Genomic DNA, 230,686 nt, shown 5'->3' with positions numbered 1-230,686 from the left:
GGACGTCGTCGGCATGACCGCCGCCGCCGACCAACGCGCGGGCCGGTTGTCGCTGGGCATGAGCCAGCGCCTCGGCATCGCCAGCGCACTGCTCGGCGACCCCGGCGTCCTGCTTCTCGACGAGCCGGTCAACGGGCTCGACACCGACGGCATCCGATGGATCCGGCAGTTGATGCAGCGGCTCGCCCGGGAGGGCCGCACGGTGCTGGTCTCCAGCCACCTGATGAGCGAGATGGCGCTGACCGCCGGTCACGTCATCGTCATCGGCCGGGGCCGTCTGATCGCCGACACGGGCATCGACGAGTTCGTCCGCCTGCACGCCCAGCGCCGGGTGCTGGTCCGCACCGGGCAGGCCGAGAAGCTGGCCGGCCTGCTCACCGATTGCGGCGCCGCCGTGCACCACAGCACGGAGGGCGCGCTGGTCGTCGCCGACCTGGACAGCGCGGCGATCTTCTCGTTGGCCGCCGCCCACGACGTGGTTCTCGCCGAACTGACGCCGCAGCGCACCTCCCTCGAAGAGGCCTACGTGGCGCTCACCAGGGAGAGCGTCGAATTCCACACCGAGATCGAGCCCGACGCGGAGGCGACCCGATGACCGACGTGACACCCTGGGCTCCGGGTTCGGCGGGGCCGCCGGCCAGTTTCGCGGACGCAGTCCGCTCGGAGGGCACCAAGTTCCGCACCCTGCGATCCGCCCGGTACACCTTGCTGGCGGTGCTGGTCCTGGCGTTCGGCTTCGCCGTACTGTTCTCGGCCGGCGCCGGCAACATGTGGACCAAGCGCTCGCCGGCCGACCAGGTCGGCTTCGATCCGGCCAACGTCAGTTTGCTGGGCGGCGTGCTGCTCACCCAGCTCGCCATCGGCGTCCTGGGGGTGCTGATCGTCGCCTCCGAGTACGGCACCGGCATGATCCGGTCCAGTCTGACGACGGTTCCCCGGCGCGGCCGGTTGCTGGGCGCCAAGGCGCTCGTCTTCGCCGTCGTCGCCCTCGTCACCGGCCAGGTCGCCGCGTTCGGGGCCATCCTTCTCGGTCAGGCCGTCCTGTCCAGCGTCGACGCCCCACACACCAGCCTGGGCGCGGCCGGCGTCCCACGCGCGGTCATCGGCGGCGGCGTGTACCTCCTCCTGGTCGGTCTGCTGGGCGTAGCCTGCGGGTTCCTCATCCGCTCGACCGCGGGCGCGATCACCACGACGATCGCCGTGACGCTCGTGCTGCCGCTGATGCTCGGCTTCCTGCCCGAGACGATCTCCCGGTACTACCCCATCGTCGCCGGTCAACGGGTCATGGTCGTCGTACCGGATGGGTCCGGCCTTGGCCCGTGGACCGGGCTGGGAATCATGGTCGTGACGGTGCTCCTGCTCTTCGGCGTTGCCTACGCCGTCTTCGAACAGCGCGACGCCTGACCAGGGCCGGCCGGCGTGTCCTCGACCTCATGGCTCAGGCTGCGGATTGCGGCGCGAACGGCGGTGTCGGCAGAATCGGCCGATGTGACGGCATACTCGCAGAGGTCAGTGATCCGCAGGCGTTCGCTCAGAGGGATCGCGGGATTGTCGGCCGACCCCCACCCGAGCTCCGAACCGACCGGCTCGTCGTCGCGGTCGACGAGCCGGTCGCGCCGGTGGGGACGGCGGGGGGACCGATGGTGCGCGGTGCGGCGCATCCCGCACGGCGACACGTGTTAGCGGCGCTGCTGCCCTCGGCCGTCGTGGCAGTCGAGGCGTTCGAGGACCTGCCGGGTGAGGCGCCCTTCCCCGGCGAGGAGCACCTCATCGCCAAGGCGGTCGAGGCTCGCCGCCGCGAGTTCATCACCGCGCGCCGCTGCGCCCGGATGGCGCTGCGCACGTTCGGTTATCCGGACGCGCCCATCCACCCCGGGTCCAGGCGCGAGCCGCGGTGGCCGGACGGAATGCGCGGCAGCATCACCCACTGCGCCAGCTACCGGGCCGCCGCCGTGGCCCGCGCCGCCGATGTCGACCTGCTCGGCATCGACGCCGAGCCGAACGGGCCGCTACCCGAGGGCGTCGCCGAGTCGATCACCGTGCCCGACGAGGCTGACCTGCTCGACCGGCTCGCCAGCAGCCATCCCGACGTCCACTGGGGACGGCTCCTGTTCAGCGCAACGGAGTCCGTCTACAAGGCCTGGTTTCCGGTGACCTGGCGGTGGCTGGGCTTCGAGGACGCACGTGTGACAATCGACCCGGATGCCGGCACCTTCACCGCGACGCTCCTGGTGACCGACGCCAGGGCCGACGGCGGTACGCCCCTGACGATCCTGCCCGGTCGTTTCGCCGTCGACCGTGGCCTCTCCTGACCACTGTCGCCCTCAGCCCTGGTTGAGCCGTGGCAGCCGCGGGAGGTCAGCAGCCGAGCCTCCTGATGTCGTCGATCCGGAGGCAGTTCCCCACCGCCGCGATCGAGGCGTTCCCTGCTGCGCGGCGCGTCGGACCTGCACACCCCGGCGCCCGCCGGGCCGACATCGGTCTGCAGGCGTACGGCGGTACGACGTCGCGGACGCGGCACGGCGTCCAGCCACTGCGGCACCGCGTTCGATCTGGGACCCGCACAACGTGTTCCACCTCAACCACAACATCCAGCAGCGCAGCCGACGGCTCCTGTCCAGCCTGGCTAGGGGCTGTTCGCGGCGCAGGAACGCGTCAGAGCGTCCCGGCCGCCAGCCCGATCCCGAGCGATGCGGCTGCCGCCCAGGGGGTCAGCCGTCGTCGTCCTTCTTCTTCTTGTCGCGGGCCAAGGCCAGGTCGAGCGCGAGGACGCTACCGATGATGAGCAGCGGGTCGACGCCGGCAGTGACCCGCACGGCGTAGGTGTCCCGGATCGTCAGCCACCGCTTGGAGATCGCGGCCACCTCGGTGCCGTCGCGTTCGATCACGTACTCGTGGTCAAGCAGGTCACCCTTCATCTCCAGGTCGTCGGCCCCGGCACGTCGATGGTGAACTTGTCGCGAAACGGCGTGAGCAGATTCTTGCGAACCTCTGCGGCCTTCTCGCCGCCGATCCGGATCTCGTACGTCGGACGCAGCGCCACCAGGTGCCGGTGCAGCGTGTCGACCTCCTGCCCGGACGCGTCCTCGATGACGACCTCATGCTCGCTGAAGCAGCAGACAGCTACCAGAAACTGCACGACGACCTCGGACAAGCCCTGACCTATCGATATGTCGCCCACCCACTGACCTAAACTTTGGCCGTTTTGGATGAGGTTCTCACCCCGGCCCGGTTGCAGGAGGTCTTCGGGGTACGCAGCGCGATCCTCGCGCATCCCCTCACCGGCCGGCCGCTCTTCGTGACCGCAGCACCTCAGGACGCTCCGGCAGGCCAACCCAGGACGGGTTCACCGCCCTTGACCTCACCGGGCCGCAGTTCTTCCTCGCCTCGCTAATGGGCGCCACGGTGCACCTTGCCTCGACTGGCGGCGCCGGCACGGTGGTGCCCAGCGACACCGGCCTGTGCGTCGTGGCCACCACCGGTCTCGCCGACCTGACCAGATGCGACGTCCTGGTCGTGCCCGGCAGCGGCGGGGGGCTGGCTGCGGCTCTCGCCGACGCTGAACTGCTCGGGCAGATCGCCCGGTTGGCGGGTATGGCCACCACGGTGTCGAGTGTCTGCACCGGGTCGATGCTGCTGGGCGCCGCAGGCCTGCTGGCCGGCCGGAGGGCCACCTCGCACTGGGGCGCTCGCCCGTACCTGCACCACTACGGGGCGGTCGCCGTCGACGACCGACTGGTCGAGGACGGCGAACTGCTTACTGCAGCAGGGGTGACCGCTGGCATCGAGCTGGGCGTGCTGCTGGCCCGGCGGCTGCGGGGTCCCGGCTACGCCGCCGCCCTCGAACTGCAGGCCGAGACCGTCACCGGTCATCGGCCGGACCTCGACCCGACAATGGTCGAGGACGTCCGGGACATGCTCAGTGGGCTGATGCGGCAGAGCCTGGTCACATCCATCGGCCGACGGTCCACTGGATCCTGACCCACCAGACGCGGGGTTCGGCCGCCCATTCGGCGGACGGGCGACCGAACCCCGTCAGCGCGTCAACTGCCGGCAGGCGCGGGGGAGGTGGGGATCACGGCAGGCCGTCGGCGTCGCGACACCGCGCCCGCAACGACGTCGATGAGAAGGAACGCCAGCAGGGTCAGCCCGAACAGTGGCAGCGCCCAACCGATCGCCGCGATCACCGGTACGCCGATCAGCAGTGCCCAGAGCGGCAGACCCCTGACACCCCCACGGGCCGGCGGGGTGCCGACGATCGCCGGGCGGTCGGTGCGGGTGGGTCGGCGTTGCCACCACATGCGGTAGCCCCAGACGATGACGCAGAGCAGGCCGAGGGCGAGTGCGGCGAGCAGGATCTGGTTGACCAGACCGAACAGCAGACCCATGTGGGCCTGGATGCCGAGGCCGCTCAGTTGCGCCAGCAGGGGCCAGTCGGCGAATTTGCTGCGGGCGGTGATCGTACCCGTGGCGGGGTCGACGGCGACGCGGTCCTTCGCGACGGGCCAGGTGTTGTCGACCTGCGTGACGGTCCAGGCGGAGCCCGGCTCCGCCGCGGGGGCTATCTCGACCGGGCCGGAGAGACCGGCGGCGCGGGCAGCCGTCGACACCTGGTCGAAGGTTGCCGACACGACGACGCCGCCCGCTCCGGCGGCACCGTGCTCGTGGCCGCCACCGGTCTCGGCTGGCACGGCGGGATCGGCGGTGAGGCTGGTGGAGATTTCCGGAGCGCGGGCCTGGAGCGCGTCGAGGCCGGCACCGAAGTTCGCCCCGGCGTAGCGGGACCAGGTCAGCCCGGTGGCCGAGAGGAACAGCAGGCCGACGGTGAGCCAGATGCCGGTGGTGGCGTGCCAGCCCCGGGTGCGGCGGACACCCTTTCCTGCGGACAGGTCCGGCACGAGCAGGTGCCGGGCGGTGGCCCGGATGGCGCTGCGGCGGCGCCACCAGAGGATGACTCCGCCGAGTGCCAGCACCCAGAGCCAGCTCGCTGCCAGTTCGGAGTAGTGACGGCCCACCACGCCCAGGTGCAGGTTGCGGTGCAGGTCGTCCAGCCAGGTGGTGGCCGGGGTGGAGCCGAACCAGGTGGTCAGTTGTCCCTTGATCTGCGCGGTGTACGGGTCGACGTAGACGGTGTGCTGCTTCTCGCCGAGCTCCGGCAGGGAGAACGTCACACGGGTGGTCTGGTCGCCGTCGCCGGGCTGCACCGTGGCGATGCTGCCGTCGGGGTGCGCGTTTCGCGCGGCCCCGATCTGGTCGGCCAGCGGCAGTAGACGGTCACCCACCTGAGCGACGGTCAGTTGGTCGCCGTAGAGGGTCTTGTCCAGTTGCGGGGTGGTGGTGTAGGCCAGCCCCGTCAGTGCGGCGACCACCAGGAAGGGCGCCACGAGGATGCCGGCGTAGAAATGCAGCCGGAGCAGCAGCGCGCCGAACGGCGACATACGCCGGGAGGGTCGAGCTGCAGCTTCGTCGGCTGTGGTGGGTTCCGGCGTCGACGCACCGGACAACTCGGTGAGAGACATGTTCATCCGATCGGAATTCGCGAGAAGCACCCAGGGGGTGTTCCTCCTGCTGGCATGGTCGCCCGGTGGTTCGTCGCGTCAGCTCCGGCCCAACGAAAGCCCTCGCGGTTCCCCAGAATGTGGCGGGCGGCTCTGGCCGCAGGGTCAGTGCTGCTCGGGCTCGGCCGTGCGCCCTGGATCGCTGTCGGCTTGCCCTGCCGCGGCGAGGAACGCGTTGTAGCGGGCGAGGTCGTCCTCTTCGCGGGTGGCGTCCGCCCGGTCGGCTGCCCGGTCGAGGCGGTTCTGTTCGCGCATGTCGGCGCGGATCCACTGGCGAATGAGGACGATCATGACGACAACGGCGGGCAGTTCACCGAACGCCCAGGCGATGCCGGCGCCGAGCTTCTGGTCGCTCAGCAGTGACGACACCCAAGCGGGGTGGACGGCGGTGTACCAGTCGGGGGCGATGACGGTGGTCGTCTGCATGAGGACCAAGCCGAAGAAACCGTGCGCCATCATCGACGCCAGGTGGATGATCACCAGCAGCGGATGGGGGAGCCGTCGGCGGCCGGGGTCGACGCCGATGAGTACCCAGAACAGCAGGTAGCCGGCGACGACGAAGTGGGTGAGCATCGCCAGGTGACCGAGGTGGGAGCGCATCAGGACGCCGAGCAAATTGCTGAAGTACAGGCCGAACAGGCTGGCCGTGTAGATGCCGAGTGCGACGAGCGGGTGTGTGAGCAGCTTGGTGACCGGGCTGTGTACGGCGATCAGCAGCCATTCCCGGGCGCCGCGTACCTGCGGGTCGGCCGGTCGGCGCAGGGCGCGCAGGGCGAGGGTGACCGGTGCGCCGCCGACCAGCAGGATCGGCACCAGCATCGACAGCACCATGTGCTGGGCCATGTGGGCGCTGAACAGCACGTACGCGTAGCGGGCGACGCCGAGGTTGGTGGTCGCGGCGAGTAGCAGCAGCCCGCCCACCCAGCTCGCCGTCCGGGCGATCGGCCAGCGGTGGCCTCCAGCGCGCATCCGCCGCACACCGGCCAGGTAGCCGCTGATACCGAGAGCACAGAGGGTCAGGAAGAACATGTCCAGCAGCGGCTGTCCGAGGAGGTTCCCCGCGGTGGGAGCGGCGGGCATCGGGAAACCGAGCAGTTCGGTGATCGGGTCGGCGTCGACGCCGGAGACCGGGATGGGGGTGGGGCTGCGCGACAGCGCCACGGCCAACCCCACGGTGGCCGCGAAGACGATCAGCTCACCGGCGGCAAGTCTCCCGAACGCCCAGGACCGCCCGGCACGCAATGCCGGCAGGGTACGGGAGCGGTGTGCCGCACCGAGCAGGCTGAGGACAACCAGCGCGGCGAGCTTGCCGAGGACCAGCCAACCGTAGCGGGACTGCCAGAGCTGGTCGACCGCGCCGAGGCGGACGGCGGCGTTGGCCAGCCCGCTCACCGTCACGGCGACGAAGCAGCCCAGTGCGAGGCGGCTGTAGCGTGCGACGGCCTCGGCCAGCAGTCGACTGCGGCGCACCATCAACAGGGCGACGAGCCCACCGATCCACACCGCGGCGGCGAGCACGTGCAATGCCAGACTGGTGACCGCGATCTGATGATTGCCGGCCCCGGTGGAATGGCCGGTGAAGGCCGGGGGGAGCACCGCGATCAGGGCCAGGATCGTGACCGTCGCGGCAAGCCCTCGGGACACGCCGGCGCGGGCGAGCAGCGCCACGGTCAGGGCCAGCCCGGCCTGCAGCATGAGCGACTGCCCTTGCGAGATCGTGGTGGCGAAGCTGACGACCGTCGCGGGCTTGAGCGTCTCCAGCGGCTGGCCGAGCAGGTCTGAGACCGTCAGCACCATCAGCGACAGCGCCACCACCGCCCAGCCGAGCGCGGTGAGGCTCGCTCGCCGGAGCAGCAGGTAGCCGTGCGGTGAGACGGTCCGGCCGTCGCCGGGCAGCAGAAAAGCGGCGGTCACCAGCATGCCGACGGTGACGGTGGCGAGACCGTCGCAGAGGAGCCGGACCACCGGTAGCGCCCAGGTCGTGACCGGCCCCGCGTCCGGGAGGCCCGGAATCGCGGCGGCGAGGGCACCTCCGACCCGCAGGCCGAGCAGCAGCAGAGCGACACCCGAGGCGCAGATGGCGACAATGGTCAACCAGCCGAACCCGGTAGATGCGGTGAACCGGGGCCGGGCGGTGGCCGTCGCGGCCGGCCTGGCTGGCGCCGGGACGGTGGTCTGGGTGTTACCAGGATCGTCGGCGGCGAGCTGCCGGGAATCTGTGTCGGACACGTGTTGACCTTGACCTGTGAAGTGGTGAGATGACGCGACCGCGGAAGAGCGGGCTGGTCATCGACGGCTCGCTCGCCGCCAGAGCAGCCCACCAACCACCACGACGACGATGGCCAGCGCGCCGCCGGCGACGAGGAGGCCAGCGCCCGGGCCATCGTCGTCCTGCACCGACGCGGCGGCGGACGGCGTGTTGGTCGTCGTGCTGACGATCGGCGCGGCGCTGGAATTGGGGTCGGCCACCGTGAACGGGTACGACCCCTGGACCGGGTGGCCATCGGTGGAGACGACCCGGTAGGCGACGGTGTAGGTGCCGTTGGGCAGCGCCTCGCTCACCTGGACCGACCCCTTCGCTCCGCCGACCATTGGGTCGCCCGTGGGTATTCTCCGCTTGGCGGCGTCGCTGAGCACGATGGTGGTGAACGTCGGATCGAGCCGCTGAGCGAATTCGAGCACGATCTCGGTAGGCGCGCTGGACAGCGTCGACTCCTGAACCGGTGCCGCCGACCTGAGCGAGTTATGGGCCCACGCCGGGCTGGCCGGAATGAGCAGCGCCACGACGACGGCGAGCACCGCCGCGCCGAGCCGGACGGCGGTGGGGCGGGACGACGGTACGGTCATGACGAAACTCCGGTTGGCGTGGTCATCCGAGCACCTGCTCGCCGACCCATCCTCCCGGTTGACAACCGGGAGGGATGGCGAAGACGGCGGACCCGATCGGGGTGGTCCATTCGTTGAGCAGGTCCCGGTCGGCCAGTCGGCGTTGGATGGGCAGGTACTGCCGGGCGATGTCGGCCTGGTAGGACGTGAAGATCAGGCCGCTGTCCGCATGACCCTCGGCTGTCGGCACGGCGTCGTAGTTGTAGGGCCGGCGCAGGATCTTGAACCGGTCGTCGGTGACGTGGGCGCGGGTCATGTGGGAGAAGTCGGGGATGACGGTGAGGCCGTCCGGGCCGGTGGCGGCGAAGTCGGGTTCGTCGTGCTCGGCCGTGCCGGTCAGAGGTGCGCCGGTGTCGAGCCGCCGGCCGACGGCGAGTTCGCGATCGGTGCGGCCGAGCAGATCCCAGGTCTCCATGTTCATGCTGATCCGCCGCAGCACCAGTGTGGTGCTGTCGCGTAGCCACGCCGGGCCGTCGGCCACGAAGACGGCCGAGTCCATCGGGGTCCCCGACCGGGGGTTGGCGGTGCCGTCGAGTTGACCGAACAAATTGCGCTGCGTGTGGCCGCCCGGCTCGACGCCGGGGCTGCGCCGGAAGCCCTGCTGCACCCACCGCACGGTGGCGAACGGTCGGCTGTCCTTGATCAGGACCCGTTGGGCGTGCGCCACGGTGATCGCGTCGTCCGCGCAGATCTGCAACAGCAGGTCACCGCCCGACCAGGCCGGCTGGAGCCGGTCGATGCGGAACGACGGCAGGTCGGTGACCGATGCCGGCCGGCGGTCGTCGACGCCGGCGGCACGGTAGAGACCGGGCCCGAACCCGAAGGTGACGGTCAGCCGCGCGGGCAGCAGCCCGAGTTCGGCCTCGGTGTCGGCCAGAGCGGCTCGGCCCTGGGTGAGACGGGCGGCGTCGTCAGTCAGCAGCCGCAGCCACCGACCCAGCGCGGCCCGGTCGGTGCCGGCCCGCAGGGTGAGCGCCACGAACGACGCGTGCGCCTGCGGTTCGGTGGCGACCCCGGCCTGCCGGACGCCGTGAAACGGTTCGACCAGGCCGCCGACGTTCGCCACCGGCGTCGTGTCCACGCCGGCCTTCGGTCGCGCGGTCCCGTCGGTACGGGTCGCGGCGACCGCCGCACCACCGGCCAGCGCGCCTCCGGCGGTCAGCGCCCCGCCGGTGAGCAGGCCACGCCTGCTCAACGGCCGGGCAGTTGGCGTGTCGGTCACGATGCCGGGCTCATGCTCATCTCCGGCGTGGCACTCATGCCGGGCATGGGCTCGCCACTGCCCGGGGCGTAGCTCTCCTGGGCACCGGTGAACGGCTTGGCAACGGCGGAGAACTGCTGGGTCTTGCCGTCGGCGAAGGTGAGGGTGAAGGTCAGCTCGTCACCTGCCCGCACGGGCTGCTTGACATCCATCAGCATCAGGTGGTCACCACCGGGCTCCAGCGGGTGCGTGCTCTTGGCCTTGATCACGATGCCGCCCTGCTTCTGCTGCATGACCATCTTGCCGTCCTTCATGGCCATCTCGTGCAGCTCCATCGACGACACCGACGTCGCGACACCGGTCACCGTGACATCGGTGTCGCTGTCGTTGACCAGGGTCCCGAAGGCCGCGGTCATCCCCTTGTCGGCCGCCTTCACCCACGGGTCGCGAATCGTGACCACACCAGCAGCGGCACTGGCCGACACGGAAGGGCTCGGCTGCGCGGTCGACGACCCGTCGGACGAGCCGCAGCCCGCGGCACCGACCGCCACGAGCGCAGCGGCGGTGGCGAGGACAACGGCCGAGCGTCGGCGCGATCCGAAAGGGCTGGTGGTGCGCATGAATTCTTCCTCCGATGGTTGCTTGCTGCTTCGTTGGTCGGTCGCCGTCGCGCGAAAGTTCCGGACCGGCGGGCAATTGCCGTCACGCGGTCCACGGCTGATGCGGCGGACGGTCCGGCGTAGTGGCGAGGGCGCTCCCGCCGGTCAGGCCGCTGACCGGTCGCGGATCCGTGCCGTGCCCGGGTGGGGTGGCGCCAGTCGTAGCCTCGGCTGGGTGGCCTGCGGCTCGTCGCCGGCCGACAGGCGCCAGGCGGGGCGGTCGGTCCGGCCTTGCGTCGGAGGCCCGTCACGGTGCCGCCTGGTCTGCGCCAACGCGACGACGATCAGGTACCCGACGAGCAGGAAGCCGTGGCTGACCAGGCGGGCGGGTTCCACACGGCCGGTCATCAGGTCATTGACCGAGAGCAGCATGAGCGTGCCGACGAAGGCACTCAGGGTCGGCAACAGCCCGGTGGGGGGCGTACGTCGGGCTGCCACGAAGAGGAACCCGGCGCCGACGGCGATGTTCCAGGCGGCGGCCTCGTGCCACAGGTGCCCAGAGGTGAGAGCGCCGGCGGCATCGTGGGCGTGGGCGTCGGACGGGCCGCGGCCGATCTGCGCCAGGCCCAATACCAGCTGAAGCGCGCCGATGAGGGCGAGCCCGGCTCGCAGGGTGAGCGCGAGTCGGTCTCGCAGTCGTCGAGGCGCGGGGAGCGCGGCCAGGATGACGTGGGTGAGATCAGGCCCCGGTGCGGTGAGCGTCAGGCGGGTCCGCCGGGTCACCGCAGCGGCCTGGTCGTACCATCGCCGGCAGGTCGCGCACCCTTCAAGGTGAGCGCCGGCCCAGGCTTGCTCGGCGGGGGTCTCCTCGCCGTCCAACTGCGCGGACAGGATCTCCCGCCACTGCTCACACCCCATGTACCGGTAGTCGGTTTATGGGGCGTCCTGGTTCCCTGGGCAATCGGCGATGTGGCGGCTTCGCGCTGGTCGCCGTTCAGCTGGCGGCGGTGCCGTGCCGCCGCCGCGCCGGCTGCGGGCTCGCGTTGACCGCGGCAACCAGGTCCTCTCGAGCCCGTGCCACCCGGGAGCGGATGGTGCCGACGGGGCACCCGCACACCTCGGCGGTCTCGGCGTAGGACAGGCCGAGGATCTGGGTCGCGACGAACGCTTCGCGTCGGTCCGGTGCCAACGAGAACAGGAGATCGTCGAGCACGACCGCAGTGTCGAAGGCGCTGCCGCGTGCGTCCGGGGCGTCGTGCCAGTCCGACAGGTGGGTGGTGCGCGGACGTCTCGCCACCGCGCGGACGTGGTCCACCGTGACCTTCCGGGCGATCCCGAGCAGCCAGGTCCTGGCCGACGAGCGCGCGGCGAACGACGGCAGCGAGCGCATCGCCCGGAGATACGTCTCCTGGGTCAGATCGTCGGCCTCGGAGGGGCTGATCAGGTTGGCGACGAAACGCCACACGCACTGCTGGGTCGCCCGGATGAAGCGGGTGGCCGAGTCCTGGTCGCCCCGGCCCGCCGCGAGAGCCCAGGCGGTGATCTCCGCGTCGTCGTCGGTCACCTGGTACCTCCGTGTCCGGTTTTGCCTGGCGACCTGAACCACCACGATCCGATCAACGTTGACGACGGGTTGTAGTAGGTCCCGGATGAGCCTACGGCAGCGCTTCGCTTACCGGTACGGATACGACCCGTCAGCGGATCATCTTCCGGCGGCTGTTGTCGCGTGCTGCTCCACTGCCTCGACGGCCGCCAGGGCGATGTGCGCGTCCCCGATCACCTCCTCGGTGAGCTCGGCCGGGTGCTGCGCATCGCCGGTGCATGGCACCCCGACTGCGTCACCCCGATCGCTGCACCCCTGCGCTGCGCCGCGACCGCCTGAACCACCAGCACGTTCGTGGCCGAATCAGCCAGGGCCTGACCCACGCCCGCCACCGGGCGGACGACGGCGGGAACCAGTTCCATGGCTTCAGGGTCAGATTCGCGGCGTCCGCTCAGGGCAGGTTGATCGTGTACTCGGCGGTGTGCACCTTTCCGCTCACCTGGAAGTCGAAGAAGGCCCGGTACCGGCCGGAACTCGGGGCGGTCAGCCAGAACTGGACGGCCCCGTCGACAAGCTCCTGTTCGGGGTGGACGTGCACGTAGCCGAGGTCGCCCTCGCGGACGACGACCAGGTGCCCGTACGCCCCGAGGTACCGCTCGAGCTGCGCGGGCGTGGTCGTGTCGGCGTTCTTGACCTGGAACTGCATTGGCACCGTCACCCCCACCGCCGGGGTGCCGTTCATCGACACCGCGTACGGCCCTGCCGTCGCCTGTGCCTGCGCCGGCGGCAGAGCAGCGGGGGTGTGCGCGCCGGGCACGATGTGGTCGACGCCCAGCACGAGGGGTATCTGCCTGCCGTCGGTCGCGGTGACGGAGAAGTCGGCGTAGACGCGGTAGCCGCCGGGTCGGGCCAGCGTCAGCGGGACGCTCCAGGTGCCGTCGGGTGCCATCGTCGGATGCAGGTGCTGGTAGCCAGTCAGGTCGCGGCCCACCACGATCATGTGCAATGGCTTGTCGTAGACGACCGCGAAGCGGGTCGCCGCCTGCCGGTCGGTGCCGACGATCCGGAACCGGTAGTCGGCGCGTACACCGGGCGGTTGGGACCGCTCCAGCGGTTGCAGGGTGTACCCGCCCGCGCTGATCGTCGTCCCGGTCGCCAGCGTCTCGCCGGTTGAGCCGTCACCCGGGTGGGTGTGGGGCCCGATCCCCGGCGCGTGTTGGTGCCCATCAGCGGCGGACACCGCCTGTCCCGAGGCCGGCGACCCGCCCAATGGCTGGCGTGCGGTGGTGGCGGCCGGGTTCTGGTCGGCGGTGCCGATGCGGGCCAGCCCGAATCCGGCCAGCAGTGCCAGCATCAGCCCACCGACGAGCAGCGCCAGGTGGGTGTTGCTCAGCCGGGATCCCGGTGCCATGGCGGCGACGTCCACATCGGACGATGATGCGGGGGCGACGAGCCTGGACGGCGACTTACCGTCGGTTCTGGCGAGGGGATCTGCCTCGCGATCGGTCGGAACCAGATCGACCGCGACACCCGTCCGGGCCACGACAGCCGCGTTGCCCTTGCGCGCCGCCGGTACGGTGCTGGGTCGCCGCTTGCCGTCGGTGGCGAGCCCATTGGCGCCTGTGGTCGTGCCGGTCATGCCGACGACGGACTTCTGTCCGGGACGAGCGCCGGTCTTGCCGCCGACGGTCTTGTGCCCGGAACGGCCACTGGGGCTGCGTCGGCCGGAGGTCGCCGGTGAGGTGCGGCTCCGGCCGGTGGGCCTTCCCCTGGAAACCAGGCGACGACGCCAAGCGATCAATCCGGCCACCGCTGCCACGGCCGCCGCCGCCAAGCCGGCCCAGACCGTCGCTCCGGGGCCGTCGTCGTCACTCGGCTCGACCGGGGGAGCCGCCGCCGGTGCGCTCGCCTGCTCGGCTGCTGTGGTCGGTACCGCAGACGCCTGCCCGGACGACTTGTGCTGCTCGGTGGCGGCCAGCAGCGCCGGGTCCGGCTGGTTCGTCGGCGGGCTCCACCCCTGCGGCGCGGCCGTCGCCCGCCCGCTGTAGCGGAAGGTCATCGTGCCTCGGACCGTGTCGCCGTCCGAGGCGATCGACAGGTAACTCACCGAGTACTGGCCCTTGGCGGGCAGATGCGCGAGGGCCACCACCGCCGGGAACCCCGTCGTGTACTCGCGTGGCTCGAACTGCCCATTGACCAGGAAGTACTCCCGTACCGGCTTGTCCAGTGGCTTCCGGGGCTGCCCCGCAGCGGTGAGTGGGAACGACAGCCGTCATCAGCACTGGGCCAGTGGCCTGGGAAGCGACGGCCAGTAGGAGACCGGCCAAGAGCCGGTCGGGCCCGCGAGTCCGAAGACCTGCCGGTGCCGCGTACACAACCGTGTGCGCTGCCGTCGGCCTCGCGGGTGGGCTGAACGGGTGACGTGCCGCGTGGTCTGCGCGGTCGCGTCCTCGTCAGCGTGCGCCCGCGATCCGGTGGTGTGGTTTCCCGAGGGACGGACTACCGCTGTGCACGACATCATCACGATCGCCGGTCGACCACCGTCGGCGTCGCACCTGACCCTGTCGCAGATCATGGATCAGCACCACACGAACCTGATGGGTACGGTGCGCGGCGGCCGGATCCTCAACCTCATCGACTCCGTTGCCGGGGTGGTCGCCGCCCGGCATTCCGATGGCCCGGCGGTGACCGCCGCGATCGACGAGACCGCGTTCCTGCGGGCGGTTCGGGTCGGCGACATCATGCACGTCGACGCGCATCACCTGGGCGGGCCGTAGCTCGATGGAGGTGGCCGTGAAGGTCACCGCGGACCGGTGGGACAGGGCGGTGCCGCCCACCGACGTGGCGACCGCCCACCTGGTCATGGTGGCCATCGACGATGACGGCCAGCCGCGTACGGTGCCGCCGTTGCTGCCGGAGACGGACGGGGACCGGCGTCGCTACCGGGAGGCGGAGATCCGCCGGGAGCACCGGTTGGCCCTGCGGCGGGCGCTGCTCGACGGCGCCGAGGAGGTCTGAGACCCGGCTCGGACTGTCCTCGAAGTGGACGTCGCACGGTTGTGCCTGGTAGGCAGGCGGGTGTGCGAATCGTCTCCCTGCTGCCGGCTGCCACGGACATCGTGGCCATGCTCGGCCTGACCGGGCACCTGGTCGGCCGTACGCACGAGTGTGACTGGCCGCCGGGCGACCTGGCCGACATCCCGGCCGTGACCGCGACTTCCCTGCCTGAGCCCTTGACAAGCCGGGAGATCTCGGCGGCGATCGCCGGCGACGCACACCGAGGATCGTCGCTGTACCAGCTCGACGCCGCCATGCTGGAGGAACTGAAGCCGGATCTGATCCTCACCCAGGACCTGTGCGACGTGTGCGCGGTCTCCTATCAGCGGGTCAACGACGCGGTCCGGATGATCGATCTCGACACCCGGGTGATGTCCCTGGAGGCCAGGACCATCACCGGGATCCTGGACTCGATTGACGCCGTAGCCGCGTTGACCGGCAGCGAGAGCAGGGCAGCGGAGATCCGTACGGACGCCGAGGCGCGTCTCGCCGCGCTGCCCGGGCCGGTGACCGGCGGGCCGACGGTGCTGTTCGTCGAGTGGCTCGATCCGCTGATGCCCGGCGGGCACTGGGTGCCGGAGCAGATCACCTACGCGGGTGGGCGGTCTCTGCTGCTCGGACCCGGAGCACACAGCACCCCGCACCGCTGGTCGGTGATCGCGGACCTGGCTCCCGACGTGGTGGTGTTCGGGCCGTGCGGGTTCACGCCCGAGCAAACAATCGACGAGCTGTCCGTGGCGGCCGCGCAGCCCGGCTGGGCGGACCTGCCCGCGGTTCGTAACCGGCAGGTGTGGGTGGTCGACGGGCCCGCCTACTTCAACCGGCCCGGTCCGAGAGTCGTCGACGGCGCGGAGATCCTCGCCGCCATCCTCACCGGACGGCCCGACTCCCGCGCTCGGCGAGCACCCGCCGAAGCCGGTTGACGCTGCCTGGCCTAGGTGTTCGGCGCATTGCCAAAGCCGCGGTAGGGCGGCGGCCTGCCGCCACCCCACCGCGTGCTCAGGTGAGCGTGCGGCGGATCGCGCCGGCGCCGGCCACGAGCCGGGTCAGGGCCCGTTCGACCTCCGGGTACCGGCGGGTCTTCAGGCCGCGGTCGGGTTGACCCGGAGCCGGCCGGCGGGCACTGCGGCGAAGGGCGTCGCCGACCTCCGTCTGCTCGGGTACGCGGGGAGAGTGGAAGTCGTACCTGACAGGCCCGACGCCACGGCGGTAGCCGGTGGTTCGCAGGTCGTCGAGATCTCCATCGTCGGCCGGGACGCCTCGATGCAGGTGACGTCGGCGCCGACGCCAACCTCGCCCAGGGCGGCCAGCCAGGCGTACGGCCCGTTCAGGTTGTTGACCTGGTGCGGCAGCCGCTGCGCGGTGCCGACTGAGCGGCCGGGCCGTTCCGACGCTCCTGTGACGAATTACGCCCCCGGCCGACAATCAAGGTCTTGTTGCACAATAATGGCAACAGCAATATTGAGGCAGTAGTGAGAGGACGTACCCCATGGCCGTGTACAACCTGCCCGACCTGCCCTACGACTACGGCGCACTCGAACCCGCCATGTCCGGCGAGATCCTGGAGCTGCACCACGACAAGCACCACGCCGCGTACGTCAAGGGCGCCAACGACGGGCTCGACCGGCTCGCCGAGGCCCGTGACAAGGGCGACTACGCGACGCTGGTCGGGTTGGAGAAGACGTTCGCGTTCAACCTGTCTGGGCACGTGCTGCACTCGATCTTCTGGAACAACCTGTCCCCGGACGGCGGTGACCGCCCCGACGGTGAGCTGGCGGCGGCGATCGACGAGCACTTCGGTTCATTCGACGGCTTCGCCGGTCAGTTGTCGGCGGCGACGAAGGGCGTGCAGGGCTCCGGGTGGGGTGTGCTGGCGTGGGAGCCGCTGAGTCAGCGGTTGATCGTGGAGCAGGTCTACGACCACCACGGCAACGTCGGGCAGGGGTCGACTCCGATCCTGGTGTTCGACGCGTGGGAGCACGCCTACTACCTGCAGTACCGCAACGTGCGCCCGGACTACGTGGACCGGCTGTGGAATCTGGTCAACTGGACCGACGTCACCGCCCGCTTCGACGCTGCCCGCGCTGCCACCCCGAAGATCTGACCCGGCGTGAGCGGCTACACCCCCGAGGCGGCCGAGATCGTCCAACGCGCCGCCGGGGTCATCGCGGCCAAACACCGCGGCGACCTCACTGGCGCCGAGGAGCTGATGTCGGCGTTCAGCTCCGAGCAGGCCCGTACCCTCGGCTTCTACCTGCTGGCCGACCTTGCCCTCGGCCTGGTCAGGGCGCAGAGCGGCCAGTCCATGGACGACCTGGTCCGGGAGCTATCCCTGCTGCTGGCCGACACCGCCCAGACGCCACCGGCCTAAGAGTCCGTCGGGTCCCGCCACCAAGCGGGGCCCGACGGACACCGTGACATTCCAGATGTCCCATGGGACGACCGCTCATGCACCCCAGGATCGATCATCCGGGCATGACGATCGCAACGCGACGCCGATCGCGCCGACGACCCAGGCCGGGCCCCACTCGCATAGGGCCGCAACTGGCCCGCGCGGTCATCGCCTCCCACCGCCGCAGCCACCTCCACCCGACCCGACCACTCGGCTGGGGCCGGGAGCCGGCGGCGCTGATCGTCACCGGCTGGCCGCCCGACGAGGTCACGTCGCCGGTCGAGTTCTTCACCCGCTGCTCGGCCAGCCTCCACCCTGGCGGGTGTGTGGCGGTGCTGCTGCCACACGGCGACGTCATCGCACCGGTCGACGTCGTCATCGCCGCCAAACGGGCCGGATTGACGTACCTGCAGCACATTGTGGCGGCCGACCGGCCGCCGCGACCCGGGCAGCGCACACAGCTTGACATCCACACCGACGTGCTCGTGCTGACTCACAGCACGATGGAAAACGGAGCTGTCGATGGCTGAGCCCCTGCCGGTCACGTCGGTGTGGTTGACCTGCCAACAGCCCGCCCGTGACCAGCGTCGAGGCCGCTACGTCCCGCAGACTTCCAGCCATCCAGGGGGAAGATGCTGCCGCACCTGGCCGCGCACGCGATCAGCTCGTACACCGCGCCGGGGGATCTGGTGTTCGATCCGATGTGCGGGTCCGGGACCACTCTGGTCGAGGCGATGCATCTTGATCGGCATGGGATCGGGATCGACATCGAGCCCCGGTTCACCGCGTTGGCCGCCGCCAACATCACCCTCGCCCGGTCGCAGGGCGCGGCCGGCACCGCGCAGGTGTTCACCGGTGACGCCACCAGGTTGTTGGACCTGGTGCCGGCGTCCGCGGTGGGGAGGGTGGCGCTCGTGCTCACCTCCCCGCCGTACGGGCGCGGGACGCACGGCCTGGTCCGGATGACGGACAACGGGGTACGCAAACGCAACCACCTGTACGGAGATCGGGAGTCCGGCAATCTCGCCTACGGCGGCTGGTCCCGACTGTTCGACGGGTTCGCCGCGATCCTGGCTGCCAGCTACCGGCTGCTGCGTCCCGGCGGGACCGTGGTCATCACCTGCCGGCCCGTACGCCGTCAACGCGACGACCTGATCGACCTGCCTGGCGAACTGCTCGCCGTCGCGCAGTCGGTCGGGCTGGTCCCGGTTCAGCGGTGCGCGGCGATGCTCGCTGCTGTCCGCGACGGGCAGATTGTGCACCGCGCGTCGATGTTCGGGCTCATGGCCGTCCGCAAGTCCCGGTCCGAGGGCCTGCCCGTACACCTGGTGGCGCATGAGGATGTGTTGGTCCTGCGGCGAGGGACAGTGCCGTAGGTATCCGCAAACCGCAGCGGAGACGTGCGGTCAAGCTCCTTGCTCGGAGGCTGCTCCTCGGGTTCCTGGCGGCGCCGGGGAGTCGGTGGCGTGAACGGGGGGAAGGGCAATCCCTGCCTCGGCGGCGGCAAGTTCGGAGCGGATCACTTCCAGCAGGCGGCCGATCCAGTTGCTGGCTCGTTCGCCGGCCGAGGACCAGTAGGAGTCGAAGTCGACGTAGACGATGTGGGCGTCGCCGCTGGCGAGCAGGGTCTGTGCCATCTGCGGGTGCTGGGTGTACTTGGCGCGCAGCAGCATGGCCATGACGGCCAGCCGGGCCGCGGCCCAGGGACTCTCGACAAGCCCTATTTTCCCTGATCAGAAGGCACTTCTTCGTTCTCCGCCCATACCTTGGACAGCCCTTAACGAAGGGCCGAGGCTAGCGCCAGCATCCGGATCTGCCGAGAAGCGGATACCGGATCAATCCGTTCGTGGGCGCTGGTTCGCGACGAGGGTCAGTAGGGCGGCATGCGTCTGCTCGTCTGCAGCCACAACCAGACCGCCCAGACCGGTGTGAATCGGCTGGCCGTCGATCCCGGTGACTACACAACCGGCTGCCTGGCAGAGGGCGATTCCCGCCGCGAAATGAACGCTGTTGGACAGGTGACCATCGGTGACGTAGGCGGCGCGGCGGCCAGCGGCGACCCAAGCCACGGCCAGGGTGGTGGAGACGACGCGAGGGCGGAACTGCTCGATGAATCCTTCGTCAGCGAGCATCCGGGCGGCCGAGAAGACTCCCTTGTTGGGAAACGGTGGGTCGAGATTGGCGTCGACCAGTCTCGACTCGGCCGACGGGGCAAGTCGCTGGTCCGAACCACCGCGACGCACGTACGCAGCGGCACCGTCAGTCCAGAACACCTCGTTCGTGAACGGGTCCGCGGAGGCGGCCACCGTGACCTGCCCACCGGCTCGCAGCGCCACATTCACCGAGGCCAGCATATTACGTACGGCATAATTCAACGTTCCGCACAACGGGTCGACCAGCCACATGCGATCGTTCTCGCCGTTGCCCGTGCGCCCGCTCTCCTCACCCAGCACGAGATCGTCCGGGCGCGCCGTACGTACCACATCGATGATGGCCTTCTCAGCCTCGATGTCGGCCGCGGTGGCGAAGTCACCTGCGGACTTCTGGAAGCGTGTCAGCGATGATCCGTAGTGCGAGCGGACGACCGCAGCCCCGGCTTCCGCCGCTTCGATGACCAAGTCTTGGTCGGTGATCGACATGCAGGGACCATAGATGTCCACCGCACCTCGAACGCGCGTGGGTCTCGACGGCCAGCGAGCCTCGATCAAGTATCCGGATCTGCCGCTGGCCGGGCGCGGTGCAGGCGTGTCCGTAGCGCTCGGTAGCCGCGCCGGGCACCGGCGCGCGCTTACGGTGTCAGATATGGCCGCCCGAACCCTGAGCACGCTTCCTCGACTGCCTGTCTCGATTCGGCGTCAGTGAGTTCTGATCGGTGGCGGCTGGCTGGATAGCGATTCCAGGTGGCGCCGGCGTGGGCGCGCTGGCGGGTGGGGGACTGTACAAATAACGGCTGATCGACCGATCAAGGGAGAGACGCCAGATGACGACCGTGCGCCAGGCGGACCTGTTCCCGTAGCTCTGTCAGGATCCGCTCGGTCACACCCCGCCTGTTCAGCCGTGTGAAGTGCGCGTACACGGTCTGCCACGGCGGGAAGTCGACGGGCAGGTACCGCCATGCGCACCCGGTGCGCACCACGTACAGGATGGCGTCGACGACGGCCCGGCGGGGATGCTTCTCCGGTCTGCCCATCCACTGCGGGGACGGCAGCATCGGCTCGATGATCTCCCACTCGGCGTCGGTCAGGTCAGAGGGGTACCGCCGCACTCGATCCATACCTGTCCATCGATCGAGCCAGGCTCATCGGTGGGACCCGCTGTGCGACACGCCCACCCAGCCACTACCCAAACGCGCACTCAGGTCTAAAGAGCAGGTGGTGTCACGCGGGATGAAGTCCTGTCGTGAGTGGGTCGGAGAAGATCCAGTTACAAGGTAGGGCGGGACGGGCTGGCGAGGCCACCCATTTTGTCCTGGTGACGAGCACTGAGTCGGCGGCCCAGGCGAACCCGGGCTGGCCGGCCGGTCGGGGCGCGACGGCGGCGACAGGCTGCCGGTACGCGTACACGGTGTGGTCGTAGCGTTCCAGCTTGGGCCGCTGGTGGGCGTTGATGGCGTCCTCGACCGCGAGCTCATGCGGTTGGAACTCCCCGGCGAGCGACCGCAGCTGCCCGGTGCTCGGCTGGTAGAGGCCGATCCAGGCCATCGCATCGTCCAGCTCCTGCAGGCAGCGGTAGATGTCGGCGAGGGTAGCCGGGGAGGCGTGGCGGCGGCCGTCGGCGTAGACAGCGCTGTCCACCATCCTGCCCCCGGTCGGCTCTGGCCGCTCGGCACCCGGCTCATGCTCGCCCAGGCGGCGTCCGAACCCTCCCGACTCCGCCGGCCACCTGCTGTCGCTCATCACCCTCCCGCAGGTCGTCCACCGCCCCGGCGCGGTGGTCCGCCTCCGATTCCCGTGGCCGCGCGGGTGAAACGCGACGCGCAGGGCAGGCACCCGAAAACGTCGGAGTACGCGAGCCGGGAGGTCGCATCACCCACGGGATTTATGGAGCAGGGCCTCGGATGACAGCCGGGACTCCGCCCGGGCCAGGTTGTGTGACTGTCAGCCGAGCGGGATGGCCCCGTGCAGGCGGAGTCCAGGTTGGCTATCGGTTCGGAACCCCGGTCAAGCCGGAGATTGCGATTCCCGACCGCACCTTGTAGCGCTTGTTGATCGAGATGAGGACCGCGGTCAACGGCTCCAGGTGACGCGCAAGACGAAGCGGGCCCGCATCGATCCCGGGCTTTCCGGTGACCGTGGCGGCTAGCTCGAGGACTTTGGCTTTCGCGGTGGCGTCGTCGCCGCAGACCAGAACATCCTCGTGGTCGAGCAGGTCAGCCCCGCTGATCAGGCTCACCGCGGACAGGTGGTGAAACGCCCCGACTACGTGTGCTTCGGGCGCCAGAGCCTGCGCCTTTTCGGCAGCCGAACTCGGGCCAAGATCCAAACCGTAGGGGCCGGCCTTGTCGAAGCCGAGCGGGTTCACGCAGTTCACGACGACCTTCCCGGCGAGATGGTCGCCCAACTCGGCAAGAAGTGCATCATGGCCGTCGTAGGGAACCGCAACGACGACGAGGTCGGCGATCTCGGCTGCCTTCACGTTGTCGGCACCTTCGAGAGACCCGCTCCCTGAGATCCGTAGCCGGAGCGCCTCGGCAGCCGCCGCGGCACGCTCTTTGGACCGGGAGCCGAGTACCACCCGGTGCCCAGCCTTCGCGAAGCGGTAGCCGAGCCCCTTTCCCTGCGGTCCCGTGCCTCCGATGATCGCGATCGTATCCATAGCTGACCTCCTCCTACACACTGCGAGTGAGCGGTAGCCGTGCGGTAGCTCGCCACCGCCGATGGCATCGCCTTCGTGGCGCTCCTGGTGGCCTTCGGCGCTGTTCGACGTTTCTCAACTCCGGGGCAGCGCGACCAGTCGACGGACGCAGCCGTACGCCGACCGGTGTCACGCGCCGATCAGACCCTGACGCCTTCGGTGAACTCCGCCTTCATCCCGTCGACCAGGCCGGGTGCGCGGAACAGGGCGCTCGCGGTCATCGCGAGCATCATCGCTCCGTCCAGCACCGCCTTGTCGCCGTGTTCGCCGCCGACGAGCTCCGTGGCCTGCCGACTGTGCATGGTCAGCCCGGGCACGATCTCGATGTTGGGGTGGATCGAGGGCACGACCTGGCTGACGTTGCCCATGTCTGTGGAGCCGGGGAAGACCTCCTCGCGGTGCGGCTCCGTGACGCGTCCGATCCGCCGGTAGGCATCGTCGACGATCTGTTCGAGCACCGGGTTCGGTGCGATGGAGAGGTACGGCGGATCGATGTGCTTGATGTCCGCTTGCGCACCGGTGGCCAGCGCTGCCCCCCGCACACAGTTCTCCACCCGCGGTCGCAGGCTCTCGAGTAGAAACCTCGGGTCTTCCGAACGGACCGAGATTACGACGACTGCGCGCTCCGGGATGATGTTGTGCGCTTGGCCGCCGTCGGTGATGATCGCGTGGATGCGGACGTCAGGGGTCACCTGCTGGCGGAGCAGCGCGATCGCGTTCAGCGTGAGCACCGCGGCGTCCAGTGCGTTCACGCCCTGGTGAGGGCTCACGGCCGCGTGGGCGGCCTTGCCGGTGAACCGCACCTCCATGCTGGCCCGGCTGAGCGTCCGCATGGCGGAGAGGTTCTCTCCCGAGGGATGCAGCATCATCGCGGCATCCACACCGTCCAACACGCCGGCGTTGATGATCGGTACCTTCCCGCCGCCTCCTTCCTCGGCGGGGCTGCCGACAACCAGAAGAGTGCCGCCAACCTCTTCAGTGACGAGCAGCTCTTTGGTGAGCAGAGCCGCGCCGAGCCCTGCGGACGCGATCACGTTGTGCCCGCAGCCGTGTCCGATCTCCGGGAGCGCGTCATACTCACAGAACACCGCGACGCGTGGGCCGGGCCGGCCCGTGTCGAAGGTGCCGAGGAAGGCAGTCTCGAGACCTGCGAGCGGCTTCTGGACACGGAACCCGTGCTCCTTGAGGGCGGAGGCGAGAAGCTCGCTGGAACGCACCTCTTCGAAGCCGACCTCCGGATGCGCGTGAATGTCGTGACTGACGCCGAGCAGGAGCTCCGTGAGCTTCTCCAGCCGATCGCGGAGCAGCTGTTCGTCCTGGGGTGAGATGCCGAGAAGTTCATGGGCGCTGGTCTGGGACATGGTTCTCCTCTGCGGACAACAGCTGACGGCGCATCAGCCGCATCGTTCGCCGAGCCATGGTGAGGGGCACAGCAACGCGGTCCGTTGACCGAGACGGCCGTTGCCGGTTCACTCGCTCGCTGTGCGAGCCCTTGCCGGCGGAGAACCCGGAGTCCGGTCCTCAGGTACCGGGTGTTGTGGCAGCTGGCGCCGTCCGAGCCGAGCTTGACGGGGCGGGAGTGCCGCACCCGGATCCGGTGCTTCTGCTGCGCCCGCACCAGGTTCGCTGAACGGAACACCGTCGTAGCGCTGCACTGTGAGCATCACAACACTGAGGCCCCCGTCGGAAGGATGACCGTGGGTGAGGTTCGAGTCGGCACCGCTGCCGTCAAACCATTCAGGGACTCTTGGGGCCGGACGCTGCGGGTACCGCCGCTGATCTTGATGATCCTGGGGCGCGTGTTGCGTGGCGCGGTGGTTCTCTGGCTGCTGTCTATCCTCGCCTTCGCACTGGTCCAGGCGCTGCCGGGCTCGCCGGTCGATGTCCTCGCGGGTCCCTACTCCGACGCCGATGCCAGGGCGCGCCTGTCGGAACAGCTGGGCCTCGACAAGCCGCTGGTCGTCCAGTACTTCGCCTGGCTCGGACAGGTGCTCCAGGGCAACTTCGGCACCTCGATGTTCTCGGGGCTGCCGGTGAGCGAGATGATCGCCGATCGGCTGACGGGCACGGTTGAGCTCGCAGCCGCCGCCACGGTGATATCGGTGTTGTGGGGGGTGCCGTTGGGCGCGCTCGCCGCGCTCAACCGCGGCGGACTCATCGACCGGCTCGCCCGGGCCGGCACGTTCCTCGGACTCGCCACGCCGGTCTTCGTCCTCGGCGTAGTGCTCGTGCTTGCCGCCTCCACCTGGGCGCCGAGCTGGCCTACCTTGCAGTACGTCGCATTCGCTGAGAATCCGAGCGGCAACCTGAAGTCGCTGCTGTTGCCCGCCCTGGCTCTCGGACTTCCGCTTGGATCGACGATCTGCCGTTACATGCGGACCTCGATGCTCGACGTTTACGAGCAGGACTTCATCCGAACCGCCCTGGCGGCCGGATCGACCCGCTTCGGCGCAACCGTTCGGCACGGCATGCGCAACGCGTCAGCGCCTGTCGTCACCATCGCCGGTCTGCAGATGGCTGGACTGATCGGCGAAGCAGTCCTGGTCGAGAACGTTTTCGCCATCCCGGGCATCGGTCAGCTGACCGTGAATTCCCTCCAACAGCAGGACTACGCGGTCGCCCAAGCCTGCCTGCTGCTGCTGGGTGCCGTGTACGTCGTGATGAACCTCGCCGTCGACCTGACCTATCCGCTCCTCGATCCCAAGGTGGGTGCCAAGCGATGACCGCCCTTGCCGACGTGTCCACCACGGCACCCGTGACACAGCCAACGAAGGGCAAAGGCCGACGCGCGGCGCTTCTGCGCGGCCGAGTCGAGATCGTGGCGGGGGTCGCACTGCTGCTGGCGCTGTTCGTCCTGTCGTTCGGGGTCGGAGTGCTACGTCCGTTCACGCCCACGGAGGTGGCCGGCATTCCATTCCAGCCGCCGAACGGTACTCACTGGCTGGGCACCGACGACATCGGACGTGACTATTTCGTCCGCCTCTGCGTCGCTGGCCGGACGTCCTTGTCCATCGCCCTGGCCAGCGCCCTGCTCGCTATGGCAGTGGGCTCGGCGATCGGACTGATCGCCGGCCTGCGCGGAGGCTGGCTCGACACGATCCTGATGTCGGCGGTCGACCTGTTGCTCTCCTTTCCCTCGATGCTTCTGGCGCTGGGCGTGGTAGCAGTCCTGTCCCCGAGCAAGACCACCCTGATCGCGGTGCTCGCGCTCGTCACCGTTCCGCACTTCGCCCGGGTGGTGCGTGGGCGATGTCTCGAGCTGCGCGAACGTGAGTTCGTCCAATCCGCCCGCGTGTCCGGTGTCGCCGAGCCGAAGATCGCGCTCAAGCACCTGCTGCCTAACGTTGCCCCACTGATGACAATCCAGCTCGCCAACACCGCAGCGATCGTCATCCTCCTCGAATCGTCCCTCAGCTACCTCGGGCTCGGAGTGCAGCCGCCGACGCCGAGCTGGGGCCGAATGGTGTTCGAGTCGCAGAGCTACATGACTGGATCTCCATGGCTGGTCCTCGGCGGCGCCGCAGCGCTCGTGCTCTCCTCCGTCGGTTGGGGACTGATCGGAGAGGGCTTCGCCGTTTCACGCAAGTCGATCGTCTGAAAGCGCACGTCCAACCTCCATCGCCGGAGATCCGTGAAAGGTAACCGACGTCATGACATCCAGAACAAGAATGCGACTCGTCGGGGTCGCCATCACCGCGACCGCCAGCCTGCTCCTGACAGCATGCGGAGGAGGATCCGGCGGGGGAGCAGCAGGTTCCGCCTCGAAGCTGAAGAAGGGCGACACCTTCGTGATCGCCGACGAGACCCAGCCGCTCAGCGGGCTCGACCCCATCATGGCGCAGGCGCACGATGCCAAGCGCATGGTCGCCCAGTTCTACGAGGGTCTCCTTCAGTTGGCTCCCGACGGCAAGACCGTCGAGCCGGCCCTCGCGGAGCAGTGGAAGCGTACGTCTCCGACGGAGTACGAGTTCACGCTCCGTAAGGGCGTGAAGTTCCACGACGGCAGCGAGCTCACCGCCGAGGACGTTCAGTTCAGCCTCAAGCGGATCGTCGATCCGAAGCAGAACTCCCCGTACAAATCCTTGTACCGCATCGCCGATGTCGAGGTGAAGGGCGACAGCCAGGTCGTCGTCAAGCTCACCCAGCCGCAGACCTCCCTTCCCCGCCTCCTCGCCCAGCCCTGGAGCGGGGGCGTCGTCAATAAGAAGTGGGTCACCGCCAAGTCGGTGGACGAGCTGAAGACCCAGGAGAACGGCACTGGGCCCTACAAGCTCGACGAGTTCAAGGAGGGCTCGACGATCACGACCTCGGCGTTCCCCGACTACTGGGACGGTGCACCGGAAATCGCCAAGGTGCAGTACCGCGTCATGCCGGACGAGTCGACCCGGGTTCAGGCCCTCCAGTCCGGCGCGATCCAGATGACCCAGGTGCGGTTGCCGCGCAACACCCAGCAGCTCGACAAGGCCGGATTCACCGTCGGAGACACCTACCGGGTGGGTGCGTACTGGCTGGCGATGAACGTGAAGGAAGGGCCGCTGTCGGATGAGCGCATCCGTCAGGCCGTGAACCTCGGAGTCGATCGCAAGCAGTTGATCGAAATCGGCTCGCAGGGCGCGGGTGTCGCATCCGGCGTGATCCCTCCTGGTGACCCGTTCGGCGCCGACGTCGGCGACGACATGCCCAACTATCAGTACGACCCGGTGAAGGCGAAGCAGCTTCTCGCCGACGCTGGCGCAAAGAACGTGACGCTCACCCTGGCGATCCGTGCGGAGTCACCGGAGAAGCTCGCGACGGCACAGCTGGTCAAGGAGCAGCTGGCGAAGATCGGTGTGACCGTGGAGATCCGCCAGGTCGAGTGGAGCCGCCTGGTGAGCGCGATCACCTCAGGCAAGTGGAACGCCGATCTGGTCCAGCTGACGGCTGCGCTTAACGCAGACCCGAGCCAATACCTCGACCTGTGGTTCGCCAAGGGCGGCGCAGCCACCAAGGTCAACGACGACAAGCTGTGGCAGATGATGGCTGCCGCGGTCGAGGATGCGCAGACCGACGAAGCGCGCACCGCCGCCTACCGGGAGATCAACCGGTACATCGCCGAGAAGGCCTACATCCTCATTCCGTACGCGTCGGTTCAGGTCTGGGAGGCGTGGGCGCCCGGCGTGAAGTTCAGCGCCGAGCCGTCCAACACCCGGTTGTTACTCAAGGACGCGACGCTCCGATGACCCAGCCAGCCCTACCTCGTGGAGGCAGACCCACCCATGCGTGACACCGCCACCGCCTCGCAGCCGCTCCTCGACATCAGTGGTCTCACTATCACCTACGGTGACGCACCGGCAGCGGTGCAGGATGTCTCGCTCAGGATGGAGCCGGGCGAGATCCTGGGGCTGATCGGCGAAAGCGGAAGCGGTAAGAGTTCCGTTGCCATGGCCTGTGCCGGTCTGCTTCCCCGAGGTGCTCGTGTCGAGGCTGAGCGCTTGGCTGTCTGTGGCCAAGCCCTGCTCGGCCTCGACACGAGGGGCTGGCGCGGCATCCGTGGCCGCCTGGTCGGCACCATCTTCCAGGACGCGATGGGTGCTCTCGACCCGTCGATGCGCGTCGGCAACCAGCTCGCCGAAGTCATCAATCGCCACCGCGGACTACGGGGCCGGGACCGGCGTAAAGCTGTTGTGGAGCTGTTGGACCGCGTCGGCATCCCTGAGCCGGAACGCCGCGCCAGGCAGTACTCGTTCCAGCTGTCCGGCGGATTGCGTCAACGAGTCGCCATCGCGCTCGCACTCGCCGGCGATCCGCGAATTCTGTTGGCGGACGAACCCACGACGGCGCTGGATGTCACTGTCCAGGCCGGGATCCTCGAACTGTTTCGGGAGGTCCGCGACGAGTTCGGCGTGGGCGTTCTCCTCATCTCGCACGACATGGGCGTGATCGCCCAGACCGCTGACCGGGTAGGCGTCATGCTCGACGGTAAGATCGTCGAGCACGGTGCCGTGAGCGACGTCCTCCTACACCCCCGTGCTGACTACACACGGCGGCTGCTCGCCGCGATGCCGCGGGTCGGAGAGACCGACGCGGCGCCCACAGCCCCCATGGGGCGGCCTGTCTACACCATTCAGGGCGTGCGGAAGACGTTCCGCTCCAAGGGCCAGCACATCGCCGCAGTGAGGGGCGTGTCGCTGGACGTGCGCGAAGGCGAAGTGCTCGCCATCGTCGGAGAATCCGGATCGGGAAAATCGACCCTGGCTCGGATGCTGGCGGGCCTGGAGGCGCCCACCGCCGGCACGATCACCTTTGACGGCCAGTCGGTAGAGCACCGGCGTCGCACCGCCCTGGCCGGGCGTCTTCAAATGGTGTTCCAGCACCCGCTGGGCTCACTCAATCCGAAGCTGCGGGTCGGTACGTCGGTCGGCGAGCCGCTGGGTAGGGAAGCGCGCACGAAACAGGGCCGCGACCAGGTGGCGGGCGCGCTCGACGAGGTCGGTCTTCCTGCAGGGGCACAGCGACGGTTCCCGCATGAGTTCTCCGGCGGACAGGCACAGCGGATCGCCGTCGCCCGCGCACTGGTGAAGCGGCCCGACGTGGTGATCCTCGACGAACCAACGTCCGCCCTGGACGTGTCGGTTCAGGCGCAGATCCTCGACCTGCTCACCGAGTTCAAGCGGGACCGCCAGCTCACCTACATCTTCATCTCTCACGACTTGGCGGTGGTGCAGAAGATCAGCGACCGGGTCGCCGTCATGTACGCCGGTGAGGTCGTCGAGATGGGCGACACCGCTCAGGTCTTCGCCCAACCACGCCACTGGTACACGCAGGCGCTGCTTGCCGCGGTGCCGTCCCCGGACCCGCGGCAACGCCCCGAAGCGCGGCGCGGCAAGGTCAGACCTGGCGGATCCGCAGGAACACTCACGGCCGCCACAGGGTGCTCGTTCGCGACACGCTGCCCACGCCAAGAGGACGTGTGCGTCACGCAGCGACCAGTTCTGAACGCGCACGACGACCACCATGTCGCCTGCCATCACCCCGCCGAGCAGACGAAGGAGCCCGTCCGTTGAACCTCGTCGACCTGGACGCCACCGCGCAAGCCGAGCTGGTGCGCGAGGGTGAAGTCACTCCGCGCGAGCTCGTCGACGCCGCGATCGAGCGAATCGAAAAAGTGGACGGTGAGATCAACTGCATCACCCACCGCCGCTATGACGAGGCACGCGCCGAGGCAGAGCGCGTCGACAGGTCAGCGCCGTTCGCAGGCGTGCCGTGCCTGACGAAGTCCCTCAATGAGAGCGCCGGCGACCCGGCGAACCTGGGCAGCGTCTGGCCCGCCCGTCATGGACGCCGCGCCGTCAAGGATTCGCTGATCATCCAACGCCTGCGCAACGCCGGCTTCGTCATGGTCGGCCAGGCGTCATCGCCGGAGTTCGGTGTGCTGTCCGTCAGCGAGACCAAGGTGCACGGCATCACCCGTAACCCGTGGCGCCCGGACCTCACCTCAGGAGGTTCATCCGGTGGGGCGTCCGCGGCCGTCGCTGCGGGGATGGTGCCGGTCGCCCAGGGCGGTGACGGCGGGGGCTCGATCCGGATGCCCGCGGCCTTCTGCCATCTGGTCGGGCTCAAACCGACCGCGGGCCGGATCAGCGGTGGACCCGGCGCCCCGAACCGGTGGGGGCACAGCGTCCCGGCTGTGGTCACCCGGACCGTCCGCGACACCGCCCGGGTGCTCGACGCTGTAGCGATCTCCTCTCCGGCCGATGTGGGACTTCGCCGGCCATTGCCGGACGGCGGCCTCATCGGGCAGGTCGGCCGGGATCCCGGACGGCTGCGGATCGGTGTGATGGATCAGGCCCCCGACCACGCGCCGCAGGTCGTCGGGCCCGTGCGCGCGGCGGTGCGGCAGACCGCGCAGCTGCTGGCGTCGATCGGCCATGACGTGGTCGACGACCACCCCGAAGCGATGGACGACTCGAAGTGCATGCCAATGTTCTTCGACGCCCTCAGCGTCACCGTGGTGCAAACGATCGAGATGCTCACCCGCGAGATCGGCCCTCCGGAGCCGGGTGACCTCGATCCCGTCACCGAGTATTGGGAACACCGCGGCCGCCGGATCACCGGTGTCGAGCTGGCCGACGCCTTCGCCTGGCAGGGGGCATTCCGGGCCCGGATGTCGACCTGGTGGGAGTCGGGTTTCGACCTACTGCTGAGCCCGGTGTTCGCGACACCTCCCAAGCCGGTCTCGTGGCCGTGGCGGGAGCCCGACGGCATCCAGGCCTCCATCGATGTGCTGTCCTTCACCGCTCCGTTCAACACGACGGGGCAGCCGGCGATCGCCGTGCCCGCCACGCTCACCGATGACCGAGAGCCGATCGGTATCCAGTTGGTGGCGGGTCTCGGCCGGGAGGACCTGCTCGTCGCGGTGGCTGCGCAGTTGGAGGAAGCGCGACCGTGGGCTGCCGATCGCCCGGCGGTCTTCGCAGGATGAGCACCTCACCTGTCATGCGAGTGGCCCGGGTGCACGAGTTCGGCAGCCCGCCGCGCCTCGAGACGATGCCGGTCCCGGTCGTCGCGGGCGATTCAGTATTGGTGGAGGTGCGTGCCGCTACCGTCACACACCTGGACCGGACCATCGCCTCCGGGACCTTCGGGCGTCGGCCGGGGTTGCCCTATATCGGGGGAACCCAGGCTGTCGGTGTGGTGGTCGACGGCGCTGGCACTGGCCGTTGGATACGGCTTCGGGGCGCGGGGCTGGGGATTACAGGCGATGGGTGCTGGGCGCAATGGGTGGCCGCACCGGCCGCCTCGGTGTCCAGTGTCCCGTCGGGGCTCGACCCCGCGCTCGCGGTGGCACTGCCAAGCGTCGCCACTGTGGCATACGTAGCAGTGCACGACGTCGCCCAGGTGACCGCGGACGACACCGTGATCGTCACCGGCGCAGCCGGGGCCGTCGGCGCGGTCGCCGCACAGCTCGCCCGACGTGCCGGCGCACGCCGGGTATACGGAGTCGTGTCGGCCGAACACCGCGTGGCCGAGCTGCCCCCAGGCGTCGAGCCGGTGGTCGGGCAGGGCAACGCCTTGGTCGAGGCACTCGCCGCGACAGGGCCGGCCACTGTTGCGATCGACACGGTCGGCGGTCCGGTCCTCGAGGCGCTCCTGCGGGCGGGCGTCGCACCCGGCGGCCGAATCGCAGCGCTCGGCCACACGGCGGGTACCGCAATCACCCTCGACCTGCCGAACTGGCTTCTTGCCGACGTCGCCCTGCTCCCGGTCAACATGCTGCGCCGCGGTGACCGGTCGGCCGACGCGCTCGCCGCGGTCGACCGGCTCGCGGCGGAGGGCGCGCTCACCGTGCCGGTGGAGCGGGTCGGTTGGTCCGGCTTTGAGGACGCGATGACGCGGTTGCAGCGGGGTGAGATACGGGGGCGCCTGGTGCTGTGTCCGCACGACGAACAGGTGGTGCAAGACTAATGCGTAAGAACTACGCCGACACACGACACGGCCAGATCCACTACGCCGAGGCCGCGCGGTCGGGGCGGCGAGACGGCGAAGTGGGCTCTGACACCGCGGTGTTGTTGCTGCACCAGACGCCACGCTCGTGGGACGAGTACCGCGAGGTCATCCCGTTGCTGGCGCGTGACCATCGGGTGATCGCACCGGACACCCTCGGCTTCGGCAGCTCGGACAGCCCGGCTGAGCCGTGGAGCATCGAGCTGTTCGCCGACGGCGTGGAGGACCTCGCTGACGCCCTCGGACTCACCCGCGTCGCGGTCGTGGGCCACCACACCGGTGGAGTGATCGCGCTCGAACTGGCCGCGCGCCGCCCCGACCTCGTCACGGCGCTGGTGCTGTCCGGGGTGCCGTACGTCGACGCCCCCAGGCGTGACGAGGTGAGCCGCCGGCCGTCGATCGACGGCGTGCCGATCTCCGACGACGGCAGCCACTACCAGGCGCTGTGGAACAAGCGAGTGCCCTTCTATCCAGCCGACCGTCCGGACCTGTTGCACCGCCTCGTCGCGGATGCCGTACGGGTGCAAGACCGGGTAGAGGAGGGCCACCTGGCGGTGAACGCCTACCGCATGGAGGAGCGGATCGATCTCGTCCGCGCGCCGGCGCTCGTGGTCTGTGGCGAGCTCGACGCGTTCTCGCTCCCGGACGTACCGAAACTGGTGGCGCATCTGCCGCAGGCACATACGGCCACCCTGCAGGGCGTCGGCGTGCCGTCAGTTGACCACGACCCGGCGCAGTTCGCCGCGGTCGTCACAGAGTTCCTCGGCAGCGTGAGCGTCGACCCGTTCGGCTGAGTGCCGATGCCCGGACCGGCGGCCGCCGGTCCGGGCATCGGCCGCTCAAGCAGACAGGAAGGCGCGCAGGTGTGCGGCGACCTGGTCGGCGCACTGCTCCATGGCCGGGATCATCGCTCCTTCGAGGGGCGCGGTCGTTACCCGGGCCGCCCCTCTGAGGCCGGCCACCACCAGCGGTACGGCGGGCGCAGCGAACGGATCGTCGCTCGACGCGAAGACCAGGACCGGACAGCGGACCAGGCCGATGCGCTCGTCCATGACGTAGCGGGCACAGGCACGGTGGCCCTCCGCCGGGTCAACGCCGGGTGCGAGGGCGTCGCGGATGAACCGGTCAAGCAGATCGGGTCGCCCCTGCGGGTAGTAGGGCAGCCGTTGCCGCCAAAGGTCGACGAGGTGACTGCCGTCCGCGGCAGTCTGGGCATCGTCCACACCAACGCCGTGATCGCGAGCCCGTCGCTCCGGGCCGATCCACGGCATCCCGGAAAGCGCGAGGGCCTCGACCCGCTCGGGGTAGGCCGCCGCCACTTCCTGGGCCACAACTGCCCCGGTGTGGTGACCCAGGAGCACGACGGTCTCAACACCGATCGCGTCCAGCAGGGCTGGAACGCCCTCGGCGATGGCCTCGATGGTCTGGGGGGCAGCCAGAGGCGCGCTCAAGCCGAAGCCACGCATGTCCATGGCGATCGTGCGGAAGTCCCTGGACAGCTCATGCTGGACCTCCACGAACTCGTCCAGCGACCGCGGTGCCTGGTGGAGCATCAGGATCGTGCGGCGGCCGGCGCCGGCGTCGGCGTAGTGGAACTGGCCGAGGGCAGTGTCGGCGTATGCGCGTCGTAGGGGCATGTCAGATCCTTTCGGCTGTTGTCATCCGGGAAGCGGTGGGCCGGCGGCGACCCGCCTGTCCGGCCAGTGCGCAAGCAGCGGCGACGGCCATGAGCACCGCCATCACCGTCCACGCGGTGGGGAATCCGATACGGGCCGCCACCAGCGCGAAAAGCGCCGGACCCGCAGTTCCGCCGAGGAAGACGCCAGCCTGGGTGGAGCCGGTCGTGCTTGCGACCCGGCCCGGTGCCGTGGCCGCGACGAGCTGGTTGTACAGGCTGTTCCAACCCCAGCCGAAAGCCAGGCCGAGCACCGCGCCGAGCACGAAGGCGGCCGGTGTGCCGGGCACGAGCAGCAGCAAGCCAGCGGTGCCGGCCCCGATGAGCACGGCCATCAGCGTGAACCTGCGCTGCTCGGGAGCTTGGCTGACCGCGACCGGCGCAAGGACCCGGACGACGATGCTGCCAATGCTGCCGGCCATCTGCGCGCCAGCGACTGTGAACGGGCTCAGCCCTTGGGCGAGTCCGGCGGTGGCGATGAACGTCGGCAGCGCGGTAGCGGCCGCCGAGGCAAGGGCACCGGTCAGGACGAGCGTGGCGAGCTGTCCTGCCGGCACCGGGCGGGATGGCCTTGCCGTCGGTGTGCGCCCTGGTGTGCGGGCGGGTGGAACCGGCGCCAAGCTTGCCCCTCGGCGCGGCACGACTGCCTGCACGGCGATCGTGCACACCGCGGCTACCAGTGTGGTCGCCCTCCAGTCCACACCATGGCTGGCGACGGCGAGGGCCGCGCCGGCGGCCAGCGCGGCCGCAGGGATGGCTGCCTGGACGACGCCGAACGCGAGCGCGCGCCGTCGCGGTGTCTGCAACTGAGCGAGCAGCTGGTTCGACGCCGGTTGCGACAGCGCATTCGCCAGCCCCACCAGAAGAAGTGCCCCCACCAGCTGCCAGACGGCGTGAGCGACACTGATGCCGAGGAGCCCGGCCGTGCACAGCGCCGAGATGATCCGGGCGACGCGGTGGGCACCGAGCTGCTGCACCAGCCGTCCGCCCAGCGGGGAAAGCACGCCGGCCACCGTGAAGGTACACGCCATCGTGATTCCGACCTCGGCCGCTGCGAACGGCATCTCGGTGCCGATGTGCGGAGCCAACGCGCCGACGAGGAAGGCGGGAAGCGATGCCGACACCATCACGGCGGCGGCGGCCACGACTCGGCCGCGATCACCGAGGGAACTCAACGGCCTCGGCCCGCGCGGATGAGGTGGCGACATGGCGTCACCACCGGTTGCCCTCGGGTACGGTGACCGGTCCGGCGGGCACGACGGTGTGCGCAGTGGTGACCGACCGGGCTCTGCGGGCGGCCAGCAGCGTCGCCGAGAGGGCCCCGCACATGAACAACGCCATGGCCAGCCACGCCGCCCCGAAGCGTTCGGATCCGGCGATCGCGGCGAAGACCAGGGGACCGGCCATGCCCCCGATGAAGACTCCACCCTGGGTGAGTCCGGTGGCGGTCGCGATCCGGCCGGGGTGGGCGTCGGTCACGATCAGGTTGAACAACCCGTTGAATCCCCACCCGAAGGTGAACGCCGCGATGGTGCCGGCGACGAAGCCAGCGCTCGAGCCAGTGGCCAGGGCGACAAAGCCGAGCGTTCCGGTGCCCTGCAGCAGAGCCACCGCCATCAGCTGACGCCGTGCGGACGCTCGGCTCGTGAGTGCCGGCGCGACGACCCGCATGACCGCCGAGCCCACACTCCCCAACATCTGCGCGGCAGCGATCACCCACGGCGCCAGCCCGAAGTGATGTCCAGTCGTCGCGGCGAACGAAGGCAGGGAAGTGACCGCACACGAGGCCAGGAACCCGGTGGCCACGAGCAACCCGAGAAGGCCCCGCGCCGGGCCTCGCGCTGCGCTGGTCGAGCGACGTCGAGGCGGGGGCTGAACCGCGGACACCGCGCCGGTGTTGGGCGCAAGATTCGGGATGGGCAGCTGTGCCGCGACCGTGAGCACTGCTACACCGAGCACGGTCCAGCGCCATCCAATTCCGTAGCTGGCGACTGCGAGCAGCACACCCGCGATCAGCGTCGCGACCGGAATCGACGACTGCACGGCTCCGAACGACACTGCACGGACCTGGGAACTCCGCAGGCGGGACAACACCTCATTGCACGACGGCTGGACGACCGCGTTGGGAACGCCCAGGAGCGTGAGGAGCACGATCATCTGCACGGGGTTCGATGCTGCCGAGATGGCGGCGAGGCCCAGCGTGCTCAAGCCACACGCCCACCTCAGTGCGGCGGTCGGGCCCAGCCGGTGCACCACGCGCCCACCGGCCGGCGACAGCACGCCCGAGACGAGGTAGAAGCCCGCCATGGCAATGCCCACGTCCCCCGTGTCGAGCGGAATGCTCAGGGCGATCCGTGGCGCGAGGGCCCCGACCAGGAACGGTGGTATCGCCGCCGAGACGATGGCGCCTGCCAGGCCGGCGACCGATCGCAGCGCACCGGTGTCGTGAGGGACGTCCTCATTCATGCGCCGCATCGCCGAGAAGTGGCAGCACTTCCCGGCCCACCGAGTGCACCAGCCGTTCCGGGAGGTCCCAGGAGCCGACGTGCTGCATGAAGACCGACGTGATGCCCAGGTCTGCGATGACGTGCAGGCGCTCGACAATGTCCGCGGCGGAGCCGAACAGGCAGAAGCCGCGGGCGAATGCTGCCGCGTCGGCGTCGCTGATCCACCGCGAGGACACCTCGACGGCCAGGTCCCAGTCCTCGGCGTGGATCAGGTCAGGGGTGACCTCGGGTACGTGCGCGGGCACGTCGACCTTGATCCCGAGAAGCTCCAGCGCGCCTCGGCCGCCCTTCTGGGCGATGGTCGCGACCACCGGCTTGAGGATCCGGGCATCGCGTTCGATGTCGTCGGTGACCATCGTGTGTGCCGCAACCGTGATCTGCAGGTCGTCAGGGTCTCGTCCGGCCTCGATCGCCCCTTGGCGGATGAGCCCGACCGCGTGGCGGAGCGGGTCGGCGGCGACTCCGGAGAGCAGGATCGCGCCGTCACCGATGGCGCCGGCGAGGCGCAGATTGCGAGGCCCGGTGGCAGCGATGTGGACGGGGATGCCGTCAGGCCGCGGGTCACGGATGCGTGCCCGTCCCTCGCCGTAGGTGAGCTGCTCTCCGCGGACGAGCCTGCGGATCTGGTCGACGCCGTCGCGCAGCTGCGCCCCGGTGCTGGGTGCCACGCCGATGGGCTCGACCGAGCTGTGGCCGACGCCGAGGCCGAGGACGAATCGGCCGGGTGCGGCCTCGTCGATGCTCCGTGCCAGTCCGGCGATCACGGTGGGGTGGCGGGTGATCACATTGGAGACGGCGGTGACGAGCCGGATCCGGGAGGTGCGCACTGCCGACGCGTAGAGCGTCAGGTACGCGTCCCGCCACAGCGTCTGCGAGTCGGGGACGTACAGGGCATCGAAGCCGGCCTGCTCGACCTCGCAGGCAAAGTCACCGATCTCCCTCGCCGGCTGGCAGGGAGGCACGCGGACGCCGACCTGCATCTTCCTTCCCATGTGCCTCACGTTCCTTCCGACCGACGGTTCAGTTCGGCGTGACCGTAGGCTCGTACGGCGGCTGGAAGGGCTCGTGCTGGACCGCTGAATGAAACGACCGGTGGGCTAGAGGCGCGCCGATGAAGGGCCGGTTGCCGGCTGAATTTCTCGGCGCAGGTCCGCGACCGGAACAGCGGGCGGGAGCGGCGCTTCGAGCTCGTCACCGACAAGGACGCGTCGCAGTCGGGACCACTGAAGTACGAGCACCCCCGCCTGCTGGAGATCGAGACCCGGTCCAACCGTTTGCCCAGGCCCGCGAGATCTGGCGACACATCGTCAACCAGCAGCCGGCGAAGCTTCAGCTTCCACCGGACGAGAGATCCCCACAATCCGGCCTGCGCCACCTGTCAAGATCGGGCTGGCGCGACCTTCGCGGCACGAATTGGTGCACAATTAGCGAAGCGGAAAAATCCCTCGCGTTCCACTAGACGAACCGTCGGCATTGTGGCAGGCCACCGGTTCGTGTCTGCTCACGGCTCGAGCATGACCAGCATCACACGGAGCCGTGAACACCCAGTTTCGCGAAACCTGCCGGACCTTGGAGCAGCCATGACCGCGATCGCTAACCAGGAGCCCGTCCTGACCGTGCACCCGAACATCGCAGATGCCGCTCCTGGGTCCAACACCGGTGGGGCCGCCGCGCTGTCGTTGGACGCCGTCAACGTCGCGTTCGGTGACTTCGTCGCCGTTCAGGATGTGAACCTCGACATCCGCGAGGGTGAGTTCGTATGCCTACTAGGGCCCTCGGGATGCGGCAAATCGACGTTACTCTCGGTGATGGCCGGCTTCAACTCGGCCGCCTCCGGCGAGATCACCCGGGTGGGTAAACCGGTCACAGGCGCGGGCAAGGAGCTCGGCTTCGTCTTCCAGAGCTCCGACGCGCTCTTCGACTGGCTCACGGTGGCCGACAACGTGGGCTTCGGGCCGAGGATGGCCGGCATTGGAAAACGGGAGCGGGCGGCGCTCGTCGAGGAGCATCTGCGGCTCGTCGGTCTCGAGCACGCCGCGGACAAACGGCCCCCACAGCTGTCCGGTGGGATGCGACAACGCGTCCAGATCGCGCGTGTCCTGGCCAACTCGCCCCAGATCGTGCTGATGGACGAACCGTTCGGTGCGCTTGACGCCCAGACGCGCACGGTCATGCAGCACGAGCTGGACCGGATCTGGCGTGAGCGGCGCTGCACGATCGTCTTCGTCACCCACGACATCGACGAGGCGCTGATTCTCGCCGATCGCATCGCGATCATGACTGCGGGTCCGGCGGCGCGGATCAAGTCCAGCTATGAGGTCGGGCTGCCGCGCCCTCGTGACGAGGACAGCCCTCAGTTCGTGGAGCTGAGACACCAGATCCGCGCCGACATCACCGAAGAGGTTGCCAAGTCTCTCGGTGGCCAGCTGAAGGGAGGGCAGCGATGAGCCTGGCAGCCCCCGACACGGGCATCGCGGCGCCCGAACGCGCCCCGAAGAGGCGCTCGGGACGCAGCCCGTCCACGGCCGGTGGTGCAGGGCTGCGCCGTGGGGGATCCTTCCTCATCTCGATCGTGCTCGGCCTCGTGGTCTGGCAGTTCTTCGCCTGGTACATGGGCCCCTCGCTGGTGAGCTCGCCTGCGACAACGTGGGAAGCTGCGGTCGAGCTCGCACGCGATGGAACCCTGCTGGAGTCGTGCCTGGTATCGCTGCAGCGCATCATGATCGGTTGGGGAGCCGGCATCCTCCTTGGGGCCCCGCTGGGCATTCTGATGGCCCGGGTGAGCCTCATCCGCAACCTGCTTGATCCCTACATCGAGTTCTTCCGGTTCATCCCGCCGATTGCCTTCGTCACCCTGGCTATCGCCTGGTTCGGGATCGGCGAGACCTCGAAGGTCATTTTGATCTTCTACACCTCGGTATTCATCATCACGATCAACACGATCGCAGGTGTGCTGTCCATCAACGAGTCGAAGCTCCTCGCCGCCACGAGCCTTGGGGCCAGCCGGCGGCAGGTCTTCACCGCGGTGGTCCTGCCGGCCACCGTTCCGCATCTCGTCACGGGCGCACGTCTGGCCCTCGGCAACAGCTTCCTGACCATCGTCTCGGCTGAGATCGTCGCAGCGCAGACCGGCCTGGGATCCCTGATCTGGAATTCCCGGAACTTCGGCCGGATCGACTGGATCTTCGTAGGGATCATTGCGTTGGGAATTCTCGGCTACTTGTGCGATCGCGCGATCCGGGTGCTCGGACGCACGGTCCTTGCCCGCTACGACGTCAAGGTCTGAATTTCACAGGGCCAACTGCCCGGGTTTGACCTCCCCAACAGATGCCCCGGTCTCCCGGATAGCTGTCACGGCCCTCGGAGCCATACAGGAGGAACATCCATGAAGCGACCCACAAGGATCCTTGTGGCGGCTCTGTTCACGGCATCGTCGATGCTGCTGGCGGCCTGTGGCAACGGCTCGAGCGGTGGTGGTGGCGGCGTGGTCCGTCTCGCCACCGGTGTCGACGCCTCATACACCGCGGTCTACGTCGCGGCCGAGAAGGGGTACTTCAAAGACCGCGGCGTCAACGTGGAGTACTCGACCTTCGAGGGCGGGCCCGCCATGGCTCAGGCCGTGATCGCCGGCCAGGCGGACATGGCAACGCAGTCCGACGCGACGACCACGACGATGATGGGCACCGATCCGGCGCTGCGGGCGCTGCTCGACTTCCAGCACTCCGAGACGTACATCAAGGTGGTCTGGGGGCCGAAGGTGAAGGACCCGTCCGACATCAAGAAGCTCGCGATCCTGCCGGGCCTGATGAAGCTCGCCACCGTGCGCTATCTCGAGAGCAAGGGCATCGACGCCGACAAGGTGACGTTGTCCACCGCTACGCCGCCCGACATCCCGGTGATGCTCAAGCGCGGCGACGTCGACGCCACGGTCATCTACGAGCCTTGGGCAACGCGCTCCGCCCAGGAATCCGGCGGCAAGATCGTAGGGTCGATCGGCGACTTCGGCGTCAGCTACTCACAGTGGTTGATCACTGACGATAAGTGGCTGAAGGGCCACAAGGACGAGGCTGCCAAGGTCGCCGCCGCGTTCGATGACGCGAACAAGTTCATTCGGGAGCACCCGGAGGAGGCGCAGAAGATCGTGCAGAAGGCGGTGAAGATCCCCACCGACCAGACGGCACAGATCATGAAGGACCTCGTGTTCGAAACGCGTGATCTCGACGAGTCCACGGTCAAGCGGGCCACCGACACCGCCCAGTTCTTCGTCGACGATGGCGCCATGAAGTCGATGCCGGACCTGAAGCAGCAGATCATCACCGACTGGTGGTCTCAGCAGCGCTCCTGACGGCGTGCTGGACCGACCGACAGCAGGGGCTGTGATGTCGCACGACATCACAGCCCCTGCCGTCTCTGACGTGCGACGTGCGACGTGCGATCTTGGTTACGCCATTCAGCGGCCCGATGAGGGAGGTTCACGACGGCAGGTGTTCCGGCCGATGCGGGCGTGCTGCATCCGATGCTCGAGCAGCCGCGTGTGGTGCGGCTGAAGTCGCTGGTCACCTCGCCGCTGATCGAGGTGGGGGAGTGGGGGAGTTCACCTACTACGACGACCCGATGATCCGACCGCTCTGGCGTTGCTTGGCGGGACTGGCCCACTCAGCACATCACCGAGCACCTTCGCACGATCATGTCCGGCAGTATCAACGACCTCGAGGCTGCGGCACCCACGCATCGGTAGCGCCAGGTCGCGCCTGGGCGACCGGGTCATCAAGCCAGCCGAAAGATGAAGTGGAGTACCAATCAGCTGAACTCTTCGGGCGGGCTCCGCGAGCCCGCGCATATCGACGAGGTCAGGCCGCCAGGTGGCGGCGCACCAGCGTGGCGAACGTGGCCGGCTGCTCGATCATCGGCGAGTGCCCGCATCCGGACATCTCGACTGCGCTGGCATCGGGGAGCCCGGCGATCAGGGTGGCGACGTGCTCAGGGGTACGAGCGCTGTCGTGCTCACCGCGGATCACGAGGGTGGGCGCAGTGATCTGCTGGAGTTCGGGGCGCAGATCCAGACCGCGCGCGGCCGTCAGCACGGCGCTGACGAAGCCGGGGTCCGCATCGAGGACCGCGCGGACATAGTCGTCGCGCTGCGGCTCGTCCGGCGGCGTGGCGACCAGCGCATCGACCAGCCGCGCCGCCAGAACCCCGCGGTCCTGCGTGCCGGCGATCCAGGCAGAGACCAGCTCTCCGAAGGCGGTCGGCGGTCCGCCCAGACTGGCGCCGGTGCCCACCAGCACCAGCCGACGTACCCGCTCGGGGCTCCGGGCTGCGAGCAGCTGCGCGACGATGCCGCCGACGCTGTTGCCGACGACGTCAACGGAGTCGAGATCGAGGTGGTCGACGAGTGCGATCGCCGCGCGAGCCAGCCCCTCCGGTGAGGCCCAGTCGGTCCAGGCCCCGTGGCTGAGCGAGTACCAGTCGACGGCATAGCAGCGCGCCCCCAGGTCGTCGGCGACCGGGTCCCAGAACGCGCGACAGCCGAACCACGGGTGCAGCAGCAGGATCGGCACGGCACGGTCGATCGCGGCCGGTGTGGTCACCGAGTAGCGGAGAGTGGTGTCGGCGAGCGGCAGGGTTGAGATCATCGGTTCTCCGTGGGTCATTGCGCGGTATAGCCGCCGTCAACCTGGACGATGCTCCCGGTCGTCCAGCCGGCATCGGCGTCGAGCAGGCCGACGACGGAGTGCGCCACGTCGGCGGGCGTGCCCCAGCGGCCCACGGGGATGGCGTCGTCGAACTGCGAGCAGGTGTCCGGGCCCGTCGTGTTCATCGGGGTGCGCACCGGTCCGGGTGCGACGCAGTTGACGGTCACGCCGGTGTGGGCGAGCTCCAGGGCGATCGAGCGCGTCAGCGCTGCGACGGCACCCTTGGTCGCGGCGTACCCGGCACGGGCAGGTGCACCCGTGCTGCCCAGCACCGAGCCGATCGTGATGATCCGGCCGTGTCGCTGCTCCGTCATCCGCGGCGCGCAGGCGCGTATGGCGAGCCACGTGCCGTGCACGTTCGTCTGCCAGGCAGCGGTGAACTCCTCAGGCGACAACCCGAGCAGCGAGCCGCGCGCCAGCCGACCGGCGGCCGTGACGAGCCCGTCCAGTCGACCCCACCGGTCCAGCGCCGCCTCGACGGCGACGGCGAGGTCGCCCGGATTGGTCGTGTCGCCCGGGAGGGCGACGACATCTGCACCCGGCACCGAGGCGCGCAGGCGCTGGGCCGCTGCGGCGGCTCGCCCGGCGTCGCGCCCGAGCACGACCACCGGCCGGTCCTGCCGGGTCAGCGCCTCGGCGACGCCCATGCCGATGCCGCTGGTGCCGCCGGTGATCAGAACCGGTCCTCGGCCGGCCGCGGTCACGATGACACAGGCTGGCCGGAGACCAGTGGCGTGTCGACGCCGATGTCGCCGAGGCGGGAGGCGCCACCGGGGTTGCCGAGCGGAGTATCCCGACTCGGCAGCGGCTTCTCGAAGAAGTCCCTCGAGTCGGCTAGGTAGACCGCCAGGCCCGGATCCTTCTTGGCCTTCCGGTCCACGACGATCGCCGAGACCGGGCACTCGACCTCACAGGCGCCGCAGTCGATGCACTCGTTCGGGTTGATGTAGCTCTTGCGGTCGCCGACGTAGATGCAGTCGACCGGGCAGACCTCGATGCAGGATCGGTCGAGGACATCGATGCAGTCGGCTCCGATGACGTAGGTCATGGTGGTTCCTCCGCGAGTGTTCGCTGTCAGGGCTCGTCGGTCGAGTGACCGGGAAAGAGAGTGAGGTCGGGGTCGAGGTCAACGGCGACGTGGTTGACGGCGAGTGCGACCTCGCCGAATCCGACCGACATCAACTTGACCTTGCCGTCGAAGTCGGCGATGTCGCCGGCTGCGTAGACGCGTGGCAGGTTGGTGCGCATCGCCCGGTCGACCTCGATCGAGCGGCCGCGTAGCGCCAGGCCCCAGTCGCGCAGCGGGCCGATGTCGGAGATGAAGCCCAGCGCGGCGATCACGTGGTCTGCGGCGAGCACCTGCTCCGTGCCGGAGGTGTGCCGCACGGTGACCTTCTCGAGGCGGCCGCCGGCGAGGTCACCGTCGAGTGCGGTGACCTGGCACTGCGTGAGGACCGTCGTGATCGGCGAGGCCTCGACCCGGGCGAGGGTGGCCGCGTGCCCGCGGAAAGCGGCTCGTCGATGCACCAGCGTGACCGAGTTGGCGATCGGGGCCAGGGCGTCGGCCCAGTCCAGCGCGGAGTCGCCGCCGCCGACGACGACCACGTCCTGCTCCCGGTGCGCTTGGGGGTCGACGACGAAGTAGGAGAGGCCAGTGCTGAGCCACTCTGTGCCGACCTCGAGCGGCCGCGCGCGGGGCGTCCCGATCCCCGCGGTGATCACCACGGCGCCGGCGCGGATCACCGTGTCGTCGTCGAGGGTGACGACCGGCTGCCCGTCCTCGTGGGTGAGCGCCACGGCCTGGCGGCCCAGGAGGTACGTCGGCTCGAAGGCGTCGGCCTGCTCCTTGAGCGCCGCCACGAAGTCGCGCCCTCGGATGCTCGGCAGCCCGGCGACGTCGCGGATCTGCTTCTCGGGGTAGAGGGCCATCACCTGGCCGCCGACCTGGGGTAGGACATCGACCACGACGGTCGACAGGCCGCGGAAGCCGGCGTAGTAGGCGCCGTACAGTCCCGTCGGCCCGGCCCCGAGGACAAGGACGTCCCTCGTCAATGTCTGTGCGCTGGTCACGCCGGCCTCCTGCGTTCGTGTGCGGGAATCCGGACTGTAGGAACAGTTCGCGGCGCGGTCTTGTGGCGTGGATCGCTGACCGGAATGGCCCTTGTCAGGCTCGCGGGGCGAGACCTATCCCGCGCTTGAGCTCGATAAGCGCCGCGACCTGCAGGCGTTCCGGTGGATGAACCGCTCCTGTTGTGAGCCGCCACACGCCGGTGGTCTGCTCCGGGCACACCCCAACCTGAGCAACCCGGGAGCATGCCATGACCCAGCCTGCGAAGCCGGAGGCGGAGACCAGCGCCACCGAGCCCGCAGCGGCCGAGGAGCCGCGGAAGAAGCCCGTCCGCAAGCACCGCGCAGGCAAGCTGCCCGGCCGGCAGGACTGGTCGAGCTGGCCGCACTACCAGGCCGCCAAAGCAGGGTTCCGTGGCTACTGGTATCCGGTCTGCTTCTCCTCACAGGTCGGGGACAAGCCTCGCCAGGTGACGCTGTTGGGCGAGAAGCTCTTCCTGATCCGCGACAAGGGCACCGTCTACGGGATGAAGGACCGTTGCCCGCACCGCGGCGTCCCGCTGAGCTGCGGGGAGAAGGCATTCCCGGGCACGGTCTCCTGCGTCTATCACGGCTGGACGTTCGACCTGAAGACCGGCGACCTCGTCGCCGCGCTCACTGACGGCCCGCAATCGCCGATCTGCGGCAAGGTCCGCCAGCCGACCTACGACGTCGAGGAGCGCCTCGGCATGGTGTGGGTCTACGTCGGCGACGGCGAGGTGCCGCCCTCGATCGACGAGCAGCTTCCCGAGGAGCTGGTGAGCAATGCCGGCATCGTCGGCCACCGGATCCAGCCGCGTGAGGGCAACTGGCGGTTTGCGTGCGAGAACGGCTTCGACGAGGGCCACGCCAAGTACCTGCACCGCAGCTCACTGTGGCGGATGTTCAAGCCGATGCCGGCCTGGAACACGACCAAGATCGTGCAGCGTGGCCGCTGGCTCTACCGCGTTCAGGAGGAGCAGTTCTGGGAGGGCGACTATCCCGGAATCGGCAAGTGGCCGAACCTCGCCTGGTACCAGCCTCGTCCATCTCAGGACACGGGCAAGCAGAACGTCGGCAACACCACCTCGCACCGCGAGGTCAACCCGGTCATCGCCGCCCAGGACTTCCCCGGCTTCGCATCGGTGACCATGCCCGGCATCCTGCGCATCGTCTACCCGAACTTCATCCACTACGAGTGGTACGTGCCGGTGGACGAGAACAACCACCTGTACGTCGGAGCGCTGGTCGAGTTCCGCAAGGGACTCCGGACGTTGCCCTTCTACGCAAAGTACCTCGGCGCCGTGCGCTGGTTGTTCCACGGCCAGTTCTCCGCACAGGACAAGTGGATGGTCGAGGTTACCGACGCGCCGCCGGAGAAGCTCTACCGCCCGGACGAGTCGCTGCTGAAGTGGCGCAAGCTCGCCGAGGACGTCACCGAGGAGCGGATCGAACGGCTCGCGGAGTCCGGACTCACCCCGACGGGCCAGGACGACTGAGACGAGAGGAACGACGAGTGTCGGCGATCGCGCTCGGAGTGGGAGCGTCCCATTCCACGCTGATGAACACGCACTGGGACAAGGTCGTGCACACCGAGCGGGCCGTGGCCTTCCGCGACTCCCTCGGCGACGTGAACCGGCGACTGAAGGAGCTCCAGCCGGACGTCGCGGTCATCGTGGGATCCAACCACTTCCGCGGGTTCTGGCTCGACCTGATCCCGTCGTTCACCCTGGGTGTCGGCGAGGTCATCGCCTCCGGCGAGTCCGGCACGCCCAAAGGCCCGCAGAAGACCGATCCGACGTTGGCTAACAACCTGGCGACATACCTGATCGAGGCCGGCTCGGAGGTCGCGATCTCGGCGCGGCTACAGATCGACCACGGCCAGTCGCACGCCATCCAATACCTTCTGGATGGCATCGACATCCCGATCGTGCCGCTGGTAGTCAACGTTTTCGCCCGGCCTCTGCCGACGCTCGAACGCTGCGCCCAACTGGGTCGGCGGCTGGCCGAGGCGATCGAGGCACACGCCGATGGCCGCACGGTGGTGGTGATCGCCTCCGGTGGCCTCTCCCACCAGCTGCCGTGGCCCAGCAACTGGGCCGACCCACAGGGCGACGACGAGGAGTTCATGGTCGACGCCTGGCTCAACGGCCGGGGGGAGTGGGAGCGTTTCGACAAGCGCCGCCGGGAGATCATCGTAGCCGCGCAGCCGTGCCTGTTCGAGGACTTCGACCAGCGCTTCCTCGCCGACCTCGAGGCCGGCCGACTCGAGGAGTACCTGCGCCTGTCGACCGCAGAGCTCGAGCAGATCGCCGGTAACGGCGGTCAGGAGTTGCGCACCTGGCTGGTGATGGCCGCCGCCCTCGGCTTTGCTCCCGGCGCCGCGCTCTGCTACTCGCCGATGCCCGAATGGCTCACCGGCATGGGCACCGCCGTCATCGAGCCGAACGTTGCAGGAGGAAGAGCATGACACTTACCGCCCAGCCCCTCACCTCGCCCGCTGCCGGGCCGGTGCCAGAGAGTCACTTCGTCGAGGCCGACGGGGTCACCTTCCACTTCCACGACCTCGGCAGCGGCCCGGACACCATCTTCCTGCACGGAGGTGGCCCCGGCTGCACCGGCTGGAGCGACTTCGGCCCGGTTGTGCCGTACTTCGCCAAGAACCGCCGGTGCGTGCTGCAGGACATCCTTCAGTACGGCAGGTCCGACAAGTGCCGCATCACCGGTCCGATGTGGGACTTCCATGCCGCCAAGACAGTGGCCTTCATGGACGCCCTGAAGATCGAACGGGCGGACTTCATCTGCAACTCCTGGGGCGGGACGATCGCGCTCGCGCTGGCGGCGTACTACCCAGACCGGGTGCGCTCGCTGGTGGTCACCGGCTCGATGCCGGTGTTCTACGGGCCGCTGGCCCCGCTGCCCGAGCGCGGCCACCGTGGGCGCGCCGCCCGCGACGTCTACTACGGCGGCGAGGGGCCCACCCGGGAGAAGCTGCGCCAGCTGATCACCCGGCTGGAGTGGTACGACGCCGACCGGCTGCCGGAGCAGACGCTCGACATTCGCTACGAACAGAGCCTCGACCCCGGCGAGCGCGAGCTGGCGGCGATGTCGGACTCGCCGCGCGGTGACTGGCAAGACCTCACGGAGCAGCTTGGCCGCATCCAGGCGCCGACGCTGTTCATCTGGGGCCGCGAGGACGCATTCCTCACCCCGGACTACCCGCTGATGCTGTCCAGGATGGTGCCGCGCGGCAACCTGCACGTGATGGACCACGTCTCGCACCACCTGCAGGAGGAGCGGCCCGGCGCCTACCACGCCGTCGTCGAGGGCTTCCTGCGCTCAGTGGATCACCCCTGACAGACGCGCTGAAGACGCAACAAGGAGAAGACATGACCGCACTGCGCACGCTGCTCATCCTGGCAGGCCTCGCGGGCATCGGCTACGGCGTCGCCCGGGCGGCGCGCCGCAGCAACACCCAGGTGCACCGCATCAACCATTGAACGATCCACGACTTCCGGGAGAACCCATGACCACCGCCCTTGCAGACACCATCTGGACCGAGCTCGCCGGTGTCGACTTCGAGCTCACCACCGTCGACGCGGGCGGTGTGCCCACGCGCTCGCTGCGGGCTGGAGCCGGCGAGCCGGTGATCTTCCTGCATGGGACCTCTGGCCACCTTGAGGCGTTCATGCGCAATGTTGCGGCGCACGCCAAGCACTACCGTGTCCATGCCATCGACATGCTCGGCCACGGCTACACCGGCAAGCCGGACTACCCCTACGAGATCCCGCGCTACCGCGACCACCTGCTGGCGTACTTCGACGCCCAGGGCATCGGGAAGGCGCATATCGTCGGCGAGTCACTCGGCGGGTGGGTGGGTGCTCGCACCGCGATCGACGCCCCCGACCGGGTCGCGTCGCTGCAGCTACTCTGCGCCGGCGGCACCGTCGCCAACCCCCAGGTGATGGAGCGGATCCGCAACAGCACCCGCAAGGCGGTCACCACCGACGATGTGGAGCTGACCCGGGCCCGGATGCGCCTGCTGATGGCCGACGACGACGATGCCACCGAGGAACTCGTCGCCGTCCGGCACGCGATCTACCACCAGCCGAGCTTCGTCGCTAACATCGGGAACCTGCTGTGTCTGCAGGACATGGAGACCCGACTGCGCAACATCCTGCGCCCGGAGGACCTGGCCAGGATTGATGTCCCGACACTGATCGTCTGGGGCCGTAACAACCCCTTCGGTGAGGTTCCGGAGGCCGACGCCGTGCACCGCAACATCAAGGGCTCCGAGCTGACGATCTTCGACGAGTGCGGCCACTGGCCCCAGCACGAGCAGGCCGAGAAGTACAACCAGCTCAGCCTCGAATTCATCGACCGTCACCGGGTGAGCTGATGACGACGACCATGCAGGCGGTCCGCGTACACGACTGGGGAATCGCCCCGGTGGTGGAGGACGTGCCGATGCCGCAGCCGACCGACGGCGAAACCCTGGTGCGGGTCGAGGCGGCCGCAGTCGGCCATCTCGACCGCACCGTCGCTGGAGGCGAGTTCAGGATGAAGCCCGCCCTGCCGTACGTCGGTGGTGTCGAGGGGTGCGGCCGGGTGGTCGCATCCGATGAGCTGGCCGAAGGTACCCAGGTGATGCTGCGGGGCGCCGGCCTGGGGCTGCTCCGCAACGGGACCTGGGCACAGTACGTGACAGTGCCGACGGCCAGCCTGTCCCCGCTGCCCGAGGGGATGCCGCCGTCGCTCGGTGCTACCTACTTCGTGCCGCTGACGACCGCCGTCACCGCCCTGCGCACAGTCGGCCGGATAGGAACCTGGGGTATCCCGGACGTCACCTCGGCAGCCGACGAAGTGGTCCTCGTGGCCGGCGCGGCCGGCGCGGTTGGGTCAATGGTCGCCCAGTTGGCCCTCCGCGAAGGTGCCCGCGTGCTCGGCCTTGTGCTTGACCAGCAGCAGGCGGAGCGCCTCCCCAGCGGTGTCGAGCCGTTGATCGCCTCGCGGGACGCGCTCTCGGTCCTCGGCAAGGAACGCCCGGCGACCCTCCTCGTCGACACCCTGGGCGGCCAACAGCTCAACGAGCGGATGGGCTGGGTCCGTGCCGGAGGCCGCGCCGTCTCCATCGGGTACGTCGCCGGCGAGGCCGCTACGCTCGACCTTCCCAACTGGCTACTGCTCGACGTGCCGCTGCTGCCGGTGAACATGATCCGGCGCAACGCTGAGGCCCGTGCACTGGCGGAGGAGTGGGCACCCTTGCTGGTCTCCGGCGAGCTCGTCCTCGAGACGGAGGAGTTCGACTTCGCCGAGGCGGGCCGCGCGCTCGAACTGCTCGGAGCGGGGCAGCTCCGCGGTCGGGCCGTACTGGTGCCACCCACGAACTGAGACGAGAGACCCTGATGAGTGACGACCTGAGCCCGCCGCTGGCCCTGGCCGCAGAGCGACTGCGCTACGCCGGCACCATGCATCGCACCTGCGCACCGGTGCGTGACCTGATCGGCGAGGGCAACATCGAGAACGCCTACGCCGTCCAACGCCACGTGGTGGCCCTGCAGGAGATTAGCGGAGGCTACGTCGTGGGCCACAAGCTCGGGTTGATGGCGCGCACGGTCCAGCATCAACTCGGCGTTCACCAGCCGACGATCGGCACGTTGATGAACACCATGCAGATCCCGGACGGCGGCGTGGTCCCGGTCCGGCGGCTGCTGCAGCCGCTGATCGAGGCCGAGGTCGTGTTCCGGCTCGGTGAGGACCTTGATCTGCCGGACGTCGACGCCGACCGGGCGCGCGGTGCGGTCGCCGAGGTGCTGGCCGCACTCGAGGTGGTCGACAGCCGGATCGAGGGCTGGGACATCAGCGCGGTCGACACCATCGCCGACAACGCCTCTGCCGGCCTGTTCGTGCTGGCCGCCGAGGGGCGACCGCTGGGGGACCGCGACCTGCGCGACCTTCGAATGGAGGTGCGCCGCAACGGCACCGTCGTGTCGACGGGCTCCGGGAGCGACAATTTCCACGGCGACCCGATCCGCGGCTTGACGTGGCTCGCCGGCGAGGCGCACCGACGTGGCACGCCATTGCGCGCCGGGCAGGTGGTCCTCGCCGGTGCGCTCGGACCGATGGTGGAGATCAACGAGGGCGACTCCTTCAGCGCGGTCATCGGCGACCTGCCGGAGGTGTCGGTGCACTTCCGGTCCAGCCTGGCTGCTCGTGAGGCGGGTGTGCCGGCGTGACCGAGACCGTTCGGACCCACGAGGATGCGGTCGCTGCAGTGCTCGCGCAGGTGGAGCGCGACCACCTGCTAGAGGCGGTCTGCGGCCTGGTCGATCGATCGAGCCCGACGGGGGCGGAGCGCCAGGCCGCCGAGTGGCTGGTCGACCACCTCGCCGCCGCGGGGGTGGACAGCACCCTCCAGGTGATCGACGATGCCCAGGCCAACGCGATCGGGGTACTGCGTGGGCCGGACGACGGCGAATCCGTGCTGCTCTACGCGCCGCTGGACACCTACACCACCGGCGATGCGGACCTCGACATCCCGTTCGCCGGTCCGCGCATGCGCGAGGACATGCTGCCGCGCGCCACCGTGTACGACGATCTCATCATCGGTCTGGGTGCCAGTAACCCGAAGGGGCATGCCGCCTGCGTGCTCGTCGCCGTGGAGGCGATGGCGCGGGCCGGGATCGATCTCCCGGTCAATGTCGTGGCGGCCTTCGGCGCCGGCGGGATGCCCAGCTTCGCCATTGATGGCGTGGGTGTCCCGGGTCGCATGAACACCGGACACGGAATCGGTGCGAGCTTCCTCCTCGAACGCGGGTTTGCCACCGATCACGCGATCATCGCCAAACCGGGCTGGACCGTCTCGCACGAGGAAGTCGGCCTCACCTGGGTGGATGTCGAGGTGCCCGGCGAGCACAGTTACGTCGGCAGCCGGCACCGGATGCCCTACCGCAACGCGGCGAGCGCGGCGGCCCGGGTGATCGAGGTGCTCGAGGCCTGGTGCGAGGAGTACGCCGTGCGGCACGAGGCCGGCACGATGCGCCCGCAGGGCGTCGTGTCGTCGGTCCATGGCGGCTTCGAGCGGCTGGCTGCGTCGACCACGGCCCTGGTCCGGGTGCGGCTCGACGTCCGCATGACGCCCGAGCAGACCGCGCCCGCCGTCGTACGTGAGGTGCGGGCGGCGCTGGCCCCGCTCGAGGCCGAGTTCGGCGCGCCGCTCGTGGTGCGCCAGGTCGCGTCCGTGCCGGGCACCCGGACCGACCCGGCAGCCCGGATCGTCCGGTCGGCTGTCGCGGCATGGGAGTCGGTTGCGGGTCAGCCGCATGAGCTGGTCCTGGCGAACAGTGGCGCCACCGACGCGAACATGATCCGGATGCGGGGGATTCCGACCGCCAGGGTCGGCATGCCGAAGATCGCGCAGGGTCCGAACGGCCGGGCGGTCGACTTCACCCTGGGCATGAACGCCGTCGATCTGAAGGAGGCGAAACGCCTGGTGGAGGTACTCGTGCGTACTGTTGTGGGCTTGGAGGAGGAACCACTGCGGTGAGGAGTGGTGATGAAGGTAGAACATGAGGGACGTTGTGGTGAGGAAAGATGACAAACGTCGCTCAAACTCGCGCCTACGGTGAGGGGCTGGGGCAGGGCGCCAACAGCGTTCTGGGCAAGGCTCGGCTGATTCTGGAGTCGTTCCAGCACGATGACGTCGAGCTGTCGCTCTCCGAGCTGTCCCGACGTACCGGCATCTCCAAGGCCTCCGTGCACCGGTTGGCACAGGAGTTGGTCGACTGGGGGATGCTCGAGCGCTCCGGCTTCGAGTACCGCCTCGGCATGCGGGCCTTCGAGCTCGGCTCCCGGGTGCCGCGCTTCCGCGTGCTCCGCGACGCCGCCCGCCCGTTCATGGAGCGGCTGCACTTCGCCACCAAGGAGGCGGTGCACCTGGCCGTGCTGGACGGACTCGAGGTCCTCTACCTCGAGAAGCTGGCAGCAGCACAGTCGGCCAAGCCCTCCCGCATCGCCGGGCGAATGCCGCTGCACGCCACCTCGACCGGCAAGGTGCTGCTCGCGTTCTCGCCGCCGTCGGTGCTCGAGGAGGTGGTCAGCCGCGAGCTGAAGCGCCTCACCCCACACACCACCGTCGCACCAGGGCTGCTGCTCGATCAGATCCGGCGGATCCGCGCCAACGGTTGGGGTGTGGAGCAGGAGGAGATCGCCGCCGGCTGGTGCTCGGTGGCGGTGCCGCTGTTGACCGGCACCCGGCTGCTGCTGGGCGCGCTGTCGATCGCGGCACCGACCTACCGGGCGGACGTCCCCAAGGTGGCCGCCGCGCTGACCGAGGTCAGCCGCCGGGTCTCCTCGGCCAACCTGATCAACTGATCACCGGCCGCTGAACCGCGGCTCACGCTTGTCCAGGAAGGCCTGCAGACCTTCGGCGGCATCGGCCAGATCGAGGTTGGCACGAACGCACGCCGCCTCGACGGCGAGCGCGTCCGACAGCGGCAACTCCATGCCCTCGGTGACGGCGCGTTTGATCAGCCCCAGCGTCGCCGTGGGCAGCGCCGCCAGCCGCGCAGCCTCGGCGGCTACGACCGCGTCGAAATCCTCGCCGGCCACGATGTCGACGAGGCCCTCGGCCAGCGCCTCGTCGGCGCTGAGCCGGGTACCGTCCATCATCAGCCGCTTCGCGCGGTGTGGGCCGATGAGCCGCGGGAGACGCTGGGAGCCGCCCGCCCCGGGAAAGATGCCGAGGCGGGACTCCGGGAACCCGATCGTCGCCCGCGCGTGCAGGATACGCAGATCGCAGGCGAGCGACAGCTCCGCGCCTCCGCCCAGGGCGTGTCCGTTCATTGCGGCGATGACCGGCTTGGGTGCGAGCTCGAGCAGCCGCTGCACCTCGACCCAGCGACGCATCGTCGTGTAGATGTCGGGGTCGAGCTGCCGCATCACCCGGATGTCGGCGCCGCCGACGAACACGCGCTCCTTGCCCCGAATGACGAGGCACCGGATGCTGACGTCCCCCGTCAGGCTGGGCAGCACCTCGATGAGCCGCTCGATGAGCTGTGGATCGACGGTGTTCACCGGACCGTTGTCGAGCAAGAGCGTCGCCACAGCGCCCTCCCGCTCGATCCGGAATCCCTGGGTCGCCGCGCCCTCGCGCGCCCTCAGGTCCTCGGTCGTCATACCAGCACTCCTCGCTCGCGGAGACCCGCGATCTCCTGGGTGGTCAGTCCGAGCAGCTCGCCGAGCAGCTCCTCGGTGTGCTCGCCCAGCAACGGAGCCGGGCGGTCGAGATGGGGTGGGGTGTCGGTCAGATGGTGCAGCACACCCTCGACCCGCACCTTTCCGGCAAGGGGGTGGGTGAGGGTCGGGTAGAAGCCGCGGGCGGCGAGCTGCGGATCGCGTTCGACGAGGTCATGACCGTTCCGGACCGGGTACGCCGGGATACCGTGCGCCTGCAGGTGGGCGGCGGCCCGATCGGCGTCCGTGGCCGCCGCATACTCCTCGAGTCGACGCACCGGGTCAGTTCCGTCGACGACGCTCGCGAGCTTCTCACGTGAGACGCGGCCGACGGAGAGCCACCGGTCGTCCCCAGGCGCACGGAGCACGAACGGGCCGAGCCGGTCGTCGGCGACCGCAGGGACGGCGGTGTCGAGCACAGCGGTGCCCAGGTGGGCAGCCATGGCCTCGAGTTGGGAGAGGTCGACATGCCCGCCCTCGCCGCGAAGCACACAATCGAGAATGGCGACGACCGCGGCGTTCGCGGCCACCATGTCGCCGAGCCCGAAGGTGAGGCCCTGCGGAATGCCGTCGGCACCGCCGGTGGCGTGGGTCAGCCCGGACCAGCCGGCCAGGGTGTCGGCGAAGGTGACCGCCGAGCGCCACGGCCCGGTCGCACCGACCCCGGACATCGAAACCAGCACCGCGTCGGGGTTGATTCGCTGCAGATTCTCGAAGTCCAAACCCCACTTGGCGAGCGTGCCGGGGGAGAAGTTCTCCACCACCACGTCAACCTTGCCGGCGAGGCGGCGCAACAGTTGCGGTCCTTCCGCCGAACGCAGGTTGAGTGCCAGGCTACGCTTGTTGCGGTTGAAGTTGAGGAAGTAGCCGCTCTCCTCGGATCCGGCCCCGGGTCGCAGTCGCATCGAGGGGGCGAACCGGGTCGGATCCTGCCGGTGAGCGGACTCGACCTTGACGATGTCTGCGCCATGATCGCCGAGGATCCTCGTGACGTAGGGACCAGCGAGTACCCAGGTCAGGTCGAGCACCCGCAGTCCGGAGAGTGCGCCGCCGCTGGCGAGCCGCATCTGCGGTGGCAGCTCCGCCGGTGGGGCGGCGACGTGCCAACGCGCGCCGATCCCGACGGCTTCGGGCGCAGCGAGCCGGACCGGCCGCGGCTGGCCGGGAGACTCGTATGGGAAACCGGCGTCGATGACAGTCCCTTCAGGCGTGCTGATCTGAAGGAAGAAGTCCCGGCTACGCAGTTGAGGGTTGGCGACCAGGTCGGCCGGCGCGGCAACCTCCGCCCACGGCAGCGCCCGCCGGCGCGCCTCAACGGCGATCTCCGCGGTGGTACGCCGGAGCGTCCATGCCGTGACCACCTCGTCGACATGTGGACGGTGGCGCCAGCGGTGCACAGGGTCCTGCCACACATCGTCGGTGAGGTCGGCGGCCTCGCCGGTTTCGTTCATCCACGCCAACAGGTCGCTCCACATCCGGTCGGGCCCCGAGTAGCCGCCGGCGACATAGCCGTCCGCGGTGGGGAAAACCCGGTGTGCGACATGGCCGTAGACGCCGCCGGTGCGGCCCGGGACGGTGCCAGCGTGGATCCAGGCGATGGCACCGGTCTCGAGCGTGGCGGCGACAGCCTCCTGTACCGATACCTCGGCCAGCTGGCCGCGTCCGATGCGGCGGCGGGCGATGACGGCGAGGAGCGCCGCGATGGCGGCGTGGGTGCCGGCGAGTTGGGTAGCTTGTCCCCGCGGCGGCGGCGTGGGTGCCTCGCCCGGCCGGCCGCCAAGCCAGGTCATGCCTCCGGCGGCTGCGGCGACGCTTTCGTCGGCGAGCCAGTCGCGGCGGGATCCGCTTAGACCGAACGGCGTGACCACGACATGGGCGACGTGCTCCCACGCTTCCGGGTTGGCCTTGCGCAGGTCGAGCGTGCGCAGGTCGCCGACCGGGCCGGACTCGAGCACGATGTCGGCGTCGACCAGCAAGCTGGCCACCACGCGGTCGAGGTCGACGTCGGGCACCGTGAGCGTCCGGGTGCCGGCGTACCAGTGCAAAGCAGCCGGCGGTGTGGCTGGCACCGCGGTGTCCGTCCGGACCCGGATGACGTCGGCTCCCAGGCCGACCAGCAGCCGGACCGCGTTCGCGGCGAGGCCGTCGGTGAGGTCGAGGACACGTAGGAGCGGAACAGGGGTCATGAGATCTCCGTTGTGGCGGGGACGGATGACTCGGCGTCCCACACGTTGGGTGGGATGCCGCGCCGGCGTAGGGCGGCGCGGTCCAGCTTGTGGGTGGCTGTGTGCGGAACGGTGGCCTCGATCGAGAGATAGCGGGGGACCACAGCTCGTGGCAATGCGGCGCGGCAGTGCGACCAGAGGTCCTCTGCGGTGATCCGGCTGCCGTCGCGCGGCACCACCACGGCCAGCACCTCGTCCTCGGTGAGCTCGGACGGCACGGCGACGGCTGCGGCTTCGGCGACGGCCGGATGGGCGAGCAGCACGTCCTCGACGTGGTAGGGGTCGATGTTGACCCCGCGGCGCCGGATCACGTCTCCGAGGCGCCCCTCGACGTGCAACCAGCCGTCGACGAGCCGACCACGGTCCCGTGTGCGGAACCAGGGGCCGGCCCAGGCGCGGCGGGTTGCCTCCGCGTCAGCGACGTACCCGAGGAACGCGAACTCCGGCCGGCGGGGTCGGACCAGAATCTCACCGACCGTGCCGTCGGCGACGTCGCGGCCGGATTCGTCGACGATCCGGACATCGTGGTCGGCCACGGTCCGGCCGGCCGCCCCCGGCCGCAGGTCGTCCATCGCAGTCGTGGCCACGTCGCCGAGCTCGGTGCAGGCGTAGGCCTGCCGAAGGGTGACACCGAATCGTTCCTGGAAGTCGTGAACGAGCCGGGCGGGTGCTGGCCCACCGTACGCCTTGGTGAGCACATGGTCCCGATCGCGGCTCGTCGGCGGCTGCGCCAGGAGCATCATGCAGACCGCTCCCATGAAGTTGAAGGCGGTCACCTGTTCACCTCGCACCAGGTCGAGGAAGCCGGAGGCGGAGAACCGCGGTGCCATCACCACACGTGCGCCGCTGATGAGGGCGGGCAGCAGGCTGGCGTGCCGGGCGTTGATGTGGTGCCACGGGAAGTAGCTCAGCAGCACGTCGTCGGGTCCGTAGTCCATGGCTCGGGTCACCCTGCGTGCTTGTCCGGCAGGGGCTCCGACGGGCAGCAGCGCGGCCTTCGCCCGGCCGGTGGTGCCCGAGGTGGTCATGATCAGCGCGGGCGCCGTGGGTGGCAACTCGGCGGGAGCGACGGAGTGCGCCTCTGGATGATCGGGATGCAGGGTCTGGTGAGGCCCGTCGAGGAGCTGCAGCGGGTGTCCGGTGCGCCGGGCCAGCCGTGCCGGGAGTGCGTCCTGCGCCCGGTGGGCCGATGCGACGACGACGCGGGCGGCGGTGGTGGCCACCAGGTGGTGGGCCCAGTCCTCCGGTAGGTCGTTGCTCAGTGGCAGCTCGACGGCTCCAAGCGTGGACACGGCTGCGGTGAGCGCCACCGCGTCCGGGCCGGAATCGACACAGGTGACGACGACGTCGCCTCGGCCGATGCTCCCGGACAGGCCGGCGGCCCATGCGGCAGCCCGATGCCTCAGCTGCTCAGCGGTCCAGACCTCGACCCCGGGCACTCGAAGGACCTCGGCATCTGGCATCCACCGGGCGCGGTGCCACACGGCCTGCGCGAAGGTGCTCAGCTCTTCCCTCATGTCCAGCGCCGGCGCTGCCCCGCTAGACCCATCCTGCTGCTGCCTGGCGCACTCATGGCACCACGATCGCGGTCCGACGACAGTTTCACGAGCGGGTCGTTCTGTTCAACGGAACCGCGAGCCCTCGGTGCGGAGCGCAGCCGCAGCACGCCGCCGACTATGCGACCCGACGCCGGACCGGTCAGGTCAGAAGCGCTAGAAGCTGCTGCTGACTATCGCCCGCGGATCGGGTTCGGCGAGGGAGTCGATCGTGGCGACAACGGCGCCGACCGGTCGCTCACGGAGCGATACAGGCCGCCGCTGCCCACGATCATCCGACCGGCCCGACCAACACCTCCCGCGAGGCCTATCCGAGCGGCGACTCCTCGTGCCGGGATGACATGGCGGCAGGTCCGCCTTCGCCGTGTCGCCCGATCGCGAAGGGTAGGCCGCGATCGCGCTGGCGATGCGGTCGCGCTGCGCCGGTGAGGGCGACACACCAGCCCTACGGTGCCGCCGGTTCCTGCCCCGCGAGCAAGTCGAGCGCGATGTCGACGATCATGTCCTCCTGGCCGCCGACCAGTTGGCGCCGGCCGACCTCGAGCAGGATCGTGCGCACGTCGATGCCGTAGCGCACCGACGCAGCCTCGGCGTGCCGTAGGAAGCTGGAGTAGACGCCGGCATAGCCCAGCGTGAGCGTCTCCCGGTCGACCCGCACCGGCCGGTCCTGCAACGGCCGGACCAGGTCGTCGGCGGCGTCCTGCAGCGCGAACAGGTCGGCGTGGTGCTTCCAGCCCTGCAGGTTAGCGACGGCGACGAACGCCTCGATCGGGCAGTTGCCGGCTCCGGCGCCGTGACCGGCGAGCGAGGCGTCGACACGACGCGCACCCTCCTCGGCGGCCACAACCGAGTTGGCGACGGAGAGCGAGAGATTCTCGTGGGCGTGGATGCCCAACTCGGTGGCCGAGTCAAGCACGTCCCGGTAGGCGCGGATCCGTTCGCGCACGCCGTCCATCGTGAGCCGCCCACCGGAGTCGGTGACGTAGACGCAGTGGGCGCCGTAGGATTCCATCAGCCTCGCCTGTTGCGCGAGGCCTGCGGCGTCGTTGAGGTGGCTCATCATGAGGAAGCCCGACACGTCCATGCCGAGCTCGCGCGCGGTGGCTATGTGCTGGGCGGCGACGTCGGCCTCGGTGCAGTGGGTCGCCACCCGTACCGAGCGGACGCCCAGCGAGTAGGCCTGCTTCAGCTCGGCGATCGTGCCGACGCCCGGCAGCAGCAGCGTGGTCAGCCGGGCCCGGGTGAGGTTGGCGGCAGCCGCCTCGATCCACTCCCAGTCGGTGTTGCTGCCCGGGCCGTAGTTGACGGAGCTGCCGGCGAGCCCGTCCCCGTGGGCGACCTCGATGGCGTCGACGCCGGCGGCGTCGAGTGCGGCCACGATCCGGCCGACGTCGGTGGGCGTGATCCGGTGGCGAACGGCGTGCATTCCGTCACGCAGGGTGACGTCCTGCAGGAAGACCTCGGTCATGCGGGCACCTCCGAGAACTCGCGAACGGCCAGGCGCTCCGCAGTGCGCAGCGCCGCGGAGGTCATGATGTCGAGGTTGCCGGCGTACGCCGGCAGATAGTGCGCCGCGCCCTCTACTTCGAGGAACACCGACACCTGGTGACTCAGCGGCACCTTTCCGGCCAGCGTGTGCACCGGCTGGCCCTCGGGGATCGGCGTGATCTGCACCTGCTGCTTGAGCCGGTAGCCCGGCACGTAAGCGGCCACGTCAGCGACCATCTGCTCGATCGAGGAGCGGATCTGCTCGTGCATGGCTGGATCGTCGGCGCCGATCAGACAGAAGACCGTGTCGCGCATGATCAGCGGCGGCTCCGCCGGATTGAGGATGATGATCGCCTTGCCGTACGCCGCCCCACCGACGGTCTCAATCGCACGCGAAGTGGTCTCGGTGAACTCGTCGATGTTGGCCCGGGTGCCCGGCCCGGCCGACTTGGAGGCGATTGAGGCGACGATCTCGGCGTAGCAGACTGGGGTGACCCGGGAGACCGCGGCGACGATCGGGATGGTCGCCTGGCCGCCGCAGGTGACCATGTTGACGTTCGGTGCGTCGAGGTGCTCGCCGAGGTTGACCGCCGGCACCACGAACGGGCCGAGGGCCGCAGGCGTCAGGTCGACAAGACGCTTCCCGTACGGCGCCAGCCGGCCCGCGTTGGCCTTGTGGGCCTTCGCGCTGGTGGCGTCGAAGACGATCCCGATGTCCTCGAAGCCGTCCATCGCGATGAGCCCGTCGACGCCCTCATGAGTGGTGGGCACCTTGAGGCGACGAGCGCGGGCCAGGCCGTCGGATTCAGGGTCGATGCCGACCATCGCGCCCATCTCGAGGGTGTCGGAGAGCCGGATCACCTTGATCATCAGGTCGGTGCCGATGTTGCCCGACCCGATGATCGCGACCTTGGTCTTGCTCATGCTCACTCCTCCTGTGCTGAGAACGTGGTGGTGACGCTGCCGAGGCCGCTGATCTCGGCCGTCACCCGGGCACCTGGGTGGACGGGATGCATCGGGCCGAGCGCGCCGGAGAGCACCACCTGGCCAGATCGCAGCGGATCCCCGAACTCCCGGGCGGTGCGGGCCAGCCAGGCCAGCGCCTCCAGGGGATCGCCGAGGCAGGCGGCGCCGTTTCCGGTGGACACGACCTCGCCGTTGACGAGCATCCGCATCTCGACCTCGACCGGCTCTACCTCAACGAGCGTGCGACGCTGCGAGCCGAGCACGTAGAGCCCGCTGGACGCGTTGTCGGCGACGGTGTCGGCGAAGGTGATGTCCCATTCGGCGATCCGGCTGTCAACGATCTCCAATGCCGCGACGGCGTAGGAGACAGACGCCCGTATCTGGGCCAGATCGAGCGGGCCTTCCGCCAGGTCGGCACCGAGGACGAAGGCGATCTCCGCCTCTGCCCTGGGTTGTAGCAGCTGCTCGGTGGGCAGCTCGGCGCCTGCGGTGAACGCCATGTCGTCGAACAGCACCCCGAAGTCAGGCTGGTCCACGCCGAGCTGGGCCTGGACGGCGGGGGAGGTCAGGCCGATCTTGCGTCCGACCACCTTGGCTCCGGTGGCAAGACGTAGCTCGCCCAGCCGCTCTTGCACTGCGTACGCCGTGGTGACGTCGTCGGGGTCGATGAGGTCGCGCAACGGTGGGCAGGGAATCCGGTCACGTGCGGCCGTGCGGAGGCGCTCCGCGGCCGCGTCGACCGTTGCCCGAGGGGCGGCAAGGGTGACGTCCATGCTGCACACCGTGGCGATCACACGTCCATTTACCGAGCGGAGTGTTCCGCTTGCCGGAACGGGGCGCAGCCTTGCGGGTTGCCGGCGAGCTCTCGGCGCTCTTCTCCGTTGTGCGCATGGATGAGCGCGAGTACAGCCGGATCCACGAGGACTGGAGTTTCCTGTGCAGCAACGTGCCGCGCAGCTCGACCTGGTGGATCTTTCCAACCATCGCCCGGGTTTGTCCGCATCGATGGCGTATGCCGCCGGATGCGGTGCCCTGCCCTGTCTGTGCAGGTCAAAGACCACTTGCGGTAAGCAGTGACAAGCTCGGGGCGGCTGCTGGCGATAACACGCGGTCGTCCGTTCAAGTCCAGCCGTCCGGCAGAGCTGTGAAGAGAATCGATTCTCATCCTTCGAGGCGGCCCGGGGTAAGCCATGGGATCTCAGAGGACGTCTGATTCACGTATTTTGTGCGCGATGCGGTTGTAGGGGTTTTCGCCAGGTTGGGGTGGTTTCCGTGGTGAGGCGTTTGGCGAGGTTGTCGATCATGGCGAGGGTGATCATGCTGGCGGAGTTGCCGGGGCGGGCTTCGTAGTCGCGGACGAGTCGGCGGTGGTGCATGAGCCAGCCGATGGTGCGTTCGACGACTCATCGGCGTTTGACCACGCTGAAGCCCTTGACCTGTGGGTCTTTGGTGACGATCTCGACGTCGACGCCGAGTGTGGCGCCGTGTTCGACGACGCGGTTCTTGATGCCGGCGTCGGCCCAGGTTTTGGTCAGGGTGGGGTAGGTGGTGGTGGCTTGGTCGAGCAGGTCCATGCCGATGGTGTTGTCGCTGGCGCTGGCGGCGGTGACGATGACGGCGAGGAACAGGCCGAGGGTGTCGGTGATGATGCCGCGTTTGCGGCCGACGATCTTCTTTCCGGCGTCGGTGCCCTGTGTGGACAGGGGGACGTTGGTGGAGGTCTTCACGCTCTGGCTGTCCATGATGGATGCGGTGGGTGTGATGGTGCGGCCGTGGTGGTCGCGGACGAGTCCGGTGAGCTGGTAGTTCAGGTCGGTGAAGATGCCTTCTTTGCTCCAGGCGGCGAAGTAGCCGTAGACCGTCGGGTGGGGTGGGAAGTCGTGGGGCAGGTAGCGCCAGGCGATGCCGGTTCGGTTGACGTACAGGATGGCGTTGAAGATCTCGCGCAGGTCGTGGGTGGGGGTGCGGCCGCTGACGCCGGCGTCGGTGCGGGCCTGTCGCCAGGCGGTCAGGCGGGGTGCGATCAGGGCCCAGCGGGCGTCGGACAGGTCGGACGGATAGGCTCGTCGCGCGGTCATGATTCAGGCGTACGGCGTCTGGGGGTCGGATCGACGGACCTCATGTACGTCGATGTTGGGTGAAAGTGAACCAGACACGATCGCGGGCTGAAATGCTCTGATTCTGGTCAAGGCAGAGCTGGCCAGGATGTGGTTATTCCAGGCCAGGTCCGGCATATTGCCCTGACGAGGTCGAGACGTAAATCGGCCGCTACTGACGCGAACGCGAAACAAACGTCCAGTAAGGCCGCGTCTGTAGGCGTGCTGTAGATCGATGTGGAGCGTTGCGGGTCAGCTTGATGGGGTTCGCCGTAGTTCCGTCATTCGAGACCGGGTGCTGACCACTGGCCAGTTGAGCATGTTGCGGTTCTCGATGTTCAGGTACTGCTACCACGTCTCATCGTCGACGGCGCCGCCCGCTGTTTGCTCGACAGATCGGCGTGAGCGGCCGACACTCCGCTCCTACCGCTCGGAGCGGCGACGCCGCTGCCTTCGTCGTGCCCCGGTCAGGTCCTCGAAAAGCCGAAGCAGTTTACGATGGTGCTAAGCGAGATTAAGGCAGCCACTGGTGCCGCCGTTCGGGCGCGGCACCGTCGCCTGTGGCCGGCAGCAGAACGGGCGGCGTGAGCGGGCGCTATCAGCTGTGTCGGCGACGCGTGAGCGACGACGGCGAGGTCAGCCGGCCGGGGTGGGGCTTGCCGGGACAGGTAGCAGGTTGCGTTCTGCGAAGACCTTCTTGGCGACGAGCGTGGCGTTGACGGCCCGCGGCACGCCGCAGTAGACCACCGCCTGCAGCAGCGCCTCGACTATCTCCGACGGCGTCAGGCCCGCGTTGAGTGCCCCGTTGACGTGCACCTCTAGCTGGGCCCCGGCATCACCGAGGCCGGTCAGAATGCCGAGGGTGAGCAGCTCCCGGTCCCTGCGCGCGAGCTGGGGCCGGACGTAGAGATCCCCGTAGGACCAGGCGACGGAGCGACGGCTGAGCTCGGGCGAGACGTCGGCGAGGGCTTCCAGGAGTCTCTGCGCGGCGCCGCCGTCGGCCTGTCGCAGCGCCTCAAGACCCCGCTCGTACTGCTCGTCTCCCGCCATGGTCACGCCCTACCTCTGTCAATCGTCCTGTCGGCTGGACCGGCGGGTACCCATTGCCGTGCCGGACAAACGGGTCGCGTCCCGCGCGTCAGTCGATAGGGGGCGCGGCCGGTGAGATCAAGGAGGAGATCAACTGCACCCACCCCTGCCTGCGGCTCCACGTTCCCGCAGGTCAGAGTCAGTGCGGCGTCCTGTTTCACCGCGGAGTGCTCCATAGTTCAGCCCAGCAGTCGACGGCGCTCTATGTCGCCTGGCAGGGGAGTGTGCGCAGGTCAAGGCGGTAAGGGTCCATTGGTTGATCCGCCTTGCATCTGGGAGCAGATTGGGTGCAGGTTGACGAAGAGGTCTCCGCGACCGAAGAGCTCACCGATGCCGGACAGAGATGAGAGTTCTGACCTGCCGTGCTGCAGTCGAGCGCTGCGGCGTGACGTCCCAGTATGCCGACGAGGCGGTTGCCGAGCTGGCGGAGCGCGGCGCGGTGGCCGACGCCTCTGGCCCGGAGTTGGTCGCACCAGGCGCGGGCGCCTGGTGAGGTGCGCAGCGCGGTGAATGCCTGCTGGCCGCAGGCATCGACCAGCCTGTCGTTGTGGACGTTATCGGGCCAGCACGACCTTCCTCTTGCCGGACTGGCGGGTGATCGGGCTGGTCTCGGCGTAGTTCTTGCGGGCTCTCGCGTCGGCGTAGCGGTTCTTGTCGTCGCCGAACTCGGCGAGCACCCGGGCGCCGAGCACGACGCCGAGGCCGGGCTGGCTGAGGTAGACCTCAACGTCCGGCTGATCGCTGATTTAGGGCTTATGCCGCATCCGAGTTATCTGTCCGGTTCTGTTCCCTATGCTCCAGTTGACACCCGTACCCGATCCAGGAGTCCGGCCGGTCCTGCGCCGCGTGCTGCCCACGCCGCGCGTACGCCCGGCTCGCGTCGCCGTGGGGCGCGCCCCCGCCGCGGTGTGCACCGCCGGATCCGACAGAGATGCGTGAGACACGATGAAGGACGCGGACACCATAGTCCTGCCCCGGCTGGCGTCGACGGAGGTCGACGTCGAGGACCCCTGGGGTGAGGACCACGCGATGGTCACCCAGGCGACGACCGACACCGGCCGGTGGCGGGTCACCGCCTGGCTGGTGCCGGCACTGTTGACGGTCGCGCTCTGCCTCCTGCGGGCCGGCGCGGCCACTCCGCCGGGCGGCGGCACCCCGGGCCTCGCCGGTTCGCCGCTGCTGCGCTGGTGGGCGGAGGTGCTCGGCGCGTCCGGCCCGGCGGTACGGGTGGTGTCGATGGTGGCCGTCACCGCCGCCGCGGCCCTCGTCGGGCTCCTGGCGGCCCGACTCTTCGCGCCGCGGGTGGGCCTGCTGGCCGGCGTGATCTTCGCGCTGCTGCCGACGTCGACCCGGTACGCGCAGGAGGTCCAGCCGTACGCGCTGACGGTGTTCGCCGCCGTGCTCGCCACGCTGCTGCTCGTGCGGGCGGTCGACCGGCCGACGGTCGGACGCTTCGCCGGCTACGGCGCCGCGGTGCTGCTGCTGGGCCTCTCGCACGGTCTCGCGCTGCTGTTGCTCGCCGGGCACGGCTGGTCGATGTTCGTCTTCCGACGCGGGGTGGTCGGCCGGTGGTCGGCGGTCGCGATCCTCGGCGCGCTCCCCGCGGCTGTCGCGCTGGGGCTTCCCGGTGGCGTGGTCGGCGGCGGGATCGCGCGGGGGTCGGAGCCCACTCTGGACGTGCTGGCCGCGACGCCCCGCAACCTCTTCGGCGTCACCGCCCTGGGGGTCGTGCTGGCCGGGTTGGCGCTGTTCAGCCTGCCGCTGCGACGCGCCGCCGCCCTCTACACCGCCTGGGCGGTGGTGCCGCCGCTGGGTCTGCTGCTGGTCGCGCAGGCGAGGCCGGTCTGGGTGCCGGAGGTGCTGCTCTTCACGCTGCCCGCGTGGGCCACCCTCGGCGCGGTCGCGCTGGCGCGGGTGCGCGCCCGGTGGTGCGCGGTCGCCCTGGTGGCGATCGCGGTGCTCGGCGCCCCGGCGCAGCTGGCTCGGTCCATGCCCGGGGGGCACGAGCGGGCGACCGGCGATCTCACGAGGGTCGTTCACTTGTGGACGCGACCCGCCGACGGCGCGACGGCACGCGAGGCGCACCCCGCCGGTGGCTGAGGAGAGCGCGGCTCAAAGTCATTTACGCAACTAGCCCGCTTTAAGAAAATTGTCCGAATAGCATCAGCTCCGGTCGAGTTCGAGTCGGGCAGAAATCCATGGGGGCAATGTGGTCATCGCCAGCGATAGCCGGCGGTCTCCCGTCGCCGGGCAGGGCATCGCCGTCGCTCCGGCCCTGACCTCGATCGGAGGGTCGTCGGAGCCGCCCGACCGTCGGCAGCGCAACGTCCGGGCGCGCCGCGCCTACGCGGCGTGCGGTACGACGGCCGGACCGCTGATCGCGCCGGGGCACGTGGCGGCGCCGGTCCAGTTCCGGCCGGCCCTGTCGCCCGCGTCCCGGCTGATCCTGACGCTCCTGGTTCTCGTCAACAGTGCGGCCGGGCTGCTGTTCGTCGGGTGGCTGCTGCTCCCGGCGCACGTGCCGGGGCCCGGCGTGACCGGGATCGGCAGCTGGCAGACGACGGCGGCCCGGCTCGGCTTCTGCGTGGTCGTCGGCGTGGAGTTGATCCGCCTCGCGCAGAACGTCGTGATCTGGGTCTTCGCGTTCCATGCCAAGGATCCGGTCCCCGTCGATCCGCCCGTCGGCCTGCGGGTGGCGCTGCTCACCACCATCGTGCCCAGCAAGGAGCCGCTCGACGTCGCCGAGCGGACCCTGCGGCGGATGCGGCAGATTGTCTACTGCGGCCAGGTCGACGTCTGGATCCTCGACGAGGGGGACGACCCCGCGGTGAAGGAGATGGCCGCGCGGCTCGGGGTGCGGCACTTCAGCCGCAAGGGCCGACCCGAGTACAACCAGCCGAGCGGCGAGTTCCGGGCCAGGACGAAGTCGGGAAACCACAACGCCTGGCGGGCCGAGCACGAGCACGGCTACGACGTGGTCGCCAACGTCGACCCGGACCACGTGCCGTTGCCCGGCTTCCTGGAACGGACCCTCGGCTACTTCCGCGACCCGGACGTCGCCTTCGTGGTGACCCCGCAGGTCTACGGCAACATGCACCAGAACTGGGTCGCGCACGGCGCGTCGGTGCAGCAGTACCTCTACAACGGACTCATCGCGCGCGGCGGCAACGGGCTGGACGCGCCACTGCTCACCGGCACCGGCCACCTCTACCGACCGGCGGCCTGGCGCAGCGTCGGGGGCTACCAGGACTCCATCATCGAGGACCACCTCACCAGCATCCGGGTCCATGCTGCCGTCAATCCGCACACCGGCAACCGGTGGAAGGGCGTCTACACCCCGGACGTGGTGGCCATCGGGGAGGGCCCCACCTCGTGGGCCGACTACTTCAACCAGCAGAAGCGGTGGGCGGCCGGCATCTGCGAGATCCTGGTCCGCCCCGAGCTGCGCGCACCGCGCGAGCTGGGCACGCGGCGCCGCTGGCAGTACCGGCTGCTCCAGTTCTACTACCCGAGCGTCGCCGTCGGCCTCCTGCTGGGCAACCTCGCCACCGCCCTGTACCTGCTCACCGGCGTTGGCACGGCCCAGCTCGACGTGACCGTGTGGTCGGTGCTCTGGGCCGGCACCATCGGCACCTGGTTCGCGCTCTGGCTCTGGCTGCGCCGCTTCAACATCGCCCCGCACGAACGGGAGGAGATCGGTGTGGTCGGCATGGCGCTGGCCCTCTTCACCGGTCCCGTCTACGTGGCCGCCGCGGTCGGCGCGCTGCTGCGGCGCAAGCTCGCGTTCGTGGTGACGGCCAAGGGGAAGCTGCGCACCACCGAGTCGCTCGGCACCTTCCGGCTGCACTTCGGCTGGGCGGCCTTCGCCGCCGCCGTGCTCGGCGCGAGCTTCCTGCTGGGCCACGGCCTGACCCTGCTGTGGGTCTGGCCGGTGCTGACCCTCCTGACCGGCCTGGGCCCGCCGCTGATCGCCATCGTCTCCGGTGTGACGCGCCATGGGCGACACCGCGACGACGCGGCCCGCGCCGCCGCGCGTACCCGTATCGAGGACCGCCACCCGCCGAGGACGCGGGTGCCGGCGGAACGGAGTGTGCCATGGCGAGGCTGACCCTGCCGCGGAGCATGCTGGCGCTGATCACCGCGCTGCTGCTCACGTACGCCTTCGTGATCGCGCCGCGCACGGCGTCGGGAGCCCGGGGGGAGGCCGCGGCGACGGCCGCACCGAGCGCCCCGGCGACGCCCGCACCGCCGCCGCGCCCGGAGCCGGTGCTCTTTCCGCCGGCCGGGAAGACGTTCATCGGCGTCATGACGAACGAGGGTCCGTACGACTTCACGCCGGTGAACGCCTTCGCCGCCGCCGCGAAGCGTCAGCCGCAGGCGATGCTCTTCGGCGCGGGATGGGCGTCGGCGGCCTTCGACCGGGTGCTCTTCGACCGGATCCGTGACCGGGGCATGCTGCCGATGCTGGCGTGGGAACCGTGGGACTACCGGCTGGACGAGACCTCCCGCAAGAGGGGCTTCAGCAATCGCAAGATCGACAGGATCCGCTCGGACCAGCCCCGGTACCGGCTGGCCCAGATCGCGCGGGGGAGCTTCGACCCGTACCTGCGGTCGTGGGCGCAGGGCATCAAGGCCCTCGGGTACCCGGTGGCCATCCGGTTCGCCCACGAGATGAACGGCGACTGGTACCCGTGGTGCGAGACGGTCAACGGCAACCGGCCGGGTGACTACGTCAAGGCCTGGCGGCACGTCCACGCCGTGTTCGAGGCCGCCGGGGTGCAGAACGTCATCTGGACGTGGAGCCCGAACGTCAGGTGGGACGACTCCACCCCGAAACTCGCCACGCTCTATCCGGGCGACGACTACGTCGACTGGGTCGGGCTCTCCGGCTACTACGGCACCGGGGCGCTCTCGACGTACCGGTCCTTCGATGCGATCTTCAGCCCGACGATCCGGGAGATCCGCGGCTTCACCCACAAGCCGCTGGTCGTCACCGAGACCGGCGCCTCCGACGGCAAGGGGCGCAAGGCCGACTGGATCCGGCAGGCCTTCGAGCTGCTGTCCGGCCACCAGGACATCATCGGCCTGATCTGGTTCGAGGCGCGCAAGGAGGTCGACTGGCGGATCGTCAGCGCGCCCGCCGTCGCCAAGGCCTTCGCCCGGGCCGTCGCCGCCCCCCGGTACGACGTCGGCTGGTCGCCGGCGATGGTGCCGCGTACCCGGGTCTAGGAATAGGCCGTCCGCCGCCGTGAGCGTGTCCCAGCCCGTCAGGTCGGACCGGCACCCCGCCGCGCCCGGCCGCGCGGCGCCGGCCGCGTCGGCGCGCCGGGCGGGCGCGCCGGTGTCGCGTACCCGCGTCGCCCTGCCCGTCAGTCTCGTCGCGTTCGCGGTCGCGGCCCTCGGCAGCGGCGGCCGCGAGATCTGGTTCGACGAGTCGGTCAGCTGGCTGACCACCACCCTCGCGTGGCCGGAGCTGCGGCATCTGCTCGGCAACATGGACCTCACCCACGCCCTCTATTACCTGGCCCTGCGCGGGTGGACCGCGCTGGCCGGGGACTCCACCCTCGCCCTGCGGTTCCCGTCCATCGTCGGCACGGCGGTGGCCGCCGGCGCGCTCACCCTGCTCGGCGCGAAGCTGTACGACGGCACCGTCGGGGTCACCGCCGGCCTGCTCTTCGTCGCGATCCCGTCGGTGTCCCGGTACGGGCAGGAGGCCCGCTCGTACGCCTGGGTCGTCGCCCTCACCGTGCTGGCTACGCTCGCCCTGGTCGGGGCGCTGGACCGGCCCTCGTGGCCGCGGTGGGTCCGCTACGGCGGCTGCCTGCTGGCGTTGACCTGCCTGCACGCCGTCGCGGCGACGGTGCTGGCAGCCCACGCGCTGCTGGTCGGCTCGGCGGTCCGCCGCGGCGGTGCCCGGCGGGCCCGGTGGGCCTGGGCGCTCACCGTGCTGGTGGTCGCCGTGGCCGCGGCGCCCCTGCTGTACGCGGCGTCCCGCCAGGCCGACCAGGTCTCCTGGATCACCCGCGACCAGGCGGCGCTCGCCCGCTTCCCCCGGGAGCTGTTCGGCTCCCTCCCGGTCGCCGTGACGTTCGTCGGGACCGGCCTGGCCGGCGCCGCCGTGCTCTGGCGCCGGCGGCGCGCACTGCTCCTTCCGCTGCTGGTCTGGGCCGTGGCGCCGGCGGTGTGCTGCTACCTGAGCCACCCGCTGGTGCACCTCTTCCTGGCCCGGTTCGTGTTGTTCACGCTGCCCGCCTGGGCGCTGCTGGCGGCGGTCGGGATCGCCGTGCCGGTCGCCGCGCTGCGGCGCGCGCTGCCGGCGGGCGGGCCTGCGGCGGTGCTCGGCGCGGCCGTGCTGGCCGTCGCCGGGGTGGGCCTGCCGGGCCAGGTGGAGGCCCGACGCAGCCCGGTGCCGGGGGAGGCGAACTACCGCGCCGCCGCCGCCCTGATCGACCGGCGGTACGAGCCCGGTGACGGCATCGCCTACTCCGGTTGGCGCGGGTGGAGCGCCCCACTGCCGATGGCGTACCAGTTGCGCACGGCGCCGCGGGACGTCTTCCTCGCCGTGCCGCCCGGCCGGTCCGGCGGGTTCTGGGCGATCGACTGCGTCGATCCCGCTCCCTGCCTGGGCGACGTCCGGCGGATCTGGCTGGTCGTCGGCGGGGCGGGCGACCCGTACGAGGGCATCCCGCCCGCCCGGGCCGAGCTGCTCCGCCGCGAGTTCGCCGTCACCGGCACCGACCGGTTCGTCGGGGTGGCCGTGGTGCTGCTGGTCCGCCGTCCCGGTCCGTGACCACTGGGGCTACCTGTCCGATTGTGGGTGTGACCCGTGGACGCCAAGCCCGCCGCGGTGACCGTGCAGGCCGACAAGCCGGACACGGGCCAGCTGATCCCGCACGGTGTGCAGGGCGCCCAGTCGCGCATCGACCTGAACGACGAGCAGACCGCCAACGCCAAGGCGATCATCGCCGCCACGAAGAAGGCCGGCCTGCCCGGAGCGGGCGGCGGTCATCTCCATCGCCACCAGCCTGCAGGAGTCGAAGCTAGTGCGGTGTCCAGTAACGTTCGCCGGGTTGGTGGCCGGGCGGTTTTGTCGTACCGGTGGTGTTGGATCGGATCGTGGCTCGTCGTCGGGATCCGCTTGCGCCTCGGGTTATGCATCGCACGGCTCGGGTGGCGTTGCGGGTGACTTCTCGATCGCAATCTGACTGAGAGTCGCGCTCGCATACACCCCCTGTAATTTCGCGGCAACGTCACGGACTGCGCCGCCTTCCACCAAGATCACAAGAGTGATGCCTCGCGTGCAGCGTGAGTAAACGGTCCGGGCAGGGGTGCAGCAGAAAGATCGGACCCCGTCGCCACCTCGCCTCGGCGGTGTTCGCGGGCGGGGCCGCGATAGTCTGCAACGGATGAAGCCGTCGGCTCGAAGGTGAGGCTTGCCCGATGGGTACCAGCTACGAACCGATGAGTCTGGCCAGGCTGGCCACCCATCTGGTATCCGCGGTGTGTACCTGTCCGTTCACGATCTGGCTGCGGCGTGAGCGGGTCAGGCGGCGTCCTGATGGGGCGCCCGGAACTCGAACGCGCGTTCACTCACCTGGGCGAGCGGCTTGTCCGTCGCGGGGTCGTCGCCGACATCTTCGTTGTGGGTGGTGCCGCGATGGCGCTGGCCTACGACGCGAAACGGGTCACCAGGGACGTCGACGCGATGTTCGTCCCGCACGGAGTCGTCCTCGATGAGGCGCGTGCAGTGGCCGACGAACTAGGCCTGCCGCCGTGGTGGCTCAACGAGCAGGCCAGCGTGTATGTCTCCGGCAAGGACGACCCAGGCAGCCGGCGGGTCTTCGACCACCCGGGCCTACAGATGGGTGGTCGGGCGGCAGCGTCATGCGCCTCCGTCCGGCGGTCGCGCCGGCCGGCACACGCGGCGGTGGGCGTGCATCGTTCGCTCCTTGGCTTCCGTCACCTCGCTCTGCGAGGGGGCGGGTTGGAGGGCGATGCCCGGTCGGCCGGCAGCCAGGCCAGCTCGGCCTCACCGAGCTTGGCGAGCACTTGAGCGGTCAGCCGGTGCACCCGCACATTCAGGTCGGGGGGGCATTGCCCGTTTGCGGGTCGCAGGGCAGGCGGCAGTGGATAAGCAGGTCGGGCAGCATTCGCAACGCCTGTGGGAGATGACCACGTCGGTAAGCCCTCCACGCGTACCCCACCTGGTGGTCGAGCTGCGCCAACGACGGCGCCGGCTGGTCTTTGCTGCCTGAGCCGGGTCTGTCGTAGCGGCCTAGCGCCGCCCCAACCCGATCTACCGCGCTGCCGGTGTCGGTCGTAGGTTGCCGCGGGGCCCTGCCGGCGAGCAGCACGGCTGGGGCGACGCCGAGCGCTCCGGCGACCGTCTCGATCGTCGAGAGCCGGTCGAGGTCGCGGACTCCCCGCTCGACCTTGTCCACGCAGCTTTTCGTCCGACCAGCTCTACGACCTCACTCCTTCACCGAACTGGACGAAAACGAAATACTACGCGGGCCCGGACTGGGGCGAGTGCCACCACGACATCGCTGTGATCGACGAGGCTGGTCAGCTCGTTAGCCAGCTACGCCTGACGGACGACGCGAACGGCCTGGCCCAACTTCTGGCCGCCCTTGCTGCAGTGCGCCGCAACCGGCGTTCGATCCCGATCGGAATCGAAACCGGCCGTGGTCTGATGGTCACAGGCCTACTCAAAATCCCCGCCCTGCCGCGATCCGGCGGGCGCCGGCCCACAGGATCGGCGGGCCCGGGGCGTCAGCAGCGGCGGCCCCGGGCCCGGTCGGGTGTCAGCAGGAGCCCCAGTTCTCGCGGCAGATGCAGCTACTCGTACCGCCGGAGCTGTTGGTGTAGTTGTAGTCGCAGCAGTTGAAGCTCACCAGCGTCGAACCCTCGTAGGCACAGGTGCGCCAGCAGTGGGCGCCGCCGCAGATGGTGAGGCCCTTGCAGTTCTTCGCGCAGCAGCCGGAGCCGGTGCAGCACGGGCAGCCGTCTAGGCCGCGGCAGCCGTTGGGGACGGCCGCCTCGGCCCGGCCCGGGAACCAGGCCCCCACGGCGGCGGCGACAATCGAGGTGCTGGCGAAGGCCAGGAAGCGGTTGCGGGTCAGCTGGGTGGTGCGGATGCGCTCCTGGATCATGTGTGTGCCTCCTTGGTTGCGTGGACGGCCTGCTGCCACAGGTGGTCGAGGTTCGCGGCCGCGTCCGCGCCGCTGCCCTGGCCGGTCGCGACGATGTAGCCGTCGCGCTGCGCGATCGCCGTCGGGAAGGTGTGGAGGTTGAGGTCGGTGCGGATCTGCCGGGCCACGTCGCCGGTGATGACCGGCACCCCGGCCGGTACCGACGCTCGGACGTCGTCGGCCGTCGGGCCCGGCTCGCCGATGACGCAGGCGACCAGTGGCGCCTGCACCCGACCGAGCTCGCCGGCCAGCCGCAGGCACGAGCCGCACGTGGTCGACAGCAGCACGACCAGCGACCGCGGCCCGAGCTCGCCCAGGCCAGCCAGCGCCTCGACGACGGAGTCCGGCAGCCGCCGCCCGAGGACCAGTTTGGGTGGCCCCGCCGCGCCGTCGTCCTGGGCTAGGCGCAGGCGCAGCTCGGCGACGCCGCGGAGGGCGGCGAGGAACGCGACGGTGAGCACGACGCACATCGCGACGAGCGCGATGGCGACCACGTGCACCATCAGGCCCGGGCCAGGAGGCGCATGAAGTGCACGGTGAGGGTGCCGTCGCGCCGGTTGTCCAGGCACTGCAGGGCGACCGAGTCGCCGGCCCGGAGGTGGCGGGCGGTAAAGCCGACGAGCGGCTCCACGGCTTCGCCGACGTAGAGCAGCGTCCGCGGGTCGAGCCGGATCTGCTGGCCGTCGACGGTGATCGCGTCCGCGGCGACCTTGGCGACCCGGCCGACGACCTCGCGGTGCAGTGGGACGGCGACGGCGGTACCGGTGGAATCCTCGACGAGCACGAGGTCGCCACCGCGCAGGGCCCAGCCGTAGGGGAGGGCCTGCGCCTCGAGGGTCCGCAGCGCGCCGTCGAACTGGCGGGGCCGGTCGGCCGGGGCCGTGCGGGCCCGGACGGACACCTGCCGGCCCGCGACCGCTTCGACGACGTTGATGCCGGGGGCCGGTGGTGGCGCCGCGTCGGCTGGGGACGTCACGGCGACCGCCGCCGCCCCGCCGGCCGCGGCGGCCGAGCCGGTGATGAGCAGTTTGCGCCTGGACCATGGAACGCCCACGATCCGCTCCTTTCTGTCATGGCCCCGAGTCGCCTCAGGGCAGCTGATCCCGTAGGGGAATGACCAAGGTGATGATGAGCAGGCCGCCCAGCGCGACGAACGCGGCCGCGTCGGTGACGGCGCGCAGCGGTGTGATCAGGCCGCGCCCGGCGATCTGCAGCCCTGCCCGCCAGACCAGCAGCGAGCCGCCGACCCGGCTGGCCGCGTAGGCCGCCCAGCCCAGCGCCGACAGCCGCGGGTCGCCGATCGCGAACGCGGCGAGCGGCAAGAGGTAGAACAACCAGTACCCGATGCGCGTGGTGAAGCCGAGCCCGAGCGCGAAGCCGTTGTATGCGGCCGTACGCCAGTCCTCATGCGCCAGCCAGCGCCGGTCGGTCTCCCGGTCGAGCTGCCACGGCAGCCGCCGCCGGGCGGCTCCCAGCAGGACGGTCACCGCCGCCAGCCCGGCCAGCAGCAGCCGGGTCACCGGGTCGAGCAGGGCCCCGGCGAGGCCGATCACGCCGCCGGCGAGCAGGCCGGCGGTGATCGCCGCGCACAGCAGGACGACACCGGCAACCGTCAGTGAGCCGAAGCACCCGGACACGCGGGCGCGTGTGATCATCACGACCACGTTGGGTCCTCAAGGCAGGGCCTGCTGGGCCAGGCCGACGGCGACCGCCGCGATGAGCAGCAGCCAGAACGGGTTCGCGCCGGCCCACACCGCGACGCCGGCGCCGAGGACCGCGCCGGCGGCTGCGGTCAGCAGTCTCACTGCGCGGGCTCGTGCTCATGGTCGTGCCGGTGCCCGGCGTCGGGGGCGTCGATGAGCGGCAGCTGCCGGTGCCGGTTCACGATCTTGGCCAGCCGGTCCAGCTCGCCGGTCTCGTGCAGGGTGCCCTTGGCCGCGACGATCCCGTCGACAAGCGCGACCCCGAACGGCGCCGAGTGCACCTGAAACCGTTCCAGCGCACCGCGGGCGTCGGCTCCGGTGACCCGGCGAACGCCGGCCGGCAGGCTCGCCACGACGCTGTCGCCGGACCCGGGCACGGTACCGTCATTGACGACGCACAGGAACAGTTCGGGCAGCAGGCTGTGCCGGACCGCGTCGATGACCTCGTGGCACGACGAGCAGTCGCCGAACAAAAACAGCACGACGTCGTCGCGGCCGAGGCCCGGCACGCGGGGCGCGAACGAGCCGACCGCCAGCCCGTCCATCGGCGTGCGGCCGATGCTGTCGACCCGGTCGGTGAGCAGCTCCAGCTCCCGGCGTACGACGAGCGCACCGAACCCCAGCAGCACGAGCCAGACCGCGGCGACGGCCAGCAGCGTCACCTCACCCATCGGCCGCTCCGCTTCCGTCGAGGGTGGTGGCGAACGGCCGCAGGGTCGCCATGGTGCTCAACACCAGGTAGCCGCACACGATGAGCACCCCGGCGAGCAGCCCGAGCAGCCGGTCGGTCGGGGGTTGGCTGGCGGCGGCGACACCGGCGGCCGCCGCGATGTACACCACGTTGCGCGCGACTGTGGCCCAAGAGATCCGTTCACCGGTACCGAAACACGCGCACTCGAACGACCGCCCGCGGGCCAGGGCCACCGCGACCAGCGTGGTGAACACGGCGAGCAGGGCGACCCCGGCGAGGGCCGGCCAGCGCGGGCTCGGGCTCACCACGAGGGCGACACCGAGCAGGACCTCGGCTCCGCCGAGCGCTCGCCCGGCGACCGGCCGAATCCGCTTGAGCACGCCGAAGCGAACCATGGCGAGGGCGCTGTCGAAGGGCCGGCGCAGTTTCGGGACCCCGCTGGCGACGAACATCGCGGCGAGGACGCCGACAGTCACCCCAAGCACGGACCCCGTCACCGTCATGCCGTGGACGGTAACAGTGTCGCATCATGAGCATCAATATTGAAAATCGTGAATTGTGCGGTGGTGAAAGGCTCGCAAATGCCGCACCGGGTCCAACACATCCGGTTCGTGAGACGCTGACCGCATGCCCTCCGCCGCCGTGATCGACCTGGACGCCACCGCCGACCCTGCCCCGCCCGGGACGAGGCGCTGGCTCCCGGCCCTGGTGGCCGTCGGCGTGCTGGCGTTCGCGGGCGGGGCCGAAGCTGCGGCACCGTTGAAGCCTTCGCTGGTCCTGCCACCCGACGGTACCGTCGACGTCCGCTCCGACGGCCACACCGTCTTCGTGCTGGCCCCGTCCGTCGTCGCTGCCTACGAGGTGCCCGGCGGCCGGCAGCGGTGGGCCGTACCGGTCACTGGCGCCGCGCAGCTCGTCGCCGCCGAACGGGACCGGGTGGTGATCGCCGAGGCCGAGCCGGCCACGCTCACCGCGCTGGACGCCGGCACCGGCGCGCCGGTGTGGCAGGTCGGCGGCTACACACCGGTCCTGCACGGCACGGCCGGCGCCGACGGTGTCGTCGTCGCCGACCTCCGCGGCACCCGTGCCGACCGGCCCGACCTGGCCGGCATCGACATCCGCACCGGTACGGTGCGCTGGACCCTGCCGGCGGCGCCCGGCACCACCCGGGCCATCGACCCGGTCGGCTCCGACGCGGCCGACCTGCGCGTCACGATCGCCGACCTCGACGCCGAAGGGGTACTGCGGGTGCATCGCGCCGACACCGGCGCGCTCGTGCGGACCGTCACGCTTGAGCGGCCCGGGAAGGTCGACGGCTTCGACGTTGCCGCAGAGCGGGTGCTGGCGTACCGGGCCGACCAGGGGGAGCTGGTGGGCAGCGCCGTGTTCGACCTGACGACCGGCCGGCAGCTGTGGCAGCACCCGGCCGAGCCGGACGGTGTTCAGCTCCAGTGGTGCGGCGGCCTGGTGTGCCGCACCGGCGCCGACGGCGTCACCGCGCTGGACCCGGACACCGGCGGCGTGCGGTGGCGGCTGGCCGGCTGGACCGCGCTGGGCCCGCTCGGCGACGGCCGCATGCTCGCCACCCGGTCCACGCCGGGCGGCCTGGTTCTCGACGCCGCGACCGGGCGGATCGACGTGCGCTTCGACGGCTGGTCGGTGCTCGGCAGTACTGCCGCCGGTGACCTCCTGGTCACCGCCGCCCGGACGCCGCTGATCGGCGCGCTCGACCCCGCGACCGGAGCGGTGCACGTGCTGGGCCGGGCCGCCTCCCCGCCGACGCAATGCATCACGACCGCGACGCTCATGGCCTGTTGGAGCGGCCGGGTCTCGATCTGGACCCCGGCCGCCTGAGGCGAGAGGCAACGCTGTGCGAGCAATCCCGCTGTTCGTCGTGGCACTGGTGCTCTGCGGGTGTACTGCACCAGTCCCGCCCGCCGCCGGCCCGGCCTCGCCGGCCGGGTCGGCGCCGGTGCCGTCTTCGCCGGCCGCGTCGCCGCCGGTGCCGGCCTTCCAGCAGAGCCTGCCCGGCAGCGCCCGGCGCGAGTGCGTCGCGGTGCCCGGCGACGCCACGCTGGTGCGCTCGGGCGACTTCATCGCCGGGGACTTCGTGGAGTACCGCCGGCAATGGCATCCTGACCTCGGCCCCGACCTGGGCAAGCTGTTCTGGCTGCCGGCCCGCCCCCAGCTCAACGCCGCGCTCACCGTGACCGCGACCTCCGGCGGCCGCACCGAGACCTACAGCGCCGGCTCGCTGGCGACCAACGACGCCGGGCAGGCGATGTACCCCAGCGGCATCCCGTTGCCGGCCGCCGGAACGTGGAAGCTCGTCGCGCAGGCCGGCGACGGGTGGGGGTGCTTCGAGCTGACACTGCTCTGACCGGCGTTCGGAACGCGCCCGGGCCCAGCTCAGCGGACAACACCAACGCCAGTCAGCTCCGATCCCAAATGAACGGCTACCTCAAAGACGGGGCGCTCAACAGCTACCACGTCTCCTGCGCCAGGGCCGGGCCCACCTGGAAACAATTCCTGACCGCCCAGGCCCACACGATCTCAGAACTGTGGTCAGCCCTGGGCGGTCAACTCAAGCCGGCCGTCGACCTCAGAGGGCGGCCATGGTCTTGCGGAAGGTGTGGGGGGTGACCCAGGCGAGGTCGGTGTCGGCGCGAGCCTCACGCCACTGACGGTGGACGTTGTTGGGCGACAGCCAGGTGCCGCGTCGGGAGGCGAAGATCGCATCATGCGGGTCTTCGGCGGTGACGAGCTTGCGAGCCAGCAGCATGCCGACGGCGAAGCGGGGCAGGACGACCGTCCGCCAGCCGGCGTCGCTCTTGGTCCAGGGTTGGCGGAAGAAGCCCTGGCCTTTGACGAAGGCGAGCGTGCCGCAGATGGTCAGGGTGGGGCGTGCGGCGGCGAGGTCGAGGTCCTCCCATCGCAGGGCGAGGATCTCGCCGATGCGGGCGCCGGTGGCGAGCATGAGGTCGACGATGTCCGCCAGGTCGCCGCTGTGCCGTGGTCCGGGCTTGCCGGGGATGGGTCGCTGCCAGTCTCGGATCGCCGTACGGACGGCCTGGAGGTTCTCGTCGGTGAGGGCGACGACAGTGCGGCGGGGTTTACGGAGCCGGCCGGTGTCGCGTACTGGGTTGGCGGGGATCGCGCCGTGGCGTACGGCCAGGGCGAACATCTGGCTCAGGACGACTTTCGCGCCTTTGGCTGCTGAGGGACGGTCTTTGGCGATGTCGCGCAGGAACCGATCCAGGCGCCCGACGCTGGCTTCCCATCACCGGAGCGGCCCGAGAGCAGTACCTCGCTCTCGGGCCGCTCCGGTGCTTGCCACTGCCGTTGACATCAAAAACTTGGCGGGCCGGGACAGCTACCCAAGCGCCGGGCCTGCCAGGCACGGGTATCCAAGTCGTAAGGAGTAACGCCCAAGGAGATAGTTACATGACGGCCGCTTGTCGAGGATTGTTGCCAATCTTTTGTAACAAGCCGGGAGGGGATGGCGTTCCGGCCGCGTCACCGCACGGCGACACCGCCCGGGCCGCCGGTGACGACCGGGTGACGCGGACTCTGGCAGGGTCGCGGCACAAGGACGGCACGGTGCGAGGGGGCGGCATGATCAGAACGATGCTCCGGCTGCGAGCGCGTCCCGGCTGCGCGCCCGCGGTGGGGCCGGCCTGGGACGACGTCGCCGGACAGCTCGGCGCGCTCCCCGGCGGCCTCCGGCACGAGCTGCTGCGGGACGCGCTGGACCCGTACGGCTTCGTCGTGGTCACCGAGTGGGCCGACGAGGAGGCGCTGCGCGCCTACCGGGACGGGCCGGTGGCCGCCCGCCTGTCCGACCTGCTCCGGCCGCTGACCGAACCGGCCGGCCCGCCCGACTACCCGCCGATGGTCGAGACCGGCGACGGGACCGGCCCGGTCTACGTGGACGTGGAGCTGACCGTGCCGAGCGCCCGGCTCGCCGAGTTCCATCGCGGCTACCCCGAGGTGGTGCGGCGGATGGCCGCCGTGCCGGGCTACCGGCGTGAGCAGCTGCTCCGCGAACCCGGCTCGGACGTGCACCACATCTTCGCCGAGTGGGACACCGCGGCCGAGTTCCTCGACTGGATCGGCGACCCGGCTCACGCCTCGGCGCAGGCCGGGCCGATCGCACCGTTCCTTCTCGACATCCGACGCCGCCTGTTCCACGTCGTGCCCGGTGGGGACGGCCGGCGACTCGACACCACAGGCAGGGAGGCCGACGTGCAGAGGACAACGGACGTACTGGTCGTCGGGGCGGGCCCGACCGGGCTGACCGCCGCCGTCGAGCTGGCCCGGCGCGGCATCGACTGCCGGGTGATCGACAAGCGGGCGACCCCGGCCGGGCAGGCCGACAAGGCGATCGGCGTGCATTGCCGCACCATGGAGATCTGGGAGGAGCAGGGCGTCGTGCGGGAGGCGATGGACGCCGGCATCTGGCTCACCGGCAACATGGTCTTCGTCAACGGCGAGCAGACCCACCGGATGAGCTGGGAACTGCCCGGCCTGCCCTACGACCACCTCGGCCTGCCCCAGTACGAGACCGAACGCATCCTCACCGCCCGGCTGGCCACGCTCGGGGTGCGCCCGCGGCGCGGCGCCGAACTGGTGGACTTCACCCAGGACGCGGACGGCGTGACCGCCACCGTGCGCACCGCCGACGGCGCCACCGAGACCGTACGCGCGGCGTACCTGGTCGGCTGCGACGGCGCGCACAGCCGGGTCCGGGACCGGCTCGGCCTCACCTTCACCGGCGGGCTGGGCCGCTTCCCGCAGCTGTTCATGCTGGTGGACGTCGACGTGGACTGGGACATGCCCGACGGGCACCTGCTGCGCTTCCTGCACACCACCGACGGGCGGATGGACGGGATGCTGGTCTGCGTGCCACTGCGCGGCGAACACCGCTACCGCATCGCCACCCTGGCCCCACCCCGGTTCTTCGCCCGGACCGGCGGGCAGGACGCCCCGCCCGGCTTCAGCGAGGAACTCGGCGAGCCGACCCTCGACGACGTGCAGGCCGCCCTCGACCGCCTCGCCCCGCCCGGCACCCGGGCAGCGAACCTGCGCTGGTCGTCGGTGTTCCGGATCAGCCACGGCATCGTCGACCGCTACCGCCACGGCCGGGTCTTCGTCGCCGGCGACGCCGCCCACCTGCACCCGCCGGCCGGCGGCCAGGGCATGAACACCGGCATCCAGGACGCCTGGAACCTGGCCTGGAAACTGGCCCTGGCGGTACGCGGGCTGGCCGCCCCCGGCCTGCTGGACAGCTACGAGGCCGAGCGGCGCCCGGAGGGCGAGGAGATCGTCGGCCGCGCGGTGCGGCTGGCCGGCACCGAGGAACTGGACCGGGCCGACCTGGAACGGCAGTTCCTCCAGGAGATGTCCCTGCTACTCAGCTACGCCCGCAGCCCGCTGGTCGGGGAGACCGTCTCCGACCCGGCCGGGCTCGGTGACGCGCCCCGTCCCGGCGACCGCGCGCCGGACGTCGAGGGTCTGCGCCGGCGCGGCGTCGGGCATCCGCTGCGGCTGCGGGACCTGACCCGGGGCACCCGGCACACGCTGCTGCTCTACGCCGACGCCACGGCCGGCGCGACGGAGCTGGCCGGGTTCGCCGACCTGTGCGCCGACGCGCGGCGGCAGGCCGGCGGGGAACTCGAGGCGTACCTGCTGCTCGACCCGGACGTCGCCGAGCCGCGCCTGGCCGACCCGCCGGTGCTGCGCGACGGCGACCGCCGGTTCCGCGCCGGGTACGGCCTGGCCGGCACCGGGCTCTACCTGATCCGTCCGGACGGGCACGTCGGCTTCCGCGGCGCCCCGGTCGACGCCGACGCGCTGCGCAAGCACCTGCACCTTGTCTTCGGCGGCGCGCGGTGAGCCGGGTGCGCACGGTCCTGGCGATGCGGACCCGGCAGGGGTGCGAGGAGCGCTTCGAGGCGGAGTGGCGCGCCGCCGCCGAGGAGATCCGCACCCTGGACGGCTGCCTGCACCAGGACCTGGTCCGCGACGCCGACGACCCCAGCAGCTATCTGGTCATCAGCGACTGGGCGGACCGGGAGCGGCTGGACGCCTTCGGCCGCAGCGCGCACCGGGACCGGCTGCTGCGCGTGGTCCGGGAGCTGCGCGAGTCCGCCGATCGACACACCTACCAGGTGCTGCACAGTGTGAACAGCGAGCCGGGGGAGGCCCGATGACCGACGACGTGGTGCCGGCGAGCGAGCTGTACACGGAGGCGTTCGCGGCCGATCCCTATCCCACCTTCGCCCGGCTGCGTGCCGAGCGGCCGGTCTGCCCGGTCGGCTCGCCCCGGTTCGACTCGTGGCTGATCACCCGCTTCGACGACGCGCGCACGGCACTGACCGACCCGCGGCTGTCCAAGGACCTCTACGGGCCCGACCAGCACTACCTGCGGATCTTCGGCCCGAACTCGGAGGGCCTGAACCGCAACATGCTCAACTCCGACCCGCCCGAGCACACCCGCCTGCGCCGGGTGGTGTCGCAGGCGTTCGCGCCGCGCCGGATCGAGGCGTTGCGGCCCCGGGTGGCCGCGATCGTCGACCAACTGATCGACAAGATGGTGCCGCAGGGCGAGGCGGACCTGATGCGGGACTTCGCCATCCCGCTGCCGATGACGGTCATCTGCGAGCTGCTCGGCGTGCCGCCGGTCGACCACGACCGGGTGCTCGACTGGACCCAGGTGATCCGCACCTCCGGCTCGACCAGCCGACCCCCGGCCGAGGAACGGGCGGCGGTGCAGCAGGCCCAGCTGCGGCTGCACCACTACCTGGCCGACCTGGTCCGGGCCAAGCGCGACGACCCGGCCGACGACATCATCGGCGCGCTGGTGGACGCGGTCGACCGGGACCGCACGCTGTCCGAGGCGGAGCTGGTCACCACCACGTTCCTGCTGCTGTTCGCCGGCCACCAGACCACCGCCGACTTCCTCGGCAACGCCGTGCTGGCGCTGCTCACCCACCCGGAGCAGTGGGAGCTGCTGCGGACCACGCCGCGCCTGCTGCCGACCGCGATCGAGGAGCTGCTGCGGTTCGACGGCCCGCTGCCGGTGGCCAGCCCGCGCATCGCCACCGAGGACGTCGAATACCAGGGGGTACGCATCCCGCGCGGCGCGATCGTCGGGGTGGCGATCAACGCGGCGAACCACGACCCCGCCCACTTCACCGACCCCGACCGGCTCGACCTGCGCCGGGTCCGGGGCCCGCACCTCGGCTTCGGCCACGGCGTGCACTACTGCCTGGGCGTCTCGCTGGCCCGGATGGAGGCGCTGCTCGCACTCTCCGCGCTGCTGCGCCGGCTGCCCGGGCTGCGGCTCGCCGTCCCGCTCGCCGAGGTGCGCCGACTGCCCGCCGCCTCGCCCTTTCGCGGCCTGCTGGAACTGCCGGTCACCTTCACCGTCTAGCCCGCCCACCCAGCCAAGGAGCACTCATGGTCTTCCGGAACGTGATCGTCTGCCACATGGTCCCCGGCAGCGAAGAGATCGTCGGCAACGTCTTCAGCCACTACGACCAGGCCACCCGGCCCCAGGATCTCGGCGTCATCGGCCGGTACCTGCTGTCGCACCACGACCTCTACCTGCACGTGATCGAGCGCGAGCAGGACCCGAGGATCTCCGGGCAGACGCGCGGGCTGCCCGCCTTCCAGAAGATCGCCGAGGAGATCGGCCCGTACGTGACGCCGTACCCGCGCTACTGGAAGAACCCGTCGGACTCGGTGGCCAAGGAGTTCTACCACTGGGCGCCGGAGGGCGAGCCGCCCGAGGACACCACGCTCACCGTGATCGTGGGGCGGATCAAGCCGGGCGCCGAGCCGGACGTGGCCCGGGTGTTCGGCGAGTCGGACGCCGGGTCGCTCCCGACCGACCTGGGTGTCACCGGACGCTGGCTCTACTCCATTGACGATGTCTACGTGCACCTGCTGGAGCAGGAGTCGTCGGCGGCCGAGGCGACCCGGGACCAACACGCCGAGAAGCCGGCCTTCGGCAAGGTGATGCAGGATCTCGGCCCCTACGTGGAGCCGTACCGGCCGGACCTCTGCCACGGCCCGCAGGACCAGGTCGCGACCGTCTTCTACCGTTGGCGCGCGCAGGACTGAGCCCGCGCCGAAACCACTACCCGTCGCACCCTCCGTACGCCAGGCTGAAGCCGAGGCATACGGGGGTGCGACGGGTGCCGACGAAGCAGATCATCCAGCACATCGGTGCGGCGCTGGACCTGGCCGGGTGCTGGTCATCGCGCTCGGCGCCAGCTTCTCCCTGAAGGTGGAGCTGGACGGCCGCTGGCCCTGGCAGGGCAAGCCGCCGATCGGCCCGCCGACCGATCGAGCACGGACACCACGCCGGGCACGACCCGGAGCAGTTCCGCCGCCGGTTCTGGCTGCGCCTGGCGCTGACCGTGCCGATCGTGCTCACCAGCCACACGGTGATGGACTGGTTCGGCTACTCGCTGCCCGTTCCGGGCGTGCGCTGGGTCGGCCCGGTGCTCGGTTCGGTCGTCTTCGCGTACGCCGGCTGGCCGCTCCTGGCCGGTGGGCTGCGCGACCGCGCCCCCGGGATGATGCTGCTGATCTCGATGGCGATCGTGGTCGTCTACCTCGCCTCGGTCGCCACCAGCCTCGGCGCGTTCGACCTGGACTTCTGGTGGGAGCTGGCCGCGCCGGTCACCATCATGCTGCTCGGTCACTGGCAGGAGATGCGCTCGGTCAGGCGCGCGGGGCGCTCGGCGCGCTGGCCGCCCTGCTGCCCGACGACGCCGGCCGGCCGCGGCCGGTCCCGGTGGCCGACCTCCGGGTGGGCGACCTGGTGCTGGTCCGCTCCGGCGGCCGGGTGCCGGCCGACGGGCGGATCGTCGAGGGCGCGGCCGAGCTGGACGAGTCGATGATCACCGGGGAGTCCCGGCCGGTGCCCCGCGCCGCCGGGGACCGGGTGGTCGCCGGCGGCGCGGGGCACCGACTCCACCCTGCGGGTACGCGTCGAGGCCGTCGGCGCGGACACCGCCCTGGCCGGCATCGGCCGGCTGGTCGCCGAGGCGCAGTCCTCCGGCGGGCGCGCCCGGCACTGGCGAGATGTCGCCAGTGCCGGGCACTCGGCCTGGTGCGCTCCGCTAGCAGGCACCCACAGACGGCTGACTGCTCACCACGCCGCTGCTGAGGTAGCCGACCTGGCTGTAGTAATGGGCTTTGAACCACCGGTTCGAGCCGAAGCCGTTCGGTCCGCCGTCAATCCAGCAGCTGATCTCGACCCACTGGTTGTAGATGGTGAGGATTCTCTCCGCACCCAGGTTGGGGTTCCGGCGGAGGTTGCCCTCGGTGACGTAACCCCGGGGGTAGGCGAGCGGCGTGACCGCCATGTCCGGACGCGCCGCCGCGGCTGCCGCGGCCAGCGACTGGTGGGCTTCCTGTCGGGATGTCGCGGCCTGTGCCGGACTGGCTAGGCCGACCAGGGTGAGCGCCGCAGTCAGGCCGACAGCCATTGCCGTGAGCCGGGTGCGCCACCGGCGGTGCGCCGGCGGTGCGCCGGTGGTACGGCCGTCGGGTTCGGTGTCTCTCACCAAGCTGCTGCTCGTGTGGGCGATCGTGGGCATTCTTCCTCCGTCCGAGTACGGGCTGTGGTCAGACGCCTCATCGGCGTCGTGTCGACCGTCGCGGTTACGTACGGCCGGTGGAAGGGCCTGACGGGTTCTCCGGACAACCCCGGACGCGCCCTGGACAGGCCCGTACATGTCGTTTTGGCGAAGCGACTGCTGCTTCTCCCGCACTCGTGCGACGCCGAGAGTCAACTAGACGACACGTACCGCTACGCCGCGCATCGGATACTCGAAAACGGTCGGCGGCAGGAAACAATCGTCTGCGGCAGGGGTGTGTGTGGAAAGGACTAGGCCCGACGACATGACCTCGGGCGTCGATGCGGAACACGTCGGGAACGTCCGGACCCGCCTGGAGTTCGGGCGCGAACTCACCCGGATCCGTGAACGAGCCGGCCTGACTGTCCGGGACGTGGCGCGGGCGGTGAACATCCCCGTCAGCACCGTCGGTGGCTACTTCTCCGGGACCCACCTTCCACCGGTCAAGCCGCCGGACATGCTCGTCCGGATCCTACGGGCGTGCGGGCTCGACGACCCGGAGGTGCTCGAACAGTGGGTGCGGGCGCTCACCCGGGCACGCCGCGCGCCGGGGCCACGACGGGCGGGGGAGACCATTCCCTACCGCGGTCTGGCCCGCTTCGAGCCGGAGCACGCGGAGTGGTTCCATGGCCGCGAAAGAATCGTGGCCGACCTGGTCGAACGCGCCATTGCCAACGCAGAGGGTGGGCTGCTTACCGTCGTGGGACCCTCCGGCTCCGGCAAGTCGTCGCTTTTGCGGGCGGGCCTGGTTGCCGCACTGTCCGACTCTCGGACGAACCTCGGCTGGCGCCCCCTGATCCTGACGCCGGGGCCCCGGCCGATGGCGTCCCTGGCCGAGCAGTTGGCGGCGCTGACCGGCGACGACACGCAGAAGATCGCCACCAGGCTTTCCGGAGAGCTGTACCTGTCGCCGGAACTGGCGCAGGCATCCGATGCGGACCAGACCCGCTCGGGGCTGGCCGACGAGCGGATCGCCATCGTCGTCGACCAGTTCGAGGAGGTGTTCATTGCCGGGGCGGACGAGGCCGAGCGTCGTGCCTTCGTGGCGGCGCTAGCCGCGGCGGCTGGTTTGTCGACAGCCGGAGACGGCGCGACCGTCCGACCGGGCCCCGCCGCTCTCGTGGTCATCGGGATGCGGGCCGACTTCTACGCCTCTGCGTTGCGCTACCCGCAACTCGCGGAGGCGCTGCAAAGCTCGCAGGTCGTCGTGGCGCCGATGGGCGAGGCGGAGCTACGCCGGGCTATCGTGGAACCAGCACGCCGGGCGAAACTTACGGTTGACGACGGGCTGGTCGAGCTGCTCCTGCGGGACCTGCGGCCGCCCAGCGGCGGCCCGCCAGAGGTGGCGCACGACGCCGGTGCCCTTCCCCTGCTGTCCCACGCCCTCCTGGCGACATGGGAGCGCGGCGGCGGTGCGAGCCTCACCACCGCCGACTACCGTGACACCGGCGGCATTCGCGGTGCTGTCGCACGGACCGCCGAGGAGGCATACGGCTCGCTGACACCCCTACAGCAGCAGCTCGCCCGCCGGTTGTTCCTGCGGCTGGTCCACGTGGCGGACGACGCCGCCGACACCCGTCGGTACGTCCCACACACCAAGATATGCCAGGCGGGCGACGGCGTACAGGACGTTCTGGACGTGTTCGTAGGTCACCGGCTCATCACCGCCCAGGCCGACCGGATCACGATCACACACGAGGCAATGCTCACGGCGTGGCCTCGGCTGCGCTCGTGGATCGACGCGGACCGGGCCGGCCTGCGTATTCACCGCCAGTTGACCGGCGCCGCAGAGACCTGGCGCGGTCTCCGTCGCGACCAGAGCGCCCTATACCGTGGAGGGCGGCTCTCGATCGCCACGGAGTGGGCCGCCGAACCGGGCCGCCGTGCCGAGCTCGATCCGATCGAGCGGGACTTCCTCGATGCCAGCGTCGCCCACGCGCTCGCCGAGGAACAGGCGGCGCGGCGGCGCGGCCGTAGGATGCAACAACTCATCGCCGCGTTGACCGCGCTCCTCGTCGCCTCGGCCGGGTCGACCGCGTTCGCGTTGCAACAGCGCGCGGCCGCCGACGAACAGCGGAACTTGGCAGTTGCACGGCAGATCGCCACCGCCGCCAACCAGGTACGCGCCAAGGACGCTGCGCTTGCGATGCAGTTGTCACTGGTTGCCTACCGGATCGCGGCGATACCCGAGTCCAGGTCAAGCCTGCTCAACTCATACGGGTCACCGACGGTCACCCGGGTCCTGGGACCGCCCGGCGTCATGCAGGCCGTCGCGTTTTCACCGGACGGCCGGTTGATGGCGGCGGCCGGCAGCGACGGCGCCATACGTCTGTGGGCCCTCCCGCATTCGGACCGGCCGGTACCGGTCGGTGAACCGCTGTTGGGACACACCGACACCGTTTACTCGCTCGCCTTCAGCCCTGACGGGCGGATGCTGGCCAGCGCCGGTGGCGACCAAACGATCAGGTTGTGGGACACCTCCGACCAGCGGACGCCATCGGCGGCCGGCTTCGTGACCGGTCCCGCCAACACCGTCTACTCGGTGGCGTTCAGCCCGGACGGCCGGACGCTCGCCGCAGGCAGTGCCGACAGCACCGTCCGGTTGTTCGACGTCACCCTTCCGGGAGCGTCACGCCCGCTTGGACCAGCACTGGAGGGCTTCACCGGTTTCGTGCAGTCGGTTGCCTTCAGCCCGGACGGACGGTTCCTCGCCGCCGGCAGCGCCGACACCACGGTTCGGATCTGGGACGTCGGCCGGCCGGTCGCGCCGGTCGCCGTGGGAACGCCCCTGAACGGTCCAGCCAAGACCGTCTATTCGGTGGCCTTCCATCCGGACGGGCGGACGCTCGCGGCTGGTAGCGCCGACGGCAACGTTTACCTGTGGGATCTCGTCCGGGCGGACCGTCCCGTGTCACTGGGCAAACTGACCGGCCCGGGCACGTGGGTGAACTCGGTCGCGTTCAGTCCCGACGGCCAACGGGTCGCCGCCGCCAGTTCCGACAGCAACTTGTGGATCTGGGAGGCGGCCACGCGCGAGGTTACGCACGTGCAGCGGCACCCCGCCCCGCTGACGGCCGTGGTCTTCCCCTCCGCCGACCCGGCCCGGGTGGCTACTGCGGCCGCCGACGGCGTGGCCCGAATCTGGGGCATGCCGGGGCCTGTCGTCACGGCTCCCCAGGCGAGCGTGTACACGGCGTCGTTCGCCGCCGGTCACGCCCTTGCCGTCACGGACACAGACAACGGCGGAACCCTGTGGAATGTCAGTGATCCACGGCAACCGACGCCGATCGGCGCTGCGCTGCCGAGGCTGAACCTGTCCGGCAACACGTCCGGCGCGGCGGCGCTCAGCCCGGATGCCCGCATGCTGATCAGCGGGGACCGCGACGGCACGGCGCAACTGTGGGATCTCACCGATCCCGGACGCCCCGTCGCGCTGCCGACGCGGCTCACAGGCCACACCGCCACCATCCAGTCCATCGCCTTCAGCCAGGACGGGCAACGTATCGCCCTTGGCAGCAGCGACACGACAGTCTCGTTGTGGGACGTCGCCGATCCCCGTCGGCCCCGCCGACTGCGCCCGAACCTGGCCGGGCCGGGAAACTACGTGCTCGCCGTCGCGATCAGCCGTGACGGCCGGCTGCTGGCCGCCGGAGGTGCGGACAACACCGTACGGTTGTGGGACATTACCGACCCCACCTCCCCCCGGGTCATCGGCCCAGTTCTCAGCGGCCCGGTCAGCTACGTCTACGGCCTCGCGTTCAGCCCAGACAACCGGTTACTGGCGGTCGGAAGCGCTGACAACAGTGTTCGGCTGTTCGACCTCACGGATCCGGCTGGGCCGGCTCCGGTTGGACGAGCCCTCACCGGGCCCGACAACTACGTCTACTCAGTCGCGTTCAGCTCCGACGGGCTTCGTCTCGCCGCAGGCGCCGGGGACGGCACGGCCTGGCTCTGGGATATCACCAATCCACGCCGTCCCGACCTCTTCGCGACCGTCACCGCTCACGACAAGTCTATCTATGTGGTGGCGTTCGACAGCGAGGATCCGGTGCTCGTGACCGGCGGCGCGGACCGGACAGCCCGGTTGTGGAACGTTGACCCCGAGCAGGTGGCGGCGTATATCTGCGCCACGAGCGGTGACGACATCAGTCGGGGGGAGTGGGACAAGTACCTGCCGAACCTTCCGTACGCCCCGCCCTGTGGTCGCTGACCCCCGGCCGGTCAGCAGGCCCCGCAGTCAGCCCGGAACGCTGAAAACCTCGCCGCCGAGATTAGAAGCCTCGAACTCGGCGTGCACGGCCTGCGCCGACCGGGCAGGCTGGCGTGATCTCCCAGAGAAGACCGTCCTCGACGCCAGCGGCGCTGAGCGACTTCAGGTAGCAGGTCGACGGCTGGGGCGTCCCGCCGATGCGCCCAGGCGATAGGTGCCTGCCGCTGGGCGCGAGCCCGGGCCGGGCACCGCGAGTCCGGCCAGCACCATCAGGGCAGCCGCGCTGCCGGCTCGCCACTTCCAGAGACGTCTCGTCACTTTCACGTCCTTCCTGGAAACGGGACAGCAGGGGAGGTGAGTGACCGGGGGTGACATCTGGCGGCCGGCGGTCATCCGGGCCGGGGCGCGAGGGATATAGCAGCCAACCCGGTCGATATCCATTGTGGTTATTGCTGGTTGCCTGCTGTTTCTGAATCGGAAACTGCCACCCTGCGACAGCGTCGGGCGGGCCGGCGAGAGTATCGACATTCGTCTAATTCGTCGTTCCTCGCTCCATCTGACGGTGACCGGTCCCGCCGGACGTATCAACCGCGCCGCGCCGCGCTCCTGAACAACGTCATCGCGTCGGCCCGGTAGGCGACAACGCCGGGTCGGCGGTCCCTCGACGATGGGAGAAGCCTGTCATGGGCAACGTAGGAAGACGAGTCCGCCGCTCGGTGCTGGCCGTGCTCACCGGCACGGCGCTGGCCGCCCTGCTGGCGGTCACCACGGCCGCCGCCGCGCCGGTCGAGGCGCGGCAGGACAAGGCCGCAGCGGCCCGCACCGACGTCTACATCCGGGACGTCGCCGCCGATGTCGGCGTCCAGCCCCACTCGTTCAACCCGCTGTGGGCCAGCCCCGACATCAAGGTCTGCCCGACCGCCGTCGAGTGTGCCGTCAGCCAGAACCCGATCGTCGGCGTCACCAACTACATCTTCATTAAGCTGCGTAACCCCGGCCCGTACGGTTCCGGCACCGACAGCGGCGTGCTGCGGGTCTACCGGACGACGCCGGGTGGCGGTGCCGTCTGGCCGACGCACTGGACCCAGATCGGCGCGATGAACGTGACCGTCTTCGCCGGCACCACGACCGTGACGATCCCGTGGAACGGGGTGCCCGGGCCGGGCCACTTCTGCCTGCTGGCCAGGTGGGTGTCGGCCACCGATCCGATGACCTTCGAAGGTCCGGACATCAGCACCAACACCCGCAACAACAACAACATCGCCTGGCGCAACGTCGACTCGGTGCGGCTCGTCGCGGGCGGGACGCCGGTCGTGCGGCCGTTCGCCATCGGCAACTCGCTCAGGGTGCCGACCAAGAACGACCTGGTCTTCACGCAGCCGGGGGAGCAGATCCAGGGCGTGGGCGGCCGCGTCGTCGTCGACCTCGGGCCGACCCTGTTCGAGCGGTGGCAGGCCGGCGGCAAGGTCGGCACCGGCGTACGCGAGGTCGGCAAGAACCAGTTGGAGGTCGTCGAGCCGGCGAAGGCCAGCCTCGGCAACCTGCTGCTGGAACCGGGTGAGCGGGTCGAGTTCTCCCTCACCTTCGCGGCCGCGGTCGCCTCGGACAAGGAGTTCGCGCTCGACGTGACCCAGTTCGGCCCGGACACGAGCGGTGCGGAGCGGACCGACCTCGGTGGTGTGGAGTACCTGATCAGCGTCGGGCGGCAGTAGCCCCGGCCACCAGCGGGGGTCGTGGGCCTGGGCAGCCCGCGACCCCCGTCGCCGCGCGCTCGCCGGGACGGTCCGGGCGTCCCGGGTGCGCCGCCGTCCCGCGTGGAGAGTAGGTCAGCGCAGCGAGACCCAGGTGGTGGCCACCGCGTAGCCGTCGGTGTGGGCGCGCAGCCGGACCGGGCCGGGCGGGGGAGCGCCCAGCGAGAAGAAGCCCACCGCGTCGACCGGCGCCTCCGCGTACGTGCCCGAGGCGGTCTGCGCGGACACCCGCCCACCTCGGGGCGGGGAGAGTTGACCGACGATGCCGGCGTCGGTCACCTCGATCTCCAGCACCACCACGGCACTGCGGAACGACAGCGTCCGCGTCGACCCGGCCGACCGGGTCAGCGCCGGCGCCGCGTCGCACGCCGAGTCGAACGTCAGCTCGGCGAGCGCCACCTCCGCATCGACGTTTCGCCAGGCGAACGCCGCCCGCGCGGCGGTCAGGAACTCCTCCGGGACCGACCCGACCTCCCGCAGCGCCGCACCCAGCTCGGCGGTCAGGGCCGCGTCATCGGCCGGCGGCAACGGCTCCATCGCGTTCACCTCCGTTCGTCCGGGTCGCGGCCGTTCCGAGGAACGGGGCGAGCGCCGGGCAGTCCCGTAGCCGGCGCAGGCATCTGGCCTGGGTCGGCCCGATGCTGCCAATCGGCACGCTCAGCCGTTCGGCGATCTCCCGGTAGCTGGCCGGCGGGTCGGCGGTCAACAGGGCCAGGAGCTTCTGGCAGCGCGGCGGCAGCTGCGCGAAGCCCTCCCGCAGTGCCTGCCGTCGCTCCGCGCGTAGCAGTTCCTCGTCGGGGGCCGCCACGTCCGCCGTGCGGGAGAAGCCATGGTACGCGTCCAGCGCGTCGTCGTACGGGTCGAAGAGCTGGGTGCGACGGCCGAGGCGGGACAGCCGGTAGCACTCGCGCCGGGCGGTGGTCGCCAGCCAGGAGGCGAGGGCCTGCGGGTCGCGTACCCGGCTCAGCTGCTCGACGAGACGCAGCCAGACGGTCTGGTTGACGTCGGCGGCGTCGGCGCGGCTCAGGTCGTACGACCGGATCACCGAGTAGACGAGCGGGGTGTACCGGTGGACCAGCTCCACCCACGCCGACTCGTCCCCGCCCGCCGCGGCGGCCACCAGGTCGGTCGCGCTCGGGTCGGTCACGGCGACGCCGTCCGCCGGTTGGTGCGGCACTGCTCCGTCGCTCGCGGCCGCTCGTTCCCGCCGCCGCAACGCTGCGCCCGGCGCCGGCCGGGACCACCGCACGGTGCTGCTGATTCGCTCGCGGCCCGCTCGCTCATCCGACGAGCACGCCGTAGTCGGGGTGCCAGCGCGGCGCCGCGAGCAGCGCCAGCCGGGCCGCGTCGGCGCTCAGGCCGCCGGCGGTCATCAGGGCGGCGAGCCGACCGGAGACGTGCGCCGTGGCGAACGAGGTACCGGCCCAGGCGGCGAAGCCGTGGAACACCCGGGTCGGCAGGCCCGGCAGCGGCAACTGCCCCTCGACGTACGTGCTGTGGCGCTCGCCGACCGCACAGACGTCGATCCATGGCCCGTACCCGCTGTAGGTGGCTGGCACCACGCCACCGGAGCCCTGGCTGACCGCCGCCACCGCGACGACCTGGCCCAGCGCGGCGGGCCAGATCGGCCGGCTGGTGCCGGCGTTGCCCGCCGCCGCGACCACGGCGCTCGTCGCGGGTAGCGCGGCCACGGCGTTGGCCAGGGGCAGCGACGGCTTGTCGTCCTGGGTGAACCCGCCCAGGGACAGGTTGACCACGGACACCGCCGGCGCGAGTCGGGCCGTCGCGGCCACCACCGACGCCTCGTCGCCGAGGCCGGTGGCGGTCAGCGCCTGCTCCGGGTCGACCCGGACCCCCGGCGCGGCCTGCCGCACCACCCCGGCGACGAAGGTGCCGTGCCCGCCCTGCGGGGCGAGCACGTCGGTGTGCACGTAGAGCGGGTCCTCGTCGTCGACCTCCGGCAGGTACGCCCCGCCGAGCCACTGCGGGTGGTAGCCGCCGGCCTGCCGCCACATGCCAGTGTCGCAGATCCCGATGGTCACCCCGGCGCCCTCACCCAGCCGGGCCGGGTCCGGCGGCGGCAGCGCGGCGACCGTCGTGGGCGGGCTGCCCGGGTTGCCCATGATGTTGCCGCAGCCCAGCAGCACGTGGTGCGGCTGCACCTTCGGCACCGGCCGCCCCGGCCACTGCTGGGGGTCGCGCAGCTTGGTCACGAGCGCGGGAACGTCGGTCTCCCGGTCGAAGAGCAGCCGGGTGACCCCGGCGAAGCCGTCGCCCACGGCCACCACGTGGCCGCGGGTACGCAGCCAGGCGGTGACCCGCTCGGCGTCGGCGTCGGCGGCGAGCAGCTGCCGTGGCCGGTAGAGGAATTCCCGGCCCGGTGTGGTGTGCCGGCGGACGTTCTTGTCGGCAGCCAGCGCCTCGTCGAAGGCGCGCTGGTAGGCGGCGTCGCCCGCGCCGTCGGCGCGGGCCGGGGCCGCACGGGACCCGGCGGCGAACGACGCTGCGGCCAGCGCGGACGCGGCCAGCAGTCGCCGTCGGGACAGTTGGCCGGCCGGGCGCGGCGCGGCGGAATGGTCAGGCGACACGGGTCCTCCATGCGGTCGGCAGAAGCGCCCGCCACTGGCCGGCGTGGCCACGTTTCCCGGGTGTCGTCGATTCTTCCAAAGCATAGTTGCGTGTCAATGGCGTTAATGGTGGGCGCAGATTCCCGACAGGCCCGCACAGACATTGACGGCTGGGCATCAGTTCGGGGACTCTGTGGGGTATGCCCGACAGCACCGGTTCCGGTGCCGGCACGGCCCAGGCGGCGCTTGACGCCGTCCAGCGCTACCCGCGCGAGGCGATCGCGATCGCCCAGCGGGTGCTGGCCGCCGGGCCTGCGGCCGGGGCCGACGAGCGCTCCACCGCCGAGCGGGCCGTCGGTCTGGCCCTGCGGGAGCTCAACGACCTGCCCGGCGCGCTGCTCCACCTGCGCCGCGCGGTCCGGGCCGCCGGCACGCCCCGGACCCGAGCGTTGGCCCGGATGAGCCTGGGCTACGTGTTAGCCAACGCCGGCCACACCGCTGCGGCGCTGCGCGCGGTGACCGCCGCGCTGCCGCAGCTCGTCGGCGCCGACGCGGGGCGGGCCCGGATGCAGCGGGGCGTGGTGCTGCACTACCGAGGTCGCTACGACGAGGCGGTACGCGACTACGGCTTGGCCGTCGACATCGCCCTGCGCGAGGGTGATCTGTTGCTGGAGGCGCGGGCGCGCAACAACCGGGGGCTGCTCAACGCCCACCGGGGCGCCGCCGGCGGCACCGACGACGACCTGTCCCGCGCGGCAGCCGCCTTCCAACGGCTGGGCCTGGACCTCGCGGCGGCCGACGCCCGGTGGAACTGCGGCATCGCGGCCGGCCAGCGCGGCGACATCGCCGGCGCGCTGCGCTGCTTCGCCACCGTCGACGAGGAGTACCGGCGGCTCGCCGTACCCCGGCCGGCGCTGCTGCTGGACCGCGTCGAGCTGCTGCTGTCGGTGCCGCTGGTCGACGAGGCGGTGGTGGTCGCAACGGCGGCCGTCCGGGAACTGCGGCGTCGGGGCATGGCCTCCGACCTTGCCGAGGCGCTGCTGGCCCGGGCCCGCGCGGCGCTGCTCGCCGCGGACCTGGACACCGCGACCGAGGCCGCCGCCGCGGCCTGGGCCCGGTTCCGTCGCCAGGGCCGGCGCACCTGGGCCGTCTTCGCCCGGCACGTCGAGCTGCGCGCCGAGTACCGCCGGGGCACCCGCTCGGCACCCCTGTTCACCGCCATGGCACGTACCGCCGACCAGCTCGACGCCACCGGGTGGCCGGGTCCGGCGCTGACCACCCGGATCGAGGCCGGTCTGGTGGCCGCCGCGCTCGGGCGGCCAGGCCGGGCCCGGAACCTGCTGGCGGTGGCCGCACGGGCCCGCCGTCGCGGCACCGCCGACCGGCGAGCACAGGGCTGGTACGCCCTGGCCCTGTCGCGCCGGCTCGGCGGGGATGAACCCGGGGCTGCCCGGGCGCTACGCCGCGGGCTGGCCGTGCTCGACCGGCACCGCATGTCGCTCGGCGCCACGGAACTGCGTGCCCACAGCGGAGCGTACGGTCAGGAACTGGCGGCCGAGGGCCTCGACATCGCGGTCCGGGCGGGCGCGCCGGCGCGGGTCCTGGCGTGGGCGGAGCGGTGGCGGGCCAATGCGCTGCGGGCCCGGCCGGCCCGGCCCCCGGCCGACCCCGAGCTGGTGGCGGCGCTCGCTGAGCTCCGACTGGTCAGCGGCCTGCTCGAAGACGAGGTGCTGGCCGGCCGCCCGGCAACCGCCCTGCGCGGCCGGCAGGCCCGGCTGGAGCAGCGCATCCGGGACCTGGCCCGGCGGGTGCCCGGTGGGGGCGCCGTGCTGGCCCCGCCCGGGGTGGGCGCGCTGGCCGCGCGGCTCGGCTCCCGGGTGCTGGTCGAGCTGGTGGCCCACGGCGACCGGATCCGGGCGGTGCTGGTCCGCGACGGTCGGGCCAGCCTGCACGACCTGGGCCCACTCGCCGCCGCGGCGGACCTGGCCCGCCGGCACCGGTTCGCCCTGCGCCGGCTGGTCACCACCGGCGACGCGGCCGCCGCGCGGGCGGGGGCCGTTCACGCCGCGGACGCCCTGGACCGGCTGCTGTTCGCCTCGCTGCGGCAGCGGCTGGCCGACCGGGCCCTGGTGATCGTCCCGGTCGGGGCGCTGCACGCGGTGCCCTGGTCGGCGCTGCCCACCTGCGCGGGGCGTCCGGTGACCGTCGCCCCCTCGGCCACCGCCTGGCTCGGGGCGGACCGGCGGGACCTGCCGGCCGGGCCGCCGGTCCTGGCCGCCGGCCCGCGCCTGCCGGCCGGGCACACCGAGGTATGCCGGCTCGCTCAGGTCCTGCCCGGGGCGCGGCGGCTCACCGGGCCCGACGCCACCGCCGCGGCGTTGACCGCCGCGCTGGACGGGGCGGGGCTGGTGCACATCGCCGCCCACGGCACGTTCCGCGCGGACAACCCGCAGTTCTCCACCCTGGAACTGGCCGACGGGCCGTTGTTCGCCCACGAGTGGGAGGCGGTCGCCCGGCCGCCCGGCTGCGTGGTGCTCTCCGCCTGTGACTCCGGCCTGACCGGGCTACGCCCCGGCGACGAGGTCATGGGGTTCACCGCGGTGCTCCTGGCGCTCGGCACCCGGTGCCTGATCGCGACCGTGTTGCCCGTGCCGGCCGAGCCCACCACGGCACTGATGCTGGACCTGCACGCGCGGATGCGGGCGGGTGCCGGCCCGGCGCGAGCCCTCGCCGACGCGCAGCGGGCGTTCGGTGCGGCGGGCGACGGTCCCGCCCAGGCCACCGCGGCGGCGTTCGTCTGCTTCGGGGCTGGCTGACCGGAGCGGGAGCGGTCGCTCAGCCGGCCATGGTCAGCCGCAGCGCGGTGGGCGCGGCGGTGCGGGCAGGCGCAGCGGGCCGGCGCCGGGCACGATGGCGCCGAGCACCCGGGCCCCGACCTGTACCGTGCCAGAACTCGTTCAACGCAACAATCAGCGGCAGACGCCCGAGCCGTCCTACGGCCTCACCCGCGAATGCATCACCGGCAAGATCCGCGACCAAAGCGCCCCCGGAGCACGTCAACTGAGAAAACCAGCCCAGAACGTCGGCACCGAGTAGGTTAACTGGGAAAAACCAGACCTTCCACTTTCGCACTCGAAGTGATCCGCCCAGCTCAGCGCAGTCCGACCGGGTCAGGTGCATTGAGAACGGACAGTTGGACGCAATTCGCAGCCGTTCACGGCCCCTCGTCCGCTGCCGACCTGCTTTCCGACCGCGCTGCGGGGCCGCCGGCTGCGGCCATGCGTGGTCTGCCGGCTCAGCGACTTGGCGGCCCCCAGCGCTGACCTCGCTGCAGAGCGCACAGAGGTCGACAGGTGACCGGCTCGGGCTCCGCCGTACGTTGATCGGTCGCGCCGAGCAGATTCTTGACGGATGAGCAGATCGCGCAGTTCGGCCGGTTCGCGGCCGTGCCTCCGGATCAGGCTCGGCGCCCAGCGAGTCATGGTGGATACTCTTGGGTCTGCTGCACCGACAGGTGACAGTTTCAGTCACGCGGACTGACTGGCCGGTCGGGTCGTGATGGTCTCGTACTCGATAGGGGTCAACCGGGACAGGGATCGTGGGCGGCGGCGGTGGCGGCGGTAGGTCCGCTCGACCCAGGTCACGATCGCGGTCCTCGGCTGTTGCCGGGTCGTCCAGGTTCGGCGGCCAGGGACGGTGTTCTGCAGCAGGCCGAAGAACGATTCCATGACAGCGTTGTCGCCAGCGGCGCCGACTCTGCCCATCGACCCGGTCTCGTCGTGCTGGTTGTGGGCACGGACGAACTTCCGGCGTCGGAGTTGCGCCCCGCGGTCGGTGTGCAGCACGCAGCCGGCCACGTCACCGCGGCGGGCTAAACCAGATCGTCGTGTACTGGCGGACCGACCTTGGGATCCCCCGTTTACCCCAAAAACTCCCGGCGGCCAGCCCCGGCACGTTCATCCCACTCGACTGACGTCAGGCGACGCGGTGGCCTGCCGGTGTTCGGTCGGGCTGAGACCGCGTACCCGTTTGAAGGCCGCGCTGAGTGCGAATGAGCTGCCGTAGCCGACCTGGCGGGCCACCTCGCCGACCGTGGCGTCCGGTTCGCGCAGCAGGTCGGCGGCCAGCGCGAGCCGCCAGTTGGTGAGGTACGCCATCGGAGGCTCGCCGAGCAGTTCGGTGAACCTGCGGGCCAGCACCGCCCGCGAGATACCGGTGCCGGCCGCGAGGGTGGCCACCGTCCAAGGCTTTGCCGGGTGGTCATGCAGCAGTCGCAACGCCCTGCCGACCACCGGGTCGCCGTGCGCTCGGTACCATGCGGGCGCCGCCGCCTCGGGCCGGGAGAACCAGGCCCGAAGTACGGCGATGAGCAGTAGGTCGAGCAGCCGGTCCAGGACCACCTCCTGCCCGGGCTCGTCCTTAATCATCTCGTCGCCGAGCAAGGGGATGAGCGGGCTGTCCAGTGCTCCGGCCGGCAGCACCAGGATATGGGGCAGGACCCTCAGCAGCCGTTGGCTGACCTCGCCCTGCAACTGGTACGTGCCACTGAGCAGCACTGCCATCCCGTCAGCGCGTTCGCCCCAAGTCCTGATACCCAGGTCCATCACTTCGCACAACTCGTCCCCGGTCGGCGTGGTGCTGTGCTCGCCGGGATGGATTACTGCCTGCGGCGCCGTGGCCGGGTCGTCGGCGATCGTGTACGGCTCCGGGCCACGGATGATCGCGACATCGCCCGGACGTAGCGGCACCGGAGCACCCCGATCCGGCACCACCCACGCCGTGCCGCGCAGCATGGTGACCAGGGTGAGGGGCGCACGATCCTGGATCCGTACCGACCAGGGCGGGTCGAACACCGACCGCATCAGGAACGCACCGCGCGCCCTCGGCCCGTCCAGCAGTCCCGCGAGCGCATCCATGCGCTGAGGTTAGCCCCGTGAGGTGGGCGGTCGAGACGTCGGAACATGCGATCGAGAGTCTCGCCCATTCCCGGTGCGCTCGCCCTCGACTTGACTGGTTGCCATGACGAAGACCATTGATGAGCAGCCAATCCTCGTACTGGGCGGCACCGGCAAGACAGGCCGCCGGGTGGTGGACCGGCTCGCCAAACTCGACCGGCCGGTACGGATCGGCTCCCGCTCCGGCGAGCCGCCGTTCGACTGGACCGACCAGCGCACCTGGGCACCCGTGCTGGACGGGGTTTCGTCGGTCTACCTGGTGTACTACCCGGACCTGGCCGCGCCGGACGCCCTCGCGACGATCCGCTCGTTCACCGAACAGGCGGTGTCCGGCGGGATCGAACGGTTGGTTCTGCTTTCCGGCCGGGGCGAGGAGGAGGCCAAACTCAGCGAGCGGGTGGTCCAGGAATCCGGAGTGGCCTGGACGATCGTGCGGGCGAGCTGGTTCAGCCAGAACTTCAGCGAGGACTTCCTGACCGATGCGATACGCGGCGGCGAGGTCGCCCTCCCGGCCGGGAACGTGCCGGAGCCGTTCGTCGACGCCCTCGACATCGCCGACATCGTGGTCGCGGCGCTGACCGACGACCGGCACGCGGGGCAGCTCTACGAGGTGACGGGCCCGCGACTTCTCACCTTCGCCGAGGCGACCTTGGAGATCGGCAACGCGCTCGGGCGGGAGATCCGCTACCGATCGGTTTCGCCCGAGGAGTACGCCGTCGTGATGGCCGGGTACGACGTGCCGGCGGAGCTCACGGCGGTGCTGACCGAGCTGTTCGGCAAGGTGTTGGACGGCCGCAATGCACAGCTCGCCGATGGTGTGCAACGGGCGCTGGGCCGCAGGCCGCGCGACTTCACCGACTATGCCCAGGACGCCGCCGCCGCTGGTGCATGGGACACGTCACCCGGTGGAGACTGGGCATGAACACCACCCTGGCTGCCTGGTCGGCGGCGGTGACCCTGGTAGTGACGGGTGCGATCACCGGTGTCTACTACGCCTTTTCGGTGGCAGTGATGCCCGGTCTGAACGCCGTCGACGCTGGCACCGCGATCCGGGCCATGACGAGCATCAACCAAAGGATCCAGAATCCGCTGTTCTTCGTCACGTTCTTCGGCCCGCTCGTCGCCGCCACGGTGACCGGTGTGTTCCTGTTGATCCTCGGGAATCGGTCGGCGGGTGTGCTGTTCCTGGTGGCCGCGGGGGTGTACCTGGTGGGCGCGTTCATCCCGACGGTGGTCGTCAACGTGCCGATGAACGAGACGCTCGACGCCGCAGGCGTGCCAACCGATCCTGCTGAGGCGGTACGGGTGTGGGCTTCCTACTCGTCCGCCTGGACGTGGTGGAACTCGGTACGCGCCGGTGCCAGCCTGATCAGCCTGTTGCTGGCTGGTCTCGGGGTCTACCTCTTGGACACGTCCCGATGACATCGCCGCCCGGTGCGGGCAGGGGTGGCCAGTTCCGGGCGGCCGGGGGATGCGGCACGGGGTGTACCCAGCAGATTGTCACTCGGGCCGGTGGGCGTCGACCGGGATCCGCTGGGCATGTTCGACGAACGGCCCGTCAATCTGGATCCGCTGGTTGCAGGCCGACGAGTTGGTCGCGGCCTGCCTGTAGCCGTACCGACGCGGGCATCTGCCGCTGACAAGGCGCGGCGGCCCGTTCCACCCCTGATGTGAAATGCATGGGCGGCAGTTCAAGTGCGTCCGAGGGCCCCTGTCAGCACACGGCTCCGACGAGGGTGCCTGCGCCTGCCCGGGCGGCCGCCGGCAAACACCGGGCCGCGGCAGTGCTGGCCGAGGTCGCCGACGAGCGCTGCAGCTCTCCGCTGGTGACGGATGCCGGCGGGGCCATCCGGCGGAACGCGCCCTGCGTGACGTGACCGGCTTAACGCTCGCCGGCGGCACCACAGAACTGCGGAACGGGCCGTGCGTGACGCGACCGGCCTGGCGCTCGCCGGCGGCACCACGGAAACTCGTACTCCAACAGATTGATCGAGGGTGACACGATGACACAGCACTCCGTCCACGAGTCCCGGCCCGACCCCGGGTGGGACGCCGACCGCTACGACCGTCAGTTCGGCTACGTGTCTGCGCTGGCCGGCGGTGTCGTCGAGCTGCTCGCCCCGGTGCCCGGCGAGACAGTCCTCGACCTGGGGTGCGGCACCGGTGAGCTGGCCGCCACGATCGCGGCGCGCGGCGCGCGGGTGATCGCGGTCGACGGCGACACCGCCATGGTCGCCTCGGCCACCGCCCGGCTGGGATCGGACGTGCTGCTCGCGGACGGCCACGACTTCCTGATCGACGAGCAGGTCGACGCGGTGTTCTCCAACGCCGCGCTGCACTGGATGACCCGTCCGGCGGAGGTCGTCGCCGCCGTCCGTCGCGCGCTGCGCCCGGGTGGGCGGTTCGTCGCCGAATTCGGCGGTGCGCACAACGTGGCCGGGATCCTCGCCGCCGTCCGCGCCGCGCTGGCCGAGCTGGGCCTGACCGAGGGCGCGCGGATGCCCTGGTACTTCCCAAGTCCAGGGCAGTACGCCACCCTGCTGGAGGCGCACGGCTTCCAGGTGCTGCGGATGGACTACTTCGCCCGGCCCACCGAGTTGACCGATTGTCCGGGAGGCGTCGCCGACTGGGTCGCCATGTTCGGCGCGGACCTGATCGGCCATGTGCCGCCGGACCGGCGCGACGCTGTCCTGGCGCGGATCAACGAGCTGGCCGCGCCGACGTTGCTGCGCGACGATCGCTGGTACGCCGACTACCACCGGCTGCGCTTCGCCGCCGTGCGGGAGCCGGCCGGCGCACCGGACGCGGCGGTGATGCGGTGACCGCGCCCGCGCGTAACTGAGCCGACCGCGACTTCGGGACGCCCGCGTTCCAGCGAAGCAATTATCAGGCAGCTAGTCTCGCGTGAAAATTCGAGGAGTAAGGACACAGCCAGATCAGCCACCACGGCCGACGGGCCCTCACAGAACCCTGAAACCGATGGGTCTGCTTGGGCGCCCACACGAGTCGGCCGGCGGCGTCGGCGATGGCTCACGCCGAACTGCTGAAGGGATCGCTGGGCTTCGGCTGTACCAACGTGATGGACGTCGGTCACCGCACAGGGCGCTGCGGCCGTGCCTGACCGACCGATACTTCCGGTTGGGTACGCCCGGGCCGACGGTGATCTCGAAACCGACCGGGTCGCCACGCCCGGCCCCACACCCGGGGTGGACCTGTGGTGGTCAGGAAAGCATCACCACCACGGTGGCAACGTCCAGGTCGTCTCCGCCCCCGACGGCTGGCCACTGTGGACCTCCCCGGTGCGACCCGGCCGTGAGCACGACACGAGCTGCGTACGCCATCACGAGGTCCTGCCCATGCTCGCCCGGGCCGCGTCGGACCTGCGATCTCAGGCTGAACGGGCCAACTCGCTGCTCAAGACCACCTTCAAGGCTCTACGGCGGGTCAGCCTCTGCCCCTGGCGCATCGGCGCCGTCGTCGCCGCCGCGCTGGTCCTGCTCCACCACGAACACGGCCGCACCACATGACCCGGCTACAGAAAATCACCAGCCGGAACAGGGAAACGCTGTCGGTGCTGCCGTGTAGCGTGCGGCCGTGGACGAGACATCGAGAAGCCGAGAGGCTGTGCGCGTTTACGTCGACAGCGCCGAGCAGCGTGACTGGCAACGGCTTACCGATCTGCTGACTGAAGACATGGTGTACGAGATGCCGCAGACCCGTGAACGGATCCGTGGCAGGTCGGCTTTCATGCAGTTCAACAAGGAATACCCCGGGGACTGGCATCTTCACGTACGTCGCATCGTCGCCGATGGCCGCCATGCGGCGGCGTGGATCGATGCGCGCGTCGGCACCGAGCACCAAGACGCCTGTGTGTGGTTCGAGTTTTCCGATGACGGGCTGATTACTCGAGTCGTCGACTACTGGCCGGAATCGTATGATCCGCCATCGGGCCGCGAGCATCTGGTGGAGCGCTGGTAGGCCCGACCTCCGAATGACGCCTCGGGTTGGGGCTATTCAATTCCGGCCCGCAGGCGGCAGTCTTGTTCCATCGCAACAGCTTCAACCCGTCACCACCCGTCCCCCGCCGAAAGTCACTCAGCGTGACTCGCCCTTACCGGGAATGGCTCAGTATCTGGGTCCGGCGGCCGAGGTGATCGCGAAGCTGACCGGCTCTGCCGTCGAGTAGGGGTCGGCGTATGGCGACCTGCCCGGCTTGGACGACCTCGAGTGCGCTCGCTGGGTCTGGGTCCGGCTGACGCAGGGCCGGACCGGCACGTTGCGCGGGACAGGCTGGCGGTTCGACGCCGGCGACGCCGCATACACCTTGATGCCCACCAGGCACGCTGGTTACTTGGAGCGGATGTACGGCGTCGCTGAGCGCCTGGCTGGCTCCGGGGTGGGGCGAAGCGCGGCGGGCGGTAGGTCGCTTCGGCCTCAGCGGCTCACTACGGTCTCCCGCTCCACGCGCGACAGCTTCTCGGGGTTGCGCACGTGGTAGGCGCCGGTGACGTAGCCGTTCTCCACGCGTACCGCCACCACCCCGTCGATCTCTCCGTCGACTCGCACGAGCAGCCCCGGGCCGCCATTGATCTGCACCAGCTCAGTCGACCGTTCCGCGTTGCGTTTCCACCAGCGGGCGGCCAGCAGGCGAGCCACCTTGTCTGCGCCCACCATGGGCCGCAGCAGGGCATGTTTGACTCCGCCGCCGTCGCTGAGAGCGACGACGTCCGGCGCGAGGATGTCAAGCAGGCTCTGCAGGTCGCCGGTTTCGACCGCTCGCTGGAAGGCCTGGAGGGCGGCCCGGTGCTCGGCGGGGGAGCCGGTGCCGCGGGGCCGGCGCGCGGCGACGTGTGCCCGTGCCCGGTGGGCGATCTGGCGTACCGCGGCCTGGGTCTTGTCGACGGCTTGGGCGATTTCGTCGTAGTCCAGTTCGAACACCTCGCGCAGCACGAACACCGCCCGTTCGGTCGGCGTGAGCGTCTCCAGCACCAGCAGCATTGCCATCGAGACGCTGTCGGCCAGTTCGACGTCCTCAGCCACATCCGGCGCGGTCAGCAACGGCTCGGGCAGCCAGGGGCCGACGTAGGACTCCTTGCGCCTGCCGAGTGTCCGCAGTCGTTTGAGCGCTTGCCGGGTGGTGATTCGGACCAAGAACGCGCGCTGGTCCAGCACCGTGTCGAGATCGACGCCCACCCACCGCAGCCAGGTCTCCTGCAGGACATCCTCGGCATCGGCAGCCGAGCCGAGCATCTCATAGGCCGCGGTGAACAGCAGGTTGCGATGGACAATGAACGCCTCGGTGGCCGAGTCCATGGCGCAGTCCACGTAGCAGTCACGAGCAAAGGGCTCGACAGTGTCCGTCGGTTGCTTGCTTCGTTCGCTCATCGCTGGTTCCTGCCTGTTCGTTCGCGACCGTGCCATAGCCATACGATCCCGGCCCCCGCTGCCTTGTGACACCAACGGTCGGTGGTCTATGCCACACGGGCTCGCTGTCACAGGGAGCGGGTCGCCGGGATCTCTTGCTCGTAACGACGCAACACCACGAGTAAGGAAGTCCCAGCATGTCCACACCCACGACGACCCACCTGCGGTCGCGCATGCCCAACCCCCTCCCCTTCCTCCCCGAGATGGCGGAAGTCGGCGAAGGTCTGCACATGGCCCTCAGGAATGGTCCGATTTCCCCGACCACCATCAGCCTGCTGCAGCTACGCGCCGGGCAGCTCCTCGGCAGCACGTACTTCACCATTCGGGAGACCGGCAACCTCCGCAGGATCGGGGAGTCAGAGGAGCGCATCACCGCCGTGGCCACCTGGCGGGACGCCACCTACTTCACCGGCCCCGAACGGGTCGCGCTGGAGTTGGTGGAGGCGGTCCTCACCCCGAACCCGGCAGGGGAGCGCGTCCCCGATGAGTTGTACGTCAAGGCGTCTGCGCACTACGACGACAAGGCGATGTGGTCGCTCATTATGGCGATCGCCCACATCGGCTTCTTCACCCCCGCCGCTCTCATCGCCAAGCCGATCCCCGGCATGCCCCCCGGCCAGAACTACAGCGAGTAAGAAAGGCAGACAGCATGAGCATCACCAAGTTCGCGGTGGCAGGGGCAACCGGGCGGCTGGGCCGCCACGTCGTCGATGTCCTCACCGACCGGGGGCACCAGGTCGTGCCGATGTCCCGAGCCACCGGCGTGGACATCATCACCGGTGAGGGTCTCGCCGAGGCCCTCGCCGGGGTCGAGATCATCATCGATGTCGCCTCGTGGCACGCCTCCGAGCAGGAGGCTGCGGCGGAGTTCTTCCGGACGTCGGCCCGCAATCTGCTCCAGTTCGGCCAGAAGGCGGGGGTTGCCCAGATCGCCATGGCGTCCATCATCGGCGTCGACAAGGCCACCGCCGGTTTCGTCGCGGCCAAGAAGGTGCACGAGGAACTCCTCCTGTCCGGCCCGCTCCCCGCCCGTATTCTGCGGGCCGCGCAGTTCCACGAGTTCGTCGGTCAGCTCCTGGACTGGCAGCAGGGCGACATCGCCTACATCCCGGCCCTGCCCACCCAGCTCGTGGCCTGCCGCACCGTGGCCGAGACACTGGTCGACCTGGCCCTCGACCCCGACGTCCCCGCCCCGGGAACACCGATCCCCGAGGTCGCTGGACCCCGCCCGGAGACCATGGCGGAGGCGGCCCAACTCCTCGGCGCCCGCCGAGGCATCAAGGTCGTCGGCGTCGACGGCTCCGGCATGCCCGATGCCGAGATCGCCGCCAGCGGCGGATTCCTGCCCAGCCCGCACGCCAAGCTCGCCGGACCCACCTTCCAGGAGTGGCTCGACACCCAACCCTGACACAGGCGGAGCCGGTTATCGACCGGCGTACGGTCCGCAATCGAGCGCCAGGGTGCAGCACGCGAGCAGCCCGACAATTGAGCTGTTGCGCCACGATCTCGATCGGTCGGACGAGCAGACCGTCCATCCTCGCGCACTCGTTCCGGCTGAGGCTGGCATGGGCGAAATTGACGGCCAGCCAGCCGGTCAGCTTGCCGGCGTCCGCGGCCGAGCACTCCCGAAACGGCCTGTCGTGAAGGAGAACGTCATCCAGGTACACGCGCCTGTTCTCGGAAGGGCCGGAGCTGGCCGTACGTCACGGCCTAGCCCTCGTTCTCGGAAGTTCACGGGCCCAGGAGCTTCCGAGAACACGGTCTTCTGGGAATCTCGCCGACCTCGCCCAACGCCCACAGGATGCGCCGTGAGGAGATCACGGACGAGCACATCGACCGCTTGGTCGACGAGGTCCTGATGCCCAGCCTCACCCGTCTCACCCGGCGCTGAGCGGCAACGCCGCCGCCGACGCACCGCACTTTGTCGCAGCGCGGCGCCGACCCGCCGCGATCGACCCGAACCGACCCCGAGCACGCACACGTAGAAGGTAGCCCGATACATGGCCAACCCAACCCTGCCCGAACGCCCCGTCAGCCCTGCCATATCACTAGACAAAGGGGGAGACGCCCCGGCGCCCCCCGACTCCCGCCGCTGGTGGGGCCTAGCGGTCATCGCTCTCGCCCAGCTGATCGTGGTGCTGGACATGACCATCGTCAACATCGCCCTGCCGTCCGCCCAGCAGGACCTCGGCATGACAGACGGCAACCGGCAGTGGGCCATCACCGCCTACACCCTTGCCTTCGGTGGCCTGCTGCTGCTCGGCGGACGCCTCGGCGACCTGTTCGGACGCAAGCGCAGCTTCGTCATCGGTTTGATCGGCTTCGCCGGCGCCTCCGCGCTCGGCGGCGCCGCCACCGGCCCCGGCATGCTCTTCGCCGCCCGCGCCCTGCAAGGCGTCTTCGCCGCGCTGCTGGCCCCCGCCGCGCTGTCCCTGATGACCACGACCTTCACCGACCCGCGCGAACGCGGCAAGGCGTTCGGCGTGTTCGGCGCCATCGCCGGCGCCGGCGGCGCTATCGGCATGCTGGCCGGCGGCTTCCTGACCGAGTACCTGGACTGGCGCTGGTGCCTGTACGTCAACGTCCCGGTGGCCGCCCTCGCGGTGATCGGCGCGATCGTGATGCTCAAGGACCCGGGCCGCAGGACCGGCGCCCAGTTGGACGTGCTCGGCGCCGTGCTGGGCACCGTCGGCGTACTGTCCATCGTCTACGGCTTCAGCGAGGCCGCGTCCCGCGACTGGGACGACACCCGGGTGCTGACCCTGCTGATCGGCGGCGTGGTGATCCTCGGGATCTTCACCCTGTGGCAGACCCGCGCCCGGACGCCGCTGCTGCCCCTGCACATCGTCAAGGACCGCCAGCGGGCGGGCGCCTACCTGACGATGGCCCTGGTCACCATCGCCATGTTCGGCGTCTTCCTGTTCCTGACCTACTACCTGCAGGGCATCAAGGGCTGGTCGCCGCTGAAGACCGGTGTGGCCTACCTGCCGATGACCGCCTGCATGATCATCGGTTCCACACAGATCTCGGCGCGGCTGCTGCACAAGGTGCCCGCCCGGGTGCTGATCATGCCCGGCCTGGCGGTGGCCGCCGGCGGCCTGGCCTTCCTGGCCTCCATGGACGTTGACGCCACCTACCTCAGCCACGTCCTGCCCGGCATCTGCATGATGGGCCTCGGCCTGGGCCCCACCTTCATGGCGGCCATGTCCACGGCCACCAGCCGCGTCGCCCCACACGAGCAGGGGGCGGCCTCGGCGACCCTCAACACCATGCAGCAGGTGGGCGGATCGGTCGGCACTGCGCTACTCAACACGATCGCGGCCAGCGCGACCACCGACTGGCTGACGGACCACCGAGTCAATCCCGGCCAGCAGACGCTGCAGGCGAAGACGGCACTGGCGGAGGCGACGGTGCACGGCTACTCCGTGGCGACCTGGACCTCCGCGGGCATCATACTGCTGGCCGCGGTGGTCGCGGGCGTCTTGATCAACGCCAAGGCGCCGAGCCGGCAGGCCAGCACAGCGGCGGCCGGCCCGGCGGGCGGTGACCCCAAGGCCGGGGCCGTCGGGGCGCCGATCCACGCGGGCTAGCCTCCGGCAGATCCCGACCATGTGGGGCCCGAGCCTGGCCCCGGCCCTTCGCTGGTGCCGGGGTCAGTACTTGGGCCCCACATGCGCATCGATGAGCACGATGGACGCTTTGCGGGCGACGGATGCCTGGGCAGTCCTATCCTAGGATGCTTGCGTGTTGTGTTTCTCTCGACGGTGCAGTCTGGACGGGGCGGCAGGGCAGGTCCTTGACCGTTCGCCGTAACGGACCCGGTAACGGCGACGGCCCGCCAGGGGAGGAGCGGCCGACACGGGATGGCATTAGGACGTGATGCGTGATGCCGTTCTGTCCGGCTATGCGTGTCGGCTCCGCCTGAAAACTGACCCCGTGGTTCCGGCTGAATTTTGACCCCTTCCGGAAGCATCGGGAGGTGTTGAGCGTGGAGGACTGGGCGGAGACGGTGGTCGCCGATCGGGTGCAGCAGCTGCGGCCGTTGTTCCGCCGTCCGGATCCGGCTCAGCGGACGGAGTATCTGCCGGGTGGGCTGGCGCAGTGTGATCTGTGGTTCCCGCCGGCGGACGTGCCGTTGGACTTCGGGCAGGTCGGCCGGCCACCGGTTCTGGTGATGGTGTCCGGGTATTCGCGGTGGCTGTCAGCGGTGATGATCCCGACCAGGCAGTCGCCGGACCTGCTGGTCGGGCACTGGACGCTGATCTCCGGTTGGGGTCGGGTGCCCAATGCGTTGGTGTGGGACAACGAGTCCGCCGTCGGGCAGTGGCGGTCCGGGCGGCCTCAGCTGACCGAGGCGATGAACGCCTTCCGCGGCACCCTCGGCATCAAGGTGATCCAGTGCCGGCCGGCGGACCCGGAGGCCAAGGGCCTGGTGGAGCGGGCCAACGGCTATCTGGAGACGTCGTTCCTGCCGGGACGCCGATTCGGCTCACCTCAGGACTTCAACGCCCAGCTCACCGACTGGCTGGTGCGGGCGAACAACCGCCAACACCGGATGTTGGGCTGCCGCCCGCTGGACCGGTGGGACGCCGACCGGGCCCGCCATGCTGCCACTGCCACCGGTTGCGCCGGTGGTCGGATGGCGGCAGACCACCCGCCTTCCCCGCGATCACTACGTCCGCTTGGACGGCAACGACTACTCGGTGCACCCGTCGGTGGTTGGCCGGCGGGTCGAGGTCACCGCCGATTGCGACCAGGTGACGGTGCTCTGCGACGGCCGACCCGCGGCCCGGCATGACCGCTGCTGGGCCAAGCATCAGAGCATCACCGATCCAGCCCACCGCCAAGCCGCCGCGGACCTGCGCGTCGCTGCCCAACGCAGCCCGGCGACCGCCGTCGGCGCCCAAGTCGAACGCCGGCCGTTGAGCGACTATGACCGCATGTTCGGCCTGGACGTTGAGGTGGCTGCGTGATGGCCGCCAAGACCAGCCGCAACGTCGCATCCGAGATCGCGTTCCGGCAGCCACCGCCGTATCTTGGGTCCACACAACCACGAGACTCAACGGTGGCTGCCCTATGCCCACGGACAAAACCACACTGCTACAGCAGGTCAGACCAGACCTCCTGCTGGAGTACTAGGTGTGCGGTCTCCTTCAACGGATGGGGCTGGTCAGGGGCGACGCCGATGTCATCGACGAGAAGCCCCACCACCCACGGCGGTAATGGGTCGTGACGCAGGTCCCGACCCGCGTAGACGCTGACGTCCCCCTGGCCAGGCGTAAGCCTTCCGCGCCGGTAATCCCCTCATCGTGCTTGAGGTCAGTTTTGAGAGTTTCGTTGTCTGAGGCAGAAGGCACGGTAGGGGAATGGGTCGACCTTGGGGCGGTGGCAGCATCCGTTACAGCTTGACGCATCCATGTGCGTCGAAAGATGGAAACGGGGATGATCCATGTTCTGTCAAAGGTCGCTGACCGCCGTCGCCATATTCGCACTGGGCCTGGCGGCCCTGATCGCGCCCACCGGGCCGGCCGTCGCCTCACCCGGCGGCTCCGGAGCCGCCGTTGGTGGCTTCGCCGCGGAAGCTCGGAAGGCGGGGCTCACCGGTGCCGAAGCCGCGCAACTCCAGAGCCGCGTGGACCAGCGACTCGCTCAGGCCGGCGGGCGGCAGGTTGCCGCCAACAAGATCGAGTACGGGAGCGGAAGCTATCTGCTCCTCAATCTGCCCGGGGAGAAGTACGCCCGCGAACTGGGTCAGTCGATCGGCACCCAGGCCACCTGCACCTATCTGTACTTCTGCGCCTGGGGTGGCCCGAATTACACGCTGGAGAAGCGCGCAGAGTCCCGCTGTTCTCGGTTGATCACCATGCCGTGGTCCGGCACGGGGTCGTGGATCAACAATCAGACCCAGCTCACGCAGGCCGCGTTCCTGCGGGCAGACTACTCGGTCTACACCTACACGCTCGGTGCCTACAGCGCCCAGCCGTACCAGAACTGGCAGCCCATCTATTACGTCGATCCCTGTTGATTGCAGGCCAGGGGCCAGTACGGAAGTCGACTTCGCCGCCCGGCGCCCGGTCAGGCGGTTCACGCCGGGACGCCGACCATGGTGGATCCGACCCTGAGCGCCCGCCTCGCCAGCGTGACTGTGCCGACGCCCGACGTCCCGCAGTGCAGGCATCGCTGGGTAGCCCCGCGCGGTCAGCTCGGTGAGCTGCCTGACGGGTGCCGGAGGGAGCGGTCTTGGAGCCGTGGATCGGTCCTGGCCGACGCGGCGACAGGGGCGTAGCGAGCGGAATGGCACTGCGCGTGGGGTGCCCGCACGGCGCGGCGTGCGCAACAATGCGCGCCGATTGGCTGCCGGCGGTCTCGTGCCGACGGCGCTGGTGCCGGTGGGAACAGTTGACGCAGCGTCGGACTGATGGCCGTGGCCAGCGTGCCGTCGTCGCCGGAGCGCATGACCAGGTTGACCACCCCCGTTGCGACGTCGCCGGTGCGGGTTTCGGCAGCTGCGGCCGCGATGTCGGGCAGCGCGAGCTCGGCGAGCAACTGCCGCACCAAAACACCTTCGCCCCAGAATGCCTCTGCCGGTAGGGGGGAGCCGGCCCAGCCAGGACAACAGGATCGCCGCCCTGCCGGTGGCTGAGGGCGTGGCGGCGGTGAGCCGTCGACGGACATCGTCGACCTGCGTATCGGCCGGCAGGTATCGGGTGACGAGGAGCTTCGCCTCCGCGCTGCCGTGCACGAGGGTCGGCGCGCGGCCCCGATCGGCGGTAGGAGCAGCCGTGTCGCCGCCGGACAGCCGGCCTCGGGCCCACGTTCCAATCGCCGAGTCGAGGGCCTGCGGGTCGGCGTTGGTGCAGACCCGCCAGATCGTCGACCCGCTGTGTAACTACTCATCCCCGCCGCCGTCGCCGCAGCGAGCGCCGGGACGACCGCTGCCGCATGATTCCGGCCCGGCGGCGACCGGTTTTCCGACACCCGACCAGCAACTCCAGCGGGCTACGGCACACCCGTCACCTCGCCAACCGGCACCGCCGATAACGGACCAGCAGGTGGGAATGTCACACTGAACGACGACGAAGCGCCCCGCAAGGACAGAGTCCGTGAGAGAATCTCGTCCTGCCGGAGCTTCTCGCTCAACACGCCGAAGCAGCCGTGCCACGACAGGTCGTTCTACAGCAACGTTGCTGTTGAAGTGGCCATGCGGTGTGGGGTGACCCGTGGGGCGCCTAGCGTGCCGCCGCGAACCGGCCATGGTTGCACACCGAGGAGTATTCGTGTCGGTACAGGACAAGCTTGAGTCGATCTTCATTTCGGTGGTGCGGCGCAACCCTGGTGAGGACGAATTCCACCAAGCGGTGCGGGAGGTGCTCGACAGTGTGGCGCCGGCCCTGGAGAGGCATCCCGAGTACGCCGAAGCGAAGATCATTGAGCGGATCTGCGAGCCGGAGCGGCAGATCATCTTCCGGGTGCCATGGGAGGATGATCGCGGTGAGGTCCGCATCAACCGCGGCTTCCGGGTGGAGTTCAACAGCGCCCTGGGCCCGTACAAGGGAGGTCTTCGCTTCCACCCGTCGGTCTATCTGGGGATCGTGAAGTTCCTCGGTTTCGAACAACTGTTCAAGAACGCGTTGACTGGCATGCCGATCGGCGGCGGCAAGGGGGGGTCGGACTTCGACCCCAAGGGCCGCTCCGATCGGGAGGTGATGCGGTTCTGCCAATCGTTCATGACCGAGCTATACCGGCACATCGGCGAGTACACGGACGTGCCAGCCGGCGACATCGGAGTCGGTGGCCGAGAGATCGGTTACCTGTTCGGGCAGTACAAGCGGATCACCAACCGGTACGAGTCCGGGGTGCTGACCGGCAAAGGCCTCAGTTACGGCGGTGCCCAGGTGCGCCGGGAGGCTACCGGCTACGGTGCGGTGTTCTTCGCCGAGGAGATGCTACGCGCCGATGGCGGCGACAGCCTCGACGGAAAGCGGGTGGTGGTCTCCGGCTCGGGCAACGTGGCGATCTACGCGATCGAAAAGGTGCATCAGCTCGGTGGCACCGTGGTGGCATGCTCGGACTCCTCTGGCTATGTCTACGACGAAAAGGGAATCAACGTCGAGGTGCTTAAGCAGGTCAAGGAGGTCCGCCGGGCACGGATCGACGAATACGTCGAGGCCCATCCGCACGCCACGTTCGTCGCCGGTCGCCCGATCTGGGAGGTGCCCTGCCAGGTGGCGATCCCCTGCGCGACGCAGAACGAACTCACGGCCGCCGACGCGCTCAGCCTGATTGCGGGTGGCTGCACCACCGTGGTGGAGGGGGCTAACATGCCCACCACGCCGGAGGCGGTGCGGGGTTTCGCCGAGGCCGGGGTGCGGTTCGCGCCCGGTAAGGCGGCCAACGCCGGCGGAGTCGCGGCAAGCGCGCTGGAAATGCAGCAAAACGCCAGCCGCGACTCGTGGACCTTCGACCATTCTGAGCAGCGGCTGCGGGAAGTCATGCGGACCATCCACGCCCGCTGCTACGCCACCGCCGACGAGTACGGCATGCCGGGCGACTACGTCGCTGGAGCCAACATCGACGGCTTCCGGCTCGTCGCCGAGGCGATGCTCGCCCACGGCCTCATCTGAGACGGCGGCGTACCCGTAGCGAGGATGCTGGGCAGGGCCGGGGAGTCCTGCGCCCTCATCCGCCGATCCCGCCCATTACGACGATTCTCACCCAACGCCGTTAATTCCGAACAGCACGCACAGTGAGGTGATCTCAGCGACTTTCCGGTAGGTATTTGTACTCGAGCAGACCGGGGTGCTGGGGCGGGCCGACGCGGTCACCGATCTCGGCCAGCCGGTCGCGTAGCAGCCGGTGCGGCGGGGGTACCCGTGGATCGAGGGACGGTCCGCCCGGCGTGCGGCGACGCATCGCCGCTAGCATCGCGGCCCACCGTCCCCGCCGTACGCCTTCCTCAACCGGGTCGGCCGCCGCGTGCAGCACGCCGCCGAGGAGACCGCACAGGCAGCACGGATCCCACGGGTGCTCCTCCGCGCCGGCGCGGTGCCCGCCGCAGCACGGGAATCAGGGCGTCTTTCAGCCGGGCCCGGTCGCCACCGGCGAGCCGGACCACTGCGTCGAGGACCCGTTCCAGACTGGACGCCGTCGTGGGGCCGCCGAGCAGGGAGGCGACCTCCTCCGCCAGCTCGTCCGGGTCGGTGATGGCCGGGGGCGCGGGCAGCGGGCCGGCCGGTGGCGGCAGGTCATCGCCCACCGCACCGACCACCAACGGCAGGGCGACCACGTACCCGTGCCGGGCGGCCAGCGTGCCGGCCCGGTCGCGGATGTCTGCCGCCGGGTGGTCGACCGCTGTTGCGATGACTTCGGCGATCTCCGCCGCCCGGTCGGGGTGCCGGCGGGCGAGCTGGTCCAGCCAGCCGAGCTGGGCGCGGACCAGCGCCTTGTCGGGCCGGACGAGGACGGCCCGTGATGCGTCGAGCAGTCCCTCGATTTCCAGGCCGTCGAGAGCCCGAAGCGTCTTCTGCGCCATTGACGCCACGGACCCGGGGCGTCGGCGAGGAGGCGCAGGTAGTCTCCGCGATGCTGGTCGACCTCGCTGGCGGTGGGCTCCAGCAGGGCGTGCAGGGCGACGAACGCGCGCAACGCGGCCGGCCGGTCGCCGCGCAGCAGGCGGCTCACGCAGCCGTCGAGCAGCATCGTCCGGTCCAGGCGGCCCTCGCGGGCCAGCCGCGCCAGCGCGCGCGGCAGGGCGAGTTTCTCGTCGGTCATGAACTCGTCGAAGGACATCCGCGTCCCGGCGCCATCCACCTCGAACAGGCGCGGCACCAAAGCGTCGAGGAACACGTCCGCCCGGAGCCGGTCCACCAGCGGGACCGGTCGCTGCCACTGCGGCGGCCACGCCATCAGGGCGAGCCACCCCTCCACGAACTGGTCACCGGTCGGTGGCGCCGCCTTCTCGGCGACGAGCAGCTCGGCGACGAATCCCCAGCCGCCCATCGAGTCGTCCCGGCGGAGCCGGTCCGCCAGCCGGTATGCCAGCTCGGCCAGCCAGGGCACCCCGCGCGTCCGCGCGACCTGGACCACCAGCCCGCCGTCGGCGCCCCGCAGCGACACGTTCCGCCGGCCGAGCAGCTCGACCGCCGTGGCGGCGGTGGGCAGGCACCCGACCGCGGCCACCGCCAGGGCCGTCGCCTCGTTGTTCCACCACCAGTTGTCGCGCCGCCGGCGCACGTGGGCTACCAGCCCGTCGGCGAACGACCGCCGCCCCTGCTCGTCGAGGCCGGTGACCGCCTCGACGGCCGCGCCGATGTCACCCCGGGTGGTGGCCGACCGGCTGTGGCGGCGTGTGGTCGAGCATCCGGACGGCGCCCGGCCGGAGCCCGACCCCCGTGTGGCCGCCGCGCTCGCCGCTCTCTACTGGTTCCGGCACCAGACGACCAGAGGCGCAGACCCCACCGACTTGAACCGGTCGTTGCCGCTGTTCCGGCAGCTCTCCTCCATCGGTAACCCGAAGCTGGTGCTGTCCGGGCCGCTGGCGCGCATGGCCGAGGAGGACGCGGAGAACGAGCTGTCCGCCCAGCTGAACCGGACCGCCCTTCGCCTGCTGAGCAACGGCTCCCACGACGCGCGGGCGCGGCAGGAGGCGGTCGCGATCCTGCGCCGGGCCGTCGAGCACGCGGTCCCGTGCGGCGTCGCGCACGCCCGCGTGCTGACCAACCTTGCTGGCGCCCTGCTCGCCCGCTACCGCGTCGACAGGGCTCCCGACGGGGTACGCGAGGCGGTGGAGACGGCTCGGCGGGCGGTGGACATCGAGTGCGCGTTCGGCGTCGATCGGGCCGCGGTGCTGGCGAACTACGCCATGATCCTGGTTTCGGCGGCCGAGGTGCCCGGCCTGATCGACGACACCGCTCTGCGCTCGGCGGTGGTTCACGCTCGCGGTGCCGTGCTCAGCCTGCGGCCGGCCGAACCGTTCCGAGCCGCCTACGAGGTGACGCTGGTCAGCGTAGCTCGCTCGGTGTTCGAGCGAACCGGCCGCTGGAGCGACCTGGAGACCGCCCTCGACCTGGCCGACGAGCACCGGCCGCTCCGGCGACGTTGACCTCGCCCATGATCGACCAGCCTCCTGAGGTCTTTCCCTGACGGCAAGTAGAGTTCGACGTTGCGGCAGGGGCACGGGGGTAGCGTCACTGTGTCGGGCCCGTCCATCCTGCCGCTCGGTGGTCGAGCGGCGTGGCCGGCCCAGGCCGCGAGGACGACGTCGGGCACTCCGGCGCCGGCGAGGTAGGTCAGGCAGGCGTGCCGGGCGTCGTATGGCCGGACCTTGCGGACTCCGACCTTGGCCACCAGCTCGTACACCCGGCGGCGGAACCAGTCGGTACGTTGCGGCTGGCCGAGTTCGTTGACCAGGACGTAGCCGCTGTCGGTGTAGGCGTTACCGGTCGTGCCGCCGGGGCCGGCGCCACTGCCGACATTGCCTCCACCTGCGGGTCAGGCACCCGATGGCGTGTTGTTCGACCTGGCGCGTCTCGATGCTGGCGGGCGGGTTACCGCCCGCCCGCTGCTGCGCGCCCTGGGCTGGACTCCCGGCCTCGCCCTGCACGTCGATGTCGTGCACGCCGCCGTGCTCATCACCCCGATGCCAGACGGCGCGCACGTCGTGGGCACCGGCCGGAAGTCTGGCGGCCCATCGTCCCGGAGCCGCTGCGACCAGTGCCTCTGGCCTCCCGCCTCAGGCATCAAGGATCTGCCATTCCTGGCTGATCTCGCCGCTGACCGGTTGCTGGACTGCCCTGGCGCCGTCCGCGGTGGAGCCGCCCTCGACCCCGACACACCAGCCATTGCTCACGTTGACGAACCGGTAGTATCCGCTGGTCGTCGCCGGGACGAGATTCCACCACTGGTTACGTCCGCCGTTGTCGGCCCATTGAACGAGTGCCGCGCCCTGGCCCGAGCCACCTGGACTGTCCAGGACTTTCCCGCTTTTGACACCGGACAGCCGGAATGAGCCATCGCTGTTGGACAGCAGCCGCCACTGCTGGTTGGCCGCGCCAGTCCACGGCCACTGGATGACAGCTGCCCCGTCAGTGGTCGAGCCGCCGTTGACGTCCAACACCTTTGCGCTGCGCCGGTTGTCCAGTCGAACGACGCCGCCGCCGGCGGCGGCTGGCAGACCTACGACAACCTGTATCTGTTGTCCGGCCGTCAACGAGATCACCCGGGCATGCGGGCCGAGCGGCGAGGGGGTGACCGTTGCGGACGTGGTGATGGATGCCATCCCGCGCCGGCTGAGGAGGGTGATCGCCTGGGTGATCGTTGAGGTGAGTGCCACGGTTACTGAGCGACCAGGCAGATCCCAGGAGAGGCTGTGAATGCGGACCTGGTTGCGTCCGCGGACGCCGGTGATGGTGCCTCTGGGGAGTTGGCCGGGCAGGGCGGGCAGCAGCTCGATGACGCCGGGCCTGGTGTACACGAGCGCTTCGCTGAGCACGGCCGGCAGCGTGTTGGCCGCATCGGCGTTGTAGGTCTCCAGATTCGGGTTGTGTGCTGTCATCAGCGACCGGAAGATCATGTTGTTGCCGATGATCTTCCGGAGGTTGCTGTAGACGCCGGCGGCGTCCTTGAGTCGAGCGGAGGCGAGGGCTCGATGCAGGCTGCCGTGCGCGGAGGTGTTCTCGTCACCGCGCAGCGCCAGGGCCCTGAGCGCGGCGGTGACCAGACCGGGCGCCTCCTCGGGATTGACCTCGTGCAGGGGCCACGCGCCGTACAGGTGATGGACGTGCCGATGGTTGTAGCGATCCGTGAGTCCCGGCCAGGACCATTCGGCGAGGGCGCCGCTGCCGTTGACCGTGTAGGGCGGGATCCTTGCCAGCAGGGCCGTCCAGCGTGCGACACCTTGGCCGGTGCCCTGTTCGACGCCGAGCGCGTTGGCGGCCTCGACGGCCGCCCGCAGGGCGTGTCTGCCGGCCTGGATGTCGCCGGTGGCGTTGATCGCCAGCAGGACGTTCGTGCTGGCCGGCGAGTTCTCCATCGAGAACGACGGCACGAACACCACACGGCCGGCCGAATCGGTGCGGGTCAGGAAGTCCTCGTAGAACAGCGCTAGCTCCATCAGCGCCGGTCCCAGCTTCTCAGCCAGGAACGTCCGGTCCCCGGTGACCTGGTAATACTCCAGCAGCGGGTAGAGCAACCAGTCCGCGCCGCCGGTCCAGCACTGGCCGGGGAAGCCGGGGTCGAAGTGCAGCATGTACCCGTACTCGCCGTCGGTTCGTGATGGGGCCAGGAAGCCGCGGGCACCGTACAGGTTGCGAGCGTTGGTGCGCCAGTGAGCGAGCTGACCGAGGATCAGGTTGAAGTAGCCCTGCATGGCATCGGTGAGGTCGAGAATGTTGCCGCCGGCGACCTGCAGGTTGATGTTGGCATCGGTGGTGAAATCGTCGGCCCAGGCGCCGTTCCAGGTGCCGGCCCAGATTCCGGTCAACCGCGGCGGCAGCACGCCGCTGGAGCTGATGAACAGGTAACGGCCGCTGTCGTAGAGACGCTCCAGCAGGGCAACATCGATGGTGTTGCGATTGGCGTTCTGCCGGGCGATCAGCTCGGTGGTCGACAGCTGCCGGTCGGCGGCGGAAACGTTCAGGTCCAGGCGGGAGCGGTCGTACATCGCCGCGTGCAGGGTGACGTGCCGGGTCCGCAACTCGGCATAGTCGGCGCGCACCGCGGCCAGCGCCGCGTGCAACGGCTTGCTGTCCCAGGCCGTGGGTGACTCGTAACGGTCGAGTTTGGTCAGCAGGAGGAGCCTGGTTGCCGCAGTGACGACGATGGTCGACCCGTTCGCGGCTACCGTGCCACCGGTGGCGACGACCCGGGTGACGCCCTCGAAGCCGAACGCGCCCTGCCCGGACGGGTAGGTGCCTCGCAGGTTCAGGTAGCCGGAACCGTCGATGACGCTGGCCAGCGTGGTGAAACGGACCGAGCCGGGGACACCGGCGAGGGAAGTGTTGACGCCCAGCGTCGCGTCGATCGATCGGCCGGATGCCGGGGTCAGTTCGTGTACGACGACGTTGTCGGCTCGCGAGGCGAAGGCGCGGCGAGTCCAGGTGCCGTTGCTGTCGGTCCAGGTGGAGGTGACCTCCCCGGTCCGGAAGTCGGTGATGCGGGCGTATCCGTTGGCCGTGGTCATGCCGGGAGTGCTGATCTGCAACTCGAAGCCGGGGTGGTAGGTCTGGGTCCAGCGCAGGCTCCAGCCGGCCGCGAAGTCCGTGTTGGCTCCGGCGTAGTTCCCGGCCAGCGCCTTGTCTCGTACGCCGGCCAGCCGCCCTGAGATTACTGGCGGGGTTACGCCCCGGCTTCCGTTGGGCAGCACGAAGCGGTGGTGATTGAAGATCACCTTCTCGAGGGTCGGCGTTCCGTACAGGACCGCGCCGTACTCGCCGTTGCCGGTGAGGAACCCGTCCGTCCAGGTTGTCGCCGCGGTCGCGTCGTAGATCCCGCGCTCGGGCAGGGTGACCTGAGGTGCAGCGGCGGCGGCCCGTCCGGCGCCCACGGCCGGGATCAGGGCCGCCGAGCCGGTGGTCAAAGCGGCGGTGGCGAGCAGGCGCCTACGGCTCACGGGCAGGTCCGTCATCAGGAGTTCCTCTCGACACCGAGGCTGAAGGTTGTGCGTCATCTCGTCCGGCACCCGCAGCCCGTCGGGTCTGGGCTACGAACAACGGTTCTGCATTCTCGAATCGATTCGGCAAGAATATGAGTAACATAGATGTTCGTCAATTTTGTCAAGATTGGATCGTGGTCTACTCGGGCACGGGAACCCCACGCCCGAGCAGACCTCACAACGATCGGTCAGCTGGTCACCGGCGGCCGAACTTGACACTCATCTCTGCCACTGGTCAGGCGGGTACGAACTGCCACTGCTGGTTGGTCCCGCCGTTGGCGGTCCACTGCACGACCTGCGCGCCGTCGCTGGTCGAGGCGGCGTAGACGTCGGCTGCCAGTCCGCTGGCCTGGCTGACGATGGTGTAGTAGCCGTCACCGGTGGGCCGCAGGTACCACGACTGGTTGGTACCGCCATTGGCCGACCACTGCTGCAGTTGCAGACCCGCCGTGGTGCTGCCGCCGTTGACGTCGAGGACCTTTCCGGAGGCGGTGTAGCGCAGGGTGTAGGCGTCCTGCGTGGTGCTGATCGTCCAGGTGGGAGTGCCGCTCTGCTGGACCGCCTTGGCGCCGTCGGCGGTGGAGTTGCCGGCGATGGCGAGGGGCTTTCCGCTGTTGCGGTTGACGATGCGGTAGGTGCCGGGTGCGGGCCCGGTTCCGCCGCTTCCGCCGAGGTTGAGGTACTCGACCGCGTCGGTGAAGACGGTGCTGCCGGACTTCGTGGTCGACAGCTGCAGGTACACGCGGCTGCCGGTGGCGGGGGTAGTGAAGGAAACCGGTTGGGTGACCCGTGAGCCGAGCGGGACGGTCAGGGTCGTGCTGCCGGACGCGACGACCGCGCCGGTGGGGCTGTCGAGCCGGGCGGTCCAGGCGAAGCCCACCGAGGTGTTGGTGAAGTCGTCGTTGAACACGGTGATGGTGCGGGTCACCGTGGCGTTGCGGGCGTAGCTGGGTACCGCCTGCGGCAGCGGGAAGGTGCCGTTCGAGTCCGAATTGCCGGAGGCGGACCAGTACGGGAGATCGACCGCGGCCACCGGGTTGAACGCCGCCTGCACGCGCTGGATCTGCGGGTTGCTCCACGGGTCGGGCAGATTATCCGCGCCGTAGACCGGGCGAGTGCCCTCCTCCGTGGTGAAGTCGGTGGTTCGCACGCCCGGCACCACGCTGGCCCAGGCAGATAGCAGCGTGTAGGGGCGCAGGTCGCTGGCGTCCTTGCCGCGCTTGGCAGCAGTTGCGGTGGCGAACCACGTGAAGCCCTGCTTGGTGCTGCAAGCGGGCCAGATGTACTCGCCTTCGCCGTCCGGACGCCCGGAATTGCGATTCAGGGCCTCGCCGTACCGGCCGACACCGTCCAGGTAGTGCGCGAAGATGGCGAAGTTGGAGTAGTTCATGGCCGGGTACCGGCTGGCCGAGTCCGCGCCCGGAGCGGCGTCGATGCTGATCGGCCGGGTGCCGTCGTTGCCGTTCATCGCCGCGTACAGGTCCTGTTCGAACTGCTGCGAGTCGTTGTTGTTGAAGCTGGGCTCGTTGATCTGGCTCCAGCGGATGATCGCCGGATGGTTGCGGTCGCGCAGGGTCAGGGCACGAGCGTGGGCCACCATGTTGTTGCGTCCGGACACGAAGTCCTGGGCACCACTGCGGATGGCGGTCTCGTCGATGACCATCAGGCCCATCTCGTCGGCCACGTCGAGCATGTACGGGCTGGCCGGTTCCATGTGCATGCGTACCACGTTGTAGTTGAGACGCTGGTAGTTGTTCACCGCCTCGGGCCAGCCGCCGTTGCCAGACGACGGCGGCAGGAAGCCGGGCAGGGTGTCGTACGCGTCGCCCTTCCCGCCGTAGTTGACCCGGTCGTAGTCGGCGCCCTGCAGGCTGTCGCCACGGAAGTTCACCCGCACGCCGTTGAGGAAGTAGTACTCGCCGTTCTGCGTGCTCTCCCGGAACCCGAAGCGGTACGTGGCGTCACTGGTGCGGCCGTCGTCAACGGAGGCGTGGATCGCCAGGCGGTGCAGTTGGGCCCGGTATCCGGACCGGTACGGCACATTGGGCCACCAGTACGAGGTGGTGCCGAGGTCCCACGCCACGGGGCCCACCGTGACCTTCGCCGTCGAACGGGCCGCCACCGTCACGGTCTGCTGCGGCAGCTGCGGGTAGCTGAAAGAGCCCGCGCCGTCGGACGTGACCGACCCGCTGAGGGTGACCGTTCTGGTCGCGGCCGACGAGTTGGTCACCGACACGTCGTAGCTGAGGGTGCGGTTCGCCACCGATGTGCGGACGAACGTGTCGCTGACATACACCGCCGGGTACACCCGCAGGGACGCGGACCGGTAGATGCCCTGCGGTATCGCCTCGGACCAGTCGGCCGCCACGGGGACCAGGTACTTGCCGTCGGACGACTTCAACGCGCCGCGGCCCTTCACGTTCACGGTGATCGTGTGGGTGGTGCCGGGCGCCGCGTATGCGCTGATGTCGAAGTTCGACGGGGTGAACGCCGTCGTCTGGGTGGCGACCACGCGGCCGTCGACCGACAGTGTCGCCTGGTGGTTGACGGCGCCGAACTCGATCCAGGTCGACTGCGGCTGCCCCGAGTCCGGCACGGTGATGCTGCGCGAGTACACCGCCTCGTTCACGTCGGTGAAGCCCTGCTTGTACCAGCCGCCACCGGGCACCGTGATCGAGGTCGTTCCCCGACCCGAGGGCGTGAAGCTCCACGTCCCGCTCAGATCGACCGAGGCGATCGCGCCGTTACCGGCCGCCACACCGTCAAGTCCGGCGGCCGCGACACTCTGCGTCGCGACCGGCGCGGCCAGGGCCGACCTGGGGGTCGCCAGGGGCAGGCCGCCCAGCGTCAGGGTCAGGCCGAGCGCCACGGTCGCGGCCAGCCCTCTGGCCGACGCCGACAATCGGCCACCCCAGGGGACGTTCGTACGATGCACGGTAACCTCCTGTGACTCACCCGATGGTCCTACGACTTCGAGTCAAGGTGTATGTGCCGGCCGTAGTCGAATCGATTCGACGATCAGCCGACGTCGTCGACCACCCGGGAGGGTAAACACAGTCGACACGTAGATGTGATTAACCGGCAACACGGGTACTGAGTCAAGGATTTCGACTCATCTATCTTATGCCGAAGCCTGAAATTCCATCAAACCCGACAAAAGCCGCAGCAAAGGTAGGATGAAAGGTCCGTCGGCACCACCGTCGACGCGCCGGCCTCCGACTGAGGCGCCTGCGGGATGATTAGCCCGCCGCGTTCATCGGTTGGCGGGATGACCGCGCCCCCAGACGGTAGGGCAGGGTCCGGGACGTCCCGGACCTCGGGTCGGGCACCGACCCCGTCCAAGATCACTGCACGCATGAACCGAATCCTCAACGCCGACGCCATGGTCAGCGGACGTCATCGGCCGGGCGACGGAGCCTGCCGGCAGAGCCGGCGGTACTCGGCGGTCACCACGGCGAGCAGGAAGAGGTCCACCGCGAGCGCGGAGAGTGCCCCGAACTGGTTGACGGTGAAACTGAAGATCTGCCCAAACAGCAGGTCCACCAGGAGCGCGAGCTTGAACAGCCGGAAGGCCTGCACCCGGTCGCGAGGCAGCAGCGACGCCCCACGGATGCTGAGCACCACGGTGATCAGCGCCGAGGCCGAGATCCCCAACACCGCGCGCCATTCCCGCTGGTCGTCGAGCTGGCCGGTGACCGCGTCCAGAAGGACGTTCCCCACGACCACGAACGGCTCGCCGACCAGATAGAGCACCACCAGCGCCACCACCCACCGGTGGGTGGTCACCCAGACCACGGCCCGGCGGGCCCACCTGAGCCACGGCTCCCAGAACCGGGAGCCGGCTGGCTCGTGTCGAGGCACCGCGTCGAGTAGCCGGACCACCCCCTCCTCGACGTCCGGACCGCACCCACGGACCAGCCGGGCGACCGCCGCGCGACGATCATCGGTGAGGCCGGTGCGGAGCCCATCAACCACCCCGTACAGGGCATTCGCCGTACGTTCGGAGCCGGAGAGCCGGGCCCGCCCCCGGAGGGCCTGGGTGATCACCACCAGCAGGGCGAAGGCGCCGTAGATGATGCCGGCGGCCGGGGCGTAGAAGTAGTCGGTCCCGACGGTGACGAACTTGCCCACCTCGTCGATGAACAGCCCGAACCCGATCCCGCCCAGAACCGCGCCGAGGCTCCGCGCCGCGCTACCGAGGAAAACCAGCGCGACCCAGGCCGGCGGTCATCAGGACACCACCCCAGAGCACGTGCGCGATGTGCAGCCCACCGCCGCCGAGTTGCGGATAGCCGGCCGCCTGGAGAAAGGCGCGGGCGACCAGCACCGTGACCACGCCGGAGAGGACGAACGCCTGCAGGTACGACGGCGCCTCCAGCACCCGGAGCTGCCTCGACCAGCGGGACGGGCGGGCGGGCATGGTCCCGACGCTAGCGGTGCGTCCGTCACCCCGGGCCGGTTCCGCCGGAGTTGGGAAGGCCGCCGGCCTCGGCACCCCTGCCTCTGCCTGCCCCCCAGCGAACTTGCCGGAAGGCGACCGAGTACCGCAGCTTCGGCACCGGCGGAATACTGTGCTGCCAGCTGGAGCGGGCGGCCCCGGACAGCACGTACGCCGACCGTGGCGCCAGCGTCACCTCGTACACCCGGCGTTTCTCGGCCCCTTGCCAGCCGTCTTGAGCTGCCGCAGCGCCTCCGGGCAGGAGTCGAACGCGACGAGCCGGAACCCGCCGGCCGGCACTACCCGGTGGGGTGGCCCTGCGGGTGTGGTGGCATCCTGCCGGGGTTTCACGCCGCAGGCACGCTCGAACGTCGCCTCATTGCAATGAGCGGGCAGGTTGGCCGATAAGGCGTACACGTCGAGGGCCAACCGTCGTTACCTGCGTCGCCGCGGGATCGCCGCGACGATCCCGTCGAAGGCCGACCAGGACGCCAACCGGCGCAAGAAGGGGTCCAAGGGCGGCCGACCACCGGCCTTCGACCCCGAGGCGGTACAAGCAGCGTCACGCCGTGGAGTGCGGCATCAACCAACTCAAACGCCACCGCGCCGTAGCCACCCGATTCGACAAACTCGCCGTCCGCTACGAAGCCACCGTGCACATCGCCGCGATCAACGAGTGGCTATGACCGACTTCGACACGGCCCTAGGCGATCCCGAGGCCGCGGCGGCCAATTTCGTTGAGGTCTTCGGGCTGGAAGCGGTTGGGCCATTCGCGCTCGTAGTCCTCGGCAGGGAAGTCCGAAGGGCTCGATCCGCTGAGGAACGCCTCGCGGACGTTGGCGGCGTACTTCTCGTTGCGGGGGCACCACGGGGCGGCGGGGATGTACATGACGTTGCCCCAGCCCTTCTGCGACTCGACCGGCGCGACACTGTGGATCATGTCGGCGTGCCACCAGACCGAGTCACCGGCCTGCACGTCGGGGATGCCGGCCAGGGCCTCCATGAGCGGGGCGTGCCACTTGTGGCCAGCCGGGAAGACCTGGTTGACGGTGACGCCACACATGTCGTCGTCGGGGACGTCGGACAGCAGCGGGCGCAGCATCAGGTACGCCATAGCCTCGGGAATCGGCACGGTGTGCAGCACGCCCTGGTCGTGGGCCATGTCAGACAGGGCGGTCCAGCCCTGGAAGGTGCGGAATGCCGAGCACATTGTCGTGCCGGGGTACTGCGGGCCGTCGGTGCGGTGCGCGGCGTCCCACGGGTCGTACTGTTCGACGCTGCCGTCGAACAGGTGCCGGAACGCCTGCTGGTAGGCCCTGGTCATCCACAGGTCCAGAGTGCCGGGGTCGAGGTGGGTGCCTAGGCCGGCGGAGTCGGCGCCCTCGGGGCGGCGGCGGATGCGGTCGGGGTAGAGCGAGTCCCTGTTCGGGTCGAACCACTGCACGCCGTCAGACTCCGACTTCCACTGGCTGTTGAGGAAGGCCTGGACGGCCGCCATCCGGTAGCTCTGGCGGGCCTGCATCTGGGCGGGCGACCAGTAGATCGGGTAAATCTCGGGCTTGGAGCCGACGCTGCCGAAGAAGTCGTCGCCGGGGCCGCGGTAGTTCTCGAAGAAGTTGTTGCTCTCGACGTAGTCGACGATGTCCCGGTCCCACGCGAGGGCCTGGTCGCGGTCGAAGTGGCCGCGCACGATCAGGCAGCCGCGGCGGCGCAGCAGGTCGAGTTGCTCGGCGGTGACGGTGCCGTTCGCGATGTCGGCGTAGTCGATGACCGGCCAGACGCTCTCGCCGCCACGGCGGGCGGCGTTGATGTCATCGACGGCGGCCTGGACCCGCTGTTCGACGACGGCGAAAACCTCATCGACCGTGCGCCCGGAGGCCTCGATCTGGGCGCGCAGCGCGGCCTTGATCTCCCGGGTGGCCGCTTTGAGGTCGGTGGGGGTCCGCTCCCAGTGCGGCAGTGCGGTGCTGGTCGACACGGCGTCTCCTTCTAGTTAGCTCTCGTTACTTGAAAGACTTTACTGGGTCGAAACTCTTCTAGGCAATAGCCCTGACTAGAATGTTGGCGTGGAGCCCACCTTGCCGTCGCAGGAGATCGTCCGGTCGCTCACCGACGAGCACGTGCTTCGCGCGTTGATGCAGCACCGTCGACTTACTCGCGCCGAGCTTGCCGTCGAGATCGGCATCTCCAAGCCGACCGCGGGAGAGAGTGTGCGCCGGCTGACCGAACGCGGGCTGGTGGCCGACACAGGTGAGCGCACCCCGGGTGGTCGCGGTCGCGGTCGGGTGGGCTCGTACTACGCGCTCGCGCCGGCGGTGGGCGTGGCGCTGGCGGTCGTCATCGCCCCGGAGGGTGTCGTGGCGGAGTGCCTGGACATCTACGGTGACACCGTGTCGCGCGCGGTCCGACCGATCGACCGGCCGGCCCGCCCGAGCCAGGCTGCCGATGCGCTGGCCACCGCGGCCGCCGAGGTTCTCGCCGCAGCCGGCCGGCCGGCCCGGCTGGCCGTCGTCAGCGCGGCTGACCCGGTAGATCGCGCCACCGGCCGCCTGGTGCAGCTGCCCGATTCACCTTTCCTGGTCGGTGACCTCGACCCGGCCGCCGTCCTCGCGCCGCGCGCGGGCGGCCCGGTCGTCGTCGACAACGACGTGAACTGGGCGGCGTTGGCCGAGCGGAACACCGCCCGCGACTTCGCTTACCTCTTCTTGGGTGAAGGGCTGGGCTGTGCGATCGTCAGCGACGGCGAGGTCCGCCGTGGGCATACCGGCCTGACCGGTGAGATCGCCCACCTGCTGACCATCGGGCCGGGTGGTCGCGCGGTCCGGTTGATCGAGGTCTTCGGCGAGCTGGGTCTGCGCCGCGACGGCTCGACCGCGATCGACGTCGAGCGGCTCCTCGACAGCGACCCCGCGACGCGGGAGCTCATCGGCCAGGCCGTTGCCGGTGTCGTCGCCGCCGTGGTCGCGCTTGCCGACCCGCAGGAGATCGTTGTTGGCGGTTCGTGGGGCCCTCCCCTGATCGGTAGCATCCGCTCGGCGACAACACGGATGCCGCGCGAGGTCCCCGTGCGGCCCGCCGTGCTGACCGGCGAGCCGGTTCTGGCCGGTGTGCGCGCTGAGGCGCTCAACCGCCTCCGGTCAGCCATCACGACGAACGACTGACCGGGCGGCCAGTTTTCAAGTCGTCGAGTTTGTCGACAGGCCGCATGGCCGCCAGTTTGCTGCGCCTCGTGCGACCGGGCCCCTGCGGAGCGGACTGCCTGGCCGGGAGGTCCTGCTTCTTCTGCTGGATGGACTTGCATCCGGTACCTAGGTACCGGCTTACCGTGGTGGCATGGCTACCTGAGGTTCCCCCTGCGGACCGGCCATCCTTCCCCAGACAGTGGTCTGGGGAAGGATGGCCTGGTGCCACGTCCATCGAAGTACCCTGAGCAATTCCGTAGGGACGCTGTTGAGCTGGTCCGCTCGTCGGGTCGATCGCTGCGTGAGGTCGGTCAGGAACTCGGCGTCAATCATGAGACGCTGCGGAATTGGGTGAACGCCGCGAAGACCGCCGAGGCCGGCGGTCGCGGTCGCGGCGAGGTGCCGGTGAGCGCCGACGAGCGTGAGGAGCTGCGTCGGCTGCGTAAGCAGGTCGCCGAGTTGCAGGTCGAGAAGGAGATCCTGCGCAAGGCGGCCGCCTATTTTGCCAAGGAGATGGGTCGATGACCCTCCGCTACCGGTTCATCTCCTTTCCGCCCTAAGCCTCGGTGAACTCGGCGAAGCGGGCTCGGGCAGCTGACTCGGTCGGCGCGGTGTAGACGGGCTTGAGCGCCTTGGCGATGGCGTCCCAGTGCTGCCGTCCGGCATACCGGAACGACGCCCTCAGCAGCTGGATCACGCAGGTCTGCACCAGTTGATATACCCGACAACCGAGGGAGCCACATCCGTTCCTTCAGTAGATCCCGAATCAGCTGCCGGAGCGGTCTATTCCGCTTGTGGTTGGCGGCGGATGACCAGGAGGGCGATGTCGTCGTTGGGGTGCTCCTCGGCGGTGGTGGCCATGATGTGGTCGCACAAGGCTTCGGCTGGCCCGGGTCGCACGGCGTCGGCGAGTCGTTCGATGCCGGTGTCGATCAGTTCGTTGCGGCGTTCGACCAGTCCGTCGGTGTAGAGGACGAGCGCTGCGCCCAGTGGTAGGTCCAGAACTGTGGTGCGGCGGTTGGTTGCTGGTCGGCCCACACCGAGTGGCCGGTCGACCATGAGGTTGACGGGTTGGGTGGGTTGGCCGGGGGCAGCCAGTAGTGGTGGTAGATGGCCTGCGCAGGAGAGGTGCACCTGCGTGCGGTCCGGTGTGATCAGGGCGTAGACGGCGGTGGTGAGGGTGCCCGCTTCGAAGTGGTGGATCTTGCGGTCGAGGGAGGTCAGTGCCTGGGCGGGATCGTCGGAGTCGAGGGCGTAGGCGCGTAGCGCGCTGCGGATGCGTCCCATGATGACGGCGGATGGCAGCCCGTGGCCGGAGACGTCGCCGATGACGGCGCCGAGCCAGCCGGAGGGCAACGTGAACACGTCGTACCAGTCGCCGCCGATGCCCAGGTCGTGGCCGGGTACGTACCGGGCGGCCAGGTCCAGGCCGGGGATGTCGGGTAGCTTGCCGGGTAGCAGGCTGTGTTGCAGGGCCAGTGCTGCCTGCCGGTCGAGGGCCTGCGCTCGGGCCTGGCCTGCGAGGCTGGCGCGATCGGCTACGAGTTGCAGCAGTTGCACGTCGTCGGGGCTGAACCGGCGCATGGCCAGGGAACCGACGTGTAGTACGCCGACGAGGTTGCTGTTGGCGAGCATGGGCACGCCCAGCAGGGCGCGTATGCCGGTCGCGAGCAGGATGGGGTTGACGACGTCGTCGGGCGTGACGTTGTGGATTGTGACCGGCGCGCGTGTCGCCGCCACCCGGCCGGCGAAGCCTCGTCCGACCCGGATGCGGAAACCGCGGCGCACTTCCTCCTCCAGGCCCTTGGCCGCTGTCGCGACGAGTTCGCCGGTGTGGTCGTCGAGCAGGAGGATGGTGGCGGTATCGACCTTGAGTAGGTCCCGGACCCGTTCGAGTAGCTCGTCGAGCAACTCGGTGACGTTCAGCCCGGACAGGGCGGCGTCGGTGATCGCCTCGATACGTCGCAGCCGCTCGTCGTTGGTCATCAGCTCGGCATCGGCCACCCAGGCAGCCTAGACGCTGGCACGCCACCGATGGCACGCCCGCAGCGAGATCAACAGTGTCGCCCCTCCGATGCGGGGTACCTCCTATGCCACGTCGATGCGTTGATCGTCCGGGGAGCCCGTTTTGGGGAGCTACCCTCCCTCGTGCCATCGGTAAGGTCACCGGCTCCACGTCCGACAGGAAGGGGGACCGGCGGCGAATCCACCGCTCGACCGGCATGCCCCCACCGCCGGGGAAGCTCCTGTTCTCGACGTAGTTCACCCTGACAGACCTCACCCGTGTTCGGCACAAGGTTGGGGGCTTCAGTCGCGTGTGCGGCCTCGACCACAGAGACAACCGAGATCGCCCAGCCGAACGTGTCACGAATCAGGTGACAGAGACTCGTACCGGGGGCTCTGGATTCCCTGCACCTATCGTTCGGCCAGACAGCTCTTGATCATCGACTTCGCCACAACGACGGCCCCGTGCCGACGTACCCGATCCGGCGTCAGGTCCATCTGCTGGCTGGATCAAGACGGCCGGACTGGTCCTGGGACACCGGCGATCAGCGGCGGATCGATCGGAATCGCCTCGGCGAGCCGGCGGAGTCATCCGCGTGCCCGCGGGGTGAGGGGATGCCAGATCGTCAGGCTGGCCCCCGTGTGCCTGAGTTGTGCTGGTCAAAGGGCGCATCCTCACGCAGGAGGTGCTGCAGCCCGGTCAGGTGAAGCACTCCGTAGGCTGGGCTTGCCGCCGGAGCGGTGACGGTCAGGCCGGTGATGGTCTGAGCGGCGTGGGGGACAGGGGGGCGCGGACAGTTGCCCGAGGTGGCTACCGATGCCGCTGCGGTCTACCCGCCGTTCCGAGCGAGTTGGTCACGTCGATGTTTCACCGCGTCTGCACTGGTCACGCTGGCGGTGCCGCCACCAAGCCCGTGCCCGACGAACCCACTACACACGCCGCCGCAACCTCGAAGTCGAGTCCTGATCCCGAACGGCTGCTGTCCTGCTTAAGACGAAGAGGCCCCTAGCCGACGGTACGCCGGTCAGGGGCCTCTTCTAAGCGATCAGCCTACGTCAGCCATCGGACTCCGCCGGCGGAATGTAGGCGCCCGGCGTATCCTCTGGCGCAAAGATCTTGTCCTCGCCGGGGTACGGCTTCTTCCAGTCGTGTGCCTGGTACCAGGTGAAGTGGTTCATCTGCGCGGGGTTCGCGTAGTCGGGCTTGGCGTCGGGGCCGGTCAGTCGCTGGTGCGACTTCCACTCGTCCCACTGTGCCGCCAGGTGCTGCTTGTCCGCCGGCACCGTCGCCGACGGCGCGGCCGCCGCGAGGGGGTTCTGCGGCGCGGGCACGTCCGGGCCGCAGGCGGGCGGGGTGGCCAGCCCCGCGGTCAGGGAGGTCCGGTTGGGCAGTGCCGTGAACGGCGTGTAGTCAGGCTTCTTGGTGAACGCCTGACGCATCGGGCTGGCCGCGCTGTCCTTCTGGTTCATCGGGTGGATCCCGAGGATCTGCTCGATGGTCCGGATCATGGTGATCTGGGTGTAGTAGTGGCTGTCGATGACGCCGCGCTGGGCCCAGGGGCTGATGATTTGGATCGGGGCGCGGTGGCCGTCGACGTGGTCGAGGCCGGCCTGGGAGTCGTCCTCGACGACGAAGATCGCCGAGTCCTTCCAGTACGGGCTGTGCGAGATCGTGTCGACGATTTTGCCGACGGCGAGGTCGTTGTCCGCGACCTGAGCGGCCGCGTTCGGCGGGCCACCGGTGTGGTCGCTGGATAGCCAGAACATGTTCAGGTTCGCCGGCCCGTTCTTCTGGAAGTCACGCTTCCAGATCTCGTGCCGGTAGATGTCCGGGACGCTGGTGTCGTACTTCGGGAAGCCGGGCACGGACACGCTGTTGAGCGACGGGATCGGCGAGGACGAGACCATGCGGTAGGCGGTGTCCTGCCCGGTCGCGGCCATGTTCTTGGTGTCGCAGTACAGGTTCTGCCAGCTGGAGCCGGGCGGCTTGCTCAGGAACTGATGGAATTCGCCGAAGTCCCGCACGGTCTTGCCGGCCGCCTGCGCGCCAGTCCAGATGAAACCGGTGCGCTGGTGGCCGAGGGCGTCGTCCTCGGTGTCGTAGCTGCGGATGTACTCACCGGCCGTGGACTCGGTGTACTCCGGGTTGTCGGCCTGCATCAGCCAGTTGTGACCCTCGGCGGAGTTCGTGCCGATGTCGTAGGTGTTGTCGTACAGCCCGAACTGCCGGGCCATCTCGTGCTGGTTGGGCGTCACGTTCTCGCCGAACTGCGCCAGCGACGGGTCGCCGTTGCCCCGCGGGTCGTCACCGAGAACCTGGTCGTAGGTCCGGTTCTCCTTGACGATCAGGAAGACGTGCTTGATCGTCGAGGGGTCGCCGAGCCGCTGGGGGACCGGCACGGGCTTCGCCTTGTTGCCCTTGGCCAGGTTGACCGAGCCACCGGTCCAGCCGTTCTGGCTGAAGACCTTGCCGGTCTGGGACTTGATGACCTTGTCGCTGGGCAGCGTGAACCGTTGCAGGCTCGATGTCGTGTCGTGGGTGCCGTGCCCGGCGCTGTTGGTGGGGCGGCGGGCGTCAATACCACGGGTGTTGGAGACCAGCACCTGGTTCCCGGCGGCGGTGATCTCCGCGGGGAAGTAGTCCGTCGGGAGCAGCCCGACGTAGCTGACCGGCTCCAGCGGGGTCGTGTACCGGTAGACGGCGACCGCGTTGGAGCGGCCGAGCGTTACGAGGAGGTGCCCGTCGTCAGTGAGGGTCACCGCGTTGGGCTGGTAGCCCACTGTCGTCTCGGGCCACGGCTGGGTGGCGATGGTCTGCACGACCTTGTTGCTCGCGGTGTCGATGATCGACACGTCGTCGCTGTTGGTGTTGGTGACGAACAGCGCGCCGTGCTTGGTGAACAGGGCGGTCGGGTGCAGGCCGACGTCGATGCTCGCGACCGCAGCAGCCGGGTTCGCCAGGTCGATGACGCTGACCGTGCCGGTGGTGGTGGCACCGGTCGCTGGGTCGGCCGGTACCTGTGTGTTGTACGAGTTGATCGTGATGTCGCCGGGTTTCGCGGGCCGGCCGCCCTCGTTGCTGACGTAGAGCTTGTCGCCGACCGTGATCATGTCGCGGGGGGCGTTGCCCACGGGCCAGGTCTGCTGGATGGCGCCGGTCGCCGTATTGATGGCGACGACCCGGTTTTGGCCGTTGACGGCGGAGTACACGGTGGAGCCGTCGGGCGAGAACACGGCCTCAGCCACCAGTGCGCGCTTCGGTCCGTCCTGCACGATCGGGATGAACGTCGGGTTGGCGAGCGTGCCGTCCGGATTCACGGTGAACTTGGTGTAGCCGTCGGCCTGGCCCAGCCACAGCTGCGAGCCGTCAGGCGAGTACGTAGGGCCTTCCTGGCCCACGTCGTTGCCGCTGATGCGCAGATTCGCGGCCGCGTTGTTGCCGACGAGCTGCTGTACCTTCCAGGTCCTCAGGTCGACGACGGCCAGGGCCATCCCACCGTCGGTGACCGAGGCCGCCAGGTGAGTGCCGTCCGGGCTGACCGACGACGACATGATTTTGCCGGTGTTGATGACGAGACGCTCGCCGATCGGGTTGATGTACTGGTCGTCGGACACGACCAGGCCCTTGTCGGTCCGCTGGCCGACCTGGTCGGTGCCGAACTGGTGCGTCTGGGCGAAACTGATGCCGGTGCCGGCGGCGACGACGACAGCAGTGGTGCCTGCCGTGACGAGGGGTAGCCGGCGGACGATGCGTCGACGGAGAAGGCCGAATTGGTCCTTCTCGACACGCCGACGGCGGCGTGTTACCTGCATGGAATCATCCCTTCGTGGTGTGGAGCAGTTCGACGTTGCCGTCGAACTGCCAGAGCGGGTTCGGTGCGTCCCCGCTCGGGGTGCGCACCAGGAAGTAGCCGTTCACTTCCTTCGGTCCGTCGCCATCGGCCACGAACCGCCCGTCTGGGGTGACGTCGAGCTGATAGATGGCCGTCCCTGCGGCCTCGACGTCGGGGAGATGCCAGGTGACGACGCAACGCCAGTCGTTGCCCGGCCCAACGGCCGCGAGCTTGCCGCCGCCCTTGTTGCACGTCGCCGTGGCCTTCAGCTGCGCTTCGGCGACATCGGGGCGGTTGAGCTGCTCGGTCTGCATGCGGTAGAGGTGGGCGAATGCCGTGGCGAGCGAACGCTGCACCTTGTCCTGCTCGATCCCGGAGCCCGTGGTCGGGGTCGCCGCGGCGACGACCCCGATCGTCACGGCGAGCAACCCGACCAGCGGCAGGACTCCGACGGTGAACACGCGGCGGCCGGAGCTGTCGTAGGTCAGGTTGGTGAAGTCGCGTCGCAGGAACAGCAGGTAGGCCAGCGCTGCCGCGGTCACGGCCCATACCAGGCTGACCACGATGCCGATCAGGAGCGGGCCGAGCTGCGCCGGGCTGGTGAACAGACCGTTCCAGGCGATGAACGCGTAACCGGGCAGTGCGAGGCGTACGGTGACCGGCAGCGGCAGCATCTGGGCGAGCTGCATCGCGAGCGCGACGAGCGCGGGCAGCAGCAGCCCCATCGGGGACCGGCCCAGCGCGACGGACCCGAGTAGTCCGATCGCGGCGAGGGCCAGGGTCGGGGCGAGTACGCAGACCCAGGCGAGCAGGGTCTTCACGGCGGCGTCCCCCGGCGTCAGTAGATGCCCGTCGAGGCCGACCAGCGGCTGGTTGCCGACCGACACGACCCCGCCGACCGCGCTGGAGATGGCCAGCCCGGCCACGAGCAGCATGATGACGGTGAGGCTGGACAGCGCCTTCGCGGCGAAGATCCGTCGAGGTGACCGGACCGCCACGAGCAGATGGCGCCAGGTGCCGAGCCGGTCCTCGGAGGCGAACACGTCGCCAGCGACCACCGAGGTCAGTAGCGGGAGCGCCCAGGTGCCCGCGAAACCGAGCGTCACCAGCGACCCGGCCCACCCCGTGGCGTGCATCCAGCGGCCGAAGAGGGTGTCGACGGGCAGCGAGCTCTGCTGGCTCACCGCGGCGACGAACAGCGCAGGCGCGATCCAGCAGGCGAGGACCAGCAGCCGGATCCGCCATTGCGATACCAGCTTGAGCAGCTCGAAGCGGTAGCCGCGCGCCACCGAGACGCGGCGGGTGCCGACAACGTGGTCGGCGGCGATGGTCCCGGTCATCGGATGGCCTCCTGCTGCTCGGTCAGGGCGAGGAACGCGGCCTCGAGCGGCGACACCACGGGCGCGAGCTCGCGCACCGCTATGCCCGCGTTCACGAGCCGCGCCACCAGTTCGTCGAGGGCGGGCACCAGAGCGCGCACGACGAGCACCTCGGCGTCGCGCGCCCCGGCGTCGACGTCGACGTAGATTCCGGCCGTGTCGGTAGCCAGCCGGTGGGCGGCCTGCGGGTCGGAGGTGCGCAGCCGGTAGTCGAGTTCACGGTTCTCGGCGGCCAGCTTGCTCACCGGGCCGGAGAAGACGACCCGTCCGGTGGCGAGGATGGTGACCTCGGAGCACAGTGCCTCGAGGTCGTCCATGCGGTGGCTCGAGAGCACGACGCTGGTCCCGTCCACAGCGAGCCGGGTGAGGACGTTGTGTACGTGCTTCTTACCGGCCGGGTCGAGGCCGTTGGACGGTTCGTCCAGCACGAGCAGCCGCGGCTTGGTGAGCAGGGCGGCGGCGAGCCCGAGCCGTTGGCGCATGCCGAGGGAGAAGCCGCTCGCCCGGTCGTCGGCGACGTCGGTGAGCCCGACCTGGTCGAGCACGCCGTCGATCCCAGCGGTCCGCGTGTCCTGACCGCGCAGAGCGGCCAGCGCTGCGAGGTTCTGCCGGGCGGTGAGCGAGGGGTAGAGGCCGGGCCCGTCCACGAAGCCGGCGACGCCGTCGGGCGCGGCGAGCGCCCGAGCGATCGGCGTACCCAGAATCTCGAGGCTGCCGCTGTCGGAGACGGCCAGGCCGAGGAGGAGTCCGAGCAACGTGGTCTTGCCAGCACCGTTCGGCCCGACCAAGCCGTGGATCTGCCCCGGGCTTACATCCAGATCGATGCCGTCGAGTGCCACGACGTCGTCGAAACACTTGGTGATTCCGCGAGCTCTGATTGCGAGACGTGCGTCCATGTGGCCCTTCTCTCGTCGCCTCAGGCAACGTAGAGAGGGGCGTACGACGGGGGCAGGGACCACTGGCTGAACGTTCATGAAACGAACGACGACGGACCTCCGATTGCCCCCGGGCGGCTGGGCTGCAGCCGGAGCCGGCCACAGCTCCTACATCGACGATCGCGGGCTGTCCGCTCGAGCTGGGGGGAGATCGGCAACTCGTGGGTGGAGGCGAGGACGTACCGATGCTGCACGCACGCCCGGGCTCGGGCGATCGACGGCGCCGATGTAGACGCCGTTCTGGGGCAACACCAGTATCGCGGGCAGCTGCCCTGAGGCGTCGAGTTCGATCGGTGTGATGCGGCCGTCGGCCGGGCCGTTTAGGATCCACGACTCCAGCGCGTCTGGTTGGAGTACGTAGGCGAGTCGTCGATAACCCGACGACTCGGGAGAGACCAGGTGACGCAAGGTGGCGCAATGGCCGGCGTCGCGGTCGCCATCGGCACCAGCTCAGACGGCATCATGCTTGCGCCCGATGCAACAGAGCCCAACGCGAAGCCCGGACTACGGGGCGGTGTGGCCCGACCGGTGACCTCCCTCGATCGACTCATCACGTGCCGCGATGCGCGCGAAGCACCGGCCACGACGGCTCCGAACCGCGCTCTGACCGGAAACTTGAGTCGGTGCTGGTGTCGCGGCGGCGGGCGACGTTGCGCCCGTAGCGTGTGCCGCGGCCGCGCAGCTCTCCTGGAGGTTGACGATGCATTCGACGGTCCGCTCGTTTCGCACGCCCGACGGCGTGCGGCTCGGGGTCGAGGACTCCGGCGATCCAACGGCGCCCCTCGTGCTGCTCGCGGGAGGCACGACCATGCTCTCCTGGCCGGACGCGCTCTGCGAGACGCTTGCTCGCGGCGGACGTCACGTCGTGCGCTACGACCTGCGCGACTCCGGGGCGTCGACGACCGTCGACCCCGAGGCGCCGGTGTACACGCTGCGCGACCTCGCTGCCGACGCTATCGCGCTCGCCCGCGGACTCGACTACCGGCCGGCGCACCTGGCGGGCATCGGCGTCCGCGGGATGGTCGCCCAGGTCGCCGCGTTCGACCACCCGGAGGCGTTCTCGGCACTCACCCTCGCTGGGACGCGGCCCGTCGCACCGGGTCCGGTCGACGACGACCTGCCCGACCAGGACGCGGCGACGCTGGGCCGGCGGTTCGCGCTCCCGATGCCCGACTGGTCCGACCGCGCTGCCGTGGCGGCGTTCGCCGCTGGCGCAGAGATCCTCGGGGACGACCCCGCTGCGGCGCGTGCAAAGGCCGAACGCATCTTCGACCGCACGCCGGGCACGGAGCCCGCGGTCCAGATGGCCAACCAGATGGGCGTGGTGTTCGCGGGCGGACTTCACCGATGACACCGTCTGGAACCGGATCAGAGAGTGGATCGCGGAGCCTGTTGGCGTCCCGCGGAGGCGGTAGGGCGGCGTCCACACATGTCGATGTGCGGATACTCGATCCAGCACCGGAAGGTGCGTCGGGCAGGCCGGGCCGCTGCCATCAGGCAGGGTCTGATCCACCAGCCTGGCGGTCAGTTGCGTTTCAGGCCAGCGAAGATAACCGCGAGCGTACGGGCCTGCAGAGGCTCGTCCCATCCACCGTGCAAGGCCCCCTGGCAAACGCTGGCAAGGAGCGCCATCACTTCGGGTAGCCGTACCGGGGCGGCGACGGCTCCGGCGGCTCGGGCCTGTGCCAGCAGCCGGGCCACCGCCTCCTCGAGTTGACCGACCGCGTCGGGCAGCCGGATGTTCACCCCGGACCCGGCAAGCAGGTCGACGACGGTCTTTTTCGCCGCGGCCTGCGCCACCATGTGGGTAAAGAAGGCGAACAGGTCTCGCTGTCCGGCCTCTTCGACGAGCTGTGCCAGTAGTCGCTTCATGATTGCGGCGAGCAAGTCGGCCTTGGTGGGGAAGTGGCGGAAGACCGTGCCAATGGCGACGCCGGCCCGCCGGGCCACCTCCTCGGTGGAGGCTCGGGGGCCGAACTCGGCGAATACGGCCTCGGCTGCGTCCAGGATGCGTGCTCGGTTGCGCTGCGCGTCGGCGCGCAACGGCGGACCCTCTACCAAAATGAGTCTCCACTCACTATTCTCGGCACAAGTCGAGTGATGACTCATTATCAGGGAGGATGACCGTGACACCAAGAGCGATCTTCGACAGCATGCGCGCCCAGTGGCTCGCGAACCAGCCCACCTACGAGGCCGACCTGCTCGCCGACGACGTGGTGATCGAGACACCATTCGCCGCGCCCGGCCGCCCTACGCGTACCGAGGGGAAGCAGCGGGTGCTCGAGTACACACAAGGAAGCCAGGCGGTGTTTCCGGTCCGGTTCGACGACTGCCGCAACGTGGTCGTGCACGAGACCGCTGACCCCGAAGTAGTCGTGGTCGAGTACGAACTCGTCGGCACTCACACAGCGACGGGGATAACCGCCTCGGCGCCGTTCATCGGAGTGCTGCGGACCCGGGACGGCAAACTGGCCCACTGGCGCGAGTACCAGCACACCCTCGCCATCGCTCAGGCCGTCGGTCAGGCATAGGCCTGGATCAGGATCAGGCTGCCGATGGCGATGAAGACGAGCGGGACCGTCCGGTGGCCCGTGCGCTACACCGCTGTGCCCGGCACCGGGGATACCGGCGTTCAGGCGCTGCTCCGCTCGGCGGTCGTCGGTTTTGATCGAGTGCACACTTCTGGCTCCGCAGACCGCGCGCGGTCTACACCGCACTTCTGAGCTGGCGGTGACCCACCGCGTCCGCGTCCGGGTATGGCTGCGGCGTTCGGGTGACTAGTCAACGCGGTCCAGCGTGACAGCGCTGTGCAAGGGGATGCTCTCCCACAGCGCTCGCAATGTGGGGTAGTGCTGCATCTTCCACTTCCGACCGCACTGACCCGTCCAGGCTGCTGGACGCGGCCCTTCCGTCCCGCGTTTGGCGACCGGAGGCGCGGGAACACCTCGCCGATCGGGCCCAGGCGACCCGCCACGTCTGTCGTCCGGCAGCGCTGGCGATGCCGGCGAGAGCCGAGGAGGAGCGAGGATGAGCCCACGCAGGACAACCGTCCCGGCACGCAGATCGCCCGGGCCCACCAAGGCCACCGGGGCGACGAAGATGCCGCCGAGCCGGAAGGTGGCGGCCAAGAAGGTCGCCGCTGCCACGAAGCGGGCCACCGGCGCGAGCGCAGCCAAGACGCCCGGCGAGAAGCCCACGCCGACCACGCCCCGCGTCGCCCGGAAGAAGGACGTTTCCGCCACCACGGCCTCGCCCAGCCGCAGGCCGACGGCGAAGGCGGCCGCCGCCAAGAACGCACCACCAAAGAAGGCGCCCGCAGCGAGAGCCGCGGCGAAGAAGGCACCGGCGAAAAAGGCCGCGCCAACCCGGGCCCGCACCACGTCCGCCACCAGGGCACCGGCCAAGAAGGCGACCACCATGGAGTCGTTCGGCAACCGGCGTACGGCGCGGAAGACCTGAACTTCGACGCCTACCCGATGTGTCGCACCAACTCGGTGTAGGCGCTGGTTGTTGTACCAGTCGACCCACTCGGCGGTGGCCAGTTCGACCTGGGCGAGACTGCGCCACGGGCCTCGGGGTTTGATCAGCTCGGTCTTGTAGAGGCCGATGGTGGACTCCATCAACGCGTTGTCCAGGGCGCCGACGCTGCCGATGGAGGCGTCGGTCCCGGCGTCGCGCATCAACCGCTCGACCGTGCACCGGACCGTCGGATGTCCTTGGCGGCGCAGCTCATGCCAGATCTTGCGGGCTCCGTAGACGCCGTAGTTCGCCGAGTGGACCTCCCGCATGAGTGCTGTCAGTTGCGCATCGCGCACCTGCCGCTTCGACGGCGGACGCTTCTTGGCCGGTCAGCTATCGCCAGGAAGTCGCCGATCGCGGCCAACTTGATCGCATCGAATGCGAACCGCGGATCCGGCTCCGCGCTGACCAGCGGCCGCAACGCCGCCGACCGCGAGGCGTCGAGGTCATCCACCCAGAGCCGGGCGCCTTCAAGATGGTCAGGTCCATTCCGGTTGGTGGTTGAGAATGCCGACCAAAAGCCCAGGTTGACTGTTACAGACGGGGTAAGCACCATCTTCTGGTAAGTGACGCTTGCGGCGCTGGATCACCCATCTATTGCGCGTACCTCTTCCCGCTGGGCCCGGGCGATGCCATCATGCGCGTGTTCCTGCTCGTCGTGGTCGCCGGTCGCGGTGGCGATCGACAGCGCGGCGGCGTGCCGGGCGACAGCCTCGGTGGTACGGCCCGCGGCCGTCAATACGTCTCCGAGAATGTTGAGTGCGCTCGCCTCCCCGTAACGGTGCCCGATCGAACGCAGGATGCGGATCGCCACGGTCAGATCACCGATCGCCTGCGCATGGTCGCCGCGAATGCCGTGCACCCGTCCCAGGTTCGTGAGCGCGACGGCTTCACCGTACGTGTGTTCGGCCATGCGGAACATGTCGCGTGCCGTCGACAGATGCCCGGCCGCCTCGTCGTGCCGCCCGAGACTGGTGCACACGTCGCCGAGATTCGTCAAGGCCGAGGCCGCTCCGACTGCGGCGCCGGTCTCGCGGAACAGGGCGGCCGAGCGGAGCAACTGGTCGTACGCCTCGCCGAGGTGGCCCGGGCGGGTGTTGGCGTTGCCGAGGTTCACCAGCGTGGATGCTTCGCCGTATCGGTCGCCGGCTCGGCGATAGGCGGCGAGCGCGGCCCGTTGGTACGCGGCGGTGTCGTCGCGGCCGAGACGTTCGTAGACGATGCCGAGGTTGGACAGGGCTCGGGCGGCGCCGAGCTGATCGCCGCACTGGTGCAGGATTGCGACGGCCTCGGACAGGTGCGTCTCGGCGAGTTCATAGTGGCCGAGCAGCCGGTGGACGGCACCGAGGTTTGTCAGCGCCACGCCGTGCCGTGCCGGGTCGCCGCTCTGCTGTGCCGCTTCAAGCGCGTAGCCGTACAGCGCCTCGGCGTGGGTGTAGCTGCCGCCCTCGAGGTGGCGGTAGAGCGTGGCGGCGAGATCGGTCGTGAACTGGGGTCGGCCGTGTGCCAGCCCGGCAGCGGCGGTGGGGACGAGGCCGGGCAGTTCCGCGTCCAGCCAGGCACGTGCCGCGGTCTTGTCCGGGAAGCTCTGCGCGCGTGCCACCGCCGGGCGGTGTGCCCGGTCGGCGGGGTGCAGCCGGTCCATCGCCGCCGCAGCCGTGGCGAGCAGGTGGGTGTGCAGCCGGTCGAGGGCACCGCCGGGATCGTCGTCGGCGGCTAACTCGGCGGCATACGCGCGCAGCAGGTCGTGCATTACGTACCGGCCGGGCGGTTCGGCGCGTACGAGGTGCTTGCGGACCAGCAGTTGGAGGTGCGTCGCGGCGTCGGTGCGCGCCATAGCGGCGAGCGCGGCGGCGGCGTCCCCGTCGAACGACGGGCCGGGATGCAGTCCGAGGTGCCGGAACAGCCGGGCCGCCGCCGCCGGAAGCTGCCGGTAGGACCAGGAGAACACCACCCGTACGGCCGCCCGTACGTCACCGCCCGGATCGAGTAACCGCAGCCGCCGCTGTCGGTCGGCAAGCTCGCTCACCAGACCGGTGAGCGGCTCCCCGGTCCGGAACGCCGCCAGTTCGGCCGCGACCCGCAGGGCCAGTGGGAGATGTGCACACTGCCGAGCCAGCTCGGCTGCGGCGTCCGGTTCCCGATCGACGCGTCCACCGACGAGGGAGCGCAGCAGCGCCAGCGCCTCCGGGGCGGAGAGCAGGTCCAGCATGAGACGGCGGGCACCGTGCAGGGCCACCAGTCCGGCGAGGCTGTCGCGACTGGTGATGATGACCGTGGCCGCACCCGTACCCGGGATCAGGGGCCGGACCTGGTCGACGGAGGCGGCGTTGTCGAGCAGGATCAGCAGGCTGCGGCCCGCGGTCTCGGCCCGGTACCGAGCGGCCCGGCGGTCGAGGTCGGTCGGGATAGCGGCGGCCGGGACGCCAAGGGATTCCAGGAGGTGGCCGAGCGCGGCCCTGGCCGACACGGGGCGGCGCGGATCATAGCCGCGCAGGTCTAGATGCAGTTGCCCAGCGGGAAACCGGTCGCGCCGACGGTGCGCCCACTGCACGGCCAGGGTCGTCTTGCCGACCCCGGCGGTGCCGCAGATGACGCCGATCCGCACCGCCGTGCCGTGGTTCCTGACCAACTCGTCCAGGGCGGACAGCTCGGCCTCGCGCCCGGTGAAACCGGCGGCCTCAGCCGGGAGCTGGTTGACCTGCGGCGTGGTGGGAGCTGTGCCGACCAGCGGATCCACCGGCGGTACGGGCGCCTCGTCATTGAGTACACGTAGGTAGGCCGCGACGAGGTCCGGTCCTGGGCCGACGCCCAGTTCCTCGGCGAGGTGCCGGCGTGCGACATCGTAGGCCGCCAACGCCTCGGCGCGCCGGCCGACGGCGTGGTGGGCCTGGACCAGCCGGGTTTGCACCACCTCGTCCAGCGGATGCGCCGCCGCTTCCTCGCGCAGCAACGGCAGTGCCCGGTCGCCGGATCCCAGGGCGAGCATCACATCGGTGTAGCGGGCCACCGCCGTGCGGCGTTCGTCAAGCAGCGAACGGACCATCGGGTGCCCGGCGAGCGCGGGCACATCGGCGAACGGTGCTCCCTGCCATAGGTCGAGCGCGTCGGCGAGCAGCGCCGCGACTCTCCGCGGATCGTCATGGCGGTCAGCCTCCGCCGCGGCGGTCAGCAGGTCGTGGAACCGGTCGAGGTCGACCGCGCCGGCCGGCAGCCGCAGCGCGTACCCGCCTCCGGCAAAGGGCAGAACCGTGCTGGGCGTGTGAGCTCGCCGGTCGGGTTCGAAGAGCCGGCGTAGATGCTTCACATGGGTCTGGATCACGTTGGTGGCGCTGGGGGGTGCCTGAGCGCCCCATAACACGTCGATGATGCGCGAACCCAGCAGCGGACGGCCCCCCGCGAGCACGAGCAGGCCGAGCACGGCGCGACGGCCGGCCGGACCGAGGCCGATCTCCGTGCCGTCGCGCCATAGCCGGGTGGGACCGAGGACCTGGATGACAAGCAATCCGCACTCCCTCGCAGCAATGCTCGAGGTCTCCATTCTGGTGCGTCATCCAGCAGGATTCCAGATAGACCGGCGTGACTGTCAGAACGGGTGCGGCAAGCCGATCCGTACGTCCTGAACCGGGGGCGGGACCCGGCCCGGGTGAGCCGAGTCCCGCCCCCTGACGGTGGCCGACGTGGCCGCCACGGGTCCGGACAATGCCTGGTCGGTCGGCTATCAGGCGTCGACCTACACCGGATTCTCGATTGACGAGCCGTACGCGCTGCTGCAGTGGAACGGGCGGGCGTGGACGGAACGGCGACTGCCGCACGAGGCGTTCCTGCTGTACAAGGTGGATGCGGCGAGCGTCGGGGACGTCTGGACGGTGGGCATCGGCGATCTCGGCCAGCCGTATGCCGGGCATTTCAACGGCCAGACCTGGACGGGACACCCGCCGTTGGGCACCTCGGCGGGGCCCTCGGCGCTGCTGGACGTGGCGGCCACCGGCGGCGGGCGGGCGGTGTTTGTCGGCCACGACGGTTCCGAGCCGCTCGTCGTCGAAGGCGACACCCATCAGTTCAACCGGGTGGCGGTACCGGGGACGGAGCAGTACAACGGTGTCCTGCGGGCGGTCTCGAGCACTCAGGACGGTAGCGTGTTCGCCGCCGGAGACAGGTACGTCGCCGACGCTCCCTACCCTGAGCCGACGATCGTGCAGCGGGTCGGTGGCGCGTGGCGGGTGGCGGCGTTGCCAGCGGTTCCCAGCACTCAGCTGACCGGTGTGTGGGCTCGCTCGTCGACCGATGCCTGGGCGGTCGGCACCCAGGACTACGACTCTGCTCCCAAGCCGGTCATTCTGCACTGGGACGGCAGGACGTGGCAGCGGTTGGCGGGACCGGCAGCCGCCGGCCGGGCGTATGCCGTTGCCGGTGACGCGAACGGCAATGTGTGGATCAGCGGCACGAATCCGATCCCGCCGTACATCGAGTACCCGGGCACGCTGTTGCTGCGCTACACCGGCGGCCGGTGGAGTGTGGCGTACGGGCCGAAGGTCGACGGCAGTGACCCGAGCCTCGACGCCCTGGCCAACGTCCCGGGCACCTCGTCCTTCTGGGGTAGCGGCGCTGTTTCGACCAACGGCCTCGGCATGGCCGGCGTCATCGAGCAAACCAGGTGACGTAAGGGGCGTGAGCATCGGTAGGGATTTTCATCTGTCAGGGGACGAGAGCCATGAAGGCGAGGCCCGTCGTACGCTCCGCCAGGTCGAGCGCGGCCGCCGGGTCCTCCAGGCCGACCGTCAGGGTGTCCAGGGCCACGTCCACCGGGCCGATTCCCGCCGCGTCCCCCGCCGCGCCGCCCAGTTGCATCCGATCCGTGTGCGCTCGCTGCCGGCGCCGGAACCGCCCAGACCGATCCAGCCCACCAGGATCTCGTCGTCGTCGCCCGCGTTCAGCAGCGCCGTGTCCAGCACGATGTCGCCCGGGGCGACATGGAACACGTCGGTCACGCGCCCGACGCAGGAGGGGCTCAGGATCAGCGGGACCGGCAGGCCGCCGCGATTACCCCCAACCACCATTTTCGTGTACGCCGAAAGGTGCGCGGCGAGAGTCAACCTTCGCGATCCGATAATGCGGTATCCAGAATCGAGTTCAGCCACGCGGGCCGCAAGCGCTTACGGCATCCCGGCTGGGTGTGATCACGGTGTCGCACAGCGCGTTCCACGTCGCCGAGCGGCCCGAGCAGACGCTTGTCGTCTGCCGCCTGCCGGACGGCGCAGACCAGCGCTCTGGTGACGATCGCGAAGTTGCGGAGAATCCGGCGACGCGCCCGGAGCCGTCGTGACGGGCGACCTCGTCGGCGGGATCAGTCGTCAGCGTTCCGCCCGTCGTGCAGGCGCCGCCGGTCGGACAGGGCTGTCGTTCACCGTCCGAGCTTGCGGTAGCGACAGGTGTACGACCTCGTTGTTCGGACTGCTCGACCGGTGACTCGCTACCACGCCGGTCGCACGTAGCGGACTAGGAACTGCCGTAGCGCAGTTGGGCGAAGGCGTGGTCGGCGTCGGCGATCGCCTCGGGCTGCACATCGTGTGCGGTCCGCCCGTCGGCGATTTTCTGCCAGTTGGTCCGGGCGAGTACGCGTTGAACGGCGACCACCTGGGCGGCCTGCAGTCGCCCTGCGATGCCCGAGCCGAGGGCGGCGGCCAGCGCGTCCTCGTCGTCGAGCTGGTATTGCGTGAGCCGCCCCGTCAGGCTCGCAGTGGCGAATACCAGCCGGTGAAACGCGATCACCTCGGGATGATCGTTGAGGCCGGTGACCGGCTCGAAATGATCGAGGCCCGCCCGGAAATGCCGGTGTAGGGCTGTCATCGGGGGAACGTCGGGACCTCGGCTGCTGACGACACGTGCGGCCTCGCCCTTGTGGTCGGCAAAACGGTGCAGGACCAGGTCTTCCTTGGTCGGGAAGTAGCGGAACAGCGTCGGTTTCGACACTTCGGCTGTCGCGGCGATGTCGGACACCGACACGTGTTCGAACCCGCGCGCCAGAAACAAGGAGATCGCCGCGTCCGCGATCGCGTCCCGCGTTCGTAGCTTCTTGCGTGCCCGCAGCCCCGCCGACTCGATCACTTCTACAGAGTATCATTTGTTACCGAGTTGCTTTCTTAACCCGGTAACGTTTTACTGAGCACCATGAAGCAGACGAACGCGACCCCCGCCGCACAACGGCACGTTGCCGTGACACCCGCGACTGGATCCCCGGTGCTCGTCACAGGGGCGACCGGCCGGATCGGCCGCGCCGTGGTCGACCAGCTGACAGACGCGGGGGTGCCGGTCCGCGCTCTCGTGCGTCGCTCCGAGTCGGCGGCGACACTGCCCACCGGCGTCGACGTCATCACCGGCGATCTCACCGTGCCCGAATCGCTCGACGCCGCACTACGTGCCGTCAGCACGGTCTTCCTCGTCTGGACCGCGCCGCCACGGACCGCAGCCGCCGTGATCGATCGTCTGGCCGCCCACGCGCAGCGCGTCGTATACCTGTCCGCACCACACCGGACCCCGCACCCGTTCTTCCAACAACCGAATCCGATGGCAGCGCTGCACGCCAAGATCGAGCAACTCATCGCGGCCAGCGGACTCGAATCGACGATCATTCGACCAGGGATGTTCGCATCGAACGCCTTGTTCTGGTGGGCCGCCTCCATCCGCGAGGACGGCGTGGTCCGGTGGCCGTACAGCGCGGCAGAGACAGCCCCCGTCGACGACCGGGACGTCACCGCAGTCGTCGCGCGAACCCTTTACGAAGACGGGCACGCCGGCGGCGATTATGTTCTGACCGGCCCCGAGTCGCTCAGTCAGGCCGAACAGGTAAGCATCATCGGTGACGTACTGGGCCGCCCGACCACATTCGAGGAACTACCACCCGACGAATTCCGGCGCCAGACCCCGGAAACCTCGCGCTCGGCAGCGGACATGCTGCTGGCCGCATGGCAGGCCACGATAGGGCAGCCCGCATACGTCACCTCGACGGTGTCCGACCAACTCGGGAGGCCACCGAGAACATTCCGTCAATGGGCCACCGACCACGCCACCGCGTTCACCGAGGAACCCCATCCGGCGAGTTGACCAGTTCGAGGCTGATCGGGCTGCCGTGGCGGCTGAAACAGAAACGGCACGGCCACCCGGACTACATGCTGCGCCACACCTTCGTGACGACCACGCGCGACGCCGGCGTCAGCCTGCGCGACGTGCAGATCGCCGTCCACCAGGGCGGCCGCTGCCCCCAGCGTCCGGTGAGTGCGAGGACGGCGACCACGCCGATCACGACCAGGACGACCGTGATGACGTTGCCGATCTCCATCCGGGCGTCCTGCAGATGACCGGGGGCCGGAACCGGGGTGATCGGTCATCGCTGACCGTCGGCTTGGGGTTCTTCCAGCCTCCGGGCGATCTGTTCGATGGCGATGAGGTCGTCTGGGGTGAGCCGGTCGATGAAGTGGCGTCGTACCGACTGAACGTGGGCCGGTGCGGCGTTTTCGAGTGCGTCCAGACCTTGCGCGGTGAGGACAAGGAAACAACCTCTGCCGTCGGCCGGGTCGGGTGTGCGCCTCAAGAGACCGCGTCCCTCCATTCGGGTGGCGTGCCGGGACAGCCGGCTGCGCGACCAGCCCATCTTGTCGGCCTGTTCCCCCAGGGTGCTGGTGTGGCCGGTCCGCTCCGACAGGGTGCTCAGCACCTCGTAGTCGGGTTCGGAGAGCCCAATCGTGGCCAGGTCGCGGGCCGTGCCGGTCTGGACGGCGACCACTACCCGCAGGAACGCCCGCCACGCCCGTTCCTCGTCAGGGTTCAACCAATGTGGGGCCCCGGCCGGCACTCTCGTTGACATGTCATCAACCTAGCACTTACCCTTCGTTTCCATGTCAACGAAACTGGCGCGTGTCGTCGTACTGATCTGCAGCACCCGCCCAGGTGCCTTCGGCCCCCTGGTGGCGCAGTGGTTGATCGAAACGGTCGCCCCTCGTGCCGCCGAACTCGGCGTCGAGCTTGTACCAGTGGCCCTCGGCGATCTGAACCTGCCGTTCCTCGATGAGGAGGAGCATCCGTCGTCGGGTGTCTACCAGCATGAGCACACACGACGGTGGAGCGCGATCGTCGACGCGGCGGACGGGTTCATCGCAGTCACGCCGGAGTACAACTACGGGATGCCAGCGACGCTGAAGAACGCGCTGGACTACCTCGGCCGCGAATGGGCATGGAAGCCGGTCGGCTTCGTCAGCTACGGCAACACGTCGGCGGGCACCCGGTCGGTTCAGCATGCCAAGCAGGTGGTGACTACGCTCCGCCTGGTCCCCCTGGGCGCCACCGTCGCGATTCGCATCGGTGACGCGGTGGAAGGTGGACGGCTGCCTCCCGACCCGGCCCGCGACACGGCGGGTGTCGGGCTGGTGGACGAACTGGTCCGGGTCGCCCACGCCCTACGGCCACTGCGCGAACGCGGACGAGCCGGGACGCTGTCCGGACCATTGCCAGGGTCGTACGCGAGGCGGTTGACCCCCGACGACGCGCCCGAGGTCACTGTGCTGCAGCGGTGCTGCTGGGTCGACGAGGCCGTCGTCAATGACACGATGGCCATACCGGCTCTGCATGAGTCGCTGGAGGAGGTGCGCGGCTGGCTGGATACCTGGCACACCACGGGCATCTGGTTGGACGGTCGACTGCTGGGCATGGTGCGGGCCCGTCGCGATGGCACAGACTGGCAGGTGGGTCGGCTCGCTGTCGTGCCCGATCTGCGGGGGCGCGGGCTGGGTCGGTGGCTGCTACGCACCGCCGAAACCGGCGCCCGACCGGACTGCCGTCGCATCCTGCTGTTCACCGGCGCGAAAAGCTTGCGGAACATCGAGCTTTACCACAGCGAGGGATACCGGACGGCACCACTCACCCGCCCTGACGGAACCACCTGCCTCACCAAGGGGATATCCGTCAGGCAACGGTGACGCTGGCGGTTTGCCGGTAACTGGGTGGAGCCGTTGCCTGGCACGGGCCGCCCGCCAGCCGGCGATGCCGCACCATGCTCCGCGACAAGATCCCCTACCAGCCATGCCCAACCCGCGTATTGCGGTCGAAGTGAGGGGTCGTCAAATGTCCATCGCTACTCTCCGCCGCCGGTTCTGAGCCGATGCCTGGAAGGCGCGAGTACAGCAGCCCCCAGGTGCCCGTCGATTCCCGTGATCGTCGCGACCGTGAAGCGGGGGTTGCGGTGAAGGCGACGAGTTGCCCCGTGGGGATGCTCACGGACACGTCGCGCTCCACCCATCCCAAACAAACCGGGCATACCATGACGTTGTGGCAGGTCGTGATCCATGGCGTGGAGCGCCGCGTCACCAGATCGTTCACCACGTGCCGGGCCCGATGCGACCTGTGCTGCGGATCAGGACTGGGAAGCCGCAGTGAGCTTCGCGATGTCGGGGGCGTAGCCGGTCATCCAGTGTGGATGAAGCCGGTAGTAGACAACGTCGTTGTCCCAGTCGAAGAAGTCTTCGCCGCCGTAGAAGTCCTTGAAGTACGCGAGCAGGTACGGCCAGTCCTCGGCGGGCTCGCCGTCCGGGGGATTAAGGATCTCCACCGTGCCGTGCGTGAACACGCCCAGGTCCTCACCGCGCATGTGCGCGGCGCTGACGGCGGGCCGGACGGCGAGGTGCCGCGCCTTGGCGGCCCCGCGCGCCGTGCCGAAGTGCCACTTCCCGTGCAGGAAGTGCCCGTCCACGCCGCTGATCCGCGGCTCGCCCTTCGTCGTCACGGTGGCCAGGGCGAGGGTGCACATGCCAGTGAGAACCTGGGTGAGTTGCTCGGCGCCAAGGCTGCGCTCGCTGTTGATGATCGAGCGGAGGTGTGAGGTGGAGCGGGAGAGGGAGGCGTCAAGGAGGGCCTGAAGCTCATTGAGCTCCTGTGGCGTTTCACGCATGGGAATCCTATCTATCCGTGGGGCCCCGTCCACGACCACCATCGGCGCGGACCGGTGACACCATGCTCGACCCAAAACCTGACACCCTGTGTCGCATTTCTTCACCCATCTTTCGGACATTACCGACCGTGCCGCTGCCGTGCCGCGATAGACCGGCCGGGGGTTCCCGGATCGTGGTTCGCTGTCGCCATCACCGTTGTCCCGACTCGGCGGTTGACGCCTCCCGCACGCAGGGCCGTCGTTCACCCTTTGGCAGGGCGGTAGCGGAGGTGTACGACCCCGTTTCGGAACCTGCGCTCATCGATGAGTTCGAGGTCGGTGCGCATGCCGGTCGGCATCCCTGGCTTGCCCCCGCCGACGACAACGGGCCAGATGAGCAGCTGGCACTCGTCGACCAGCCCGGCCTTGAAAGCCTGTGCCGCGAGGTTGGCGCCTCCTACGGTGAGATCGCTGCTGGCCGTGGCCTTCATTTCGTGTACCGCGGCGGGGTCGAATTGGCGTTCGAGTCGAGTGTCGGCAGTTGACACCGCGGCGAGGGTCGTCGAGTAGACGACTTTGTTCGCCGCCTTCCAGACGCTCGCGAACTCGGCCGTGAGGTCAGACTGCGCGGCCAGAGCCGGGTTGGTCTCCCAGTGGGCCATCGATTCGTACAGGCGCCGGCCGTAGAGGAACGTGCCCACGGACCGCAGGAGGTCGGTGCAGAGCACGAATACCTCATCGTCCATCGGCAACCAGGCGAAGACGCCGCGTTCGTCTTCGATGTATCCGTCGAGCGACATGTTGGTCACGTAGATCAACTTGGCCATGCGCCTACCTTTCGATGATCAGCTGCAAGGACCTGGAGATTCGCCAACGCGGCGTCCAGCTTGGTGAACGCCTGGCGCCAACCCTCCTCGCTGGGGTGTGTCAGATGCTCCGGCAGCCACTGGCGGATCTCCAGTCGCGTCCGCCCGTCGGATTCGTCGTGGAACTCGACCCGCAACCTCTCGAACGGCTCGACGCCCTCGTGCAGCCGGCCACTGACGTGCATGACGCCTTCGAGCAGTTCGCCGTCGGCGACGTCGGTGAGGTCGACGTGGACGTGCACGCGAAGGTCGGGTTGGCTGCGTTGACCTCCGTCCACCGTTGAAATCCCCCGGAGCGTACGCGTCGAACAGCCGAGAGATGACGAGCTGCGGAGTGTCGGCGCTCATTCTGGCTCCCGGGTGTCGTCGGCCATGATCCGTTGCCCGTCCGGCGGCCTGCACCGCGGCAAGGTGGGCATCGAGGCGGCTCTCGCGCCACTTGCCCGACCGCGACCGCGAGATGAGCGCGGCGCGTTCGAGCACCTTCAGGTGCCGTGACACCGCTGGCATCGGGTCACGGGCGTGGCGACTGCTGCGTGAGGATCAGTTGTCCGAGTTCCTGGGTGCATCGGGTGAGCGCGACGTAGAGGCCGTTCCAACCGCGCGGCTCGGCGGCGATGCCCTGGGGGTCAATGAGGAGCGTCGCGTCCCACTCCAATCCCTTGGACTGGGTCGCGGTGAGCACTGGCACATCATTCAGCACGGCCAGGAGTTCGGCGGTGCGGTCGGCGGGGGCGATGACGCCGACCGTGCCGCCGTGCCACCGGTGCCGCAGCTCCCGCACTGCTTCGGCGGCAGCACCAGCAAGCTCAGTGGGTGCGATCGTGAGCTCCCAGGGGGCGATGCCGGAGGAACGTACCGCCCGGGGCGGCGCGTTGTGGCTGCCAGCCTTCTTCAAGACCGGTTCGGTGAGGTCCATGACCTCGCGCGGGGTCCGGTAGCAGATGGTGAGTTCCGCGGCGGTCCAGCGGTCTCCGAAAGCGGCCTGCACCGCCTGTGCCCAGTTGGTGTGCCGGTGGGCCGCCTCCGCCTGGTCGATGTCGCCGACGGCGGTGATGGAGCGGCTGGGACAGCGTCGGAGAACCATCTGCCACTGCATCTCGGACAGCTCTTGCGCCTCGTCGATGACGACGTGGCCGTACACCCAGCCGCGCTGCCGGCGAGCGCGGTCGGCGACGAACTCGCCCTGTGGTTGCGGGGCGTCGACCTCGCCGAGCAGGTCGGCAAGGGCGTCGAGCAGGGGAATGTCGCTTGATGCCCACCCGGCGGGCTCGGTCGCGACCGCGGTGATCTCCTCGGGGGACAGCTGCGGGGCGAACCGGGCCAGCAGGGCGCGGTCGGTCAGGAGATCACCCAGCAGGGTTTCGGGGTCGAGGGTGGGCCACCACGCCTCGATGAATCGGGCGATGGTGGCGTTCTCGGCGATACGGCACCGCAACTGTTCGATCTCCTCGTCGGAGAGCAACCCGTCGATGTCGCTGCCGGTGGACGTCCGGGCGGAGTGGTGGTCCTGCCCCATGTCCCTGTCGACGCGGACGAGGATGTCCTCGAAGCCCTCCTCCATCTCGTCCATCAGCGCCTCGCGCTGCTCGACGACGACATCGGCGAGAAGGTGGTGCAACTGCTCGGCGAACGCCGCGCGAGCGCGGTGGTACGGGCGTCCCTGCACCGCCGAGGCGAGCGCGTGCGCCACAGTTGTGGCTGGGATGACGTAGAACTCGCCCTCCCAGCGCAGCTTCAGCTCACGGGGCCGGGGAAGCAGCGACGTGACGTAGTTTTCGAGCGCGGACTGCCAGAGGGCGCGGCCCTTGACCTCGGCGAGAAGCCGGCTCTCGTCGCGGCCCACCTGAACGTCGGCCAGCAGGGTGTCGCAGGTCGCCGAGACGACGGCGGTCTCACCGAGCGCGGGCAGCACCTGGGCGATGTACTGGAGGAACCGCGGCGAAGGGCCCAGAACCAGGACCGCCTGGTCGGCCATCTTGCGGTGGGTGAACAGCAGGTACGCGACGCGGTGCAGCGCAACAACGGTCTTGCCGGTGCCGGGACCGCCCTGAACGATCAGCGGGCCGGTCGCCTCCGCCCGGATGATGTCGTCCTGTTCGCGTTGCAGCGTGGAGATCGCCGTCGACATGCGGCCGGTGCGCCGCTGATCGAGGGCGGCCAGGAGCGCGCCTTCGCCGACGAGTTCGGCCGTTGTGGTTCCGTCCAGAGGCTCGTCGTCCACGCCGACGACCGTCGATCCCGTGGTACGTATGTGCCGGCGCCGCGCCTGCCCCTGTGGGTCGACAGCCGTCGCGGTGTAGAACGGCCGGGCTGCGGGAGCGCGCCAGTCCACCAGCAGTGGCTCATTGCCCTCGCCCTCGTCGCGGAGACCGACACGGCCGACGTGGCGCACGGTGCCATCACGACCGTCCAGGCGGCCGAAGACCAGCCCTTCCCCTGCTCGCTGGAGCTCGTCGTACTGCTGGCGCAGCAGGCGCTGCCGGGCCTGCGCCAACGCGTCCGCGGCCTCTGCCGAAAGCTCGACCTGTAGCTGGTCGGCCAGCTTGTCGCGCCGGGCCGTGGCCACGTCGAGAAACGCCTGTTCCTCGGCGATCGCGGATCGGCGCGCGACGTCCTCCGCGGTAGAGGCCGGGGATTCGCCGACGCCAGCAGTGCCGTTGTTCAAAGCAGACTTCCGGCGCATTCGCAAGTCCTTGTATGGGTGTCCGTCGGCCCGGATGAGCCGCAGTGCGGTCGGCGGCAAGCATAGGGTTGTGTTTCCCTCGTCGCCCAGGAAGTTCGCGGGCAGAGATGGGAATCTCAACACCTTGCAGTTCCGGTTCGCTTGTGGCCCCCAATCAATGTCGATCAGCTCTTTGACAGTCCGACCGTTATCTGATCTCGCGGGAGTTCCACGGCAAGGACTGCTTGGGCGGAACGGGCTGCGTCCTGGGTCAAAGGCGGCTGGCGGCCGGCTCGTTGGTGACATGGGACGGACGGAGGCGGATCCGCCGGCCTGATCATGGCGGTGACGCTGCCCCGCGCCATGGAGGAGCGTTCGTTGCCGTTCACGGCCGCGTACCTGATGGTGATGGTGGTGCGGCCGCTGGTGATCGCCGCCGCGCTGCGTGGCCACCCGCGACGGCTGGTGCCGTTCCGACTTGCCGTGTGGGCTCTGGCGAGCGCGCCGCTGTGGCTGGCCGGCGCGTTGGGTCCGGATCACCTCCGCCTGCCGCTGTGGGTTGTCGCCCTCGCTGTCGACTACCTTGCCTGGGCATTGGGCTGGCCGTTGCCGCGGCTCGGAACTTCGAGAGTGGGTCGGTGGCGGATCGAGGGGAACCATCTCGCGGACCGTTATCAGCAGATGTTTCTCATCGCGCTCGGTGAGTCGATTCTGGTTATCGGCGTGGTCTTCAGCGGCGGGGACTATTCCGCGGGGCGGGCAGCCGCCTTCGCGGTCACCATCGTCACCAGCGCGCTGGTGTCAGCCGGTGCGCGGCTGTCTCTGAAGGGGAGCGCCATGCCCACCAGGTCACCCTCGTCATCGGTAATCCCGCCGACCCCGCCGAGTTCGAGAAGGTCTACGCCGACGTGCGCCGGGCCGCGGAGACGCTCCCGAAGCTCCAGCGGGTCGAGTCGGCCAAGGTGTGACCAACGGAAGACGGCACGCCCACTCCCGCGTACCGGACGCTCGACCTGTACTTCGCCAGCTACGAGGACGCCTCCGCCGCCGTCGCGACGCCCGCTGTCGGCGCCGTCTTCGGTGGGCTCCAGGGTGCTCAGGTCGAGATCACGGGGCTGTTCTCAGACATCGAGTAGCACCGCCGTCCCGTCCCGGCGGTGGCCCGCACCCCGCTGGGTGTCCCTTCGCTCCGGAATCACCGAGAGGATGACCATGACCACCCTTGCCGCCGGCGCGTCCGGCATCCCGGCGGTCCTGCGCGTCTGGGGCGCCTGGGCGGTCGTGGCCGGGCTGGTGCAGCTGATCGTGGGCGTCACCCGCCGCAAGATGGGTGGCCAGTGGCCGATGATCATTAGCGGTGGCATCTCCGTACTCGCCGGTGGATCGTTCTTCGCGGCTGCCTCCGCGGACAACCCGGCGCTGACCAACGCGATCGGCTACGCCATCCCCGGCGCTATCTTCTTCCTCATCGCGGCCATCCGCCTCGGCCGCGCCGCGAAGGGGAACTGACATGCAGAACGCCACGTACGACGTCATTGTCATCGGCGCGGGGCCGGTGGGGGAGAACGTCGCCGACCGTGTCGTGCGGGGCGGCCTGACCGCCGCGATCGTCGAGCGGGAACTGGTGGGCGGTGAGTGCTCGTACTGGGCCTGCATGCCAACCAAGGCGTTGCTGCGCAGCCAGACAGCGCTCCGGGCGGCTCGCCAGCTGCCGGGTGCGCGCGAGGCGGTGACCGGCGAGTTGGACGCGGCGGCCGTGCTGCGCCGCCGGGACTCCTTCGTGTCGCACTGGAAGGACGACGGGCAGGTGGCCTGGCTGAACTCGGCGGGGATCGCGCTGCATCGCGGCCAGGGGCGGCTCAGCTCCGACCGGGTCGTCGAGGTGACCGGTGCGGACGGCGGCACCACCTCGCTCACCGCCCGACACGCGGTCGTCATCGCGACCGGAAGTAGCGCACTGGTGCCGGACATCGCCGGTCTGCACGAGGCGGCGCCGTGGACCAGCCGTGCGGTCGCCGCCGCGAGCGAGGTTCCCGGCCGGCTCGCCATCATCGGCGGTGGCGTGGTGGCCGCGGAGATGGCGACGGCGTACGCCGGTCTCGGATCGACGGTGACGGTGCTCGCGCGCAACGGTGTGCTCACGCGGGCGGAGCCGTTCGTCGGCGAGCGGATCACGCAGTCCCTGCGAGACGCTGGCGTGTCCGTCCGACTCGGTGTCGAGGCCACGTCGGTGAGCCGCGACGGCGACGGCACGGTGCACATCACGCTCACCGACGGCGAACAGGTCGAGGCCGACGAAATCCTCGTCGCGATCGGCCGTACGCCGAACACGCGCGACGTCGGCCTCGATCGGATCGGCCTGAAGCCGGGCGCCTGGCTCACGGTCGACGACACCCTGCGGGTGGTCGACGGTGCCGGCGCGTTGATCGGCGACGGATGGCTGTACGCGGCCGGGGACGTCAACCGGCGGGTGCTCCTGACCCACCAGGGCAAGTACCAGGCTCGCGCGGCGGGCGACGTGATCGCCGCGCGGGCCAGGGGAGAGGCGGCAGACGACCGCCCGTGGGGTCGGCACGTCGCCACCGCCGACGCGTACGCGGTGCCGCAGGTCGTCTTCACCGACCCGGAGGTCGCGTCGGTGGGGCTGACCGCAGCCGCCGCCGAGGGCGCCGGGCTGCGGATCCGGGTCGTCGACTACGACCTGGGCGCCGTCGCTGGGGCCGCGCTGCACGCCGACGGCTACCAGGGGCATGCCCGGATGGTCGTGGACGAGGACCGGCGGGTCATCGTCGGTTTCACCCTCGTCGGCCCGGACGTGGCGGAACTGCTCCATGCCGCGACGATCGCCGTCGTCGGTGAGGTCCCCCTGGAGCGGCTGTGGCACGCCGTGCCCGCGTACCCGACCGTCAGCGAGGTCTGGCTGCGCCTGCTGGAGGCGTACGGCCGCTGACCTGAGCCGCTCGGTCTTGCGCGCGATCGCCGGCCGGGCGCCGCCGCGACGAGGCTCACGGGCGGGCTGGTGGCGACACCGAAGGAGCTGGGTCATCCCCTCACCTGGGGTGGCCCAGCCCGAGGTCGTGCGGCGGCGGATCGCGCGAGAACTAACGGGCCGACTCTGCCGACTGACGTTCCGAGTGGATCCTGAGGAGTCCTTCGACACCGCGCTCCAGCTGATGCACCGCACGCAGGTAGGCCAGGATCAGGTCGTCCTTGCTGGGGAAGTGCCGGTAGAAAGTGGCCCTGGTCACCTTCGCCTCGGCGATGATCCGGTCGACGCCGACGGAGTGAATGCCCTCCGTGTAGAAGATCCTGGTCGCCGTGCGGGGAAGCCTGAGCCGTGCCTTGGAAGGCCGGGCGTCGGGTTCGTCGCGCGCCATCCAACCATCTTGGCGACAGAACGTTCGGTCCGATCTGCTTGCCGACGCCAGGCAGGTCAGACCGCTAGGGCGCACTCTGGGCTGATCGCCCGGGACGTGCGTCCGTCGGGGTGTCCCCGAGCGCGGTCAGCATCGTGCGCAGCAGTCCTGCCAGTTGCTCCCGCTCGTCGGGGCGCAGTGCGCCGATCAGCCGGGCCTCGTTGGCGACGTGATCGGCCATGGCCTGGTCGACGACCTCGCGGCCGCGATCGGTCAGGGTGACCAGGACGCTACGGCGGTTCGTGGGATCGGTCTCGCGGCTGACCAGGGAGCGCGCCTCCAGGCGGTCGATCCGGTTGGTGATGGCCCCCGAGGTGATCATTGAGGTGGCCGCGAGGTCGCCCGCCGTCAGCCGGTACGGAGGGCCCGAGCGCAGCAGGGTGGCGAGAAGGTCGAACTCCCAGGTCTGTAGCCCTCGGGTGGCGAAGTGCTCGCTCAGCCCGCGTTCCAGCAGTCGCGACGCGCGCTGGATGCGTCCGACCACGCCCATGGGGCTGGCGTCAAGGTCCGGTCGTTCGGCCCGCCACTGGTCCAGGATCCGGTCCAGGCTGTCGGCCATCACTCTCCTCAACGTTGAACTGTTTGACGTCAAGATAGCAGTCGTGATTTTATTTCAACGTCAAACAGTTCAACGTTGAGAGGTTTCTGTGCTCGAAACCCATCCCCGCCGGGAGGCCGCCCTCCCACCCGGTCGCGTGACGACGGGCGGCTGGGCGATCACCGGGCTCGCCTCGATCGCACCCGTGACCTGGGGCACCACCTATCTCGTCACCACGCAGTGGCTGCCCCCTGACCGCCCGCTCCTGTCCGGAGTCCTGCGCGCGCTGCCGGCCGGACTCATCGCTCTCCTGATCGCCAGACGGCTGCCGACCGGCGTCTGGTGGTGGCGCATGGCCGCGCTGGGCACGCTCAACATCGGGGCGTTCTTCGTGCTCCTGTTCGTGGCGGCGTACCGGCTGCCGGGTGGCGTCGCGGCCACGCTCTCGGCGGCGCAACCGCTCATCGTCGCCGGACTGGCCGTGGCCCTGCTCAGAGAGCGGCCGAGCCGGTGGCGACTCGGCTGGGCTGTCATGGGTGTGGCCGGCATCGCGCTCATGGTCCTGCGCGGGCGGCTGGGCTTCGATCCGGTGGGACTCGCGGCCGGTTTCGCCGGCACCGCGGTGATGGCCGCCGGGACCGTGTTGACCAAGCGGTGGGGGCGACCGTCCGGTGTCGGCGTACTGGCCTTCACCGGCTGGCAACTCACCGCCGGTGGGCTGCTGATCGCCCCGCTCGCCCTGGCCGTCGAGGGCCTGCCGCCCAGGCTGGACGCGCCCGCCCTGGGCGGGTACGCCTGGCTGTCCCTGGTCGGGACCGGTCTGGCCTACACGCTCTGGTTCACCGGCTTGGCACGCCTGCCCGTCACGGCGATGTCGTTCCTGCCGCTGCTGTCGCCCGTCGTCGCCGCCGCCCTGGGCTGGTTGGTCCTCGGGCAGTCCCTCACCGCCATCCAGCTCCTCGGCTTCGGCCTGGCCATGGTCTCCATCTCTGCCGCACAACTGAACTCGAACCAGCACCTGCTCGCCCGATTCACAGGAAAGAGCTGACGATCATGCGCATCACCGTTTTCGGAGCCGCCGGCACCACCGGGAGTCGGATCGTCGCGGAGGCCCTGAGCCGCGGCCACGACGTCACGGCCGTCGTACGGGACCCGGCGCGGCTCGCCCAACTGCCCCCGGCCGCGATCCACCGGGTCGGCGATGCCGCCGACGTCGACACCGTTGTCGAGCTGAGTGCCGGCCAGGACGTCGTGGTCACGGCGACCCGCCCGCCAATCGGGTACGAACACGAACTCGTGGCCGTCGCGAAGGCGCTGCTCGCCGGGCTGTCCCGCACCGGCGCACGGCTGCTGGCCGTCGGCGGCGCGGGCAGCCTCACCGTGCCGGGTTCGGACGGCACGCTCGTGGTCGACGACCCGGCGTACGTACCGCCAGCCTGGCGAGCGATCGCCCTGGCCTGCAATGACCAGCTCGCCGTCTTCCGCGCGAGCACCGACGTGGACTGGACCTACCTCAGCCCCGCCGCGATCCTCGAGGCGGGTGAGCGCACCGGCTCCTACCGGCTCGGTGCCGACGAGTTGCTGATCGACCCGGTCGGCGCCTCCACCATCTCCGCCGAGGATTTCGCCGTGGCGTTGCTGGACGAGGTCGAACGGCCCCGCCACCGGCGTACCAGGTTCACCGTCGCGCGGACCCTGACACCTCCCGTGTCGGCTACCGAAGCTGCGGGCCGATAGACGGCGTGAGATCCGCGCGACCGGCTGCGGAACGACGGGACGTGCGGTCGGCCCAGCGGACCGCCGGGCGCATGGCGAACGCCGCCGCGACGAACATTCCGCCCAGCAGAAGCCAGCCCGGTGCGCCCCAGGTGACGATCAGAGTGGTGAGGAGAAGTGGTCCCAGCACGCGTGCGACAGCGGTGCCGGCGCCGAAGAAGCCCTGGTACTGGCCCTGACGCCCGGCGGGTGCCAGCCCAAAGCTGATCTCCCAGGAGCCGGATGCCTGCATCATCTCCCCGATGACCTGCAGACCCGCGGCCAGGAGCAGGACGGCGGCGGCCTGCCAGGGCGCCGCGCCGAGGCCGGAGAGGGCGAACACGGCGCACGAGGCGAACATCGTCAGCCCGGAGTAACGAACGAGGCGGGTGGCGCTACGAAGGTCGGTGACCCTGCGGGCGATCCGGACCTGGAACAGCACGACGCTGAGGGTGTTGAGGACCAGGATCGCCGCGACGATCCACCGAGGCGCTTCGGTGCGTTGCGTGACCCACAAGGGAATGACGAGGCTGAGCAGGGGCATGTAGAGCAGCAGGACGGCGTTGAGCAGCGTGATCACGGCGTAGGGGCGGTCGCTGAGCACGGCGAGCGCCCGTGCGTCGCCGCCGGTGCCCGACGTGGTCGGCACGGCCGGTAGCCCGCGCAGCACCGCTGCGGCGACCAGGAAGCTCGCCGCGTCGACGCCGAACACCGTCAGGTAGGCGTGCGGAGTGTCGAGAAAGAGGGCCAGGCCGCCCAGGGCGGCGCCGATGGCCAGACCGGCGTTGGCCCTGGACTGGAGGGTGGCCCGCACCCGGGTGCGGTCGGCCGACTCGACGAGCCCCGCGAGCAGGGCCTGCCGGGCAGCGCTCAAACCGCCCTGACAGCAGGCGTACGCGCAGGTGGCCAGCACGAACAACGGGAACGACCGGACGAACAGGAACGAGCCGATTGTCGCACCGGTCACGGCGGCCAGCAGGATCGCGGCTCCTCGGGGGCCGCGCCGGTCGGCGAGGTGCCCGAGGAACACTCCGGCGGCGGCGCCGACCGCCCAACCGGTGCTCAGGCCCAGGCCGATCTGGGTGGGAGACAGGCCGATGATCCGGGCGAAGAAGAGGGCCGAGCAGACGTAGAAGGCTCCGTCCCCGACGGAGTTGATGAACTGGGCGAGGGCGAGAACCCGGGCGGGGCTTCTGGTCACGAACGCACGTCCGGCCGGCCGTCTCGGGAACGCTTCAGCTCGTAGAACCCGGCGGTACCGGTGACGAGCAGCACCCCGTCCCACAGCCGCCCAGCCGCCTCGCCACGCGGTACGGGGCTGACGACAGGCCCGAAGAAGACGTGCCCGTCGACGTGGATCGACGGAGTGCCGGGGGCGTCGCCCATCGGGGCCATGCCCTCGTCGTGGCTCGCGCGCAGCGCCTTGTCGTACTCGGTGCTCTCGGCGGCCTCGGCGAGCTGCCCGTCGAGACCGAGTTCGGTGAGCGCGTCGACGTACAGCTGACGCCCGATGGGTGCGGAGTCCAGGTGGATACGGGTCCCCAGCGCGGTGTACAGGTCCCGCAGGACCTCGCGGCCGTACGTCTGCTCGGCGGCGGTCAGCACCCGCACGGGGCCCATGCCCGGTCGGAGCCACTCCGCGTACCAGTCGTCCAGGCCATCTCGGCCCTCGTTGAGCACCGTCAAGCTCATCACGCGGAACCGGACCCGAACATCGCGGACGCGCTCGGTCTCCAGTAGCCAGCGCGAGGCGATCCAAGCCCAGGGGCATCGCGGGTCGAACCACAGGTCGACGATTGTCATACCGCGACGCTACGAAGCGGTCGGGCCAGAGAGCAGGGCCGATTGGGTACGGGAAAATTGAGCCAATCAGCTCCGTGGACTGCCGCCGAGCACTCGGGCCAGGGTGTCGAGCGCGGCGAGGTAACCGCCCTCGTTGGGCGTGCCGTAGCCGACGATGAGACCGGGTGGGTGATCGCCGGGACTGTGCCAGTGGTCGCCCAGACCGCCCAGCGCCAGTCCGTGCGCCGCCGCTCGGTCGAGGATCTCCTGCTCGCTGGGGCCGGCGGTGGGCAGGCTGACCATCGCGTGCAGGCCGGCGGCTATCCCGTGCAGGGCGACGTGGCGTCCGAGTCGGTTGACGAGGAGGTCGCGTCGACGCCAGTAGCGAAGCCGGCACGCGCGGATGTGCCTGTCGTACGCGTGGCTGGTGATCAGATCGGCGAGGGCGAGTTGACCGATCGCCTCGGTGTGCAGATCGGTGTGCCGCTTGTGGCGCACCACCGGTTCGACGAGGCGTCCCGGCAGCACCATCCATGCCAGCCGCAGGGCGGGCCCGAGGGTCTTCGCGGCCGTACCCACGTAGACGACGTGGTCCGGCGCCATCCCCTGGAGCGCGCCGACGGGTTGGCGGTCGTACCGGAACTCTCCGTCGTAGTCGTCCTCGATGATCAGGCCCGCGCGCTCCCTGGCCCAGGTGGTGGCGGTGTGCCGACGGTGCGGGTGCAGTGTCACTCCGGTGGGGTACTGGTGCGCCGGGGTCACCACTACCGACCGCACCGCCGCGAACGCGGGCGTGCGGAGCAGGTCCGTGCGGGCGCCCCGTTCGTCGACCGGCAGTGCGACGACCTCGGCGCGGGCGTGCCTGACCACGTCGCGGTGGAAGCTCAGGCCGGGGTCCTCCATCGCGAGGACCGCACCGTCGGGTACGCCGGCGAGCAGGGCGAGGGCCTGCACGTACCCGGACGTGATCACGATCTGGTCCGGGTGGGCCAGAACGCCCCGAGCGCGCCCCAGATAGTCCGCCAGCGCGGTGCGCAGCTCGATCCGGCCGCGCGGGTCACCGTAGGCGTAGGCGGCCATCGGGGCGGTGGCCAGAGCCCGTCGGGTGGCACGCAGCCAGGCGGCCGTCGGAAAGGTGGAGACGTCGGGACTGCCGGGCCGGAGGTCATGGCGCAGCGCCGGCACGTCGGCCGCTGGCCGCGCGGCCTGCGCCCGGCTCCCGGCCAGATCGGCGACGACAGTGCCCGAGCCGGTCCGGGCGCTGAGATAGCCCTCGGCGACCAGTTGGTCGTACGCGGCGCTCACTGTCCCGCGCGCCAGGCCGAGCTCCAGGGCGAGCGTGCGGGTGGACGGCAGTCGGGTCTCCGGCGTCAGCCGCCCGGCCCGGATGGCTTCGCGCAACGCCCGCTCGAGGCCCGCTCGACGACCGGACGCCGGGTCGAACTCCAGGTGCAGGTCAACCCCGAAAGCGGCCCAGTCGATCGACACGATGTCGAACCCTAACACCGGGCCAATGACTGCTCTTCGACCTGACCGGGTTGGCCCTCCCGCATCACGTGCCCAACGCGGGCATTCGCATCGAGGCCGACGGGATGGTCGTGGCCTACTCCGGGGACACCGGCCCGACCCCTCTGCTGGCCGAACTCGGCCGCGACGCCGATCTGTTCATCGTCGAGGCCACCGACCGCAGCGGGGAGACCGACCGACCCACGCGCAATCTGATGACCTCCACCGAGGCCGGCCACTGGGCTCGACGGGCGGGTGCCCGCCGCCTGATGCTCACCCACTTCTGGCCAGGCAATGACCGGGCAGCCGCCGTGGCGGCCGCGCAAACGGAGTTCGACGGGCCTGTGCTGGCGGCCGACGAAGACCTCACCGTCATGCTTGGCACACCAGATCGGGCGACGACGGGAAGCGGGAGGCAGGAGCCGGGATGAGTGCTCGCACGGGGGATTCATCGGGCTCGGCATCATGGGCGTGCCCATGGCGACGAACCTCGTCAACGCGGGCGTCGACGTGGTCGTCTGGGCACGTACGCCCGGGCCCGTCGCGGAACTCGTCGCCGACGGAGCGCGTGCGGCCGACGACCTCCCGGGGGTGTTCGACGCCGCCGAGACGGTCATCCTGATGCTGCGCGACGAGGCAGCCGTCGACGCCGTGCTCGGGCGGGGACCGACGAGTTCGTCCGCCGCGTACGCGGACACACCGTCGTCCAGATGGGCACCTTCACGACCGCGTACTCGCAGACGCTCGCCGTCGAGGTCAGCGAAACCGGCGGACAGTACGTCGAGGCCCCGGTGTCGGGGTCTCGCGGACCTGCCAGGGAGGGAACGCTCGTGGCCATGCTCGCCGGCAACGACGAGGCGATCGAGCATGTCGAGCCGCTCATCAACGCGATGTGCGCGCAGCGGTTCCGCTGTGGCGCGGTGCCGGCGGCGCTGTCGATGAAGCTCGCCGTCAACACGTTCCTGATCACCATGGTGACGGGCCTGGCCGAGACATTCCACTTCGCGGCGCAGACCGGCGCGGACACGGAGGTCGAGCTGCGACAGCGCGTAGCTCACCGCCCACGGTGCAGGGCGCGCTGCGGGCGTACCCGCGGGCGCTGGCGGAGTTCGCCCGGCGGCGGTGGGGCTGGGACGGCGGCCCTCGCCGTCGCGGGTTGAGCCAGGCGCGACGAGGCCGACCGGAGGGGTGCCCGTGCCCGTGCTACCGGCGGTTCCGGGCCTCGGCCTCGGCGTCGAGCAGGTCGTTGAGTGTCAGCGCGGAGTTGATCAATGCCAGGTGGCTGAACGCCTGGGGATAGTTGCCGACCTGCTCCCCGGTCGCGGCGATCTCCTCGGCGTAGAGGCCGAGGTGGTTACTGAAGGTGAACATCTTCTCGAACGTGAGTCGGGCGTCGTCGAGGCGGCCGGACCGGGCCAGCGCCTCGACGTACCAGAAGGTGCACATGTTGAAGGTGCCCTCATGGCCGGGGAGACCGTCGGGGGAGTGGACCGGGTTGTAGCGGTGGACCAGGCTGTCGGAGACCAGTTCGCGTTCGATCGCCTGCAGGGTGGACTGCCACAGTGGGTCGCTCGGCGTGACGAAACCGACGGAGGGCATGGTGAGCAGCGCCGCGTCCAGCACGCTCTCGTCGTACGCCTGCACGAAGGTGCCGCGTTCCCGGTTGTATCCGCGGGTCATGACCTGGTCGTAGATCCGGTTGCGCTGCTCGGTCCAGCAGGTCATGTCGCCGGGCCGGCCGGTCCGGGTGGCCAGCCGGATGGCGCGATCCAGCGCCACCCAGGACATCACCCGCCCGAAGGTGTAGTTACGCGGGTGATGGCGGCTCTCCCAGATGCCGGCGTCGCGCTTGTCCCAGTTGTGGCAGAGCCAGTCGACGAGCCGGACGGTGCTCTTCCACACCTGGTGCGAGACACGGATGCCCTGTTCGTCGGCGAGGTGCATGGCGTAGAGGGCCTCGCCGTGGATGTCGAGCTGAAGCTGGTCGGCGGCGCCGTTGCCGATCCGCACCGGCCGCGAGCTGCGATAGCCCTCCAGGTGCTCCAGAATCTCCTCGTGCAGGTCGGAGGAGCCGTCCACCCGGTACATGATCTTTAAGGGATCCTGGTGGTCGCCGGCTTCACGGATCCGTTCGTCCAGCCAGTTCATGTACTGGCTGACCTCCTCGGTGAAGCCGAGCCCGAGCAGCGCGTGCACCGAGAACGACGTGTCCCGTACCCAGGTGTAGCGGTAGTCCCAGTTGCGGGTTCCGCCGACCAGTTCGGGCAACGCGGCCGTGGGCGCGGCGATCATCGCGCCGGTCGGGGCGTACGTCATGAGTTTCAGCGTGATCGCGGAACGCTCGACCATCTCCCGCCACCGGCCGGTGTAGCGGGAGCGTTCGAGCCAGCGCCGCCAGTAGTCCCGGGTCCACTCGAACATGCCCTGGATCTCTTCCTCCGGGATGACGCGCGGCTCGCTGCCGGCGGTCTCCAGGACCACGCCGCCGGTGTCGCCCTCGTTCAGGGTGCCGTACCCGACGAGGTCGTTGCCCTCGAGGCGGATTTCGCCGCGTTCGGAGATCAACCGGCCCGTGGGGTCCACCGGGTTGAACGTCAGCGTCGCCGACCGGCTGCGAAAGACGTAGCCGTTGCGGTGGCGCTCCAGCTGATGCTCTTCCCGGGCGTAGTCGAATCGCGGCCGGCACTCCACCCGGAAGCGCATGCTGCCGCGGACCATGGTGACGATGCGGACCAGGCGGTGTGCGTCGGTGACCCGCTCGCCGGTCACCGGCATGAAGTCCATCACCTCGGCCACGCCGTCCGCGCTGATGAACCGGGTGATCAGGATGGGCGTGCCGGGGAGGTAGAGCTGTTTGGTGACGTACCGGACGTCGTGCGGCGCGATGCGGAAGTAGCCGCCCTTGTCCTTGTCCAGCAGGCCGGCGAAGATGCTCGGCGAGTCGAAGCGCGGCGCGCAGAACCAGTCGACCGTGCCGTCACACGTCACCAGCGCGGCGGTCTGCAGGTCGCCGATGAGCCCATGATCCTCGATCGCCGGATAGCTGTCCACGTCTCTCCCCGGTTTGGCTGCGTCCTGCGCATCGAACCTAGGGGGAGAACTGTCGGCTCAGGCGAGATTCACGTTCCGCCACCCTGTCGACACCCTGCGGGCGGTCCGCGCTCAGTCCCGCAGCAGGGGCAGCAGGTGGGCGCCCTGGCGCCTGATCTCCGGAAGGTAGGGCGTGTCGGACAGCACGAAGTGGGTGACCCCTAGCGCCTGGTACCTCCGCAGCGACCTCGCCACGTCCTCGGCGGAGCCGACCAGCCAGGTGGTGCCGGCTCCGCCGCCGCCGTACCTGCCGGGGGCGGTGTAGAGGTTGTCGTCGAGCACGTCACCGCGGGCGGCGAGGTCGAGCAGCCGCCGCTGACCGACCGCCGTCTGCCGGCCCCGGTCCCGCGCGGCGAAGCCGTTGCCCGCCGCCATCCGCGCCACCTTGGCTTCGGCGTCGGCCCAGGCCTGCTCGGTGGTGTCCCGCACCACGGTGGTGATCCGCAGCCCGAACTCCAGCGGGGCGTGCTCGCGTCCCAACTTCTCCCCGAGCAGTCGGAGGCGCTCGATCCGCTCGGCCACGCCGTCGAGCGGCTCGCCCCAGAAGAGTTGGACGTCGGCCTCGGCGGCGGCCACCTCCTCCGCGGCGGGGGACGCGCCGCCGAAGTAGAGCCGGGGGTGCCGGCGATCGCCGCGGACGACCGGCCGGAGCGCCACGGTCGACCCGGTGACGCTGAAGTGCTCGCCCTGGTAGGTGACGTTCTCCTCGGTCCAGAGCTTGCGCACGATCTGGAGGAACTCCCGGGTGCGGGCGTAGCGGTGGGCCTGGTCGCCCTCGCCGTCGCCGTACGCCGCCAGGTCGTCAGTGCCCGACACGATGTTGATCAGAACACGGCCGCCGCTGAGGTGATCGAGCGTCGCGGCGGCGGAAGCGAAGTTGGCGGGCCGCCAGTAGCCGGGCCGGATCGCGATCAACGGCTGGAACGTCGTCGTCCGGGCGGCCAGCGCGGTGGCGACGGTGAAGGTGTCGGGCCGTCCCCAGCCGGTACCGAGGAGGGCGCCGCCCCACCCGTGTTCCTCCAGGGTCCGGACGTGGCTGGTGAGGGTCTGCAAACTGTTGTGGTGCTCGACGACGTCGTCGCCGCGATGACCGGGCTCGACCTGATTGGGGATGTACCAGAGGAATTGCGGGCTCATCTGCGACGGCCTTCCCTGAACAAGATGGAACCGGGCGAGACCGGCGGGACGGCGCCGTGCCGCCCCGCCGGTGAGCGGGGTCAGGAGAACAGCCGGGCCGCGTTGCGGACGGTGTGCGCGGCGACGTCACGGCCGAGCCGGACGCCGGCCTGGTCGGCCGTACGGGTGTGGATGCCGGACCACACGCGGGCGTCGACGTTCTCCTCGGTGGGCCGGCGCCAGTCGGTGTAGGTGCGGGTGACGCCGGGTTGGGTGGGGCTGGTGATGGCGTAGGCCGCGCGTGCCCGCGCCCCGGTCAGGGCGGTGAGCACCCCTTCGGCGGCCCCGGCGTAGGTGTTGTGCCCGCTGGGATAGTCCGGATGTGCGGGCGTGTCGTGCAGCGGCGTCCAGCCGGGGTCGCCGTCGACCCGGATCGCGGTGACCGGCCGCCAGCGCAGGTAGGCGTACTTGGTGTCGGAGGTCGCGATCTGGGTGTCGACGAGTGCGACGTGAAAGAGGGCTACGAGGGTCGCCCGCCAGGCGGTCGATCGGGTGGACTGGGCGAGCGCGGCACGCAGGATGCCGGTGTAGAGGGTCAGCGAGGAGCCGAGCCAGAACGTCGCCGTGTCGGTCTGCTGCGGTGTCCGTACGGTGCTGCCGGCCGCACCGTACGCCCGGACCTCGGCGAGGTCGGCGCGGTAGCGCGCCGATCCCACGGTCGGCGGCGGCCCGGGCCGGTACCGGTCCGCGCGGTCGAGCAGGAACGGCGTGGCGAACCGGGTTCCGGCCTGTTGGGCGGCCGTGAAGCTCGGTGGGGTTGGCTGCCAGATTCCCGGCCCGGCCGCGGGCGCGGGGTACGGCGGGTTGACGGAGGCGGGATCGAGCCCGTCGTCGGAACGCTCGGCGATCAACGAGCGGGCTTCCCGTCGGCCGGCGGCGCGGCCGCGGTCCTTGGCGTGGCCGTCGGGGATCCGGTCGAGCGTGGTGCGCAGCGCGGCGTCGAGCGCGGGCGTGCCGTCCGGGACAAGGGCGCTCAGTGCGGTGTGCACGGCGGACGCGAGGGCGGCGTCCTGGTAGGCGGACGAGGCGGGCCCGGTCCGGACCGCGCGGGCCGCGGCGAGCCAGCTGATCGCCCACGCACGGTTGTTGGTCACCTGCGGTCGGGTGCCCGTCCCGATGGCGGTGGCGGTGACGTCGTACCACTCAAGGGCGGTGTCGATCGCGGCGGTGGCGGCGGTCGCCGGCGCGGCGAGGGAGATGCCGGCGGTCAGCGCGGCGGCGGCGATGGCCGCCGCGCCGCGTCGCCAGCCTCGACGGGTGAGCAGGGCCATGGTGGGGGTTCTCCGTTCGGGGGTTCGGGGCGGGGTCCGCATGGTCGGCGTCGGTCCGCCGCTCACGGGGTGCGTCCGGCCGGCGGCGTCGCCGGCCCGCCGCGACGGCGGTACGCCGGGTCGGTCAGCGCGGGCGGCTGGTAGCCGGCGTCGGCCGGGTTGAGCGTGGTGCCGGGTGCGACGATGGCGTCGATGCGGTCCAGCACATCCTGGGACAGCGTCACCTTCGTGGCGCCGAGCTGCGACTCCAGGTGCGCCAGGGTGCGGGGCCCGATGATCGCCGAGGTGACCGCCGGGTGCTCCAGGACGAACGCGATCGCCAGGTGGATCAGGGACAGGCCGGCCTCGTCGGCGAGGGCGGACAGCTTGTCGACGGCGGCCAGCTTGGCGGCGTTGGCCGGCAGGCGCGGGTCGAACCGGGCCGGAAGCCGGTCGGCCCGGCGGGAGATCGGGGCGTCGAGCCCGGCGTGGTAGCGACCGGAGAGCCAGCCGCCGGCCAGTGGGCTCCACGGGATCACCGCCAAGCCGTAGCGCTGCGCCACGGGCAGGACCTCGCGCTCCACGCCGCGGGCCAGGATGGAGTACGGGGGCTGTTCGCTGACCACCCGCTCCCGGCCGCGCCGCTGCGCGATCCACTGGCCCTCCACGATGGCCGACGGCTCGAACGTGGAGGTGCCGAGGTAGCGGACCTTGCCCTGGCGCACGAGATCGGTGAGGGCGCCCAGGGTCTCGTCGAAGTCCGTGCCCGGCTCCGGCCGGTGCGCCTGGTACAGGTCGATCCAGTCGGTGCGGAGCCGACGCAGGCTGTTCTCCACGGCGCGGACGATCCAGCGCCGGGAGTTGCCCCGGTGCTGCGGGTTGTCGCCGACCTGGCCGTGGAACTTGGTGGCGAGGAAGATGTCGTCGCGCCGCCCGCCGGCCAGCGCCTTGCCCACGATCTCCTCCGACTCGCCGTCGGAGTAGACGTCCGCGGTGTCGATCGAGGTGATGCCCTCGTCGAGTGCCCGGTGGATGATCCGGATGCTGTCCTCGTGGTCCGGGTTGCCCCGTTGACCGAAGTTCATCGCGCCCAGCGTGAGCGCGCTGAGGTGTACGCCGGTGCGTCCGAAGGGCCGGTGGTCGACCATCGTCTGTCCTCTCCAGGGATTCAGCGGGCGGTGGCGGTGAGCTGCCGCGCGAACTGGTTCGCCGGGCGGGCCAGGCCGTAGTGGTCCCGCAGGGTCGTGCCGGTGTACTCGGTACGGAACAGCCCTCGGCGCTGCAGGATGGGCACGACGTGGTCCACGAAGGCCTCCAGCCCGGACGGCAGCACCGGCGGCATGATGTTGAAGCCGTCGGCCGCACCGGCGCGATACCACTCCTCGATGGCGTCGGCGACCTGCTCGGGGGTGCCGGCGAAGGTGCGGTGACCGCGCCCCCCGCCGAGCCGGCCGATCAACTGGCGTACGGTCAGCCGTTCCCGCCGGGCCAGCGTGACGATAAGCGTGTACCGGCTCTTGGCGCCCTCGATCTCGTCCTCGCTGGGCAGGTCGGCAGGGAGCTCCCGGTCCAGGTCGAGGTCCTCCGGCGCGACCCGCAGGGTGCTGGCGAGCTGCTGCCGGGCGTACTCGGGTTTGATCAGCCGGTCCAGCTCCTCCTCCAGCGCGCGGGCCTGCGCCTCGGTGGCCCCGATCGCCGGCACGATGCCGGGCAGGATCTTGATGGTCTGTGGATCGCGGCCGGCCTGGGCGGCGCGCTGCTTCAGGTCGCGGTAGAAGGTCTGCGCCTCGGCGAGGGTCTGCTGGGCGGTGAAGACGGCCTCGGCGTACCGGGCCGCCAACTCCTTGCCGTCCTCGGACGACCCGGCCTGCACCAGCAGCGGATAGCCCTGCGGGGAGCGGGGGACGTTGAGCGCGCCGGCGACCCGGAAGTGCCTCCCCACGTGTTCCGGCGGGTAGAGCAGGTCGTCGTCGCCCCACCGCCCGGCCTCCTTGTCACCGAGCGGCGCGCGGTCGTCCCAGCTGTCCCAGAGTTTGCGCGACACCTCGATGAACTCGGCGGCCCGCTCGTACCGGTCGCGGTGGGCGGGCAGCCGGTCCAGGTTGAAGTTGCGGGCCGCCTGCTCGCCGGCCGTGGTGACGATGTTCCAGCCGGCCCGGCCGCCGCTGACGTGGTCCAGTGACGCGAACCGGCGGGCCAGGTTGAACGGCTCGTTGTACGTCGTCGAGGCGGTCGCGATCAGCCCGATGTGGCTGGTCGCGCCGGCCAGGGCGGTGAGCAGCACGGTCGGTTCGAGGGTGCCGCCCGGCCGCCGGCCGATGCTGTTCCACAGCACCGGGCTGTCGGCGAGAAAGAGCGAGTCGAGTTTGCCGCGCTCGGCGATGCGGGCCAGGCGCGTGAAGTGCGCGGCGTCGGTCTGCGCGAACGGGTCGCTCTGCGGCAGCCGCCAGGCCGCCTCGTGGTGGCCGACACCCATCAGGAACGCGTTGAGGTGCAGCATGGTCATCCTTCGGTCGGGTCGACCCCGAGCGCCCGCAACAGGGACTCCCGGTAGGCGAGGAACTGGGGTTGCCGGTGCGAGCGCGGTGCCGGCAGGTCGATGGCGAGGTCGATCGCGATGCGGCCCGCGTCGAGCAGCAGCACCCGGTCGGCGAGCGTGACGGCCTCGTCGACGTCGTGCGTGACGAGCAGCACCGCGGGCCGGTGCCGGGTGCACAGCTCACGCAGCAGGCCGTGCATGCGCAGCCGGGTCAGCGCGTCCAGCGCGCCGAACGGTTCGTCGGCCAGCAGCAGCTCCGGTTCCGACACCAGTGCCCGGGCCAGTGCCACCCGCTGCTGCTCGCCACCGGAGAGCTCGCCGGGCCAGGCCCGTTCACGGCCGGCGAGCCCGACCTCGGCGAGGGCCGCGCGCCCCCGTGCGGCTGCGTCCGGCCCGCGCAGGCCGAGGACGACGTTGTCCAGGACGCGTTGCCACGGCAGCAGCCGGGCGTCCTGGAAGACGACCGAGGAGTTCTCCGGTACGTCGACGACGCCCGCCGCGGGCCGGTCACCGTCCAGGCCGGCGAGCGCCCGCAGCAGGGTGCTCTTGCCCGAGCCGCTACGCCCCAGCAGCGCGACGAACTCCCCGGCGCCGATCTGGACGTCGAGGTTGTCCAGAACGGTCCGGTCGCCGAAGCCACGCACCAGTCCCTGAACCCGTACCGGTCGGGTCCCGGTCAGTCCGCCAGCGTGCGTCGCCACGACAGCGTCCTCCTCTGCACGAGTCGGACGAGGGCGTCGGACAGCAGCCCGAGCAACCCGTACAGGACGAGCCCGACGATGATCACGTCGGTCTGGCCGTACTGGCGGGCCAGGTCCATCATGTAGCCGATGCCGCTTGTCGAGTTGATCTGCTCGACGACCACGAGGGCCAGCCAGGCGCCCACGACCGCGAACCGCATGCCGAGCAGGAAGCCGGGCAGCGCGCCGGGCAGCACGATGCGGCGCAGGAAGACGGCCCGCGACAGCCGCAGCGAGTCGCCCAGTTCGACGTACCGGCTGTCGATGCTGCGCAGCCCGTGGTGGGTGTGGATGTAGACGGGCACCAGCACACCCAGCGTGATGGTGGTGACCTTCATCTGCTCACCGATGCCGAGCCAGAGGATGAGCAGCGGCACCAGCGCGAGGGCCGGGATGGCCCGCTTGATCTGGATCGGGCCGTCGAGGATCGCCTCGCCCCACCGGCTCAACCCCGCGACCACTGCCAGCAGCGTGCCGATCACGGTGCCGAAGGCCAGGCCCAGGACGGCCCGCTGGGCCGAGACGGCGAGGTTGTCCTGCAGTCGGCCGTCCGCGATGAGGTCACCGGCCGTCGTCAGCACTGTCCAGGGGGCCGAGACGGTACGAGGGTCGAGCCAGCCGGCCGCAGAGCCGGCAGCCCACGCCGCCAGCAGCAGCAGCGGGCCGAGCGCCGCCCCGAACGGAATGGGGCGACCCGGCTTGAGCCGGCGCCTCGGCCTCTGCGCGGGCGCGGGCGCCGTGGCGTGGGGCCGGGCGAGGAGGGAGGCGGTCATCGGGCGCCGCCGGAAGCGAGCGCGTCGGCGGCGACGGACTCGTACCGCCTGTCGTACAGGTCGTCGGCCCGCAGTGGCTTGTTGCCGGTCTCCTTCGCCAGCAGGTCGATGGTCTCCTGGTGCCGGGCGACGGCCTCGGTCCAGGTCGCCGGGATGTCGGCCACGCCGGCGTTCTCCACCAGCCACCTGCCGTCGTCGGCGGTCAGGCCCTGGTCCTTGACGTAGTAGCGCTCGATCCACTCGTCCGGGTTGGCCTCCCGCCACCGCCAGGCCCGCGCCCACGCCCTGACGTACTCCCGGATCGCGGCCGCCTTCGCCGGGTCGGCGAGCACGGTGACCGGTGCGTACAGGTGGCCGGGGTCGTCGCGCAGGCCGTGCGGAATCGTGGTGGCGCCGTCGCGGGCGTACTTCGCCGCGTACCGCCGGATCTGCACACCCCCGAGCGGTGCGATTTCGACCTGGCGGCTGGCGAGCGCGGTCGCGTACACGTCGCCGGTGCTCGGCAGCTCGACGAGTTTGACGTCCCGCTTGCTCAGCCCGGCCTGGTGCAGGGCCCGCAGCACCAGCGCGCCCTGCGCCTGCCCCGGGCTGTACGCGATCTTCTTGCCACGGATGTCGGCGAGCGTGGCGACGGCGACCCCGGGGGCGACGCCCAGTCGGTAGATGGCGTGGTTCAGCGGATCCTGGCGGAACTTCGACGCGACGATCTTCGTGGGTATGCCGGTCCAGTGGGAATGGATCGGGGGGATGTCCGCGACAGCCCCGACGTCCAGGGCCTTCGCCCGGAACGCCTCAAGGGTCTGCGGACCGCCGCTGATGTTGGCGAACTCCACCTGGAACGTGAACTTGTCCACCTCGCCGGAGAATTCGAGCGCCTTCTGGTGCTCCTTGTCGCCCACGACGAGCTTCGTGCCCTTCGGCACGGACTCCGGCAGCGGCACGCCAGCGGCCAGCGTGGCCGCCGGCGCCTCGTCGCCGGCGCAGGCGGTCAGGCCCAGCGCGACCGCGCCGAGGGCGGCCGACAGGAACACGCGGCGACCGACATGGGGTGACGACTTCACTTACAGCTCCTTCGTGGACGGTTGGAGGGCGGCGTACCGCCCCATGTGGTAGAGCAGCGGGGCGCCGTCGCCGTGGCGACTGGTCAGGGGCTCGGCCAGCACGATCGCGTGGTCCCCGGCGAGCACCCGCTCGGTCACCCGGCACAGCAGCCAGGCGACCGGCTCGTCCAGCAGTGGCACCCCGTACGGGCCGGGCCGCCAGCTGGAGTGCGCGGCGAACCGGTCGATGCCGCTGGTGGCGAACGTCCGCGCGACCTCCCGCTGGTCGGCGCCGAGCAGGTGTACCGCGACGTGCTCCGCGCCCGCGACTGTCGGCCAACTCGACGACGACCGGGCCAGGCAGAACGACACCAGTGGGGGGCGCAGGGACACCGACGTGAAGGAGGTGGCGGTGAACCCGGCGGGCGGGTCTCCGGCGGCGGTGATCACCGTGACCGATGCGGCCTGCCGGCGCAGCACGGCACGGAAGGTGTCCGGATCGATGGGGGCGACCGGTTCGGCGGTGACGGTCATGACGGTCCTCCTGGGCGAGAACGACCACGGCGCGCGCCGTCCCGGGCAGGCGGGGACACGGCGCGGCGTCGGGCGGCCGTTGATGGGGTCGCGGACACGCTGCGGCTCGTCGTCGAGTCGACGGCGTGGCGACAGGGAGAGGTCAGGAACGCGTGGTCAGCGGCAGCAGCCGCGCGCGGTTGTCCAGCCACGGCAACATCCCCGGGACACCGCGACCGCGGTGCCGTCGAGAGGATTCAGCTGGCTGATCATGACTTCCACGCTAACCAACTATTCCTACTGGGTAAATAGGATTTCAGACCCTGGGACGAACTCACAGGGATCCAGGACCGTCGTGGCCGCCGCGGTCGCGGGTCACCCGCTCATGTCCGCCGCTGCTTCACTGTGAAGGTTGGGCACGGGGCTGGACCGTCGATGGGCAGCAGATGGATCTGATTTTCGGCAGCATCGAGCGGGCCTTCGATCTGCTCCGACGACGTGTTCCCTGGATCGCGCTGCTGATCGCGGCTCTCGGCTGGCTGGCGGCGACGGCCGCCTTCATCTGGGTGACCCGGTTGGACTCGAACGGCACGACCTCGCAGGACGTGCAGTGGTCGTCGGTCGCCTTCGTCGACCTGCCCCCACTCGTGCTGCTGGTGATCGTCGGCATCCGCGGCATCGCCGGCGTACCCCCGGTGGCCTGGCCGCTCGGCTTCGCGCCCGTGGTGGTGGCCAGCGCCCTGATCGGGGTCGTCTACGCCGGCAGCCGCCAGGGCGGCGGGTACGGCTGGGTGGTCTCGCTGTGGAGCTTCCTGTATGCCCAGATGTTCGTCGTCATCGTCGCCAGCGTCGACGAGCTGGCACGGCGGCGACGGCACGGCCCCGGCGGCTACCGCCACCCCGACGACGAACGCCGCGCCCGCCGGCGCCTGCTCCAGGTGAAGATGCTGATCGCGGCGGTCAGCCTGGTGACCGTCCTCGTCGGCCTCGGGGCGGACGGTTACCTGGACAGGCTCGGTGCAGTCGGAGATCTCCAACTCGGCCGCTCCGGCACACGGGTAGCCAGCATCGCCATCCTGATCGTTCCGCTGCTCGTTCTGGCCCTGTTCGTCCGCCACCGATGGACGGCCCGGGTGGCCGCCCTCGCCACTGCCCTCACCGTCGGGCTCGCCCTGTTCGCACTCCCCACGCGACAGCGCGCCGACACCGCGCTCCAGTACGGATGGCTGGTCTGCACGGTCCTCTACCTGCTGCTCAAGGCCGCCAACCGGACGTACTGGCCGGCGTGGCCTCCCTCGGCGTACGCCCGTGGGGCGCCTGCCTACCCGGGGCCGCGGGGCTCGACGGGAGGCGCACCACCTGGGTCGCCTGCTGTCCCCCCCGTGGGCCGCGCAGCAGACCGCGGCCGGCGACCACGGCGCCGATGTGATCTGGATCCTGGTCTCCGTCCTCGTCTTCGTCGTGGCCTGCTGCGGTGGCGGCTTCTTCCAGGGATGACGGTTCAGTGCCGGAACCGCGGCGGGTGGTCACCGGCCCAGGTGACGGTGTAGCTCGTGGCAGCAGGGCGCGCGCCAGCCGTACTCCTGCAACCAGCGCGTCGGGATGACCACCAGGCAGCCGAGGACGTAGCGGAAGTCGTCGTTGCCGATGTCGTACGGGCGGTGGATCTGGTTGACGCGCCGCAACGCGTCGCGGCCCCGGGGTTGGTCGAAGCCGTTGAGCACCATCTCGTACATCAGCAGGCCGGTGTCGTCGATGCGCTTCTGGGTACGCTCGGTCAGCTCGCCGGTGGCGGTGTGCAGGGCGGCGATCGCGGGGACGGAGAAGGACCGGTTGAAGGCGAGGTTGAGCCCGAGCTTCATGTCCCAGGGGAACTCCTGGCGCAGCATGGTCTGGTAGATGTCCAGGTAGTCACACCGCGGGTCCAGCGTGCGGGTCCGCTTCAGGTTGTCGTAGCGGCCTCTCATCGGTGGGCGTCTCCAGAGCTCGGCACGGAACGTGAGTGCAAGCTCACTCCGGTCCGGAGCGCAGACGGACGGGGCGCAGCGCTATCCGCGCGGCGAGTGCTCGGCCGAAGGCTGCTACGTCGACACCCACGACCACGGGGCGCTGAAGCGGGTTCTGCTGGATCCACTCGGGCCGGGGGGAGACCGCCGCTTCCAACCCGCCGTCTACGACCACACCGCGGACACCGCGCTGTCCCCGCCGGTCACGACCGCCCGGGCCGACGCGGTGCTGCTCTTCGACGGCGTCTTCCTCCTACGCCCGGAGCTGATCGGTCGGTGGGACCTGCGCGTCTACGTGTCGACCGCGTTCGAGGCGACAGTGGATCGTGCCCCCGCAGCAGCTCTACGACGCGACGGTCCGCCCGACGGATCACGCCGACATCATCGTGCACAACGACGACCCTCGGCGGCCGGTCTGGGAGACAGGTCCGGCCCGGTGACGTGAGCCGTCCGCCCTGTGGAGCGGCTGGGGAGCCAGCCGCTGTGGCTGCCCGCCGTGTCGATGTGCTGTCGAGCGGTATACCTCAGAGGTATGAATATGACTCTGAGGTATACCGCTCACGACCGCATCCGCCCCCACGGAGGTGACCGAGGGTCACCGCCGGCCGCCCTCAGTACGGGTAGCCCGGGACGTTGAGCCGCACGCTGTACAGGCCGGAGTCGCCCCACGGACCCGAGGTGATGTAGAGCGTCTGCCGGTCGGGCCCGCCGAAGGCCACGTTCGTCGTACCGGAGAAGCCGGGCCGGATCGTGCCGAGCTGGGCGCCCGTGGGCGAGTAGACGTGGACCAGCGAGTCACCACCCGCGGCCCAGTACACGTTGCCGGCGCAGTCGATCGTGACGCCGTCTGGACCGCCGATGTAGTTCACGAACACGCTGCGCGCGCCGATGCTGCCGTCGGGCTGGACGACGTACTTGTAGATCTTGTTCTCGGAGTAGGCGCCCACGTACAACGTGGCCCCGTCCGGCGCGAGCGCGATGCCGTTGGGCTGGCGCAACTGGTCGTCCACCAGTGACACCTGGCCGTTGGAGACGCGGAAGACGCTGGTACGACCGTTCATCTGGTCCGGGCGGTTGCCGCGCTGGAAGTTGGGGTCGGTGAAGTAGGTGACGCCGTCCGACCGGACCGCGACGTCGTTGGGCGAGTTGAACGCCCGGCCCTGGTAGTTCGCCGCGACGGTGCTGCGGCTCCGGTCGCTCAACCGGTACGCGGACACGGAGCGCTGGTCGTGGGTGGCCGCGATGATCTGCTGGCCGTCGGCGCTGAGCGCCAGACCGTTGCTGCCGGCGTTGGCGATGAACGTGTCGAAGGTCGACGGCGGGGTGAACCGGCGGATGGTGGACGGCTGGACGTTGTACGGTCCGGTACCGCCGGCCATGTCGGAGAAGAGCAGATAGCCGCCGTCGGCGACCCAGACGGGCCCTTCGAGGAAGGTGAATCCGCCCCGGATCTTCGTCGCCGTCAGGGAGCTGGACGGCAGCGGCGAGCCGTAACTGGCGCCCGTCGGGCACGCTCCGGGAGGCGTGCCGGGCGGGCCGGCGAGAGCGGCGGCGGCCGTGGTGTGAGCGCTCACAGGACCGGTGGCGGCACCGGCGGGCAGGGGGGCGGCGGCGGTCGCGAGACACAGACCGGCCAGTACGGCAATTGTGGGTCGCCAGGTCATCGGGTGCTCCAATCGGCGTCGGCGGGTCGCGATGACCGGCCGCCGACGGTGTCGAGGTAGGGGACGGACCGGCAGCGTGCCCGGTCCGCCAACGGGCGGCTATTCCAGGTGAAAGGTGGCCGAGGCGCGCTCGGCGCTCGTAGAGACCGCTTCCAGGTAGAGCAGACCGTCGCGGTGGCGCACGTAGCGGCCCGGATAGTTCTGTGACTCCAGGGAGAGCCCGGCGCTGTCAGCCAGGCCCGATCGGCGCTGGAAGCTCGCGTCGTTGGAGAAGACCGACGAGCCGTCGTTGCGCGCGATCGACAGGGCGAAGCCGTAGTGACGCAGGTAGTAGCCCGGGAAGTTGGTCGACTCCAGCGACACCGTTCCGCCGCCGGCGAGGCCGCTGACGATGCGGAACTGGCTGTCGGCGAGGTTGGTGACGTTCGGCTCGACCCGGGCCCGGTAGTCGTAGTGCCGGATGTAGCTGGTGGTCAGATCGTGCGACCGCAGTCGGACCGGGGTGGCCCCGTCGGGCACCGGGATGCCGAAGTTGGGGGTGCCGTCGGCGTTCCAGTACACCTTCTGCACCCTGGTCCGTCGGTTCGGGTCGTTGAGCGGATCGCCGCTGATGTCCCGGTAGTTGCGGTCGTGGTAGACCAGGATGTCGCTCTGCCCGTCCTCGGAGACGGTGAACGAGTTGTGGCCGGGGCCGTACTGGCCGGTGGCCGCGCTGCTGGTGAACACCGGGTTGGGGCTCTTGCTCCAGGCGGCGGGGTCGAGCAGGTTGGCGGTGGCGGAGGCGCTGAGCATCCCGAGGCAGTAGTTGGCGTCGGTCGCGCTGGCGGAGTAGGTCAGGAAGAGGCGGCCGTTGCGCTGGATCACGGCGGGCCCCTCGGCGACCCGGTAGCCGCGGGTCTCCCAGTCGTACGTCGGCACGACGAGCCGGGTCACGGCGCCGGTGATCTGCCACGGGTTGGCGCCCATCCGGGCGAGGTAGACGTTCGAGTTGGTGGAGATGCCCGGCTCCTGCTGTGCCCAGGTCAGGTAACGCACGCCGTTGGCCACGAAGGTCGAGGCGTCCAGGCTGAAGGTGTCCCAGGGTGTCGTGATCCGGCCGCGTTCGGTCCACGAACCGGTGAGCGGATTGGCGTTGGCGTTCTCCAGCACGTACATCCGGATGCGCCACACGTCGTCGGTCCGGCCGGCGGCGAAGTAGACGTACCACCGGTTGTTGATGAAGTGGATCTCCGGCGCCCAGATGTGGGCGCCCATCTCTCCGCTGGTGTGCCGGTTCCAGATCGTCGTCTCCGCCGCCGTGGCCAACCCTTGCAGGGTGGTCGCACGCCGCAGCACGATCCGGTCGTACTGCGGCACGGTCGCGGTCAGGTAGTAGTAGCCGTCGGTGTGCCGGAAGATGTGTGGATCGGCCCGCTGGTTGGCCAGCGGGTTGGTGTAGTTCACGGCGGGTGCGGCGTGCGCCGGCCCGGCCATCGGCAGGCCGGCCGACACGGCGAGCACCACCAGCAACGCGGCCAGGACCGATCGGGGGCGTCGGGCGCCACCGCGACCGGTACGCCCCGGGCCGGTGACTCGGCGGGCGGCGGCGTCGGTTCGGTGGAGTCGCAGCGGCATCTGTCCTCCGTGACGTCTGTGCGCGAGAGCCGATCGGCCGCCAGCGCGGCGATCAGCCCGCGGCACCCGCTGGGAAGAAACGCCCGCGGGCCGGGAATATGACGAGCGCGTTGCGCCCAGGTAACGGCCCTAAGTGTTGGCGCTAACATCGACGAGTGTCAAGATGTTCCGAGCGCCGAGGGTTCCCGGCCCGGCGGCTGTACGAGCGACACGGATGAAGCGTCGAGACCGAGGAGCCGGTGGACGTGTTCATGGTGCGCGAGCCGACCCGGGCCGGGCGCACCGATTGATCAACCGCCGGGACCGGCCGTCTGCCGGCACGCCGCGGACGCCTGGCGACGTCGCGGTGGGGAGGCGGCTATGGTGCCCGGGTGGTGATCGAGGGGTGGCACGGCTGGGTCGGCTCGTTCACCGGCGTGGTGCTCATCACGGTGGCCGCACTGCCGTTGGCCGCGCTGGCGGTGTGGGCGCTGGCCCGTCGTCGGCGTGCGAACGGCGCCCTGTGGGCGTGGCGAACGTCGTTGGCCGAGGTCGGCATCGTGTACGGGACGCTGCCGTGGGTCTGGATGATCATGTTGCCAGGCTCCCGGGCGGGTGCTGTTCCCGGGCGGCTGAGCCTGGTGCCGCTACGTGACCTGTTCACCATCTTCTCCGACGGAGGGCTGCTGACGCTGACGGTTCAAGTCGTCGGCAACCTGCTGGTGTTCGCGGCGTTGGGGTTCTTCGCTCCGCTGCGGTTCGTGGCACTGGCGTCCGTACCACGGATCCTGGCGCTCGCCGCGGGCTGCTCGGTCCTGGTCGAGGCCGCGCAGTACGTCCTGCGGTTGGACCGGGTGACGTCCGTGGACGACGTACTGCTCAACGCCGCCGGCGCTGGGCTGGCCGCGCTCGCGGCGCGCCGCTGGTGGCGTCGCAGGGCCGACACGGTGTCGGATCGGCCGCGATCGGTCACGGCGTCGCGACGCTGACCCCGGCAAGGTCGTAGGTGCTGTGCAGTCGACCGTCGCCAGTACCAAGGGCATTTCCCGGCTTCACGAACCGCTGCCGCCGGTCGTCTCCCGGTAGGCCGCGGCGATCCCGGCCAGGCCGCGGCCCAGCTCGGGGCCGCGTACCCCGCCGTAGCCGACGACCAGCGCTGGCGGCCGGTCGTCCGTACGCAGGGCGTAGAAGTGGCCGCCGCGGACCAGCACCGACCGACGGCGGGCCGCCTGCACCAACGCCTCCTCGACGCACCGCGCCGGCAGCACCAGGTACGACTGGAGCCCGCTGTTCTGGCCGAGGACGGTGACGTCGGGCAGGTGGCGGGAGACGAACTGCTGGACCGCCTGGCGGCGTTTCTGGACGTCGGCGCCGAGTCGGCGCAGGTGCCGGTCGAACGCGCCGGTGTCGATCAGCCGGGCGAAGGCGAGTTGCTCCAGCCCGGAGCAGCCGATGTCCCAGCCGGCGCGGACCCGCTCGACGCGTGCGGTCAGGTTGGCCGGGGTCGCCAGCCAGCCGAGGCGCAGCGCCGGGGCGAGGACCTTGCTGGCGCTGCCGGCGTAGACCACTCGGTCCGGTGCGAGGCTCTGCAGCGCCGGCATCCGCTGCGCCGGGGCGACGAGGGCGGCGTCGAAGTCGTCCTCGATGAGGTAGCCGTTCACCTCCTCGGCCCAGGCGACCAGGTGCTCCCGGCGTTGCGCGCTGAGCGTCGCCCCGGTCGGGAACTGGCTGGCCGGGGTGACGAGCGCGGCGCGGACCCCGCTCGCGGCCAGCGCGTCGACCCGGATGCCGTCGCCGTCCACCGGGATGCCCACCGGACGCAGCCCGGCCTCGGCGATGAACTTCCACTCGCCCGGGTGCCCCGGGTCCTCCACCCCGATGGTGTCGTGGCCCCGGTTGCGCAGCTCGTGGCAGAGCAGCGCGAGGCCCTGCGCGAAGCCCGACGTGATCATGAGGTGTTCGGGTCGGGTGCGGACGCCGCGTACCCGGCCCAGGTAACCGGCGAGGGTGTGCCGGACGACGGGCAGGCCGGACGGTGGGGCGTACCCCAGCTCGCGGCGGCCGGCCGAGGCGACCACCGCGCTGACCGCCCGGATCCAGTCCTGGCGAGGGAAGGTGGAGTCGTGCAGGCCGCCGGTGCGCAGGTCGTAGACCGCCGCGGCAGGCGCGCGGTCGTCCGGGGTGAGCGCCGAGCCGACGTCGGTACGTACCGCCGCCACGGATGTGCCCGAGCCGTGCTGGGAGACGAGGTAGCCCTCGGCGCAGAGCTGTTCGTACGCCTCGACGACCACACTGCGGGACACCCCGAGGTCGGCGGCGAGTTGCCGGCTCGATGGCACGCGGGTGCCGGGACGCAGTGTGCCCTCCTCGATCTGCGTACGAAATGCGTTACGGAGCTGCACCGCCAGCGTTTCACGTGATTGAGCATCTATTGACAGGCTTAGATTCAGGGACAAGTGGTCCGCTCCGAGATCGTCGAAGTGGTATGGACAGCGTGATCCGTGCCTGTGGAAAGTGTTGGCCGGACGCGCAACCACTCACTGACCGGCGAATCAGGGCGTACCTTCCGAGAATGTCCAATGCGGACGTGTCCGCGGCCGGTGTCAGAGTGGTCGTGCGAGTCCTTTCGTCTGGGGGGAAGGGTCCGACCTGCCGCGTCGTCGGCGGGGCCAGCGCCAACGGTGGCGCGGAAATCGGGCTGTTCAGAGGGGGTTCCGCAAGTGTCCCTATTGTCAACCGGGCTCGCCACGTGGCCCATCCCGTCGCATTCGGTGACGGTGACACGTACACCATTGAGCAACTCAATTTCCATAGAGGTGACATCTGTCACACTGCCGTCGATCGATCCTTTGTCGCTCTATACGGCACTCGCGGAAAGTTGCGTTGACAACGATCTGTATCTCTTCGAAAGCCTGGACGGCCCCGTGCAGGACCGATGTGCGGCAGCCGTCGGCTGGGGTCTTCTCGCCGAGGTGCGGTTCATCGCCGACCGGCTGGAGGTGACCGCCGAGGGTGCGCTCGGCGACGCCCTGGCCGCCGTGCTGACCGCCGTCCTGGGCGAGCCGGTCCGGCACCGCGGCGCCCAGCGGGTCTGGCCGGTCGCCGGGCCGAGCGAGGTGTGGGCCGCCGTCCGGGCCGTGCAGCGGGCGTTCGCGGTCCGCACCACCGTCCCCGCCGACAGCTTCGCCTTCGGTTTCCTCACCACCCTGGCGTACGAGGCCGCGCGGGACATGGACGAGCTCTCCGTCGACCGAATGGTCGACGACATCCCGCGCTGCACACTCGCGCTGTTCCGGCACACCGTCTGGTGGGACCTGCGCGCCGGCACGGTGCGGCAGCTCTGCGCCTCCGGCCCACACCTGCCGCGGGACGACGCCGCCGCCCGGCTGCCGGACCTTCCCGGGCCGGCCGACGGCCACCCGGACGTGCCGGCCGCCCCGCCGCCCAGCCTGGTCCGGGACACCGTCGACGAGGAGACGTTCGCCGCCCGGGTGAAGCAGTGCCTGCGGCACATCGAGGTGGGGGACAGCTACCAGATCCAGATCGGCCACCGCATCGACGTGGAGACCACGCTCACGCCGCTGCAGGTCTACCGACGGCTGCGCCACCGCAACCCGTCGCCGTACATGTACCTGACCCCGTGGGCCGGCCAGACCGTCATCGGGGCGAGCCCGGAGCTGTTCCTGCGCATCGAACAGGGCCGGCTGTCGATGCGCCCGATCGCCGGCACCGCGCCCCGGGCCACCGACCCGGAGACCGACCGCCGGCGGGTGGCCGAGCTGGCGGCCAGCGAGAAGGAACGGGCCGAGCACGTCATGCTGGTCGACCTGTGCCGCAACGACATCGGCCGGGTCTGCGTGCCCGGCACGCTCAGCGTCGACGCCATGTTCGACGTCGAGCCGTTCGCGTACGTGCACCACCTGGTCTCCACCGTCTCCGGTCAGCTCGCCGACGACGCCGACGTGTGGGCGGCGATCTGCGCCACCTTCCCGGCCGGCACCATGACCGGCGCTCCCAAGCTGCGGGCGATGGAGATCATCGACGGCCTGGAGGACGAGCCTCGGGGCGTCTACGCGGGCGCCGTCGGGCTGGTGGACGTACGCGGGTACGCCGTGCTCGCGCTCTGCATCCGCACCGCCGTGCACGACGGCCGGCGCTACCGCACCCAGGCGTCCGCCGGAGTGGTGGCCGACTCCACACCCGGCGACGAGTGGCGGGAGACGCTGGCCAAGATGAACGCCACCTTCTGGGCCCTGACCGGTGCGGAGTTGCCGTCGTGAAGGTCCTGCTCGTCGACGCGTACGACAGTTTCACCCACATCATCGACCAGTACCTGCGCACGCTCGGCGCGCAGACCGTCGTGGTCCGCTCCCGGACGCGGACCAGCGGCCAGCTCGCGGCCCTGCGACCGGACGCGGTGGTGCTCGGCCCCGGGCCGGGTCATCCCGCCGAGTCCGGGCACGTGGAGCTGGTGCACGCCTTCGCCGGCCAGGTCCCGCTGCTCGGCGTCTGCCTCGGACATCAGGCGATCGGCCTCGCGTACGGGGGGACCGTCGCGGTCGCCCGGCACCTGATGCACGGCAAGACCAGCGTCGTCACGCACGACGGTCGAGGGGTCTTCGACGGCGCGCCCGCCCCGCTCACCGTGACCCGCTACCACTCGCTCATCGTCGCGGACCCGGCGCCGCTGGCCCTGCACGTCACCGCGCGGTCGTCCGACGACGGCTACGTGATGGGGGTACGCCACCGGGCCCTCGCGGTCGAGGGGGTGCAGTTCCACCCGGAGAGCGTGCTCACCGAGGACGGGCTGCGCCTGTTCGACAACTTCCTGCGCAGCGCGTCGCCGGCGCTGACGGCGGGATCGTCATGACCGACCGGTCGGCACCCCTCGCCGTGGTCACCGGCGCGGCGGGCGGCATCGGCCGGGCCGTGACGGCGGCCCTGACCGAGTCCGGGCACCGCGTGCTCGGCGTGGACGTCGAACCCGGCGGCGACCCGGCGGCGTACGCCTCGCTGGTCGCCGACGTGGCCGTGCCCGAGCAGGTCGAGCAGCTCTTCGCGGACATCCGCGAGCGGTACGGCCTGCCCGAGGTGCTGGTGAACAACGCCGGGGTCTACCACGCCCGCGCCTTTCTCGACTACGACCCGAAGACGTACGCGCAGGTGTTCGACGTCAACGTGGGCGCCGCGTTCTTCTGCACGCAGGCGTTCGCCCGCGCCCTGATCAGCGCCGGCCGGCCGGGCACGGTGGTCAACGTCGCCTCGATCAGCGGGCAGTCCGGCAGCCCGGACGCGGCGTACGGGGCGTCGAAGGGCGCGTGCATCGCGCTCACCCACAGCCTCGGCCGGTCGCTCGCCGAGCACCGGATCCGGGTCAACGCGGTGGCTCCCGGCCTGGTCGAGACCCCGATGGCCGCCCGGATTCCGGCGCAGCGTCGGAACGACTACCGGGCCCGGATCCCCGTCGGCCGGTTCGGCACACCGGCCGAGATCGCCGCGGCCGTCGCCTGGCTCGCCGACCCGGCCAGCAGCTACGTCACCGCCACGGTGGTGGACGTCAACGGCGGCCTGCACTGAGTCGCGTCACCGCCCGAGCGCCGATCGCACCGCAGCCGGCGCACCCCTGGAGAGGATCCCGACCATGTGGCTTCCGACCACTGGACCGGCGGCCGACTTCGCCGTCGACTACCTGGCCCTGCACAAGGCCTTCTACGACCGCACCCTCGACCCGGCCGACCTGAACGCGTGGCGGGAACGCCAACTGCGCACGGTCCTCGACCAGGTGACGACCGGGTCGCCGTTCTACGCCCGGCACCTGGCCGACGTGGACCTCACCACGATCACCCCGGCGACCCTCGACCGGCTGCCCTTCACGACGAAGACGCACCTGCGCGAGGAGATGCTCGACGTGCTCAGCCGGCCGCTGGCCGACGGGGTCTTCTTCTACGAGACGACCGGCACGACGGGCCGCGCGACCCCGTGCCCCCGCGACGGTCGGGAGGTGGTGGCCAGCAACGCCCACGTCACCGAATCCTGGGCGTCCGTCTTCCGCCACCACTGCGGCGACCACCCGCCGCGGATCGGGCTGATGGGCCCGACCGAGGTGCACTCCTTCGGCGACACCCTCGGTGACATCGCCCGCAACGTCGGCTCGCTCAACGCGAAGATCTGGCCGTACTCGCCGGTGATCGGGTTCGCCAAGGCGTTGCAACTCATGAAGGACCTGGAGCTGGAGGTCGTCTGCTGCACGCCGGGTGTGGCCATGATGCTCGCCAAGGCGGCCGAGCACTACGGCTACCGGCTGCGCGAGGACTTCGCCGTCAAGCTGCTCTTCGTCACCGGCGAGATGTGCACCCCGGCGCTGGCCCGCAACCTGGAGTCCGTCTGGGGCGCGGACGTCTACAACATCCTGTACGGCTCGCAGGAGGCGTTCGTCATCGCCACCGCCTGCCGCAACAAGCGGATGCACCTCTCCCAGACCAACTACCTGATCGAGGTGGTGGACCCGGAGACCGGCGCGTCGCACGGCCCGCGCGGCAGCGGGGAACTCACCGTCACCATGCTGATCGACGGGGTGAAGCCGCTGGTCCGCTACCGCACCGGCGACGCGGTGATCGTCGAGGCGTCCGACTGTGACTGCGAGATGGCCGGCGACCTCGTGCAGATCGTCGGGCGGACCCTGGACCGCATCGAGCTGGGCGGTCGACGCTTCACCGCCGGCCAGATCGAGACGGCCGTGTTGACCGGGGTCACCGGCTCCGGCGGCTACCAGGTGGTGATCGAGCACGACCCGGCTGCCGGCGGCGACCGGCTGACCGTCCGCCTGGAACTGCTCAAGGACCTCGTCGACGACCCCGCCGGTGTGGCCGACGGCGTCCGGGCGCGGGCCGCCGCCGCGCTCGGTGTACCCGTCGAGGTGGAGCTGACCGACGGGCTCGACCCGATCGTCAGCACCGGCGCCTTCGTGAGCTGGAAGGCCGCCCGGATCGTCGACCGGCGGGTCGAGGCCGACCACGAGACCCAGGTGGCGCAGCGGATGGCGGGCAACCGTGGCTACACCACCTGAGACCGTCGCCGACGAGCGGGTGCCGGCGCTGCCCGGGCCGCTCGCCGAGGCGTACGGGCGGCGCTGGCGCAGCGTGGTGGACGGCTGGGCGAGCCGGCCCGGCACCACGCTGGCCACCCTCGGCCCGCCCGGGACGTCCAGCCACCTGACCGCGGTGTTCCTCGCCGAGCGGCACGGGCTGCGCGTCGAGCTGTCCGACACCTTCGACGCGGTGCTCGCGGCGCTGGTGGACCGGCGGGTCGACCAGGCCCTCGTGCCGAGCGCCTATCAGGGGCTCACCCGCTTCCACTGGCACCGCGACCTGCGGCTGGAGGCCTACTTCGCCCAGGCCACCCCGGAGTACGGCATCGCGGCCCATCCGGACCGCGAACCGGACCTGTCCGGCGGTCAGCTCGCCGTGGCCGCCCTCTGGGAGGTCCGGCGGATCTTCACCGACCTCGCGCCACCGGCCCTGCGGGACCGGTCGGTGCGGTGGGTGGACGCCGACTCCACCCAGCACGCCGCCGAGATCCTCGCCGCTGGCGGCGCCGACCTCGCGGTGACCAACGCGCCCGGGGTCGACCGCCACGGCCTGCGGTGGGTGGCCCGCCGCCCGGGCGCCGAGATCGTGTGGACCCTGTTCGGCCGCCGCTGAGAGCCAGACACCGAGAGAACCGGAGAGAAGCCTCGTGTCCCGACGAATGCTGCTGCACCGCGCCACCGTCCAGGAAGGACTGGGGGTGCCCTCCCGGCCGTGCCACAGCGTGCTGCTCGACGGCGAGCGCATCGTGGCCGTGCTACCCGAGGCGCAGGCGCCCCTGCACGACCCGGACACCGACGTCCTGGACCTCGACGGCCGTACGGTCATGCCGGGCATGACGCTCGGCCACACCCACATCGCGTACCTGAACGTGCTCGACGGTCGGGAGATGCTGTTCAAGCACACGATCCCGGAGGTCACCCTCGGCGCCGCCGCCAACGCCGCCGCCATGCTGCGGCTGGGTTACACCGCCTTCGTCGGCGCCGGCTCGGTGGCCGGCATCGACATGGCGCTGCGCCGGGCGATCGACGCCGGGCAGCTGCCCGGCCCGCGCATCACCCCGTGCAGCCGGGACCTGATGGTGTCCGGTCCGCCGGAGCGCCGCAACCCGGCGGTCAAGCAACGCATCCCGAGCGACCTCATGCGGCTGGCCGACACCCCCCAAGAGCTGATCGAGTACGTCGACACCGAGGTCAAGCAGGGCGCGGAGATCATCAAGGTCTTCTCCACCGGCGACGACACGTTCCCCAACGGCCGCTCCCACGAACTGCTGTTCACCGCCGAGGAGCTGGTGATCGCGGCGCGGGCGGCGCACGAGCGGGGGGTCCGCATCCGGGCGCACTCGCGCGGGCTGGGCGGCATCCGCAACGCCATCGCCGCCGGGGTCGACGTGATCGACCACGCCACCTACGCCGACGACGCCGCCCTGGAGGCGATCGCCGAGCGGGGCATCTTCGTGGTGCCGAGCCTGCACCAGCCGTACCGGCTGCTCACCGACGGCACCCGGCACGGCAAGACCCCGGAGTACCTGGAGACCCTCGAATTCCAGGCCGAGGTGGAGAACACCCTGCGCATCCTGCCGCTGATGGTGCAGATGGGCATCCCGATCGTGGCCGGCGACGACTTCGGCTTCGCCTGGACCCCGCACGGCCGGTACGCCGAGGAGCTGGAGACCTACGTGACAATGGCCGGCATTCCCGCGCCGGTGGTGCTGACCTGGGCCACGGCCAACGGCGCGCGGCTGGCCGGGCGCGGCGACGAGGCGGGCACGGTGCAGCCGGGCCGGCTGGCCGACCTGGTGGTCACCGACGGCGACCCCGCCGAGGACATCACGGTGCTGGGCCGGCCGGAGGCGATCGAGCTGGTGCTGCTGGGCGGCCGGGTGGTCGCCGGGGACGTCGCCCGCTACCGCGCCGGGCAGCCGGCGGGAGTCGCGTGATGCGGCGGTCCGTGCCGGTCGTCCCGCTGCTCGCCGTCGGGGCGTTCGCCATCGGCACCGACACCTTCGTCGTCGCCGGGGTGCTCCCCGAGGTGGCCCGCACGCTGCGGGTGAGCGTCGCCTCGGCCGGGTGGGTGAGCACGGTCTTCGCCCTCGCGTACGCCGTCGCCGCCCCGGTGCTCGGCGCGCTGGCCGGCCGGCTGGAGCGGCGTACCGTGCTGGTGATCTCGCTGGTCGGGTTCACCCTGGGCAACGTCGCCTCGGCGCTCGCCCCCGACCTGCCGCTGCTGCTGCTGGCCCGGGTCCTCACGGCGGTCAGCGCCGCGCTCTACGTCCCCGCCGCCACCGCGTCGGCGGCCGCGCTGGCCCCTCCCGAGCGGCGCGGCCGGGCCATGGCCGTGGTGCTCGGCGGCCTCTCCGCGGCCACCGTGGTCGGGGTGCCGTTCGGCACCTGGCTCGCCGCCGACCTGCAGTGGCGGGCCACCTTCTGGCTGCTCGCCGCCCTCGGCGCCGCCTGCGCGGTGGCGGTGCTGGTCGGCCTGCCGCGGCTGGCGCTGCCGCCCGGCCCATCGCTGGCCGCCCGGCTCGCCCCGGCGCGCGAGAGCCGCGTCGGGTTGGCGGTGCTCACCACCGCGCTCTTCATGACCGGCGGCTACCTCGCCCTGACGTACGTCGGGGCGCTGCTCGCGCCGGCCACCGACGGCGACGGGACCCTGCTCGCGGTGCTGCTGCTGGTCTTCGGTGTGCCGGCCGTCGCCGGGACGGTGCTCGGCGGGCGGGCCACCGACCGCTTCGGCGGACTGCCGGTGCTGGTGGTCTCGATCACCGGGCTCGCCCTGGTGCTGGTCACGCTGCCGCTGACCCGGCAGGCGCTGCTTCCGGCCGCGCTGGCCATGGCGGCCTGGGGCGTCACCGCGATGGCCACGCAGCCGGCTCAGCAGCACCGGCTCTTCACGATCGCGCCGACCTCCGGGCCGCTGCTGCTGTCCCTCAACTCCTCGGCGACGTTCGTGGGCATCGCCCTCGGCGGCTTCCTCGGCAACCGGCTGTTGCGCCACGGCGGCGGGGACGCCCTCGACCTGCTCGGGCCGGTCGGCGCCGCACTCTGCGTCCTGGCGGTGGGCACCACGCTGCTCGGCGCGCGGGCCCGTGCCGGCCGTCGCGACGATCAGCCACCGACCGCCGGATTGGCCACACCGGATCACCCCGGATTGGCCACACCCGGTGGTCGTCGCGCTGCGTACGGTCGGACCGACAATCGGACCCGAACCTCACGAGGATCACGATGACCCAGCTCAGCGACGGTGCGGACACCCTCACCGTCCGCATCGACGACCGGGTGCTGACCGCAGTGCCGGACTACGTCCTCGGCGTGCTCGCCGTGCCGACAGTCGAGGTCGCCCCGGCGCCTCCCAGCGTGTCGGCGCTGCTGACCGCCTCCGAGGACGCGCTGCACGCGGCCGGCCTGGACAAGGCGGGGGTGGCCGAGTTGCCGGGCATCGCCGCGTGGCGGGAGGCGTACCGGACGGTGGGGGTGAACCCGAACCGGTTCCCCTGCGCCGCCGAGTCGATCGCCCGACGGGTCGCCAAGGGCGACCGGCTGCCGCGGATCAACGCCCTGGTCGACCTCTGCAACGCCGTCTCGCTCGGCGCGGCGCTGCCGGTGGCCGCGTGCGCGGTCGACGGCATCACCGACCTCGTCGTCCGACCGGCCGACGGCACCGAGACGTTCCTGCCTCTCGGCGTGCCCGACGCGCCGGAACGACCCGAACCGGGCGAGGTCGTCTACGCCGACGCCGACGGCCGGGCCCACTCCCGGCGCTGGAACTGGCGGCAGGGACACCTGGTCCGCACCGACCTGGGCCGGCACCGGCTGCTGCTCACCGTCGAGTCGGCCCACCCCGGCGGCCGGGCGGAGGTGGTGGACGCGCTGGCCCGGCTGGCCGCCGCCCTCGACGACCTGTCCGACACCCCGCGCCAAGAGGCGGTGCTCGATCGAGGGACGACCAGCGCCGTCCTGCGCACCGCTGGCCCGCTCAGCCCCGCCGGCAACCACCAGGGGAGCCGTCCGTGAACCGCGCGATCCTGGTGATCTACCGGCCGGCGGCCGGTCGGTACGCGGCCCAGTTCCGCAGCGTGGTCGCCGCCGCCGCCGAGCTGGGCGTGACCACCGTGGCGCTGCTGCCGACCGGGCAGCCCGCCACCGAAGCCGCCGGCCTGCCCTGCTACCACGCCGACCTCGACGACACCGCTGCCGTCCGCTCGGTCGTCGCGGCGATTCTCGCCACGCACCCGGTGCGGCGCATCTTCCCGCTCTTCGAGGGTGACGTGCTGACCGCCGCGTACTGCCGGCGCGACCACGGCATCGACGGGCTCGACCCGGAGCAGGCCCTGGCCTTCCGGGACAAGAACGTGATGCACCGCCGGGCCACCGAGCTGGGCGTGCCGGTGGCCCGCTCGTGCCGCCCCGAGACGGTGGGAGCGGTCGCCGAGTTCGCCGCCGAGGTGGGCTGGCCGGTGGTGATCAAGCCGTACGCCGGCTGGGCCTGCGGCGACACCCACCGGGTGGACTCCACCGAGGACCTGGCCCGGGTGTGGCCGCTGATCGCCGACGACCGGCACGACTACCGGGTGGAGGAGTACGTCCGAGGCGCCGAGTACCACGTCGACTCGCTGCTGCGCGACGGCGAGGTGGTCTTCGAGCAGCTCTCCCGCTACACGTACTCGGTCCTGGAGTTCCGCGACGAGCCCGGCGGCACGGTCTCCCGCAAGCACGGTCTGACCCCGGCGGAGCGGCGCATCCTGGCCGCCAGCGCCACCGTGCTGCGCGGCTTCGGGATGCGTACCGGTGTGGCCCACGTGGAGTTCTTCCTCCGCGACGACGGCGAGGTCGTCTTCGGCGAGGCGGCCGCACGGGCCGGCGGCGGCTCGATCGTCCCCGCCATCCAGGCCGGCCGGGGAATCAACCTGGCGGGGGAGTGGTGCCGCCTGGAACTGGACCCGGCGCACGTGCCGGCGGCCACCCTCGGCCCGGAGATCGGCACCGAGTACCTCTGCTCCGAGCGGTACGGCCGGATCACCGCGATCACCACAGCCGACGAGCTGCGGGCGCTGGACGCGGTGCGCGACGCGGACGTGTGGAAGACCGTCGGGGACGTGCTCGCCGTGCCGACCGCCTCCAACGACGTGCTCGGCTGGTACGTCTGTGCGGGCCGGGACTTCGACGACGTCCGCGCCCGGTTCAAGGTCATCCGGGATTCCTTCGAGGTGCGCACCGAGCCGGTGGGGGAGCCGTCATGTGGCTGACCCGGTTCCGGGCCCTGCCGCGCCCGCTGCGGATGCTGGTCTACGCCTCCTTCATCAACCGGGCCGGCATGTTCGTGTTCCCGCTGCTCGCGGTCTACCTCGTGCAGAGCCGGCACCTGAGCACCGGCGAGGCGGGCGTGCTGATCTCCGTCGGCAGCACCGGTCTGCTCGCCGGCAGCCTGCTCAGCGGCCCGGTCTGCGCCCGGGCCGGCCGACGTGCCGCGCTGGTGTCGAGTCTGCTGCTCAACGCGGCCGGTTACCTGGGCCTCGCCCTGGTCAACGGTCCCACCTGGACGTACGCGGTGCTGCTCTTCGTCGCGCTGGTCGGGATGGGGATGTTCGCGCCGGCGGCGAACACGCTGATCGCCGACCTGACCGAGCCCGGTGAGCGGCCCTTCGCGTACACGGTCAGCTACCTCGCCAACAACCTCGGCATGGGGGTCGGCCCGCTGCTCGGCGGGTTCGCGGCGGCCTTCTCCTACCAGCTGATGTTCGCCGGGAACATCCTGCTCGGGCTGCTCGCGGCGGCCACCATCTGGCTCTTCGTGCCGGCGGACACCCGGCGTGCCGCGACGGCGTCGTCGACCGCGAGCACCGGCCGGGCCAAGCTGCTGCGCGACCTCGACGTGGCGGTGCTGGTGCTCGTCTCGTTCTGCTACGTCGCGCCGCTGATCGGCCTGGAATACACGCTGCCCCTCGCGGTCACCACCGTGCTGCACTCGTCGGTGGCGCTGGTCGGCGCGGTCTACACCATCAACAGCGTCGTCGTGGTCAGCGCCAGCCTGCTGATCGAGAAGCGGATCAAGGCGTACTCGACCCGGGTTCTGCTGATCGTGGCGGGCCTGCTCTGGTCGACCGGGATGGCCGTCCTGGTGTTCGCGTTCTCGTTGCCCGCCGTCCTGCTCTCCACCGTCGTCTGGACCCTCGGCGAGATCATCGCGTCGGTGGTGGTGCCCACCTACATCGCCGACCACGTGGCCGAGCACCGGGTCAGCGGCTTCATGGCCCTGAACGCCTTCGTGCTCAGCTCCGCCCGGCTGGTCGTGCCGATGGGTCTCGGGTTCATCTGGCAGACCCAGGGCCACCGTCCCGTCCTCCTGCTGCTCCTGCTGACCCCGGTGGTCGGCATGGTCGCGTTCGCAGCGCTGCGGATCCGACCGGCCGTCCGGCCCGTGCCGGCACTCGCCGAACCGGCCACCGCCAGTCCGTGACACCCCACCCCGCATCGGAAGAGGCCATGACCGCGACGAAGTTCGTGCTGCCCGAGAGTGACATCCCGACGACCTGGTACAACGTGGTTCCCGACCTGCCCAAGGGACTGCCCCCGATGCTGCACCCCGGCACCCGGGAGCCCATCACCGCGGCGGATCTCGAACCGCTCTTCGCCACCGGCATGATCGAGCAGGAGTTCACCACCGAGCGGGACGTGGACATCCCCGGGCCGGTGCTCGACATCTACCGGCAGTGGCGGCCCAGCCCGCTCGTGCGCGCCCGTCGCCTGGAGCAGGCCCTCGACACGCCGGCCCGGATCTACTTCAAGTACGAGGGGGTCAGCCCGGCCGGCAGCCACAAGCCGAACACCGCCGTGCCGCAGGCGTACTACAGCAAGCTCGACGGCGTGCAGCGGCTGACCACCGAGACCGGCGCCGGCCAGTGGGGCAGCTCGCTCTCGATGGCCTGCGCGTACTTCGGCCTCGACTGCGAGGTCTTCATGGTCCGGGTCAGCTACGACCAGAAGCCGTACCGGCGGGGATTGATGGAGACGTTCGGCGCGTCGGTCACCGCGAGCCCGAGCGACCGTACCGAGGCGGGCCGGGCGGCCCTCGCCGCCGACCCGGACTCCACCGGCAGCCTGGGCCTGGCCATCTCCGAGGCGGTGGAGGCGGCGATGTCCAGCGGCGGCGCCGCCAAGTACGCCCTGGGCTCGGTGCTCAACCTGGTGCTGATGCACCAGACGATCATCGGGCAGGAGGCGCTGCTCCAGCTCGCGATGGCCGACGACTACCCGGACATCGTGGTCGGCGCGGCCGGCGGCGGCTCCAACTTCGCCGGGCTGGCCCTGCCGTTCCTGCGCCGCCAGCTGGGCGGCGGCCCGACGGTGCGGTTCGTCGCCGCGGAGCCGGCCTCCTGCCCGTCGCTGACCCAGGGCAGCTACGACTACGACTTCGGCGACACCGCCGGGCTCACCCCGCTGGCCAAGATGCACACCCTGGGCCACGACTTCCACCCGCCGGCGATCCACGCCGGTGGGCTGCGCTACCACGGCATGGCGCCGATCGTCAGCGCGCTGCGGGACATCGACCTGATCGAGGCGCGGGCGGTGCCGCAGACCGCCTGCTTCGAGGCGGGCGTGCTGTTCGCCCGCAGCGAGGGGATCGTGCCGGCGCCGGAGTCCACCCACGCGGTCCGGGTGGCGGTCGACGAGGCGCTGCGCTGCCGGGAGACGGGCGAGTCGAAGGCCATCGTCTTCTCCCTCTCCGGGCACGGCCACTTCGACATGCAGGCCTACATCGACTACTTCGCCGGAAAACTGACCGACTGACCTCGCAGGGGGTGGGCGCCGCTGCGGCGTCCACCCTTCGCGACGAGCACCGGGGGTGCCATTGCACAGCGAAGCAGCGACCATCCTCGCCATCAACGGATCGGAACGGCCCGGTGGCAACACCGACCACGCCATCGCGTACGCGGGCAAGCTGATCGCCGAGCGGGGCGCGATCCTGCGCACCATCGCGCTCCGCGAACACCGCATCTCGCCGTGCAGCCCGTGCGGCGACTGCAACAGCCGTACTCTGCCCTGCCAGGTGGACGACGACGTCCCCGCCCTGGTGGAGCAGATGGCCAGCGCCGACGGGCTGATCTACGCGGCGCCGGTGCACGGCTTCGGCCTCGCCCACCTCATGCAGGTCTTCATCGAGCGGGCGGGCGTCGGCTACCTGCGTTTCACCCGGCCGCTGGCCGACAAGGTCGGCGGCATCATCGTCACCGGGCGTCGGTACAGCGACTCCTCGGTGCACAACCAGATCGTCAACAACCTGCTGCTCAACCGGATGATTCTGGTGGGCAGCGGCTTCCCCGTCCTGCTGCGCAACACCACCGGCGCTCCGGGCCTGACCGACGTCGAGGGCGTCGACGCGCTGGAGCGGATGGTGCACCGGATGCTCGACATGGTGCAGCTGCTCAAGCGGCACCAGCGGGTCGACGGTGGCCCGGTCCTCCCGCGCCGCGACCGCAACGAGCGTGTCCCGCGGCCCCGTCGCACCGAAACCGTCCACACCAGAGGAGATATCGAGAATGTCCACTGAGCAGGTCGCCGCGCCGGTCGGCATCGACTTCCCGGCCACCGAGTGGGAGAGGTGGGACAAGCCGGGAGCCGAGGGGCGCGTCAAGATCTCGTACGTCGGAGGTCAGCGTCTGCGCCTGCTGGAGCTGCCGCCGGGCTTCGACGAGCACCACTGGTGCCTGCGCGGGCACACCGGCTACGTCCTGCAGGGCGAGTTCACCATCCACTTCCGGGATCGGTCGGTGCCGTGCCGCCCCGGCATGGGCTTCGTCATTCCCGACGACGAGGAGCACCGGTCCCAGGGCAGCGACGCCGAGCCCACCGTCGTCTTCGTGATCGACCAGGTCCCGCAGCCGTGAGCGATCAGCACCAGTTCGCGCCGCCGGCCGGCTCCCCGCCGGCCGGCGGCGCCGACGGCCCGGCCCGGATCGCCGAGCTGCGGGTCGCCATCGACGCGCTCGACCAGCGGATCATCGCCCTGCTGGCGGAGCGCACCCGGGTGGTGCAGGAGCTGACCGCGCACAAGACGGACGAGGCGACCGTCCGATCACCCGACCGGGTACGACAGGTGCTCGGCCGGGTGCACGACCTGGCCGCCCAGCACGGCATGCCGCCCGAGGTCGCGGTCGGCACGTACCGGGCGCTCATCGACGAGCTGACCCGGATGCAGCTCGACATGCTGGCCGCCCGCCGTGCCACCGCGCCACTGGCGGAGGAGGGATGAGCCACCGCCCGCCCGTCGACCTGCGGCACGCCCTGGCCAGCCTCGACCCGCTCCCGGGCGAGCTGGTCCGCGTCCCCACGGAGCTGCCCGCCCGCTACGGCGTCTCCGCCCACTACGCCCGCTGGGCGGGCGCCCCCGCTGCCCCGCCCACCGGCGCCGGCCCGGCGGTGCTCTTCGACCGGGTACGCCCCGACCACGGCCCGACCCGGGCGGTGCTGATGGGCCTCTACGGCACCCGCCGGCGTGCCTCCGGTCTGCTCGGGTGCACGCCGGCCGAGCTGCCGCACCGGCTGCTCGCCGCGGTGGCCGCCCCCCGTGCGCCGGTGCCCGCCCCCGACGCGTCCCGCTGGCCGCGCGAGACGCTGCCGTTGGATCTGACCGCGCTGCCGGTGCCGGTCCTCACCGACGAGGACGCCGGCCCGTACCTGACCCTCGGCGCGGTGCTCGCCACCGACCCGGACACCGGGGTCCGCAACCTGTCCGTGCACCGCATGTGCGTGCAGGGGCCCGACACGCTGACCATCTGGATGGTGCCCGGTCGGGATCTGGAGCTCGCGTACCAGGCCGCCCTGCGCCGGGGGCGTCCGTTGCCGGTCGCGATCCACCTCGGCCTGGGCCCGGCGGTGCTGCTGTCCTCCTGCTGCCCGACCTCGCTGGTCCCGCCCGACCTCGACGAGCTGGCGGTGGCCGGCGCGCTCGCCGGTCAGCCGGTGGAGCTGCTGCCCTGCGCCACGGTGGACGCCGAGTTCATCGCGCACGCCGAGTACGTCATCGAGGGCGAGTTGCTGGCCGACCGGGTGCCGGAGAGCGCGCACGGCACGGTGGCCACGCCGGAGTTCCTCGGCTACCAGGGTCGGGCGCATCCCTCGTTGCCGCTGATCCAGGTCACCGCGATCAGCGCCCGGGAGAGCCCGATCCTGCAGTCGGTCTCCGGGCCCGGGCACGAGCAGTCGGTGCTGCTCGGCTTCGGGATGGAGGCCGCGGTGCTGGACCTGCTGCGCCGCCGGGGGACGCCGGCCCTGGCAGCGCACTGCCACACCGCGGGCGGCGGTCAGCTCATGGTGGTGCTCCAGTGGCCGGCCAAGCGCGGCCCGGCCGACGACCTCGCGGTACGCGCCGCCGCCGAGGCGGTGCTGGAGCAGTTCCGGATGGCCAAGCTGGTGCTGTGCGTGGGCGAGGACGTCGACATCGAGTCCGATCAGGACCTGTGGTGGGCGATGGTCACCCGCTTCCAGGCCGACCAGGACCTGCTCGTGCTGCCGGACCGGGAGGGCTTCCCGCTAGACCCGAGCCAGCACACCGGCTACTCCCCGTCGCTGTCCGCCGACGGGCGCACGGCGAAGGCGGTCTTCGACTGCACCGTCCCGTACGCCCAGAGCGCGCGCTTTCACCGGCCCCGCTTCACCGAGCCGTCACGTCCCGCACCGCGGCGGCCAGCAGCGCCACTCCCTCGGTGATCCGAGCGGTGGGCAGCGCCGCGTACCCGATCAGGAAGGTCGGCTCGCTCGGCGGGCGGGTGACGAAGTAGCCCGACGCCGGGTAGACCCGGACGCCTCGCGCGGCGGCGGCGCGCACGATCTCGGCCTCGCCGACGTCGAGCGCGCCGCCCAGGGTCACCAGCACGTGCAGCCCGGCCGCCGTGCCGGAGATCCGCACTCCCGCGCCGAAGTGTTCGTACAGCGCCTCCAGCAGCCGGGCACGCCGCTGCCGATAGAGGCGGTCCATCCGGCCGATGTGCCGGGCGTACGCGCCGGAGGCGATGAACTCGGCCAGCGCCTCCTGGGTCAGCGTCGGGGTCAGTCGGTCGGTGATCCACTTGACGCCCAGGAACGACCGGACGAGATGTGGCGGCAGCACCGCGTACCCGATGCGCAGCGAGGGGAAGAGGGTCTTGCTGAAGCTGCCGACGTAGACCACGTCGGCGTCCTGCGGGTCGGCGGCCAGCGACGGCAACCGCTCCTCGGCGAAGGTGAACTCGTTGTGGTAGTCGTCCTCCAGCACCGTGGCACCGTGTTCGCGAGCCCAGCGCAGCAGCGCCCGTCGCCGCCGCTCGGACATGATGAACCCGGTGGGGAACTGGTGCGACGGGGTGACGTAGACCAGGCGTACCCGGGCCGGGTCGAGGCCGTGCGCGCGGACCTGGCAGTCGATCTCGTCGACCCGCAGACCCTCCTCATCGACACCGACCGGCACCACCGCGGCCCGTGAGTAGCCGAAGATCTGCCGCAGCACGGTGTGGCTCGGGTCCTCGATGATCACCACGTCGTCGGGGCCGACGAGCAGCCGGACCAGGATGTCCATGGCCTGGGTGGCGCCGCTGGTCACCACCGTGTTCTCCCGGGTGGCGTCCAGCGCACGACTGCGCCGCAGCAGGGCGGTGATCTGGGCACGCAACGACAACGCGCCCTCGGCCGGGCCGTAGCCCAGGGCCACCGCGTCGGCCCGGCTCACCGCGTCGGCGAGCGACTGCCGCCACCGGGTGACCGGGAAGCTGGCCAGCGCCGGGGTGCCGTGCCGGAAGTCGTACGTCCCGTCCGGGCGGTGCATCGGCGCCGGTTCCCACGGCTTCCACAGCGGACTGCCGGCGTCGGTGGGCAGCGGAGGCTCGGGGCGCAGGTGCGCGCGACCGGTACGCGGCACGGGTGGGGGCGCGTCAGCCAGGGCGCTGCTCACCCGCGTGCCGGAGCCCCGGCGCGAGGTGAGCACCCCGTTGGCCCGCAGCAGCTCGTACGCCCGGGTCACCACCGTGCGGGAGACCCGGAGCTGGTGCGCCAGCTCGCGGCTGGGCGGCACCGTGTCGCCGGGGCGCAGCCGGCCGGCCCGCACGGACCCGCTGATCTGGTCGCAGAGCTGCTGCTGCAACGGAACCGGACTGTCGCGGTCCAGCGTGACGAGGAGCCGATCCGAACTCACCTGCCCATGCTCCCCCGGTCGAGGTCAGGCTGCCCGGGAGGATCGCCTGCGGGCGGGACGGTCGGCCTGCACGAACGTCGACAGCCGGCCGTCCACCAGTCGACCGAGCACGTCCAGGAAGATCGCGCGGTCGCGCGACGGGATCGTGGCGAGGATGTCACCCTGCAGTCGCGCGACGATCTGCCGCGCCTCGGCGACCAGCCGCTCGCCGGCCGGCGTGACGGTGACGATGCGGGCGCGGCGGTCGGTCGTCGAGGTACGGCGCTCGACCAGGCCGGCACGTTCCAGCTCGTCGAGGGTGACGACCATCGTCGTCTTGTCGATGCCGCACATGTCGCCGAGCTGGCTCTGGGTGAACTCGCCGGTGCGGCCGCGATCGAGCACGCAGTAGGCACGCGTCGAGATGCCCAGGCCGGACAGGGCGAGGGCGTGCTCCTGGGCCAGCGCGTGGGTGGCCCAGGACATCAGAAACATCAGATCAGGCGCTGCGGTATCGGGCCCCGAGGTACCGGTGGTCATGGCAGCAGCCTAGCAACTAGTTCGTGATTCGAACTATCTCGTAGCGGAGCATCATGCGCGTCACCAAGAAAGTTAAGAACGAGATAGTAAAGAACGGAACCTTCTGGTACGGTTCGATCTCGACAACGCGTTCTCTCCACTGAGGAGTCACCCCTGATGTCTGCGGAAGCCTCTGTTCCCCGAGCCGCCGACGGCACTTTGCGCGTCCGGCACCGATCCATCGCCCTCCTGGTCGCCGTGCTCGCCGCCGTGGCCGTGTGGTCGGGCGCCACCCTCGCCGGCGCGCAGCTCACCGTCGACCAGGGCGCCGGTCCGCAGGACGTCACGGTGCTCGCCGTGATCATGAACTCCGGGCTCGCGGCGCTGCTCGGCTGGGGCCTCCTGGCGGTGCTCGAGCGCCTCTCGGCTCGCGCCACGACGATCTGGACGGGGATCGCTGTCGCCGTCCTCGTGCTGTCCCTCGTGCCCGTGTTGCTGGTCGATGCCTCGGCCGGCACCAGGTGGGCCCTGGTCCTGATGCATCTGGTGGTGGGCGCGATCGTGATCCTGGGCTTCCGCAGAGGCGCGCGGCACGCCTGACGAGTGGCCGCCACGTCGATGCCGCACTCTCTCCTGCTCCACGCGGAGCAGGAGAGAGCGGCTTGTGCGCCCCGGCGACGGCTGGGCACGCCGCCGTTCGAGGTGGCATCAGCGCATGTCGTGGCAGCCGACCTGATCGCCGATCTCGGGTGGGATACCGAACGGGGTGCATTCGAGCGCGCTGCCCTCGCCCACCTTCCGCCACGCGCCGGACGAGTACGTGAACAGCAGCACGCCGTCGCCCTGCATCGTCGGGTCGACGGCGATCACCCCGGCGGTGGCCCACTGCCGCGCGCATTTGATGTGGTCCGGGTCGATCCGGTGGGTGTCTCCCAGCCCCGAGACCCGTTGCAGGGTCGCGGCGCCGACCGGGCAGGCGGCCTTGACGGTGGTGGTCGGCGTGGCGGACGCCGCGGTGCGGGTCGGTGACGGCACGCCGCGGTTGGTCGACGCCGGGGCGGAGGCGGTCGCGGTGCCGGAAGTGGGTGACGGGCTGCCGGCCCCGGCCACCGGGCCGGGGTCGGCAGTGGAGCAGACGGCCAGCCCCGCCAGCAGGGTGATCGGCAGGAGCACGCGCGGGGTTGTCGAGTTCATCGTTCCTCCAGGTCCGGTGCGAGCGGCGATCTGCAGCTACACGTCCTGCGGGCCGGAAAGGTTGCGCCACCGTGGCAGCCGCCAGCGTCGACGCCTGGAGCACCGACGGTCTCACCACCGGGCGGCTTCCGGCGGCGCGTCGTCCGGCGGGTGACGTGCCGCCGGACGGGAGGTCAGGTGCGGGAGCGGCGCAGCGCCAGCCCACCGAGACCGAGGGCGGCCACCCCCACCACCAGTGCCACGTACGCCCCGCCGCGCCCGTTGCCCGTGCCGATGCCGCCGTCGGAGGTCGCCACCACCAGCGCGCCGAGGGCGACGCCGATCAGCCCGGCCGCCAGAGCCACGGTGGCCCCGAGCAGCCCGTTGCCGGTGCCGACGCGGCTGGCGGGCCGGGCCAGGGCCAACGTGCCGATGATCACCCCCGCCAGGCCCAGCAGAGCGCCCACGCTCGCCCCGAGCCGCCCGGCGCTCATGGTGGTGACGGTGGCCGCCAACGGCGCGGACGAGGCGTACGCGTTGGCCGGCGCGGCCAGCCCGAATCCCCCGGCCACTGCGGACGCGGCAGCGGCGAACACCAGTCGGACCCGCTTCGGGTTTCCTGAGGGCAACATGTGCTTCTCCTTCGTCGTACGTCTCGTTCGTTGTCGTTCGATCCTGTCGCCGGTTCGACCGCCGGTCGTCCGGCAGCCGGCGGCATTCCGCGCTGCCGCCACCGGCGCAGGCAGCTGCCGCGTACGGCGCAGACTGCCGCCCGACTACCACAAGCGCGGTAGGCGCCGGTCGTCCGCGCGCAGGAGTCGCCCGCGGCGCAGGTCGGGCTAGGGTGCGCGCATGAGCGCAGGGCGTGCCGCCGTCCGGGACTGGGCGATCGCCGTCGGTGTGACGGCGGTGCTGCTGATCGCCGGGCTGTCCGCGGACCACTCCACCCTCGACGGCGACCTGCTGGGTTATCCGCTGCTGGCGGCCAGCGGCCTGGCGCTGGCGGCGCGTCGCCGGGCGCCCGTCGCCGTCCTGGCCGTCACCGGGCTGTGCGCGGTGGGTTACCAGGCGGTCGGTCTCGACGTGCCGGCCGTGGCCTTCCTGTTCGCGGTCTACACCGGCGTGCGGGCGGGCCATCGTGTCGTCACGGTCGTCGCCGCCGTGCTGATGCTCGTCGCTCTACCCCTCACCGCCCTCGCCCCGCCGCAGAACCTGCCCCCGGGGGAGGCGTTCGCCCGGGCCCGAGGCGCGCTCGAGGTGGCGTGGCTGATCGCCGCCGGCGCGGCGGGAGAGGCGTTGCGGCAGGCCGAGCGGCGGGCGGACGAGGCCGAGCGCACCCGGGAGGAGACCGCGCGACGCCGCGCCGACGAGGAGCGGCTGCACATCGCGCGAGAGCTGCACGACTCCCTCACCCACCAGATCTCGATCATCAAGGTGCAGGCCGAGGTGGCCGTCCACCTGGCCCGCCGGCGTGGCGAGGCGGTGCCGGAGGCGCTGCTCGCGATCCGGGAGGCCGGCCGTGAGGCGAGCCGCGAGTTGCGCGCGACCCTGGAGGCTCTGCGGGACGATGGCAGGAACCCGCCGCGCGGCCTCGAACACCTGCCGGAGTTGGTGCAGCGGGCCCGGATGGCCGGGCTGGACGCGACGTTGACGGTCGAGGGCGAACGACAGGCCGTGCCGGCGGCGGTGGACCGGACGGCCTACCGGATCGTGCAGGAGTCCCTCACCAACGTCGCCCGGCACGCCGCCGCGGCCACGGCGTCGGTCCGGGTCGCCTACCGTCCGGACGCCCTCGCCATCCGCGTCGACGACGACGGCACGGCCACGCCGGCCGCCGTGCCGACGCCCGGAGTCGGGCTGCTCGGGATGCGCGAACGGGTCACCGCCCTGGGCGGTCGCCTCCACGCGGCGCCCCGGGACGAGGGTGGCTTCACCGTCCACGCCGAACTGCCCGTCAGCTCGCCCGGATGATCCGCGTCCTGCTGGTCGACGACCAGGCGCTGCTGCGCAGCGGCTTCCGCGCGCTCCTGGACATCGAGGACGACATCGAGGTGGTGGCCGAGGCCGCCGACGGCCGCGAGGGGGTCGCTCTCGCCCGGCGTCACCTGCCCGACATCGCGCTCATCGACATCCAGATGCCGGTGCTGGACGGCATCGAGGCGACCCGGCTCATCGCCGCGGACCCGGCCCTGGCCGGGGTGCACGTCGTGATCCTGACCAACTACGGCCTTGACGAACACGTCTTCCACGCGCTGCGCGCCGGCGCCGCCGGCTTTCTCGTCAAGGACATCGAGCCGGAGGACTTCCTGCATGCCGTACGCGTCGCCGCGCGGGGTGACGCGCTGCTCGCGCCGTCGATCACCCGCCGACTGATCGACCGGTACGTCGCCGAGCCGCGCCACCTGCGAGCCCCGACCGGCCTGGGGGAGTTGACCATCCGAGAACGCGAAGCCGTCGTCCTGGTCGCCCAGGGCCTGTCGAACGACGAGATCGCCGCGCGCATGGTGATCAGCCCCCTGACCGCCAAGACCCACATCAACCGGGCCATGGCCAAGCTGCACGCCCGCGACCGCGCCCAACTCGTGGTCGTCGCGTACGAGTCCGGTCTGGTGGCCCCACGCCCCGACTGACCCTCGGCGGCTCGCCGCGGACCAGGGGCTGCGCGCAGCCGTGCCGCACGGGGTCCGGTTCGGCGCGTGCCATGATTGCGCCCATGGGCAAGCAGCAGCACGTCGGCGGGGCCGACCGGGACAGCGGGTCGGGCGCAACGGCCGACCGTCCGACCGGTGGTGGGGCGGACGCGCGGCTCGCCGTCGCACACGACCCCACAACGCCACAGATGACCCTCATCGACCTGGCGTCCGATGCGTCGGTCGCGGTCCGCAAGGCGGTCGCGGCCCGGCCGGACGCGCCCGCGCAGGCCCTGCGGTCGTTGACCCGCGACCATGATCGTCACGTCCGGGAGGCCGTGGCGCGCAATCCCGCGACGTCGGTCGGCAATCTCCTGCGTCTGGTCAAGGACGCGGACCGGTGGGTCCGCTGGGCCGTCGCCGGCAACCCGGCCTGCGACGAGTCGGTCCGCCGGGTGATGGCCGCCGCACCCGACAAGGAGCTTCGGGGCCTGCTCGCCGAGACCCGCGAGTTGGAGCCCGAGCTGGCCGCCCGGCTGGTCGACGACGTCTCACCCGAGGTGCGGGAACGGCTCGCCACGCACACCCACGATCCGGACGTCATCGTCGCCCTGCTGGCCGACCGGACGGTCCGCGTCCGCAAGGGGCTCGCCCGCAACCCGCGGACTACCGCCGCGCAGCGCAGCGCCCTGGCCAGGGACCCGGCGGTCGACGTGCGGGCCGCGCTGGTCCGCGCGCTGGAGCTGGACGAGGCGGATCTGGCGGCCCTGGTCGACGACCGTTCGGTGCAGGTCCGGTTGGCGATGGCCACGTCCGAGATCATCCCGGCGCACGTGCGGCAGACGCTCGAAGGCGATCCCGACGAGATGGTGGCCGCCGCGGCGCGGGACTTCCGGCCCGGAGCCGGCAGTACCCCGGTGGTGCGGGCTCCCCGCATCGGTTCCCGGCGCTCCGGCACCGGCCCGGGCCGACCGGGTCGCGCCGCGCGCTGAGGTCGCCCGCGCGAGGCGCTGAGGTCGCCTGCGTCACGCGCCGAGGCGGGCTGCGCCAGGCGCTGAGTTCGGTCGCGCCGCGCGCTGAAGCCGGCGGCGGAGTTGCCGCGCGCTGAGGTCGGCCGGCCCTGCGGCGTCCGTCCGGTCGGGCTACCGGTGCGACGCGCCTGCCTGCGAAGGGGAGGGCGGGGTGGCGCCGGAGCCGGTCGTGGACGGCGACGCCCCCTCGACCGGGAGGTCGCGGCCGGCGAGGCGGCGGAGAAGCTCCCGGATCTGGCGCTTGTCCGCGGCGGAGACCGTGTCGTCGAGCAACCGCCGGCGGATGGTGCCGATGTCCGCCTCGACCTCCGCCAGCCCCCGGGGGGTCACTGCGGCGTTCGGCATCGCGAGCGGTCGGATCGCGGCGGCGATCGAGAGATCGAGGGTGGCGCAGAGGCTGCGGACCTTCGCCAGCTCGGGGTAGCGCTGCCAGTCACCGGCGAGCCAGCGGAACAGCGTCGAGCGACTGACGCCGGTGTGCTGCGCGATGTCACCGACGGTCCAACCGTGCTCCTCGCGGGCGTCGTCGACGGCCTGGCGGACGAACTGCGCGAAGGCCATCTGAGGTGTCGTGGGGTAGGTGTCCATCCTCAGCCGTGCCCTCCCACCCGGAATCGCCTCGGTGTACCCGGCTCGACGGTCAGTTCTGATCACCGGTTCCAGTGACGGCGGTATCACTGATCGTCTACCAGCTTCTGTGCTGGCGCAGCGGTGGCCCGCACGACGGCTTACTCGTTCGAGGCGGGTCGGATACTCAACTGCCGTTCGTCGCTGCGGCCGGACGTCCCGTTCGTGGCCGCCCGTCCCGTTCACGGGCTGTGACGGTCACACCGCAGCGCGGCGGCTGCACCGTGTGATCTGGGTACCGTTCGGCGAATCAGGTACCGTCCCCTGTCACACCGTCTTCGCACCAACCTGGTTTCCTGTCACAGGGGAGCCGAACCGGAGGGACACTCGTGAGAGTCCGTAGCGCAGTCCGTCAGGCCGGCCTCGTCGCGGCGGTCGCCGCTCTGGCGTTGAGCGCGGGATGCGCCAAGAAGGATGACAGCGAGGTCCAGGCCAGCGGGGTCAAGCTGGTCGAGGCCGGCAAGCTGACCGTCTGCACCCACCTGCCGTACCCGCCGTTCCAGTCGAAGGACGCCAGCGGCAAGGTCACCGGGTTCGACGTCGACGTCATGGACCTCGTGGCCAAGGAGCTGGGCGTCGAGCAGACGATCATCGACACGCCGTTCGAGGGGATCAAGTCCGGTCAGGACCTGAACACCGGCAAGTGCGACGCGGCCGCCGCCGGCATGACCATCACCGCCGAGCGGCAGAAGGTGATGAACTTCTCCGACCCGTACTTCGACGCGACGCAGGCGTTGCTGGTCAAGACCGGCAAGCCGTACAAGTCGCTCGACGACCTGCGGGGCAAGAAGCTCGGCGTCCAGGCGGCCACCACGGGCCGCGACTACGCCAGGAAGTTCGAGAAGGAGAAGGGCCTGCAGCTGGTCGAGTTCGAGGATCTCGCCGCCCTGCAGCAGGCCGTCGCCAACGGCCAGGTCGAGGCCGCCGTCAACGATCTGCCGGTGTGGACCGAGTACCTCCGCAAGAACCCGGGTGGGTTCGAGGTGACCGCCGAGTTCGACACCGGCGAGCAGTACGGGTTCTCGGTGAAGAAGGACGGCAACCCGGAACTGCTCAAGAAGATCAACGAGACGCTGGCCAAGGCCAAGCAGGACGGCTCGTACGACACGATCTACGAAAAGTGGATCGGCAAGCGGCCGAGCGCCTGATCGAAGCTCAGTGGGGGAGGGCGCGCGCGACGCGCGCCCTCCCCGTCGACACACTCCGGGAAGGCAACGAGCCAACGTGAAGCTGCGACGCCGCCAGCGGGAACGACTGTCCCTCGGCATCCAGTACCTGGTCTTCGTCGCGATCATCGCCGCGGTGCTCGTCGCCGCGGACTGGGGCCGTCTGGCTGACGCGTTCTTCCGCGTCGACATCATCGAGTCGATGTTCCCGACGATCATCACCGTGGCGCTGCGCAACACGATCCTCTACACGCTGGGCGCGTTCGCCTTCGGCCTCGTGTTCGGCACCGTCCTCGCGCTCATGCGGCTGTCCCGGGTGGCGCCGTACCGCTGGCTGGCGACCGCGTACATCGAGCTGTTCCGGGGTCTGCCGGCGCTGCTGGTCCTCTTCCTCGTCGGGTACGGCATCCCCATCGCCTTCCCGGAGCGGGAGATTCCCGGCGGGGTGTTCGGCTCGATCGCGATCGGTCTCGGCCTGACCGCCGCCGCGTACATGGCCGAGACCATCCGGGCCGGCATCCAGGCCGTGCCGAAGGGGCAGATGGAGGCGGCCCGCACCCTCGGCATGTCGCACTTCACCGCCATGCGCACCATCGTCATCCCGCAGGCGTTCCGGATCGTCATCCCGCCGCTGACGAACGAGCTCATCCTGCTCACCAAGGACTCGTCGCTGGCCTATGTGCTGGGCGTGACGGCGCAGACCATCGAGGTCACCAAGTTCGGCCGGGACATGCTCAACGACCGGGTGAACGCCACGCCGCTGCTGGTGGCCGGCCTCGCCTACCTCGTCATCACCCTGCCCCTGTCCCAGGTGGTGCGCCGCCTCGAACTCCGCTACGCCAAGGCCCGGTGACCCGCATGACGACCACCCCGTCCCGTCCCGCCGTCGAGATCCGCGACCTGCACAAGTCCTTCGGCCCGCTGGAGGTGCTCAAGGGCATCGACTTCGAGGTCGGCCAGGGCGAGGTCGTCTGCGTCATCGGGCCGTCCGGCTCCGGCAAGTCGACGCTGCTGCGCTGCGTCGACCTGCTGGAAGAGCCGACCGCCGGCACGATCTGGGTGAACGGCGTCGAGATGACCGACCCGGACGTCGAGATCGACGCGGTACGTCGGGGCATCGGCATGGTGTTCCAGTCGTTCAACCTGTTCCCGCACCTGACCGTGCTGAACAACCTCACCATCGCCCAGCGGCGGGTGCTGCGGCGTGGTCGCGCCGAGGCCGAGCGGATCGCGCGGGCCAACCTGGAGCGGGTCGGCCTGAGCGACAAGGCCGACGCGTTTCCGGCCCAGCTCTCCGGCGGGCAACAGCAGCGGGCCGCGATCGCCCGGTCGTTGTCGATGGAGCCGAAGCTGATGCTCTTCGACGAGCCGACCTCCGCGCTCGACCCGGAGCTGGTCGGCGACGTGCTCACCGTCATGCGCACGCTCGCCGAGGACGGCATGACGATGATGGTGGTCACCCACGAGATGGCGTTCGCCCGGGACGTGGCGGACCGGGTCGTGTTCATGGACGGTGGCGTCGTTGTCGAGCAGGGCCCGCCGCAGGAGGTGCTGGGCACGCCGAAGCACGAGCGGACCCGCGCGTTCCTCGCCCGGGTCCTCGACCCGACTCGGGTCGAGCGGCTCGATCAGCCCGACCAGGCGCCCGAGCCGCCGGAGGTCCCCGGCCTACCGACGGACGGCCGGCACACCGTCTGACCGCTCCACATCGCCTGGTCAATCGATGTACGGCGTGATCTCGCGGTAATCTTCCTGCAAGCAGACCTGTACTTTCGTCGATGGATTACATAAGTTGTGTTCATCCATCGAAAGTTCTGAGTCTTCCGAGCGAAGTCCACGACGATCCTCACCTCAGTCGTGCTGCCGCCTTGTGCTCGGCGGTCGATGCACCCTGCCCTCGTCGCGTCTTCGCCCGGTCGGGAACGGAGACCCATGGACGATCACGCCGTTGGCTCCCACCGCCACCTGTCCCGCCGATCACTGATCGCCACCGGGGCGCTCGCCGCCGGGGCGCTGGGCGCGTCCGCGCCCACGCTCGGCGACGCGTTCGGAGGCAGCCCGGCCCGGGCCGCCGCCGGAGTGACCAAGAAAGTCACCATCTACGCCGAGCAGTTGCCCGGCGGGCTGTTCGGGTACGGCCTCGCACCCGGGCGAGCCACCGTGCCGGGGCCCGTGCTGGAGATCTACGAGGGTGACACCCTGGAGATCACCCTGGTCAACACCACCGACCAGCGGCTGTCCATCCACCCGCACGGCGTGGACTACAGCACCGACTCGGACGGCAGCCCGCTCAATGCCTCGTTCAACAACCCCGGCGAAACCCGGACGTACGTCTGGCGCTCCCACGAGATGGTCGCCGCGTCGGGTCGCCGGTACATGCCGGGCAGCGCGGGCTACTGGCACTACCACGATCACGCCATGGGCACCGACCACGGCACCGCCGGAGTCGCGAAGGGCCTGTACGGGGCGCTGATCGTCCGCCGCCGGGGCGACATCCTGCCGGACAAGCAGTTCACGGTCGTGTTCCACGACATGACGATCAACAACCGGATGGCCCCGAACACGCCGATGTTCGAGGCGAACCTGGGCCAGCGGGTGGAGTGGCTCGCCATCGGGCACGGCAACCTGTTCCACACCTTCCACCTGCACGCACACCGCTGGGCGGACAACCGCACCGGAATGCTGGAGGGTCCAGCCGACCCGAGCCTGGTCATCGACAACAAGGACCTCAACCCGGGCAGCTCGTTCGGGTTCCAGGTGCTGGCCGGAGAGGGCGTCGGGCCGGGTGCGTGGATGTACCACTGCCACGTGCAGAACCACTCCGACGGCGGCATGGCCGGGATCTTCCTGGTGCGCAACGCCGACGGCAGCATGCCCCCCGGCGCCGAAGAGGCGATCCACCGGTTCCAGGGCCACACCCACACGCACGGAAGCTGACCGAAAGTGGGGACGGGGATGACCCGAAACGTACGACGAGCCCTCGCCGCGGTAGCGGCCTTCGCCACACTCATTCCGGCCACCGCCACGGCCACGGCGGCGACCGCCGCGCCGCGACCCGCGGCCGCCGCCCAGGCGGCGCAGTCGCCCAGGACGGCCGTGCTCGTGTTCCACGGGCCGGTGGCCGAACAACAGGACCCGGTGTCGCGTGCGGTGGACACCATCCGACAGCTTGCGGCCAGTCATGACATCGATGTCACGGCCACCACGGACCCGGCCGTCTTCACCGCGACCGGGCTGTCGGCGTACCGCAGCGTGGTCTTTCTCTCCGCGACGGGCGCCGTGCTCAACCGCGACCAGGAGGCGGCGCTACAGGGCTACATGAAGGCCGGCGGGGGCTTCGTCGGCATCGCCGACGCCGCCCGCGCGCAGGTCGACTCCACCTGGTTCACCGGCCTGATCGGCGCCCGCCCGGCGGGCGCCATCCCGGTCGCCGAGCCGGTGGCCGGGGTGACCGCCAGCGGTGAGAACCCGCCGAGCGAGACCAAGGAGAAGCTGACCGACGGCGACGCCAACACCAAGTGGCTGGTCCGGACCCCGACCGCGTGGGTGGCGTACCAGCTGGCCGCCCCGAAGCGGATCACCGGGTACGCGCTGACGTCGGCCAACGACTTCGTCGGGCGGGACCCGAAGGACTGGACCCTGCAGGGCTCCAACGACGGGCAGAACTGGTCCGATCTGGACCGACGCACCAACCAGAGCTTCGCGGAGCGGTTCCAGACCCGCCGGTTCGACATCGCCGCGCCGCAGGAGTTCAGCCGCTACCGGTTGAACATCACCGCCAACAGCGGTGAGCCGTTGATCCAGCTCGCCGACCTGCGGCTGTTCACCGGCACCGCCACCGCGCCGCCACCGACCCCCGTGAACCGGGCCGTCGTCGACATCCTGGACCGCAAACACCCGGCCACGGCGTCGCTGCCGCTGACCGTCACCCGGTCCGACCGCTGGGACAACTGGGACCCGAACCCCATCGGCACCGTGCACACCCTCGCCCAGGTCGAGGAACGGCACTATGACCCGGGACCGGGCGCCAACGGCCCGTTCCACCCGGTGTCCTGGTGCCGGGACTACGACGGCGGCCGGTCGTTCTACACCGGCATGGGCCACACCGAGGGCAGCTACGGCGAGGAGGCGTTCCGCACGCACCTGGCCGGGGCGCTCGAATGGACCACCGGCCGCGTCCGCGGCGACTGCCAGGCGACGATCGCCGCGAACTACAAGGTGGAGCGGCTCACCGCGGCCAACCAGACCGGGCAGCTGGACCAGATCGGCGAACCGCACGGGCTCACCATCGCGCCGGACGGCACGGTCTTCTACGTCGGCAAGGCGGCCTGCCCCAGCGGCCCGATCGCGGACTGGAACGATCCGAACGTCGGCCTCGGCTGCGGCACCATCCACTCCTGGGATGCGCGAACCAAGCAGGTGAAGCTGCTCACCACCCTGGAGGTGATGGGCAACCGGGGCAGCGGCTCCGAGTTGGTGAAGAACGAGGAGGGCCTGCTCGGCATCGTGCCCGACCCCGCGTTCGCCGACAATGGCTGGCTCTACGTCTACTGGATGCCGCACGAGTCGATCGACCGGGTGCAGCGGGTCGGGCAGCGCACCGTCTCCCGGTTCACCTACGACCGCGCGACCCAGACCATCGACCAGGCCACCCGCAAGGATCTGCTGACGTTCCCGGTGCAGATCCACAGTTGCTGCCACGCCGGCGGCGGCATGGCGTTCGACGCCAAGGGCAACCTCTACGTCGGCTCCGGCGACAACAACTCCTCCGAGGGGTCGCAGGGCTACTCCGGCAACAACTGGACCCAGGAGTACCAGGGCATCTCGTTCCAGGACGCCCGTCGCACGGCGGGCAACACCAACGACCTCGCCGGCAAGATCATCCGGATCCACCCGGAGCCGGACGGCACGTACACCATCCCGGAGGGCAACCTCTTCCCGCCCGGCACCGAGAAGACCCGTCCGGAGATCTACGTGATGGGCGTGCGCAACATCGCCCGCCTTCAGATCGACCCGGAGCACCAGTGGCTGACCGCCGGCTGGGTCGGCCCGGACGCCTCGTCGCCCAGCCCCACCCTCGGCCCGGCCAAGTACGAGACCGCCACCATCATCACGTCGGCCGGCAACCAGGGCTGGCCGTACTGCATGGGCAACCGGCAGCCGTACCGGGACCGCAGCAACACCGACGCGACGGTGCTGACCGGCTGGTACGACTGCGGCAACCTGAAGAACACCTCACCCCGCAACACCGGGCTGGTGGACATCCCGGCGGCCCGGGACAACATGATCTGGTACTCGCCGGACGGCGGCGGCCCGGTCTTCCCGAAGCGCACCGACGGCAGCGGCCTCCCGACGTACGTCGCGGCCGACGCCACCTACACGCAGCCGTACCTGCGCGGCGGCGGGCAGGCCATCATGTCCGGTCCCACCTACCACCGCGATCGGGTCGATCCGAACAGCACGGTGGCGTGGCCGGCGTACTGGGACGAGAAGTGGTTCATCGGCGACGAGTCGAACGCCGCCAACCGGGTCGCGGTCACCGTCGACCCCGCCGGCGTGCCGACGGCCACCCCGCCGGTGTACGCCGAGTCGCTGCGGGCCATCATCCCCAGCGGCAACGGCGACACCCGGCTGCAGAGCTGGATGGACGCCAAGTTCGGCCCGGACGGCGCGCTCTACCTGCTCGACTACGGAGGCGGGTTCTTCAGCCTGCACCCCAACCAGAAGCTCATCCGGATCACCTACACCGGCGGCACGCCCACCCCGGCGCCGGCGGCGAACTCCGTCGCCGTGCAGAACAAGCCGTTGACGATCGCCTTCACCGGCTCCCGGTCCGGCGGCGTGAGCCACCGGTGGGAGTTCGGCGACGGCGCCACATCGACCGAGGCGGACCCCCGGCACACGTACGCCAAGGTCGGCACCTACACCGCGAAGCTCACCGTCACGTACGCCGACGGCGAGACGGCGACGGTGCGGACCACCGTCACGGTCGGCTGCGCGGTGCCGGACTCCCGGGACACGGTGTGGCTCGGCGACACGGACACCGGCGTGCCCAGCCGCACGGTCGGGCAGGGGTGCACGATCAACGACCTGATCGACGACGAGAGCACCTGGCCCGACCACAACGCCTTCGTCCGGCACGTGAGCGCGGTGACCCGTGCGTTGCAGGACGACGGCCTGCTCAACGCCCGCGAATCGGGCACGCTCACCCGCCTGGCCGCCGCGTCCGAGATCGGCCGGGACGGGCGCACCGGATACGAGCCGCTCTACGACGGCACCGCCGAGTCGCTGCGCGGTTGGCAGCAGGCGCCGACGGGATCGTTCAGCATCCAGCCGGACGGGGCACTGCGATCCAGTGGCGGCCTCGGCATGCTCTGGCACACCAAGGAGCTGGCGGACTTCTCGCTGAAGGTGCAGTTCCGCGACATCGCACCGGGCACCGGCCGCGCCAACACCGGCGTCTTCATCCGCTTCCCGGACCTGCGGACCCCCCTGGAGCAGCGGCCACCGGGCAGCTGCGGCACCATCGGGTCGGCCCGGACCTCGCCGGCCTGGATGGCGATCTACTGCGGACACGAGATCCAGATCTACGACGGAGAGACCGGTGAGCCGCAGAAGACCGGCTCGGTCTACAACTTCGACCCGGTGCCGCTCGCCCAGGCCGGCGTCACTCCGAAGAACGTGTGGAACGACTACGAGATCCGGGCGGTCGGGCAGCACTACACGATGATCCGCAACGGTGTGGTGATCAACGAGTTCGACAACACGCCCGGCAAGGAGTCCTCCCGGGCCGGCGACCCGCCGACCGACCTGCGGCAGTTCCTGTCCGGCTTCATCGGCCTGCAGAACCACGGTGACAACGACCTGACCGAGTTCCGCAACATCCGCGTGCGGGAACTCTAGGAGAGACCATGATCAAACGACTCACGGCCGCGTTGGCGGCGCTCCTGCTCACGGTCACGCCGTTGGCCGCGCCGCCCGCCTCCGCCGCCCCGCGCGCCGCCGCGGACCAGGTGCTGACCTGGACCGCCGACGACAACACCACCCGCTACAAGTCCGTGCCCACCCAGGCGGTGGCCGGCGCGGCGACGATCATCTGGGAGAACAGCGCGGCCACCGGCAACACGACCGGGATGCCGCACACCCTGACCTTCGACACCAGCACCGAGGGCTACAACCACGACGTCACCCTCAACATCCTGGCCAGCCCGTTCGACGCCAACAACGGCCGCCACCAGGCGACCGTCACGCTGACCCCGGGCCGGTACCGCTACTTCTGCTCGATCCCCGGCCACAGCCAGATGGTCGGCGAACTGGTCGTCACCGACGGCGGCGGAGGCGACGACACCACGCCGCCGACGGTCACCGCAGCCGTGTCGGGCGACCGCGACCAGGACGGCAACTACGTCGGTACGGCGACGGTGACCGTCACGGCCACCGACGCAGGCTCGGGCGTGGAGACCGTCGAGTACCAGGTCGACGACACCAGCTTCGCGCCGTACACCCAGCCGGTGCGCATCAGCGCGGTCGGCGACCACTCGGTGCAGTTCCGCGCCACCGACCAGGCCGGCAACACCAGCACGGTCGGCTCGGTGTCGTTCCGGATCGTCGAGCCGACCGAGGAGGACACCACCGCGCCGGTGGTCACGGCCGCGCTGGCCGGCGACCGCGACGGCGACGGCAACTACGTCGGTACGGTCACCGCCACGCTGAGGGCCACCGACGCCGAATCGGGGGTCGCCACCATCGAGTACGCCCTCGACGACGCCGCCTTCACCGCGTACACGAACCCGATCGTGGTGACCGCGGTCGGGATGCACATGCTGCACTTCCGGGCGACCGACGTCGCCGGCAACACCTCGGCGGAGCAGATGGCCCACTTCACCGTCGTCGCCCCGCCGGAGCAGGACGACACCCCGCCCACGGTGGCCGCCACGATCACCGGCGAGCGGGACGCCGACGGCGCCTACGTCGGCGCGGCCACCGTCACCGTCACCGCGACCGACGCCGGCTCGGGCGTGGCGTCGGTCGAGTACGCGCTCGACACCGGCGGCTGGACCGCGTACGCCGGCCCGGTCACCGTCCGCACCCCCGGGGCGCACACCCTGCGGTACCGGGCGACCGACACCGCGGGGAACGCCGCCGCCGAGCAGTCCAGCACCTTCACGGTGGTGGCCGACGGCACCGACGCCTGCCCCGGGTCCGACACCCGCGACACGGTGATCATCGACGGAGACGACACCGGCGTGGCCAACGCCGACACCGGCGACGGTTGCACCATCAACGATCTGATCGACGAACACGCCGACTACCCCGGCCACGCCGACTTCGTCCGGCACGTCGAGGCGGTCACCACCGCGCTGGTGACCGCCGGAACGCTGACGAAGCGGCAGCAGGGCGCCATCGTCCGGGCCGCGGCCCGATCGGACGTCGGCGCATGAGCACCCGAATCTCATCGACAGGGAGTACCACGATGCCCGGACGTACCGTCGCCAAGCTGGCCACCGTGACCGCCGTCATCGCCGCCTCGGTGTTGGCCGTGGCGCCCACCGCCCACGCCGACCTGGTCACCCACTGCATCGGCACCGGCGGTGCGGTGACCGTGCCCAACGATCTGCTCGTCCCGGCCGGTAAGTCCTGCGCGCTGACCGGCACCACGATCACCGGCAACGTCACCGTCGCCGCCGGCGCCAACCTGGTGGTCACCGGTGGCCGGGTCAGCGGCGAGGTACGCGTCGCCGCCGACGGCTACCTCGACGCCACCGAGACGACCGTCGACGGCCAGGTGGTGCTGGCCGCCGGCGGCTACGGGGTCTTCCTCTCCGACGCCCGGACCGGTGCGGTGACCGTCCGGCCGAAGGGCTCGGCCACCATCGACAGTTTCCTGTTCGCCGAGGCGGCGACGATCACCGGGAACGTCACCGTCGGCGCCGGTGAGGTACGGCTCGACGGGGGCACCCAGGTGACGCGGAACGTCAGCAGCACCGGCACCTACTACACCGACGTGCACGACTCGTTCGTCGACGGCACCCTGTCGGTGCTCAACAGCGCCACCGGCAGTGTCGTGTGCGGCAGCGCGGTCCGCGGTCGGGCCACGTTCGCGGGCAACCTCGGCGGCGTCCAGCTCGGCCCGAACGGCGCTCTGGACAGCTGCGCGTCCGGCGGCTACTGGGGCGCGGACGTCAGCGTCACCACCACCACCGGCGGCGTCACCGTCGACGACAACATCATCAACGGCCAGTTGACGGTGACGGGCAACAACCCGGCCGCGCAGGTGGCCACGAACAACCGCATCCGCGGTGGCGTGACGGGCGACCAGGCCGCGCCGAGCTCCAACCGGGCGGCCCGGATGGCCGTTGCCGACCGGGACGACGCGGGCGACCAGCGGGCCGAGGTTCGTCGTACCTCGGCGGTGCAGGAGGCCACCGCGGCCGGCGACGCCCGGCTCTAGACGAGTAATTCCTAACCCTGGCTGGGGCGGTGGGCGTTGCCGGCGGCCGGCGGTGACCGTCAGTCATCTCCGTGGGGGCGGATGCGGTCGTAAGCGGTATACCTCAGAGTCATATTCATACCTCTGAGGTATACCGCTCGACAGCACATCGACGCGGCGGGCAGCCAAAGCGGATCATCAACACCCTTCTCACCGCACTGGTATGTGAAGATCGATGACTGGCTCGGACGCCCTGCCCGGGTCGCACGGCCGCCGCGGTTGACCGATGCCGAGTTGTTGACCCTGGCCGTGGCGCAGGTACTGCTCGGGGTGCGGTCCGGCGTCGCCGTAGCTGAAGCGGGCGATCCGGGCGGTAGCCGCGGACACCGACCTGTGGACCGATGATGCGCGGCTTCTGCGACCGTCATACCGCAACCGCACCGTCACCCGATCCCTGATCGCCTACGACCACTGACCAGGGTTAGGACTTACTCGTCTAAGGCATCGACGTTTGCGGGCGTCGGGTGAGCGCCCGCGCGCCTACCCCGCCCGCTGCGCCCCGATCGCCGTCGGGAGCCCGCCGCGGCCCCGGACGCCGAGCTTGACGTACGCCCGCTGGAGGTGGTTCTCCACCGTCCGCACCGACAACACCAGCTTGGCCGCGATCGCGGCGTTGTCGTGCCCGGCCGAGGCGAGTTCACAGATCTGCCGCTCCCGGGGAGTGAGCCCGTCCCGGTCGGAGGGCCGAGGGCTCAGCGGGGGCCAGTATCCGCCGCACCGCTCCCGCAGCAGGTCCGCGCGCCGGGCCAGCAGGTTGGCCCGGCGCTGGTCGCCTCGACGGTGGCACGCTCTCTCGGCGGCGACCACGGCCTCCAGCCCGAGCGTCAGATAGCCGCTGGCCTCCAGGGCGCTGCCGACGCGTTCCAGCGCGGCCGGGTCATCGGCGGCGAGCGCGTGGGCATAGTCGGACCACAGCGCGAACAGTGGACTGTCACAGTCGGCGGTGACCGTGCACAGCCGCTCGGCGGTGGCGGTGCCGGGCTCCAGGCGAGACAGCAGGTGCAGGCACTCGACCGTGACCGTCGTCGCCTGCCCCGCGCGCCCGTGCAACTCCCGCAGCGTGGCGACGGCCGTCGCCGGCCGGCCCTCCGCGGCGGTCAGCCAGGCCGCGGTCAGCTCGGCGTCGATGGCCACCAGCCCGCCGCCGTGCGGGCCGTCGCCGTCGGTGCGGTCGTCGACGAGCTGCCGCAGCAACCTCCCGCTCTCCGCCAGCTCACCCAACTGCGCCGCCACGTACGCGTTCGCCGACAGCACGTAGTCGCGGATCGGGAACAGCGTACGGTCGGCGGTGAGGGTCCGCGCCTCGTGCAGCCAGCGCATCGACCGCCGCATCTGCCCGGCGTGGTAGGCGCACTTGCCCAGGGAGAAGGCGAGCAGCCCGACCGCGTCCGCCGCGCCCCGCGTGACCGCGTCGCGGTAGTAGCGCTGGGCCAGCCGCTCGGCGTCGTGCAGTCGCCCGGACAGCAGCAGCGCCTGCACGTGGCAGGCCTGCGTCGCGGCGCGCATCGTCGGCCAGGTCTCCGGGATGTCGACCTCTCCGGTGTCGAACATCCGCACCGCCTGCCCCGGCTTCCCGTCGAACAGCAGCAGGTACGGCAGCAACGCCGCGACCGCCGTCGCCAACAGCGGGTCCCGGGGCCGGTCGGCGGCCAGGCGTGCCATCAGGGCGCGGGCACCCCCCGCGTCGCCACCGAACGCCGCGATCCCCACCTCCGCCGCGAGCAGCCCGGCGCGCGCGTCGGCGGGCAGGTCGCGACGGCCCCCGTCGATCACCTCGCGGGCGCGGTCGGGCCGTCGCTCTCCCCAGTACATGTTCAGCGCTCGCAGCGCCGTCGCCTCGGCGCGGTCGCGCGCGTCGTCGAGGTCGGCCGCGGCCCGGGCCAGGTGCCCGTCGGCCTCGTCGCCGCGCCCCTGGGCCACCAACGCCCGGCCCACCTGCCAGTCGCCCCGGGCCGAGTCGACCCTCCGGCCCAGCCGCTCGGCCAGCGCCGCGTCGTGGCGGCGCAGCGCGTACTCCGACGCCGCCAGCAGGTCGTCCGGATCGACCGGCAGATCGGCCTCGCAGCGCCAGGCCGCGATCCGTGCCCGGGCCTCGGTGCCGCCGCCGTCGACGCCCGCCAGCGCCTCGGCCAGGGCCCGGCGCAGCCGGCGGGCCCGCAGCTCCCCGGTGCGGTTGCGGACCACCTCGGCGTACAGCGGATGGCTGGTCTGCACCAGCACGCCCGTGTCATGCCGGACCAGGCGGATCAGGCCGCGCTCCTCAAGCCGTTCCGCGATGGGCGGGTCGACGGTCCGCTCGATCAGCGCCAGCGGAGCCGGCTCGGCGTGCGCGACGTACCGCAACGCTTCGGCCTCCTCCGGGGTGAGCGTGCCGAGGGTCTGCTCGATGAGGTCGGACAGGTGCGTGGAGCACAGCGACTCGGCGGGCCACGTCCACATCCCGTCGCGCTGGACGAGGCCGCCATCGCGCAACCCGCACCGCAGCGCCTCGCGCAGAAAGAGCGGGTTGCCCTGACTGATCCGCCACAGCGCGCCGACCGTCAGGCCGTCGACCGGGCCGCCGAGCCCCTCGCGGACCAGCACTGCCGTCTCGTCCGGGTCCAGCGGCGGCACGTGGACCCGGTCGACCGCGCGGAAGCGGTGCAGCGCCGCGACCGGCGCCGCGCGCAGGGCGTCACCCCGGACACTCGCGACCACCCGCACGGTGCCCCCCACGACGAGGCGTTCCAGGAGCGCCCCGGACGCGTCGTCCAGCCAGTTGAGGTCGTCCACCCCGACCACCACGCCCCGGCCCGCCGCGACCTCGCGCAGCCGGCGCTCGACGTCGCGAAAGACGTCCGCGACACTCGCGTCCGACGGCTGGGGCAGCCGGCTGGCGAGCACGCCGAACGGCACGCCACGCCAGCCCGGAGTGGCGGTGACCCGCAGCACGACATGTTGCCGCCGTAGCGCCTCAGCCAGCACCTCCTCCAGGAGCCGGCTCTTGCCCACCCCCGGATCGCCGGTGAGCAGGACCCCCCAACCCGCCGACGCGGTGAGCGCTTCGACCGCCCGGTCACGCTCGCGCGCCCTGCCGACGAACGGCCATCCGGCGCCCCCGTCGACGAAACCTCCTGATGCAGCCACGGAACCCCTTCAACCCGGCCGGGTACCCGTCCGGGGCCCGGTCGCCATCTCCGTCCTCGATCCGCTCGCTTGGTCGGATCGTGTGTGCGCGGCGGTCTGGGTGGCGCGGGCCCCACCCTCACACACCCCCGCCCGGTGGCGCCGTCAGCTTCCAGACATGCCTGCACACCGGACGCCCCGAACCCACGGTTCGGTTGTCGTCCGCGTGACACCACCGGCCCGGGATGAGGTAGCGGCTACTCATGTGCCGGCACCCCCGTGGCCCGCAGGCTGGTCTCTGCCAGCGACCGCCGGACAGGCCGACGGTCGTCGCGAAAGGAGCCGCGAATGTCCATCACCGACATCGTCAGCAGCTGGAAGGACGAGTACCGCCGCGCCGCCTCGGCCGAGGCCGTCGAGAACCACCCGGCCGGTCTGGTCGAGCTGGACCGCGACCAGTTGGAGACCGTGGCCGGCGGCGCCGCCGCGACCACCGGCCACACCACGGCGTGCTGCCACTGCGTCTGCTGATTTTTCGAATCCCTCGGGTCCGCACGGGGTCCGGGCCTGGCCCGGACCCCGTCGTTCCGCCCAACCACCGCCACGGGAGACCCGCATGTCCGAACACCCGCACCGCGCCGCCGACGACCCGAGGGTCCGCGTCGAGCAGCGCCTCCTGGCCGCGCTGAGCATCGCCGAACGGCTGGCCGCGCCCGTGCCGACGGCCTCGCTGCCCGGCGAGCGGTCGCGGTGGCGGCTGTCGCGGTGGCGCACCGCCGGCGCGTTCACCGACGACGAGGACTGGCGAAGCCGGCTGGCGGCGGAGGGCATCGACGAGCAGGTGCTCCTCGCTCTGCTCGACGAGACGCCCGAGCTGCTCGCCGCACGTCTTGACGGCACGCCAGCATGGATCGACGACCTGCTGGCCTGCTACCCGCGAGCGGCGGACGGGGAGATCGGCCCCGAACTGCTGCCCGGTCGCCCGCTCGACGCCTGTCTCGTCCTGGTGGCACCCCTGGTCGCACAGGCCCGCGCCCAGGTGGCACGTCGGGCTCGTGACCTCGCCGACGACACCGTGCCGCTGCCGGCCGACCTGGACCGGCTCGGACTGACCGGCCTGCTCGACGAGCTGGTCGTGCTCCTCAGCCGGGCCGTCGTCCTGGAACTCAACATCGACCGGCTGCGCGGCACGTCGTCCGGGGCGACGCCGCAGGAGCGCTTCGTGGCGTTCTTCGGCCGGTACCGCGCCCCCGAGGCGGCCCTGGGCCTGCTGGCCGACTACCCGGTCCTGGCCCGGCAGGCGTACGAGCTGACCCGCTCCTGGGCCGCTCGCACAGTCGAGTTCCTGCACCGGCTCCGCGCCGACGCGCCGACGCTCGCGGCGACCTTCCACTCCGGTGCCCCGCTCGGTCGCCTGGTCGAGGTCGAGGAGACCGGCGATCCCCACCGCGACGGGCGCCGGGTGCTGGTGGCGACGTTCGACAGTGGGCTGCGGCTGGTCTACAAGCCCCGCCCGGTCGCCGTCGAGGCCCGGTTCCAGCATCTGCTGGCCTGGCTCAACGACCGCGGCGCCGACCTGCACACCTTCACCGTGCTGCCGCGCGGCGAGTACGGCTGGGCCTCCTACGTCGACACGCGCGCGCCCGCCACCACGGCCGGACAGCGCCGCTACGCCCACCGGTTCGGCGCCCTGCTGGCCCTGCTGCAGGCCATCGGGGCCACCGACTGCCACCAGGAGAACGTGGTCGCCCACGGTGAGCATCCGGTCCTGATCGACCTGGAGACCGTGTTCACCCCGGCGGTGGTCCGGTCCACGAGCGCCCGGGGCGGGGACGCGATCGCCGACTCGGTGCTCGCGGTCGGCCTGCTGCCTCGCGCCGACGAGGCCGCCGGACCGGTCGGCGACGGCTGCAACTGCTCGGCGTGGCAGGCCGAGGGGACCGACGAGATGCGGCTGTGCGCTCCCGGTCACCACCACGACGAGCAGGGCCGGCAGGACCCCGCCAGCGCCGGTGCGACGACCGGCGTCGCCGCGCACCTGCCGCGGGTGGTGGAGGGGTTCGAGTCGATGACGTACCTCCTCGTCGCCGTCCGAGACGATCTGCTGGCCCCGCACGGGCCGCTCACCGCGTTCGCCGCCGACGAGATCCGCGTCGTGCTCCGCCCCACCCGCACGTACCTGCGGCTGCGCGACGCGGCGTTGCACACCGACGCGCTGCAGGACGGCCTGGACGCCGAGCGGCTGTACGACTGGCTCTGGTCGGGGGTGGCGGAACTGCCGCTGCTGGCGGCCACCGTCGCGGCGGAGCGCGCCGACCTGGCCCGCCGCGACGTGCCGATGTTCACCACCCGGGTGGACTCTCGTGACCTCTGGAGCAGCCGGGGGCAACGACTGCCGGGCCTGCTGGCCCGGTCCGGACTCGACGAGGCGCGTCGCCGGCTGGCCCGACTCGGACCGGCCGACCTGGCCCGGCAGCGCTGGCTGATCGAGGCCGCCTTCACCGCCCGGGTGGACGCCACCGACGCGCCCCACGCGCGGGTGCGCTGGCGGCTGGCGGAGCTGCCACCGGCGCCGACACCCGCCCCGGCGGCCTACCTGGCCGCCGCGGCCGAGGTGGCGGACGTGGTGGCCGGTCTTGCCAGCCCCGGTGCCGAACCGGTCTGGTTCGGCCTCACGCCCTCGCCCGCCGACCTGGGCCGGTGGGCGCCGGCGCCGCTCGGCCCGCACCTCTACGACGGCATCGCGGGCGTGGCGCTCTTCCTGGCCCACGCCGGCCGACTCACCGGTGACCGGCGATTCACCGACCTCGCCGCCCGGGCGGCTGCCGGGCTGGCCGCCCGCGTCCTCGACCAGCGGATTCCCGGCGACCGGATCGGCGCGTTCACCGGTTGGTCGGGCCTGCTCTACACCTTCGGGCACCTCGGGGCGCTGTGGCGCACCGACCGGTTCGCGCCGGTGGTCGACGTGGCGCTGGCCCGGATCGTCGCGCTGGCCGCCAGCGAGCAGGCCCTCGACCTGGTCGACGGGTACGCCGGCGCCGTCCTCGCCGTCTCCGGCGCGGGTCTGGACCCCGAACGGGTCGAGCCCGCCCTGCGCGCCGCCGCCGGACGACTTCGCGCCGCCGCCGAGCACCACCCGCACCCGGCCCCCGGGGCCTCCGGCGACCCCCTCGGCGGACTGTCGCACGGCTCCGCAGGCATCGCCGCCGCGCTGGCCCGGGCCGGGCAGCTGACCGGCGATCCCGGCTACACCGACGCGGCGGCCCGCGTGCTCGCGTACGACCGCAGCCTGTTCCGCCCCGAGCTGGCGAACTGGGCTGACCTGCGCCGGCCGGGGCAGAGCACCGTGACCTGGTGCCACGGCGCCCCCGGGGTGGGGCTGTCGCGGCTGCTGCTGCGCGACGCCCTCGGCCCCGACGAGGCCCTGGACGCGGAGATCAGCACGGCCGTCCGGACGACGCTCGCCACCGGCTTCGGTCGTAACCACTCGCTGTGCCACGGCGACTTCGGCAACCTCGACCTGCTGCTGACGGCCGCCCCCCAGCAGGCGGCGGCACCCGCGGCGGCGGTGCTGCGCGACGGCCTCAGCGGTGGCTGGCGCTGCGCCAACCCGACAGCGCTCACCACGCCGGAGCTGATGACCGGCCTGTCGGGGATCGGGCTCGCCCTGCTGCGGCTCGCCGCACCCGAACGGGTGCCGTCGGTTCTCCTGCTGGCGCCACCGGCGGACGCGCGCGCCGGCACGCTCGGCGTCCGGAGGCGACAGTGGGCCGCCTGACCAGCGCACCGGCGTGGTGGCGCCGGCAGCGGGTGCCGCTGGTGATGCAGATGACCGACACCGACTGCGGAGCCGCGTGCCTGGCCATGGTCGCCCGCCGGCACGGCGTACGCGCCTCGCTGGCCCGGGTGCGCGACGTGCTCGACGTCGGCCGCGACGGCGTCACCGCGCGGGCGCTGCTGACCGCGTCCTCCCGGTTCGGGTTGCGGGGCCGCGCGTTCCGCGCCGACGCCGCCCAGGTCGGGGAGCTGCCCCTGCCGGCCGTCGCCCACTGGGAGGACGCCCACTTCGTCGTGGTGGAACACGTCGGCGTGCGGGGTGTGCGGCTCGTCGACCCGGCGCTCGGGCGTCGGCTGCTCAGCGCCGCCGAGTTCGCGGCCGGCTTCAGCGGCACGGTGCTGACCTTCACCCCCGACCCCGAGGCCGTGCCCGAGCCCGCCGTCTCCCGGCCCGGCCCGGTGGCCCGCTGGCGGCGCGCGCACCCGCTGCTGCGGCCCTTCCTGCCACGGCTGGGCTCGGCGTTCGGCGTCTCCCTGCTGCTCCAGACCCTGGGACTGGCCCTGCCGCTGGCCACGACCGTCGCCTTCGACCAGATCATGCCGGCCCGGGAGACCGGCCTCATGCCGTACCTGGCGTTGGGCATCGCGGCGCTGGTGCTCACCCAGTTCGGCGTGGCCTACCTGCGCTCCCGGCTCCTGGTCACGTTGCAGGCCAGGGTGGACGCCGCGCTGATGACTCGCCTGTTCGGGCACCTGCTGCGGCTGCCGTACGCGTTCTTCCAGCAGCGGGCCAGCGGCGACCTGATGCAGCGGTTGTCCAGCAGTATCCTGCTGCGCGAACTGGTCACCACCCAGGTTCTGACGGCGGTGATCGACGGTGTGCTGGTGATCGCGTACTTCGGGGTGCTGGTGGCCAGGGACCTCACCTTCGCCGGGCTGGCCGCCGCGATCGGTGTCGTCCAGGTGGCGGCCGTCGCGCTGGTCAACGGCCGACTGCTGCGGCTGAACCAGCGACACCTCACCGTGCAGGCCGACGCGGAGAGCGCGTTGATGGAGGCGCTGTCGGGCATCGCGACGGTCAAGTCGATGGGCGCCGAGCGGCAGGTGTACGACGGTTGGCTGCGCCGCTACACCACCGCGCTGGACGCCGACATCGCCCAGAACCGGCTCTCGGCCACGGTCGCCAACATCACCGCGAGCGTCCAACTCGCCGGGCCGCTGGCGTTGCTGTGGCTCGGCACCGGCCGGCTCTTCGAGGGCGCCGGCCTCGGTGCGACCCTGGGCCTGCAGGCGTTGGCGCTGTCCGCGCTCACCCCGTTGGCCTCGCTGGTGAGCAGCGCGCAGGTGCTCCAGTCGGTCGTGTCGCACCTGCAACGACTGCGGGACGTCTTCGCCGCCCAGCCGGAGCCCGCCGGGGACCCCGACCTGCCCGCGCCCCGCCTCACCGGCCGGATCAGCGTCCGCGACCTGAGCTTCCGCTACGACGGGGGCGCGGCGCCGGTGCTGCGGGAGATTTCCTTCGACGTCGCACCGGGGGAGAAGGTCGCCGTGGTGGGGCCGTCAGGCAGTGGCAAGAGCACCCTGGCCATGCTGCTGACCGGCCTCTACCGGCCCACCGGCGGGGAGATCCTGTTCGACGGGGTGCCCCTGTCGCGCATCGACCCGACCGCTCTGCGCCGCCAGTTCGGGGTGGTGTTGCAGGAGAGCTACCTGTTCCGAGACTCCATCCGGCGCAACATCAGCCTGGTGCATCCGGGTGTCGGCATGCCGGCGATCCGGGCGGCCGCCGAGGCCGCCGCGATCGACGAGGACATCGCGGCGATGCCGATGGGCTACGACACCCAGGTCGCCGAGCGGGGCCAGGCGCTCTCCGGCGGGCAGCGGCAGCGGCTGTCCATCGCACGGGCCCTGGCGGGGCAGCCCGCCGTGCTCCTGCTCGACGAGGCGACCAGCCACCTCGACGTGGCCACCGAGCGGCGCGTCGACGAGGCGATCTCGGCGATGCGCTGCACCCGGATCGTGGTGGCCCACCGGCTGAGCACCGTCCGTAACGCCGACCAGATTCTCGTCGTCGCCGGTGGCCGGCTCGTGGAGCGCGGCCGGCACGACGAGCTGCTGCGTGCCGGGGGCGTGTACGCCGACCTGGTCCGCTGCCAGTTGACCGATGACGAACCCGCCCACGCAGGAGGCGACGCATGGATACCCGTACCGTGACCGAGGCGCCGCAGCGCCCGGTGGTCTCCGCCGACGACCCGTTCCCGGCGCGGCGGATCCTCGTCGCCGCCTGCGGATCCGCGGACGTGCTGACACTGCCTCAGTCGATCATGGTGATGCGCCACGCGTTGGGACTCGACGTGCGGGTCGTGCTCACTCCCGCCGCCGCCCGCTTCGTCCCGGCCGCTTCGTTCGCCCTCCTGACCGGACGCCCCGCGCTGACCGACGAGGAGGCGACCAGCGAGGTCACGCACCTGACCCTGACCGGGTGGGCGGATCTGGTGCTCGTCATGCCGGCCACCGCCAACACCCTGGCCAAGGCGGCCCTGGGAATCGCCGACACCCTGGTCGCCACCTGCGTGCTGGCAGCCGCCGCTCCCGTCGTGCTCGTGCCGTCGATGAACGCCGCGATGTGGCAGCGCCCCGCCGTGCAGCGCAACGTGGCGCGGTTGCGCGCCGACGGGTACGGCGTGGTGCCGCCCGTTCCCGTGCTCGCGCTGAGCACCGGCACCCTCGCGGGCCGGGGGATGCCCCCGGTGGAGACGGTGCTGGAGTGGACCGCGGCCCACCTGCGGGCGGAGGGAGCGGGCCGTGGCTGAGGAACGCTCCGGGTACGGGCCGAGGATCGCCGCGGCGGCCACCGCGCTCGGCGCCGTCCTGCTCGTGGTGGCGGCCACCCCGTTCCTGCGCGCGTACGCCGACCCGGCCTCCCGTCGACCGGCCGCCGCGATCGGGGTGGACGCCGACCGGGCCGGCTGCGATCCGGAGCTGACCGACCGGATCAGTGGCGCCGGCCTCCACGTCGGCCCGGGGACCGCCGAGCCGTACGTCACCCGCGTCCGGTACGACCTGGTCCCACCGTCGTCCGGACCGCACTTCGTGGTGCCCGCCCCGACCGTGCGCCGGTTCTATGTCACCCGTGACCGCCCGCCGATCGAGACGCTGGTCCACAACCTGGAACACGGCTACACCGTGCTGTGGTACGTCGAACCGCTCGCCCCCGACCAGATTGAGGCACTGCGGGCGTTGGCCCGGACGTTCGGCGACGACCGCTACGGCGGCAGGTTCGTGGTCGCGCCGTGGGACCTCGATTACGGGGCGTTCCCGGCCGGCCGGCCGCTGGCCCTGTCGCACTGGGGAGCGCAGGCCGGGTACCGGCAGTTCTGTGCCACGGTCAGCGGCGCGGCCGTGCAGCGGTTCGTCCTGGCGCACCCGCCGCGTGACGCTCCCGAGCCGACCGGCATGTGACGCCAGGGGCTTTGACGCACGCGTGGATCGGGGCGAGTTCGGGGATGCCGTACTGCTGGTCGAGGACCTGCCTGGCGGCGCCCGCCGCGATGACGTCCGCGCCCAGGCCGGACAGGTCAGGTGAGCGCTGCGGCGAGGAGGTCGCCGACGGCGGCGCGGACCGGATCGGGATTCGCCCAGGACCAGTTGGGGTGCGCCCGGTTGGTGAGCAGGGCGAGCACGAGCTTGCGGTCCGGGTCGACCAGGAACGAGGGGCCGGCGAACCCGGTGTGGCCGAAGGTGCGCGCGGACGCGAGCCGGCCCATGAACCAGGGCTGGTTGAGCACCACGCCGAGACCGTGGGCGGCCGTGCGGTGGGGGCGCTCGGGGTCGACGGCCGACTTGCCCACGTTGTGGTTGGTGAGCATCGTGCGCACGGTGTCGGCGGCGAGGACCCGTCTGCCCTGGTAGGTGCCGCCATCCAGGAGCAGTTGGCCGATGGCGGCGAGGTCGGCGGCGCTGGCGAAGACCCCCGCGTGGCCGGCGACGCCGCCGAGGTGGTTGGCGACGTCGTCGTGCACGGTGCCGCGCAGCAGGCCGCGGGACGAGCGGGCGTCGGTCGCCACCATCCGGGTGGCCCGCGCGGTGCCGGACAACCAGGTGGTCGGGTTGAAGCCGGTGTCGCGCAGGCCGAGCGGACCGGTGAGGTTGGTCTTGAGCGCCTGGTCGAGTCGGCTTCCGGTGACCTTCTCGACGATCTTGCCGGCGACCATGAGCCCCACGCTGGAGTAGCGGAACGTCTTCCCGGGCACCGCCGACGACACGAGCGGGGTGGTGAGCACTGCGTTCCAGCGTGCGGCGTTGTCGGGCAGTCCGGTGACCTTGGCGCCCACCGGGAGGCCGCTGGTGTGGGTGAGCAGCATCTCGACGGTGACGGCGTCCTTGCCGGCGCCGGTGAAGCCGGGCAGGTAGTCGCGGACCGGCGTGCCCAGGTCGACGCGACCCTTCTCGACCTGCTGTAGCAGCAGGATCGCGGTGTAGACCTTGGTGACCGAGGCGAGGTCGAAGACCGAGTCGGGGCGCATCGCGACGCGTTGGCTCGCCGCGAGGAGTTTCGGGCCGGCCGCGTAGCGCAGCGCCTCCCCGACGGCGGTGTGCACCGTCGTCCGTCCGCCGACCAGCACGACGGCGACCGCACCGGGAAAGCCGTGATGCTGGACGGTCTGCGGCGAGGCGGGGAGGTGACGCCGCAGTAGGGCCGTCAGCTGCGGGGCGTACCGGGCCTGGTTGGCCGGCGCAGCCCCGCCGCCGGGCGACGGGGACGCGCTCGGCGTGCCCGAGGGGGTGTTTCCGGCCGCGCCGAAGCCCACCCGGTTCCCCGCGGCGTCGGTGGCGGCCGCCGCGTCGCCGGGGCCGGTCCCGCCCGGCCCCGCGCCGCCTTTGTCACCGCAGCCGGCGAGGGCGCAGGTCGCGGCCGCCAGGCCAGCTCCGAGCAGGGTGCGACGTGCGACAGGCATGCCGGTGATGGTGACAGCACGGACGCGCCGCGCGCCAGCCCCGCTCAGACGAACGCCGACCGCGTCCAGCGGCATGGTTGGTATCCGACACCCGGGCGGACGTGTCGGGGCGACGGTCGGCGGTCGACGCCGTGCAACGATCGGTGCCACACCTCGTACCCCTTGGAGAGCACGATGTCCCTCTCCCCGGTTCGGGTCTTCGCCGCGTTAAACGCCGTGCGACCCCCCGACCAACCCACCCCGCGCCTGGGTAAGGCGGTGGTGGTCGGCGGCAGTGTCGCCGGCCTCTTGGCCGCCCGGGTCCTGTCCGATCACGCGGAGAGCGTGGTCCTCCTCGACCGGGACGACCCGCAGGTGAGCGGCGCCCGGCCCGGCGTGCCACAGGGGACGCAACTGCACGCGCTGCTGCCCGGCGGCCTGCTCCAGCTTGAGCAACTGTTCCCCGGGTTCCGCCAGCAGGCGCTGGCCCACGGGGCGATCGAGGCGCCGCCCGCCGCCCGGCGCAGCTATCTCGACGGCCGACGGAAGGTGGTCGTACCCGACGACGACGACAGCCTGGCGGGCAGCCGGCCCCTCCTGGAGGGGCTGATCCGTCAGCAGGTGCTCCGACTGCCCAACGTCAAGACGGTCACCGCCCGTGCCACGGGTCTCGTGTTCGAGGGCGACGCGGTCACCGGCGTCCGGTACGAGGTCGATCAGGTGCCCGGCGTCGAGGGCGCTGACCTGGTGGTGGACGCCATGGGGCGGTCCAGCCGGCTCTCCGACTGGCTGGAGCAGGCCGGCTGGGAACGGCCTGCCACCCGTCGGATGGCCGTGCACCTCAACTACGCGACAGCGCTGTTCCGCCGCCCCGAGCAGTCTCCGGAGACGGCCGTCGTCATGGCCCTGCACACGCCGCAGACCATGACGGACGTCGCCGGCGCCGCCTTCTTCGCCATCGAGGACGGCCGGTGGATGGCCATGATGGCCGGCTACGGGAAGGACCGGCCGGGCCGCACCGCCCAGGACTTCGTCCGACGGCTGCGGGAGCAGTTCCCGCCGGAGTTCGCCGAGGTGGCCGGGCAGGAGATGCTCGGCGACGTCCAGACCTACCACCACGCCGACAGCCGCCGGCGGGACTTCCACGCGCTGCGGCGGTTCCCGGCACGACTCGTCAGCGTCGGTGACGCCGTCGCGTCGTTCAACCCGGTGTACGGGCAGGGGATGACGGCGGCGGCCCTGCACGCGGCCTGCCTGTCGGCGTACCTGCGCTCCGACCCGGATCTGAGCGAGCCCGCCCGCCACTTCCTCGCCCTGCAGAAGGTCGTGGTCGATGCCGCCTGGTCGACCTCGACCTCCGCCGACCTGGCGTTGCCGCACGTCGGCGGGCCCTACCCGCGCGGCTACCGGGTCTCCAGCTGGGTCAGCCGGCAGATCCTCACGGCGACCGTCACGGACGTGGCGATCGCCCGGCGGTTCAACGAGGTCGTCTCCCTGCGGGAGCACCCGCTGTCGCTGGCCACACCCGGCGTGCTCCTGGGCGCCCTGCGGGCGAACCGCCGCGCGGGCTGACGGACGCGCGGACGCACCGAGTGCCCGACGACGCCGCCCGCCGGACGCCGCCCGTCGGACGCCGATGTGCGGCGGGCGGGCGACGTCCGGCGGTTGCGTGGGGCTAGCGTGCGTCGCCGCGCAGGATGTCGACGACGAAGCGGTGGTCGTCCAGCTGCGGAAGGCCGGAGACGCCCATCCAGCCCACGACGCCGGTGCCGCGAACGCGCAGCGGCACGGCGCCTCCCGCCGCGGCGTAGCGTGCGGCCGGTAGGCCGAACTTCTCGGTGAGCGTCGTCTGCTTGTCCCGGCAGAGTCGGGCCATGTAGAGCGACGAGTGCTCGAACCGCATCACCACGCGCCCCTTGCGGCGCAGCCACCCGTCGTTGTCCGCCGTCGAGCCGGGCAGGCCACAGTGGAACAACTGCCGCCCGGTCCGCCACACGCCCACGGAGATCGGGAGCCCTCGCTGTGCGGCGGCGGTGACGGCCCGCACGCCCAGCTCGTACGCGTCGGTCTCGGTCAGGCCCGCGAGTTCCAGCTCGGTCTCCTCACGCTGTAGCTCGTCCAGCGTCGGCCACTGGTCAGATGACATGCGTTTCTCCTCGTCGAACGTCGTTCACCAGGCGCAGGGTGCGTAGTCCTTCAGGAAGCAGCCGTACAGGTCCTCGCCCTGCTCGCCGCGGACGATCGGGTCGTACACCCGGGCCGCGCCGTCGACCAGGTCCAGCGGGGCGTGGAATCCCTCGTCGGCCAGCCGCATCTTCGTCGGGTGGGGCCGCTCGTCGGTGATCCAGCCGGTGTCGACGCTGGTCATCAGGATGCCGTCGGTCAGCATCTCCTGGGCGCTGGTGCGGGTCAGCATGTTCAACGCGGCCTTGGCCATGTTGGTGTGCGGGTGCCCGGGGCCCTTGTAGCCGCGGCCGAACTGGCCCTCCATCGCCGAGACGTTCACCACGTACTTGCGGCGGGCCGGCGCGGCGGCCATCGCCGCTCGTAGCCGGCTGACCAGCACGAACGGCGCGGTGACGTTGCACAGCTGCACTTCCAGCAGCTCGACCGGGTCGACCTCCTGCACCCGCTGCACCCAGCTGTTCACCGGGTCGAGATCCGGCACCAGACCGCCGGCGTCGATGGCCGTGGACGCCGCGATCCGCTCCGGCGACGCGGAACCGCTGGTCAAGGCCAACGCGGTGAGCGCGTGCGGGGTGAGCGCGGTCGACTCCGGCCCGGCCGTGAGACCGCCGGCCGGGCCGCCCGGCTTGGCGAACGTGATCAGCTCCGGCAGGGGACCGTCCGGCAGCGCCGCGGCCTCCGCGGCGACGAGCTGGGCGTACGCCCCGGGCGAGCGGCGGACGGTCTGCGCCGCGTTGTTGATCAGGATGTCGAGGGGGCCCTGACTGCTCACCGAGTCGGCCAGGGCGATCACCTGGGCGGGGTCGCGCAGGTCGATTCCGACGATCCGCAGGCGGTGCAGCCAGTCCGCGCTGTCCGGCATCGCGGCGAAGCGGCGAACCGCGTCGTGCGGGAACCGCGTGGTCACCGTCGTGTGCGCGCCGTCGCGCAGCAGCCGCAGCGCGATGTACATGCCGATCTTGGCCCGGCCGCCGGTGAGCAGCGCGCGCCGACCGGTCAGGTCGGTACGGGCGTCGCGGCGCTCCCGGTTCAGGGCGGCGCAGGACGGGCAGAGCTGGTGGTAGAAGGCGTCCACCTCGCGGTAGCGCTGCTTGCAGATGTAGCAGCCGCGCGGGTTGTGCAGGAAACCGGCCGTCGTGCCGGTGGTGGGGGAGGCGAGGGGGATGCCCTGGGTCTCGTCGTCGATCCGGCCGGGAGCGCCGGTGGCCGTGGCCTCCGTCACCGCCCGGTCGGCTGCGAGGATGGCGTCGCGCCGCTCCTCGCGTCGCCGCTGCTTGATCACCTTGTAGAGCTTCGCGGTGGCCCGCTGCACCCGCACCACGTCCGGGTGGTCGGGCGGGAGGGCCTCCAACGCCTCGAAGACGCTGAGACAGGTCTCCAGCCGGTTCCGGTCAATGCCGTCCTGACTGTTTTGGGCAATCTTGTCCACTGCCATGCGTCGTTGTCTCGTCCCGTTTCCTGTGCCGGATTCCGCCGGCCCACCCCAAGTCCGACCCGAAACTGTACGCACCACGCCGTCCTGGACGCATCCCGCGCCGCGCTGCCCACCCGGGTCAGACCCGCACGCCGTCCGACACCCTGCTCGGTGCGGTGGTTGGTGTGGGGGATGCTGGTTCCGTGCAGATCACGATCCTCGGCCCCCTCGCCGTCGACGGCCGGCCGGTCCGAGGCGAGCGGTTGGCGGCGGTGCTGCGCGCACTCGTCGACGCGCGTGGCCGGGGGGTCTCCACCAGCCTGCTCGTGGACACGGTGTGGGACGGGGCGCCGCCCGACGACGCGACCGGCGCGGTGCAGGCGCTCGTGTCCCGCGTACGCCGTCTCGGGCTGACCGTGGTGGCGGTGCCGGGGGGATACCGCCTGCCCGCCGACGAGGTCACCGTCGACGCGGTCGAGGCGCGGGCGCTCCTCGATCACGGGCGTGCCGCCCTGCGGGCCGGCGACGCGCGGGCGGCCCGCGACTCGGCCGACCGGGCCCGTGCCCTGTTCCCCGAGGTACCGGAGATCGTCACCACCGAGGACGCCCGCCTGTTCGCCGACGTCGCCGCGCTGCGCGCCGAGGCGGCGCTCGCCGGCGCGGGGCCGTACGACGAGGCGGACCTGCGTCGGCTCGCCGCCCGGACGCCCCCGGACGAGCCGTCCGCCGCCCTGCTCGTGCGGGTGCTCGCCGCGCAGGGGCGGGAGGCGGAGGCGTTGGAGGTGGTCGAGCGACTCCGTGACGACCTGGCCGAGCGCTACGGCACCGATCCGTCACCGGTGATCACCCAGGTCCATCTGGCGCTGCTGCGCGGCGAGCTCACCGCGCCGGCCGTCGTCGCGCCACCCCGCCCGCCGGCGCGGATCGCCCTGCCTGCCGCGTGGCGCCGGCCGATGACCGCCCTCGTCGGCCGCGAGCGCGACGTCCAGGCCCTGGACGCGGCGCTCGACGAGTCGGCCCTCGTGACGATCGTGGCGGTCGGCGGCGCCGGCAAGACCCGCCTCGCGGCCGAGGTCACGCGGCGCACGGCGGCGGCCGGGCAGGCGGTCCGCGTGGTCGAGCTGGCCGGGCTGCGCTCGCCGGACGAGGTGCTGCCCACGGTGCTCGCGGCGCTCGGTGGCGCGGACACCTCGACGACCGGCGGCAACCTGGGCCTCGAACGGCGGGTGCTCAGCCCCGAGGAGCGGTTGCGGGCGCTCGCGCCGGATCTCGACGGGCTGGTCGTGCTGGACAACTGTGAGCATGTCCTCGACGCGGTGGCGGGCGTCGTCGCCGACCTGCTCGCGGTGACCTCCCCGGAGGTCGCGGTGCTCGCGACGAGTCGTGCGCCGCTGGGCCTGGCCGGCGAGTGGGTGCACCGACTGACCGCCCTGCCGGACGCCGACGCGCTCGGGTTGATCGAGTCCCGGGCGCGGGCCGGCGGCGCGGTGCCGACCTGGGACACCGGGCGGACTCTCGCGCTGTGCAACCGGCTCGACAACCTGCCGCTGGCCCTCGAACTGGCCGCCGCGCGACTGCGGCACATGCCGATCGACGACGTGCTCGCCGGGCTGACCGACCGGTTCGCGCTGCTCGACGACGCGCTGCGGGGCCTGCCGGAACGGCACGCGAGTCTGTGGGCGATGGTCGACTGGAGCCGGGAACTGCTCGCCCCCGACGATCGTGCGCTGCTTGAGCGGGTCGCGGTCATCCCCGCGCCGTTCACCGCGGACCTCGCCGCCGCGGTCGCGCAGACCCCGGACGTACGGCGGAATCTGGCGAGGCTCGTCGAACAGTCCCTGCTGGCCCTGGTCGAGGGGGACGGGCCGCCCCGCTACCGGATGCTGGAGACCGTCCGCGAGTACGGCGAGGCCCGTCTGGACGCCGCCGGTGACCGGGGCGTGGCGATGGCCGGTCTGGTCCGGTGGGCCCGGGACGAGGCGGTCGGGCTCGCCGGCCGCCTCGTGGGCCCCGGCCAGGTCGAGGCGCTCGACCGTTGCGCCGCCGAGCAGGACAACCTGGTCGCGGGCCTGCGGTGGGCGCTGGAGCAGGACGACGAGCCTGCCGTCGTCGACGTCGCCACCGCGCTGCTGCACCTCTGGACGGTGCGCGGCCTGCACCTGGAGGTCCTCGTGTGGGCGCGCGGGCTGCTGAACGTCGACGAGCCGCAGCGGCGTCGGCGCTCGGCGATACTGCGGGGCCGGGCCAGCGGCCGGCCGCTGCCGCAGGGGGACCGACTCGCCTGGACGTGCGTGTTGATCAGCGTGAACAGCGGTATCAGCGCCGACCTGCGGCCCGCCGTGCTGGCTCGACGCGCCCTGCGGACGCTGCTCGCGGAACGGCCCGCCGAGGTGTCCCCGCGGCTGACCGCATTCGCGGTGGCGTTGCCCGGCTTCGACGAGTCCGACCTGGAGCAGAGCATGAAGAGCGCGACCGAGATGGTCGCGCACCCGGACCCGTACGTGCAGGCGCTCGGCCTGATCGCGCGCGCGGCGGTACGGGAGAACGCCGGCCTGCCGGAGGCGTCGATCGACGACGCCGAGCAGGCGTACCACCGCTTCGAGGTCGCGGGCGACCACTGGGGCATGGCGATGGCCGCGGGTGCCGTCGGGCAGTTTCTGCTTCCCGGCAGGGAGGGGCGGTCGGCCGAGTGGCTGGCGCGCAGCGTCCGGCACATGGAGATGATCGGTGCCCAGCAGGACGCACGGTCGATCCGGGTGCGGCTGGACGTGCAGCTCGCCCTGACCGGCGACGCGGACGCGGAACGGCGACTCGGTGAGACGGCGACGCCGGGCCAGGCCGAGCAGATGGACGTCGCGCAGGCGCTTCTCGGCCTGGCGCACCTCGCCTGGCAGCGCGAGCGCTACGACGAGGCGCTGGCCCACGCCGACGAGGTGAACCGCACTCTCGCCGGCTGGACCGGCCCGCCACCGCAGCCGCGCGTGATGCTGCGGGCCTCGGTGGCGGTCCTGTACCTGCGGGTGGCCGACGCTCGGGGGGCGTCGGGCACCGACGCCGCCGCCCAGGCGGCCACGTTGCTGGCGCTCACCCGCGACGACGCGCTGAACTCGAAGGACCTGCCGGTGATCGGGGCGTGGGCGTCGGGCGGCGCGGAACTCGCCGCGTACCGGGACGACATCGCCACCACCCGCGAACTGTCCGCGCTCGCGAAGCGGCTCGGGGCGCACATGGAGCTGTTCTTCCCGAGCGGGCGCAGCGAACGACTCAACGCCGCCCTCGGTGACGAGGAGCAGCGTGAGTCGTTGCTGGCCGCCTGGCGTGCCCGGCCGGTGGCCGCGGCCGTCGCCCGGATCCGCGAGCTGATGGAGGACCTGCTCGTCTAGGCCGGGTCAGATCTTCCTGCGGTACGCGCGCAGCGCCAGCGGCATGAACACCGCCACGAAGCCGGCGCACCAGGCGAGGGTCCACCACACGTGCGCGTCGAGCGGGGTGCCGAGGAACAGTCCGCGTACCGATGCCACCAGGTGGGTCATCGGGTTGACGTTCACGAAGGCCCGCATCCAGCCAGGCAGGGTGTCGGTGCCGACGAACACGTTCGACCCGAAGCTCAGCGGCATGATCAGGGCGAACATCAGGCCCTGCACGGCGCCGGGGGTGCGCACCTTCATCGACACGTAGACCGGCAACCAGCTCAGGCAGAGCGCGAACAGCACCGCGAGCACGCAGCCGGCGATCGCCCGGAACGGGTCGGTGTCGATCCGGAAACCCATCAGGTAACCGATCGCGAGGGTCGAGACCGTGACGATCACGTACCGGACGACGTCGCCCAGGACCGCGCCGACCAGCGGCGCGGAGCGGGGGATCGGCAGCGACCGGAACCGGTCGAAGATGCCCTTGGCGATGTCGGTGTTGAGGTTGACGCCGATCGCGATGGCCCCGGTGGCGATGGTCTGCGCCAGGATTCCGGGCAGCAGGAACTGCAGGTAGTCGTGGGTGGATCCGGCGACCGCGCCGCCGAAGACGTAGACGAAGATGATGAGGAACAGCACCGGTTGCAGCGTGACGTCGATCAGCGCCTCGGGCGTACGCCAGGTCTTGATGAGGCTGCGTTTGGCGAGGGCCAACGAGTGCCGCACGAGCCGGAAGGGTCGCGGCTTCGGGGTGGCCGTCGACAGCGCGGAACTCGCGGTGGGTGGTGCGCCGACCAGGGTGCTCATGCCGCTACCTCCGTACGGTTAGTGGTGTCGTCCTCGGATGCCGTACGCCCGGTGAGGGTGAAGAACACCTCGTCGAGGCTC

The 230,686-nt window shown here is 70.7% G+C and carries 190 protein-coding genes, 21 pseudogenes and 1 riboswitch (2 of these 212 cut by a window edge); of the genes and pseudogenes, 110 read left to right on the top strand and 101 right to left on the bottom strand.

The window, feature by feature from the left end; translation table 11 throughout:
• The 3 genes from OG505_RS13910 to OG505_RS13900 form a co-directional block, all read left to right on the top strand.
• Positions 1-595, top strand: the 3' portion of a protein-coding gene (locus OG505_RS13910; protein WP_405433687.1) for an ABC transporter ATP-binding protein. 335 nt of this gene lie to the left of the window's left edge; only the last 595 of its 930 coding nucleotides appear in the window; its start codon lies beyond the left edge, outside the window; it ends in the stop codon at positions 593-595.
• Positions 592-1,404: an ABC transporter permease gene (locus OG505_RS13905; protein ID WP_405433686.1), complete on the top strand. Its 813-nt coding sequence runs from the start codon at positions 592-594 to the stop codon at positions 1,402-1,404. The genes OG505_RS13910 and OG505_RS13905 overlap by 4 nt, the downstream gene beginning before the upstream one ends.
• Positions 1,405-1,706: 302 nt before the next feature.
• Entirely contained in the window at positions 1,707-2,312 is a 606-nt protein-coding gene (locus OG505_RS13900; RefSeq protein ID WP_405433684.1) for a 4'-phosphopantetheinyl transferase, read from the top strand.
• A gap of 399 nt (positions 2,313-2,711) precedes the next feature.
• On the opposite strand, the gene OG505_RS13895 is transcribed toward OG505_RS13900, so the two are convergent.
• Both OG505_RS13895 and OG505_RS13890 read right to left on the bottom strand, forming a co-directional pair.
• Complete coding sequence (locus tag OG505_RS13895; RefSeq protein WP_405433682.1) at positions 2,712-2,918, bottom strand: hypothetical protein; 207 nt, start codon at positions 2,916-2,918, stop codon at positions 2,712-2,714.
• Positions 2,915-3,274, bottom strand: coding sequence for a hypothetical protein (locus tag OG505_RS13890; RefSeq protein WP_405433680.1), 360 nt, complete (start codon positions 3,272-3,274; stop codon positions 2,915-2,917). Before OG505_RS13890 ends, OG505_RS13895 begins: the two co-directional genes overlap by 4 nt.
• Before the next feature lie 74 nt (positions 3,275-3,348).
• Between OG505_RS13890 and OG505_RS13885 the strand changes: the two are divergent.
• Positions 3,349-3,981 (top strand): annotated as a pseudogene (locus tag OG505_RS13885) (DJ-1/PfpI family protein); the annotation flags it as partial.
• Positions 3,982-4,043: 62 nt separating this feature from the next.
• Here the strand turns inward: OG505_RS13885 and OG505_RS13880 are convergent.
• The 9 genes from OG505_RS13880 to OG505_RS13840 form a co-directional block, all read right to left on the bottom strand.
• On the bottom strand, positions 4,044-5,519 hold the full coding sequence (locus OG505_RS13880; RefSeq protein WP_405434494.1) for a PepSY-associated TM helix domain-containing protein: 1,476 nt from the start codon (positions 5,517-5,519) through the stop codon (positions 4,044-4,046).
• Between the two features lie 144 nt (positions 5,520-5,663).
• On the bottom strand, positions 5,664-7,787 hold the full coding sequence (locus OG505_RS13875; protein ID WP_405433679.1) for a cytochrome c oxidase assembly protein: 2,124 nt from the start codon (positions 7,785-7,787) through the stop codon (positions 5,664-5,666).
• 57 nt (positions 7,788-7,844) lie between these two features.
• On the bottom strand, positions 7,845-8,405 hold the full coding sequence (locus OG505_RS13870) for a copper resistance protein CopC (protein WP_405433678.1): 561 nt from the start codon (positions 8,403-8,405) through the stop codon (positions 7,845-7,847).
• 22 nt (positions 8,406-8,427) lie between these two features.
• Entirely contained in the window at positions 8,428-9,639 is a 1,212-nt protein-coding gene (locus OG505_RS13865; protein ID WP_405434492.1) for a Dyp-type peroxidase, read from the bottom strand.
• 23 nt (positions 9,640-9,662) lie between these two features.
• Positions 9,663-10,265 carry a copper chaperone PCu(A)C gene (locus OG505_RS13860; protein WP_405433676.1) on the bottom strand — a complete coding sequence of 201 codons (603 nt, stop codon included), beginning with the start codon at positions 10,263-10,265 and terminating at the stop codon, positions 9,663-9,665.
• 144 nt (positions 10,266-10,409) lie between these two features.
• Positions 10,410-11,162 carry a zf-HC2 domain-containing protein gene (locus tag OG505_RS13855; protein WP_405433675.1) on the bottom strand — a complete coding sequence of 251 codons (753 nt, stop codon included), beginning with the start codon at positions 11,160-11,162 and terminating at the stop codon, positions 10,410-10,412.
• A 76-nt stretch (positions 11,163-11,238) separates the two neighbouring features.
• Complete coding sequence (locus OG505_RS13850) at positions 11,239-11,808, bottom strand: sigma-70 family RNA polymerase sigma factor (protein ID WP_405433673.1); 570 nt, start codon at positions 11,806-11,808, stop codon at positions 11,239-11,241.
• A 138-nt stretch (positions 11,809-11,946) separates the two neighbouring features.
• The gene (locus OG505_RS13845; RefSeq protein WP_405433672.1) at positions 11,947-12,072 is read right to left on the bottom strand and encodes a hypothetical protein; all 126 of its coding nucleotides are present in this window, start codon (positions 12,070-12,072) and stop codon (positions 11,947-11,949) included.
• Positions 12,073-12,238: 166 nt separating this feature from the next.
• Positions 12,239-13,936, bottom strand: coding sequence for a copper resistance protein CopC (locus OG505_RS13840; protein WP_405433670.1), 1,698 nt, complete (start codon positions 13,934-13,936; stop codon positions 12,239-12,241).
• Positions 13,937-13,940: 4 nt separating this feature from the next.
• Positions 13,941-14,144: riboswitch (cobalamin riboswitch) on the top strand.
• Positions 14,145-14,360: 216 nt separating this feature from the next.
• Between OG505_RS13840 and OG505_RS13835 the strand changes: the two are divergent.
• Together OG505_RS13835 and OG505_RS13830 are read left to right on the top strand one after the other, a co-directional pair.
• Positions 14,361-14,805 (top strand): annotated as a pseudogene (locus OG505_RS13835) (acyl-CoA thioesterase).
• 62 nt (positions 14,806-14,867) lie between these two features.
• On the top strand, positions 14,868-15,767 hold the full coding sequence (locus OG505_RS13830; RefSeq protein WP_405433669.1) for an ABC transporter substrate-binding protein: 900 nt from the start codon (positions 14,868-14,870) through the stop codon (positions 15,765-15,767).
• 76 nt (positions 15,768-15,843) lie between these two features.
• Here OG505_RS13830 and OG505_RS13825 read toward each other — a convergent pair whose 3' ends face one another.
• On the bottom strand, positions 15,844-16,269 hold the full coding sequence (locus tag OG505_RS13825) for a hypothetical protein (protein ID WP_405433667.1): 426 nt from the start codon (positions 16,267-16,269) through the stop codon (positions 15,844-15,846).
• Between the two features lie 64 nt (positions 16,270-16,333).
• On the opposite strand from OG505_RS13825, the gene OG505_RS13820 reads away from it, so the two are divergent.
• The 4 genes from OG505_RS13820 (at position 16,334) to OG505_RS13805 (ending at position 18,612) form a co-directional block, all read left to right on the top strand.
• Complete coding sequence (locus tag OG505_RS13820; protein ID WP_357555581.1) at positions 16,334-16,948, top strand: superoxide dismutase; 615 nt, start codon at positions 16,334-16,336, stop codon at positions 16,946-16,948.
• 6 nt (positions 16,949-16,954) lie between these two features.
• Positions 16,955-17,215: a superoxide dismutase gene (locus OG505_RS13815; protein ID WP_405433665.1), complete on the top strand. Its 261-nt coding sequence runs from the start codon at positions 16,955-16,957 to the stop codon at positions 17,213-17,215.
• A 347-nt stretch (positions 17,216-17,562) separates the two neighbouring features.
• Positions 17,563-17,766 (top strand): hypothetical protein, encoded by a 204-nt coding sequence (locus tag OG505_RS13810; RefSeq protein ID WP_405433663.1) that lies wholly within the window; start codon positions 17,563-17,565, stop codon positions 17,764-17,766.
• Positions 17,767-17,868: 102 nt separating this feature from the next.
• Positions 17,869-18,612 carry a TRM11 family SAM-dependent methyltransferase gene (locus tag OG505_RS13805; protein ID WP_405433662.1) on the top strand — a complete coding sequence of 248 codons (744 nt, stop codon included), beginning with the start codon at positions 17,869-17,871 and terminating at the stop codon, positions 18,610-18,612.
• A 30-nt stretch (positions 18,613-18,642) separates the two neighbouring features.
• Here OG505_RS13805 and OG505_RS13800 read toward each other — a convergent pair whose 3' ends face one another.
• The 6 genes from OG505_RS13800 to OG505_RS13775 form a co-directional block, all read right to left on the bottom strand.
• A complete protein-coding gene (locus OG505_RS13800) occupies positions 18,643-18,960 on the bottom strand; it encodes an NADAR family protein (RefSeq protein ID WP_405434490.1) in 318 nt (105 codons plus the stop codon).
• Between the two features lie 111 nt (positions 18,961-19,071).
• Complete coding sequence (locus OG505_RS13795) at positions 19,072-19,875, bottom strand: inositol monophosphatase family protein (protein ID WP_405425905.1); 804 nt, start codon at positions 19,873-19,875, stop codon at positions 19,072-19,074.
• Positions 19,876-20,198: 323 nt separating this feature from the next.
• The gene (locus OG505_RS13790; RefSeq protein ID WP_405433660.1) at positions 20,199-20,510 is read right to left on the bottom strand and encodes a transposase; all 312 of its coding nucleotides are present in this window, start codon (positions 20,508-20,510) and stop codon (positions 20,199-20,201) included.
• Between the two features lie 103 nt (positions 20,511-20,613).
• On the bottom strand, positions 20,614-21,132 hold the full coding sequence (locus OG505_RS13785; RefSeq protein WP_405433659.1) for a hypothetical protein: 519 nt from the start codon (positions 21,130-21,132) through the stop codon (positions 20,614-20,616).
• Between the two features lie 244 nt (positions 21,133-21,376).
• A complete protein-coding gene (gene npdG / locus OG505_RS13780) occupies positions 21,377-22,051 on the bottom strand; it encodes an NADPH-dependent F420 reductase (RefSeq protein ID WP_405433658.1) in 675 nt (224 codons plus the stop codon).
• A 179-nt stretch (positions 22,052-22,230) separates the two neighbouring features.
• Positions 22,231-23,451, bottom strand: a complete 1,221-nt coding sequence (locus tag OG505_RS13775; RefSeq protein WP_405433656.1) for a M20 family metallopeptidase — start codon at positions 23,449-23,451, stop codon at positions 22,231-22,233.
• Between the two features lie 336 nt (positions 23,452-23,787).
• On the opposite strand from OG505_RS13775, the gene OG505_RS13770 reads away from it, so the two are divergent.
• From OG505_RS13770 to OG505_RS13740, 7 genes are all read left to right on the top strand, one after another.
• On the top strand, positions 23,788-24,813 hold the full coding sequence (locus OG505_RS13770; protein ID WP_405433655.1) for an ABC transporter permease: 1,026 nt from the start codon (positions 23,788-23,790) through the stop codon (positions 24,811-24,813).
• Positions 24,810-25,688: an ABC transporter permease gene (locus tag OG505_RS13765; RefSeq protein WP_405433654.1), complete on the top strand. Its 879-nt coding sequence runs from the start codon at positions 24,810-24,812 to the stop codon at positions 25,686-25,688. Before OG505_RS13770 ends, OG505_RS13765 begins: the two co-directional genes overlap by 4 nt.
• 70 nt (positions 25,689-25,758) lie before the next feature.
• Positions 25,759-27,309 carry an ABC transporter substrate-binding protein gene (locus tag OG505_RS13760; protein WP_405433652.1) on the top strand — a complete coding sequence of 517 codons (1,551 nt, stop codon included), beginning with the start codon at positions 25,759-25,761 and terminating at the stop codon, positions 27,307-27,309.
• Positions 27,310-27,345: 36 nt separating this feature from the next.
• Positions 27,346-29,133, top strand: a complete 1,788-nt coding sequence (locus tag OG505_RS13755) for a dipeptide ABC transporter ATP-binding protein (protein WP_405433651.1) — start codon at positions 27,346-27,348, stop codon at positions 29,131-29,133.
• Positions 29,040-30,551: an amidase gene (locus OG505_RS13750; protein WP_405434489.1), complete on the top strand. Its 1,512-nt coding sequence runs from the start codon at positions 29,040-29,042 to the stop codon at positions 30,549-30,551. Before OG505_RS13755 ends, OG505_RS13750 begins: the two co-directional genes overlap by 94 nt.
• A 29-nt stretch (positions 30,552-30,580) precedes the next feature.
• Positions 30,581-31,534, top strand: coding sequence for a zinc-binding alcohol dehydrogenase family protein (locus OG505_RS13745; RefSeq protein ID WP_405433649.1), 954 nt, complete (start codon positions 30,581-30,583; stop codon positions 31,532-31,534).
• Positions 31,534-32,367: an alpha/beta fold hydrolase gene (locus tag OG505_RS13740; RefSeq protein ID WP_405433647.1), complete on the top strand. Its 834-nt coding sequence runs from the start codon at positions 31,534-31,536 to the stop codon at positions 32,365-32,367. Before OG505_RS13745 ends, OG505_RS13740 begins: the two co-directional genes overlap by 1 nt.
• A 45-nt stretch (positions 32,368-32,412) precedes the next feature.
• Here the strand turns inward: OG505_RS13740 and OG505_RS13735 are convergent, their stop codons facing one another.
• The 4 genes from OG505_RS13735 to OG505_RS13720 all read right to left on the bottom strand — a co-directional run bounded on the left by OG505_RS13735 (position 32,413) and on the right by OG505_RS13720 (position 36,747).
• On the bottom strand, positions 32,413-33,210 hold the full coding sequence (locus OG505_RS13735) for an alpha/beta fold hydrolase (RefSeq protein ID WP_405433645.1): 798 nt from the start codon (positions 33,208-33,210) through the stop codon (positions 32,413-32,415).
• 1 nt (position 33,211) lies between these two features.
• Positions 33,212-34,393, bottom strand: coding sequence for an MFS transporter (locus OG505_RS13730; protein WP_405433643.1), 1,182 nt, complete (start codon positions 34,391-34,393; stop codon positions 33,212-33,214).
• 67 nt (positions 34,394-34,460) lie between these two features.
• Positions 34,461-35,714, bottom strand: coding sequence for an MFS transporter (locus OG505_RS13725; protein WP_405433642.1), 1,254 nt, complete (start codon positions 35,712-35,714; stop codon positions 34,461-34,463).
• Positions 35,707-36,747, bottom strand: coding sequence for an LLM class flavin-dependent oxidoreductase (locus OG505_RS13720; RefSeq protein WP_405433640.1), 1,041 nt, complete (start codon positions 36,745-36,747; stop codon positions 35,707-35,709). The genes OG505_RS13725 and OG505_RS13720 overlap by 8 nt, the downstream gene beginning before the upstream one ends.
• Before the next feature lie 588 nt (positions 36,748-37,335).
• Between OG505_RS13720 and OG505_RS13715 the strand changes: the two genes are divergently transcribed.
• The 4 genes and pseudogenes from OG505_RS13715 to OG505_RS13700 all read left to right on the top strand — a co-directional run.
• Entirely contained in the window at positions 37,336-38,202 is an 867-nt protein-coding gene (locus tag OG505_RS13715; protein ID WP_405433638.1) for an ABC transporter ATP-binding protein, read from the top strand.
• On the top strand, positions 38,199-39,041 hold the full coding sequence (locus OG505_RS13710; protein ID WP_405433637.1) for an ABC transporter permease: 843 nt from the start codon (positions 38,199-38,201) through the stop codon (positions 39,039-39,041). The genes OG505_RS13715 and OG505_RS13710 overlap by 4 nt, the downstream gene beginning before the upstream one ends.
• A gap of 123 nt (positions 39,042-39,164) precedes the next feature.
• A complete protein-coding gene (locus OG505_RS13705) occupies positions 39,165-40,100 on the top strand; it encodes an ABC transporter substrate-binding protein (protein WP_405433635.1) in 936 nt (311 codons plus the stop codon).
• 171 nt (positions 40,101-40,271) lie between these two features.
• Positions 40,272-40,369: pseudogene (locus OG505_RS13700) on the top strand (antibiotic acetyltransferase); the annotation flags it as partial.
• Between the two features lie 236 nt (positions 40,370-40,605).
• Here the strand turns inward: OG505_RS13700 and OG505_RS13695 are convergent.
• From OG505_RS13695 to OG505_RS13680, 4 genes are read right to left on the bottom strand one after another with little or no spacing between them, the layout of a single operon-like run.
• Entirely contained in the window at positions 40,606-41,391 is a 786-nt protein-coding gene (locus tag OG505_RS13695) for an alpha/beta fold hydrolase (protein WP_405433633.1), read from the bottom strand.
• A 14-nt stretch (positions 41,392-41,405) separates the two neighbouring features.
• The gene (locus OG505_RS13690) at positions 41,406-42,155 is read right to left on the bottom strand and encodes an SDR family NAD(P)-dependent oxidoreductase (RefSeq protein WP_405433631.1); all 750 of its coding nucleotides are present in this window, start codon (positions 42,153-42,155) and stop codon (positions 41,406-41,408) included.
• The gene (locus OG505_RS13685; protein ID WP_393522167.1) at positions 42,152-42,499 is read right to left on the bottom strand and encodes an indolepyruvate ferredoxin oxidoreductase subunit alpha; all 348 of its coding nucleotides are present in this window, start codon (positions 42,497-42,499) and stop codon (positions 42,152-42,154) included. The genes OG505_RS13690 and OG505_RS13685 overlap by 4 nt, the downstream gene beginning before the upstream one ends.
• Before the next feature lie 26 nt (positions 42,500-42,525).
• Positions 42,526-43,521: an NAD(P)/FAD-dependent oxidoreductase gene (locus tag OG505_RS13680; RefSeq protein WP_405433630.1), complete on the bottom strand. Its 996-nt coding sequence runs from the start codon at positions 43,519-43,521 to the stop codon at positions 42,526-42,528.
• 248 nt (positions 43,522-43,769) lie between these two features.
• Here OG505_RS13680 and OG505_RS13675 point away from each other — a divergent pair, with 248 nt between their 5' ends.
• From OG505_RS13675 to OG505_RS13640, 8 genes are all read left to right on the top strand, one after another.
• Positions 43,770-45,035, top strand: a complete 1,266-nt coding sequence (locus tag OG505_RS13675) for a Rieske 2Fe-2S domain-containing protein (RefSeq protein ID WP_405433628.1) — start codon at positions 43,770-43,772, stop codon at positions 45,033-45,035.
• A 17-nt stretch (positions 45,036-45,052) separates the two neighbouring features.
• On the top strand, positions 45,053-46,006 hold the full coding sequence (locus OG505_RS13670; RefSeq protein WP_393522173.1) for a hypothetical protein: 954 nt from the start codon (positions 45,053-45,055) through the stop codon (positions 46,004-46,006).
• Complete coding sequence (locus OG505_RS13665) at positions 46,003-46,893, top strand: alpha/beta fold hydrolase (RefSeq protein WP_405433627.1); 891 nt, start codon at positions 46,003-46,005, stop codon at positions 46,891-46,893. Before OG505_RS13670 ends, OG505_RS13665 begins: the two co-directional genes overlap by 4 nt.
• Positions 46,894-47,062: 169 nt before the next feature.
• Positions 47,063-47,935, top strand: coding sequence for an alpha/beta fold hydrolase (locus OG505_RS13660; RefSeq protein ID WP_405433626.1), 873 nt, complete (start codon positions 47,063-47,065; stop codon positions 47,933-47,935).
• Positions 47,935-48,927, top strand: a complete 993-nt coding sequence (locus OG505_RS13655; protein ID WP_405433625.1) for a zinc-binding alcohol dehydrogenase family protein — start codon at positions 47,935-47,937, stop codon at positions 48,925-48,927. Before OG505_RS13660 ends, OG505_RS13655 begins: the two co-directional genes overlap by 1 nt.
• Before the next feature lie 14 nt (positions 48,928-48,941).
• Positions 48,942-49,772, top strand: coding sequence for a 2-keto-4-pentenoate hydratase (locus tag OG505_RS13650; RefSeq protein WP_393522183.1), 831 nt, complete (start codon positions 48,942-48,944; stop codon positions 49,770-49,772).
• Positions 49,769-51,082 carry a M20 family metallopeptidase gene (locus OG505_RS13645; protein WP_405433624.1) on the top strand — a complete coding sequence of 438 codons (1,314 nt, stop codon included), beginning with the start codon at positions 49,769-49,771 and terminating at the stop codon, positions 51,080-51,082. Before OG505_RS13650 ends, OG505_RS13645 begins: the two co-directional genes overlap by 4 nt.
• A 47-nt stretch (positions 51,083-51,129) precedes the next feature.
• Positions 51,130-51,909 (top strand): IclR family transcriptional regulator, encoded by a 780-nt coding sequence (locus tag OG505_RS13640; protein ID WP_405433622.1) that lies wholly within the window; start codon positions 51,130-51,132, stop codon positions 51,907-51,909.
• Here OG505_RS13640 and OG505_RS13635 read toward each other — a convergent pair whose 3' ends face one another.
• The 9 genes and pseudogenes from OG505_RS13635 to OG505_RS13595 form a co-directional block, all read right to left on the bottom strand.
• Positions 51,910-52,713, bottom strand: coding sequence for an enoyl-CoA hydratase/isomerase family protein (locus OG505_RS13635; protein WP_405433620.1), 804 nt, complete (start codon positions 52,711-52,713; stop codon positions 51,910-51,912).
• The gene (locus OG505_RS13630) at positions 52,710-54,956 is read right to left on the bottom strand and encodes a CoA transferase (protein ID WP_405433618.1); all 2,247 of its coding nucleotides are present in this window, start codon (positions 54,954-54,956) and stop codon (positions 52,710-52,712) included. Before OG505_RS13630 ends, OG505_RS13635 begins: the two co-directional genes overlap by 4 nt.
• Positions 54,953-56,512 carry an AMP-binding protein gene (locus OG505_RS13625; RefSeq protein WP_405433616.1) on the bottom strand — a complete coding sequence of 520 codons (1,560 nt, stop codon included), beginning with the start codon at positions 56,510-56,512 and terminating at the stop codon, positions 54,953-54,955. The genes OG505_RS13630 and OG505_RS13625 overlap by 4 nt, the downstream gene beginning before the upstream one ends.
• A gap of 484 nt (positions 56,513-56,996) precedes the next feature.
• Positions 56,997-58,019 carry a 4-hydroxy-2-oxovalerate aldolase gene (gene dmpG / locus OG505_RS13620; protein WP_405433614.1) on the bottom strand — a complete coding sequence of 341 codons (1,023 nt, stop codon included), beginning with the start codon at positions 58,017-58,019 and terminating at the stop codon, positions 56,997-56,999.
• Positions 58,016-58,963 carry an acetaldehyde dehydrogenase (acetylating) gene (locus OG505_RS13615; RefSeq protein WP_405433612.1) on the bottom strand — a complete coding sequence of 316 codons (948 nt, stop codon included), beginning with the start codon at positions 58,961-58,963 and terminating at the stop codon, positions 58,016-58,018. The genes dmpG and OG505_RS13615 overlap by 4 nt, the downstream gene beginning before the upstream one ends.
• Positions 58,964-58,965: 2 nt before the next feature.
• On the bottom strand, positions 58,966-59,778 hold the full coding sequence (locus OG505_RS13610; RefSeq protein WP_405433610.1) for a 2-keto-4-pentenoate hydratase: 813 nt from the start codon (positions 59,776-59,778) through the stop codon (positions 58,966-58,968).
• A 441-nt stretch (positions 59,779-60,219) separates the two neighbouring features.
• Positions 60,220-61,083: pseudogene (locus OG505_RS13605) on the bottom strand (IS5 family transposase).
• Between the two features lie 654 nt (positions 61,084-61,737).
• Positions 61,738-62,151: a carboxymuconolactone decarboxylase family protein gene (locus tag OG505_RS13600; RefSeq protein WP_363613203.1), complete on the bottom strand. Its 414-nt coding sequence runs from the start codon at positions 62,149-62,151 to the stop codon at positions 61,738-61,740.
• A 433-nt stretch (positions 62,152-62,584) separates the two neighbouring features.
• Positions 62,585-62,924, bottom strand: a pseudogene (locus tag OG505_RS13595) (transposase); the annotation flags it as partial.
• Between the two features lie 211 nt (positions 62,925-63,135).
• Here OG505_RS13595 and OG505_RS13590 point away from each other — a divergent pair.
• The 5 genes and pseudogenes from OG505_RS13590 to OG505_RS13570 all read left to right on the top strand — a co-directional run.
• Positions 63,136-64,290: a glycosyltransferase family 39 protein gene (locus OG505_RS13590; RefSeq protein ID WP_405433609.1), complete on the top strand. Its 1,155-nt coding sequence runs from the start codon at positions 63,136-63,138 to the stop codon at positions 64,288-64,290.
• Positions 64,291-64,399: 109 nt separating this feature from the next.
• Positions 64,400-66,298: a glycosyltransferase family 2 protein gene (locus OG505_RS13585; RefSeq protein WP_405433608.1), complete on the top strand. Its 1,899-nt coding sequence runs from the start codon at positions 64,400-64,402 to the stop codon at positions 66,296-66,298.
• Positions 66,286-67,419 (top strand): glycoside hydrolase family 26 protein, encoded by a 1,134-nt coding sequence (locus OG505_RS13580; RefSeq protein ID WP_405433606.1) that lies wholly within the window; start codon positions 66,286-66,288, stop codon positions 67,417-67,419. Before OG505_RS13585 ends, OG505_RS13580 begins: the two co-directional genes overlap by 13 nt.
• 112 nt (positions 67,420-67,531) lie before the next feature.
• Positions 67,532-68,980, top strand: coding sequence for a glycosyltransferase family 39 protein (locus tag OG505_RS13575; RefSeq protein ID WP_405433604.1), 1,449 nt, complete (start codon positions 67,532-67,534; stop codon positions 68,978-68,980).
• Between the two features lie 45 nt (positions 68,981-69,025).
• A pseudogene (locus tag OG505_RS13570) lies at positions 69,026-69,233 on the top strand (hypothetical protein); the annotation flags it as partial.
• Between the two features lie 500 nt (positions 69,234-69,733).
• On the opposite strand, the gene OG505_RS13565 reads toward OG505_RS13570, so the two are convergent.
• The 8 genes from OG505_RS13565 to OG505_RS13530 all read right to left on the bottom strand — a co-directional run bounded on the left by OG505_RS13565 (position 69,734) and on the right by OG505_RS13530 (position 74,278).
• Positions 69,734-69,910, bottom strand: a complete 177-nt coding sequence (locus OG505_RS13565) for a hypothetical protein (protein WP_405433603.1) — start codon at positions 69,908-69,910, stop codon at positions 69,734-69,736.
• A gap of 1,084 nt (positions 69,911-70,994) precedes the next feature.
• Complete coding sequence (locus tag OG505_RS13560) at positions 70,995-71,342, bottom strand: hypothetical protein (RefSeq protein WP_405433601.1); 348 nt, start codon at positions 71,340-71,342, stop codon at positions 70,995-70,997.
• A complete protein-coding gene (locus OG505_RS13555) occupies positions 71,339-71,884 on the bottom strand; it encodes a hypothetical protein (protein WP_405433599.1) in 546 nt (181 codons plus the stop codon). The genes OG505_RS13560 and OG505_RS13555 overlap by 4 nt, the downstream gene beginning before the upstream one ends.
• Positions 71,884-72,435, bottom strand: coding sequence for a hypothetical protein (locus OG505_RS13550; protein WP_405433598.1), 552 nt, complete (start codon positions 72,433-72,435; stop codon positions 71,884-71,886). The genes OG505_RS13555 and OG505_RS13550 overlap by 1 nt, the downstream gene beginning before the upstream one ends.
• A gap of 34 nt (positions 72,436-72,469) precedes the next feature.
• Positions 72,470-73,036: a hypothetical protein gene (locus tag OG505_RS13545; RefSeq protein ID WP_405433596.1), complete on the bottom strand. Its 567-nt coding sequence runs from the start codon at positions 73,034-73,036 to the stop codon at positions 72,470-72,472.
• 18 nt (positions 73,037-73,054) lie between these two features.
• Positions 73,055-73,186, bottom strand: coding sequence for a hypothetical protein (locus OG505_RS13540; RefSeq protein WP_405433595.1), 132 nt, complete (start codon positions 73,184-73,186; stop codon positions 73,055-73,057).
• Positions 73,183-73,755: a hypothetical protein gene (locus tag OG505_RS13535; protein ID WP_405433593.1), complete on the bottom strand. Its 573-nt coding sequence runs from the start codon at positions 73,753-73,755 to the stop codon at positions 73,183-73,185. The genes OG505_RS13540 and OG505_RS13535 overlap by 4 nt, the downstream gene beginning before the upstream one ends.
• Positions 73,748-74,278 carry a MauE/DoxX family redox-associated membrane protein gene (locus OG505_RS13530; RefSeq protein WP_405433591.1) on the bottom strand — a complete coding sequence of 177 codons (531 nt, stop codon included), beginning with the start codon at positions 74,276-74,278 and terminating at the stop codon, positions 73,748-73,750. The genes OG505_RS13535 and OG505_RS13530 overlap by 8 nt, the downstream gene beginning before the upstream one ends.
• Positions 74,279-74,402: 124 nt before the next feature.
• On the opposite strand from OG505_RS13530, the gene OG505_RS13525 reads away from it, so the two are divergent.
• Together OG505_RS13525 and OG505_RS13520 are read left to right on the top strand one after the other, a co-directional pair.
• The gene (locus OG505_RS13525) at positions 74,403-75,629 is read left to right on the top strand and encodes a PQQ-binding-like beta-propeller repeat protein (protein WP_405433589.1); all 1,227 of its coding nucleotides are present in this window, start codon (positions 74,403-74,405) and stop codon (positions 75,627-75,629) included.
• Positions 75,630-75,747: 118 nt separating this feature from the next.
• Complete coding sequence (locus OG505_RS13520; RefSeq protein WP_328365415.1) at positions 75,748-76,155, top strand: hypothetical protein; 408 nt, start codon at positions 75,748-75,750, stop codon at positions 76,153-76,155.
• A gap of 225 nt (positions 76,156-76,380) precedes the next feature.
• Here the strand turns inward: OG505_RS13520 and OG505_RS13515 are convergent.
• A pseudogene (locus OG505_RS13515) lies at positions 76,381-77,052 on the bottom strand (tyrosine-type recombinase/integrase); the annotation flags it as partial.
• A gap of 350 nt (positions 77,053-77,402) precedes the next feature.
• On the opposite strand from OG505_RS13515, the gene OG505_RS13510 reads away from it, so the two are divergent.
• From OG505_RS13510 to OG505_RS13490, 5 genes and pseudogenes are all read left to right on the top strand, one after another.
• Positions 77,403-79,670: an FAD-dependent oxidoreductase gene (locus OG505_RS13510; RefSeq protein ID WP_405433587.1), complete on the top strand. Its 2,268-nt coding sequence runs from the start codon at positions 77,403-77,405 to the stop codon at positions 79,668-79,670.
• 5 nt (positions 79,671-79,675) lie between these two features.
• Positions 79,676-79,987: a putative quinol monooxygenase gene (locus OG505_RS13505; RefSeq protein ID WP_405433585.1), complete on the top strand. Its 312-nt coding sequence runs from the start codon at positions 79,676-79,678 to the stop codon at positions 79,985-79,987.
• Entirely contained in the window at positions 79,984-81,210 is a 1,227-nt protein-coding gene (locus tag OG505_RS13500; RefSeq protein WP_405433583.1) for a cytochrome P450, read from the top strand. The genes OG505_RS13505 and OG505_RS13500 overlap by 4 nt, the downstream gene beginning before the upstream one ends.
• A 26-nt stretch (positions 81,211-81,236) precedes the next feature.
• Positions 81,237-81,902: a TcmI family type II polyketide cyclase gene (locus OG505_RS13495; protein ID WP_405433582.1), complete on the top strand. Its 666-nt coding sequence runs from the start codon at positions 81,237-81,239 to the stop codon at positions 81,900-81,902.
• Between the two features lie 224 nt (positions 81,903-82,126).
• Positions 82,127-82,861, top strand: a pseudogene (locus OG505_RS13490) (heavy metal translocating P-type ATPase); the annotation flags it as partial.
• Positions 82,862-82,909: 48 nt separating this feature from the next.
• Here the strand turns inward: OG505_RS13490 and OG505_RS13485 are convergent.
• Positions 82,910-83,389: a hypothetical protein gene (locus tag OG505_RS13485; protein ID WP_405434908.1), complete on the bottom strand. Its 480-nt coding sequence runs from the start codon at positions 83,387-83,389 to the stop codon at positions 82,910-82,912.
• A 304-nt stretch (positions 83,390-83,693) separates the two neighbouring features.
• On the opposite strand from OG505_RS13485, the gene OG505_RS13480 reads away from it, so the two are divergent.
• Positions 83,694-87,638: a helix-turn-helix domain-containing protein gene (locus tag OG505_RS13480; protein ID WP_405433581.1), complete on the top strand. Its 3,945-nt coding sequence runs from the start codon at positions 83,694-83,696 to the stop codon at positions 87,636-87,638.
• A 683-nt stretch (positions 87,639-88,321) separates the two neighbouring features.
• Positions 88,322-89,350, top strand: a complete 1,029-nt coding sequence (locus OG505_RS13475; RefSeq protein WP_405433579.1) for a hypothetical protein — start codon at positions 88,322-88,324, stop codon at positions 89,348-89,350.
• A gap of 114 nt (positions 89,351-89,464) precedes the next feature.
• On the opposite strand, the gene OG505_RS13470 is transcribed toward OG505_RS13475, so the two are convergent.
• The 3 genes from OG505_RS13470 to OG505_RS13460 form a co-directional block, all read right to left on the bottom strand.
• On the bottom strand, positions 89,465-89,926 hold the full coding sequence (locus tag OG505_RS13470) for a hypothetical protein (RefSeq protein ID WP_405433578.1): 462 nt from the start codon (positions 89,924-89,926) through the stop codon (positions 89,465-89,467).
• Positions 89,901-90,566 carry an RNA polymerase sigma factor gene (locus tag OG505_RS13465; RefSeq protein WP_405433577.1) on the bottom strand — a complete coding sequence of 222 codons (666 nt, stop codon included), beginning with the start codon at positions 90,564-90,566 and terminating at the stop codon, positions 89,901-89,903. Before OG505_RS13465 ends, OG505_RS13470 begins: the two co-directional genes overlap by 26 nt.
• 103 nt (positions 90,567-90,669) lie before the next feature.
• Positions 90,670-91,977, bottom strand: coding sequence for a S8 family serine peptidase (locus OG505_RS13460; RefSeq protein WP_405433576.1), 1,308 nt, complete (start codon positions 91,975-91,977; stop codon positions 90,670-90,672).
• Between the two features lie 179 nt (positions 91,978-92,156).
• Here OG505_RS13460 and OG505_RS13455 point away from each other — a divergent pair, with 179 nt between their 5' ends.
• The gene (locus tag OG505_RS13455) at positions 92,157-94,772 is read left to right on the top strand and encodes a CHAT domain-containing protein (protein WP_405433574.1); all 2,616 of its coding nucleotides are present in this window, start codon (positions 92,157-92,159) and stop codon (positions 94,770-94,772) included.
• 711 nt (positions 94,773-95,483) lie between these two features.
• Here the strand turns inward: OG505_RS13455 and OG505_RS13450 are convergent.
• Together OG505_RS13450 and OG505_RS13445 are read right to left on the bottom strand one after the other, a co-directional pair.
• Positions 95,484-95,801 (bottom strand): annotated as a pseudogene (locus OG505_RS13450) (IS3 family transposase); the annotation flags it as partial.
• A gap of 111 nt (positions 95,802-95,912) precedes the next feature.
• Entirely contained in the window at positions 95,913-96,872 is a 960-nt protein-coding gene (locus tag OG505_RS13445; RefSeq protein WP_405433573.1) for an AraC family transcriptional regulator, read from the bottom strand.
• 103 nt (positions 96,873-96,975) lie between these two features.
• Here OG505_RS13445 and OG505_RS13440 point away from each other — a divergent pair, with 103 nt between their 5' ends.
• The 5 genes and pseudogenes from OG505_RS13440 (at position 96,976) to OG505_RS13420 (ending at position 100,889) form a co-directional block, all read left to right on the top strand.
• The gene (locus OG505_RS13440) at positions 96,976-97,833 is read left to right on the top strand and encodes an NmrA family transcriptional regulator (RefSeq protein WP_405433571.1); all 858 of its coding nucleotides are present in this window, start codon (positions 96,976-96,978) and stop codon (positions 97,831-97,833) included.
• Positions 97,830-98,333, top strand: coding sequence for a DUF1772 domain-containing protein (locus OG505_RS13435; RefSeq protein ID WP_405433570.1), 504 nt, complete (start codon positions 97,830-97,832; stop codon positions 98,331-98,333). Before OG505_RS13440 ends, OG505_RS13435 begins: the two co-directional genes overlap by 4 nt.
• A 581-nt stretch (positions 98,334-98,914) precedes the next feature.
• Positions 98,915-99,733, top strand: coding sequence for a class I SAM-dependent methyltransferase (locus OG505_RS13430; RefSeq protein WP_405433568.1), 819 nt, complete (start codon positions 98,915-98,917; stop codon positions 99,731-99,733).
• 342 nt (positions 99,734-100,075) lie between these two features.
• A pseudogene (locus OG505_RS13425) lies at positions 100,076-100,438 on the top strand (transposase family protein); the annotation flags it as partial.
• 67 nt (positions 100,439-100,505) lie between these two features.
• Positions 100,506-100,889 (top strand): nuclear transport factor 2 family protein, encoded by a 384-nt coding sequence (locus OG505_RS13420; RefSeq protein WP_405433567.1) that lies wholly within the window; start codon positions 100,506-100,508, stop codon positions 100,887-100,889.
• Positions 100,890-101,345: 456 nt separating this feature from the next.
• Here the strand turns inward: OG505_RS13420 and OG505_RS13415 are convergent, their stop codons facing one another.
• On the bottom strand, positions 101,346-102,296 hold the full coding sequence (locus OG505_RS13415) for an RNA polymerase sigma-70 factor (protein ID WP_405433566.1): 951 nt from the start codon (positions 102,294-102,296) through the stop codon (positions 101,346-101,348).
• Between the two features lie 176 nt (positions 102,297-102,472).
• On the opposite strand from OG505_RS13415, the gene OG505_RS13410 reads away from it, so the two are divergent.
• From OG505_RS13410 to OG505_RS13390, 5 genes and pseudogenes are all read left to right on the top strand, one after another.
• Entirely contained in the window at positions 102,473-102,970 is a 498-nt protein-coding gene (locus tag OG505_RS13410; protein WP_405433564.1) for a carboxymuconolactone decarboxylase family protein, read from the top strand.
• 14 nt (positions 102,971-102,984) lie between these two features.
• Complete coding sequence (locus OG505_RS13405; protein ID WP_405433563.1) at positions 102,985-103,743, top strand: SDR family oxidoreductase; 759 nt, start codon at positions 102,985-102,987, stop codon at positions 103,741-103,743.
• A gap of 592 nt (positions 103,744-104,335) precedes the next feature.
• A complete protein-coding gene (locus OG505_RS13400) occupies positions 104,336-105,925 on the top strand; it encodes an MFS transporter (RefSeq protein ID WP_405433562.1) in 1,590 nt (529 codons plus the stop codon).
• A 413-nt stretch (positions 105,926-106,338) separates the two neighbouring features.
• A pseudogene (locus OG505_RS13395) lies at positions 106,339-107,308 on the top strand (transposase); the annotation flags it as partial.
• A 476-nt stretch (positions 107,309-107,784) separates the two neighbouring features.
• Entirely contained in the window at positions 107,785-108,360 is a 576-nt protein-coding gene (locus OG505_RS13390) for a hypothetical protein (RefSeq protein WP_405433561.1), read from the top strand.
• Between the two features lie 173 nt (positions 108,361-108,533).
• Here OG505_RS13390 and OG505_RS13385 read toward each other — a convergent pair whose 3' ends face one another.
• Positions 108,534-108,890, bottom strand: coding sequence for a hypothetical protein (locus OG505_RS13385; RefSeq protein WP_405433560.1), 357 nt, complete (start codon positions 108,888-108,890; stop codon positions 108,534-108,536).
• Between the two features lie 722 nt (positions 108,891-109,612).
• Between OG505_RS13385 and gdhA the strand changes: the two genes are divergently transcribed.
• Positions 109,613-110,959 carry an NADP-specific glutamate dehydrogenase gene (gene gdhA / locus OG505_RS13380; protein ID WP_405433558.1) on the top strand — a complete coding sequence of 449 codons (1,347 nt, stop codon included), beginning with the start codon at positions 109,613-109,615 and terminating at the stop codon, positions 110,957-110,959.
• Positions 110,960-111,413: 454 nt separating this feature from the next.
• Here gdhA and OG505_RS13375 read toward each other — a convergent pair whose 3' ends face one another.
• Positions 111,414-112,568, bottom strand: a complete 1,155-nt coding sequence (locus OG505_RS13375) for a hypothetical protein (protein WP_405433557.1) — start codon at positions 112,566-112,568, stop codon at positions 111,414-111,416.
• A 52-nt stretch (positions 112,569-112,620) separates the two neighbouring features.
• Here OG505_RS13375 and OG505_RS13370 point away from each other — a divergent pair, with 52 nt between their 5' ends.
• On the top strand, positions 112,621-113,436 hold the full coding sequence (locus OG505_RS13370) for a hypothetical protein (RefSeq protein WP_405433555.1): 816 nt from the start codon (positions 112,621-112,623) through the stop codon (positions 113,434-113,436).
• 630 nt (positions 113,437-114,066) lie between these two features.
• Here OG505_RS13370 and OG505_RS13365 read toward each other — a convergent pair.
• The 3 genes and pseudogenes from OG505_RS13365 to OG505_RS13355 form a co-directional block, all read right to left on the bottom strand.
• A complete protein-coding gene (locus tag OG505_RS13365; RefSeq protein WP_405433554.1) occupies positions 114,067-116,943 on the bottom strand; it encodes a glycosyl hydrolase family 95 catalytic domain-containing protein in 2,877 nt (958 codons plus the stop codon).
• 277 nt (positions 116,944-117,220) lie between these two features.
• The gene (locus tag OG505_RS13360) at positions 117,221-119,920 is read right to left on the bottom strand and encodes an RICIN domain-containing protein (RefSeq protein WP_405433553.1); all 2,700 of its coding nucleotides are present in this window, start codon (positions 119,918-119,920) and stop codon (positions 117,221-117,223) included.
• A gap of 461 nt (positions 119,921-120,381) precedes the next feature.
• A pseudogene (locus tag OG505_RS13355) lies at positions 120,382-121,405 on the bottom strand (hypothetical protein).
• 415 nt (positions 121,406-121,820) lie between these two features.
• Between OG505_RS13355 and OG505_RS13350 the strand changes: the two are divergent.
• Positions 121,821-122,109 (top strand): annotated as a pseudogene (locus OG505_RS13350) (transposase); the annotation flags it as partial.
• Positions 122,110-122,126: 17 nt separating this feature from the next.
• On the opposite strand, the gene OG505_RS13345 reads toward OG505_RS13350, so the two are convergent.
• Entirely contained in the window at positions 122,127-123,401 is a 1,275-nt protein-coding gene (locus OG505_RS13345) for a DUF1479 domain-containing protein (protein ID WP_405433552.1), read from the bottom strand.
• Between the two features lie 88 nt (positions 123,402-123,489).
• On the opposite strand from OG505_RS13345, the gene OG505_RS13340 reads away from it, so the two are divergent.
• Complete coding sequence (locus OG505_RS13340) at positions 123,490-124,584, top strand: ROK family transcriptional regulator (RefSeq protein WP_405433551.1); 1,095 nt, start codon at positions 123,490-123,492, stop codon at positions 124,582-124,584.
• A gap of 243 nt (positions 124,585-124,827) precedes the next feature.
• Positions 124,828-125,130 carry a transposase gene (locus OG505_RS13335; protein WP_405433550.1) on the top strand — a complete coding sequence of 101 codons (303 nt, stop codon included), beginning with the start codon at positions 124,828-124,830 and terminating at the stop codon, positions 125,128-125,130.
• A 37-nt stretch (positions 125,131-125,167) separates the two neighbouring features.
• Here the strand turns inward: OG505_RS13335 and OG505_RS13330 are convergent.
• The 5 genes and pseudogenes from OG505_RS13330 to OG505_RS13310 all read right to left on the bottom strand — a co-directional run.
• Positions 125,168-125,317 (bottom strand): annotated as a pseudogene (locus tag OG505_RS13330) (transposase); the annotation flags it as partial.
• Positions 125,318-125,388: 71 nt separating this feature from the next.
• On the bottom strand, positions 125,389-126,609 hold the full coding sequence (locus OG505_RS13325; RefSeq protein ID WP_405433548.1) for a PP2C family protein-serine/threonine phosphatase: 1,221 nt from the start codon (positions 126,607-126,609) through the stop codon (positions 125,389-125,391).
• A 1,056-nt stretch (positions 126,610-127,665) separates the two neighbouring features.
• On the bottom strand, positions 127,666-130,422 hold the full coding sequence (locus OG505_RS13320; RefSeq protein ID WP_405433547.1) for a bifunctional YncE family protein/alkaline phosphatase family protein: 2,757 nt from the start codon (positions 130,420-130,422) through the stop codon (positions 127,666-127,668).
• Between the two features lie 4 nt (positions 130,423-130,426).
• A complete protein-coding gene (locus OG505_RS13315) occupies positions 130,427-131,782 on the bottom strand; it encodes an ABC transporter permease (protein ID WP_405433545.1) in 1,356 nt (451 codons plus the stop codon).
• Positions 131,779-132,717: an ABC transporter ATP-binding protein gene (locus OG505_RS13310; RefSeq protein WP_405433544.1), complete on the bottom strand. Its 939-nt coding sequence runs from the start codon at positions 132,715-132,717 to the stop codon at positions 131,779-131,781. The genes OG505_RS13315 and OG505_RS13310 overlap by 4 nt, the downstream gene beginning before the upstream one ends.
• Before the next feature lie 739 nt (positions 132,718-133,456).
• On the opposite strand from OG505_RS13310, the gene OG505_RS13305 reads away from it, so the two are divergent.
• A complete protein-coding gene (locus OG505_RS13305; RefSeq protein WP_405433543.1) occupies positions 133,457-134,107 on the top strand; it encodes an alpha/beta fold hydrolase in 651 nt (216 codons plus the stop codon).
• Between the two features lie 173 nt (positions 134,108-134,280).
• On the opposite strand, the gene OG505_RS13300 is transcribed toward OG505_RS13305, so the two are convergent.
• Entirely contained in the window at positions 134,281-134,799 is a 519-nt protein-coding gene (locus tag OG505_RS13300; RefSeq protein WP_405433541.1) for a TetR/AcrR family transcriptional regulator, read from the bottom strand.
• Positions 134,800-134,882: 83 nt separating this feature from the next.
• On the opposite strand from OG505_RS13300, the gene OG505_RS13295 reads away from it, so the two are divergent.
• Positions 134,883-135,287, top strand: coding sequence for a nuclear transport factor 2 family protein (locus OG505_RS13295; protein ID WP_405433540.1), 405 nt, complete (start codon positions 134,883-134,885; stop codon positions 135,285-135,287).
• Between the two features lie 963 nt (positions 135,288-136,250).
• On the opposite strand, the pseudogene OG505_RS13290 reads toward OG505_RS13295, so the two are convergent.
• Together OG505_RS13290 and OG505_RS13285 are read right to left on the bottom strand one after the other, a co-directional pair.
• Positions 136,251-136,571 (bottom strand): annotated as a pseudogene (locus OG505_RS13290) (IS3 family transposase); the annotation flags it as partial.
• A 290-nt stretch (positions 136,572-136,861) separates the two neighbouring features.
• Entirely contained in the window at positions 136,862-139,780 is a 2,919-nt protein-coding gene (locus OG505_RS13285) for a BTAD domain-containing putative transcriptional regulator (RefSeq protein WP_405433538.1), read from the bottom strand.
• Positions 139,781-139,955: 175 nt separating this feature from the next.
• Between OG505_RS13285 and OG505_RS13280 the strand changes: the two genes are divergently transcribed.
• Positions 139,956-140,936, top strand: coding sequence for a hypothetical protein (locus OG505_RS13280; RefSeq protein ID WP_405433537.1), 981 nt, complete (start codon positions 139,956-139,958; stop codon positions 140,934-140,936).
• A gap of 120 nt (positions 140,937-141,056) precedes the next feature.
• Here OG505_RS13280 and OG505_RS13275 read toward each other — a convergent pair whose 3' ends face one another.
• Both OG505_RS13275 and OG505_RS13270 read right to left on the bottom strand, forming a co-directional pair.
• Positions 141,057-141,416 (bottom strand): hypothetical protein, encoded by a 360-nt coding sequence (locus tag OG505_RS13275; RefSeq protein WP_405433536.1) that lies wholly within the window; start codon positions 141,414-141,416, stop codon positions 141,057-141,059.
• A 358-nt stretch (positions 141,417-141,774) separates the two neighbouring features.
• Positions 141,775-142,383 (bottom strand): TetR/AcrR family transcriptional regulator, encoded by a 609-nt coding sequence (locus OG505_RS13270; RefSeq protein WP_405433535.1) that lies wholly within the window; start codon positions 142,381-142,383, stop codon positions 141,775-141,777.
• Positions 142,384-142,446: 63 nt separating this feature from the next.
• On the opposite strand from OG505_RS13270, the gene OG505_RS13265 reads away from it, so the two are divergent.
• Positions 142,447-143,379: an NAD(P)H-binding protein gene (locus tag OG505_RS13265; RefSeq protein ID WP_405433534.1), complete on the top strand. Its 933-nt coding sequence runs from the start codon at positions 142,447-142,449 to the stop codon at positions 143,377-143,379.
• A gap of 61 nt (positions 143,380-143,440) precedes the next feature.
• Here the strand turns inward: OG505_RS13265 and OG505_RS13260 are convergent, their stop codons facing one another.
• Positions 143,441-143,614 carry a hypothetical protein gene (locus OG505_RS13260; RefSeq protein WP_405433533.1) on the bottom strand — a complete coding sequence of 58 codons (174 nt, stop codon included), beginning with the start codon at positions 143,612-143,614 and terminating at the stop codon, positions 143,441-143,443.
• Between the two features lie 45 nt (positions 143,615-143,659).
• Entirely contained in the window at positions 143,660-144,139 is a 480-nt protein-coding gene (locus OG505_RS13255) for a MarR family winged helix-turn-helix transcriptional regulator (protein WP_405433532.1), read from the bottom strand.
• 31 nt (positions 144,140-144,170) lie between these two features.
• On the opposite strand from OG505_RS13255, the gene OG505_RS13250 reads away from it, so the two are divergent.
• Positions 144,171-145,247 carry a GNAT family N-acetyltransferase gene (locus tag OG505_RS13250; protein WP_405433530.1) on the top strand — a complete coding sequence of 359 codons (1,077 nt, stop codon included), beginning with the start codon at positions 144,171-144,173 and terminating at the stop codon, positions 145,245-145,247.
• A gap of 434 nt (positions 145,248-145,681) precedes the next feature.
• Here the strand turns inward: OG505_RS13250 and OG505_RS13245 are convergent, their stop codons facing one another.
• Together OG505_RS13245 and OG505_RS13240 are read right to left on the bottom strand one after the other, a co-directional pair.
• Complete coding sequence (locus OG505_RS13245) at positions 145,682-146,215, bottom strand: pyridoxamine 5'-phosphate oxidase family protein (RefSeq protein WP_405433528.1); 534 nt, start codon at positions 146,213-146,215, stop codon at positions 145,682-145,684.
• Between the two features lie 242 nt (positions 146,216-146,457).
• Positions 146,458-147,021, bottom strand: coding sequence for a dihydrofolate reductase family protein (locus OG505_RS13240; protein ID WP_405433527.1), 564 nt, complete (start codon positions 147,019-147,021; stop codon positions 146,458-146,460).
• 104 nt (positions 147,022-147,125) lie between these two features.
• Between OG505_RS13240 and OG505_RS13235 the strand changes: the two genes are divergently transcribed.
• The gene (locus OG505_RS13235; protein WP_405433526.1) at positions 147,126-147,344 is read left to right on the top strand and encodes a hypothetical protein; all 219 of its coding nucleotides are present in this window, start codon (positions 147,126-147,128) and stop codon (positions 147,342-147,344) included.
• Positions 147,345-147,574: 230 nt separating this feature from the next.
• Here OG505_RS13235 and OG505_RS13230 read toward each other — a convergent pair whose 3' ends face one another.
• Positions 147,575-150,178 carry a HelD family protein gene (locus OG505_RS13230; RefSeq protein ID WP_405433525.1) on the bottom strand — a complete coding sequence of 868 codons (2,604 nt, stop codon included), beginning with the start codon at positions 150,176-150,178 and terminating at the stop codon, positions 147,575-147,577.
• Here OG505_RS13230 and OG505_RS13225 point away from each other — a divergent pair.
• From OG505_RS13225 to OG505_RS13215, 3 genes and pseudogenes are all read left to right on the top strand, one after another.
• Positions 150,065-150,463: pseudogene (locus OG505_RS13225) on the top strand (low temperature requirement protein A); the annotation flags it as partial. The gene OG505_RS13230 and the pseudogene OG505_RS13225 overlap by 114 nt on opposite strands.
• Before the next feature lie 474 nt (positions 150,464-150,937).
• The gene (locus OG505_RS13220; RefSeq protein WP_405434906.1) at positions 150,938-151,234 is read left to right on the top strand and encodes a hypothetical protein; all 297 of its coding nucleotides are present in this window, start codon (positions 150,938-150,940) and stop codon (positions 151,232-151,234) included.
• A 1-nt stretch (position 151,235) separates the two neighbouring features.
• The gene (locus OG505_RS13215; RefSeq protein WP_405433523.1) at positions 151,236-152,675 is read left to right on the top strand and encodes a dihydrolipoyl dehydrogenase family protein; all 1,440 of its coding nucleotides are present in this window, start codon (positions 151,236-151,238) and stop codon (positions 152,673-152,675) included.
• 151 nt (positions 152,676-152,826) lie between these two features.
• Here the strand turns inward: OG505_RS13215 and OG505_RS13210 are convergent, their stop codons facing one another.
• Entirely contained in the window at positions 152,827-153,102 is a 276-nt protein-coding gene (locus OG505_RS13210) for a helix-turn-helix domain-containing protein (RefSeq protein ID WP_405433522.1), read from the bottom strand.
• Between the two features lie 64 nt (positions 153,103-153,166).
• Positions 153,167-153,700, bottom strand: a complete 534-nt coding sequence (locus OG505_RS13205) for a MarR family winged helix-turn-helix transcriptional regulator (RefSeq protein WP_405433519.1) — start codon at positions 153,698-153,700, stop codon at positions 153,167-153,169.
• 136 nt (positions 153,701-153,836) lie between these two features.
• Here OG505_RS13205 and OG505_RS13200 point away from each other — a divergent pair, with 136 nt between their 5' ends.
• Both OG505_RS13200 and OG505_RS13195 read left to right on the top strand, forming a co-directional pair.
• A complete protein-coding gene (locus OG505_RS13200; protein ID WP_405433517.1) occupies positions 153,837-154,727 on the top strand; it encodes an EamA family transporter in 891 nt (296 codons plus the stop codon).
• Positions 154,728-154,732: 5 nt separating this feature from the next.
• Complete coding sequence (locus OG505_RS13195) at positions 154,733-155,416, top strand: NAD(P)-dependent oxidoreductase (RefSeq protein ID WP_405433515.1); 684 nt, start codon at positions 154,733-154,735, stop codon at positions 155,414-155,416.
• Here the strand turns inward: OG505_RS13195 and OG505_RS13190 are convergent.
• The 3 genes from OG505_RS13190 to OG505_RS13180 form a co-directional block, all read right to left on the bottom strand.
• Positions 155,394-156,635, bottom strand: a complete 1,242-nt coding sequence (locus tag OG505_RS13190) for an MFS transporter (protein ID WP_405433514.1) — start codon at positions 156,633-156,635, stop codon at positions 155,394-155,396. The genes OG505_RS13195 and OG505_RS13190 overlap by 23 nt on opposite strands.
• Entirely contained in the window at positions 156,632-157,237 is a 606-nt protein-coding gene (locus OG505_RS13185) for a disulfide bond formation protein DsbA (RefSeq protein ID WP_405433512.1), read from the bottom strand. Before OG505_RS13185 ends, OG505_RS13190 begins: the two co-directional genes overlap by 4 nt.
• A 66-nt stretch (positions 157,238-157,303) precedes the next feature.
• Complete coding sequence (locus OG505_RS13180) at positions 157,304-158,704, bottom strand: PLP-dependent aminotransferase family protein (protein WP_405433510.1); 1,401 nt, start codon at positions 158,702-158,704, stop codon at positions 157,304-157,306.
• 68 nt (positions 158,705-158,772) lie between these two features.
• On the opposite strand from OG505_RS13180, the gene OG505_RS13175 reads away from it, so the two are divergent.
• From OG505_RS13175 to OG505_RS13165, 3 genes and pseudogenes are all read left to right on the top strand, one after another.
• The gene (locus tag OG505_RS13175; RefSeq protein WP_405433509.1) at positions 158,773-159,153 is read left to right on the top strand and encodes an MBL fold metallo-hydrolase; all 381 of its coding nucleotides are present in this window, start codon (positions 158,773-158,775) and stop codon (positions 159,151-159,153) included.
• Positions 159,154-159,187: 34 nt separating this feature from the next.
• Positions 159,188-159,325: pseudogene (locus OG505_RS13170) on the top strand (NAD(P)-binding domain-containing protein); the annotation flags it as partial.
• A gap of 107 nt (positions 159,326-159,432) precedes the next feature.
• Positions 159,433-159,882 carry an NAD(P)-binding domain-containing protein gene (locus OG505_RS13165; protein ID WP_405433507.1) on the top strand — a complete coding sequence of 150 codons (450 nt, stop codon included), beginning with the start codon at positions 159,433-159,435 and terminating at the stop codon, positions 159,880-159,882.
• A 43-nt stretch (positions 159,883-159,925) separates the two neighbouring features.
• Here the strand turns inward: OG505_RS13165 and OG505_RS13160 are convergent, their stop codons facing one another.
• The 9 genes from OG505_RS13160 to OG505_RS13120 form a co-directional block, all read right to left on the bottom strand.
• Positions 159,926-161,773, bottom strand: a complete 1,848-nt coding sequence (locus tag OG505_RS13160; protein ID WP_405433506.1) for a glycoside hydrolase family 15 protein — start codon at positions 161,771-161,773, stop codon at positions 159,926-159,928.
• Positions 161,774-161,884: 111 nt separating this feature from the next.
• Complete coding sequence (locus OG505_RS13155) at positions 161,885-162,949, bottom strand: LLM class flavin-dependent oxidoreductase (protein ID WP_405433504.1); 1,065 nt, start codon at positions 162,947-162,949, stop codon at positions 161,885-161,887.
• Positions 162,950-163,029: 80 nt separating this feature from the next.
• Positions 163,030-164,259 carry a vanadium-dependent haloperoxidase gene (locus OG505_RS13150; protein ID WP_405433503.1) on the bottom strand — a complete coding sequence of 410 codons (1,230 nt, stop codon included), beginning with the start codon at positions 164,257-164,259 and terminating at the stop codon, positions 163,030-163,032.
• 62 nt (positions 164,260-164,321) lie between these two features.
• Positions 164,322-165,386: an aldo/keto reductase gene (locus tag OG505_RS13145; protein WP_405433502.1), complete on the bottom strand. Its 1,065-nt coding sequence runs from the start codon at positions 165,384-165,386 to the stop codon at positions 164,322-164,324.
• Positions 165,387-165,406: 20 nt separating this feature from the next.
• Positions 165,407-166,738 carry an LLM class flavin-dependent oxidoreductase gene (locus OG505_RS13140; RefSeq protein ID WP_405433500.1) on the bottom strand — a complete coding sequence of 444 codons (1,332 nt, stop codon included), beginning with the start codon at positions 166,736-166,738 and terminating at the stop codon, positions 165,407-165,409.
• Between the two features lie 2 nt (positions 166,739-166,740).
• Positions 166,741-167,478, bottom strand: coding sequence for an ABC transporter ATP-binding protein (locus OG505_RS13135; RefSeq protein WP_405433499.1), 738 nt, complete (start codon positions 167,476-167,478; stop codon positions 166,741-166,743).
• On the bottom strand, positions 167,454-168,290 hold the full coding sequence (locus tag OG505_RS13130; RefSeq protein ID WP_405433498.1) for an ABC transporter permease: 837 nt from the start codon (positions 168,288-168,290) through the stop codon (positions 167,454-167,456). The genes OG505_RS13135 and OG505_RS13130 overlap by 25 nt, the downstream gene beginning before the upstream one ends.
• Entirely contained in the window at positions 168,287-169,351 is a 1,065-nt protein-coding gene (locus OG505_RS13125; protein ID WP_405433497.1) for an ABC transporter substrate-binding protein, read from the bottom strand. Before OG505_RS13125 ends, OG505_RS13130 begins: the two co-directional genes overlap by 4 nt.
• A complete protein-coding gene (locus OG505_RS13120; RefSeq protein ID WP_405433495.1) occupies positions 169,352-169,864 on the bottom strand; it encodes a flavin reductase family protein in 513 nt (170 codons plus the stop codon).
• A gap of 425 nt (positions 169,865-170,289) precedes the next feature.
• Between OG505_RS13120 and OG505_RS13115 the strand changes: the two genes are divergently transcribed.
• Positions 170,290-171,393: a hypothetical protein gene (locus OG505_RS13115; RefSeq protein ID WP_405433494.1), complete on the top strand. Its 1,104-nt coding sequence runs from the start codon at positions 170,290-170,292 to the stop codon at positions 171,391-171,393.
• Here the strand turns inward: OG505_RS13115 and OG505_RS13110 are convergent.
• Positions 171,394-171,810, bottom strand: a pseudogene (locus OG505_RS13110) (DUF2236 domain-containing protein); the annotation flags it as partial.
• A gap of 73 nt (positions 171,811-171,883) precedes the next feature.
• Between OG505_RS13110 and OG505_RS13105 the strand changes: the two are divergent.
• Positions 171,884-172,289 (top strand): annotated as a pseudogene (locus OG505_RS13105) (uridylate kinase); the annotation flags it as partial.
• A 171-nt stretch (positions 172,290-172,460) separates the two neighbouring features.
• On the opposite strand, the gene OG505_RS13100 reads toward OG505_RS13105, so the two are convergent.
• Both OG505_RS13100 and OG505_RS13095 read right to left on the bottom strand, forming a co-directional pair.
• Positions 172,461-173,513, bottom strand: a complete 1,053-nt coding sequence (locus OG505_RS13100) for an SMP-30/gluconolactonase/LRE family protein (RefSeq protein ID WP_405433493.1) — start codon at positions 173,511-173,513, stop codon at positions 172,461-172,463.
• 99 nt (positions 173,514-173,612) lie between these two features.
• The gene (locus OG505_RS13095) at positions 173,613-175,127 is read right to left on the bottom strand and encodes a family 43 glycosylhydrolase (protein WP_405433492.1); all 1,515 of its coding nucleotides are present in this window, start codon (positions 175,125-175,127) and stop codon (positions 173,613-173,615) included.
• Between the two features lie 371 nt (positions 175,128-175,498).
• On the opposite strand from OG505_RS13095, the gene OG505_RS13090 reads away from it, so the two are divergent.
• Positions 175,499-176,095 (top strand): VanZ family protein, encoded by a 597-nt coding sequence (locus tag OG505_RS13090; RefSeq protein ID WP_405433491.1) that lies wholly within the window; start codon positions 175,499-175,501, stop codon positions 176,093-176,095.
• A gap of 63 nt (positions 176,096-176,158) precedes the next feature.
• On the opposite strand, the gene OG505_RS13085 is transcribed toward OG505_RS13090, so the two are convergent.
• Positions 176,159-177,508 (bottom strand): PLP-dependent aminotransferase family protein, encoded by a 1,350-nt coding sequence (locus OG505_RS13085; protein ID WP_405433489.1) that lies wholly within the window; start codon positions 177,506-177,508, stop codon positions 176,159-176,161.
• Positions 177,509-178,030: 522 nt separating this feature from the next.
• Here OG505_RS13085 and OG505_RS13080 point away from each other — a divergent pair.
• The 15 genes from OG505_RS13080 (at position 178,031) to OG505_RS13010 (ending at position 192,897) form a co-directional block, all read left to right on the top strand.
• On the top strand, positions 178,031-179,386 hold the full coding sequence (locus OG505_RS13080) for an anthranilate synthase component I family protein (RefSeq protein WP_405433488.1): 1,356 nt from the start codon (positions 178,031-178,033) through the stop codon (positions 179,384-179,386).
• Positions 179,383-179,976 carry an anthranilate synthase component II gene (locus tag OG505_RS13075; RefSeq protein ID WP_405433486.1) on the top strand — a complete coding sequence of 198 codons (594 nt, stop codon included), beginning with the start codon at positions 179,383-179,385 and terminating at the stop codon, positions 179,974-179,976. The genes OG505_RS13080 and OG505_RS13075 overlap by 4 nt, the downstream gene beginning before the upstream one ends.
• Positions 179,973-180,683: an SDR family NAD(P)-dependent oxidoreductase gene (locus tag OG505_RS13070; RefSeq protein ID WP_405433484.1), complete on the top strand. Its 711-nt coding sequence runs from the start codon at positions 179,973-179,975 to the stop codon at positions 180,681-180,683. Before OG505_RS13075 ends, OG505_RS13070 begins: the two co-directional genes overlap by 4 nt.
• Before the next feature lie 64 nt (positions 180,684-180,747).
• The gene (locus OG505_RS13065; RefSeq protein WP_405433482.1) at positions 180,748-182,172 is read left to right on the top strand and encodes a phenylacetate--CoA ligase family protein; all 1,425 of its coding nucleotides are present in this window, start codon (positions 180,748-180,750) and stop codon (positions 182,170-182,172) included.
• Positions 182,156-182,806: a prephenate dehydratase gene (locus OG505_RS13060; RefSeq protein ID WP_405433481.1), complete on the top strand. Its 651-nt coding sequence runs from the start codon at positions 182,156-182,158 to the stop codon at positions 182,804-182,806. The genes OG505_RS13065 and OG505_RS13060 overlap by 17 nt, the downstream gene beginning before the upstream one ends.
• Before the next feature lie 34 nt (positions 182,807-182,840).
• Positions 182,841-184,130 (top strand): amidohydrolase family protein, encoded by a 1,290-nt coding sequence (locus OG505_RS13055; RefSeq protein ID WP_405433479.1) that lies wholly within the window; start codon positions 182,841-182,843, stop codon positions 184,128-184,130.
• Positions 184,130-185,419, top strand: coding sequence for an MFS transporter (locus OG505_RS13050; RefSeq protein ID WP_405433477.1), 1,290 nt, complete (start codon positions 184,130-184,132; stop codon positions 185,417-185,419). The genes OG505_RS13055 and OG505_RS13050 overlap by 1 nt, the downstream gene beginning before the upstream one ends.
• A complete protein-coding gene (locus tag OG505_RS13045; RefSeq protein WP_405433475.1) occupies positions 185,416-186,204 on the top strand; it encodes a B3/4 domain-containing protein in 789 nt (262 codons plus the stop codon). The genes OG505_RS13050 and OG505_RS13045 overlap by 4 nt, the downstream gene beginning before the upstream one ends.
• Positions 186,201-187,436: an ATP-grasp domain-containing protein gene (locus OG505_RS13040; RefSeq protein WP_405433474.1), complete on the top strand. Its 1,236-nt coding sequence runs from the start codon at positions 186,201-186,203 to the stop codon at positions 187,434-187,436. The genes OG505_RS13045 and OG505_RS13040 overlap by 4 nt, the downstream gene beginning before the upstream one ends.
• On the top strand, positions 187,427-188,647 hold the full coding sequence (locus tag OG505_RS13035) for an MFS transporter (protein ID WP_405433472.1): 1,221 nt from the start codon (positions 187,427-187,429) through the stop codon (positions 188,645-188,647). The genes OG505_RS13040 and OG505_RS13035 overlap by 10 nt, the downstream gene beginning before the upstream one ends.
• Positions 188,648-188,673: 26 nt before the next feature.
• Complete coding sequence (locus OG505_RS13030; protein WP_405433470.1) at positions 188,674-189,978, top strand: TrpB-like pyridoxal phosphate-dependent enzyme; 1,305 nt, start codon at positions 188,674-188,676, stop codon at positions 189,976-189,978.
• Between the two features lie 55 nt (positions 189,979-190,033).
• Positions 190,034-190,738 (top strand): flavodoxin family protein, encoded by a 705-nt coding sequence (locus OG505_RS13025; protein ID WP_405433468.1) that lies wholly within the window; start codon positions 190,034-190,036, stop codon positions 190,736-190,738.
• The gene (locus OG505_RS13020; protein WP_234581760.1) at positions 190,728-191,075 is read left to right on the top strand and encodes a cupin domain-containing protein; all 348 of its coding nucleotides are present in this window, start codon (positions 190,728-190,730) and stop codon (positions 191,073-191,075) included. The genes OG505_RS13025 and OG505_RS13020 overlap by 11 nt, the downstream gene beginning before the upstream one ends.
• Positions 191,072-191,440: a chorismate mutase gene (locus OG505_RS13015; RefSeq protein WP_405433466.1), complete on the top strand. Its 369-nt coding sequence runs from the start codon at positions 191,072-191,074 to the stop codon at positions 191,438-191,440. Before OG505_RS13020 ends, OG505_RS13015 begins: the two co-directional genes overlap by 4 nt.
• Positions 191,437-192,897 (top strand): UbiD family decarboxylase, encoded by a 1,461-nt coding sequence (locus tag OG505_RS13010; RefSeq protein ID WP_405433465.1) that lies wholly within the window; start codon positions 191,437-191,439, stop codon positions 192,895-192,897. Before OG505_RS13015 ends, OG505_RS13010 begins: the two co-directional genes overlap by 4 nt.
• Here OG505_RS13010 and OG505_RS13005 read toward each other — a convergent pair.
• A complete protein-coding gene (locus OG505_RS13005; protein ID WP_405433464.1) occupies positions 192,842-194,353 on the bottom strand; it encodes a PLP-dependent aminotransferase family protein in 1,512 nt (503 codons plus the stop codon). The genes OG505_RS13010 and OG505_RS13005 overlap by 56 nt on opposite strands.
• 24 nt (positions 194,354-194,377) lie before the next feature.
• Positions 194,378-194,872 carry a MarR family winged helix-turn-helix transcriptional regulator gene (locus tag OG505_RS13000; protein WP_405433463.1) on the bottom strand — a complete coding sequence of 165 codons (495 nt, stop codon included), beginning with the start codon at positions 194,870-194,872 and terminating at the stop codon, positions 194,378-194,380.
• A 156-nt stretch (positions 194,873-195,028) separates the two neighbouring features.
• Between OG505_RS13000 and OG505_RS12995 the strand changes: the two genes are divergently transcribed.
• Positions 195,029-195,451, top strand: coding sequence for a DUF6069 family protein (locus tag OG505_RS12995; RefSeq protein WP_405433462.1), 423 nt, complete (start codon positions 195,029-195,031; stop codon positions 195,449-195,451).
• A gap of 108 nt (positions 195,452-195,559) precedes the next feature.
• Here OG505_RS12995 and OG505_RS12990 read toward each other — a convergent pair whose 3' ends face one another.
• Positions 195,560-196,045, bottom strand: coding sequence for a hypothetical protein (locus OG505_RS12990; protein WP_405433461.1), 486 nt, complete (start codon positions 196,043-196,045; stop codon positions 195,560-195,562).
• A 173-nt stretch (positions 196,046-196,218) separates the two neighbouring features.
• Positions 196,219-196,656 carry a DUF6223 family protein gene (locus tag OG505_RS12985; protein WP_405433460.1) on the bottom strand — a complete coding sequence of 146 codons (438 nt, stop codon included), beginning with the start codon at positions 196,654-196,656 and terminating at the stop codon, positions 196,219-196,221.
• 220 nt (positions 196,657-196,876) lie between these two features.
• On the opposite strand from OG505_RS12985, the gene OG505_RS12980 reads away from it, so the two are divergent.
• The 3 genes from OG505_RS12980 to OG505_RS12970 all read left to right on the top strand — a co-directional run bounded on the left by OG505_RS12980 (position 196,877) and on the right by OG505_RS12970 (position 199,646).
• Positions 196,877-197,995 (top strand): sensor histidine kinase, encoded by a 1,119-nt coding sequence (locus OG505_RS12980; protein WP_405433459.1) that lies wholly within the window; start codon positions 196,877-196,879, stop codon positions 197,993-197,995.
• Entirely contained in the window at positions 197,992-198,654 is a 663-nt protein-coding gene (locus OG505_RS12975) for a response regulator (protein WP_405433458.1), read from the top strand. Before OG505_RS12980 ends, OG505_RS12975 begins: the two co-directional genes overlap by 4 nt.
• An 83-nt stretch (positions 198,655-198,737) precedes the next feature.
• A complete protein-coding gene (locus OG505_RS12970; RefSeq protein ID WP_405433456.1) occupies positions 198,738-199,646 on the top strand; it encodes a hypothetical protein in 909 nt (302 codons plus the stop codon).
• A 234-nt stretch (positions 199,647-199,880) separates the two neighbouring features.
• Here OG505_RS12970 and OG505_RS12965 read toward each other — a convergent pair.
• Positions 199,881-200,273: pseudogene (locus OG505_RS12965) on the bottom strand (multiprotein-bridging factor 1 family protein); the annotation flags it as partial.
• Positions 200,274-200,641: 368 nt separating this feature from the next.
• Here OG505_RS12965 and OG505_RS12960 point away from each other — a divergent pair.
• The 8 genes and pseudogenes from OG505_RS12960 (at position 200,642) to OG505_RS12925 (ending at position 210,929) form a co-directional block, all read left to right on the top strand.
• The gene (locus OG505_RS12960) at positions 200,642-201,460 is read left to right on the top strand and encodes a basic amino acid ABC transporter substrate-binding protein (protein ID WP_405433454.1); all 819 of its coding nucleotides are present in this window, start codon (positions 200,642-200,644) and stop codon (positions 201,458-201,460) included.
• A gap of 76 nt (positions 201,461-201,536) precedes the next feature.
• The gene (locus OG505_RS12955; RefSeq protein WP_405433453.1) at positions 201,537-202,331 is read left to right on the top strand and encodes an amino acid ABC transporter permease; all 795 of its coding nucleotides are present in this window, start codon (positions 201,537-201,539) and stop codon (positions 202,329-202,331) included.
• Between the two features lie 5 nt (positions 202,332-202,336).
• Complete coding sequence (locus OG505_RS12950) at positions 202,337-203,176, top strand: amino acid ABC transporter ATP-binding protein (RefSeq protein ID WP_405433452.1); 840 nt, start codon at positions 202,337-202,339, stop codon at positions 203,174-203,176.
• 234 nt (positions 203,177-203,410) lie between these two features.
• Positions 203,411-204,415: a multicopper oxidase domain-containing protein gene (locus OG505_RS12945; protein ID WP_405433450.1), complete on the top strand. Its 1,005-nt coding sequence runs from the start codon at positions 203,411-203,413 to the stop codon at positions 204,413-204,415.
• 18 nt (positions 204,416-204,433) lie between these two features.
• Positions 204,434-208,381 (top strand): ThuA domain-containing protein, encoded by a 3,948-nt coding sequence (locus tag OG505_RS12940; RefSeq protein WP_405433448.1) that lies wholly within the window; start codon positions 204,434-204,436, stop codon positions 208,379-208,381.
• 8 nt (positions 208,382-208,389) lie between these two features.
• Positions 208,390-209,073, top strand: a pseudogene (locus OG505_RS12935) (OmpL47-type beta-barrel domain-containing protein); the annotation flags it as partial.
• Positions 209,071-209,919: an OmpL47-type beta-barrel domain-containing protein gene (locus OG505_RS12930; RefSeq protein WP_405434486.1), complete on the top strand. Its 849-nt coding sequence runs from the start codon at positions 209,071-209,073 to the stop codon at positions 209,917-209,919. The pseudogene OG505_RS12935 and the gene OG505_RS12930, both read left to right, overlap by 3 nt.
• A 32-nt stretch (positions 209,920-209,951) precedes the next feature.
• Positions 209,952-210,929, top strand: coding sequence for a hypothetical protein (locus tag OG505_RS12925; protein ID WP_405433446.1), 978 nt, complete (start codon positions 209,952-209,954; stop codon positions 210,927-210,929).
• A 519-nt stretch (positions 210,930-211,448) separates the two neighbouring features.
• Here the strand turns inward: OG505_RS12925 and OG505_RS12920 are convergent.
• Positions 211,449-214,094, bottom strand: coding sequence for an AAA family ATPase (locus OG505_RS12920; RefSeq protein ID WP_405433445.1), 2,646 nt, complete (start codon positions 214,092-214,094; stop codon positions 211,449-211,451).
• 327 nt (positions 214,095-214,421) lie between these two features.
• Between OG505_RS12920 and OG505_RS12915 the strand changes: the two genes are divergently transcribed.
• From OG505_RS12915 to OG505_RS12895, 5 genes are all read left to right on the top strand, one after another.
• Entirely contained in the window at positions 214,422-214,604 is a 183-nt protein-coding gene (locus OG505_RS12915) for a mersacidin/lichenicidin family type 2 lantibiotic (protein WP_405433444.1), read from the top strand.
• An 85-nt stretch (positions 214,605-214,689) separates the two neighbouring features.
• A complete protein-coding gene (locus tag OG505_RS12910; protein ID WP_405433442.1) occupies positions 214,690-217,851 on the top strand; it encodes a type 2 lanthipeptide synthetase LanM family protein in 3,162 nt (1,053 codons plus the stop codon).
• The gene (locus tag OG505_RS12905) at positions 217,839-220,064 is read left to right on the top strand and encodes a peptidase domain-containing ABC transporter (RefSeq protein ID WP_405433440.1); all 2,226 of its coding nucleotides are present in this window, start codon (positions 217,839-217,841) and stop codon (positions 220,062-220,064) included. Before OG505_RS12910 ends, OG505_RS12905 begins: the two co-directional genes overlap by 13 nt.
• The gene (locus OG505_RS12900) at positions 220,046-220,663 is read left to right on the top strand and encodes a flavoprotein (protein WP_405433439.1); all 618 of its coding nucleotides are present in this window, start codon (positions 220,046-220,048) and stop codon (positions 220,661-220,663) included. Before OG505_RS12905 ends, OG505_RS12900 begins: the two co-directional genes overlap by 19 nt.
• Positions 220,656-221,312, top strand: coding sequence for a DUF3105 domain-containing protein (locus OG505_RS12895; RefSeq protein ID WP_405433437.1), 657 nt, complete (start codon positions 220,656-220,658; stop codon positions 221,310-221,312). The genes OG505_RS12900 and OG505_RS12895 overlap by 8 nt, the downstream gene beginning before the upstream one ends.
• Positions 221,313-221,428: 116 nt before the next feature.
• Here the strand turns inward: OG505_RS12895 and OG505_RS12890 are convergent, their stop codons facing one another.
• Positions 221,429-222,808 carry a serine hydrolase domain-containing protein gene (locus OG505_RS12890; protein ID WP_405433435.1) on the bottom strand — a complete coding sequence of 460 codons (1,380 nt, stop codon included), beginning with the start codon at positions 222,806-222,808 and terminating at the stop codon, positions 221,429-221,431.
• 174 nt (positions 222,809-222,982) lie between these two features.
• On the opposite strand from OG505_RS12890, the gene OG505_RS12885 reads away from it, so the two are divergent.
• Positions 222,983-224,359, top strand: coding sequence for an FAD-dependent oxidoreductase (locus OG505_RS12885; RefSeq protein ID WP_405433434.1), 1,377 nt, complete (start codon positions 222,983-222,985; stop codon positions 224,357-224,359).
• Between the two features lie 103 nt (positions 224,360-224,462).
• Here the strand turns inward: OG505_RS12885 and OG505_RS12880 are convergent, their stop codons facing one another.
• Together OG505_RS12880 and OG505_RS12875 are read right to left on the bottom strand one after the other, a co-directional pair.
• Positions 224,463-224,933 (bottom strand): heme-degrading domain-containing protein, encoded by a 471-nt coding sequence (locus tag OG505_RS12880; protein ID WP_357489630.1) that lies wholly within the window; start codon positions 224,931-224,933, stop codon positions 224,463-224,465.
• Positions 224,934-224,957: 24 nt separating this feature from the next.
• Entirely contained in the window at positions 224,958-226,409 is a 1,452-nt protein-coding gene (locus tag OG505_RS12875) for an SDR family NAD(P)-dependent oxidoreductase (RefSeq protein ID WP_405433433.1), read from the bottom strand.
• 182 nt (positions 226,410-226,591) lie between these two features.
• Between OG505_RS12875 and OG505_RS12870 the strand changes: the two genes are divergently transcribed.
• A complete protein-coding gene (locus OG505_RS12870) occupies positions 226,592-229,771 on the top strand; it encodes a BTAD domain-containing putative transcriptional regulator (RefSeq protein WP_405433432.1) in 3,180 nt (1,059 codons plus the stop codon).
• Between the two features lie 6 nt (positions 229,772-229,777).
• Here the strand turns inward: OG505_RS12870 and OG505_RS12865 are convergent, their stop codons facing one another.
• Both OG505_RS12865 and OG505_RS12860 read right to left on the bottom strand, forming a co-directional pair.
• The gene (locus OG505_RS12865; protein WP_405433431.1) at positions 229,778-230,605 is read right to left on the bottom strand and encodes an ABC transporter permease; all 828 of its coding nucleotides are present in this window, start codon (positions 230,603-230,605) and stop codon (positions 229,778-229,780) included.
• Positions 230,602-230,686, bottom strand: partial view of an ATP-binding cassette domain-containing protein gene (locus tag OG505_RS12860; RefSeq protein WP_405433429.1) — the end only. Its footprint extends 896 nt past the window's final position; 85 of the gene's 981 nt are visible here — the last part of the coding sequence; its start codon lies off the right edge, out of view — the gene reads right to left on this strand; the stop codon is at positions 230,602-230,604. The genes OG505_RS12865 and OG505_RS12860 overlap by 4 nt, the downstream gene beginning before the upstream one ends.

It is taken from the genome of Micromonospora sp. NBC_00617, assembly GCF_045161355.1.
GTDB lineage: Bacteria > Actinomycetota > Actinomycetes > Mycobacteriales > Micromonosporaceae > Micromonospora.
The sequence above is the reverse complement of the archived record's forward strand: the minus strand, read 5'-3'. Positions and strand labels throughout refer to the sequence as shown.

Coding starts and splice junctions, on each gene's coding strand:
- OG505_RS13805 (WP_405433662.1), top strand. CDS start 17,869: ATGCTGCCGCACCTGGCCGCGCACGCGATCAGCTCGTACACCGCGCCG.
- OG505_RS13710 (WP_405433637.1), top strand. CDS start 38,199: ATGAGCCTGGCAGCCCCCGACACGGGCATCGCGGCGCCCGAACGCGCC.
- OG505_RS13120 (WP_405433495.1), bottom strand. CDS start 169,864: ATGACCGTCACCGCCGAACCGGTCGCCCCCATCGATCCGGACACCTTC.
- OG505_RS13525 (WP_405433589.1), top strand. CDS start 74,403: ATGCCCTCCGCCGCCGTGATCGACCTGGACGCCACCGCCGACCCTGCC.
- OG505_RS12880 (WP_357489630.1), bottom strand. CDS start 224,933: ATGTCATCTGACCAGTGGCCGACGCTGGACGAGCTACAGCGTGAGGAG.
- OG505_RS13415 (WP_405433566.1), bottom strand. CDS start 102,296: ATGAGCGAACGAAGCAAGCAACCGACGGACACTGTCGAGCCCTTTGCT.
- OG505_RS13030 (WP_405433470.1), top strand. CDS start 188,674: ATGACCGCGACGAAGTTCGTGCTGCCCGAGAGTGACATCCCGACGACC.
- OG505_RS13790 (WP_405433660.1), bottom strand. CDS start 20,510: ATGGATCGAGTGCGGCGGTACCCCTCTGACCTGACCGACGCCGAGTGG.
- OG505_RS13545 (WP_405433596.1), bottom strand. CDS start 73,036: ATGATCACACGCGCCCGCGTGTCCGGGTGCTTCGGCTCACTGACGGTT.
- OG505_RS13720 (WP_405433640.1), bottom strand. CDS start 36,747: ATGGGAAGGAAGATGCAGGTCGGCGTCCGCGTGCCTCCCTGCCAGCCG.
- OG505_RS13050 (WP_405433477.1), top strand. CDS start 184,130: ATGCGGCGGTCCGTGCCGGTCGTCCCGCTGCTCGCCGTCGGGGCGTTC.
- OG505_RS13480 (WP_405433581.1), top strand. CDS start 83,694: ATGACCTCGGGCGTCGATGCGGAACACGTCGGGAACGTCCGGACCCGC.
- OG505_RS13895 (WP_405433682.1), bottom strand. CDS start 2,918: ATGAAGGGTGACCTGCTTGACCACGAGTACGTGATCGAACGCGACGGC.
- OG505_RS13260 (WP_405433533.1), bottom strand. CDS start 143,614: ATGGAGATCGGCAACGTCATCACGGTCGTCCTGGTCGTGATCGGCGTG.
- OG505_RS13010 (WP_405433465.1), top strand. CDS start 191,437: ATGAGCCACCGCCCGCCCGTCGACCTGCGGCACGCCCTGGCCAGCCTC.
- OG505_RS13400 (WP_405433562.1), top strand. CDS start 104,336: ATGGCCAACCCAACCCTGCCCGAACGCCCCGTCAGCCCTGCCATATCA.
- OG505_RS13660 (WP_405433626.1), top strand. CDS start 47,063: ATGACCACCGCCCTTGCAGACACCATCTGGACCGAGCTCGCCGGTGTC.
- OG505_RS13795 (WP_405425905.1), bottom strand. CDS start 19,875: ATGTCGATCACCGACCAAGACTTGGTCATCGAAGCGGCGGAAGCCGGG.
- OG505_RS13405 (WP_405433563.1), top strand. CDS start 102,985: ATGAGCATCACCAAGTTCGCGGTGGCAGGGGCAACCGGGCGGCTGGGC.
- OG505_RS13140 (WP_405433500.1), bottom strand. CDS start 166,738: ATGCTGCACCTCAACGCGTTCCTGATGGGTGTCGGCCACCACGAGGCG.
- OG505_RS13535 (WP_405433593.1), bottom strand. CDS start 73,755: ATGGGTGAGGTGACGCTGCTGGCCGTCGCCGCGGTCTGGCTCGTGCTG.
- OG505_RS13820 (WP_357555581.1), top strand. CDS start 16,334: ATGGCCGTGTACAACCTGCCCGACCTGCCCTACGACTACGGCGCACTC.
- OG505_RS12915 (WP_405433444.1), top strand. CDS start 214,422: ATGTCCATCACCGACATCGTCAGCAGCTGGAAGGACGAGTACCGCCGC.
- OG505_RS13880 (WP_405434494.1), bottom strand. CDS start 5,519: ATGTCTCTCACCGAGTTGTCCGGTGCGTCGACGCCGGAACCCACCACA.
- OG505_RS13305 (WP_405433543.1), top strand. CDS start 133,457: ATGCATTCGACGGTCCGCTCGTTTCGCACGCCCGACGGCGTGCGGCTC.
- OG505_RS13740 (WP_405433647.1), top strand. CDS start 31,534: ATGCGTAAGAACTACGCCGACACACGACACGGCCAGATCCACTACGCC.
- OG505_RS13765 (WP_405433654.1), top strand. CDS start 24,810: ATGACCGCCCTTGCCGACGTGTCCACCACGGCACCCGTGACACAGCCA.
- OG505_RS13500 (WP_405433583.1), top strand. CDS start 79,984: ATGACCGACGACGTGGTGCCGGCGAGCGAGCTGTACACGGAGGCGTTC.
- OG505_RS13045 (WP_405433475.1), top strand. CDS start 185,416: ATGACCCAGCTCAGCGACGGTGCGGACACCCTCACCGTCCGCATCGAC.
- OG505_RS13685 (WP_393522167.1), bottom strand. CDS start 42,499: ATGACCTACGTCATCGGAGCCGACTGCATCGATGTCCTCGACCGATCC.
- OG505_RS13185 (WP_405433512.1), bottom strand. CDS start 157,237: ATGACAATCGTCGACCTGTGGTTCGACCCGCGATGCCCCTGGGCTTGG.
- OG505_RS13320 (WP_405433547.1), bottom strand. CDS start 130,422: ATGCAGGTAACACGCCGCCGTCGGCGTGTCGAGAAGGACCAATTCGGC.
- OG505_RS13870 (WP_405433678.1), bottom strand. CDS start 8,405: ATGACCGTACCGTCGTCCCGCCCCACCGCCGTCCGGCTCGGCGCGGCG.
- OG505_RS13725 (WP_405433642.1), bottom strand. CDS start 35,714: ATGAATGAGGACGTCCCTCACGACACCGGTGCGCTGCGATCGGTCGCC.
- OG505_RS13495 (WP_405433582.1), top strand. CDS start 81,237: ATGGTCTTCCGGAACGTGATCGTCTGCCACATGGTCCCCGGCAGCGAA.
- OG505_RS13530 (WP_405433591.1), bottom strand. CDS start 74,278: ATGACGGTGACGGGGTCCGTGCTTGGGGTGACTGTCGGCGTCCTCGCC.
- OG505_RS13655 (WP_405433625.1), top strand. CDS start 47,935: ATGACGACGACCATGCAGGCGGTCCGCGTACACGACTGGGGAATCGCC.
- OG505_RS13245 (WP_405433528.1), bottom strand. CDS start 146,215: ATGCGTGAAACGCCACAGGAGCTCAATGAGCTTCAGGCCCTCCTTGAC.
- OG505_RS13440 (WP_405433571.1), top strand. CDS start 96,976: ATGACGAAGACCATTGATGAGCAGCCAATCCTCGTACTGGGCGGCACC.
- OG505_RS13100 (WP_405433493.1), bottom strand. CDS start 173,513: ATGACCTGGCGACCCACAATTGCCGTACTGGCCGGTCTGTGTCTCGCG.
- OG505_RS13445 (WP_405433573.1), bottom strand. CDS start 96,872: ATGGATGCGCTCGCGGGACTGCTGGACGGGCCGAGGGCGCGCGGTGCG.
- OG505_RS13265 (WP_405433534.1), top strand. CDS start 142,447: ATGAAGCAGACGAACGCGACCCCCGCCGCACAACGGCACGTTGCCGTG.
- OG505_RS12990 (WP_405433461.1), bottom strand. CDS start 196,045: ATGAACTCGACAACCCCGCGCGTGCTCCTGCCGATCACCCTGCTGGCG.
- OG505_RS12910 (WP_405433442.1), top strand. CDS start 214,690: ATGTCCGAACACCCGCACCGCGCCGCCGACGACCCGAGGGTCCGCGTC.
- OG505_RS13580 (WP_405433606.1), top strand. CDS start 66,286: ATGGCGAGGCTGACCCTGCCGCGGAGCATGCTGGCGCTGATCACCGCG.
- OG505_RS12945 (WP_405433450.1), top strand. CDS start 203,411: ATGGACGATCACGCCGTTGGCTCCCACCGCCACCTGTCCCGCCGATCA.
- OG505_RS13755 (WP_405433651.1), top strand. CDS start 27,346: ATGCGTGACACCGCCACCGCCTCGCAGCCGCTCCTCGACATCAGTGGT.
- OG505_RS12875 (WP_405433433.1), bottom strand. CDS start 226,409: ATGGCAGTGGACAAGATTGCCCAAAACAGTCAGGACGGCATTGACCGG.
- OG505_RS12900 (WP_405433439.1), top strand. CDS start 220,046: ATGGATACCCGTACCGTGACCGAGGCGCCGCAGCGCCCGGTGGTCTCC.
- OG505_RS13250 (WP_405433530.1), top strand. CDS start 144,171: ATGTCAACGAAACTGGCGCGTGTCGTCGTACTGATCTGCAGCACCCGC.
- OG505_RS13715 (WP_405433638.1), top strand. CDS start 37,336: ATGACCGCGATCGCTAACCAGGAGCCCGTCCTGACCGTGCACCCGAAC.
- OG505_RS13150 (WP_405433503.1), bottom strand. CDS start 164,259: ATGGCCCTGCTCACCCGTCGAGGCTGGCGACGCGGCGCGGCGGCCATC.
- OG505_RS13165 (WP_405433507.1), top strand. CDS start 159,433: ATGGGCACCTTCACGACCGCGTACTCGCAGACGCTCGCCGTCGAGGTC.
- OG505_RS13195 (WP_405433515.1), top strand. CDS start 154,733: ATGCGCATCACCGTTTTCGGAGCCGCCGGCACCACCGGGAGTCGGATC.
- dmpG (WP_405433614.1), bottom strand. CDS start 58,019: ATGACCGAGGTCTTCCTGCAGGACGTCACCCTGCGTGACGGAATGCAC.
- OG505_RS13210 (WP_405433522.1), bottom strand. CDS start 153,102: ATGGCGCGCGACGAACCCGACGCCCGGCCTTCCAAGGCACGGCTCAGG.
- OG505_RS13145 (WP_405433502.1), bottom strand. CDS start 165,386: ATGGTCGACCACCGGCCCTTCGGACGCACCGGCGTACACCTCAGCGCG.
- OG505_RS13035 (WP_405433472.1), top strand. CDS start 187,427: ATGTGGCTGACCCGGTTCCGGGCCCTGCCGCGCCCGCTGCGGATGCTG.
- OG505_RS13470 (WP_405433578.1), bottom strand. CDS start 89,926: ATGGAGCCGTTGCCGCCGGCCGATGACGCGGCCCTGACCGCCGAGCTG.
- OG505_RS13215 (WP_405433523.1), top strand. CDS start 151,236: ATGCAGAACGCCACGTACGACGTCATTGTCATCGGCGCGGGGCCGGTG.
- OG505_RS12985 (WP_405433460.1), bottom strand. CDS start 196,656: ATGTTGCCCTCAGGAAACCCGAAGCGGGTCCGACTGGTGTTCGCCGCT.
- OG505_RS13310 (WP_405433544.1), bottom strand. CDS start 132,717: ATGGACGCACGTCTCGCAATCAGAGCTCGCGGAATCACCAAGTGTTTC.
- OG505_RS12950 (WP_405433452.1), top strand. CDS start 202,337: ATGACGACCACCCCGTCCCGTCCCGCCGTCGAGATCCGCGACCTGCAC.
- OG505_RS13610 (WP_405433610.1), bottom strand. CDS start 59,778: ATGGACGTCACCCTTGCCGCCCCTCGGGCAACGGTCGACGCGGCCGCG.
- OG505_RS13235 (WP_405433526.1), top strand. CDS start 147,126: ATGCTCCGGCAGCCACTGGCGGATCTCCAGTCGCGTCCGCCCGTCGGA.
- OG505_RS13095 (WP_405433492.1), bottom strand. CDS start 175,127: ATGCCGCTGCGACTCCACCGAACCGACGCCGCCGCCCGCCGAGTCACC.
- OG505_RS13070 (WP_405433484.1), top strand. CDS start 179,973: ATGACCGACCGGTCGGCACCCCTCGCCGTGGTCACCGGCGCGGCGGGC.
- OG505_RS13625 (WP_405433616.1), bottom strand. CDS start 56,512: ATGAGGGAAGAGCTGAGCACCTTCGCGCAGGCCGTGTGGCACCGCGCC.
- OG505_RS12980 (WP_405433459.1), top strand. CDS start 196,877: ATGAGCGCAGGGCGTGCCGCCGTCCGGGACTGGGCGATCGCCGTCGGT.
- OG505_RS13020 (WP_234581760.1), top strand. CDS start 190,728: ATGTCCACTGAGCAGGTCGCCGCGCCGGTCGGCATCGACTTCCCGGCC.
- OG505_RS13410 (WP_405433564.1), top strand. CDS start 102,473: ATGTCCACACCCACGACGACCCACCTGCGGTCGCGCATGCCCAACCCC.
- OG505_RS13220 (WP_405434906.1), top strand. CDS start 150,938: ATGACCACCCTTGCCGCCGGCGCGTCCGGCATCCCGGCGGTCCTGCGC.
- OG505_RS13600 (WP_363613203.1), bottom strand. CDS start 62,151: ATGGCGGGAGACGAGCAGTACGAGCGGGGTCTTGAGGCGCTGCGACAG.
- OG505_RS13560 (WP_405433601.1), bottom strand. CDS start 71,342: ATGATCCAGGAGCGCATCCGCACCACCCAGCTGACCCGCAACCGCTTC.
- OG505_RS12975 (WP_405433458.1), top strand. CDS start 197,992: ATGATCCGCGTCCTGCTGGTCGACGACCAGGCGCTGCTGCGCAGCGGC.
- OG505_RS13675 (WP_405433628.1), top strand. CDS start 43,770: ATGACCCAGCCTGCGAAGCCGGAGGCGGAGACCAGCGCCACCGAGCCC.
- OG505_RS13775 (WP_405433656.1), bottom strand. CDS start 23,451: ATGTCCCAGACCAGCGCCCATGAACTTCTCGGCATCTCACCCCAGGAC.
- OG505_RS13615 (WP_405433612.1), bottom strand. CDS start 58,963: ATGAGCAAGACCAAGGTCGCGATCATCGGGTCGGGCAACATCGGCACC.
- OG505_RS13905 (WP_405433686.1), top strand. CDS start 592: ATGACCGACGTGACACCCTGGGCTCCGGGTTCGGCGGGGCCGCCGGCC.
- OG505_RS13475 (WP_405433579.1), top strand. CDS start 88,322: ATGGGCAACGTAGGAAGACGAGTCCGCCGCTCGGTGCTGGCCGTGCTC.
- OG505_RS13555 (WP_405433599.1), bottom strand. CDS start 71,884: ATGGTGCACGTGGTCGCCATCGCGCTCGTCGCGATGTGCGTCGTGCTC.
- OG505_RS13785 (WP_405433659.1), bottom strand. CDS start 21,132: ATGAGCGACAGCAGGTGGCCGGCGGAGTCGGGAGGGTTCGGACGCCGC.
- npdG (WP_405433658.1), bottom strand. CDS start 22,051: ATGGATACGATCGCGATCATCGGAGGCACGGGACCGCAGGGAAAGGGG.
- OG505_RS13650 (WP_393522183.1), top strand. CDS start 48,942: ATGAGTGACGACCTGAGCCCGCCGCTGGCCCTGGCCGCAGAGCGACTG.
- OG505_RS13130 (WP_405433498.1), bottom strand. CDS start 168,290: ATGACCGCCTCCCTCCTCGCCCGGCCCCACGCCACGGCGCCCGCGCCC.
- OG505_RS13240 (WP_405433527.1), bottom strand. CDS start 147,021: ATGGCCAAGTTGATCTACGTGACCAACATGTCGCTCGACGGATACATC.
- OG505_RS13115 (WP_405433494.1), top strand. CDS start 170,290: ATGGATCTGATTTTCGGCAGCATCGAGCGGGCCTTCGATCTGCTCCGA.
- OG505_RS12995 (WP_405433462.1), top strand. CDS start 195,029: ATGTCTGCGGAAGCCTCTGTTCCCCGAGCCGCCGACGGCACTTTGCGC.
- OG505_RS13435 (WP_405433570.1), top strand. CDS start 97,830: ATGAACACCACCCTGGCTGCCTGGTCGGCGGCGGTGACCCTGGTAGTG.
- OG505_RS12865 (WP_405433431.1), bottom strand. CDS start 230,605: ATGAGCACCCTGGTCGGCGCACCACCCACCGCGAGTTCCGCGCTGTCG.
- OG505_RS12970 (WP_405433456.1), top strand. CDS start 198,738: ATGGGCAAGCAGCAGCACGTCGGCGGGGCCGACCGGGACAGCGGGTCG.
- OG505_RS12885 (WP_405433434.1), top strand. CDS start 222,983: ATGTCCCTCTCCCCGGTTCGGGTCTTCGCCGCGTTAAACGCCGTGCGA.
- OG505_RS13855 (WP_405433675.1), bottom strand. CDS start 11,162: ATGGGGTGTGAGCAGTGGCGGGAGATCCTGTCCGCGCAGTTGGACGGC.
- OG505_RS12925 (WP_405433446.1), top strand. CDS start 209,952: ATGCCCGGACGTACCGTCGCCAAGCTGGCCACCGTGACCGCCGTCATC.
- OG505_RS13510 (WP_405433587.1), top strand. CDS start 77,403: ATGCTCCGGCTGCGAGCGCGTCCCGGCTGCGCGCCCGCGGTGGGGCCG.
- OG505_RS13890 (WP_405433680.1), bottom strand. CDS start 3,274: ATGCGCGAGGATCGCGCTGCGTACCCCGAAGACCTCCTGCAACCGGGC.
- OG505_RS13065 (WP_405433482.1), top strand. CDS start 180,748: ATGTGGCTTCCGACCACTGGACCGGCGGCCGACTTCGCCGTCGACTAC.
- OG505_RS13695 (WP_405433633.1), bottom strand. CDS start 41,391: ATGATCTCAACCCTGCCGCTCGCCGACACCACTCTCCGCTACTCGGTG.
- OG505_RS13630 (WP_405433618.1), bottom strand. CDS start 54,956: ATGACCCCTGTTCCGCTCCTACGTGTCCTCGACCTCACCGACGGCCTC.
- OG505_RS13590 (WP_405433609.1), top strand. CDS start 63,136: ATGAAGGACGCGGACACCATAGTCCTGCCCCGGCTGGCGTCGACGGAG.
- OG505_RS13455 (WP_405433574.1), top strand. CDS start 92,157: ATGCCCGACAGCACCGGTTCCGGTGCCGGCACGGCCCAGGCGGCGCTT.
- OG505_RS13000 (WP_405433463.1), bottom strand. CDS start 194,872: ATGACCACCGGTACCTCGGGGCCCGATACCGCAGCGCCTGATCTGATG.
- OG505_RS13390 (WP_405433561.1), top strand. CDS start 107,785: ATGTTCTGTCAAAGGTCGCTGACCGCCGTCGCCATATTCGCACTGGGC.
- OG505_RS13735 (WP_405433645.1), bottom strand. CDS start 33,210: ATGCCCCTACGACGCGCATACGCCGACACTGCCCTCGGCCAGTTCCAC.
- OG505_RS13155 (WP_405433504.1), bottom strand. CDS start 162,949: ATGAGCCCGCAATTCCTCTGGTACATCCCCAATCAGGTCGAGCCCGGT.
- OG505_RS13485 (WP_405434908.1), bottom strand. CDS start 83,389: ATGCCCACGATCGCCCACACGAGCAGCAGCTTGGTGAGAGACACCGAA.
- OG505_RS13205 (WP_405433519.1), bottom strand. CDS start 153,700: ATGGCCGACAGCCTGGACCGGATCCTGGACCAGTGGCGGGCCGAACGA.
- OG505_RS13315 (WP_405433545.1), bottom strand. CDS start 131,782: ATGACCGGGACCATCGCCGCCGACCACGTTGTCGGCACCCGCCGCGTC.
- OG505_RS13255 (WP_405433532.1), bottom strand. CDS start 144,139: ATGTCAACGAGAGTGCCGGCCGGGGCCCCACATTGGTTGAACCCTGAC.
- OG505_RS13760 (WP_405433652.1), top strand. CDS start 25,759: ATGCGACTCGTCGGGGTCGCCATCACCGCGACCGCCAGCCTGCTCCTG.
- OG505_RS13635 (WP_405433620.1), bottom strand. CDS start 52,713: ATGACGACCGAGGACCTGAGGGCGCGCGAGGGCGCGGCGACCCAGGGA.
- OG505_RS13665 (WP_405433627.1), top strand. CDS start 46,003: ATGACACTTACCGCCCAGCCCCTCACCTCGCCCGCTGCCGGGCCGGTG.
- OG505_RS13640 (WP_405433622.1), top strand. CDS start 51,130: ATGACAAACGTCGCTCAAACTCGCGCCTACGGTGAGGGGCTGGGGCAG.
- OG505_RS12890 (WP_405433435.1), bottom strand. CDS start 222,808: ATGCCTGTCGCACGTCGCACCCTGCTCGGAGCTGGCCTGGCGGCCGCG.
- OG505_RS13430 (WP_405433568.1), top strand. CDS start 98,915: ATGACACAGCACTCCGTCCACGAGTCCCGGCCCGACCCCGGGTGGGAC.
- OG505_RS13860 (WP_405433676.1), bottom strand. CDS start 10,265: ATGCGCACCACCAGCCCTTTCGGATCGCGCCGACGCTCGGCCGTTGTC.
- OG505_RS12940 (WP_405433448.1), top strand. CDS start 204,434: ATGACCCGAAACGTACGACGAGCCCTCGCCGCGGTAGCGGCCTTCGCC.